201 protein-coding genes (2 of these 201 cut by a window edge) are annotated in these 223,437 nt (G+C 67.9%); 110 read left to right on the forward strand and 91 right to left on the reverse strand.

What is annotated here, in order from left to right; genetic code table 11:
- The 3 genes in view from ACM2ZB_RS02875 to ACM2ZB_RS02885 are tightly spaced (at most 10 nt apart) and all read right to left on the reverse strand, a layout consistent with a single transcriptional unit that may run on beyond the window.
- A protein-coding gene (locus tag ACM2ZB_RS02875) for an OmpA family protein (protein ID WP_108769056.1) crosses the window boundary here: on the reverse strand, positions 1–423 show its 5' portion. Its footprint begins 216 nt before the window's first position; only the first 423 of its 639 coding nucleotides appear in the window; its start codon is at positions 421–423; the stop codon falls past the left edge of the window.
- Positions 420–2,651 carry a DUF802 domain-containing protein gene (locus ACM2ZB_RS02880; protein WP_416057348.1) on the reverse strand — a complete coding sequence of 744 codons (2,232 nt, stop codon included), beginning with the start codon at positions 2,649–2,651 and terminating at the stop codon, positions 420–422. Before ACM2ZB_RS02880 ends, ACM2ZB_RS02875 begins: the two co-directional genes overlap by 4 nt.
- A 10-nt stretch (positions 2,652–2,661) precedes the next feature.
- A complete protein-coding gene (locus ACM2ZB_RS02885) occupies positions 2,662–3,315 on the reverse strand; it encodes a DUF3348 family protein (RefSeq protein ID WP_416057349.1) in 654 nt (217 codons plus the stop codon).
- Positions 3,316–3,486: 171 nt separating this feature from the next.
- Between ACM2ZB_RS02885 and ACM2ZB_RS02890 the strand changes: the two genes are divergently transcribed.
- Both ACM2ZB_RS02890 and ACM2ZB_RS02895 read left to right on the forward strand, forming a co-directional pair.
- Positions 3,487–4,404: a M14 family metallocarboxypeptidase gene (locus tag ACM2ZB_RS02890; protein ID WP_416057350.1), complete on the forward strand. Its 918-nt coding sequence runs from the start codon at positions 3,487–3,489 to the stop codon at positions 4,402–4,404.
- Between the two features lie 168 nt (positions 4,405–4,572).
- Entirely contained in the window at positions 4,573–5,217 is a 645-nt protein-coding gene (locus tag ACM2ZB_RS02895; RefSeq protein ID WP_416057351.1) for a hypothetical protein, read from the forward strand.
- A 10-nt stretch (positions 5,218–5,227) separates the two neighbouring features.
- Here the strand turns inward: ACM2ZB_RS02895 and ACM2ZB_RS02900 are convergent, their stop codons facing one another.
- The 5 genes from ACM2ZB_RS02900 to ACM2ZB_RS02920 form a co-directional block, all read right to left on the reverse strand.
- The gene (locus ACM2ZB_RS02900) at positions 5,228–5,863 is read right to left on the reverse strand and encodes a hypothetical protein (protein ID WP_416057352.1); all 636 of its coding nucleotides are present in this window, start codon (positions 5,861–5,863) and stop codon (positions 5,228–5,230) included.
- A 32-nt stretch (positions 5,864–5,895) separates the two neighbouring features.
- Positions 5,896–6,552, reverse strand: a complete 657-nt coding sequence (locus ACM2ZB_RS02905; RefSeq protein ID WP_416057353.1) for a hypothetical protein — start codon at positions 6,550–6,552, stop codon at positions 5,896–5,898.
- Positions 6,553–6,609: 57 nt separating this feature from the next.
- Positions 6,610–6,984 (reverse strand): hypothetical protein, encoded by a 375-nt coding sequence (locus tag ACM2ZB_RS02910; RefSeq protein ID WP_416057354.1) that lies wholly within the window; start codon positions 6,982–6,984, stop codon positions 6,610–6,612.
- A gap of 452 nt (positions 6,985–7,436) precedes the next feature.
- Positions 7,437–8,123, reverse strand: coding sequence for a CPCC family cysteine-rich protein (locus tag ACM2ZB_RS02915; RefSeq protein ID WP_416057355.1), 687 nt, complete (start codon positions 8,121–8,123; stop codon positions 7,437–7,439).
- A gap of 132 nt (positions 8,124–8,255) precedes the next feature.
- A complete protein-coding gene (locus ACM2ZB_RS02920; RefSeq protein ID WP_416057356.1) occupies positions 8,256–13,154 on the reverse strand; it encodes a putative Ig domain-containing protein in 4,899 nt (1,632 codons plus the stop codon).
- Between the two features lie 456 nt (positions 13,155–13,610).
- Here ACM2ZB_RS02920 and ACM2ZB_RS02925 point away from each other — a divergent pair, with 456 nt between their 5' ends.
- From ACM2ZB_RS02925 to ACM2ZB_RS02940, 4 genes are read left to right on the forward strand one after another with little or no spacing between them, the layout of a single operon-like run.
- Positions 13,611–14,135 carry a phage tail protein gene (locus ACM2ZB_RS02925; protein WP_416057357.1) on the forward strand — a complete coding sequence of 175 codons (525 nt, stop codon included), beginning with the start codon at positions 13,611–13,613 and terminating at the stop codon, positions 14,133–14,135.
- A gap of 29 nt (positions 14,136–14,164) precedes the next feature.
- Positions 14,165–14,695, forward strand: coding sequence for a phage tail protein (locus tag ACM2ZB_RS02930; RefSeq protein WP_416057358.1), 531 nt, complete (start codon positions 14,165–14,167; stop codon positions 14,693–14,695).
- A 37-nt stretch (positions 14,696–14,732) separates the two neighbouring features.
- The gene (locus ACM2ZB_RS02935; protein WP_416057359.1) at positions 14,733–15,266 is read left to right on the forward strand and encodes a phage tail protein; all 534 of its coding nucleotides are present in this window, start codon (positions 14,733–14,735) and stop codon (positions 15,264–15,266) included.
- A 4-nt stretch (positions 15,267–15,270) separates the two neighbouring features.
- Positions 15,271–15,819, forward strand: a complete 549-nt coding sequence (locus ACM2ZB_RS02940; protein WP_416057360.1) for a GNAT family N-acetyltransferase — start codon at positions 15,271–15,273, stop codon at positions 15,817–15,819.
- A gap of 1 nt (position 15,820) precedes the next feature.
- On the opposite strand, the gene ACM2ZB_RS02945 is transcribed toward ACM2ZB_RS02940, so the two are convergent.
- The 3 genes from ACM2ZB_RS02945 to ACM2ZB_RS02955 all read right to left on the reverse strand — a co-directional run bounded on the left by ACM2ZB_RS02945 (position 15,821) and on the right by ACM2ZB_RS02955 (position 19,195).
- A complete protein-coding gene (locus tag ACM2ZB_RS02945; protein WP_313435787.1) occupies positions 15,821–16,117 on the reverse strand; it encodes a DUF6916 family protein in 297 nt (98 codons plus the stop codon).
- A gap of 204 nt (positions 16,118–16,321) precedes the next feature.
- Positions 16,322–17,578, reverse strand: coding sequence for an ectonucleotide pyrophosphatase/phosphodiesterase (locus ACM2ZB_RS02950; protein WP_416057361.1), 1,257 nt, complete (start codon positions 17,576–17,578; stop codon positions 16,322–16,324).
- Positions 17,579–17,704: 126 nt separating this feature from the next.
- Complete coding sequence (locus ACM2ZB_RS02955; RefSeq protein ID WP_416057362.1) at positions 17,705–19,195, reverse strand: serine hydrolase domain-containing protein; 1,491 nt, start codon at positions 19,193–19,195, stop codon at positions 17,705–17,707.
- Positions 19,196–19,350: 155 nt separating this feature from the next.
- On the opposite strand from ACM2ZB_RS02955, the gene ACM2ZB_RS02960 reads away from it, so the two are divergent.
- On the forward strand, positions 19,351–19,680 hold the full coding sequence (locus ACM2ZB_RS02960; protein WP_313435793.1) for a hypothetical protein: 330 nt from the start codon (positions 19,351–19,353) through the stop codon (positions 19,678–19,680).
- Positions 19,681–19,686: 6 nt separating this feature from the next.
- Here ACM2ZB_RS02960 and ACM2ZB_RS02965 read toward each other — a convergent pair whose 3' ends face one another.
- Positions 19,687–20,091 (reverse strand): ribonucleotide reductase subunit alpha, encoded by a 405-nt coding sequence (locus ACM2ZB_RS02965; RefSeq protein WP_416058609.1) that lies wholly within the window; start codon positions 20,089–20,091, stop codon positions 19,687–19,689.
- Positions 20,092–20,285: 194 nt separating this feature from the next.
- Between ACM2ZB_RS02965 and moaA the strand changes: the two genes are divergently transcribed.
- The 19 genes from moaA (at position 20,286) to ACM2ZB_RS03060 (ending at position 40,091) form a co-directional block, all read left to right on the forward strand.
- A complete protein-coding gene (moaA, locus tag ACM2ZB_RS02970) occupies positions 20,286–21,266 on the forward strand; it encodes a GTP 3',8-cyclase MoaA (protein WP_416057363.1) in 981 nt (326 codons plus the stop codon).
- An 8-nt stretch (positions 21,267–21,274) separates the two neighbouring features.
- Entirely contained in the window at positions 21,275–22,288 is a 1,014-nt protein-coding gene (moaCB, locus tag ACM2ZB_RS02975) for a bifunctional molybdenum cofactor biosynthesis protein MoaC/MoaB (protein ID WP_416058610.1), read from the forward strand.
- Positions 22,285–23,538 (forward strand): gephyrin-like molybdotransferase Glp, encoded by a 1,254-nt coding sequence (gene glp, locus ACM2ZB_RS02980; RefSeq protein WP_416057364.1) that lies wholly within the window; start codon positions 22,285–22,287, stop codon positions 23,536–23,538. Before moaCB ends, glp begins: the two co-directional genes overlap by 4 nt.
- Entirely contained in the window at positions 23,538–23,798 is a 261-nt protein-coding gene (locus ACM2ZB_RS02985; protein WP_416057365.1) for a MoaD/ThiS family protein, read from the forward strand. The genes glp and ACM2ZB_RS02985 overlap by 1 nt, the downstream gene beginning before the upstream one ends.
- 1 nt (position 23,799) lies before the next feature.
- Complete coding sequence (locus ACM2ZB_RS02990; RefSeq protein WP_416057366.1) at positions 23,800–24,294, forward strand: molybdenum cofactor biosynthesis protein MoaE; 495 nt, start codon at positions 23,800–23,802, stop codon at positions 24,292–24,294.
- A 72-nt stretch (positions 24,295–24,366) separates the two neighbouring features.
- The gene (locus ACM2ZB_RS02995) at positions 24,367–24,915 is read left to right on the forward strand and encodes a molybdenum cofactor guanylyltransferase (RefSeq protein WP_416057367.1); all 549 of its coding nucleotides are present in this window, start codon (positions 24,367–24,369) and stop codon (positions 24,913–24,915) included.
- On the forward strand, positions 24,912–25,280 hold the full coding sequence (locus ACM2ZB_RS03000; protein ID WP_313435805.1) for a hypothetical protein: 369 nt from the start codon (positions 24,912–24,914) through the stop codon (positions 25,278–25,280). Before ACM2ZB_RS02995 ends, ACM2ZB_RS03000 begins: the two co-directional genes overlap by 4 nt.
- 145 nt (positions 25,281–25,425) lie before the next feature.
- Positions 25,426–26,844: a NarK family nitrate/nitrite MFS transporter gene (locus ACM2ZB_RS03005; protein WP_416057368.1), complete on the forward strand. Its 1,419-nt coding sequence runs from the start codon at positions 25,426–25,428 to the stop codon at positions 26,842–26,844.
- 87 nt (positions 26,845–26,931) lie between these two features.
- Positions 26,932–30,687, forward strand: coding sequence for a nitrate reductase subunit alpha (locus ACM2ZB_RS03010; RefSeq protein ID WP_416057369.1), 3,756 nt, complete (start codon positions 26,932–26,934; stop codon positions 30,685–30,687).
- Positions 30,687–32,237, forward strand: a complete 1,551-nt coding sequence (narH, locus tag ACM2ZB_RS03015) for a nitrate reductase subunit beta (RefSeq protein ID WP_416057370.1) — start codon at positions 30,687–30,689, stop codon at positions 32,235–32,237. The genes ACM2ZB_RS03010 and narH overlap by 1 nt, the downstream gene beginning before the upstream one ends.
- Positions 32,234–32,914 (forward strand): nitrate reductase molybdenum cofactor assembly chaperone, encoded by a 681-nt coding sequence (gene narJ / locus ACM2ZB_RS03020; RefSeq protein WP_313435814.1) that lies wholly within the window; start codon positions 32,234–32,236, stop codon positions 32,912–32,914. Before narH ends, narJ begins: the two co-directional genes overlap by 4 nt.
- The gene (gene narI, locus ACM2ZB_RS03025) at positions 32,911–33,618 is read left to right on the forward strand and encodes a respiratory nitrate reductase subunit gamma (RefSeq protein WP_079222084.1); all 708 of its coding nucleotides are present in this window, start codon (positions 32,911–32,913) and stop codon (positions 33,616–33,618) included. Before narJ ends, narI begins: the two co-directional genes overlap by 4 nt.
- 3 nt (positions 33,619–33,621) lie before the next feature.
- On the forward strand, positions 33,622–34,527 hold the full coding sequence (locus tag ACM2ZB_RS03030) for a peptidylprolyl isomerase (RefSeq protein ID WP_416057371.1): 906 nt from the start codon (positions 33,622–33,624) through the stop codon (positions 34,525–34,527).
- A 24-nt stretch (positions 34,528–34,551) separates the two neighbouring features.
- Positions 34,552–35,883: a nitrate/nitrite transporter gene (locus tag ACM2ZB_RS03035; protein ID WP_313435818.1), complete on the forward strand. Its 1,332-nt coding sequence runs from the start codon at positions 34,552–34,554 to the stop codon at positions 35,881–35,883.
- A 97-nt stretch (positions 35,884–35,980) separates the two neighbouring features.
- Positions 35,981–37,195 carry a coproporphyrinogen III oxidase gene (locus ACM2ZB_RS03040; protein ID WP_416058611.1) on the forward strand — a complete coding sequence of 405 codons (1,215 nt, stop codon included), beginning with the start codon at positions 35,981–35,983 and terminating at the stop codon, positions 37,193–37,195.
- A gap of 11 nt (positions 37,196–37,206) precedes the next feature.
- Entirely contained in the window at positions 37,207–37,983 is a 777-nt protein-coding gene (locus tag ACM2ZB_RS03045) for a helix-turn-helix domain-containing protein (protein WP_416057372.1), read from the forward strand.
- Positions 37,984–38,002: 19 nt separating this feature from the next.
- Positions 38,003–38,746, forward strand: coding sequence for a molybdate ABC transporter substrate-binding protein (modA, locus tag ACM2ZB_RS03050; protein WP_416057373.1), 744 nt, complete (start codon positions 38,003–38,005; stop codon positions 38,744–38,746).
- Positions 38,747–38,749: 3 nt separating this feature from the next.
- Positions 38,750–39,433, forward strand: a complete 684-nt coding sequence (gene modB, locus ACM2ZB_RS03055; protein ID WP_416057374.1) for a molybdate ABC transporter permease subunit — start codon at positions 38,750–38,752, stop codon at positions 39,431–39,433.
- Positions 39,423–40,091, forward strand: a complete 669-nt coding sequence (locus ACM2ZB_RS03060) for a sulfate/molybdate ABC transporter ATP-binding protein (RefSeq protein ID WP_416057375.1) — start codon at positions 39,423–39,425, stop codon at positions 40,089–40,091. Before modB ends, ACM2ZB_RS03060 begins: the two co-directional genes overlap by 11 nt.
- Positions 40,092–40,219: 128 nt before the next feature.
- Here the strand turns inward: ACM2ZB_RS03060 and ACM2ZB_RS03065 are convergent, their stop codons facing one another.
- Genes ACM2ZB_RS03065 through ACM2ZB_RS03090 form a run of 6 tightly spaced genes read right to left on the reverse strand, consistent with a single transcriptional unit; the run spans position 40,220 to position 46,367 of the window.
- On the reverse strand, positions 40,220–41,020 hold the full coding sequence (locus ACM2ZB_RS03065) for a class I SAM-dependent methyltransferase (protein ID WP_416057376.1): 801 nt from the start codon (positions 41,018–41,020) through the stop codon (positions 40,220–40,222).
- Positions 41,017–41,793 (reverse strand): ABC transporter ATP-binding protein, encoded by a 777-nt coding sequence (locus ACM2ZB_RS03070; RefSeq protein ID WP_416057377.1) that lies wholly within the window; start codon positions 41,791–41,793, stop codon positions 41,017–41,019. Before ACM2ZB_RS03070 ends, ACM2ZB_RS03065 begins: the two co-directional genes overlap by 4 nt.
- On the reverse strand, positions 41,790–42,806 hold the full coding sequence (locus tag ACM2ZB_RS03075) for a FecCD family ABC transporter permease (RefSeq protein WP_416057378.1): 1,017 nt from the start codon (positions 42,804–42,806) through the stop codon (positions 41,790–41,792). Before ACM2ZB_RS03075 ends, ACM2ZB_RS03070 begins: the two co-directional genes overlap by 4 nt.
- The gene (locus ACM2ZB_RS03080) at positions 42,806–43,843 is read right to left on the reverse strand and encodes an ABC transporter substrate-binding protein (protein ID WP_416057379.1); all 1,038 of its coding nucleotides are present in this window, start codon (positions 43,841–43,843) and stop codon (positions 42,806–42,808) included. The genes ACM2ZB_RS03075 and ACM2ZB_RS03080 overlap by 1 nt, the downstream gene beginning before the upstream one ends.
- The gene (locus tag ACM2ZB_RS03085) at positions 43,840–44,379 is read right to left on the reverse strand and encodes a DUF2478 domain-containing protein (RefSeq protein ID WP_416057380.1); all 540 of its coding nucleotides are present in this window, start codon (positions 44,377–44,379) and stop codon (positions 43,840–43,842) included. The genes ACM2ZB_RS03080 and ACM2ZB_RS03085 overlap by 4 nt, the downstream gene beginning before the upstream one ends.
- A 2-nt stretch (positions 44,380–44,381) precedes the next feature.
- Complete coding sequence (locus ACM2ZB_RS03090; RefSeq protein WP_416057381.1) at positions 44,382–46,367, reverse strand: TonB-dependent receptor plug domain-containing protein; 1,986 nt, start codon at positions 46,365–46,367, stop codon at positions 44,382–44,384.
- Between the two features lie 183 nt (positions 46,368–46,550).
- Here ACM2ZB_RS03090 and ACM2ZB_RS03095 point away from each other — a divergent pair, with 183 nt between their 5' ends.
- A complete protein-coding gene (locus ACM2ZB_RS03095; RefSeq protein ID WP_313435839.1) occupies positions 46,551–47,357 on the forward strand; it encodes a TOBE domain-containing protein in 807 nt (268 codons plus the stop codon).
- A 41-nt stretch (positions 47,358–47,398) separates the two neighbouring features.
- Here ACM2ZB_RS03095 and ACM2ZB_RS03100 read toward each other — a convergent pair whose 3' ends face one another.
- The 5 genes from ACM2ZB_RS03100 to ACM2ZB_RS03120 form a co-directional block, all read right to left on the reverse strand.
- Positions 47,399–48,928 carry a sulfite reductase flavoprotein subunit alpha gene (locus ACM2ZB_RS03100; protein WP_416057382.1) on the reverse strand — a complete coding sequence of 510 codons (1,530 nt, stop codon included), beginning with the start codon at positions 48,926–48,928 and terminating at the stop codon, positions 47,399–47,401.
- Complete coding sequence (locus ACM2ZB_RS03105) at positions 48,925–49,353, reverse strand: PAS domain-containing protein (RefSeq protein ID WP_416057383.1); 429 nt, start codon at positions 49,351–49,353, stop codon at positions 48,925–48,927. The genes ACM2ZB_RS03100 and ACM2ZB_RS03105 overlap by 4 nt, the downstream gene beginning before the upstream one ends.
- Before the next feature lie 216 nt (positions 49,354–49,569).
- A complete protein-coding gene (locus ACM2ZB_RS03110; RefSeq protein ID WP_416057384.1) occupies positions 49,570–50,274 on the reverse strand; it encodes a hypothetical protein in 705 nt (234 codons plus the stop codon).
- Positions 50,275–51,272: 998 nt separating this feature from the next.
- Positions 51,273–51,587 carry an AzlD family protein gene (locus ACM2ZB_RS03115; protein ID WP_416057385.1) on the reverse strand — a complete coding sequence of 105 codons (315 nt, stop codon included), beginning with the start codon at positions 51,585–51,587 and terminating at the stop codon, positions 51,273–51,275.
- Positions 51,584–52,318, reverse strand: a complete 735-nt coding sequence (locus tag ACM2ZB_RS03120; RefSeq protein ID WP_416057386.1) for an AzlC family ABC transporter permease — start codon at positions 52,316–52,318, stop codon at positions 51,584–51,586. Before ACM2ZB_RS03120 ends, ACM2ZB_RS03115 begins: the two co-directional genes overlap by 4 nt.
- A gap of 125 nt (positions 52,319–52,443) precedes the next feature.
- Between ACM2ZB_RS03120 and ACM2ZB_RS03125 the strand changes: the two genes are divergently transcribed.
- The 15 genes from ACM2ZB_RS03125 to ACM2ZB_RS03195 all read left to right on the forward strand — a co-directional run bounded on the left by ACM2ZB_RS03125 (position 52,444) and on the right by ACM2ZB_RS03195 (position 79,147).
- Complete coding sequence (locus ACM2ZB_RS03125) at positions 52,444–52,908, forward strand: Lrp/AsnC family transcriptional regulator (RefSeq protein WP_313435846.1); 465 nt, start codon at positions 52,444–52,446, stop codon at positions 52,906–52,908.
- A gap of 564 nt (positions 52,909–53,472) precedes the next feature.
- Positions 53,473–54,150 (forward strand): TonB-dependent receptor, encoded by a 678-nt coding sequence (locus ACM2ZB_RS03130; protein WP_416058612.1) that lies wholly within the window; start codon positions 53,473–53,475, stop codon positions 54,148–54,150.
- A 16-nt stretch (positions 54,151–54,166) separates the two neighbouring features.
- The gene (locus tag ACM2ZB_RS03135) at positions 54,167–54,697 is read left to right on the forward strand and encodes a sigma-70 family RNA polymerase sigma factor (RefSeq protein WP_313435849.1); all 531 of its coding nucleotides are present in this window, start codon (positions 54,167–54,169) and stop codon (positions 54,695–54,697) included.
- Between the two features lie 69 nt (positions 54,698–54,766).
- A complete protein-coding gene (locus ACM2ZB_RS03140; RefSeq protein WP_416057387.1) occupies positions 54,767–55,747 on the forward strand; it encodes a FecR family protein in 981 nt (326 codons plus the stop codon).
- A gap of 51 nt (positions 55,748–55,798) precedes the next feature.
- Positions 55,799–56,350, forward strand: coding sequence for a hypothetical protein (locus ACM2ZB_RS03145; protein ID WP_416057388.1), 552 nt, complete (start codon positions 55,799–55,801; stop codon positions 56,348–56,350).
- 143 nt (positions 56,351–56,493) lie between these two features.
- Positions 56,494–57,054: a hypothetical protein gene (locus ACM2ZB_RS03150; RefSeq protein ID WP_416057389.1), complete on the forward strand. Its 561-nt coding sequence runs from the start codon at positions 56,494–56,496 to the stop codon at positions 57,052–57,054.
- A gap of 57 nt (positions 57,055–57,111) precedes the next feature.
- On the forward strand, positions 57,112–57,549 hold the full coding sequence (gene gspG, locus ACM2ZB_RS03155) for a type II secretion system major pseudopilin GspG (protein ID WP_416057390.1): 438 nt from the start codon (positions 57,112–57,114) through the stop codon (positions 57,547–57,549).
- 54 nt (positions 57,550–57,603) lie between these two features.
- The gene (gene gspK, locus ACM2ZB_RS03160; RefSeq protein ID WP_416058613.1) at positions 57,604–58,464 is read left to right on the forward strand and encodes a type II secretion system minor pseudopilin GspK; all 861 of its coding nucleotides are present in this window, start codon (positions 57,604–57,606) and stop codon (positions 58,462–58,464) included.
- On the forward strand, positions 58,461–59,627 hold the full coding sequence (gene gspL, locus ACM2ZB_RS03165; RefSeq protein WP_416057391.1) for a type II secretion system protein GspL: 1,167 nt from the start codon (positions 58,461–58,463) through the stop codon (positions 59,625–59,627). The genes gspK and gspL overlap by 4 nt, the downstream gene beginning before the upstream one ends.
- Positions 59,624–60,151 (forward strand): type II secretion system protein GspM, encoded by a 528-nt coding sequence (gspM, locus tag ACM2ZB_RS03170; RefSeq protein WP_416057392.1) that lies wholly within the window; start codon positions 59,624–59,626, stop codon positions 60,149–60,151. Before gspL ends, gspM begins: the two co-directional genes overlap by 4 nt.
- Positions 60,148–62,550: a type II secretion system secretin GspD gene (gspD, locus tag ACM2ZB_RS03175; RefSeq protein WP_416057393.1), complete on the forward strand. Its 2,403-nt coding sequence runs from the start codon at positions 60,148–60,150 to the stop codon at positions 62,548–62,550. Before gspM ends, gspD begins: the two co-directional genes overlap by 4 nt.
- Entirely contained in the window at positions 62,547–63,980 is a 1,434-nt protein-coding gene (gene gspE / locus ACM2ZB_RS03180; RefSeq protein ID WP_416057394.1) for a type II secretion system ATPase GspE, read from the forward strand. The genes gspD and gspE overlap by 4 nt, the downstream gene beginning before the upstream one ends.
- A 7-nt stretch (positions 63,981–63,987) precedes the next feature.
- Positions 63,988–65,187, forward strand: coding sequence for a type II secretion system inner membrane protein GspF (gspF, locus tag ACM2ZB_RS03185; RefSeq protein WP_416057395.1), 1,200 nt, complete (start codon positions 63,988–63,990; stop codon positions 65,185–65,187).
- A gap of 225 nt (positions 65,188–65,412) precedes the next feature.
- The gene (locus ACM2ZB_RS03190) at positions 65,413–66,549 is read left to right on the forward strand and encodes a substrate-binding domain-containing protein (RefSeq protein WP_313435869.1); all 1,137 of its coding nucleotides are present in this window, start codon (positions 65,413–65,415) and stop codon (positions 66,547–66,549) included.
- Positions 66,550–66,748: 199 nt separating this feature from the next.
- Entirely contained in the window at positions 66,749–79,147 is a 12,399-nt protein-coding gene (locus tag ACM2ZB_RS03195; RefSeq protein ID WP_416057396.1) for a filamentous haemagglutinin family protein, read from the forward strand.
- Between the two features lie 93 nt (positions 79,148–79,240).
- On the opposite strand, the gene ACM2ZB_RS03200 is transcribed toward ACM2ZB_RS03195, so the two are convergent.
- The 3 genes from ACM2ZB_RS03200 to gspH are packed head-to-tail and all read right to left on the reverse strand — an operon-like array spanning position 79,241 to position 80,657.
- On the reverse strand, positions 79,241–79,855 hold the full coding sequence (locus tag ACM2ZB_RS03200; protein WP_416057397.1) for a prepilin-type N-terminal cleavage/methylation domain-containing protein: 615 nt from the start codon (positions 79,853–79,855) through the stop codon (positions 79,241–79,243).
- Positions 79,852–80,214: a type II secretion system minor pseudopilin GspI gene (gene gspI / locus ACM2ZB_RS03205; RefSeq protein WP_416057398.1), complete on the reverse strand. Its 363-nt coding sequence runs from the start codon at positions 80,212–80,214 to the stop codon at positions 79,852–79,854. Before gspI ends, ACM2ZB_RS03200 begins: the two co-directional genes overlap by 4 nt.
- On the reverse strand, positions 80,211–80,657 hold the full coding sequence (gene gspH, locus ACM2ZB_RS03210) for a type II secretion system minor pseudopilin GspH (RefSeq protein WP_416057399.1): 447 nt from the start codon (positions 80,655–80,657) through the stop codon (positions 80,211–80,213). Before gspH ends, gspI begins: the two co-directional genes overlap by 4 nt.
- Positions 80,658–80,801: 144 nt before the next feature.
- Between gspH and ACM2ZB_RS03215 the strand changes: the two genes are divergently transcribed.
- Positions 80,802–81,230: a type II secretion system protein N gene (locus tag ACM2ZB_RS03215; RefSeq protein ID WP_416057400.1), complete on the forward strand. Its 429-nt coding sequence runs from the start codon at positions 80,802–80,804 to the stop codon at positions 81,228–81,230.
- Between the two features lie 7 nt (positions 81,231–81,237).
- On the opposite strand, the gene ACM2ZB_RS03220 is transcribed toward ACM2ZB_RS03215, so the two are convergent.
- Positions 81,238–81,573 (reverse strand): hypothetical protein, encoded by a 336-nt coding sequence (locus tag ACM2ZB_RS03220; RefSeq protein WP_416057401.1) that lies wholly within the window; start codon positions 81,571–81,573, stop codon positions 81,238–81,240.
- Between the two features lie 201 nt (positions 81,574–81,774).
- On the opposite strand from ACM2ZB_RS03220, the gene ACM2ZB_RS03225 reads away from it, so the two are divergent.
- The 6 genes from ACM2ZB_RS03225 to ACM2ZB_RS03250 all read left to right on the forward strand — a co-directional run bounded on the left by ACM2ZB_RS03225 (position 81,775) and on the right by ACM2ZB_RS03250 (position 88,565).
- Positions 81,775–83,391 (forward strand): ShlB/FhaC/HecB family hemolysin secretion/activation protein, encoded by a 1,617-nt coding sequence (locus tag ACM2ZB_RS03225; RefSeq protein WP_416057402.1) that lies wholly within the window; start codon positions 81,775–81,777, stop codon positions 83,389–83,391.
- Positions 83,392–83,425: 34 nt separating this feature from the next.
- A complete protein-coding gene (locus tag ACM2ZB_RS03230; RefSeq protein WP_416057403.1) occupies positions 83,426–85,210 on the forward strand; it encodes a DUF2341 domain-containing protein in 1,785 nt (594 codons plus the stop codon).
- A gap of 10 nt (positions 85,211–85,220) precedes the next feature.
- Positions 85,221–85,634: a biopolymer transporter ExbD gene (locus tag ACM2ZB_RS03235; protein ID WP_313435885.1), complete on the forward strand. Its 414-nt coding sequence runs from the start codon at positions 85,221–85,223 to the stop codon at positions 85,632–85,634.
- A gap of 39 nt (positions 85,635–85,673) precedes the next feature.
- Positions 85,674–86,339 carry a cell envelope integrity protein TolA gene (locus ACM2ZB_RS03240; RefSeq protein ID WP_313435887.1) on the forward strand — a complete coding sequence of 222 codons (666 nt, stop codon included), beginning with the start codon at positions 85,674–85,676 and terminating at the stop codon, positions 86,337–86,339.
- A 42-nt stretch (positions 86,340–86,381) separates the two neighbouring features.
- Entirely contained in the window at positions 86,382–88,136 is a 1,755-nt protein-coding gene (locus ACM2ZB_RS03245) for a putative porin (protein WP_416057404.1), read from the forward strand.
- 99 nt (positions 88,137–88,235) lie between these two features.
- Positions 88,236–88,565 carry a hypothetical protein gene (locus ACM2ZB_RS03250; RefSeq protein WP_313435891.1) on the forward strand — a complete coding sequence of 110 codons (330 nt, stop codon included), beginning with the start codon at positions 88,236–88,238 and terminating at the stop codon, positions 88,563–88,565.
- Between the two features lie 48 nt (positions 88,566–88,613).
- Here ACM2ZB_RS03250 and ACM2ZB_RS03255 read toward each other — a convergent pair whose 3' ends face one another.
- Complete coding sequence (locus tag ACM2ZB_RS03255) at positions 88,614–89,012, reverse strand: OsmC family protein (RefSeq protein ID WP_416057405.1); 399 nt, start codon at positions 89,010–89,012, stop codon at positions 88,614–88,616.
- A 149-nt stretch (positions 89,013–89,161) separates the two neighbouring features.
- On the opposite strand from ACM2ZB_RS03255, the gene ACM2ZB_RS03260 reads away from it, so the two are divergent.
- From ACM2ZB_RS03260 to ACM2ZB_RS03275, 4 genes are read left to right on the forward strand one after another with little or no spacing between them, the layout of a single operon-like run.
- Positions 89,162–89,503, forward strand: coding sequence for a type II toxin-antitoxin system prevent-host-death family antitoxin (locus tag ACM2ZB_RS03260; RefSeq protein WP_416057406.1), 342 nt, complete (start codon positions 89,162–89,164; stop codon positions 89,501–89,503).
- Between the two features lie 3 nt (positions 89,504–89,506).
- Entirely contained in the window at positions 89,507–90,160 is a 654-nt protein-coding gene (locus tag ACM2ZB_RS03265) for an AAA family ATPase (protein WP_416057407.1), read from the forward strand.
- Positions 90,161–90,195: 35 nt separating this feature from the next.
- A complete protein-coding gene (locus ACM2ZB_RS03270) occupies positions 90,196–90,816 on the forward strand; it encodes a hypothetical protein (RefSeq protein ID WP_416057408.1) in 621 nt (206 codons plus the stop codon).
- The gene (locus tag ACM2ZB_RS03275) at positions 90,774–91,481 is read left to right on the forward strand and encodes a hypothetical protein (RefSeq protein ID WP_416057409.1); all 708 of its coding nucleotides are present in this window, start codon (positions 90,774–90,776) and stop codon (positions 91,479–91,481) included. Before ACM2ZB_RS03270 ends, ACM2ZB_RS03275 begins: the two co-directional genes overlap by 43 nt.
- Before the next feature lie 67 nt (positions 91,482–91,548).
- On the opposite strand, the gene proP is transcribed toward ACM2ZB_RS03275, so the two are convergent.
- On the reverse strand, positions 91,549–93,036 hold the full coding sequence (gene proP, locus ACM2ZB_RS03280; protein ID WP_313435901.1) for a glycine betaine/L-proline transporter ProP: 1,488 nt from the start codon (positions 93,034–93,036) through the stop codon (positions 91,549–91,551).
- A 579-nt stretch (positions 93,037–93,615) separates the two neighbouring features.
- Between proP and ACM2ZB_RS03285 the strand changes: the two genes are divergently transcribed.
- Positions 93,616–94,032, forward strand: coding sequence for a host attachment family protein (locus ACM2ZB_RS03285; RefSeq protein ID WP_313435902.1), 417 nt, complete (start codon positions 93,616–93,618; stop codon positions 94,030–94,032).
- Between the two features lie 4 nt (positions 94,033–94,036).
- A complete protein-coding gene (locus tag ACM2ZB_RS03290; protein WP_416057410.1) occupies positions 94,037–94,360 on the forward strand; it encodes a thioredoxin family protein in 324 nt (107 codons plus the stop codon).
- Positions 94,361–94,549: 189 nt separating this feature from the next.
- Here ACM2ZB_RS03290 and ACM2ZB_RS03295 read toward each other — a convergent pair whose 3' ends face one another.
- Positions 94,550–97,150 (reverse strand): autotransporter outer membrane beta-barrel domain-containing protein, encoded by a 2,601-nt coding sequence (locus ACM2ZB_RS03295; protein WP_416057411.1) that lies wholly within the window; start codon positions 97,148–97,150, stop codon positions 94,550–94,552.
- 602 nt (positions 97,151–97,752) lie between these two features.
- Between ACM2ZB_RS03295 and ACM2ZB_RS03300 the strand changes: the two genes are divergently transcribed.
- Positions 97,753–100,098 (forward strand): GH92 family glycosyl hydrolase, encoded by a 2,346-nt coding sequence (locus tag ACM2ZB_RS03300; protein ID WP_416057412.1) that lies wholly within the window; start codon positions 97,753–97,755, stop codon positions 100,096–100,098.
- 116 nt (positions 100,099–100,214) lie between these two features.
- On the opposite strand, the gene ACM2ZB_RS03305 is transcribed toward ACM2ZB_RS03300, so the two are convergent.
- Positions 100,215–101,594 carry a sensor histidine kinase gene (locus tag ACM2ZB_RS03305; RefSeq protein ID WP_416057413.1) on the reverse strand — a complete coding sequence of 460 codons (1,380 nt, stop codon included), beginning with the start codon at positions 101,592–101,594 and terminating at the stop codon, positions 100,215–100,217.
- Positions 101,587–102,261 carry a response regulator gene (locus ACM2ZB_RS03310; protein WP_313435910.1) on the reverse strand — a complete coding sequence of 225 codons (675 nt, stop codon included), beginning with the start codon at positions 102,259–102,261 and terminating at the stop codon, positions 101,587–101,589. The genes ACM2ZB_RS03305 and ACM2ZB_RS03310 overlap by 8 nt, the downstream gene beginning before the upstream one ends.
- A gap of 62 nt (positions 102,262–102,323) precedes the next feature.
- Here ACM2ZB_RS03310 and ACM2ZB_RS03315 point away from each other — a divergent pair, with 62 nt between their 5' ends.
- Genes ACM2ZB_RS03315 through ACM2ZB_RS03325 form a run of 3 tightly spaced genes read left to right on the forward strand, consistent with a single transcriptional unit; the run spans position 102,324 to position 107,817 of the window.
- The gene (locus ACM2ZB_RS03315; RefSeq protein ID WP_416057414.1) at positions 102,324–103,571 is read left to right on the forward strand and encodes a TolC family protein; all 1,248 of its coding nucleotides are present in this window, start codon (positions 102,324–102,326) and stop codon (positions 103,569–103,571) included.
- A complete protein-coding gene (locus ACM2ZB_RS03320) occupies positions 103,568–104,743 on the forward strand; it encodes an efflux RND transporter periplasmic adaptor subunit (RefSeq protein WP_416057415.1) in 1,176 nt (391 codons plus the stop codon). The genes ACM2ZB_RS03315 and ACM2ZB_RS03320 overlap by 4 nt, the downstream gene beginning before the upstream one ends.
- Positions 104,740–107,817 carry an efflux RND transporter permease subunit gene (locus ACM2ZB_RS03325; protein WP_416057416.1) on the forward strand — a complete coding sequence of 1,026 codons (3,078 nt, stop codon included), beginning with the start codon at positions 104,740–104,742 and terminating at the stop codon, positions 107,815–107,817. Before ACM2ZB_RS03320 ends, ACM2ZB_RS03325 begins: the two co-directional genes overlap by 4 nt.
- A 165-nt stretch (positions 107,818–107,982) precedes the next feature.
- Here the strand turns inward: ACM2ZB_RS03325 and ACM2ZB_RS03330 are convergent, their stop codons facing one another.
- On the reverse strand, positions 107,983–108,726 hold the full coding sequence (locus ACM2ZB_RS03330) for an SDR family oxidoreductase (protein WP_416057417.1): 744 nt from the start codon (positions 108,724–108,726) through the stop codon (positions 107,983–107,985).
- Positions 108,727–108,832: 106 nt separating this feature from the next.
- Here ACM2ZB_RS03330 and ACM2ZB_RS03335 point away from each other — a divergent pair, with 106 nt between their 5' ends.
- Positions 108,833–109,726 (forward strand): LysR family transcriptional regulator, encoded by an 894-nt coding sequence (locus ACM2ZB_RS03335; protein ID WP_416058614.1) that lies wholly within the window; start codon positions 108,833–108,835, stop codon positions 109,724–109,726.
- A gap of 18 nt (positions 109,727–109,744) precedes the next feature.
- On the opposite strand, the gene ACM2ZB_RS03340 is transcribed toward ACM2ZB_RS03335, so the two are convergent.
- Both ACM2ZB_RS03340 and dkgB read right to left on the reverse strand, forming a co-directional pair.
- On the reverse strand, positions 109,745–110,689 hold the full coding sequence (locus tag ACM2ZB_RS03340; protein WP_416057418.1) for a TIGR03571 family LLM class oxidoreductase: 945 nt from the start codon (positions 110,687–110,689) through the stop codon (positions 109,745–109,747).
- An 11-nt stretch (positions 110,690–110,700) separates the two neighbouring features.
- Positions 110,701–111,504 (reverse strand): 2,5-didehydrogluconate reductase DkgB, encoded by an 804-nt coding sequence (gene dkgB / locus ACM2ZB_RS03345; RefSeq protein ID WP_416057419.1) that lies wholly within the window; start codon positions 111,502–111,504, stop codon positions 110,701–110,703.
- A 114-nt stretch (positions 111,505–111,618) separates the two neighbouring features.
- Between dkgB and ACM2ZB_RS03350 the strand changes: the two genes are divergently transcribed.
- Entirely contained in the window at positions 111,619–112,521 is a 903-nt protein-coding gene (locus ACM2ZB_RS03350) for a LysR substrate-binding domain-containing protein (RefSeq protein ID WP_416057420.1), read from the forward strand.
- Positions 112,522–112,530: 9 nt separating this feature from the next.
- On the opposite strand, the gene ACM2ZB_RS03355 is transcribed toward ACM2ZB_RS03350, so the two are convergent.
- Positions 112,531–113,949 (reverse strand): aldehyde dehydrogenase family protein, encoded by a 1,419-nt coding sequence (locus ACM2ZB_RS03355; protein WP_416057421.1) that lies wholly within the window; start codon positions 113,947–113,949, stop codon positions 112,531–112,533.
- 117 nt (positions 113,950–114,066) lie between these two features.
- On the opposite strand from ACM2ZB_RS03355, the gene ACM2ZB_RS03360 reads away from it, so the two are divergent.
- Positions 114,067–114,987: a LysR family transcriptional regulator gene (locus tag ACM2ZB_RS03360; RefSeq protein ID WP_416057422.1), complete on the forward strand. Its 921-nt coding sequence runs from the start codon at positions 114,067–114,069 to the stop codon at positions 114,985–114,987.
- A gap of 143 nt (positions 114,988–115,130) precedes the next feature.
- On the opposite strand, the gene ACM2ZB_RS03365 is transcribed toward ACM2ZB_RS03360, so the two are convergent.
- A complete protein-coding gene (locus ACM2ZB_RS03365; RefSeq protein ID WP_416057423.1) occupies positions 115,131–115,607 on the reverse strand; it encodes a MerC domain-containing protein in 477 nt (158 codons plus the stop codon).
- 32 nt (positions 115,608–115,639) lie between these two features.
- Between ACM2ZB_RS03365 and ACM2ZB_RS03370 the strand changes: the two genes are divergently transcribed.
- The 8 genes from ACM2ZB_RS03370 to ACM2ZB_RS03405 all read left to right on the forward strand — a co-directional run bounded on the left by ACM2ZB_RS03370 (position 115,640) and on the right by ACM2ZB_RS03405 (position 122,301).
- The gene (locus ACM2ZB_RS03370) at positions 115,640–116,170 is read left to right on the forward strand and encodes a ZrgA family zinc uptake protein (protein WP_416057424.1); all 531 of its coding nucleotides are present in this window, start codon (positions 115,640–115,642) and stop codon (positions 116,168–116,170) included.
- Positions 116,167–116,862: an ABC transporter ATP-binding protein gene (locus ACM2ZB_RS03375; protein WP_416057425.1), complete on the forward strand. Its 696-nt coding sequence runs from the start codon at positions 116,167–116,169 to the stop codon at positions 116,860–116,862. Before ACM2ZB_RS03370 ends, ACM2ZB_RS03375 begins: the two co-directional genes overlap by 4 nt.
- A complete protein-coding gene (locus tag ACM2ZB_RS03380) occupies positions 116,855–118,108 on the forward strand; it encodes an ABC transporter permease (RefSeq protein ID WP_416057426.1) in 1,254 nt (417 codons plus the stop codon). Before ACM2ZB_RS03375 ends, ACM2ZB_RS03380 begins: the two co-directional genes overlap by 8 nt.
- Positions 118,109–118,111: 3 nt before the next feature.
- Positions 118,112–118,684, forward strand: coding sequence for a DUF3299 domain-containing protein (locus ACM2ZB_RS03385; protein WP_416057427.1), 573 nt, complete (start codon positions 118,112–118,114; stop codon positions 118,682–118,684).
- Positions 118,674–119,321 carry a DUF3299 domain-containing protein gene (locus ACM2ZB_RS03390; protein ID WP_416057428.1) on the forward strand — a complete coding sequence of 216 codons (648 nt, stop codon included), beginning with the start codon at positions 118,674–118,676 and terminating at the stop codon, positions 119,319–119,321. Before ACM2ZB_RS03385 ends, ACM2ZB_RS03390 begins: the two co-directional genes overlap by 11 nt.
- On the forward strand, positions 119,321–120,085 hold the full coding sequence (locus ACM2ZB_RS03395; RefSeq protein WP_416057429.1) for a hypothetical protein: 765 nt from the start codon (positions 119,321–119,323) through the stop codon (positions 120,083–120,085). The genes ACM2ZB_RS03390 and ACM2ZB_RS03395 overlap by 1 nt, the downstream gene beginning before the upstream one ends.
- A 129-nt stretch (positions 120,086–120,214) precedes the next feature.
- A complete protein-coding gene (locus ACM2ZB_RS03400) occupies positions 120,215–121,747 on the forward strand; it encodes an MFS transporter (protein WP_416057430.1) in 1,533 nt (510 codons plus the stop codon).
- Between the two features lie 5 nt (positions 121,748–121,752).
- Positions 121,753–122,301, forward strand: a complete 549-nt coding sequence (locus tag ACM2ZB_RS03405; protein ID WP_416057431.1) for a TetR/AcrR family transcriptional regulator — start codon at positions 121,753–121,755, stop codon at positions 122,299–122,301.
- Between the two features lie 104 nt (positions 122,302–122,405).
- Here ACM2ZB_RS03405 and ACM2ZB_RS03410 read toward each other — a convergent pair whose 3' ends face one another.
- Positions 122,406–123,263 (reverse strand): AraC family transcriptional regulator, encoded by an 858-nt coding sequence (locus ACM2ZB_RS03410; protein ID WP_416057432.1) that lies wholly within the window; start codon positions 123,261–123,263, stop codon positions 122,406–122,408.
- A gap of 106 nt (positions 123,264–123,369) precedes the next feature.
- Here ACM2ZB_RS03410 and ACM2ZB_RS03415 point away from each other — a divergent pair, with 106 nt between their 5' ends.
- The gene (locus ACM2ZB_RS03415) at positions 123,370–123,906 is read left to right on the forward strand and encodes a carboxymuconolactone decarboxylase family protein (protein ID WP_416057433.1); all 537 of its coding nucleotides are present in this window, start codon (positions 123,370–123,372) and stop codon (positions 123,904–123,906) included.
- A gap of 63 nt (positions 123,907–123,969) precedes the next feature.
- On the opposite strand, the gene fdhD is transcribed toward ACM2ZB_RS03415, so the two are convergent.
- Positions 123,970–124,806, reverse strand: coding sequence for a formate dehydrogenase accessory sulfurtransferase FdhD (gene fdhD, locus ACM2ZB_RS03420; RefSeq protein ID WP_416057434.1), 837 nt, complete (start codon positions 124,804–124,806; stop codon positions 123,970–123,972).
- Positions 124,807–125,003: 197 nt separating this feature from the next.
- Between fdhD and ACM2ZB_RS03425 the strand changes: the two genes are divergently transcribed.
- Positions 125,004–127,292, forward strand: a complete 2,289-nt coding sequence (locus tag ACM2ZB_RS03425; RefSeq protein WP_416057435.1) for an FdhF/YdeP family oxidoreductase — start codon at positions 125,004–125,006, stop codon at positions 127,290–127,292.
- Positions 127,293–127,311: 19 nt separating this feature from the next.
- On the opposite strand, the gene ACM2ZB_RS03430 is transcribed toward ACM2ZB_RS03425, so the two are convergent.
- Positions 127,312–128,322, reverse strand: a complete 1,011-nt coding sequence (locus ACM2ZB_RS03430; protein WP_416057436.1) for a cytoplasmic protein — start codon at positions 128,320–128,322, stop codon at positions 127,312–127,314.
- Between the two features lie 104 nt (positions 128,323–128,426).
- The gene (gene blaL1, locus ACM2ZB_RS03435) at positions 128,427–129,305 is read right to left on the reverse strand and encodes a L1 family subclass B3 metallo-beta-lactamase (protein WP_416057437.1); all 879 of its coding nucleotides are present in this window, start codon (positions 129,303–129,305) and stop codon (positions 128,427–128,429) included.
- A 121-nt stretch (positions 129,306–129,426) separates the two neighbouring features.
- Here blaL1 and ACM2ZB_RS03440 point away from each other — a divergent pair, with 121 nt between their 5' ends.
- Positions 129,427–130,605 (forward strand): low temperature requirement protein A, encoded by a 1,179-nt coding sequence (locus ACM2ZB_RS03440; protein WP_416057438.1) that lies wholly within the window; start codon positions 129,427–129,429, stop codon positions 130,603–130,605.
- Here ACM2ZB_RS03440 and ACM2ZB_RS03445 read toward each other — a convergent pair.
- The 9 genes from ACM2ZB_RS03445 to pip form a co-directional block, all read right to left on the reverse strand.
- Positions 130,602–132,047 (reverse strand): hypothetical protein, encoded by a 1,446-nt coding sequence (locus tag ACM2ZB_RS03445; RefSeq protein WP_416057439.1) that lies wholly within the window; start codon positions 132,045–132,047, stop codon positions 130,602–130,604. The genes ACM2ZB_RS03440 and ACM2ZB_RS03445 overlap by 4 nt on opposite strands.
- Before the next feature lie 16 nt (positions 132,048–132,063).
- Positions 132,064–133,569 carry a DUF6384 family protein gene (locus ACM2ZB_RS03450; RefSeq protein ID WP_416057440.1) on the reverse strand — a complete coding sequence of 502 codons (1,506 nt, stop codon included), beginning with the start codon at positions 133,567–133,569 and terminating at the stop codon, positions 132,064–132,066.
- 1 nt (position 133,570) lies between these two features.
- Positions 133,571–134,767, reverse strand: a complete 1,197-nt coding sequence (locus ACM2ZB_RS03455; protein ID WP_416057441.1) for a cell surface protein — start codon at positions 134,765–134,767, stop codon at positions 133,571–133,573.
- 285 nt (positions 134,768–135,052) lie between these two features.
- On the reverse strand, positions 135,053–135,694 hold the full coding sequence (locus ACM2ZB_RS03460) for a response regulator transcription factor (RefSeq protein WP_416057442.1): 642 nt from the start codon (positions 135,692–135,694) through the stop codon (positions 135,053–135,055).
- Complete coding sequence (locus ACM2ZB_RS03465) at positions 135,687–136,745, reverse strand: sensor histidine kinase (RefSeq protein WP_416057443.1); 1,059 nt, start codon at positions 136,743–136,745, stop codon at positions 135,687–135,689. The genes ACM2ZB_RS03460 and ACM2ZB_RS03465 overlap by 8 nt, the downstream gene beginning before the upstream one ends.
- Before the next feature lie 162 nt (positions 136,746–136,907).
- Positions 136,908–137,648, reverse strand: a complete 741-nt coding sequence (locus ACM2ZB_RS03470; protein ID WP_416057444.1) for an MgtC/SapB family protein — start codon at positions 137,646–137,648, stop codon at positions 136,908–136,910.
- A complete protein-coding gene (gene mgtA / locus ACM2ZB_RS03475) occupies positions 137,649–140,408 on the reverse strand; it encodes a magnesium-translocating P-type ATPase (RefSeq protein WP_416057445.1) in 2,760 nt (919 codons plus the stop codon). It lies immediately after the preceding gene.
- Positions 140,409–140,457: 49 nt separating this feature from the next.
- A complete protein-coding gene (locus tag ACM2ZB_RS03480; protein WP_416057446.1) occupies positions 140,458–140,757 on the reverse strand; it encodes a hypothetical protein in 300 nt (99 codons plus the stop codon).
- Between the two features lie 324 nt (positions 140,758–141,081).
- Entirely contained in the window at positions 141,082–142,038 is a 957-nt protein-coding gene (gene pip, locus ACM2ZB_RS03485) for a prolyl aminopeptidase (protein WP_416057447.1), read from the reverse strand.
- Positions 142,039–142,144: 106 nt separating this feature from the next.
- On the opposite strand from pip, the gene ACM2ZB_RS03490 reads away from it, so the two are divergent.
- The 3 genes from ACM2ZB_RS03490 to ACM2ZB_RS03500 all read left to right on the forward strand — a co-directional run bounded on the left by ACM2ZB_RS03490 (position 142,145) and on the right by ACM2ZB_RS03500 (position 144,658).
- On the forward strand, positions 142,145–142,816 hold the full coding sequence (locus ACM2ZB_RS03490; RefSeq protein ID WP_416057448.1) for a TraX family protein: 672 nt from the start codon (positions 142,145–142,147) through the stop codon (positions 142,814–142,816).
- A 212-nt stretch (positions 142,817–143,028) separates the two neighbouring features.
- The gene (locus ACM2ZB_RS03495; RefSeq protein WP_416057449.1) at positions 143,029–143,514 is read left to right on the forward strand and encodes a hypothetical protein; all 486 of its coding nucleotides are present in this window, start codon (positions 143,029–143,031) and stop codon (positions 143,512–143,514) included.
- A 25-nt stretch (positions 143,515–143,539) separates the two neighbouring features.
- Positions 143,540–144,658 carry a DNA glycosylase AlkZ-like family protein gene (locus ACM2ZB_RS03500; protein WP_416057450.1) on the forward strand — a complete coding sequence of 373 codons (1,119 nt, stop codon included), beginning with the start codon at positions 143,540–143,542 and terminating at the stop codon, positions 144,656–144,658.
- Positions 144,659–144,662: 4 nt separating this feature from the next.
- On the opposite strand, the gene ACM2ZB_RS03505 is transcribed toward ACM2ZB_RS03500, so the two are convergent.
- The 3 genes from ACM2ZB_RS03505 to ACM2ZB_RS03515 all read right to left on the reverse strand — a co-directional run bounded on the left by ACM2ZB_RS03505 (position 144,663) and on the right by ACM2ZB_RS03515 (position 147,583).
- Positions 144,663–144,950 carry a hypothetical protein gene (locus ACM2ZB_RS03505; RefSeq protein ID WP_416057451.1) on the reverse strand — a complete coding sequence of 96 codons (288 nt, stop codon included), beginning with the start codon at positions 144,948–144,950 and terminating at the stop codon, positions 144,663–144,665.
- A 108-nt stretch (positions 144,951–145,058) separates the two neighbouring features.
- Positions 145,059–146,789 carry a diguanylate cyclase domain-containing protein gene (locus tag ACM2ZB_RS03510; RefSeq protein WP_416057452.1) on the reverse strand — a complete coding sequence of 577 codons (1,731 nt, stop codon included), beginning with the start codon at positions 146,787–146,789 and terminating at the stop codon, positions 145,059–145,061.
- 134 nt (positions 146,790–146,923) lie between these two features.
- On the reverse strand, positions 146,924–147,583 hold the full coding sequence (locus ACM2ZB_RS03515) for an AprI/Inh family metalloprotease inhibitor (RefSeq protein WP_416057453.1): 660 nt from the start codon (positions 147,581–147,583) through the stop codon (positions 146,924–146,926).
- A 195-nt stretch (positions 147,584–147,778) separates the two neighbouring features.
- Here ACM2ZB_RS03515 and ACM2ZB_RS03520 point away from each other — a divergent pair, with 195 nt between their 5' ends.
- From ACM2ZB_RS03520 to ACM2ZB_RS03530, 3 genes are all read left to right on the forward strand, one after another.
- On the forward strand, positions 147,779–148,576 hold the full coding sequence (locus ACM2ZB_RS03520; RefSeq protein ID WP_416057454.1) for a CHAD domain-containing protein: 798 nt from the start codon (positions 147,779–147,781) through the stop codon (positions 148,574–148,576).
- 79 nt (positions 148,577–148,655) lie between these two features.
- Positions 148,656–150,002 carry an SWIM zinc finger family protein gene (locus ACM2ZB_RS03525; RefSeq protein ID WP_416057455.1) on the forward strand — a complete coding sequence of 449 codons (1,347 nt, stop codon included), beginning with the start codon at positions 148,656–148,658 and terminating at the stop codon, positions 150,000–150,002.
- A gap of 55 nt (positions 150,003–150,057) precedes the next feature.
- A complete protein-coding gene (locus ACM2ZB_RS03530) occupies positions 150,058–152,748 on the forward strand; it encodes a DUF6493 family protein (protein ID WP_416057456.1) in 2,691 nt (896 codons plus the stop codon).
- 11 nt (positions 152,749–152,759) lie between these two features.
- On the opposite strand, the gene ACM2ZB_RS03535 is transcribed toward ACM2ZB_RS03530, so the two are convergent.
- From ACM2ZB_RS03535 to ACM2ZB_RS03630, 20 genes are all read right to left on the reverse strand, one after another.
- The gene (locus tag ACM2ZB_RS03535; protein ID WP_416057457.1) at positions 152,760–153,719 is read right to left on the reverse strand and encodes a cation diffusion facilitator family transporter; all 960 of its coding nucleotides are present in this window, start codon (positions 153,717–153,719) and stop codon (positions 152,760–152,762) included.
- Between the two features lie 87 nt (positions 153,720–153,806).
- Positions 153,807–154,403, reverse strand: a complete 597-nt coding sequence (locus ACM2ZB_RS03540) for a nucleotidyltransferase family protein (RefSeq protein WP_416057458.1) — start codon at positions 154,401–154,403, stop codon at positions 153,807–153,809.
- Positions 154,400–155,332, reverse strand: a complete 933-nt coding sequence (locus tag ACM2ZB_RS03545) for an XdhC family protein (RefSeq protein WP_416057459.1) — start codon at positions 155,330–155,332, stop codon at positions 154,400–154,402. Before ACM2ZB_RS03545 ends, ACM2ZB_RS03540 begins: the two co-directional genes overlap by 4 nt.
- Positions 155,333–155,385: 53 nt before the next feature.
- Positions 155,386–157,587, reverse strand: a complete 2,202-nt coding sequence (gene paoC, locus ACM2ZB_RS03550; RefSeq protein ID WP_416057460.1) for an aldehyde oxidoreductase molybdenum-binding subunit PaoC — start codon at positions 157,585–157,587, stop codon at positions 155,386–155,388.
- Entirely contained in the window at positions 157,584–158,540 is a 957-nt protein-coding gene (locus ACM2ZB_RS03555; protein WP_416057461.1) for an FAD binding domain-containing protein, read from the reverse strand. The genes paoC and ACM2ZB_RS03555 overlap by 4 nt, the downstream gene beginning before the upstream one ends.
- A complete protein-coding gene (gene paoA / locus ACM2ZB_RS03560; protein WP_416057462.1) occupies positions 158,537–159,184 on the reverse strand; it encodes an aldehyde dehydrogenase iron-sulfur subunit PaoA in 648 nt (215 codons plus the stop codon). Before paoA ends, ACM2ZB_RS03555 begins: the two co-directional genes overlap by 4 nt.
- 114 nt (positions 159,185–159,298) lie before the next feature.
- On the reverse strand, positions 159,299–162,037 hold the full coding sequence (locus tag ACM2ZB_RS03565) for a PAS domain-containing protein (RefSeq protein WP_416057463.1): 2,739 nt from the start codon (positions 162,035–162,037) through the stop codon (positions 159,299–159,301).
- Positions 162,038–162,198: 161 nt separating this feature from the next.
- The gene (locus tag ACM2ZB_RS03570) at positions 162,199–162,459 is read right to left on the reverse strand and encodes a hypothetical protein (protein ID WP_313436000.1); all 261 of its coding nucleotides are present in this window, start codon (positions 162,457–162,459) and stop codon (positions 162,199–162,201) included.
- Positions 162,456–163,808: a TFIIB-type zinc ribbon-containing protein gene (locus ACM2ZB_RS03575; protein WP_416057464.1), complete on the reverse strand. Its 1,353-nt coding sequence runs from the start codon at positions 163,806–163,808 to the stop codon at positions 162,456–162,458. Before ACM2ZB_RS03575 ends, ACM2ZB_RS03570 begins: the two co-directional genes overlap by 4 nt.
- A 21-nt stretch (positions 163,809–163,829) precedes the next feature.
- Positions 163,830–164,969 carry an SPFH domain-containing protein gene (locus ACM2ZB_RS03580; protein WP_416057465.1) on the reverse strand — a complete coding sequence of 380 codons (1,140 nt, stop codon included), beginning with the start codon at positions 164,967–164,969 and terminating at the stop codon, positions 163,830–163,832.
- A 175-nt stretch (positions 164,970–165,144) separates the two neighbouring features.
- Positions 165,145–165,408 (reverse strand): CD225/dispanin family protein, encoded by a 264-nt coding sequence (locus tag ACM2ZB_RS03585; RefSeq protein ID WP_416057466.1) that lies wholly within the window; start codon positions 165,406–165,408, stop codon positions 165,145–165,147.
- Positions 165,409–165,497: 89 nt separating this feature from the next.
- Positions 165,498–166,031: a lipocalin family protein gene (locus ACM2ZB_RS03590; RefSeq protein ID WP_313436008.1), complete on the reverse strand. Its 534-nt coding sequence runs from the start codon at positions 166,029–166,031 to the stop codon at positions 165,498–165,500.
- Between the two features lie 12 nt (positions 166,032–166,043).
- Complete coding sequence (locus tag ACM2ZB_RS03595; RefSeq protein ID WP_416057467.1) at positions 166,044–167,117, reverse strand: SAM-dependent methyltransferase; 1,074 nt, start codon at positions 167,115–167,117, stop codon at positions 166,044–166,046.
- Positions 167,114–167,902, reverse strand: a complete 789-nt coding sequence (locus ACM2ZB_RS03600; protein ID WP_416057468.1) for a DUF1295 domain-containing protein — start codon at positions 167,900–167,902, stop codon at positions 167,114–167,116. Before ACM2ZB_RS03600 ends, ACM2ZB_RS03595 begins: the two co-directional genes overlap by 4 nt.
- Complete coding sequence (locus tag ACM2ZB_RS03605) at positions 167,899–168,447, reverse strand: DUF2878 domain-containing protein (RefSeq protein ID WP_416057469.1); 549 nt, start codon at positions 168,445–168,447, stop codon at positions 167,899–167,901. Before ACM2ZB_RS03605 ends, ACM2ZB_RS03600 begins: the two co-directional genes overlap by 4 nt.
- Position 168,448: 1 nt before the next feature.
- Positions 168,449–169,708: a class I SAM-dependent methyltransferase gene (locus ACM2ZB_RS03610; protein WP_416057470.1), complete on the reverse strand. Its 1,260-nt coding sequence runs from the start codon at positions 169,706–169,708 to the stop codon at positions 168,449–168,451.
- Positions 169,705–170,472, reverse strand: coding sequence for a DUF1365 domain-containing protein (locus ACM2ZB_RS03615; RefSeq protein ID WP_416057471.1), 768 nt, complete (start codon positions 170,470–170,472; stop codon positions 169,705–169,707). The genes ACM2ZB_RS03610 and ACM2ZB_RS03615 overlap by 4 nt, the downstream gene beginning before the upstream one ends.
- Complete coding sequence (locus ACM2ZB_RS03620) at positions 170,469–171,746, reverse strand: NAD(P)/FAD-dependent oxidoreductase (RefSeq protein WP_416057472.1); 1,278 nt, start codon at positions 171,744–171,746, stop codon at positions 170,469–170,471. Before ACM2ZB_RS03620 ends, ACM2ZB_RS03615 begins: the two co-directional genes overlap by 4 nt.
- 2 nt (positions 171,747–171,748) lie before the next feature.
- A complete protein-coding gene (locus ACM2ZB_RS03625) occupies positions 171,749–172,702 on the reverse strand; it encodes an acyl-CoA desaturase (protein ID WP_416057473.1) in 954 nt (317 codons plus the stop codon).
- An 83-nt stretch (positions 172,703–172,785) separates the two neighbouring features.
- A complete protein-coding gene (locus ACM2ZB_RS03630; protein ID WP_416057474.1) occupies positions 172,786–173,553 on the reverse strand; it encodes a hypothetical protein in 768 nt (255 codons plus the stop codon).
- A 131-nt stretch (positions 173,554–173,684) separates the two neighbouring features.
- Here ACM2ZB_RS03630 and ACM2ZB_RS03635 point away from each other — a divergent pair, with 131 nt between their 5' ends.
- Genes ACM2ZB_RS03635 through ACM2ZB_RS03645 form a run of 3 tightly spaced genes read left to right on the forward strand, consistent with a single transcriptional unit; the run spans position 173,685 to position 175,698 of the window.
- The gene (locus ACM2ZB_RS03635; RefSeq protein WP_416057475.1) at positions 173,685–174,308 is read left to right on the forward strand and encodes a sigma-70 family RNA polymerase sigma factor; all 624 of its coding nucleotides are present in this window, start codon (positions 173,685–173,687) and stop codon (positions 174,306–174,308) included.
- On the forward strand, positions 174,305–174,991 hold the full coding sequence (locus ACM2ZB_RS03640) for a ChrR family anti-sigma-E factor (RefSeq protein ID WP_416057476.1): 687 nt from the start codon (positions 174,305–174,307) through the stop codon (positions 174,989–174,991). The genes ACM2ZB_RS03635 and ACM2ZB_RS03640 overlap by 4 nt, the downstream gene beginning before the upstream one ends.
- Positions 174,992–175,011: 20 nt before the next feature.
- A complete protein-coding gene (locus ACM2ZB_RS03645) occupies positions 175,012–175,698 on the forward strand; it encodes an NAD(P)H-binding protein (RefSeq protein ID WP_416057477.1) in 687 nt (228 codons plus the stop codon).
- On the opposite strand, the gene ACM2ZB_RS03650 is transcribed toward ACM2ZB_RS03645, so the two are convergent.
- From ACM2ZB_RS03650 to ACM2ZB_RS03670, 5 genes are all read right to left on the reverse strand, one after another.
- The gene (locus ACM2ZB_RS03650; protein WP_416057478.1) at positions 175,664–178,069 is read right to left on the reverse strand and encodes a response regulator; all 2,406 of its coding nucleotides are present in this window, start codon (positions 178,067–178,069) and stop codon (positions 175,664–175,666) included. The genes ACM2ZB_RS03645 and ACM2ZB_RS03650 overlap by 35 nt on opposite strands.
- Positions 178,062–178,529: a response regulator gene (locus ACM2ZB_RS03655; protein WP_416057479.1), complete on the reverse strand. Its 468-nt coding sequence runs from the start codon at positions 178,527–178,529 to the stop codon at positions 178,062–178,064. The genes ACM2ZB_RS03650 and ACM2ZB_RS03655 overlap by 8 nt, the downstream gene beginning before the upstream one ends.
- The gene (locus tag ACM2ZB_RS03660) at positions 178,526–180,763 is read right to left on the reverse strand and encodes an ATP-binding protein (RefSeq protein ID WP_416057480.1); all 2,238 of its coding nucleotides are present in this window, start codon (positions 180,761–180,763) and stop codon (positions 178,526–178,528) included. The genes ACM2ZB_RS03655 and ACM2ZB_RS03660 overlap by 4 nt, the downstream gene beginning before the upstream one ends.
- Before the next feature lie 175 nt (positions 180,764–180,938).
- Positions 180,939–181,424, reverse strand: coding sequence for a TspO/MBR family protein (locus tag ACM2ZB_RS03665; RefSeq protein WP_416057481.1), 486 nt, complete (start codon positions 181,422–181,424; stop codon positions 180,939–180,941).
- Between the two features lie 79 nt (positions 181,425–181,503).
- The gene (locus tag ACM2ZB_RS03670) at positions 181,504–183,690 is read right to left on the reverse strand and encodes a hypothetical protein (protein WP_416057482.1); all 2,187 of its coding nucleotides are present in this window, start codon (positions 183,688–183,690) and stop codon (positions 181,504–181,506) included.
- Positions 183,691–183,808: 118 nt separating this feature from the next.
- Here ACM2ZB_RS03670 and ACM2ZB_RS03675 point away from each other — a divergent pair, with 118 nt between their 5' ends.
- The 9 genes from ACM2ZB_RS03675 (at position 183,809) to ACM2ZB_RS03715 (ending at position 192,094) form a co-directional block, all read left to right on the forward strand.
- Complete coding sequence (locus tag ACM2ZB_RS03675; protein WP_416057483.1) at positions 183,809–185,647, forward strand: XVIPCD domain-containing protein; 1,839 nt, start codon at positions 183,809–183,811, stop codon at positions 185,645–185,647.
- 114 nt (positions 185,648–185,761) lie between these two features.
- Positions 185,762–186,622, forward strand: a complete 861-nt coding sequence (locus ACM2ZB_RS03680) for an STAS domain-containing protein (protein ID WP_416057484.1) — start codon at positions 185,762–185,764, stop codon at positions 186,620–186,622.
- The gene (locus tag ACM2ZB_RS03685) at positions 186,622–186,987 is read left to right on the forward strand and encodes an STAS domain-containing protein (protein ID WP_313436053.1); all 366 of its coding nucleotides are present in this window, start codon (positions 186,622–186,624) and stop codon (positions 186,985–186,987) included. The genes ACM2ZB_RS03680 and ACM2ZB_RS03685 overlap by 1 nt, the downstream gene beginning before the upstream one ends.
- Entirely contained in the window at positions 186,984–187,385 is a 402-nt protein-coding gene (locus tag ACM2ZB_RS03690) for an anti-sigma regulatory factor (RefSeq protein WP_416057485.1), read from the forward strand. Before ACM2ZB_RS03685 ends, ACM2ZB_RS03690 begins: the two co-directional genes overlap by 4 nt.
- On the forward strand, positions 187,376–188,389 hold the full coding sequence (locus tag ACM2ZB_RS03695) for an ATP-binding protein (protein ID WP_416057486.1): 1,014 nt from the start codon (positions 187,376–187,378) through the stop codon (positions 188,387–188,389). The genes ACM2ZB_RS03690 and ACM2ZB_RS03695 overlap by 10 nt, the downstream gene beginning before the upstream one ends.
- Positions 188,389–189,261 carry a sensor histidine kinase gene (locus ACM2ZB_RS03700; protein ID WP_416057487.1) on the forward strand — a complete coding sequence of 291 codons (873 nt, stop codon included), beginning with the start codon at positions 188,389–188,391 and terminating at the stop codon, positions 189,259–189,261. The genes ACM2ZB_RS03695 and ACM2ZB_RS03700 overlap by 1 nt, the downstream gene beginning before the upstream one ends.
- Positions 189,248–191,170, forward strand: coding sequence for a response regulator (locus ACM2ZB_RS03705; protein WP_416057488.1), 1,923 nt, complete (start codon positions 189,248–189,250; stop codon positions 191,168–191,170). Before ACM2ZB_RS03700 ends, ACM2ZB_RS03705 begins: the two co-directional genes overlap by 14 nt.
- Before the next feature lie 16 nt (positions 191,171–191,186).
- A complete protein-coding gene (locus ACM2ZB_RS03710; protein ID WP_416057489.1) occupies positions 191,187–191,657 on the forward strand; it encodes a helix-turn-helix domain-containing protein in 471 nt (156 codons plus the stop codon).
- An 11-nt stretch (positions 191,658–191,668) separates the two neighbouring features.
- The gene (locus ACM2ZB_RS03715; RefSeq protein WP_416057490.1) at positions 191,669–192,094 is read left to right on the forward strand and encodes a VOC family protein; all 426 of its coding nucleotides are present in this window, start codon (positions 191,669–191,671) and stop codon (positions 192,092–192,094) included.
- 55 nt (positions 192,095–192,149) lie between these two features.
- Here the strand turns inward: ACM2ZB_RS03715 and ACM2ZB_RS03720 are convergent, their stop codons facing one another.
- On the reverse strand, positions 192,150–192,428 hold the full coding sequence (locus ACM2ZB_RS03720; RefSeq protein ID WP_416057491.1) for a hypothetical protein: 279 nt from the start codon (positions 192,426–192,428) through the stop codon (positions 192,150–192,152).
- Positions 192,429–192,656: 228 nt separating this feature from the next.
- Here ACM2ZB_RS03720 and ACM2ZB_RS03725 point away from each other — a divergent pair, with 228 nt between their 5' ends.
- The gene (locus ACM2ZB_RS03725) at positions 192,657–194,891 is read left to right on the forward strand and encodes a TonB-dependent siderophore receptor (protein ID WP_416057492.1); all 2,235 of its coding nucleotides are present in this window, start codon (positions 192,657–192,659) and stop codon (positions 194,889–194,891) included.
- Positions 194,892–194,952: 61 nt separating this feature from the next.
- Here the strand turns inward: ACM2ZB_RS03725 and ACM2ZB_RS03730 are convergent, their stop codons facing one another.
- Positions 194,953–195,648, reverse strand: coding sequence for an HAD family hydrolase (locus ACM2ZB_RS03730; RefSeq protein WP_416057493.1), 696 nt, complete (start codon positions 195,646–195,648; stop codon positions 194,953–194,955).
- Between the two features lie 293 nt (positions 195,649–195,941).
- Between ACM2ZB_RS03730 and ACM2ZB_RS03735 the strand changes: the two genes are divergently transcribed.
- The gene (locus tag ACM2ZB_RS03735) at positions 195,942–196,613 is read left to right on the forward strand and encodes an NAD(P)H-binding protein (RefSeq protein WP_416057494.1); all 672 of its coding nucleotides are present in this window, start codon (positions 195,942–195,944) and stop codon (positions 196,611–196,613) included.
- Positions 196,614–196,656: 43 nt separating this feature from the next.
- Here the strand turns inward: ACM2ZB_RS03735 and ACM2ZB_RS03740 are convergent, their stop codons facing one another.
- Positions 196,657–197,565 carry a GAF domain-containing protein gene (locus ACM2ZB_RS03740; RefSeq protein ID WP_416057495.1) on the reverse strand — a complete coding sequence of 303 codons (909 nt, stop codon included), beginning with the start codon at positions 197,563–197,565 and terminating at the stop codon, positions 196,657–196,659.
- A 168-nt stretch (positions 197,566–197,733) separates the two neighbouring features.
- Between ACM2ZB_RS03740 and ACM2ZB_RS03745 the strand changes: the two genes are divergently transcribed.
- The 3 genes from ACM2ZB_RS03745 to ACM2ZB_RS03755 are packed head-to-tail and all read left to right on the forward strand — an operon-like array spanning position 197,734 to position 199,370.
- Complete coding sequence (locus ACM2ZB_RS03745; protein WP_416057496.1) at positions 197,734–198,111, forward strand: hypothetical protein; 378 nt, start codon at positions 197,734–197,736, stop codon at positions 198,109–198,111.
- A gap of 29 nt (positions 198,112–198,140) precedes the next feature.
- On the forward strand, positions 198,141–198,725 hold the full coding sequence (locus ACM2ZB_RS03750) for a hypothetical protein (RefSeq protein ID WP_416057497.1): 585 nt from the start codon (positions 198,141–198,143) through the stop codon (positions 198,723–198,725).
- 48 nt (positions 198,726–198,773) lie between these two features.
- A complete protein-coding gene (locus ACM2ZB_RS03755) occupies positions 198,774–199,370 on the forward strand; it encodes an NADPH-dependent FMN reductase (RefSeq protein ID WP_416057498.1) in 597 nt (198 codons plus the stop codon).
- A 7-nt stretch (positions 199,371–199,377) separates the two neighbouring features.
- On the opposite strand, the gene ACM2ZB_RS03760 is transcribed toward ACM2ZB_RS03755, so the two are convergent.
- From ACM2ZB_RS03760 to ACM2ZB_RS03780, 5 genes are all read right to left on the reverse strand, one after another.
- Entirely contained in the window at positions 199,378–199,770 is a 393-nt protein-coding gene (locus ACM2ZB_RS03760) for a hypothetical protein (protein WP_416057499.1), read from the reverse strand.
- A gap of 96 nt (positions 199,771–199,866) precedes the next feature.
- Positions 199,867–200,547, reverse strand: coding sequence for a type 1 glutamine amidotransferase domain-containing protein (locus ACM2ZB_RS03765; RefSeq protein WP_416057500.1), 681 nt, complete (start codon positions 200,545–200,547; stop codon positions 199,867–199,869).
- A gap of 111 nt (positions 200,548–200,658) precedes the next feature.
- On the reverse strand, positions 200,659–201,264 hold the full coding sequence (locus tag ACM2ZB_RS03770; protein WP_416057501.1) for a TetR/AcrR family transcriptional regulator: 606 nt from the start codon (positions 201,262–201,264) through the stop codon (positions 200,659–200,661).
- Between the two features lie 115 nt (positions 201,265–201,379).
- A complete protein-coding gene (locus ACM2ZB_RS03775; protein ID WP_416057502.1) occupies positions 201,380–201,775 on the reverse strand; it encodes a hypothetical protein in 396 nt (131 codons plus the stop codon).
- Positions 201,776–201,822: 47 nt separating this feature from the next.
- Positions 201,823–202,179, reverse strand: a complete 357-nt coding sequence (locus tag ACM2ZB_RS03780) for a hypothetical protein (RefSeq protein WP_416057503.1) — start codon at positions 202,177–202,179, stop codon at positions 201,823–201,825.
- Positions 202,180–202,692: 513 nt separating this feature from the next.
- On the opposite strand from ACM2ZB_RS03780, the gene ACM2ZB_RS03785 reads away from it, so the two are divergent.
- The 5 genes from ACM2ZB_RS03785 (at position 202,693) to ACM2ZB_RS03805 (ending at position 206,607) form a co-directional block, all read left to right on the forward strand.
- A complete protein-coding gene (locus tag ACM2ZB_RS03785) occupies positions 202,693–203,874 on the forward strand; it encodes a YbfB/YjiJ family MFS transporter (RefSeq protein ID WP_416057504.1) in 1,182 nt (393 codons plus the stop codon).
- 72 nt (positions 203,875–203,946) lie between these two features.
- Positions 203,947–204,237, forward strand: a complete 291-nt coding sequence (locus tag ACM2ZB_RS03790; protein WP_416057505.1) for a hypothetical protein — start codon at positions 203,947–203,949, stop codon at positions 204,235–204,237.
- A 61-nt stretch (positions 204,238–204,298) separates the two neighbouring features.
- The gene (locus tag ACM2ZB_RS03795; protein WP_416057506.1) at positions 204,299–204,826 is read left to right on the forward strand and encodes a hypothetical protein; all 528 of its coding nucleotides are present in this window, start codon (positions 204,299–204,301) and stop codon (positions 204,824–204,826) included.
- Positions 204,827–204,979: 153 nt separating this feature from the next.
- Positions 204,980–206,113 carry a hypothetical protein gene (locus ACM2ZB_RS03800; RefSeq protein WP_416057507.1) on the forward strand — a complete coding sequence of 378 codons (1,134 nt, stop codon included), beginning with the start codon at positions 204,980–204,982 and terminating at the stop codon, positions 206,111–206,113.
- On the forward strand, positions 206,110–206,607 hold the full coding sequence (locus ACM2ZB_RS03805) for a hypothetical protein (RefSeq protein WP_416057508.1): 498 nt from the start codon (positions 206,110–206,112) through the stop codon (positions 206,605–206,607). The genes ACM2ZB_RS03800 and ACM2ZB_RS03805 overlap by 4 nt, the downstream gene beginning before the upstream one ends.
- Before the next feature lie 29 nt (positions 206,608–206,636).
- On the opposite strand, the gene ACM2ZB_RS03810 is transcribed toward ACM2ZB_RS03805, so the two are convergent.
- Positions 206,637–208,277 carry a fatty acid--CoA ligase gene (locus tag ACM2ZB_RS03810; RefSeq protein WP_416057509.1) on the reverse strand — a complete coding sequence of 547 codons (1,641 nt, stop codon included), beginning with the start codon at positions 208,275–208,277 and terminating at the stop codon, positions 206,637–206,639.
- Between the two features lie 129 nt (positions 208,278–208,406).
- Between ACM2ZB_RS03810 and ACM2ZB_RS03815 the strand changes: the two genes are divergently transcribed.
- A complete protein-coding gene (locus tag ACM2ZB_RS03815; protein ID WP_313436128.1) occupies positions 208,407–209,111 on the forward strand; it encodes a response regulator transcription factor in 705 nt (234 codons plus the stop codon).
- Positions 209,112–209,115: 4 nt separating this feature from the next.
- Here ACM2ZB_RS03815 and ACM2ZB_RS03820 read toward each other — a convergent pair whose 3' ends face one another.
- From ACM2ZB_RS03820 to ACM2ZB_RS03835, 4 genes are read right to left on the reverse strand one after another with little or no spacing between them, the layout of a single operon-like run.
- Positions 209,116–212,451 (reverse strand): PAS-domain containing protein, encoded by a 3,336-nt coding sequence (locus ACM2ZB_RS03820; protein WP_416057510.1) that lies wholly within the window; start codon positions 212,449–212,451, stop codon positions 209,116–209,118.
- 52 nt (positions 212,452–212,503) lie between these two features.
- Complete coding sequence (locus ACM2ZB_RS03825) at positions 212,504–212,986, reverse strand: MaoC family dehydratase (protein WP_416057511.1); 483 nt, start codon at positions 212,984–212,986, stop codon at positions 212,504–212,506.
- Entirely contained in the window at positions 212,983–213,861 is an 879-nt protein-coding gene (locus ACM2ZB_RS03830; RefSeq protein ID WP_416057512.1) for an alpha/beta fold hydrolase, read from the reverse strand. The genes ACM2ZB_RS03825 and ACM2ZB_RS03830 overlap by 4 nt, the downstream gene beginning before the upstream one ends.
- Positions 213,862–213,872: 11 nt before the next feature.
- Positions 213,873–216,047 carry a TonB-dependent receptor gene (locus ACM2ZB_RS03835; RefSeq protein WP_416058615.1) on the reverse strand — a complete coding sequence of 725 codons (2,175 nt, stop codon included), beginning with the start codon at positions 216,045–216,047 and terminating at the stop codon, positions 213,873–213,875.
- Positions 216,048–216,283: 236 nt separating this feature from the next.
- Between ACM2ZB_RS03835 and ACM2ZB_RS03840 the strand changes: the two genes are divergently transcribed.
- The 8 genes from ACM2ZB_RS03840 to ACM2ZB_RS03875 form a co-directional block, all read left to right on the forward strand.
- Complete coding sequence (locus ACM2ZB_RS03840) at positions 216,284–217,288, forward strand: alpha/beta hydrolase family esterase (protein WP_416057513.1); 1,005 nt, start codon at positions 216,284–216,286, stop codon at positions 217,286–217,288.
- A gap of 169 nt (positions 217,289–217,457) precedes the next feature.
- On the forward strand, positions 217,458–217,883 hold the full coding sequence (locus ACM2ZB_RS03845; RefSeq protein WP_416057514.1) for a hypothetical protein: 426 nt from the start codon (positions 217,458–217,460) through the stop codon (positions 217,881–217,883).
- Between the two features lie 16 nt (positions 217,884–217,899).
- Complete coding sequence (locus ACM2ZB_RS03850) at positions 217,900–218,229, forward strand: excalibur calcium-binding domain-containing protein (protein ID WP_416057515.1); 330 nt, start codon at positions 217,900–217,902, stop codon at positions 218,227–218,229.
- 21 nt (positions 218,230–218,250) lie between these two features.
- Positions 218,251–218,685, forward strand: a complete 435-nt coding sequence (locus ACM2ZB_RS03855) for a hypothetical protein (protein WP_416057516.1) — start codon at positions 218,251–218,253, stop codon at positions 218,683–218,685.
- Between the two features lie 21 nt (positions 218,686–218,706).
- Positions 218,707–219,054, forward strand: a complete 348-nt coding sequence (locus ACM2ZB_RS03860) for a hypothetical protein (protein WP_416057517.1) — start codon at positions 218,707–218,709, stop codon at positions 219,052–219,054.
- 20 nt (positions 219,055–219,074) lie between these two features.
- Entirely contained in the window at positions 219,075–221,645 is a 2,571-nt protein-coding gene (locus tag ACM2ZB_RS03865; RefSeq protein WP_416057518.1) for a hypothetical protein, read from the forward strand.
- A gap of 149 nt (positions 221,646–221,794) precedes the next feature.
- Positions 221,795–223,153, forward strand: coding sequence for a putative bifunctional diguanylate cyclase/phosphodiesterase (locus tag ACM2ZB_RS03870; RefSeq protein ID WP_416057519.1), 1,359 nt, complete (start codon positions 221,795–221,797; stop codon positions 223,151–223,153).
- Positions 223,154–223,263: 110 nt separating this feature from the next.
- A protein-coding gene (locus ACM2ZB_RS03875; RefSeq protein WP_416057520.1) for a serine hydrolase domain-containing protein crosses the window boundary here: on the forward strand, positions 223,264–223,437 show its 5' portion. The gene runs 897 nt beyond the window's last position; the window shows 174 of its 1,071 coding nt (coding positions 1–174); the start codon lies at positions 223,264–223,266; the stop codon falls past the right edge of the window.

Consider the following 223,437-nt stretch of genomic DNA (forward strand, 5'->3'; position numbering starts at 1 on the left):
GTTGCCATCGCGGATCGGGGCATCGTCGGTGAAGCCGCTGACCATCAGGATCTCTTCGCGCGACCCCAGGTAGGCCGCCAGCGGCGCGGCCAGACTGCGCAGCAGCTCCTGGCCTTCCGGCTGCAGCTGGTCCGAGTTCAGCGCGAACAGTACGCTGCCGCTGATGCCGATGCGGCCATCCACCAGGGTGACCCGGCCAGCGGCAAGCGGACCGGCCAGCGCCTGTTCCAAGGTCTGCAGGCGCTTGGCTTCGGCCTGGCGCTGCTTCACTTCCTGGTCCAGCCGCTGCGACAGTTCCAGCTGCACGGCCACCACGCCCACCAGGATCAGCACGAAGGCGCCCAGCAGCACCGACATCAGATCGCCGAAGGCGGCCCAGATCGGGGCGTGTGAGCCGCCGTCGACCTCCAGCTCGTCACTCATGCGCTGCCGGCCTTGCCGCGGCGGGCGGCCAGCTGCTGCAGTTCTTCCATCACCTGCTTCTGCGACAGCAGGCTGAGGTCGACCACTTCGCGCGCCTGCGCCACGTAGTAGGCCAGCTGTTCGTCACTGCGTGCCAGCGAGGCATCGAGCGCGCCACCGATCTGCTCCAGGCGGCCGGACAGTTCGGTCGAGGCGGTACCAAACTGCTCCACCGCAGCGCCGAAGGTGCCGGCCAGCTGGCCCACCTCCGCCGCGCTGCCGCTGAGGTGTTCGGCAATGCCATCCAGCTTGCCGGTCTCGGTGGCGATGTGGTCGGTGAAGCGGCTGCCGATACGTTCCAGCAGCTCGGCCGAGCCGCCCACCAAGGCATCCACGGCACTGCGCTGTTCGTGCGAGGCGTGATTGATGGCGTCCAGCAGCGTCTGTACGGTGGCCAGCAGGTGGCCGCGCTCTTCCAGCATCCTGTTGTCGCGCACCAGGCTTTCGGACAGGGTGCTGCGCAGTTCGTTGATGACCTCCGCGGCCGCCTTGGGGGCGTCGGCGGCGGTCTGCAGCAGGGTGGACACGTCGGCCAGGGTGGCGCTGGCCTGTGCACGGCCGTTGTCGCCGATCTGCCGCGCGGTGTCGGCCAGCGTGTCGCATACCTTCTGCTGCTGGGCGCTCAGTCCCTGCGAAATGTCGTCCAGTGCCGAGCTCCAGCGCTGCAGGCGCTGCTCGTCGCCGGCCTGCAACTGGGCCTGCAGTGCAGTGTGGGCCTGCTGCAATTCAGCGCTGACCGCATCCCAGCGCGCCTGGCGCTGCTGTTCGCGTTCGTCCAGGCGGGCCTGCAGTTCAGCATGCGCTGCGGCTGCCGCTGCCTGCGTGGCCTGCCAATCCTGCGAACGCTGCTGTTCGTGGTCGTGCAGCAGCGCCTGGCTGGCAACATGACGCTGATCCAGCGCCTGCAGCAGCGCCTGCGCGTGATCGTCCAGCTGCTGGCCCGCAGCCTGCAAGGCCTGCTGCTGGCGCTCGACCAGTGCGTTGTTCGTGGCCAGCTGCTGTTCGGCCGCGCTGCGCAGCGCGTCTGCGTTGGCCTGCGCATCGGCCTGCAGGCGCTCGCCGATGCGTGCCACCAGTGCTTCGCCCTGGCTGCCCTGGCCGTCGCTGAAGGCCTGCAGGTGTTGGCGCAGATCCGCCACCAGCGCCTGCTGGGCGCCGGTCTGTTCGGCCACCACCTTGGCCCAGCTGGCCTCGGTGGCAACCCGGCTGCGCTCGAACCCTTCGCTCAGCCCGGCCAGCTGCTGCTGCACGGCCTGTTCAACCCGCGCGTGCAGGGCCTGGCCGTGGCTGGCCAGCCCGGCCAGCGTGGTTTCGGCCATCGGCTGCAGTGCGCCGCCGATGGCCGCAGCACTGGCTTCGGCGCCTTCGCGCAGCGACTGCTGCAGCGACACCGCCAGACGTTCCTGCAGGGCCTGGCTCTGGGTGAGGAACTCGGCCTGTCCGGCCAGCAGGCGTTCGTTGGCCGAACTGCTGTGCTGCTCGAAGGCGCTGGTCATCGCCTGCAGGCGGTCGACCAGGGCGGGCAGGGCAGCCGACTGCGCCTGCAGCAGGCGCAGCGATTCGGCGCGCTGCCAGGCCTGCGAGTACGGGTGCAGCTCGCCCGCGATGGCGCGGTCCAGCTGCTGCACCGCCTGCAGGCGGTCACGGCGCAGCAGGGCTGACAGCAGGCCCAGCATGGCCGAACTGGCAACGCCGGCAATCGAGGTGCCGAATGCCACCGCCAGGCCCTGTACCGGCGAAGCCAGCGAACCGCGGATGGCGGCCATGTCGGTCGCGCTCTGCAGCGCAAGCCCCGTGCCGCGCAGCGTGTCCATCATGCCCAGCAGGGTGCCGAGCATGCCCAGCAGCACCAGCAGGCCTACCAGGTAGGGGGTCAGCACCGGCCCGGGCAGGGCGGTGCGCTCGCCTTCCACGCGCAGGCGCACGGCATTGCGCAGGCCCAGCGGAACGCGCTCCAGCCACGGCGCCAAGCCCTCGCGGGCAGCGCCCAGGTCGCCCAGTGCGGCGCGCAGCCCGTTGCTGGCCTGGCGGTAGCGGTACAGCTCCACGCCGCCGGCGATATAGCAGGCGGCGATGACCGCGGCCACGGCTGCGCCCAGCGGATGCACCGCGACATAGCCAATGCCGATCCAGCACACGGCCAGCAGGCCGACAAGGAAAACAACGACATGGAAAGCAGTTCTGGGCATGGTGTTCCGGTCAGTGGGAGCGCAGGGCTGCACGCAGCCCATGGATCGGGTGGAAACGCAGTTCAAGCTCGGCCAGCAGCAGGCTGCGCATGTCATGGCGGAAGGACGCGCGCCAGCCGGGCCGGCCGTGCACGCGTTCAAAACGGGCGGCCAGCACGGCCGGTGCCGTGGCCAGCAGGCTGTGCTCGCGCGGCGTGAGGGTCTGTTCCATCACCGCGTCGATCCCGGCCAGCCGTGCCAGTTCAGGCGAGGCCTGCAGCAGCTGGTCGCGCAGGCGCCCACGCAGGCGCCCGGTGGCCGTCTGGATGGCCTGCTGCAGCACGCGATAGCGCTGGCGCAGCGACGCGAAGTTGGGTTGGGCGGCGGCCTCGGCCAGATCCAGCAGGCGCTCGGCCTCGGCATCCTCGGTGATCGAAGCCAGCAGGCTGGATTCGGCCTGGGCACAGTCCGCCAGCAGGTCGTCCACCGCCTCAGCGGCCTCGCCGGGCTCCGGCTGGCGGCCGTCCAGCGCCCCGGACAGGGCCACGGCGCGGCTCCAGTCCACCCACTGGCCGAGGCGATCGGTCAGGGCCGGACTGCTGGCCGGCATCGCGCCGTCGCTGAGACGGGCAAGCAGGCGGAGGAAATCCGGTCCACCCAGGACCGGCTGCGCAGCGTGTGCCATCAAGGGGTGAGGGGCCAAAAACCGTTGATTTTACAACCTGATGACCCCCTCTGGATGAAGGGACGGGGCGGCCCCCGGCCCGGCGGGGCAGACCCTGGCTTCGGTCCGGGCCGGCAGACGGCTTAGAATGCTCGGCTGCACTACCGCACCTGGACCTTCTGGAGCTTCCGCATGACCCTCGCGCCGTTCTATCCCATCGGTACCCCCGGCCAGCCCTGGGGCGATGCTGAACGCGCACAGTGGCGGGCCGCCCAGCAACGCCAGCGCAGCTACCACGACGATGTGGTGGCCGCGCTGGAGCGCCTGGACGAGCGTTTCGACGTGATCCAGTACGGCCAGCTGGACTATGCCCCGGACCATTACCCGCTGTTTGCGGTGGTGAACCACGACTGGAACCCGGCGCTGCCGGCCGCGCTGGTCACCGGTGGCGTGCACGGCTACGAAACCAGTGGCGTGCACGGCGCCCTGCAGTTCCTGGAACAGCAGGCCGAGCGTTACCTGGGCCGGATGAACCTGATCGTGGCCCCGTGCGTCAGCCCGTGGGGCTATGAACGCATCCAGCGCTGGAACCCGGATGCCATCGACCCGAACCGCAGCTTCCGTGACGGCGGCCTGATCGAGGAAGCGGCGTCGCTGATGCGCTGGGTGGCCGAGCGCAAGGCCAGCCTGCTGGTGCATCTGGACCTGCACGAGACCACCGACAGCGACCTGCACGAATTCGACCCGGCCCGCTGCGCCCGCGATGGCAAGCCGTTCGTGCGCGACACCATTCCCGATGGTTTCTATGTGATCGGCAACAGCGAAGACCCGCAGCCTGACTTCCAGAAGGCGCTGATCAACGCCGTGGCGCCCATCACCCATATCGCCCCGGCCGATGCCGAAGGCAACCTGGTTGGCCTGCCGCTGCAGTCGCCGGGCGTGGTCTGGGGCGAGTCGCGTTCCATTGGCGCCTGCGCCGGCTTCACCGACGCGCGCTATGCCACCACCACCGAGGTCTACCCGGACAGCCCGCGCACCAACCCGCAGGAATGCAACGACGCCCAGGTGGCGGCGGTGTGCGCCGGGCTGGATTTCGCTCTGGCCAGGTGAGGCGGCGCCGGGCGGCACGGCGGGTGTAGAGCCGTGCCGTGCTCGGCTGCTGTCTGCGTGGCAGTCGAGCATGGCTCGACTCTACAAAGGCAACGGCAAGGACTTCACGGGCATTAAGCACTTCAATGGCGACCATGGGCCGTTTCACGCCCATGAGTTCCGCCGAGGATGCTGCAGAACCTGCTCCATTTCGCGCCGCTGCTGACCGCGGTGATGACCTGCGTGACCGCCCTGATCTGGGTGGTCTACCTCAACTTCTTCCTGCGCAGCTACCGCCGCCAGCAGCGCCCGTCGATCCTCATCACCTCCGGCGCCGGCCGGCATCTGGACGCGCACTGTTTCGTGACCAACCTCGGGTTGGAGCCGGTCTACCTGCTGGACGTGGTGATCGACCTGATCGAGCCAGACGGCAAAGTCGTGCGCGCGGTCATCCCCGAGCGCACCGAACACTGGACCAAGGCCGCGCCCAGCGAAGACGATGACATCCGCCGCGCCACCAATGTCGGCCCGCTCAGCAGCGGCGGCGAGCGCGATCTGGGTCGCTTCCGCACGCTGATCGACCGCGCCGGCACCGAGAACCCGGACATCAAGACCGGCAACGCCTTCACCAGCCTGGAAATCACCGTGGTCATCGTCACCGCCAGCCAGGCCGAACTCTGCGGTGCATCGCGCTGCTACCGCATTGAGTATGGCGAAGATGGCGCGCCGAGGTTGAAGGCGCGGACCATCAAGGCCGCGCAGCTGCAAGGATATTTTGCGCGCCGGAACTTGACCCGGCTTCTCACCGCGCAGCTGGAGAACTCCCGTTCATAGCCTGGTGTCGCTACTGGTAATTTCGCCAGAACAGCACGCGCGCGCCGTGGTGCTCAATCGCAGCGTAAGTGGCCATTCCGTGTTCCTGCGCACAACGGAAATGGGTATACGAGGCCCCAAGAGTGTGTTCATCCGGCCACCACCTGCGCCTGATCGCAACACGGGCGGACGGGTCGTACTCGGTGCGGACACAATCGTCGGGCAGCTGCAGGCGGGTGGCAGCTGGTTTATTGAAGGCCAGTGCACTCACGTTGGAATCGAGGTCGTGAACTTCGCGCAGGTCGGTGGCCTCCAGCGGGGTCCATTCGGGAATCCAGCCCTTCTCGACCATGCCGTCTGCCATGGCGTCCTGCAGGGTGTCGTATGAGGCGTCCATGACCATGCTGCATGCGGTCAGCGCAAGGCAGAGGGTGCAAAGGGCACCGCCGCGCATGCCGCGCCGGAACGTGCGCAGAACCGCTGGCAGAATCGGACCGTGTCGGAACTCTCTGTGCATCAACAGTCTCCATGCGTGTTTGATCGTCAACGCCACGCCAGCTATCCAGCGGCGCGGCGGGCCGCCCTCGCGCACCGCCGGCGAGGTGGCGACGGAACGTCCTTTGGCGGAGACAAACTCCGCCTCGTAGCGGCGCGTGTCGCAGTCCACTGCGCTGCGATACGCGCCATGCTGCCGTTGCCTCAGTTCTGCCGATCCACGCGCGGAAACGCCTCGCCCACCCACGCCGGCAGGCCCAACAACCGCCGCGTCCGCTGGACGCCCGCAGCGACTTCCGCGGCGAACTCGCCCGGCGTCTGCAAAAGCTGCACCAGCGCCACGCAACGCTGCCGCAACGCGATGGCCCATTCCGTGTCGTGGGTATCGGCAATGACCTCGGCGAACATCTGCCGGCTGCGTTCGCTATCGCCTGCAAGACCCAGCGACACCGCGGCGTGGTAGCTGCTCCATAACGGCGCCGATGAATTCGTGGCGATCCAGCCATGGACGTGGACCGGGGTGGGGAAGCGCTCGCGCAGGGCGAGCACTTCGGCCGCAGCGCGTTCGGCCAGTGCCTGTGCGGCCTGGGCGAAGTCTTCGGCGTTGGTGAAGGGCTGGAAGGGCGCCACCCGGTAGCCGGCATCGAAGGAAAGATAGTCCTTCTCGTTCCAGAGCCAGCAGGCGCCGACATTCAGATAGCTGCCGCGGCTCCAGGACGAGGGCTGGAACTCGACCACCCCGAGCCACCAGCCCTGGTCGTCCAGCCAGATGCGCGAACGCCCCTTCTGCGTGCAGCCCAGTGGTTTCAATGCCGCCCGGGCTGCGGCGGTGATCAGTCGGGTGTGTTCCGCGGTGGCCATCAGGGGGCTTCCATGCGCCGTGTGTGCTGCCGAGCTTAGCCGAACGGGCAGTCCGGCTCAGCCCTCCGGCCGCATCCGCGTGCTCACCTGGGCGGTCAAGGCCATACAGGCCAGCATCAGGCCTTCCATCACCCGGTCGCCTACGTATTCCTCGTCCGGCCCGTGCTGGCGGATGCGCTCGGCCGCCAGCAGCATTTCCTGAGCGACCCGCAGGCCGGCCAGTGCACAGTCGGCATCGGCCAGGGCCAGCCGCCGCCCGGGAAGCTGGTGGCGCTCGGGCCACGGTTGTCCGTCGGCCGCCGCGCCGCGGCCGATCTGCTTCAGTGCATCGATATAGGCAGATGCCGCCGGCGGGGTAGTCAGGTCCGGCGCCTCGTCGGCGTTGGCCGGGGCGGGGCAGGCGTGCAGCGTGGGGATTTCCGGTGTGGTCATGTCAGGGCTCCGTGCGGGACAAGCGGAAGCCGCCACGCAGGAAGGTGGCGGACGGTACGTGGTTCGAATCCGGGTCGTTCCCAAGCCGGTGGGCGCGAACGCCCCCACGCACCGCCCGCCATGGCCGGCAGACGGATTGCCAGCCGGCGCCGCGGGTAGCGACGCCGGCTGGCAAGCGTAATCACTCAGGAACAACTCGGGATTCGAAACCCGGCCACTCGTTTTCAGTGGCACACCATCTGTACCCACGCAGGGGTGCGGTGCCCATCAGACAAGTTGCAGATCACTGCGGACGAAGACGCTTCCGGCATTTTTCCACACGGTTAAGCCCTCGAAGACGTAGACGGCGCAAGGGCCGTGATCGACCGGGGAATATGCGACAGCGGTCGAAGATGCAGGCGGGGCAGCGCGGGCTCGACAGTTCGAAAGCGACAGCGGTCAGGCCGCAGGCGTCACCACTCCGGGTGGTAGAGATCCCGATACGCGTCCTGCGCCATGCCCACGTTCATATAGCGCCCCACAAGCGCGCCCAGCTGGGTTTGTGCGAAGTGCAGGGCGGCGTCCACCGTATTGAACGGCCATTCTTGGCCGAAAGGCAGGTCCGGGTCGACCGCTTCAAACTCAACCAGATCCAGGAAATCCGGCGCGCCGTTGTCGAACACCTCGCACAGGCGAACCGTCCAAGCGCTCGCATTGTCGCGCTCGATGGACAGGTAGCGGATGACCTGTTGGCCTGCCTCGTACCGCCCCGGCAGCAGCTGTTCGAGGGTGCGGCCCGCTGCCGGGTAGCTTCGCGTGTCGAAGGCGGAAAGATAACGCCGCGCTGCGCCTGCAGGCGTGTTGCCGACAATCAGGCCGGGCAGCTCCTGCGGCAGGGGGGGGCGCACGTGGCGCAGGTCCTGCATCCGCGAGGCCCCGAAGCGCCTGTAGTTGGCCCGCGCGTCGGTCAGGCTCAGGTCGCCGTTGGGGCCGCCCAACACAACGTCCGCATCGTCGTCATCCTGGCCGTCATCCTCCCAGAAGCAGACCGGACAGATATCGTATCCACCGCGTGCATCAAGGCTTCTGCTGCCGCAGCAGGGGCAGCGAAGTGGCAGTTCCATCATCGGGGTGGGGCGGGGCTGCGGCGTTTCGGTCATGGTGGTGCGGGATCGGTGGGCGGGTGTTGATGCAGCGTAATGCTGCCGGCCCGGTAGTGCAGCGGTGCAGCCCCGATTGGAGCCGCACCGCCGTGGCTGGAACGCAGGGCGCGTTGCCGCGCCCCCGTTCGATCAGTACTTCTTTTCCAGGTTCAACTGCACGCCGTGGTCGCTGTCGGCGGAGCTGCCGAACAGGCCGCGGTATTCCACGCGCAGGCTGAAATCACGCTCGGTCTGCAGCACCGCACCCAGGCCGAACACGAACCGGTTGTTCTTCAGGCCGTCGATCTGGCTGCGGTAGAACGGCCCACCCGGCAGGTCGGCGTAGTTCATGGTCACCGTGCTGTCACCCTGGAAATCGTGCTGGTACTCCAGGCGCATCTGCGGGGTAAACGTGCCGATGCTGACCGGCACGCGGTAGTCCATGCGCAGGCCCAGGCTGGCGGTGGTGGTATCCACATCCTGGTCCTGGTAGCGCAGCGCATGGATTTCATCGCCGCGTTCGGTGTAGCCGTCCAGGCTGGCGCGGGCCAGATCCAGGCGCGCGTACGGACTCATCGCCAGGCGGTCGCGGCGGAAGTCGCCGCCCATCGACAGCGAGGCGATCCACTGCTTGCCATCACGGTCGCCGCGCACCATCGCGCCATTGGCGGTGACATGGCGGCGAGAGTCGAAGGACAGCAGCTGGTAGCCCAGCAGGCCATCAACGAAGAAGTGCTCGCCCGGGTGGTAACTGCCGTACATCGCCAGGGTGTAGCTTTCGCCGTGGCTGCGGGTGTCGTTGCGGCCCACATCGGTGGTGTCGCGGCCGTAGCCGACGCCGGCACCGATGGCGAAGGCCGGGCTCAGCCGGGTATCCGCGCCAGCGCTGATGCCGCTGGTCTGGAAGTCGAAGCCGGCGCTGCCGGCACGCCCGTCACGGTCGCCGCTGCTGATCGAACCGCCGGTCCACAGGGTCAGGCTGCCGCCATCGCCGTCACCCCGGCGGGCAGCGCCCGCAGCGGCCCCGGCCACCAACAGGTCATCCCCGGCTGCGGACTCGTCCATGGCCGTCACCTGGCGGCAATCGCCACCGGGCATCCGCCGCGACTCGTCCTGGCAGCGGCGGTCGACGCTGAAGCTCAGGCCGTTCTCGAAGCGCTTGCCGTTGCCGCCGCCGTGCATGCCTTCCATGCGCCGCTGGAAGTTGCCGATCTGGGTGGTGGCGAAGCGGCGGGTGGTGGCGGTCTGCGCACCCAGCAGGCCCATCACTTCGGCGTCCTGGGTCGGGTCGGGTCGGCCGATCACATCGAAGTCGATGGTGGCCGGTGCCGAGGTGGTGAATGCATTGGCCAGGGTGAAGGTGGCCGTGGCCGTGCCGGCAAACGTCGCCGCCGGGGTGAAGGTCAGGCGATAGCCGGCGCTGGCACCGCTGCCCGACGGGGTGATGGTGGCGGTGCCGGCGTTGGCCGGTGCCAACGACACCAGCACCGCGGCAGTGAACGGGCCGCCGGTGGCGCCGGTGGTCAGCTCCACGTCGGCCGGGACGCCGGCATTGGCGCTGACCCGGCGCGAGACCGCCACCGGCACGGCATTGACCGTGATGGCTGCGGTGATCGGCGCCGATGGGCCATAGGCGTTGTTGAGGGTGTAGACGATGGTCTGCACGCCGGAGGTGGTGGCCAGCGGGGTGTAGACGAGGCTGGTGCCATTCACCATGGTGGTACCCGACGCCGCAGCGGTCACCAGGGTGACGCCGGTGAACGGGCCGCCACTGGCGCCGGCCGTGGCGTCGATGGTGACCGGTTGCCCGGCCAGGGTGGTGATGGCAGCGCGCGGCTGACCGACCGGCACCGGCAGTGCCGCCACCGTCACCGTGACCGTGGCCGGGGCGGAGGTGCCGCCCGGGCCGGTCACCGTGTAGGTGAAGCTGTCGTTGCCGAAGTAGTTGCCGGCAGGCGTGTAGACCACGCCCAGGCCATTGACGGTGGCGGTGCCGTGCGCGGGTGCGCTGGCCACTGCAACCGAGGTGATCACACCGCTGTCGTTGCCGGTGACTGCGATGGTCACCGGCTGCTGGGCCAGCGTGTTCGCGGTGTCATCGGTTGCCACGGGCGCCGCATCGGTGATGGCGACGGTGTAGCTCTGGGTGGTGTTGAAGCCGGCATCATCGGTGGAGCGCACCTGGAAGCTGTAGCTGCCGGCGGTGGTGGGCGTACCGCTGATCACGCCGGCCGAACTGAGGCCGACGCCGGTGGGCAGGGCACCGGAGGCGAGTGCATAGGCGTACGGCGCGATGCCGCCGCTGCTGCTCAGGCTCTGGTTGTAGGCCGAAGCCACTACGCCGCCGGGCAGGGCGCTGGGCGTGATGACCACGGTGGCTGCTGCGATGGTGAGCGAGTAGGGGCGTGCCCCGATCTGCCCATTGGCGTCGGTGGCCTGCACGGTGAAGGGGAAGGTGCCGGCCACGCGCGGAACACCGGACAACGCGCCGCCCGGGCTCAGGCTCATCCCCGCCGGCAGCGCGCCGGCGACCACCGCATAGGCATAGGGGGCGATACCGCCACTGCTGTCCAGCTGGACGTTGTAGGCCGCCCCAGCCGTGCCGTTGGCCACGCTGGTCGTATCGATGCTGATCGTTGGCGCGCCTACCTGCAGCACGTAGTTCTGCGTTCGCGAAAACGGGGCTCCGGCGCCGGTGCTGCTGTCGGTGACACGCACGCTGAAGGTGTACAGGCCGGTTACGGTGGGCGCGCCAGAGAGTTCGCCGGTGGAACTCAGGCTCAAGCCTGCGGGCAGTGCGCCTGCGCTGACCGCGTAGGTGTACGGCGCGGTTCCGCCGGTGGCGCTGTAGGTGGTGGTGCTGTTGACGGCGTAGGTCTTCGTCAGCGTGCCTGCCGCTGGCGTCATGCCCAGCGTTGGCGCGCTGACGCTCAAGGTGAATGCTTGGCCGACAGTGAACGGACCGTTGCCGGTGCTGCTGTCAGTGGCGCTGGCATTGAGCGCGAAGCTGCCTGCAGACGAGGGCGTGCCACTTACGGTCACGCTGTTGTTGCTGTTGCCGGTGATGCTCAGCCCGGCGGGCAGGCCGGTGACGGCAAAGCCGGTGAAGGGCCCAGTGCCGCCGTTCCAGGTGAAGGTCTGCGTGTAGGCAACGCCGACCTGGGCGGTTAGCGGACCGCTCGCCGCCACGGTGATGACGGGATTGGAAACCGTGACCGCCACCGTGGCCGGCGCGGAGGTGCCGGCACTGTTGGTGGCCGTGTAGGTAAAGCTGTCCGGCCCCGCGTAGCCTGGAGTGGGCTGATAGGTGATGTTCACGCCACTGGCGATGGCCGATCCGTGGGCGGGTGCGGTGCCGATGGCGACCGAGGCAGGCACGCCACCGGTGATGTTCAGCGTGATCGGGTTTGCACCACTGTTGTAGGCAACCGTGGCCGATACCGGGTTGGCCACTGGCGGTGTATTGACGATCTGCAGCGTGTAACCGCGGGGCGCCGAGTTGTACGGGCCGCTGCCGGTACTGCTGTCAGTAGCGGTGACGGCAAAGTTGAAGGTGCCCGCGGCGGTGGGGGTGCCCGCCAACGCACCTGTTGCGGTGTTCAACGTGATGCCCGCTGGCAGGGCCCCGGCCGTGATTGCAAAGGTATAGGGTGACGTGCCGCCACTGGGCGCATTCAGCGAGGCGCTGTAGACCACGCCCTGGGTTCCGTTGGCCAGGGTGGTGGCGGGCAGGTTGATCGTCGGCGGGGCGATGGTGAACCCATAGGCGCGTGAGCCGGTATGCGGCGCACCGGTACCGGTGCTGCTGCCCGTTGCCGTAACGGTGAAGTTGAACGTGCCACCGGCCGTAGGCGTGCCACTGATGACACCCCCGCTGGACAGGGACAGGCCTGCCGGCAGCGCACCCGCGGTGACTGCGAACGTGTAGGGGGCGATGCCGCCGCTGGCGGTTACCGTCTGGCTGTAGGCGGTTGCGACCGTGCCGTTGGGCAGCGTGAGCGGCGCGATCGCGATCACTGGCGGGGCCACGACCAGCGTGTACGCGCGCGTACCGGGGAAGTTGTTGGCGTCGGCCGCACGCACGGTGAAATTGAAGGTGCCGGCGGCGGTGGGCGTGCCGGACAGTGTGCCGGTGGAGCTGAGCGTCAACCCCGCCGGCAGCGCGCCTGCGCTGAGGCTGAAGGCGTAGGGTGCGGTGCCACCGGTTGCGCTGAAGGACTGACTGTAGGCCGCGCCGACGGTCGCGCCGCCGATGGTGGCGGGGTCGACCACGATGGTGGGCGGCGGAACGACCTGCAGGGTGACCGTCTTCAGCTCGGCATAGACGCCGGTGCCACTGCTGCTGTCGCTCACGCGGATGGTGAAGGTGTAGTTGCCCTGGGCAGAGGGTGTGCCGCTCAGGGTTGCGCCGCTGAGGCTCAGGCCGGGTGGCAGCGGGCCGTTGGCGGTTTCATGGGCGTAGGTGTAGTTGGGCACGCCGCCGCTGGCAACGAAGGTGAACGTGTAGGCCAGTCCCTGCGCTGCCGCAGTCGGCGCGTTCAGGGCCAGGGTCGGGTTGCCTGCATTGCCGCTGAAGGCGCGCACGCCGCTGTCGGCAGCGCTGTCGGTGGCGCGGATGGTGAAGGCGTAGGCGCCGCGCTGGGTGGGGGTGCCGCTGAGGGTATCGCCGTTGAGGCTCAGCCCGGGCGGCAGGGGGCCGGCATCGAGGGTGTAGGTGTAGGGCCCGGTGCCACCGCTGGCGCTGAAGGTGGTGCTGAAGGGCGTTCCCGCGCTGAGGGCGACTGCGGGCGTGGCGGTCAGGGTGATGGCCGAGGCCGTACCGATGGTCACGTTTACGGTGATGTCACCGCCGGCGTCGTCCTGGATGACGAAGCTGTCGCTGGTTGCGCTGTTGCCGTTGTGCGTATAGGTCAGCGGCAGATTGGCGCCGGACTGTGTGCCCACCGTGCGCGTGCCATTGGTCGTTGCAGCCGTATCGGCGGAAATGCCGAAGCCGCCGTGGCAGTGGTTGATGTTGATGGTCTGCGAGCCGCTATGGGCAACCGACATGCTGAGCGTCGGGCAGAAGGTCGAGGGCGCGGCAACCGCCAGCTGTGGCCAGAGGCTTCCCAGGCACATCAGGGCGATGGCCAGCCAGGCGTGGAAGGACGACAAGAAAACGCGCGAAGGCGCACGCGGCGCCGCCGCGCTGTGCGCTGACGAATGATGCATGTTCTGCCCCTGTTGCCACCGCATGCGTCCGCAGGCCTCTGGCCTTCGGATCAATGCAGCGAGACTTTCCCCCTGTCCACGGTTGCCGGATTGAACCCCGGACCGCACCTCTGCGAACTGCTGCCTATCATTCAAGCAGGATTTACTACAAAAAGGGAAGTGCTTCACAGTTCTGGAATAATTTATTGTTGCGACCGCACAATAAAAACTGCTTGTACGGCGTGTGGCGGGTGAGCGAGAGTAGGTCGGCGCAGGACATGACGTCCGCGCCACCAACCTTTCGGGGGAAAAGGTATGACCGAAGTGTTTATCGGGCAGATAATGCTCACGGCGTTTCCGTTCGCGCCCAAGGGATTTGCGCTCTGTAACGGGCAGTTGCTGGCCATCGCCCAGAACCAGGCGTTGTTTTCTCTGCTGGGTACGCAGTACGGCGGCAACGGCACCACCAATTTCGCCTTGCCCGATCTGCGTTCGCGTACGCCGGTGGGTGCTGGCCCGTCAGCGGATGGAAGCTGGAATCCATCGCCTTACACCGTTGGCCAGGCCGCCGGGGTAGAAAACGTGACCCTGCTGAGCACGGAGGTTCCCAGCCACAGCGCGGTGGTCAACGGCACAACAACCACAGGCGCGGTACGCAACCCCACCGGCGGGCTGTATGGCACCAGTGGCAGTGCGATCTTCGGCGCGGCCAGCGGCCCGCTGGTGCCCTTGGGCGGCGTCGGTCCCGGGGGCGGGGGCCAGGCACACCCCAACGTGCAGCCCTACACGACGATCAACTTCGTGATCGCCCTGGTTGGCATATACCCCTCGCGCAACTGACGCGCTGGCATCCACTACAGGAGTTTCTCATGAGCACCCCTTACGTCGGAGAAATCCGGATGCTCGGTTTCCCGCGCGTGCCCAGCGGCTGGTTTGCATGTGACGGTACGCTCAAGGCGATTGCCGAGTACGAAGTGCTGTACGCCTTGATCGGCACCACCTATGGCGGTGATGGTGTCTCCACATTCGGCGTGCCGGATCTGCGCGGGCGCGTGCCGATCCACCAAGGCACCGGTCCCGGGTTGAGCAGTTATGTGATCGGGCAGAAGGCGGGTAACCAGAGCATCACGCTGTTGCAGAGCCAATTACCCCAGCACGCACCGGCGCTGATGGCGACCACGGCGCTGGCGACCACCGGTGCGGTGGGGACGGGCGTCGTACCCGCAGCATTGTCGGGCGATACGATGTACGTCACTGACATCACCGGTGCCAACGCTGCGGTCATGGCGCCCAGTGCCATCGTCAGCGCTGGCGGCAACCAGCCGCATGAAAACGAAATGCCCACGCTGGCGGTGCAGTTCTGCATCGCGTGGGCGGGCGTCTTCCCGTCGCAGGGCTGACCCGCCCACCGCACCCAACTGATTCCAGGATACGACCATGACCGAACCTTTCATCGGCGAAATCCAGCTGTTCGGCTTCAACTTTCCCCCCTATCGCTGGGCGAGCTGCGACGGCACGACCCTGCCGATCCAGCAGAACACCGCCCTGTACTCGCTGTTGGGCACTTCCTACGGCGGCAACGGCCAGACCACGTTCCAGCTGCCGAATTTCGTCAACCGTGCCGCCACCGCGCCGGGCCAGGGTCCGGGCTTGACCCCGCGCGTCCTTGGCGAAGCCTTTGGCAGCAATACGGTGACGCTCAGCCAGGCCGAACTTCCGTCGCACAGCCATCCGCTGACGATCTACAACCAGAACGATGCTTCCAAGCGCTCGGGCACGCCCGCAGCGGGCAACTATCTGGGCCTTCCAACGACAGGCACGCCGTTCGTGGCCACCACCACGCCCAATACGCAGTTCAGCCCCAGCATGGTCAGTCCGTCCGGCGGTGGCCAGCCGCACGAGAACCGCCAGCCCTACCTCGCGACGAACTTCTGCATCGCGTTGCAGGGCGTGTTCCCCGCGTTCGGCTGAGCACATGCAGGCGCCGTCGCGGCTTGCTTCGTTTCCGGCGGGCCGCGACGACCGCCTGCGCATTCCCGCGTGTCTGCACGAACGCGGCTACAGCCTGCGGCCGCTGCACGATGGCGACCTGCCATGGCTGCAGGCGCTGTATGCCAGCACCCGCAGCGAAGAGCTCGCGGCGGTGCCCTGGCCGGAATCCGCCAAGCGCGCGTTCCTGGACAGCCAGTTCGCGCTGCAGCACCAGCATTATCAGCTGCACTACGGTGATTCCGATTTCCTGGCGATCGAACGCCATGGTGAACCCGTGGGCCGCTACTATCTGCAGCGCAATGCGCCGGATCACCTGATCGTCGATATCTGCCTGTTCCCGCAGCAGCGTGGCCACGGCGTGGCCGCAGCGTTGATCGCCCACAGCCAGGACCTGGCCGCTGCACAGGGGCGCGGCATGACCCTGCATGTGCAGGCGGAAAACACGGCGGCGCAGCGTCTCTACCACCGCCTGGGCTTCATGCTGGTGGAAGACCAGCGCTCGCACCTGTTGCTGCGCTGGGCACCGGCGTGAATCAGTTGAAGATCGCCTGGTAGAGGAAGCCGGCCTGTTCGCGTGCGATGGGTACCAGGAAGATGCCGACTTCGCCCACGTCTTCGTGGCGCATCAGATAGGTCTGCTGCGGAAACAGGAAGGCCGACGCGTTGCGGAACAGCAGCGAGAACGGCGTGCGCGCTGCGCCCGGCAGCACCCGCGCAGGATCAAGCGCACGTGCTTCCACCAGCACGAAGGGGATCTCACCGTCGTTGATGACCGCCGAGAAGGTCTGGTCAACGTGGCGGGCGAAATGATCAAGCGTCAGCAGTTCCATGCAGGGTTCCCCTAAACCGAACCGCATCGTCGCCGGGCCGCGCCCGGCTTGCAAGCGCTCTTGTAGCGTCGAGCTTGCTCGACTGCCTTACCGCCGCCGTAGAGTCGAGCTTGCTCGACTGCGCTCGGCAACAGTCGAGCAAGCTCGACTCTACGTACGCGTCCGGCATCGACCCACGCGCCACCGCGCGCACAACTGTGCCGGTCACTCCGGGCGCAGCACCGCATCGAACGTGGCCGGGTTGCCGTCGTTGGCCGCAGCCGGCACCTTCAACAGCCGGGCCAGCAGCGGATAGACATCCACGTTGTCGAACCCTTCAAGCGTCCTGCCGGCTACGAACGAAGGCCCGGTGGCCACGAACACCGCGCGCATGGACGGCAGCGTGTTGTCGTAGCCGTGGGTGCCACGGTAGGCATGCGCATGGCGGGCCAGCATGGCCGGTGTCAGTGCGTCCCAGCCTTCGTCCATCTCGCAGACGATGGGCGGCGTGCGTGGGTGCTGGCCATACTGCCAGCGGGCCGGCATCTCACCGCGTCGCCAGCACTGGTAGTGCTCGTGCCGACCCAGCAGGGCCTGCTCGGCCTCGCGTTCACGCCCGGGCCTGGCCTGGAAACCCACTGGCTGGCCCACGCTTGCCGCCACGGCAATGGCCGGGTCGACCATGCGTTCGGTATCGAGCACGTTGCCCTCCGGCAGCTCGGCCATGCCGTGGTCGGACACCAGCACGATATTGGTATCGTCGGCCAGGCCACGCGCATCCAGGCCCGCCAGCACCTGGCCGACGATGGCATCGGCGCGCTGGATCGCCTGCCGGTACTCGGCCGACGCCGGTCCGTAGGTGTGGCCGGCCTTGTCCACGTTTTCCATGTACAGCGTTGCCAGCCGCGGCGCCTGTGGCCCAGTCTGCGCCAGCCAGCCCAGCACGGTCTGCACGCGGTCTTCCAGCGCGATGTTGCGGTCGTAGACCTGCCACTGGCTGGGACGAATGCCCTGGATGGCGGCCTCGCTGCCGGGCCACGACCAGGTCGCGGTACGCACACCGGCTTTTTCGGCGCTCACCCAGATCGGCTCGCCGCCCCACCAGCGCGCATCGGTGACGGCGGCCGGGCTGCTGATCTCGAACCCGCCCAGCTGCGGGTCCTGCATGCTGTTGTGGATGATGCCGTGGTGGCCGGGGCGCAGACCGGTGACCAGGGTGTAGTGGTTGGGGAAGGTCACCGACGGATAGGACGGTGTCATCCAGCGGGCGCGCACGCCGCCATCGATCATCCGCTGGATGTTGGGCGTCAGCCCGCGATCAAGTGCGTCGGCGCGCAGGCCGTCGATGGACACCAGCAGCAGGCGCGGCGAGGAGTGAACCGCAGCCGAGGGCTGCGCAATGGCATGGCGGTGTGGCGACGGCGTGCTGCAGGCCATCAGGGACAGTGCAGCGATGGAGCAGCAGAAGAGGCGGATGTTCATGGCCCATCCTAGCCCCGCGCGATGACAGGTCTAGGACGGATGTGGCCGTAGAGTCGAGCTTGCTCGACTGCTTTGCTGCAGTCGAGCAAGCTCGACTCTACGGCCACGCAGCAGGTGCATCGGCGGTCACTCCTTGCGGGTCGCGGGATAGGTGGTGGCACCGCGCTTCAGTTCGAAGCCGGCCACCCGGCCTGCCGTTGCGGGAGGGAAGGCGATGGTCATGTCCTCGGCGGTCATGAAGTATTCGCGCCCGGACTGTCGGAACAGCTCCATCGGCCGTACGCCGAACAGGTTGCACTGGAAGTACAGGCGGTCACCTTCGCGGGTGATACGGGCCGGCGCGTCCATCAGCAGGTAATCACCGGCCACCTCGGCATTCAGCGCGGCATCGGCAGCCAGTGCGGGCTTTTCGACGATCTGGAATTCCGGCCAGCCATACTCGGCGGCCACGCTTACCAGGATCTCCTCGACCAGGGCGGCGCCTCCGTCGCTGTTGGTCAGCACCACGATGCCCTGGCCGGTGTGGGTGTAGCCCTGGATCTGGGCGCGGAAGCCGTGGGTACCGCCAGTGTGGGCGAAGCTGCTGCCGCTGCCGATGGGCTCGACATACAGCCCGAGGCCGTAGTCACCCTTGACGCGGGCCAGCATCTGCGTGGCCATTGCGGTGCTCAGCACCTTGCCGGCTGTGCCATGGCCGGCCTGCTGCACCTCCAGCACGACCTTGGCCAGGTCGCTGGCGGTGGTCCACAGGCCGGCGGCAGCGGCTTCGGGGTATACACGCCAGCCGCCCGCAACGGGACTCCCATCGCTGGGATGGGCGTGGGCCGCACGCGCGCGCAGGGCCGGCGCCAGGTCGGTGGCGTAGCTGCTGTCGCGCATCTGCAATGGCCCCAGTACCTGTTGCTGCATGAGTTGCGGGAACGGCGCCGCGCCGGCGTCGGCCATCATCTGCTGGACCACGGTGTAGCCGCCGCCGGAGTAGGTCCAGGTGCTGCCGGGCGTCGCCTCTACGCGGATCGGGTCGGAGTTGGCCGGGGCAACGCCATCGAGGATCTGCAGCAGGGTGGGCAGGCGCTCGCCCTGCGCGTAGCCGAAAAAGCCGTGCACGCTCATGCCGGCGCTGTGGTTGAGCAGCGCGCGCAGGGTGACCGGCTGCTGTGCGGTGAACGTGCTGTCGGGGATCTTCCAGTGCTTCAGCAGTGAATTGGCCGGCGCATCCAGCGACAGGCGGCCCTGTTCGACCAGTCGCAGCGCGCCCAGTGCGGCGACGGTCTTGCTGACCGAACCGGCCTGGAACAGGCTGTCCGGGGTGGCTGCGCGGTCGCTGCCGGGCTCGAGCACGCCGTAGGCGCGGGCCCATTCGATGCGCTGGTTGTTGATGAGGGCGATGCTGACCGCAGGCACATCGTGGAAGGCCATGCGCTCGGCCAGGTCCATGTGCGCGCGGGGCTGGCCTTTGACCACGATGCGGCTGGACAGGCCGTGTTCGACCCGCGCGATGCGGGCTTCGATGTCGGCGGGTTGGGACTGCACGTGCGCGCTGGCGGCGAGCAGAAGCAGGGTGATGAGTGCGGGAGGAAGGCGGGTAGCTCGCAGTCCGTTGCGGGTGCTGGGCATGGTGGGGGCCTGGTGGGTGGGCGAGGTGGTGCGGTTGCTGGACTCTACCGGAGGATGCGCGTGGGCGAACAGCGCACGCCGGGGGCGGGCGGTTGACGTCGCCAGCAACGGGGCGCAGGCTTGCCAGGCATGTTTCCTAAACGGTAGGGAGACTTATGACAGCAACTGCTTCCCTCCATCCCGCGCCCGAAGCTCATGGCCGCAGCCGGCTGTGGAGCGTGTTCTGGCTGCAGGGGGTCATTCCCAGCAACATCCTGTGGGCAGTGGCCCTGTGGGCCCTGGCCAACCAGCGCACCACGCTGCTGCTGGCGGTGTTTGCCGTGCTGCTGCTCTATACCGGCTGGATCATCCCGGCAGTGTGGCGGGCGGCGCCCACCGCGCGTACCCCCAACCTGGGCGTGGCCGCGCGTGGGCTGACCGTGGCCTGGGGGCTGAACACCGTGCTGGTGATCTTCTTCCTGACCCTGCAGCTGGTGGCGCAGTAGCGCCGCTCAGTAGAACTGGACCGGCTCGCCGCTGCGGTCGAAGGCGGCGAAGCGGCCGATCTGGCCGTCATGGATGGCATTGACCATCAGCTGCAGCGGGCGGGCGGCTTCGTCGCTGTTGGGCGCAAAGCCCGCGCGCCCGTCCATCGCGGCCACGAACACCAGGTCCCACTCGATGCCGGTATGGGTCGATTCGCTGGCCAGTGCCTGGAAGCTGGGCACCTCGCTGGGCAGCTTGTCCACGCACAGAACGGGCGACAGGGTGCCGCCTTCGCGGCGGTCATGCCGGTCGCGCTGGTCGCCGGTGGGCGATTCGGGCAGATCGGCGCGCACGAACACGAACAACAGGCGCTGTGGCTCGCCCTGTTCAGTCGCGGCGTGCAGAAGCTGCTGGAAATCGTTCATCATCATGAGGGTTGTCACACGCCCGCTGCACGGAAAGCCGCATGCTGCCATAACGGCCGCGTCACCGGGCCGGTGGCGATTGATTTAAGTCATGCCCAAGGCACGGCACGCCGCGTAGTCTGGCAACCGTCCCAGCAGGCGAGGGTATCCGGGCCATTCCGGGCATAGGCAAGACGGTGGAGCAACAAGGTGGACCAGCCATGAGCCAACTCACCGACGGATTCGGGCGCAGCTTTCCGTATCTGCGCCTGTCGCTGACCGAAGCGTGCAACTTCCGTTGCACTTACTGCCTGCCCGACGGTTACCAGGCCGATGGGCGGCCGCGTTTCCTGCAGGTGGATGAGATTGCCCGGCTGGTGCGAGCGTTTGCCGCCCTGGGCATGAGCAAGATCCGCCTGACCGGTGGCGAACCCAGCCTGCGCAAGGACCTTGAACAGATCATCGGCACCGTGGCCAGCGTGCCGGGCGTCCGCAAGGTGGCCATCACCACCAATGGCACGCTGCTGCCGCGGCGCCTGCCGGGCTGGCACCGGGCCGGCCTGACCGCGCTGAACGTGAGCATGGACAGCCTGCAGCGTGAGCGCTTCCACGCCATCACCGGGCACGACCGCCTGCCGGAAATCGAACAGGGCCTGGCCCTGGCGCAGGCCCTGGGCCTGCCGTCCATCAAACTCAACGCGGTTCTGCTGCGCGGCATGAATGACGATGAGCTGCCGCAGTGGATGGAGTACCTGCGTGACCGTCCTTTCAGCGTGCGCTTCATCGAGCTGATGCGCACCGGCGACAACGAAGCCTATTTCCAGCGCCACCACCTGCGTGCCGATGTAGTGATCGAGCAGCTGCTGGCCGCTGGCTGGCAGGAGCGCCCGCGGGCGGCCGATGCCGGCCCGGCGCGTGAGTTCGGGCACCCGCAGCACCGCGGCACGGTGGGCATCATCGCGCCGTACTCGCGTGATTTCTGCAAGGGCTGCAACCGCCTGCGGGTGACCGCCCAGGGCGATCTGCGGCTGTGCCTGTTCGGCGATTTCGGCGTGCCGCTGCGGCCGTTGCTGCAGAGCGACGATGACCATGACGCGCTGCTGGCACGTATCACCACCCAGCTTGGCCTGAAAGCGGCCGGGCACGGATTGCACCAGGGCCAGACCGGGCTGACCCCGCACCTGGCCTCGATTGGAGGATGAGCAACACCATGACCGGGGAATTGAATGCGGCCTTCCACATGGCCGATGTCCGCGACAAACGCATCACCCGCCGCCGCGCGGTGGCGGTGGGCGAACTGCATGCCGGGCCGGTGGCCTACCCGTTGATCGTCGAGCGCCGCCTGCCCAAGGGCGATGCGCTGGTGATGGCCGAGATCGCCGGCCTGCAGGGGGCGAAGATGGCCTCGATGCTGATGCCGTTGTGCCACCCGCTGCCGCTTGAACTGGTGCAGGTGTTCTGCGCGCCGGTGCCGGAGCGGCAGGCGATCCGCGTGTGGTGTGAGTGCGCCAGCGAGGCGCGCACCGGCGTGGAGATGGAGGCCCTGGCCGGGGTGAACGCGGCCCTGCTGACCCTGTACGACCTGAGCAAGCCGGTGGAGCCGGCCCTGCGCATCGAGGGCATCCGCCTGCTGTTCAAGGAAGGCGGCAAGCGTGGGGTCTGGTTGCACCCCGATGGCATGGACGAGGCCGAGCGCGCCCGCTTCAAGCCGCGCGCACCGAAGGGTCTGGAAGGCGCGCGCTGCGCCGTGCTGACCCTGAGTGACCGCGCCAGCGAGGGCACCTATGCCGATGAATCCGGCCCGACGCTGGTGGCCGGGCTGCAGAAACTGGGCGGCGACGTGGTGGCGGCCGAGGTGCTGCCGGACGGCATCGAGCCGCTGGCCAGCCGCCTGCGTGCGCTGGCCGACAGCGGTGTGCGCCTGTGCCTGTGCACGGGTGGCACCGGCCTCGGCCCGCGCGACCTGACGCCGGAAGCGCTGCGTTCCTTGGATGCCCGCCCGGTGCATGGGCTGGCACAGATGGTGCGCGCGCTGAGCGCGCAGCACACGCCCATGGCCTGGCTCAGCCGCGCGGAGGTAGTGCAGCTGGGTGACCTGCTGGTGTTCGCCCTGCCGGGCAGCCCGCGTGCCGCAGCCCAGTGCCTGGACATCCTGGCACCGGTGCTGGGCCACGCGCTGGCGATGGTCGGCGGCGGTGACCACGGCCCTGGGAGCGCCGCATGATTCCCTACAGTGAAGCGCTGCAGCACCTGCTGGCCGCGGCTTCGGCACTGCCGGCCGAGCGCCTGCCCCTGCACGAGGCCGCAGGCCGTACCCTGGCCACGGACATCATCAGCGCGCAGTCGCTGCCGCCGTTCGACAATTCGGCGATGGATGGTTTCGCGCTGCGCGCCGACGGCACGGTGTTCGCCAGCGGCACCGAATTGGCGGTGCAGGGCTGGCAGGCGGCCGGTGATGCCGGCGCCGTGGGCGGCGAGGGCGCCTGGGAAATCATGACCGGCGCGCGCATGCCGGCCGGCCTGGATACGGTGGTGCCGGTGGAGCAGGTGGACATCCTGCAGAGCCACGAAGGCCGCCCGACCCGGATCGCCCTGCGTGCGGAGGTCAAGCCCGGCCATCACGTGCGCCTGCGCGGCCAGGATGTGCGCGAAGGTGAACGCGTACTGCACGCCGGCCAGGTGCTGGACATCAATGCACGCACCCTGCTGCACGCCATCGGCGTGGGCGAGGTGGCGGTGGTGGCGCGGCCCAGGGCGGCGGTGATCGCCACCGGCAAGGAACTGGTGACCGAGGCGGCGCAGGCGCTGGAATCGGGGCAGATCCGTGACAGCAACCGTCCTTACCTGGTGGGCCGGCTGCAGGCCGCCGGTGCCGAGGTGGTCTGGCAGGGCACGGTGGGCGACGATGTAGACGCCTTCAATGCCGTGCTGGACCAGGCCCTGGATGCAGGCGCGCAGCTGCTGATCAGCACCGGTGCGGTGTCCGCCGGGCGCTATGACTTCGTGCCCGATGCCCTGCGCGGCCGCGGTGCCCGCATCATCTTCCACAAGGTGGCCATCCGCCCCGGCAAGCCGCTGCTGTTTGCGGTGCTGCCCGGCGGCGCGCTGTATTTCGGCCTGCCGGGCAACCCGGTATCGGCTGCGGTGGGCCAGCGTTTCTTCGTTGAACCGGTGTTGCGCCGGCTGCTGGGCCTGGACCCGGAAGCCGCGCTGCAGCTGCCGTTGCAGGCTGATGTACGCAAGCCCGAAGGGCTGCGCTTCCACGCCCGCGCGCGGGTGGAGGTCGATGAGCAGGGGCGCCTGAGCGCGCGCGTGCTGTCCGGCCAGGAGTCTTTCCGTTTGATGTCGATGCTGCACGCCAACGCCTGGGTGGTGCTGGAGGCCGAGGGCAACCTGGCCGCAGCCGGGACCTATGTGCGTGTTCAGGGCTGGGGTCACCACGAACCGGTGCAGCTGGTGGGCCAGGAGTCATGATGAAACAGGTGAATCTGCAGTTGTTCGGTGCGTTTTCCGATCTGGACGCCAGCCGCGAGATCGCGGTGGATGTGGCCGGGGGCACCGTTGCCGATCTGCGTCAGGCGCTGCGCGAGCTGCTGCCGGTGCGTTGGCCGGGCTTCCGCGCCGGCCTGCTGGATTACTCGGCCTTTGCCGACCAGCAGCGGGTGCTGCGCGACCACGAGGCGCTGCCGGCCGATGGCCGGGTGGCGATCCTGCCGCCGGTGAGTGGGGGTTGAGATGAGCCATCCCACGATTGCGAAGGTGGTGGACCGCGCGCAGGCGGCCATTGATGCGTCCGAGGGCATCGCCGCGGTATCCGACCCCGGCTTCGGCGGCATTGACGTGTTCATCGGCAAGGTGCGCGACCTCAACCAGGGCCGGCCGGTGCTGGGCATCAGCTACGACCTGTTCGAACCGCTGGTGCTGAACGAGATCCAGCGCCTGGCCGCCGAGGTGCAGGCCGCCTACGGGCCGAAGCTGAAACTGTATGTGGCCCACGCCAAGGGCCGGCTGGCGGTGGGCGAGGTGGCGGTGGTAGTGGCGGCGGGCAGCCCGCACCGGGACGAGGCCTTCCGCGCCTGCCGGCAGCTGATCGAGGCGGTCAAGCACCAGTGCCCCATCTGGAAGCAGGAGCACTACCAGGACGGCGACAGCGAATGGACCGAAGGCTGCAGTCTGTGCCACACCGACGACACGCCGGCGCATGACCATGCCCACGCCCACGATCAGTAGATCCACGCCATGCGTGGATGCGGCCTTCCCGGTCCCCTTGGCCGCCTCGACAACCCCGCGCGTGGCGCCACCATGAACGCGCCGGTGTCCGGCATCGTGCTGGCCGGCGGACTGTCCAGCCGCATGGGGCGCGACAAGGCCATGCTGCCCTGGCAGGGGCGCATCCTGCTGGAACACATGCGTGGCCTGCTCAAGCTGGCCGGGGCCGAGCGGGTCTGGGTCAGCGGCCGCTACCCGGCCTTTGATGGCATTCCTGACCGGGTGACCCGCTGCGGGCCGTTGGGGGGGCTGTACAGCGTGGCCCTGCAGATGCCGGACGGGCCGGCCTGGGTGGTGCCGGTGGATACGCCCCGGCTGACACCCCAACTGCTTCAGCAACTGCGTGACGCGCATCGCGGCCCGTGCACGATCTATGACGGTCATCCGCTTCCAATGCTGTTTAATGTGGACAATGAAAGTCGTAATGTCCTTGAATCCATGATCCACGATCCTCTTGGCCCGCGCTCCCTGCAGGCCCTGCAACACCGCCTGGGCGCCCATGCCGTGCGCCTGGCCCATGCCGACGAAAGCGCCCTGGTCAACTGCAATACCCCCACCCAATGGGAGGATGTGGCCTCATGAAGGTGCAGCTGCAAGAACAGGCCATGCGCCTGCGCCTGGACGAGGCCGAGCTGGCCCGGCTGCTGGCCGGCGAATCGGTCGAGAACCTGACCCGTTTCGGCGGCAGTGGCGGCTGGGGTACGGCGGTATCGCTGCATGGCGGCGATCAGGCCGTGCTGCTCGATGGCGGCACCTACTGCAGGCTGGTGCTGCCGCGCGAAGCGGTGGACGCCCTGGCCGGGCGCCTGCCGTGCCGTGATGGGCTGGGCTTTGCGCTGTACCTGGATGACGGCACCACGCTGCAGCTGCAGTTCGATGTGGACGTGCGGGACAGCGTGCGCCAGCGCGGGGTGACCCGCCGCAGCAGTACCGAGTCACCGGTTTGACATTTGTCAGGGGCAGGGTGGAAACCCGCCCCTGATTGATCCAGATCAACCCCGTCGTTGCACGGTGCGGGCCTAATGAGGCCCATGACGACGGGTTACAACTTGAAAGCAGTACCCACGTCATTCCACAGCCCTGGAGCCATGTATGACCGTTGGTAGCGATCCTGTTGTCCGAAGCACTGCCAGCCCAGGCCGCGTCATCAGCGACTGGGCGCCGGAAGACGCCGGCTATTGGGAGCGCACCGGCAAGCGGGTCGCCACCCGCAACCTGGTCATTTCCATCCCGTCGCTGCTGCTGGCCTTCTCTGTCTGGGTGCTGTTCTCGGCGGTGACCATCAGCCTGCCGAAGATCGGCTTCGGCTTCAGCACCGACCAGCTGTTCTGGCTGGTGGCGCTGCCCAGCCTGTCCGGCGCGACGCTGCGCATCTTCTATTCCTTCGTGATTCCGATCTTCGGCGGCCGCCGCTGGACGGCGCTGTCCACCGCTTCGTTGCTGGCGCCGACGATCTGGCTGGGCTTTGCGGTGCAGAACCCGGCCACCCCGTACTGGGTGTTCGTGGTGATCGCGATCCTGTGCGGTTTCGGCGGGGCGAACTTCTCCTCGTCCATGTCCAACATTTCCTTCTTCTACCCCAAGCAGAAGCAGGGCCTGGCGCTGGGCCTGAACGCGGGCCTGGGCAACGTGGGCGTGTCGGTGGCGCAGGCGGTCATCCCGCTGGTGATCACCGTGGGCGTGTTCGGTGCGCTGGGTGGCGCGCCGCAGCTGGCAGTGGAGGGCGGGGCAGCGCTGTACCTGCAGAACGCGGGCTTCATCTGGGTACCGGCCATCGTGGTCTGCGCCGTCGCGGCTTGGTTCGGCATGAACGACCTGACCAGTGCCCGCTCTTCGTTCGCCGAACAGGCGGTGATCTTCCGCCGCAAGCACAACTGGCTGATGTGCTGGCTGTACATCGGCACCTTCGGTTCCTACATCGGCTTCTCGGCCGGCTTCCCGATGCTGGTCAAGAGCCAGTTCCCGGATGTGAACCCGCTGGCCTACGCCTTCATCGGCCCGCTGCTGGGCGCGCTGATGCGCTCGGTAGGCGGCAGCATGGCCGACCGCTGGGGCGGTGCGCGCCTGACCTTCTGGGTCTTCGCGCTGATGATCGCGGCGGTGTTCGGGGTGCTGTACTTCCTGCCCAGCCATGGCCAGGGCGGCAACTTCTACGGGTTCCTGCTCAGCTTCATGGCGCTGTTCGTGCTCAGTGGCATCGGCAACGGCACCACCTTCCGCATGATCCCGGTCATCTTCCGCACCCTGCATGAGCGCTGGTCGGCCGGGGAAACCGCCGAAGGCAAGGCCGCCGCAGGCCACCAGGCCGCGATCGAATCGGCGGCGGTGGTCGGGTTCTCCGGTGCCATCGGTGCCTACGGCGGCTTCTTCATTCCCAAGAGCTACGGCTCGTCCATCACCTTGACCGGCAGCCCCGACATGGCGCTGTACGGATTCATCGCTTTCTACTTCACCTGCCTGGCCGTGACCTGGTGGTGGTACTACCGGCGCGGTGCTGAAACCCCCTGCTAGGGGCAGTCACGCTGACAACCCGAGCAATGCACCGAAGCCAATGAACACTCCAGCCACGATGCCGATGTCCGCAAAGGGAGATCCACGATGAGTTATTTCCTTGATCGCTTGCAGTTCTTCAAGCGTGACCCCCAGACCTTTGCCGATGGCCATGGTTTTGCCAAGAGCGAGGGCCGTGACTGGGAAAACAGTTACCGCCAGCGCTGGCAGTACGACAAGATCGTCCGCTCCACCCACGGGGTGAACTGCACCGGTTCGTGCAGCTGGAAGATCTACGTCAAGAACGGCCTGGTCACCTGGGAAACCCAGCAGACCGATTACCCGCGCACGCGCCCGGACCTGCCCAACCATGAACCGCGTGGCTGCCCGCGTGGCGCCAGCTATTCCTGGTACCTGTACAGCGCCAACCGCCTGAAGTACCCGCTGATCCGCGGCACCCTGCTGCGGCTGTGGCGCGAGGCGCGCAAGCGCATGGCGCCGGTGGATGCCTGGGCCAGCATCGTGGAGGACAAGGAGAAGGCGCGCTCGTACAAGACCCGCCGCGGCATGGGCGGCTTCGTGCGCCTGCAGTGGGAAGAGGCCAACGAGATCATCGCCGCCTCCAACCTGTACACGGTGAAGCAGTACGGCCCGGACCGCGTGGTGGGCTTCTCGCCCATTCCGGCCATGTCGATGGTGTCCTACGCCGCCGGTGCGCGTTACCTGTCGCTGCTGGGCGGCGCCTGCCTGTCCTTCTATGACTGGTACTGCGATCTGCCGCCGGCCTCGCCGCAGATCTGGGGCGAACAGACCGACGTGCCCGAATCGGCCGACTGGTACAACAGCCGCTACATCATCGCCTGGGGCTCGAACGTGCCGCAGACGCGCACGCCGGATGCGCACTTCTTCACCGAGGCGCGCTACAACGGCACCAAGACGGTGGCGATCTGCCCGGACTATTCCGAGCTGGCCAAGCTGACCGACCACTGGCTGCACCCCAAGCAGGGTACCGACGCGGCACTGGCCTTTGCCTTCGGCCACGTGATCCTGCGCGAATTCCATGTGGATTCGCCCTCGCAGTACTTCCAGGACTACTGCCGCCAGTATTCGGACATGCCGATGCTGGTGCGCCTGGAGCGCCGTGACGATGGCCGCCTGGTGCCGGGGCGCTTCCTGCGCGCCAGCGAACTGGGTGGCCTGGGTGAAGCCAACAACCCTGACTGGAAGACCCTGGCCTATGACGAGACCAGCGGCCAGATCGTGGTGCCCAACGGCTCGATCGGTTTCCGCTGGGGCGAGAAGGGCAAGTGGAACATCGAGGAAAAGGAAAGCAACGGCGCCGATACCCGCCTGCGGCTGAGCCTGGCCGAAGGCAACGAGGGCATCGAAGCGGTCAGCTTCCCGTACTTCGGCGGCATCGAGACCGACGGCTGGACCGCCGCGCCGGCCGATGACGTGCTTGAGCGCAACATTCCGGTGCGCCGCCTGGCCCTGGCCGGCGGCGGCGACACCATGGTGGCCACGGTCTACGACCTGCTGCTGGCCCAGTACGGCGTGGACCGTGGCTTTGGTGGCGACAACGTGGCATCGAGCTTCGACGACATGGTGCCGGGCACGCCGGCCTGGCAGGAGCGCATCACCGGCGTGTCGCGCGGCGAAGTGATCGAGATCGCGCGCGAGTTCGCCCGCACCGCCGACAAGACCCACGGCCGTTCGATGATCATCGTCGGCGCGGGCATGAACCACTGGTTCCACAACGACATGAACTACCGCGGCCTGATCAACATGCTGATCATGTGTGGCTGCGTGGGCCAGACCGGGGGCGGCTGGGCGCACTACGTGGGCCAGGAAAAGCTGCGCCCGCAGACCGGCTGGCAGCCGCTGGCGTTCGGCCTGGACTGGAGCCGCCCGCCGCGGCACATGAACGGCACCTCGTTCTTCTACTTCAACACCGGGCAGTGGCGCTACGAGAAGTTGCAGGTGGACGAACTGCTGTCACCGCTGGCCGACGCCAGCAAGTACAGCGGTAGCCTGGCCGACCTGAACCTGCGTGCGGTGCGCATGGGCTGGCTGCCCAGCACCCCGCAGCTGGACCGCAACCCGCTGCAGCTGGTGCGCGAGGCCGAAGCGGCCGGCGTGGCCCCGGCCGATTACGCGCTGGGCAAGTTCAAGGATGGTTCGCTGGACTTCGCCTTCGCCGACCCGGACGCGCAGCAGAACCACCCGCGCATGATGTTCATCTGGCGCTCGAACCTGCTGGGCTCTTCGGGCAAGGGCCACGAGTACATGCTGCGCCACCTGCTGGGCACCCGCCACGGCCTGCAGGGCAAGGACCTGGGCGAAATGGGCGCGATCAAGCCGCAGGAAGTGAAGTGGCACGATGAAGCCCCGGAAGGCAAGCTGGACCTGCTGGTCACGCTCGACTTCCGCATGTGCACCACCGCGCTGTATTCGGACATCGTGCTGCCCACGGCCACCTGGTACGAGAAGGACGATCTCAACACCTCGGACATGCACCCGTTCATCCACCCGCTGTCCAAGGCGGTGGACCCGGCCTGGGAATCGCGCAGTGACTGGGACATCTTCAAGGGCGTGGCGCGCACGGTGAGCGAGATGGCGCCGGGCGTGCTGGGCGTGGAAAAGGACCTGGTGCTGGTGCCGACCCTGCATGACACGCCCAACGAACTGGGCATGCCGTTTGGTGTGGCCGACTGGAAGAAGGGTGAGTGCGAGGCGATCCCCGGCCAGACCATGCCGTCGATGACGGTGGTCGAACGCGATTACCCGAATCTGTACCGCAAGTTCACCTCGCTGGGCCCGCTGCTGGACAAGCTGGGCAACGGCGGCAAGGGCATGAGCTGGGATACGAAGCACGAGATCGAATTCCTCGGCAAGCTCAACCACACCGTGCACGACGAAGGCGTCAGCCAGGGCCGCCCGGCCATCTCCACCGCCATCGATGCGGCCGAAGTGATCCTGCACCTGGCCCCGGAAACAAACGGCCATGTGGCAGTGAAGGCCTGGGCATCGCTGGGTACCTTCACCGGCCGCGAGCACACCCACCTGGCGGTAGGCAAGGAACACGAGGCGATCCGCTTCCGTGACATCCAGGCGCAGCCGCGCAAGATCATTTCCTCGCCCATCTGGTCGGGCCTGGAAGATGACAACGTGAGCTACAACGCCGGCTATACCAACGTGCACGAGCTGATTCCGTGGCGCACGGTGACTGGCCGCCAGCAGTTCTACCAGGACCATGAGTGGATGATCGACTTCGGCGAGGCCTTCATGAGCTACCGCCCGCCGGTCAACACCCGCACGGTGGAGCCGCTGTTGAACCAGCGCCCGAACGGCAACAAGGAGATCGTGCTGAACTGGATCACCCCGCACCAGAAGTGGGGCATCCACAGCACCTACAGCGACAACCTGATCATGCAGACGCTGTCGCGTGGCGGCCCGATCGTATGGATCAGCGAGGATGACGCGCGCAGTGCGGGCATCGTCGACAACGACTGGATCGAGCTGTTCAACGTCAACGGCGCGATCGCTGCCCGTGCGGTGGTCAGCCAGCGGGTGATGCCGGGCATGGCGATGATGTACCACGCCCAGGAACGCATCATCAACGTGCCGGGCTCGCAGATCACCGGCACCCGCGGCGGCATCCACAACTCGGTCACCCGCATCGTGCTCAAGCCCACCCACATGATTGGTGGCTACGCGCAGCTGGCCTATGGCTTCAACTACTACGGCACCTGCGGCACCAACCGCGATGAGTTCGTGATCGTACGCAAGATGGACAAGGTGGATTGGCTGGACGATGAACAGCCCGCGGGCGCTTCCGTGTCGGCCAGCAAGGAGGTGGTGTGATGAAGGTCCGTGCACAGATCGCGATGGTGCTGAACCTTGACAAGTGCATCGGTTGCCATACCTGCTCGATCACCTGCAAGAACGTCTGGACCTCGCGCGAGGGCGTCGAGTACGCCTGGTTCAACAACGTGGAAACCAAGCCGGGCATCGGCTACCCCAAGGAATGGGAAAACCAGGACAAGTGGAATGGCGGCTGGGTGCGTACCCGCGCCGGCAAGCTGGTGCCGCGCGCCGGCGGGCGCTGGCGCATGCTGGCCAAGATTTTCGCCAACCCCGACCTGCCGCAGATTGACGATTACTACGAGCCGTTCGATTTCGACTACCAGAACCTGCACACCGCCAAGGACAGCCAGCACCAGCCCACCGCGCGGCCGCGTTCGCTGATCAGCGGCGAGCGCATGCAGAAGATCGAGTGGGGCCCGAACTGGGAGGAAATCCTGGGTTCGGAGTTCAGCAAGCGCTCGCGCGACTACAACTTCGACCAGGTGCAGAAGGAGATCTACGGCGCCTTCGAAAAGACCTTCATGATGTACCTGCCGCGCCTGTGCGAGCACTGCCTGAACCCGGCGTGCGTATCGGCGTGCCCGTCGGGCGCGATCTACAAGCGCGAGGAAGACGGCATCGTGCTGATCGACCAGGACAAGTGCCGCGGCTGGCGCATGTGCGTGTCGGCCTGCCCGTACAAGAAGATCTATTACAACTGGAAGAGCGGCAAGTCGGAAAAGTGCATCTTCTGCTACCCGCGCATCGAGATGGGCGAGCCGACGGTGTGTTCGGAAACCTGCGTGGGCCGCATCCGCTACCTGGGCGTGATGCTGTACGACGCCGACCGCATTGCCGAGGCTGCTTCGGTGGCCGCCGAGAAGGATCTGTACCAGGCCCACCTGGACATCTTCCTGGACCCGAACGACCCGACGGTGATTGCCGCCGCGCGCAAGGAAGGCATTCCGGACAGCTGGCTGGAAGCAGCCAAGCAGTCGCCGGTGTACAAGCTGGCCATCGACTGGAAGCTGGCCCTGCCGCTGCACCCGGAATACCGCACGCTGCCGATGGTCTGGTACGTGCCGCCGCTGTCACCCATCCAGTCGGCGGCCGAACGTGGCCGGGTGGGCATGAGCGGCGAGCTGCCGGACGTGGCCTCGCTGCGCATTCCAGTGCGCTACCTGGCCAACATGCTGACCGCCGGTGACGAAGCGCCGGTGGTGCGCGCGCTGGAACGGTTGATGGCCATGCGGGCCTGGCGCCGGGCCAAGAACGTGGACGGCGTGGAGGACACCGCCGTGCTGGACCAGACCGGGCTGAGCATTGCCCAGGTGGAGGAGATGTACCGCTACCTGGCCATCGCCAACTACGAGGACCGTTTCGTGATTCCCACCGGGCACCGCGAGTACGCCAATGACGCCTTCGGTGAACGTGGCGGTTGCGGCTTCACCTTCGGCAACGGCTGCAATGGTGACAGCCCGGCCGACCTGTTCGGCCAGCGCAAGACCACCAGCTTCGTGGTGAACAACGGGCCCAACCACCAGCGCCGCAAGGAGGTGGTCGAATGAGCGTCCTGAAACTGGTAGGGGTGCTGCTTGACTACCCCCGCGATGAACTGTGGCAGCACGGCGACGAACTGCTGGCTGCCTGTGACCAGGCCGCGTTGACGGCAACCCGCCGCAGGCAGCTGCGTGGCTTCGTGCAGCAGCTGCTGGACAGCGACCCGCTGGATGCCCAGGCCGCCTGGCTGGCCACGTTCGACCGTGGCCGTTCGATGAGCCTGCTGCTGTTTGAACACATCCACGGCGAATCGCGCGACCGCGGCCAGGCCATGGTCGATCTGGTGGAGACCTACCGCCGCAACGGCTTCGAGCTGGATGCGCGCGAACTGCCGGACTATCTGCCGCTGCTGCTGGAATTCCTGGCCCACCGGCCACAGGAAGAGGCCCGCGAATGGCTGCACCACATCGGCCATATCGCCGGCATGCTGGCCGCGCGTGCGGCCGAACGTGAACTGCCGCACGTGCCGCTGCTGGAGATCCTGGTGGAGGCCGGCGACGGCAAGGTCAACCTGGAGGCGCTGCGGCAACGCGCCAGCGAAGAACCCCGCGACGATACGGCCGAAGCGATGGACCGGTTGTGGGAAGAGGAGGCGGTGCGCTTCGGTGCCGAGGCTCCTTCTGAAGACTGCAAGCCACCGACGCGCTCGCCCGGCCGTCCCGTGCACCGAGAGGTCCAGCCATGAACTACTACCTTCACCAGTTCGCGTTCCAGTACTACCCGTACATCGCCGTGGCGGTGCTGCTGATCGGCAGCTGGGCCCGCTATGACAAGGCCATGTACACCTGGCGCACCGGTTCCAGCCAGATGCTGTCGGACAAGGGCATGCGGATCGGCAGCAACTGTTTCCACATCGGCATCCTGGCCATCCTGGGTGGCCACCTGGTGGGCCTGCTGACCCCACATGCGGTGTATGAGCACTTCATCACGTCCTCGCAGAAGCAGATGCTGGCGATGGTGGTGGGCGGCGTGTTCGGCGCGCTGTGCTTCATCGGCATCAGCATCCTGCTGGTGCGCCGCCTGTTCAATGCCCGCGTGCGTGCCACTGGCAGTTTCGGTGACACCCTGGTGCTGGTGCTGCTGTTTGCCCAGCTGTGCCTGGGCCTGTACAGCATCCGCATCTCGTCCGGCCACCTGGATGGCGGGGTGATGGTGCAGCTGGCCGAGTGGGCGCAGCACATCGTGACCTTCCGTGCCGGCGCCGCCGATTACATCGAGGGCGTCAGCTGGGTCTACAAGATGCACATCTTCCTGGGCCTGACCCTGTTCCTGATCGCGCCGTTCACCCGCCTGGTGCATGTGTGGAGCATTCCGATCAGCTACCTGTGGCGACCGTACCAGGTGGTGCGCCGCCGCCAGGCGCCGCTGCGCTACGGGCCGAGGGAGTAAGCCATGGGCAGCCTGCCGAAGTTCCTGCCGATCACGGTGATCGATTCCGCCGCACCGGTGCCCGCCGAGGCCCATTCGCACCACCACGACGCGGCCGAGCAGGGCCCGCGCTCGCTGGGGCAGCCGGCGCCATGCCGGCTGTTCGTGGACGACACCGCCATCAGCGAAGCGGACATCGCCCGGGAGATGCAGCACCACCGGGCAATGCGCCCGGAACAGTCGCGTGCCGAAGCGGCGCGTGCGCTGGTGGTGCGCGAACTGCTGCGGCTGGAGGTGCAGCGCCTGGGCCTGCAGGCACCGGAAGGCAACCGGGTGAGCGATGAGGAAGTGCTGATCCAGCAGCTGCTGGAGGATGCCATCGAAGACCGTGTGCCGACCGATGCGGACTGCCAGCGCTACTTCGAACAGAACCCGGACCGTTTCCGTTCGCCCGACCGCGTGCGCCTGCGCCACATCCTGCTGGCGGCACCGGCCGATGACGTGGCCGGGCGCCTGGCCGCGCGCACCGAAGGCGAGCGGCTGGTGGCCGAGCTGAAGATGGCCCCGCACCTGTTTGCCGATTTCGCCCTGCGCCACTCGCGCTGCCCCTCCAGCAGCGAAGGCGGCGACCTGGGCTGGCTGCAGCGTGGGCAGACCACGCCCGAGTTCGATCGGCAGGTGTTCCGCCTGCGCGAAGGCCTGGCCGGCTTCCCGGTGGAGTCGCGCTGGGGCTACCACGTGGTCTGCATCGACGGCCGCGAGGATGGCCAGCCGCAGCCCTTCGACGTGGTGCTGCCGCAGATCCGCGACTACCTGGAACTGCAGGTGCGCCAGCGCGAGGTGCAGGCCTACCTGCTGCAGCTGCAGGAACGCTACCCGGTACGCGGGCTGGACCAGATCGAAGCCGAAGCCGACGCCGGCAACGGCTGACCCCACCCTGAAAAAGGACATGCCATGAACCAGGCCCTTGCCCCCGCCAGTGCCGGGCAGCAACAGCGTGCGCTGTGGCTGAGCACCTTCGCATTCACCGTGTGCTTTGCGGTGTGGATGATCTTCTCGATCATCGGCATCCAGATCAGCGAGCAGCTGGGCCTGAACGACACACAGTTCGGCCTGCTGATCGCCACCCCGGTGCTGACCGGCTCGATCAGCCGCGTGTTCCTTGGCATCTGGTCGGACCAGTTCGGCGGCCGCAAGGTGATGGTGCTGGTGATGCTCTGCGGTGCAGCAGCCACCTGGATGCTGACCTACGCCCACACCTACACCCAGTTCCTGTTCGCTGCGCTGTGCGTAGGCATCGCCGGCGGCAATTTCTCGGTGGGCGTGGCCTATGTGTCCAAGTTCTTCCCGGCCAGCAAGCAGGGCACGGCACTGGGCATCTTCGGTGCGGGCAACATCGGTTCGGCGGTGACCAAGCTGCTGGCGCCGCTGGTGATGGTGGCCGCAGGTTGGACCATGGTGGCCAAGGTGTGGGCGGTGGCGCTGGCGGTGACCGCAGTGTTGTTCTTCCTGTTCAGCAAGGAGGACCCGTCGCTGGAGCAGCGGCGCCGCGCGGGCGTCAAGCCGGTGCCGTTCGCCGAACAGATGGCGCCGCTGAAGAACCTGCAGGTGTGGCGGTTCTCGCTGTACTACTTCTTCGTGTTCGGCGGCTTCGTGGCCCTGGCACTGTGGCTGCCGCACTACCTGGTGGGTGCCTACGGCATGGACGTGGGCCACGCCGGCATGCTGGCGGCCTGCTACTCGATTCCGGCCAGCCTGTTCCGCGTGGTGGGCGGCTGGATGTCGGACAGGATGGGCGCACGGCGGGTGATGTACTGGACCTTCGGTGTATCGGCCATCTGTACCTTCCTGCTGGCCTACCCGGATACCGAATACGTGGTGAAGGGCATCCATGGCCCGATCCACTTCCACCTGGCCATCGGCGTGGTGATGTTCACCGTGCTGGTGTTCGTGCTGGGCTTCTTCATGTCGCTGGGCAAGGCGGCGGTCTACAAGCACATTCCGGTGTACTACCCGCAGCATGTGGGCGCGGTGGGCGGCGTGGTGGGCATGATCGGTGGCCTGGGCGGCTTCATCCTGCCCATCGTGTTCGGCGCACTGAACGATGCGGTCGGCATCTGGAGCAGCTGCTTCATGCTGCTGTTCGTGCTGGTGGCCACGGCACTGGCGTGGATGCACTTCGCGATCCGCCGCATGGAACGCCGCCGCTTCCCGCAGATCGACCAGGAAACCGACCTGCCCGAAGCCATCGACGCCGCAGCAGCCGAACGCGCACGCGGCCGGTGAAGGGTAGTGCCGGCCGCTGGCCGGCATGAATCCGCAGATGCACCACGCTTGATTTCAATCAGGGCCATGCAGAGAGGAGCGCCCGAACATGTCCGCCATGACCTCCACTGTTGATGCAAGCGAGGGCGCCGCACTGCAGGCTGCATTGCTGCAGCAGCCGCGCCATGTGCTGTTTCCGGCGGCCGACCAGTTCACCGCCGGCTTCGGCGAAAGCGGCTGGCGTGTGGCCGTGCGTGCCAGCAATGAACATCTGATCCCGCGCGGGCTGACCCTGGGTTTCCAGGCCGGCCGGGCGGGGCAGGTGGACGCCGCCGCGCCCTATCTGGATACGCTGCTGACCGCGCTGCGGCGACAGGCCGATGTGCTGGCCGAAGACCGCGAAGTGGTAGCGATGGTGCTGCAGCTGGGATTGGCCGAGGTACTGCCACCGGGCGATCTGGGCCAGCTGCTGGACGCGGTGCCGCAGCACCTGCGCACCGTGGCACGGCCCCAGGTGGAAGTGCGCCTGGATGCCGGCAGTGCGCTTTCGCCCGCCCAGCTGCGTGCGGTGGGATGCACGCGGTTGAACGTGATCGACCGTGCCGAGGCGCCCGGGCCGACCCTGCTGGCGCAGTCGCGCCAGGTGGGCTTCACTGCGCGCTACTACCAGCTGCGGGTGCCGTCGATGGACGATGGCGGCTTCATCGAACGCGTGCACGAGGTGCTGGCCGAGGCGCCCGAGCGGGTGCTGCTGCCTGCGCCCTGCGCGATGCCGGCCGATCCGGCGGCAGGGCAGTGGTTGCAGGCATGGCGGCTGCTGCGCGACGCCGGTTACGTGGCCATCGGTGGTGACCACTACCAGCGCGGTGACCTGCCGGACCCGAACGGGCCCGGTGATGGCCAGCGCCATTGCGATCTGGCCGGTGTGCCGCGCCGTGACCGCAGCGACTTCATCGGCCTGGGGCTGTCGGCCTACAGCCAGATCGGCGAAGTGTTCTACCGCCTGGAAGACGACCTGCCGCGCTGGCAGGCGCGCCTGCAGTCCGGCCACCTGGGCGTGACCGCTGGCCTGATCCTGTCTGAACAGGAAACGCTGTCGGCGGAGGTGGCGCAGAGCATCGCCTGCGACCATTCGGTGGACGCTGCTGCATTCGAATGGCGCAACGGGATCCCGTTCGAAGCGTGCTTTGCCGATACGCTGCCGGCGTTGGACCCGCTGCTGGCACGCGGCTGGGCGCACTGGGATGCGCGGGTGCTCCGCCTGGCCGAAGAAGGCCGCCTGCTGTGGCGTATGATGGCCGCATGCTTCCGGCCGGCGGCCGCCATCGCTTGAGTGTTGCTTCGATGTCTTCGAATCCGCCCACCCACGGCCGCCTCGGCCAGGCCACGCCCAATCCCGCCGCCGCCGATGACGGCGATGCGCTGCACTTCTGCAGCACCTGTGCGTTTTCCGATGCCTGCATGTCGCAGGGGTATGACAAGACCGCACTGGGCGATCTGCATGTGCTGGTCGACCACGTGGGGCCATTCCACGCCGGTGACTACATCTTCCGCGCCGGGGAGCACTTCGATTCCATCGCCGCGGTGCGCGCGGGCATGGTCAAGACCTTCGTCGATGACAGCCAGGGCAACGAACAGGTGCTCGGTTTCAGCCTGCCCGGCGAAGTGATCGGCCTCAATGCCATCCACGGTTCGCGTTTCCCCTGCAATGCGGTGGCGCTGGACACCGTGCACCTGTGCCGCATCTCCTTTCCCAAGCTGAGCCTGCTGGCCACCCGCATGCCGGGGCTGCAGGCCAAGCTGTTCAGCCTGCTCAGCGCGGAGATCGGCAAGGTTGCCACGCTTGCCGCCAACCACCGTACCGAAGAGCGCATGGCCGCCTTCCTGGTGGACATGTCCGAGCGGTATGCGCGCCGCGGCTTCTCCGCGACGCGCTTCAACCTGACCATGGCCCGCACCGAGATCGCCAACTACCTGCGCATGGCGCCGGAAACCGCCAGCCGCGTGCTGCGGCGCTTGAGCGATGACGGCGTGATCGCGGTCAAGCAGCGCGAGATCCTGTTGCTGCAACCCGAGCGTCTGGCCGCCCTGGCGGTGGCCGATGAATCCGAACCGAACTGAATCCAACCCGGAGCCGATGATGAAGCGTGCAGGACTGTTGTTGCTGGGAGCGCTGGCTTCGATGCCGGCGTGGGCGGCCGACCTGACGGTGTCGGCGGCATCGAGCCTGACCGAGAGCTTCCGGGAACTGGGCGCGGCGTATGAGAAAGCGCACCCGGGCACCAAGGTCGATTTCAACTTCGCCGCCTCTGGCGTGCTGCTGCAGCAGATCAGCCGCGGCGCGCCGGTGGATGTATTCGCCTCGGCCGACGAAACCACCATGGACCAGGCCGGGCAGCAGAAGCTGCTGGCCGCCGGTACCCGTGAAGTGTTCGCGGTGAACGCGCTGTGGGTGGTGGTGCCGCCGCAGGCCAAGGCTGCGCCGCGTGCGCTGAAGGACCTGGCCGGTGCGGGTGTGCAGCGCATCGCGCTGGGCAACCCGGACAGCGTGCCGGTGGGCCGCTATGCCAAGGGCGCGCTGGAAAAGGCCGGGCTGTGGACGGCAGTGCAGGGCAAGACCATCACCACGCAGAACGTGCGCCAGTCGCTGGATTACGTGGCGCGTGGCGAAGTGGATGCCGGCTTTGTCTACGCCACCGATGCGCAGGCCATGCCTGACCGCGTCCGCCGCGCCTTCGAGGTGCCTGTATCCGGTCGCATCGCTTATCCGCTGGCGGTGATCCAGGCCAGCCCGCAGCCGGCCGAAGCCAAGCGCTTCACCGCCTTCGTGCGCTCGGCGCAGGGCCAGGCGATCCTGGCCAGGCACGGATTCGGCAAGCCCTGAGGAATGGACCTCGACTGGAGCGCACTGGGGCTGTCGCTGAAGGTGGCTGGCTGGGCCACCGCGATCAATCTGGTGCTGGGCGTGGCGTTGGGCGCGCTGCTGGCGCGCAAGCGTTTTCCCGGCCGCGAGCTTCTGGATTCGCTGCTCACCCTGCCGATGGTGCTGCCACCGACGGTGCTGGGCTACTACCTGCTGGTGCTGATCGGCCGCAACGGCCCCATCGGTGAATGGCTGCAGGCGTGGTTCGGCATCAACCTGGTGTTTACCTGGCAGGCAGCGGTGATTGCCGCGGCCATCGCATCGCTGCCGCTGGTGTTCAAGCCGGCGCGGGCAGCGTTCGAAGGCGTGGATGGCCAGCTCGAGAATGCCGCGCGTACGCTGGGTGTGTCTGAAGCGGCGGTGTTCTTCCGCGTGACCCTGCCATTGGCCTGGCGCGGCATCCTGGCCGGGCTGCTGCTGGCGTTCGCGCGGGCGATGGGCGAGTTCGGCGCCACGCTGATGGTGGCCGGCAGCATTCCCGGGCGCACGCAGACCCTGTCCATCGCCATCTACGAGGCGGTGCAGGCGGGCCAGGATGGCCGGGCCAACGCGCTGGTGATCCTGACGTCGGTGGTGTGCATCGTGATCCTGCTGCTGGCCGCGCGGCTGGTGGGTGGGCGCCGCCAGGAGCTGCGCGATGTGGCTTGATCTGCAGGTGCACCGGCCGATGCACGCGGCCAGCCAGCAGTTCGTGCTGGACGTGTCGCTGCAGTGCACGCAGCGCCAGGTGGTGCTGTTCGGCCCCTCGGGCGCAGGCAAGAGCCTGACGTTGAAAGCGGTGGCCGGGCTGCTGCGGCCGTGGCGCGGCCACGTGCGCCTGCAGGGGCAGACCTTGTTCGACAGCGTTGCCGGGGTGAACCTGGCACCGCAGCGGCGCAGGCTGGGCTATGTGTTCCAGGACTATGCGCTGTTTCCGCACCTGAGCGTGCGCCAGAACGTGGCGTTCGGGCTGGAGCGCGGCTGGTTCAATCCACGCCGGGGTGCGCGCATCGAAGCAGTGGAGCGCTGGCTGCAGGCCTTCCGCATCGACCATGTGGCTGATCTGCTGCCGTCGCAGGTGTCCGGTGGCCAACGCCAGCGCACCGCGCTGGCGCGGGCGCTGGTGACCCAGCCGCAGGCGCTGCTGCTGGATGAACCCTTCGCCGCCCTGGACCATGACCTGCGCCAGCATCTGCGCCAGGAACTGGAAGCCGTGCTGGATGAGACCGGCATTCCGTTGCTGCTGATCAGCCACGACCCGCGCGATGTCGAAGTGTTCGGCCAGCAGGTCGCCCGCGTGGTGGATGGCCGCATCGTCGGTGAGTGACCTGCAACTGTAGAGCCGAGCCCATGCTCGGCTGCCTTCCGCGCTGTCGCCAACAGCAGCCGAGCGTGGGCTCGGCTCTACAGAAGGACAACAGCAGCCGAGCGTGGGCTCGGCTCTACAGATGGATCTCAGCGGCCAGTTGCCCACTGGATGAACGCCCAGCGCCGTGTCGGCGCCATGCCGAAGCGATGCTGCGGCGAGCGCGCGTGCCAGGCGCGCACGCGTCCTTCCTCGTCCGCATCCAGCGCACCGAACAGTTCCGCCGCCTGCCGCACCAGGCCGTCGGCATCCTGGGCCACGTCGCGCACTGATTCGGGCAGGTAGTCCACCTGCGGGTCGCGGCCCATGTCCAGCAGCATGTTGATGGGGTAGCGATGGTCCGGCATCGGCACCCAGTCGCGGCCCAGCAGGTCGGCCAGTTCCGGCACACCGGCGCGTGGGCCGGTGGCAAAGGTGATGCAGGCACGCTGGCGCGCGTGCGCATCCAGCTTGCGCAGCGCCGCTTCAAGATCGGGCACCATCAGCGAACGCGAGGCGATGGCCAGGTCGCAGCGCGGCACCGCCTGCCAATCGTCACTCCAGGACAGCGCCCACGGCGTGATGTTGTCCAGGTCGTTCTCTTCGATGGCCGTGCGCAGTCCTTCCAGCATGCCGCTGCTGTAGTCCAGCGCATGCACGTGGCCCACCTGCCTGGCGATCGGCAGGCTGAGCAGGCCAGGTCCGCAGCCCACATCCAGCACGGTGGCCACGCTGCCCAGATCCAGGCGGGCCAGGAAGGCATCGCTGTAGTCGTCATGCCGGCGCTTCCAGCTGGATTGCGCGGCGCGCGCATCCCACGCACTTGCCGGCTTGGGCTGGAAGCCGCAGGCCAGCAGGTGCTGGTGGTAACGGGCGGCGTGGTCGATCGGTGCAGGCAGCGGGGTGTTCACGGTAAAGCTCCAGACGCAGGGAGTGCAGCGGCCACCTGTGCGGCATCAACGCCGTACAGTGCGGCCAGCCGCGAAGGGGTGGCAACATCGCGCGCCGGGCCCAGGGCCTGCAGGCTGCCGGCGGACATCAGGGCGATGCGGTCGGCCACCTGCAGCGCGTGTTGTGGCTGGTGGGTGGAGAGCAGCACGCCGATGCCGCGCCCGGCCAGGCCGCGCACGGTATCGAGGATGCGCAGCTGGTTGCCGAAATCCAGGCTGGCGGTGGGTTCATCCATCACCAGCAGTTGCGCCTGCTGGGCCAGGGCGCGGGCAATCAGCACCAGCTGGCGCTCGCCACCGCTGAGCGTGGTGACCGTGCGCTCGGCCAGCGCCTGCAGGCCCAGTTCGCGCAGGCAGTCATCGGCGATGGCTTCGTCGGCGCGACCCGGCGCGGCCAGCAGGCCCAGATGGGCGGCGCGGCCCATGGCCACCACCTCGCGCACGCGCCAGGCGAAGGGCAGGGGTGAGGCCTGGGGCACGTAGGCGATGCGGCGTGCGCGGGTGGCGCGGTCGTGCTCGCGCAGCGGGCGGTCCTGCAGCCGCACTTCACCGGCCACCGCGGGCAACAGGCCGAGCAGGGTGCGGAACAGCGTGGTCTTGCCGCAGCCATTGGGGCCCAGCAGGCACAGCACTTCGCCGGCCTGCACGGACACCGCGAACGGCGCACCCAGGCCGACCCCGGCATGGCCGATGACCAGATGGCGTGCTTCCAGCAAGGGCGCGGCGGCGGTCATGGGCGGCGCTCGCTGCGGGCCAGCACCAGCAGGAAACAGGGCACGCCGACGAACGCTGTGAGGATGCCCAGCGGCAGTTCGATCGGTGCCAGCGTGCGCGCCAGCGTGTCGGCGGCGAGCAGGAAGCTGGCGCCGAGCAGCAGGCTGGCCGGCAGCAGGCGGCGGAAGTCGGCTCCCACCAGAAGGCGTGCGATATGCGGGACCACCAGCCCGACCCAGCCGATGATGCCCGCCAGCGAAACGGCAGCCGCAGTGCACAGGGTGGCCGCGGCGATCAGGATCCAGCGCAGCGGCATGACCGCTACGCCTAGCGCGCTGGCCTCTTCGTCTCCCAGGCCGAGCAGGTTGACCCGCCAGCGCAGCAGCACCAGCGGCAGCAGGCCGACCAGCAGCAGCGGCGCGGTCACCCACAGATCGTCGGTCACCACCGCGTTCAATCCGCCCAGCAGCCAGAAGGTGATGGACGGCAGCTGGGTATAGGGATCGGCCAGCAGTTTCAGCAGCGAGATGCCCGCGCCGAGCAGCGCGGACACGGCCACCCCGGCCAGCACCAGGACCAGTACCGGGTCGTGGCGGCGCACCAGCGCGGCCACCATGCAGACCAGGCCCACCGCAGCCAATCCACCGGCGAAGGCAAAGCCCTGCACCAGCAGCATGGGCAGGCCGAGGAAAAGCCCCAGCGAGGCACCCAGGCCGGCACCGGCCGACACACCCAGGATATCCGGTGACACCAGGGGATTGCGGAACATGGCCTGGTAGGCAGCACCGGCGGCCGACAGCACGGCACCGATCAGCACGGCGGCCAGCACGCGCGGCAGGCGGATATGCCATAGCGCGGCCTGCACGGCCGGCGCACTGGGTTCGCCGATGCCGAACAACTGCCAGCCGATGGCCTGCATCAAGGCGCCGGGCTTGACCGGAAACTGGCCGACCGAGAACGCCAGCAGCACCAGCGCCAGCAACAACGCCCATCCCCCCACATGCCAGGCCCAGCGCGGAAGCGTGCGTACCATCAGCCGCGCGGATCCAGGCTGCGTGCGATGTCGGCAGGCAGCGGCTGCCCCCACAACAGCTGGTGCAATGCGCTGATGCGCGTGCGCAGCGCGGCCGGCGCCAGCGCTGGGGTTGCTGCCGGATGCAGCCGGGACAGCAGCCACGGCAGGCCGGGCAGGCGATTCACCCCGGGCGGGCCATCCAGCCAGCCGAACGGCAGCACCGGCGCGCAATGCAGGCGGTGCTCGCGGACGGCGCGCAGGGCACGCCAGCGCGGGTCCTGCGCAGCGCGTGCGGCAAACCCAGCATCCTGGGTGAGGATCACGTCCGGGTCCCAGGCCAGCAGCTGTTCGAAGGACACGCGTGCAAGGCCACCGGCGCCTGCGCTGGCGGCGACATTGCGGCCACCGCAGAATTCGATGACTTCGGTGTTGATCGAGCCGGACAGGCCACTTTCCAGGCCGTCGCTGCCGCGCCCGTAGTACACGGTCGGCCGCGAGGCCGCCGGGCGCGTGGCCAGCACGTCGCGTACCAGTGCCAACTGGGCGTCGGCGGCCTTGGCCAGGGCCTCGCCGCGCGCGGGCACGCCCAGCAGCCTGCCCACATGGCGCAGCTGTGCCGGGTGGTCGGGCAGGCGGCCGGCAATCAGTTCGAAGGGGATGGCGGTCTGCTGCCAGACGCGCTCGGCCGCATCGCGGTAGTTGGCGTCGAAATCACCGGCGTCCACCACCTGGTCTGGCTGCATCGACAGCAGGCGTTCCAGGCTGACCGTGCTGCCACGGCCGGCCAGGCGGCCGACCACCGGCAGGCCGCGCAGCGCGGCTGGCAACTGCGCCAGTGCTTCGGGCGAGACCTTCATCGGCCAGCCCAGCAGGCACTCGGGCGCCACCGCAGCCAGCAGCACGGCCGCCGGTGGGCCGGCGGCGAATACGCGCTTCGGAGTGGCTTTGGGTGCGCCCAGCCGCAGCACGCGCTGGGCAGGCATCGCCAGCAGTTCCGTACTGGCCACCAGCAAGGGCGCCAGCGCGAAGGCCTGCAGCAGGGCGCGCCGCCTCATACGGCAGCGTCCGGTGCACAGCGGCAGGCATCCCACCAGGCCTGCAGGGCGGCATCGTCGGCGGCAAGCTCGACCGCCATGCCACCGGTGAACGCACGCCACGCATCCAGGTAGGGCAGCTTCACCGCGGTCAGCAGCGGGATGTCGGCCATCATCAAGGCCAGCAGCTCGCTGGCCATGCCACCGCCTTCCGATTCCAGCGTGCCGAAACGGTTGGCGATGGCCAGCCCGGCCGGTTCCTGCAGGGCACGGCGCAGCACCACGCTGGCATCGGCAATGCCGCCCGGATCCAGGTTGCAGCCGCATGAGGCCCGGCCCAGCGCCTGGCTGATCGGATAGCGCGAACCCGGATCGGTCACGTCCATCAGCGCCATGCGCTTGCCGTTGGCGGTGGGTTCGTGCGGCAGGTGCACCAGCCCGCGCACACGCACGCCGGCGGCCAGCTGGCGCGCGGCGAACGCAGCCAGCAATCCATCGGGCTCGCCACTGTGGTCGTGCACGATCGCGGCAATGCGCGGGGCCTGTGCAGCGCTCATGCTCAGAAGCTCCAGTTGGCGTTGGCGAACCAGGTACGGCCAGGCATCGGGTAGCCATCGGCCAGTTCGTACCACTTGTCGCCGATATTGCGCACACCCACATCGAAATCCAAGGCGTCGCGCGGGGCCCAGCTGGCCTTCAGGCCGACGATGCCGTAGCCGGGCAGGGCACGGACCGGGCGTGCTGCATCGGCATAGCTGACCTTGCGGCCCTGCTCGGCTTCCACTGTGGCCTGCAGTTTCACCTGTGGCAGCAGCTGCCAGGCCACGGCCATGAACAGGTGCTGGCGCGGGCTGTCCAGCAGGGCCACGTTGCGGTCCTGCAGGTTGGTGCGGCGCAGCCAGGTATAGCTGCCCTGCAGGTTCCAGTCATCGCCCAGACGCTGCTGCAGGCCCAGTTCCACGCCCTGGTGGCGCGCCTTGCCGATGTTCTGCGCCTGGTTGCAGGTGCTGCCACCGCATTCGCGCGAGGCCACCACCGCGTTCTGGATCAGGTCATCGATGCGGCTCTGGAAGATTGCTGCCTGCAGCTGGCCTCCTTCCCACCAGCGTCCGCGCAGGCCCACTTCGAAGTGGGTGGCGTGTTCGGGCGCCAGGTCCGGATTGGGCAGGGCTGCGCCCATGCGCGCCGAATAACGGTCCTTGATGGTGGGGAAGCGCGTGCGCCGGGCGGCGCTGGCGTACCACTGCTGGTCCGGGGCGAGCTGCTGCACGTACTCCAGCACGCCGTTGGTGGCGTCTGTGCTGCCGGTGGGCCAGAAGTACACGCGCTTGGCATCGCGGCGGTCATGGCCGATGCCCACCCGCAGGTGCGAGGTGTCGGTCAGGGCGATGCGGTCCTCGATGGCGATCGAGGTGGTGACATCGCGGAAGTCCTTGGTGGGCGAATGCGGGTTGCTTTCGCTGTGCTGGTCTTCCTTGTAATGGATGGCCAGCTGCAGCTCCTGCCGCGGCAGCACGGTGGTGGCCAGCGTGACCGAGCCACCTACCGTGCGGTCGTCATAGATGCTGGGGAAGCTGGCGTTGTCCATCGCCACCCGGTAGGTGCCGTCGGTGTAGGCATCCAGCCCGTTGCCGTAGGTATCGCGGTAGACACGGGTGCGCAGGGTGGTGTGGTCGCCCAGGCGGGTGTTGCCGATGAAGTACAGGCTGTCCTTGTCCCACCACGGCCAGCGCCAGTAGCGGATGCCGCTGCGCGCGGTGCCGGTGTAGACCGGGTTGCCCTTTTCGCCATCCTGGCGTGCATAGCCGATGGCGTACTCATCGCCCTCGCGCGGGGTGTAGCCCAGCTTGAAGGACAGCCGGCGGTCCTCGCGCTGCGCGTTCTGGCGGTCCTTGCCGGTGTCGGTGGGCACGCGCTTGTAGTCCACGAAGCCGTCGGGCAGCGGGAATTCGTCGGCCTTCAGGATCGACGCACCCAGCTGGTAATACCAGTCGCCATGGCGTCCACCCAGGTTGAAGGCGGCCTTGCGTTCGCCGCCATCGGCGATGCCCAGCCGTACATCGCCTTCGAACGGGCGGTGCGGGCGGCGGCTGACCAGGTTGATCGCACCGCCGAGGATGTTCGGGCCATACAGCAGCGATGCGCCGCCACTGGCGACCTGGATCTCGGCCAGGTCGAAGGTGGTGAAACGGCCGAAATCAACGTAGCCGTCGTAGGGAACGTAGAGCGGTATGCCATCGAGCAACACCGGTACCTGGCGGGCATCGAAGCCGCGCAGGTAGACCATGTCCTCGTTGCGCGAGTTGCGTGCAAGGCTGACGCCGGGCAGCACGCTGACCGCTTCACCGACCGTGTTGCGGTCCAGCTGCTGGATGCGTTCGGCATCCAGGCGGCGTTCGGCCACGGCATCGGACGTGCCGCGGGTGGCATGTACGTCCACGCTGCCCAGGGTGAACACCGGCGGTGGCGCGGCCGCTTCGACGGCAGCGGCGGAGAGGGGAAGCAGCAGGGCCGACAGGGGTAGAACGAAACGACAGGTACGCATCCTCGCGATTCCTCGAGTTCGTTATATCCACGATGATATAACGGTTGGCAAGGGTCAACTTGATGACCGACCACGGTATTGTCCGCGCCGCGGTGAATGGGCACCTTGATCCATATCAAGGTCGGCGCCGGGCGGTGACGCTTTACACTGTGGCCCCGCGCAGGCGGCATGGAACCGAGCACGATGAGCGACGCCGATCCGACCCTGGAACTACAGGGCAACCTGTGGCTGAGCATTGCCGGGCAGAGCCTGGGCGGGCGTGGCCGCTTCGCCCTGCTGGGCCTGATCGATGCCTGCGGCTCGATCAGCCAGGCCGCCAAGCGCATGGGCATGACCTACAAGAACGCCTGGGATGCGGTGGACGCGATGAACACCGCAGCCGGCGAACCCCTGGTATCGCGCAGCGTGGGCGGTCGTGGCGGTGGCGGTGCGCAGCTGACCGCGCGCGGCCGCCAGCTGATCGCCCGGTTCGAACAGGTTGAACGCGCGCATCGCGCATTCCTGCAATCGCTGCAGGCCACCCCCGGGCTGGACGAGGATCTGGCCCTGATCCGGAGAATCGGCATGATCACCAGTGCACGCAACCAGTTCCACGGCCGGGTGAGTGCCCTGGCCACCGGCGCGGTCAACGATGAAGTACAGATCGAAGTGGCGCCGGGTGTGGCGGTGGTGGCGACCATCACCCATGGCAGCGTGGAATCACTGGGCCTGGCGGTGGGCGTGGCGGCCTATGCACTGGTGAAGGCGTCGTCGGTGATCGTCGCCCAGGGCGATGGCACCCGCTATTCGGCGCGCAACCAGTTCAGCGGCAGGGTGGAGCGGATCACCGAGGGTGCGGTGAACGATGAAGTGGTGGTGGATATCGGCCATGGCTGCACGGTGGTGGCGATCATCACCCGCGCCAGTACCGCGGCGCTGGAGCTGCGCGAAGGCGGCACCGCAACGGTGCTGTTCAAGGCATCCAGCGTGATCGTGGGTGTGCCCATGTAAGGCGCCCCGCCGGGCCATGCCCGGCGGAATCGATCAACGGTTCAATACAACTCGCAGTGCGTGCGGCCCTGGCCATGCAGTGCATCCCAGTGCCCGGCGCCGCCGATGGTATCGATGGCCCCGCGCACGGCGCCCTCCAGATGGCCCTTGTTGCCGCACAGGTAGAGATGGCCGCCGCGTGCCAGCACGTCCTGTACCTGCGGGGCACGCTGCTGCAGCACATGCTGTACGTAGACCTTTTCCGCGCCATCGCGCGAGAACGCGGTGTGCAGCCCGGCCAGTACGCCGCGCGACTGCCAGTCCAGCAGCTGCTCGCGATACAGGAAGTCATGCGCACTGTGCTTCTCGCCGAACACCAGGTGCACCTCGCGTTGGCTGCCCGTGGCCTGCAGTTCCTGCATCAGGCCCATGAGCGGTGCAATGCCGGTGCCGGTGCCGACCAGCAGCAGGGGAGCATCGCCGCCATCGGGCAGATGGAAGCCGGGATTGGAGCGGCAGTAGATGCGGGCACTGCCGCCGCCGTGCAGCAGGCTGCCGGTGGCCGTGCCGACACGCTCGCGCCCGCGCAGGGTGTAGCGCACTTCGCGCACGCACAGGCTGAGCCGGTCGTCGCAGGGGTGCGAGGCAATGGAGTAGGCGCGCGGGAGCCGTGGTGACAGCAGTTCACACAGGCGATCCAGCGGCACGCTGGCGGGCGTGGCATGGTCCTGCAGCACGTCCAGCAGGTCCAGCCCATGCAGGTAGGCGTCCAGCTCGCGCTTGCGGCTGATCTTCAACAGCCCCTTCAGTTCCTCGCTGCCGCCCAGGCGGGCGATGTCGCGCAGCACGCTCTTGCCCAGCAGGCGCAGCTCGCGGTCGGCCAGTGTGCTGGCCGCGTTGCCGTCACCGTACCAGGTGGCCAGCGCCTGCAGCAGGGCAGGATCGTTTTCCGGCACCACGTGCAGGGTGTCACCGGCCCGGTAGGCCATGCCGCTGCCGGTGATGTCCAGCTGCAGGTGCCAGGCGGCCGGCTCGCTGCTGTTCAAGCGCCGGCGTTCAAGAATGGGTGCGGCGAACGCATTGTCCTCGCCATAGGCGGTGACCTGCAGGCGCAGGTCCTGGCCGGCGTGCGGGTCGCCCCCCAGCACCTGGCCCAGCACCGGGCGCCACTGTTGGTAGAACTGTTCATAGCCCAGGTCGGCGTCTACCCGGTGCAGCAGCGGCTGCGCGCTGCGCTCGCTCAGTGCGGCATCCAGTGCCTTGGTGAAGCCACAGAAGCGCGGATAGCCGGTGTCGCCCAGGCCGAACACCGCATAGCGCAGGCCGGGCAGGGCCGGGGTCTGGCGCAGTGTTTCGAAGAACTGTTCGCCGTTGGCCGGCGGCTCGCCATCACCGAACGAACTGGAGATGGCCAGCAGCACATCGCCGTGGCCGAGGCTGGCCACGTCGATATCGTTGAAGGGGAGGACCTGCGGCGCATGCGGCTGCAGTTCCGCGCCCAGGCGCTGGGCCAGGGCGCGGGCATTGCCCGATTCGGAAGCGAATCCCACCAACAACCGGCTGATGGGTGTGCTGGCGGGAATGGCGTTCACGCAGCCTCGTAGAAGTCGTCGAACTTTTCCTTGCTGAACTCGACCAGGTCGTAGTTCTGCATCAGGTCGTTCACCACCCGGCGGATGCTGATGTAGGAGGTGATGTTGCCGTCGGCGTCGAACAGCGGCTGCACGGTGGTATCGACCACGTAGAGCACGCCGCCCTTGCCCAGGTTCGGCACGATGCCGGTCCAGGTCTTGCCGGCCTTGATGGTGTCCCACATGTCCTTGTAGACGGCCTTGGGCACATCGGGGTGGCGGACCAGGCTGTGCGGCTGGCCGATCAGCTCTTCCCGCGCAAAACCGGTAAGCGTGCAGAACAGGTCGTTGGCATAGGTGATGTTGCCCTGCAGGTCGGTGGTGGAGATCACCATGACGTTCTGCAGGGCGTTGAGCAGCTGGGCGTTGTCGGGGCTGTAGCTCATCGCAGGTCCTTTGGATGCCGGCGCCGCCGGCGTAGGGGTTCCTGCATAGAGATACGCGCCTTGGGCCCGGGGCGGATTGATATTGGTCAAGTACCCCTGCAGTGGCCCCTGCGACCGGGTGACGCAGGGTGGCGCGACGCGCTGTGCAGCCACGGTCTGCCGATCTACGTGCTGCTGTCGCAGGCGCTGTATGTCCGCATTCCCCGGCGGAGGCTCTCACTGCTGCAAGGGGAAGCCGATCGTCTCGTGGCAATGCTGCGCCAGTTTGCGGCCTCCGCCCTCGATCTGCAGCATCTCTGTGTCGCCAAAGAACTGCGATAGCGCCAATCCTGTCTTGTTGCCGGCATGCCCAGAGCGTCTGGCTGCGACTGTCAGGAACGCATCAGCGCGTGCATCGTGCCCGCCAGGCAGATCCGCACGTTCAAGCGCGCCTTCGATCAAAAGCTGGGCACAGGCGCCGGCCAGATAGGCATCTGCTTCGCGGTGCCTGCCGCGCCGTGCCTGACCTGCCAATGCGGTCGCGATATGCTGGAATTCGTGCGCGGTGGCGGCGATCACGCGCCGGCGTAGCGCGTCGGCGTCTGGTCCGGAAGGAAACCAGAAGCCGACGGTCTGTTCCGGCGGCTCCGCGTGTGGCACCTGTCGCCAGATTCCACCTCCGTCGCTCACTATCGTGAGCTTGTAGTGCACTGGCGTCTGTTCAAGTCCAGCCGCCTGCAGCGGCAGTCCAGCAGATCTTGCGGCAGCCTCGCAGAGCTGTGACGCCTGCACGGCGGAAAGCGTGTCATCTGCCCATAGAATCCGCGTTGCAATGGAGGACCATCCGCAATCGGTGAATCGATTGGGACGCTCCACGCTTTCCGGGCCGGTAAGCACGGATACCGTGCTGATCTTCAGATGGGAGGCAGGGCCTCGCAGCACGGTGGCATATCCGCCATCGGGGCCTACCAGGTTGCGGGGAGGCAGCTGGATGGAGTGGCATGCACTTGTCGCCAGGAGGATGGCCGCCAGCCACGCGTGGCCCCCGAGGGCGAAGCACCGTTGGCTGGGCGTGGACTGGCGGCACTGCATCAGGGCGTCAGCCCACATTGATAGGGTGATGGATACTTCGTACAGACCTGAAAGTCCGAGACGGAGGCTGCCTTGGTGGCTCCTCCATATCGAGAGGCTGCCGCGATGGTGTTTGGTCCAGGGGCCGCACCTACATCAAAGGTTGCGAGGTCATACCTCAGCTCGGTCGCCGGGCCCGACTCGGCTGCGGCCCACGTGTTCGCCCCGTCTGGGTCGACAAGTCGAAGGATGTTTCCCGTGCGATGCCATTGGAACTGCCTGGAGGCAATGGTGACGCCTTGCTGTGGATCAAATAGCTGCAAAGTTACAGATCCATTGGCTGGGAATGCTACGGACGAGCCCGAAACGTCGATTTCGAACCGTGCTGCATCCGGTACTTCGGCTGCCGACGCCAGCATTATCCGATCAAACCAACGTAGGCCGTCGCGCTCGCCCCCGCCGATTTTGCCGCCGATCCTGCCTTCTATTCGGCACTTCTTGCTCTCTTCGCACGATGCGCTCAACTGCCACTCTGTTGGCCCACACCCAGCAGTGGTGAGGGTGATACCGATTGCTGCCACGACGAGTCGTGGATTGCTCATTGGTACTCTCCAGGTTGCACTTCGATTGACCGATCAGTTCAAGCTGCCGATTCGGTATTCGATCCATATCGACTCGAGCGCACTCTGGCAATCAGATTTGTTTCAAATGGTTCCAGCAGTTGGCTTTGGGCTGCACTCGACGCATTGGGAAGATGCGCAGATCTAGCCAATCGCGACACTCGCATCGTCGGTTGCACCAAGTAACGGCGTGACGCTACTAGGTGGCGGGTAACAGGTAGCGCCGGGCCATGCCCGGCGGCTGCAGCGTTAACCCATGAGGTAGCGCAGCACGCCCGCCGAAACGACACCGATCAGCACCGTCGGCAACATCGACAAGCGGGTCGCGGCCAGCAGGGTGATCGCCAGTGCGGCCAGGTCGGCCGGCTGGTCTGCAACGAAATCCGGGGCGATCACCGAAATCAGCACGCAGCCGGGTGCAGCTTCCATCACGGTCACCGCGCGCTTGCTCAAGGTGCGGTTGCGCAGCGCCAGGAAGCCGATGATGCGGGTCAGGTAGGTCACGGCGGCCATCAGCACGATGGTCAGCAGCGATGTCCAGTGGAGCAGGCCGTGCAGGATCATGCGGCGTCCTCCGCCAGCAGCCAGGCGGCGGCCAGCCCGGCCAGCGCACCGCTGGCCACGTACCAGGCCCCGGGCACCAGCAGATAGGTGGCTGCGGCCACCAGCAGGCTGACCAGCCAGGGGCGTGCGGCCTTCATGCCCTGCCACATGCCGCGCAGCAGGACCAGGAAAACGGCGGGGAAGGCCATGTCGAACCCGTAGGCGTGGATGTCGCCCAGCAATGGGCCGACGATCGCGCCGATGGCCGTGCACAGCACCCACACCGTGTACAGGCCCGCCGAAACACCCAGGTAATAGGCCAGGCTGAAACCCAGGCCGCACCTGCGTGCATCGGCCACGCCCAGCGCCCAGCTTTCGTCGCACATGAAGAACAGGGCGGGCAGGACGCGCCGGCGCGGCAGGTGCTGCAGCAGCGGGGCCAGGCTGGCACCCATCAGCAGGTGGCGGCTGTTGACCAGTGCGGTGATGGCCACGATCAGGGCGATGTGCGGTGGAGACGTCCACAGTTCGACTGCGGCGAATTCGGAGCCACCGGCGAAGTTCAGGCCGGTCATCAGCGGCACTTCCAGGGCGGTCAGGCCCTTCTGTGCGGCCTGCGCGCCCAGCACCAGGGCGAAGGGGATGAAGCCGACCATCACCGGCAGGGCGGCGCGCAGGCCGCGCAGGAATTCGGCCCGGGGCGCGGTGTCGCAGGCGGGGTCGGGCGGGGGCAGGGTGGTACGGGCGTCCATCGAGCGTTCGTCTGTATGGGGACGATCATGCTAGCGGCGAAACCACGAAATCGGGTTGCGTTGATGCCGTGAAGGCGGGAAGATTTGAAATTCCATGCGGCCGTGGGCGGAAAGGGTGAAATGGCGTGCAGAACGATCTCGACAATCTCGACCGCCGCATCCTGGACGCGCTGCAGCGCGATGGGCGGTTGCAGAACCTGGAGCTGGCGCGGCAGGTGGGGCTGTCCCCTTCGGCCTGCCTGAGGCGGGTGCGCCTGCTGGAGGATGGGGGCTACATCGACCGCTATGTGGCGCTGTTGAATGCGGCCAAGGTGGGCCGGGGTTTCACGGTGTTCGTGCGGGTGTGGCTGCGCGGGCAGGATGAGGACACCACCAATCACTTCATCAACAGCATCAAGTCCTTCCCGGAAGTGCTCGAGTGCCATCTGATGGCGGGGGACTGTGATTTCCTGCTGCGGGTGGCGGTGGCCGATCTGGATGCGTACCGGCAGTTCCAGATCCAGCACCTGAACCGGATTGCCGGGGTGCAGAACACCAAGACGGAGATCCCGATGCAGCGGATCAAGCAGACGACGGAGTTGCCGGTCTAGGGTGTGCTGGCAGGGCTGCGCCCTGCACCCGCCGAATCAACGTCAACGTCCAACGTCAACGTCAACGGCAGAAGCTGGCTTTCCGTGGGATGGCGGGGTGGGTCCGGCGGCAGGGGACGCCGTGAACGCCTCTCCGGGGTCCGGCCCAGCCGCTGGCGGCTGGGCGTTCGGGCGCTTGCGAAGCAGTGCTTCGCAAGCAAAGCGCCCTCACCCATGGGGGCTTGGTCGCGGCTTGCTCGTGTGCGCTGTCCTGCGCACACGGCAAGACCTGGGTTGGGCATCCTGCCCAATCCGCCCGAGGCATGCCTCGGGCCCATGCCGCTCATACCCCCTCAACCGGACCCACCCCGCCTTTGACAGTTGGCCGCGACCTGTCGGAGTACGGGGTCGGATCCCGTTGCTGGGCAACGGGCTCCGCCCCCTTCCGTGACTGCTTCCGTGATGGGGCGTCATCGCAATGACATCTGGCGCCGCTACGGTCTGCGTCTGCTTGCCGACGCCGTGCACGCGATCTTCCGGTCGCGCTGGCGGGGTCGTGCAGCTGCTGTCGCTGCCGAGGGTCATGTGTTCTACGTCAGGGGGCTGAATGGACACCGCGCGGTCAGAACCTGGAAAGTGGCCATCGCCGCATGGTTGCTGTTCGCTTTCGTCGCTGCTGCGCAGGACGCGGCGCGGCCCTTCGATATTCCTGCACAGCCGCTGGAACAGGCGGTCGAGCGCTTCAGTGTCGCCAGCGGGTGGTCGGTGATGTACGCCGGCGATCTCGCCGCGGGCCGTCGCAGCCATGCGCTGCAGGCCACTCTGCCGCCGGCAGAGGCGCTGCGTGCGCTGCTGCGCGATACCGGTGTGGAGGCCGACATGATCGGTGCCCAGCGCGTGGTGCTGCGCCTGGCTGCGGGGCAGTCCGCCGCAGTGGCCGAGCCGCTGCTGGCCGAGGCCGAGCGGCGCCGGCGCTTTGGCGGGCTGCAGCAGCGTCTGCGGGCGGCCTTCTGCGGTGACCTGGACCTGCACCCGGGCGGCTATGCGGCCACGCTGCGCTTCAACATCGCAGCCGATGGCCAGGTGCACGATGCGGAACTGGTCAGCGGCAGCGGCAACGCGCGCCGCGATGCGCGCCTGCTGCAGGCCATGCACGCGCTGGTGCTGCCGGCCGAGGCGGCCGGGCTGCCGCAGCCGGTGACGCTGCAGATCCACCCCTCCACCGGTGACCACGACTGTGGCGGCCGTGCTCCTCTTCCATGATTTCAAGGACGCGAACATGAGCAACGGCACGGCCGGGGCGGCAGACCTGATGGACCACCTGCTGGGCGCCTACGATGAACTCAAGCGCCGGTTGGTGCGCAAGCTCGGTTCGGAAGAGCTGGCGGGCGATGCGCTGCAGGACACCTGGATGCGGCTGAGCGCGCGCCGCGACCGCCTGGATCCGGTGCAGAACCCGGCGGCTTACCTGCTGCGCATGGCGATGAACACCGTGATCGACAGGCAGCGTGCCGACCACCGCCTGCTGAGCCTGGAAGAAGTCGACACGCTGATGGAAATGGCCGATCCCGGCCCGGGCCCGGCACAGGCGGCGGAGCAGGAGATGGCGCTGGAAGACATGGTCGGCCTGCTGCAGCGCATGCCGGAGCGGCGCCGCCGCATCCTGCTGGCGATCCGCGTGGACGGCCTGCAGCAGCGTGACGTGGCCGGACAGCTGGGGGTGTCGCTGCGCCTGGTGCAGCGTGAACTGAAGGCCGCCCAGGATTATCTGGCCGAACGCAGCGGGCAGGGGCGCCAGGTGCGGTTCTGACGCCTGGCATCCGTCTACACTTTGACGCCGAGCAGAACCCCGCAGTGTGCGGGGACGGCATGAGCCCCCATGGACGCTGACCACCGCCCGCACCGCACCCTGGACGCCATCGAGCGCCAGGCGCACGCGTGGGTGGTACGGCTGACCTCCGGCGAGGCCACCGCCGCCGATGGCAAGGCGTTCCGTGCCTGGTGCGAGGCCGACCCTGCGCATCGATCGGCCTTCGCGCAGGCGCGCCGGCAGTGGGAACAGGTTCGCGTGGCCGGTGGGCAGCTGCCCGCCGCCGCGCGCCAGCCGCAGGCGCCGACCCCGGTGCAGCGCTGGAGCCGCCGTGCCTTCCTGGGCGCTGCGGTTGCGGCGCCCGCCAGTCTGGCGGTGGTCGCCGCGCTGCGGCCGCCGATGGGCCTGTGGCCGTCGGTCACCGCGCTGGCCTCGGACTATCACACCGGCACCGGCGAGCGGCTGCGCATCACGCCCAGTGCGGATCTGGCGATCGAGCTGGATACCCAGACCAGCCTGCGACGCCGCAGCGATACGCGCGGCGAGGGCTACGAGCTGATGCAGGGCCAGGCCGCGCTGGAAACCCTGGCCGGCGCCCGCCTGGCGCTGTTCGCGGGGCAGGGCTGCGTGCTCGCCGGGAGCGGTCCGGTGCGCCTGGACGTGCGCCACACTGATGGCCAGGTACGCGTTACCTGCCTTCGCGGCAGTGCCCGCATCGAACATCCGCAGGGCCGGCTGCAGCTGCAGGCCGGCCAGCAGACACGCTATGACGAACGCCTCAGCGGCGTGGTGGTCGAGGCCGTGGCGGCCGAAGCCGGCGCCTGGACCGAGGGAATGCTGGTGTTCCGCCGCGCGCCACTGCGCGACGTGGTTGAAGAGATCAACCGCTACCGCCGCGGCAAGGTGATGCTGGGCGCGAACGCGCTGGCACGCGCGCCGGTGAGCGGTCGCTTCCGCATCGACGACCCGGACGCTGCGTTGGAGCAGCTGCGGCTGACAATGTCGCTCGGCCTGCGTCGCTACCCGGGTGGCATCGCCGTACTGGGGTGAAATCCTGGCCGCACCGTCTGCGCGGCCAACATGCAAGGGGGAAGGCCAAGGATGCGCAACGAGTCGATCGGCGTGCTGGACCTGCGCCGCAACCTGTCGGCGCTGCTGGAAACCAGCCAGCGGCAGCCGCTTATGGTCCACCGCTATGGCGCCCCCTGGGTGTGCGTGGTGTCCGATGTGCAATGGCAGCAGCAGGCCGTGCTGCTGGATTTCGATCCGCATGCCCATCCACTGGCAATGCTGCTGCGCCTGCAGCGGCAGGTGCTGGCGCTGCCCGAACACGGGGCGATGAGCCCGGCGATGGCCGCGCGCGCGTGGCTGCTGCATGCCATGCATGCACCGGACAGCCTGGTTGCACTGCACGAACAGGTGCGGCAGCATCGACTCTGGCACTGGTTCGTTGCCGGCAGTGATGGGCTGATGGAAGGCTGGCACCTGGCCGCGCTGCGCAGCTCGATGGCGGCACTGATCGACGATCCCGGCACGACCGATGCGCTGTGCGGCTTTGCTTCGCGCAGTGATGTCGCGGTGCTGGCGCGGCGTTGTGGTGGCCAGCCGCCGTTGCTGGACCTGGAAGCCTGCAGGCACATGACGCTGGAATGACGCGCCGGAGAAAGCGCCAACGCGCGCACATCATCGGCATCGGGCTGTCGCTTCCGCTGCGGCACTGACGTCTTCTGCAGAGGACGACGCACCTGCGTCGTGGAACGTGGGCGGCATCGATGACCGACAGTCGCAGGATCAGCATGCTTGACCTGGATCGCCACCTGAGCCAGTCGCTGGAGCAGGCGCGGCACGCGCCGCTGAGCGTGCTGCGCTACGGCCGCCCCTGGGTCTGGGTGCTGTCCAGCGATGCATGGCTGGATGCAGCGCGCTGGGCCGCCGTCGACAGCAGCAGCCATCCGCTGCTGGCGCTGCGGCGTGTGCTCGACTCGCAGCTGCGGCCCTGGGCGCCACCGGCCATGGAGGTGCTGCCGCTGGACCTGGCCGACACGCGCGTGGTGCAGCGCGCAGCCGTACTGGTACTGCTGCGCGGAATCGACAACGCACAACGCCTGCATGACGAACTGCGCTACCACCAGGCATGCCGCCACTTCATCGGTTTCGACCATGGCACGGCGTGGCCGCTTGCGCAGTGCGCACGCGTGCTGCATGCCTGCCAGCACCCGGTGCTGCGCGACTGCGTGGACGGTCTGCTGGATGCGTTGCCGTGGACCTGCGTGGATGCCGCGTGCGCGCCTGCGGTGCGCGCCGCACGCGAACGCAGCGCGCAGCAGCGGATCGCAGGCGGATGTTTATCGTACTGACACATGCACCGCTGACGATGGCGCGGCGGTCTCTTCCAGGATGACGAGGACGGAACGATGGGTAGGCAGGTTCGTGGTCGCAGTTCCCGGCAGCAGGGTTTCAGCCTGATCGAGATCATGGTGGTGGTGGTGATCATCGGCATTCTTGCCGCGCTGATCGTGCCGCGGTTGATGGACCGGCCAGACCAGGCACGCGTGGTGGCGGCCCGCCAGGACATCGCAGCGTTGATGCAGGCGTTGAAGCTGTACCGGCTGGACAATGGCCGCTACCCCGGCGCGGAGCAGGGCCTGCAGGCGCTGGTGGATCCGCCGCAGGGCAGCGGCGCGGTACCGGTCACCCCGTACCTGGAACGACTGCCGAACGATCCGTGGGGCCACCCCTACCAGTACCAGAATCCCGGCAGGCAGGGTGACATCGATGTGTTCTCGCTGGGCGCAGACAGCAAGCCCGGCGGCGAAGCGAGCAACGCCGACATCGGCTCCTGGCAGCTGTAAGGCCACGCCATGCTGCGTCGCCCTCCTGTCTGCAGTGCTGCGCGCCAGCGTGGCATGGCCGTGATCGTGGCCATGCTGGTGGTCGCGCTGGTGGCGGTGATCGCGACCGCCTTGCTGGCGCGGCAGTCGGCGCAGCTGCGCGCCCTGCGCGCTGAACAGCTGCGTGCGCAGGTGCGCATGGCCGTGGATGCAACCCTGGCGCGGGCTGCGCAACAGCTGCGCGAAGATGCGCACGAGCAGCTGACCACAGTCGCGCGAGGCCGCTGGGCACGCCCCCTGCATCTGCAGGCGCCGTTGCCGGTGGCGGCGCAGCTGGTGGACGCGCAGGGGCGCTTCAACCTGCGCAACCTGATGCGGGAAGGCAGGGTCGACCCGATCGCGCGCCAGTCGTTCGTGGCACTGTGCGTGGCGCAGGGCGTGGCCGCTGCGGCCTGTGCGCAGGCGGCGGACGGCATCCAGCTTCGGCTGCGCGACGGCGCATGGCAGGCGCAGGCGCCGCTGCCACGTGAAGCGCTGCTGCAGCAGGTGCTGGCCGGCGTCGATCCCGCGGCCCTGCAGGCACTTGAGCAGAGCACGGTGGTGCTGCCCGCGCACACCCTGCTCAATGCCAACACCACCGAGCTGGCGACGCTGCAGGCGGTGGCCGGGGACGTGTCGCCTGCGCGGCTGGCAGCCCTGGTTGGCGAACGTGATGGGGGCCACTGGCTGCTCAACCGCGGCGATATCGCCAACCGGCTGCAGGTGACACCCGCGCAGATGGAGCAGTTGCCGCTGGGCATTCACAGCGAATGGTTCCTGGCCGTGGGCCGGGTGGAAGCCGATGGCCGCGCGGTCGACTTCCGCGCGTTGCTCTGGCGCGAGTACCGCGATGAGGGCGTACGCGTGCAGCGGGTATGGACGAGGATCGGCGCATGAGCGTGCAGCTGCGTATCCGCCTGCCGGCACTGGACCGGCTGCAGGCCACGGCGGAGGTTGACTGGGCACAGATTTCGAAGGGGCAGGTGATCGCAGGTGGGCGTGAGCGCCTGGAAACGCTCGGCACGCGTTTTGCGCGTGCGGACGTGTCTGCCAGCCTGGACGCGCATGACCTGATCCTGCTGGAACTTACGCTGCCGCCGTTGTCCGGGCGGCGCCTGCAGACGGCGCTGCAAGGCGAAGTCGAAGCCATGCTGCTGGACGACCTGCAGGACGTGGCGCTGGCATGCAGCCCGCAGGCGCGTGATGGGCGGGTTTCGGTCACCTGGCTGGGCGTGCAGGCGATCGCACGCGCGCAGGGCGTGCTGCAGGGCTGCGGCCTGCGCCTGGCTGGGCTGTATCCCACGCCGTTGCTGCTGCCGTTCAGCGAAGGACAGGCCACCCTGCAGGCCTGCGGTGAGCATCTGCTGGTCCGCGCGGGCCGTGATCGCGGCTTCGTGCAATGGCGCAGCGGTCGCGACACGGCCACGGTGCTGGACGCGGTGGCGGCGCGGTTGCAGGCCAGTGGCGTGTCCGCCGTGCAGTGGGTGGGGGCGGTGCCGCAGGGCTGGCCCGCCGCGCTGCCGAGCAGTGTGATTGCCGAACGGCTGCAGGACAGCGGCGAAGCGCCGGCGTGGTCGCTGCCGCTTCCGCAGGGCACGGGCAGCGCGCCGAAGCTGGCCTTTGGGCTGGCGATGGCAGCCGTGCTGATGGCGGCGCTTGGCCTGCAGCTGCAGGTGATGCGCTGGCGCAGCGAAGGGGAAGCGCTGCGCGACGGCATGGCCCAGCAGTTCAACCGTGGGTTTCCTGAAATCACCGATGTGGTCGACCCGGTACTGCAGGCGCGGCGAGCGCTGGCGGTGCCGCCGCCGGCACGGCCGCTGCCGGAGGTGCAGCAGCAGGTGGCGGCGTTGTTGCAGGCCATGCCCGAGCTGGCCGGCCGGGTGCAGGCGCTGGAATACCAGCCAGGGCAGCTGAAGGTGCAGCTGGAGGGCGATGCGGCGCAGCTCGCCAGTGATCCGCAGCGTCTGGAGCGCTGGCGGCAGGCCGCGCTGCAGAACGGGCTGAGCCTGGCGGCCGATGCCGATGGCCAGCTGCGGGTACACAACGGAGCGGGGCAGTGAGCGCTGCATCCGCGTCGGCCCCGCGCGCGTCCGTTGGTCTGAAACGGCGCTGGCAGGCCCTGGCCGCACGCGAACGGGCAATGCTGTTGTTGATGGTGACCGCGCTGGTGGCCGCTGCCGTCTGGGCCGGCTGGCTGGAGCCCCTGCTGAAGCAGCGCCGCTTCTGGCAGGCGGAACTGCCGCGCCTGCAGGCACAGTCCCGGCTGCTGGCGCCACTGCTGCAGGCGCGCGACCAGCAGCGCCAGGCGCAGGCCCGCCCGCCGACGCTGGCAGGCCTGCGCGGGAAGATCAGGGCGGCCGGCCTGAGCGAGGCGATGCGCATTGACGAACGTGAGGGGCGCTGGCACCTGCAGGTACAGGGTGTGCCCGCCGACACGCTATGGAACTGGCTGCTGCCACTGCTGGCCGACCCGGCCGTGCAGCTGCAGCAGCTGAAACTGCAACGTACAGGGGATGCGAACATGCCGGCAGCACGGATTTCCGGAACCATCGTGGTGACCGCGCACGGTGGTGGCGGTCGATGAGTGCGATACGCGTGCTGGCAGGTACCACTGCCCTGGCGCTGGCCCTGGCGCTTGCGCATACGCCGTCGGCGGCGTGGGCGCAGGAGGTCAAAGAGCATGCCGGGAAGGAGCAGGCCGGGAAGGACTCGCCCGTACAGTTGAACCTGGTCGACACCGATATCGGAGGTGTGCTGCGGATGGCGGCGCGCTTCACCGGGCGCCAGTTCCTGGTGGACCCGCGGGTGACCGGCAAGATGACCGTGGTGTCCGATGGCCCGGTCAGTCCGTCGCAAGCCTACCAGCTGCTGCTGGGTGCGCTGCGCATGCGCGGGTTCGCGGTGGTCGAGAACGGCGGCGTCAGCAGTGTGGTGCCGCAGGCCGATGCCAAGCTGTTGGGCGGCCAGGTGGGCCCGGGCGGTGCGGGCGGCGAGGTGGCGACGCGCACCTTCGCGCTGCGCTTCGAGAGCGCCGCCGCGCTGGTGCCCGTGCTGCGGCCGATGATCACCCCCGACAACCCGATCACCGCCAACCCGGGCAACAACACCCTGGTCATCACCGATTACGCCGACAACCTGGAACGCATCGCGCGCGTCATCGCCAGCGTCGACACGCCGTCGGGCATGGATACCGACGTGGTGAAGCTGCAGCAGGGCATCGCGGTGGACGTGGCGGCGATGGTGGCGCCGTTGCTGGACGTGCAGGGCGGCGACGCCCTGCAGAAAGTGGTGGTGATGGCCGACCCGCGCAGCAACAGCATCCTGCTGCGCTCCAGCAGCCCCGGCCGTACACGCTTGGCGCGGCAGCTGGTGGAAAAGCTGGACCGCGCACAGGACGAGTCGGGCAATCTGCATGTGGTCTACCTGCGCAATGCGCAGGCCAACCAGCTGGCAGGCGTGCTGCGCGGGGTGGTGGCAGGGCAGAGCGATGCGCCGGCAATGGGCAGCACCGAGGGCGTGACCCCGGCCCCGGCCGAGCGCCCCGGCGCGGCAGCGGCGCAGCCGCAGGCAGCGGCCCCCAAGGGCAATGCGCTGGAGTCGCCGCGGCTGGACCCGAACCGGCGCGAGGCGGGTGACACCGCCAGCAATGGCTTCAGCCACAACGGCATTTCCGTGCAGGCCGACATCGCCACCAATACCCTGCTGATCTCCGCCCCCGAGCCGGTCTATCGCAATCTGCGCAGGGTGATCGACCAGCTCGACCAGCGGCGCGCGCAGGTGCTGGTGGAAAGCCTGATCGTGGAGGTCAACCAGAACGATGCGGCCGAACTGGGCGTGCAGTGGATGCTGGGCAATGGCCGCACCTTCGGCGGCACGCATTTTGGCGGCACCACCGGCGGCAGCGGCCTGAACAGTGGGGCACGCACCACCCTGGACGTGCTGCCGCGCGACGGCCTGAACATCGGCGTGATCGACGGCACGATCAACCTGCCGGGGGTGGGCCAGATCCTCAACATGAAGGCCCTGGCCAACGCGCTGCAGAGCAAGGGCGGCGCCAACATCCTGTCCACGCCGAACCTGATGACCCTGGACAACGAGGCGGCCAGCATCATGGTCGGGCAGACCGTGCCCTTCGTCAGCGGGCGTTATGTGACTGACGGCGGGGGCGGCAGCAACAACCCGTTCCAGACCATCGAGCGCGAGGACATCGGCCTGAAGCTGCGCGTGCGCCCGCAGATCTCCGAAGGCGGCACGGTGAAGCTGGACATCTACCAGGAAGTGAGCAGCATCGACGGCCAGAGTTCCACCGCCAGCACCGGCATCATCACCAACAAACGGGCACTGGATACCAGCGTGCTGCTGGACGACGGGCAGATCATGGTGCTGGGTGGCCTGCTGGAAGATAGCGTGAGCCATGGCCGTGATGCGGTGCCGGGGCTGGGCCGGCTGCCAGTGTTGGGGGCGCTGTTCCGCAGTGACACGCGCAGGCGCACCAAGACCAACCTGATGGTGTTCCTGCGCCCGCACGTGGTGCGTGACCCGGCCGCCGGCCAACGCCTGACCCGCGATCGCTACGACTACATGCGCAATGCCCAGGCCGGCGCACAGCCGGTGCAGAGCTGGGCGCTGCCGGCGCTGAATGCACCGCAGCTGCCACCGCAGGACCTGGCGGTGCTGGGGCAGGGCAACGCCCTTGATGCAACCGGACAGGCGGCGGCCGGCGCGAGCCTGCCGGCGCTGTACCCGGCCGATGAGGGCAGCGTGCAGCTGGTCCAGTTCGCACAGGGGCTGGATCCTGTGCGTGCCAGCCAGGGCGTGGCCCAGGTGCGGGCACTGGGGCTGCAGGCCTACGCCGAGGCCAGTGCCGTCGGCAACGGTCAGCGCCTGCGTGTCCGCCTGCCGCGCGATCCGGCGCGGTTGGACCCGGCGCTGCAGCAGCTGCGCGGCCTGGGCTATACCCCTGAACTGGTGATCGGGCCATGACCGTGGCCAGCACGCTGCCCTATGCCTGGGTGCGCAGCCATTGCGTGCTGTTGGCCGATGCGGGCGGTGAGCCCGTGCTGCTGGGCACCACTGAAACGGCGGCATGGGCGGTGGCCGAGCTGCGCCGCCGGCATGGGCCGTTGCCCTTCCAGGTACTGGATGCCACCGCCTGGCAGCAGCGTCTGGGCGAACAGTACCGTGACGGCGGCGATGCCGCCGCCGTGGTCGGTGCGGCAGAAAGCGAGGTGGACCTCGATCGCCTGATGCAGGACATGCCCGAAGTCACCGATCTGCTGGACGCGCAGGACGATGCGCCGGTGATCCGGATGATCAATGCGCTGCTGGCGCAGGCCGCCCGCGACGGCGCCAGCGATCTGCACATCGAACCCTTCGAGACCCACTCGGTGGTGCGCTACCGGGTGGATGGCACCCTGCGCGACATGGTGCAGCCGCGGCGTGCGCTGCACGCGGCACTGGTGTCGCGCATCAAGATCATGGCGCACCTGGACATCGCCGAAAAACGCCTGCCACAGGATGGGCGGATCGCGATCCGCGTGGGTGGTCGGCCGTTGGACATCCGCGTGTCCACCGTTCCCACCGGCCATGGCGAGCGCGCGGTGCTGCGCCTGCTCGAGAAGGATGCCGGCCGCCTGCAGCTGCAGCGCCTTGGCATGGCCGACGACACTCTGGCCATCTTCACTGGCTTGATCCGCCAGCCGCACGGCATCGTACTGGTGACCGGGCCCACCGGCAGCGGCAAGACCACGTCGCTGTATGCAGCGCTGGGGCAGCTGGACAGCAGCGCCAGCAACATCCTCACCGTTGAGGATCCGGTGGAGTATGACTTTGCCGGCATCGGCCAGATCCAGGTCAACGCGCGCATCGGTATGAGCTTCGGCACGGCCCTGCGGGCTATCCTGCGCCAGGATCCGGACACCATCATGATCGGTGAGATCCGCGATCTGGAAACCGCGCAGATCGCCGTGCAGTCCTCGTTGACGGGCCACGGCGTACTGGCGTCGCTGCATACCAACGATGCGATCTCGGCGGTGACCCGCCTGGCAGACATGGGGGTGGAGCCGTTCCTGCTGGCGTCATCGCTGCGCGGTGTGCTGGCGCAGCGGCTGGTGCGGCGCCTGTGCACGCAGTGCCGTCGCGCGGAAGTCGATGCGTGCGGGCACACGCGATGGCACGCGGTCGGCTGCCCGGCCTGTGCGCACGGCGGCTACAAGGGACGCACCGGCATCCACGAACTGTTCGTGGTGGACGACCGCGTGCGGGCCCTGATCCATGAAGGGCAGGGCGAGCCTGCACTGCGCGAAGCGGCCCGCCAGGCCGGCATGCGCAACCTGCGTGAAGATGGCCAGCGCTGGGTGGCCAGTGGGGTGACCACGCAGGAAGAGATCCTGCGCGTGACGGGCGACGGCTGAGATCACCATGGCACTGTTCGATTACCAGGCCGCCAACGCGCAGGGGCACATCGAAAAAGGGCGGCTGGATGCCGACAGCCCGCGCGGCGTGCGCCAGCTGCTGCGCGGGCGCGGGTTGACGCCGGTGCAGGTCAGCGCGGCGCGCCGTGGCGGCACGGGCTGGGGCGCACGGCGCCTGTCTTCCAGTGAACTGGCCTGGGCCACACGCCAGCTGGCCAGCCTGCTGGCCGCCAGCCTTCCGCTGGAGTCCGCATTGAGCGCCGTGATCGACCAGTCCGAGCGCCCGCATATCGCACAGGCGCTGACCGCCGTACGCACCGATGTGCGTGCCGGCCAGCGCCTGGCCGTGGCGCTGGCAGCGCGCCCTCGGGATTTCCCGCCCATCTACCGTGCGCTGGTCGGCGCCGGTGAAGACTCCGGCGACCTGGGGCGGGTGATGGAGCGCCTGGCCGACTACATCGAGGAACGCAACGCACTGCAGGCCAAGGTCCTCACTGCCTTCATCTACCCGGCGGCAATCAGCCTGGTCTCGGTGGCGATCGTGATCTTCCTGCTGAGCTATGTGGTGCCACAGGTGGTGACCGCCTTCGTCCAGGCGCGGCAGACCCTGCCGCTGCTGACCCGGGTCATGCTGGCGGCCAGCGCCTTCGTGCGCGAGTGGGGCGCATGGACCGCGGTAGCGGTTGCAGCGGCATTTGCCGGTTGGCGGCTGGCACTGCGCCGGGCCGATCTTCGCCTGCGCTGGGATGCCCTGCTGCTGCGCCTGCCGCTGGTCGGGCGCTTCGTGCTGGGCGTCAACAGCGCCCGGTTCGCATCGACGCTGGCGATCCTGCTGGATGCCGGCGTGCCGCTGCTGCGCGCACTGGATGCGGCACGGCAGACACTGGGCAATACGATGCTGGCGCGCTGCGCCGATGACGTGGCCGCGCGCGTACGTGAAGGTGCCGGACTGGGTGCCGCACTGAAGGTGCAGAAGGTGTACCCGCCCATCCTGGTGCACCTGGTATCCAGCGGTGAGAAGACCGGTGCGCTGGCACCCCTGCTGGATCGTGCCGCACAGACGATCTCGCGCGAGATCGAGCGCCGCGCGATGGCCATGACCGCGTTGCTGGAGCCGGTGATGATCCTGGTGATGGGCGGGGTGGTGCTGACCATCGTGCTGGCGGTGCTGATGCCGATCATGGAAATGAACCAGCTGGTGCAGTGATGCGCGACGCACGTCACGTCGCACACCACGGGCCTGCATTTTCCAGAGGATTCTCCACACCTTTTTCCCGTCTTCCACAGGTTTCTTAAGCGGCCTGTCATCGGCGGCGACGAGCATGAACCCGTCGTCGCAGAGCGGGCTGGGAGGCCCCTGGCGACAGCAGGCGTGTAGTGACCGTTCCTCCCTTGGTGTTTCCCTTCGCAGTAAACCCTTCAGGAGAAGATCATGTACAAGTGCAAGACTCTGGCCGCGCTGGTTGCCACCGCGCTGCTCGCCACCGCGGGCGCTGCGTCCGCCCAGTCCCTGGTGCAGGGCGGCGGCGCTTCGCTGCCGGCCAAGCTGTACAAGGGCTCGTCCGACAGCATCCTGCCGTCCACCTTCAGCTATGAAGTGACCGGTTCGGGCACCGGCAAGCAGGCCTTCCTGGAAAACAAGCCGGCCCTGTTCAACACCACGGGCACCGTGCATTTCGCCGGCAGCGACTCGGTGCTGTCCGACGCTGAAGTGCTGGCCTACAACCAGAACTTCGCCCCGACCTACGGCCCGGTGATCCAGATCCCGTCGGTGGGCACCTCGGTCACCGTGCCGTACAACAACGGCAACGGCAACCTCGACCTGAGCGTCACCCAGCTGTGCGGCGTGTTCTCGGGCAAGATCACCCAGTGGAACGAGATCGACTCCAGCCGCACCGGCGCGATCACCGTGGTCTACCGCAATGAGAAGAGCGGTACCACCGAGCTGCTGACCCGCTTCCTGGAAAACGCCTGCTCGACCGATGACACCGCCGGCAGCCTGCTGGTCGGTGGCAAGTTCACCACCACGCAGGAATTCTGGAAGCAGTTCACCACCCTGCCGACCAACTTCACCACCGCCTCGGTGCTGGGCAGCCAGCCGCTGTACGACAAGGTGTACGCCACCGCTGGCGCCGTTGGCTACATCGGCCCGGACGTCGTGCCGGACCTGGACGATGCGACCAAGATCGCCAAGGTGCGCGGCTACTCGCCGAACGACCCGAGCGTGCAGGCCACGCTGAACACCGTTGCCCCGCCGACCGGCGCCGCCGCCAATGATCCGCGCAACTGGGTGCCGGTGTTCACCAACCCGCCGGCCGTGGGTTACCCGATCGTGGGCTACACCAACTTCGACCTGGGCCAGTGCTACAAGACCGCTGCCGTGGCCACCGCGCTGCGCACGTTCCTGCTGGGTCACTACAACGGCAACAACGATGCCGCCGCGCGCGCCCACGGCTTCGTCCCGCTGACCGCCACCTGGCGTGATGCCATCCGTACCCGCTTCGTGGTCGCCAGCAGCACCGCCGGCCTGAACAACCCGAGCACCTGCGCCGGCCTCGGCCGTCCGTAACGCTCATCAGGCAGCAGCAACCGCCTGAACAGGCGCCGGCAGCAATGCCGGCGCCTTCTGCATTCCAAGGCACCTGCACAGCGATCTGATGTCGGCTTCACGCCCTTCGCCCCGTCTAACAGGGGCAGGGCGTGCACCGCCCGGTTCTGACCAGACAGCGCTGCGGCCGATGCCGCCCAACCAGGTTGACGAGGTTCCGATGTCGCACCCGCTTACCACTGCTTTCCGCCTGCCCCAGGGCCGCCAGAACCACCCGATGGCCTGGGCCATCGCCGTGGCCCTGGGAACGATGGTGGCACCGGCCAGCCAGGCCCAGCAGGCGTTCAGCCCGGGCTGGTTCGCAGACCGCGGTGCGGCGCAGGGCGCGGCGGCACAGAGCGGGCGCATGCCCAATGGCGTGCCGATCCAGTTCGCGCTGCCTGCCCAGCAACAGGACGCGGCGCGGCAGAAGCTGCAGCAGTCGATCAACAACCTGGGCACGGCCGCGCAGGCCATCGCCCTGCAGCAGCGCCTGCAGGAGCAGGCACGCGCGGCGCGCCGCGACGCGGGCTTCGTGGTGGCCGATGGCCTGGGCAAGGACGGCCTGAAGGTGGACGACAATCCGCTGACGCGCGGTTGGATCAACGCACGCGAGGCGATCCAGTCGCAGGGCAGCGATGGCCGCGTGCAGGTGAGCATCGAACAGACGGCCGACAAGGCCATCCTGAACTGGGAAACCTTCAACATCGGTGGCAACACCACGTTGAACTTCGTGCAGAACCGGGACTGGGCGGTGCTGAACCGGGTGAATGATCCGAACGCACGGCCCAGCCAGATCCTGGGCCAGCTGAAGGCCAATGGCACGGTGTTCGTGGCCAACCGCAACGGCGTGCTGTTCGGCAATACCGGCCAGGTGAACGTGCGCAACCTGGTGGCCGCTGCCGCGCGCATCAGCGATGCGCAGTTCCGTGACAACGGGCTGTACAGCGGTGACAACACCACGACGGCGCTGACCGACGCGCTGGGCAGGGTCAGTGTCGAACAGGGCGCGCGCATCACCACCCATGAGCCGACCACGGCGACCCGGGGCGGTGGCTATGTGCTGCTGGCCGGCCACAGCGTGGACAATGCCGGGCAGATCGAGACCCGCAAGGGACAGACCCAGCTGGCCGCCGGCGATGCGTTCGTGATCCGGCGCGGCGTGGGTACCGCGCAGAACACCGCCTCGACCACGCGCGGCAACGAAATCGCACCGCGCTTCATCGCCGGCAGCACGGCGGGCAGCGTGCGCAACACCGGCTTGATCCAGGCCCGCGAGGGCGACATCACCCTGGCCGGGCGGACCGTGGAGCAGGCCGGCGTGGCCGTGGCCACCAGCACGCTCAACCAGCGCGGTACGGTGCACCTGCTCAGCGCATCCAGCGATGCGAAGGGCAGCGTGACCCTCGCCCGGGATTCCACCACGGCCATCCTGATCGAGGACGATGGCAAGACGACCGCGCTGGACAGCCAGCGCCAGGCACTGCTGGCCGAATCGACCGAGCAGGACAAGGTCCGTGCCCTGGCCGCTGCCGGTGCCTTCGACAATCTCTCGCGCCTGCAGGACCGCCGCGACCAGTCGCGGGTGGAGATCGTGTCGGGTGGAACGGTGGAAGCGCACGCAGGCTCGTTGACGCTGGCGACCGGTGGGCAGGTGGTGCTGGACGCGCAGCAGCGTACCCTGCTGGCCGATGGCGCGCGCGTGGACGTATCCGGCGCGACCGGTGTGAACGTGGCGATGGACAGCAACCAGCTGGAAATCAACGTGCAGGGCAATGAGCTGCGCGATGCCCCTGGCAACCGTGATACCGGCGCGCTGAACAGCGCGAAGGTCTGGGTGGATCGCCGTGGGCTGATCCATGTGCCGGCCGGCACCGGCGGCTATGAAGGTGAGCGCTGGTACACCGCCGGTGGCCTGCTGGAGGTAGGCGGCTACCTGGGCAACCAGGGCCATTCAATCGGCGAATGGGCGGCCCAGGGTGGCACGGTGCAGTTGTCCGGCAACGAGGTGGTCACCAGCGGCGGCTCCCGCATCAATCTGTCCGGCGGCAGCCTGGACGTGGCCGGCGGCACGATGCGGCAGAGCTGGCTGCGCGGCACCGATGGCCAGCTCTATCGCATGGATGATGCTCCGGCCGAGGTGGTGTTTGCCGGTCTGTACCGCGGCTACGAGGTGGAGCAGGCGCGCTGGGGCGTGACCGAGGCCTGGCGCAACCCGATCATTGCCAGCGAATCACGTATCGAAAACGGATACACCGTCGGCCGCGACGCCGGTCGTCTGCTGGTGTCGGCGCCCACCGCAGTACTCGAGGGGCAGGTGGATACGGCGGTGTTCAATGGCGTGCGCCAGACCCGCACGCCCGCCGCTGCCGCCGATGGCTACGCGCAGTCGCAGACCGCGGTGGCCCGCGGTGCGCAGCTGTGGCTGGGGCGCTACGACGGCACCGGGCGGACCTCGCTGTTCGATTCGCAGGTCCGCGTGGGCGATGCTGCGCCGTCGGGCGCAGCGTGGGCGCTGCAGCAGTCGCTGGACGAGAGCCGGCGCAACACGGTGTGGCTGGATGGCAGCCAGCTCAGCGCACAGCAGTGGGGCCGGCTGGACCTGGCCACCCGCGGTGACATCACCCTGGACGGCGCGCTGTCGATGGCCGACGGTGGCCAGCTGAACCTGGTCGGCCGCCGGGTGCAGATCGATGGCCAGCTGCGCATCGCCGGCGGCAGCTTGACCGCCAGCAATCTGCTGGCCGACGCCACCGGCAAGGTGCAGGTGGTGCAGGCCGACGGGCGCGGCGTCGTCGCGCTGGGCTCGGCTGCGGTGGTGGACCTGCAGGGACGCTGGGCCAACCAGCGCCTGGATGCGGCCGCGGGCAGCAGCCAGGCCTGGCGCGACGGTGGCCGGGTGGCACTGGAAAGCAGCCACGATGTGATCGTCGCCAGCGGCAGCCGCATCAATGTCGATGCCGCGGGCAGTGTCGACCTGAAGGGGCGTGCCAGCGGCGGCAAGGGCGGCGACATCAGCCTGCTGGCAGACAGCACCCAGGTCGCCAGTGATGGCAGCGGGCGACTGACCCTGCAGGGACAGTTGAGTGGCCTGGGAGTGGCCGGGGCAGGTCGCCTGCAGCTGGCCAGCGGTGGCAGCATTGTGCTGGCCGACAGCGCCACCGACGACAGCCGGCTGTGGCTGGCCCCCGGTCTGTTCGGCAGCGGCTTCGACCGCTATGACATAAACGGCCGTGCCGGCCTGGACGTGGCCGACGGTACCGCGCTGACCGTGCATGCCCCGCGCCTGCGCCTGCGTGATCGCGCCGGTGACGCCGCATCGGCAGCCGAAGCGCTGGAAACCTGGCTGCCGCCGCTGTACGCGGCTGACGCCGGCAGCGGCGCCATCCAGCAACGCGGCGGTGCGAGCGTACTGCTGCGCTCGCAGCGCAATCTCGGTGGCGGTGACGTACGCATTGGCCGCGACGCATCGGTCACGGTCGATCCCGGCCAGTCCATCGAGCTGCGCGGGGCGGGCAACATCACCGTGGAAGGCCGGCTGACCGCACGCGGCGGCAGCATCCTGCTCGACGACGTGCGCGACCCGCTGCAGACCTACCAGGCCCAGGGCAGTGCCCTGCAGTACCGCATCGGCAAGGACGCGGTGCTGGACGTCTCGGCCGACAGCCATGTGGAACGCGATGCGTCCGGCCGGCGCCAGGGCATCCTGCGCGACGGTGGCAGCATCGGCATCGGCGGCACGCTGGACTGGGAAGATCGTGATGATCTCGGCAACCGCCCGCCGGATGCCTTCGTGGTGATCGAGCGCGGCGCCGTGCTGGACGCCTCGGGCGCGACGGCGGTGCTGGACGTGCAGGGCCAGGGCGAGACCCTGCTGGCCAGCAATGGTGGCACCATCGCCTTGCGCTCGGCCAATGCGCTGTACCTGGACGGCACGCTGCGTGCAGCGGCCGGTGGCGCAGGTGCGCAGGGCGGTACGCTGGGCGTGGCGTTCGGTGGCGGCCTGTACGACAACGGCACCACCACCACCGAGGTGGGCGGTGCACGTGCGATTACCCTGACCCAGGCGACGGTGCGCGAGGGCGATGCCCAGGCACCGCGCTACGGACATGCCGTGCTGTCGGCACAGCAGGTGCAGGAGGGCGGCTTCGATCATCTTTCACTGTTCGCCGATCTGCGCGCACAGGGCGATGTCGACCTGCGCCTGGGCCAGAGCCTGCGCCTGTATGGCAGCAGCGATGCCGCCCTGGCGATGGCCACCGGCAGCGCGAAGGGCAGCGGCCTGCACGTGCAGGCGCCGTACCTGCGCCTGGCACAGGCACGCTGGCAGCGTGTCAGCAGCAACAATCCCTTCGTGGCACCGGAGGCGGCGCGCGATACCGCAGCCGGCCACGTGTTCACCGCGCAGGGCGAGCTGATCGACCTGCGCGATACCGTCTCGCTGGCCGGCTTCGAACGCGGCGAACTGGTCAGCCGTGGCGACCTGCGCCTGCTGGCCGGGATCAGCGGCAACAACCCGCACTATCCAACCCAGCTGCTGGCCCCGTCGCAGCTGGATATCACGGCGGCACAGATCTACCCGACGGCCGGCACCCGCGCCCGCATCGGTATCGGCCTGGCCGACAGCAGCCTCGGCAACAACATCTGGGCGAACGCGGATGGCCTGCTGCGCATCCACGCATCCGGGGCGGGCGCCAGCGTGCCGCATTCGGTGTTCGGCAGCCTGGCCCTGGTGGCGGCCACGGTGGATCAGGGCGGCGTGGTACGGGCCCCGCTGGGCCAGCTGCAGCTGGGCGGCACCAGCACCACCGGTACCGCGTCCTCGTTGGCCCTGCTGCCGGGAAGCACCACCTCCAGCAGTGCGGCGGGCCTGAAGCTTCCCTATGGCGGCACCGTTGATGGCCTGGTCTGGCAACTGGCCGGTGTGGCCGTCACCCCGGGCGCCATCGGCCGGGTAAGCGACGCCAGTGACATCGGCGTCAGCCTGGTCGGCAATCGGATCGACATCGCCGAGGGCGCGCTGCTGGACCTGTCCGGCGGCGGCGAGCTGACCGGCGCGGGCTTCGTCAGCGGCCGCGGTGGCTCGGTCGATGTGCGCAGCCATGCTCTGGCCGATGCCAATCCGGCCTTCAACTTCAGCAGCAGCGGCAATGCCGTGTACGCCATCGTGCCGGGCTATGCCAGCGACGTGGCGCCGGCGAACCTGGCCCAGGGAACCGCCGATCCGCGCATCGGCCAGCGCATCACCGTGCCGGCCGGTGTGCCGGGGCTGGCAGCAGGGACCTACACCCTGCTGCCGGCGTCGTATGCGCTGCAGCTCGGCGCCTTCCGCGTGGAGCTGGGCGCGCAGGGCGCGTCGATGGCCGCGCCCACGGCGACCGGGACCGGGTCCTGGCGCACCAGCGGGCAACAGGCCCAAGGCCTGGGCGCATCGTCAGCCGGGCTGTGGACCGATGTGATCCTGACACCGGCCGACGTGGTGCGGCGCCATTCGGGCTACAACGAAACGTCCTGGAACCAGTTCGTTGCCGACGATGCGGCACGGCGTGGCATTCCTCGCGGTGCGCAGACCGTGGATGCGGGCACCCTGCTGCTTCAGTTGGGCAACGGCGCCGGCCAGGGTGGCAATGTGGCGTTGCGCATGGCGGGCAGCACGCGCTTCGGTGCCGCTGCCGGCAGCAGCGGCTTTGGCGGCACGGTGGCGGTGCTGGGCAACGGGGGCGGCCTGGAAATCCTGGCGGGCGGGCAGAGCGCCAGCCGTACGTCCGGTGCTGCGGTGTTTGCCGATGCGCTCACCGCGCTGCAGCCGTCGCGCCTGCTGGTGGGCGTCAGCGCACGCCCGGACAGCATCGAGCCGGGCTCGCTGCTGCTGCGCGCCAGCGATTCGACCGTGCTGGTGCGTTCCGGCGCCAGCCTGCGTGCGGCCGAGGTGGTGCTGGGCGCGCGCAGCGGTGGCGAGGGCGTTGTGGTGGAACAGGGCGCCACGGTCAGCACGCTGGGGCTGGGCCGACCCGCGTATGACGCGACCGATGGCTACCTGTACCAGGGTGATGCCAGCACCGGACTGCTGGTGGTGTCCAACGGGCAGACCAATCTGCTGCCGGCCGGAAGAACGGCGCAGGTGGCCATCGATATCGGCGCGTGCGTGACCCAGGAGTGCGCGGGTCAGACCCGTCTGCTGTCCGAAGGCAGCATCAACGTGGCCACCGAAGGCAGCTTCCAGCTGCGCGATACGGTCAGCTACGGAACCCGCCGGCTGGGCCTGAGCATGTCGGCGATCAACATGGGCGAGGCTGCGGCACTGCAGGCCGCGGTGGCCACCGGCGGCCTGCCTCAGGGCCTGGCGCTGAACCAGCAGACCCTGCAGCAGCTGTTGCGCGGCAACACCGCCACCGGCACGCCGGCGCTGGAAACGCTAAGCCTGAGCGCGCGCGATGCGATCAACGTGTTCGGCAACGTGGATCTGGATACGCGCAATCCCGCCACCGGCCACAGCAGCCTGCGCGAGCTGGTGCTGGGCGCACCGGCCATCCATGGCTACGGCAAGGCGGGCGAGCAGGCCCGCATCTTCGCCGACACGCTGGTCTGGGACGGCACCCTGGCGGCCTCGCCGGATTTCATCAGCAGCGCACCGAAACAGCCGGGCGCTGCCATGGTTGATCGCCTGGGCCACGGCCAGCTGGACATCAACACGCGCACCCTGATCCTGGGGCGCGCGCCGTACACCCGGCCGAGTTCGGAAGTGCCGGCCAACCGCCAGGTACTGGGCTTCGATGCGGTCACCCTGCGTGCCAGTGAACAGGTGCAGTTTGCCGGCAAGGGCAGCCTGGATGTCTACCAGGCACAGGGCGCCTATGTGGCCGGCAGCGGCTGGCAGTACAGCGGCGGTGCGCTCGACATCCAGGCGCCGCTGCTGACCGGCAGCGCCGGCAGCCAGCTGCAGGTGCGCACAGGTGGTGACCTGCGCGTTACCGGCGGCGGTGCGGGCTCCAGCAGTGATGCGCTGGGCGCCGAACTGTCCCTGCAGGCACGCAACATCCTGCTGGACAGCACCGTCGCCCTGGCCTCGGGGCGCCTGCAGGCGGCGGCCGAGAACACCCTGACCTTGGGCAGCGCCGCGCGGCTCGATCTGGCCGGGCGCCGGATCCGCATGGACGAGCTGGACAAATACAGCTGGGGCGGCGACGTCGAACTGAGTGCTGCACACGGCGACGTGCTGGCGCTGGACGGGTCGCGCATCGATGTGTCGGCGCTGAACAACCGCGCCGGCAGGATCAGTGCCACGGCGCTGGGTGAAGGCGCCGGCCGCGTTGATCTGTCCGGCACGCTGCTCGGCTCTGCCAGTGGCACGCAGCAGATGGGCGGCAGTCGCGTGCCCTACGACAGCGGCGAACTGTTCGTCCGCGCCCAGCAGCTGGGTGACTTCACTGGCCTGAACACAAGGCTCGATGGCGCTGGCTTCTTCGGTACCCGCAGCTTCCAGCTCAAGCAGGGCGATCTGGTGGTGGCCGATACGCTGAAGGCACGCAATGTGGCCATCAGCGTTGACGGCGGCAGCTTGACCATCAACGGCCGCATCGATGCCAGTGGTGCACAGGTGGGCAGCATCCGTCTGGCTGCGCGCGATCGCCTGCAGGTGGATGGCGTGCTGGATGCGCACGGCACGGCGCTGCGCGTGGACAGCTACGGCAAGATCATCAACAGCTCGAACCGCGCGCAGGTGGAGCTGACCAGCCGCGACGGCGAGGTGGTCCTGGGTGCGACTGCACGGGTCGACCTGCGCAGCGGCACCGATGTGGCTGTGGGCCCGGCGGCGGGCCAGAACGATGGCGTGGCGCGCGGCACGCTCACCCTGAACGTACCGCGCCTTGGCGCCGATGATGCAGCGGTGCGCGCCGAATCCGGGCTGCAGGTTGCGGGTGCGCGCGACGTGCTGGTCAATGCGTTCCGGCGCTATACCGACGCGCCACTGGCGGCGACGCCGGATGTCAACGGCACCCGCCCGCAGCTGATCACCCAGCAGTGGCTGGACAGCGTGGTCGATCCGCACAACCAGGCCTGGATGAATGCCGCAGTGGGCAATGCCGACCTGGGCGCCCGCCTGGCGGCACTGGGTACGCCCCGCCTGCGGCCCGGCGTGGAAATCGTTGGCGTGGTGTCGGCCGACAATCCCACCGGCAGCCTGACCGTGCGCGGCGACCTGGACCTGTCCGGCTACCGCTATGGCCCGGAGGCCAACCGCAGCGATGCAACGCGCCGCGGCTTCGGTGAATCGGCGGCACTGGTGCTGCGTGCGGCCGGTGACATCAACATCTACGGCAGCATCAACGACGGCTTCGCACCGCCGCCGGACAACCCGGACGAATCGGGTTGGCTGCTGGGCGAGACCCTGGATGCCAACGGTACACGCATCACTCCGCTGGGCGGCGACATCGTTGTGCCCATCGATGGCGTGACCCTGCAGGCACGTACGCGCTTCCCCAAGGGCGCTGTGCTGAACTACGCCATTCCGTTCGCCGCCACCGAGCTGCCCGCCGGTACGGTGCTGCCTGCGGAGATGCGCCTGGGCGACAAACTGCTGCTGCCGGCGGGCATGGTGCTGCCGGCTGCGGTTATCACCGCCGATGGCAAGGTGCTCGGCGCCGGTACGGTCCTGCAGCAGGCCGTGCAGCTGGCGGCCGGTGACCGCCTGGGCGCCGGTTTCCGGCTGTCGGCCAAGGCGACCCTGGCCGCGCAGCTGTGGCCGGCCGGTGCCGCGCTGCCGGAAGCCATGGACCTGTCCACCGCGCTCTTGCTCGCGCCGGGGTCACTCATTCCCTCGATGACCGGCGTCCGCCTGGCCGGCGGCAAGCCGGTGAACCTGCGGCCTGCCGACGGCAATGGCAAGCAGGGGCGTAACTGGGCGCTGGCGGCGATGCTGCCTGACGGCACCACCTCGTGGGACCTGACCGCCGTGGCCGGCGCCGATACCACGGCCGCCGACCCGCGCCAGCGCCGCTTCGGTGCGGACGGTGATGTGGTGCTGGCCGACAGCCACTACGGCACCATCGGCACCATCAAGACCACCACCGAATGGGTGGGTGACAAGGTGCTGACCGAGCAGGGCTCACTGGACCTGTGGGGCGACAGTTCGCTGGCCGGCCTGCTGCTGAAGGACGCGGCCGCGCAGCTGGGCATGAGCGAGGAGGATCTCTGCGCGTTCGGCTACTGCGAGGCCGCACCGCGCCTGGTCGACAAGCAGGGCTCGCTGGACATGTGGGGCGATGAATCGTGGGTCGGCAAGTCCGCCCGCGAGTTCGGCGATCTGATCGGCATGAGCGAAGAGGACTTCTGCGCGACCACCGGCTACTGCTATGGCGGTGGCACGATGACCGAAATCACCACCTATGGGTCGAAGCCGGCCATTCCGCTGTGGAGCGTGCTGCGCACCGGCAAGGGTGATCTGCAGCTTCTGGCGGCACGCGATGTGCGCATGATGTCCGGCTACGGCGTGTATACGGCCGGGGCACCCACCGCACTGGGCAATGGGGAGGACGCGGCCTTCAACCCCGGTCGGGCGCCTGCACCGGGGCTGTCATCGCTGCTGGGCCCGATCCAGGCCAGCGGCCGCTATGACGCGGCGCTGACGACGTGGCAGGCCTGGTACCCCGACCAGGGCGGCAACCTGACCGTGGCTGCCGGTCGGGATATCCGCGGTGACCTGTGGGATGCCAATGGTGATGTCGGCTTTGAAGACATCCTCGGCACGACCCGCGAAGGCGCAGGCTACGCGGCCAGCGCCGTGGGCAACTGGCTGTGGCGGCAGGGCAATGGCGCCGTCGGCGGCGCCGCGGCATCGCCGAGCAGCTGGTGGATCAACTTCGGTACCTACAGCGCACGCGACAGCCTGCAGTTGACCGGGCCGCGCATGGTGGGCTTCGTCGGCTTCGGTACCCTGGGCGGTGGCAACCTGGCCCTGGATGCCGGGCGCAATGCCGGTGCCTTGAGCGTGATGGGCGGTGTGGCCACGGCCAGCGACCGCGCGCGCCATTCGTCCGGCCTGGTCGCGGCAGTCGGCTCGACCGGCCGCATGAGCGCTGACGGAACGCTGCACCTGACCGGTGGTGGCGATCTGGATGTGCGTCTGGGCGGCGCGTTCAACCCGCAGCTGGCGGCGACCTCGACCTCGCCCACGTCGAACGTGCCGCACCTGGGCCTCAACGGCGTGCTGGTGAACCTGCGCGGGCACGTGCAACTGGACGCTTCGCGCATCGGTGGCGTGGCGATCGGAGCAGCGCATTACGTGGCGCCCTATGCGGGCCTGCGCCAGGAAGATCCGTTCCGCGCGCAGATGGGCCAGCCGATGGGTGGGCCTGTGCTGGTACTGGGTGATGCGGCAGCGTCGCTGCAGGCGCGCGGTGATGTAGTGCTGGCCGGCGTGGCCGATGCCGGCCGGGTACCGGTCGCGAACTTCAACGCGGTCGCACTGGGCGATGGACGCACGGCGTCCGCCAACAGCTGGTTCTCGCTGTGGACGGCGAACACGGCCATCGACCTGGTGTCCATCGGTGGTGATCTGGCACCGGCACAGGTGCGCGGCAGCCTGCTGCCCGAGCCGGCTGCAGGCGATGTCTTCGCCGAGGGTACGCGCCTGACCGATGGCAGCCAGCTGCGCTACTGGCTGTATCCCTCGCAGCTGCGCATGCTGGCCGCCAGCGGCAGCATCCGGCTGGCCCGAGCCGGCACCAGCGGCGGCCGCGACGTGCTGCTGACGGCACCGTCGGCCGACAGCGCACTGGAAGTGCTGGCGATGGATTCGATCCTGCTGCAGCAGGGTGCGGCAGGCATCAGCAGCTCCGGCGCCGACACCCCGCTGCCCACGCCGTTCGCCCCTGCGTTTACTGCAGTGGCCGGAGCGACCACGGTGGGCAATGTGTCCGCCGATGCGGTGCAGCAGGGCAGTGCGGATGCGGGCCTGCCGTTGTTCGCCTTTGGTGCGAACGTGCCCGGAGCGGGCGGCGTGCGCCGGGCCGGCGCGACGCCCAACCTGTTCAAGGCCGTGCAGGGCGACATCGTCGGCCTGAGGACCGGCGAACAGTGGGCCCTGGAAAACCCCGCAGGTGTCCGCACGCTGCTGTCGTGGAGCGACCTGGCCGCGCCGGTGCGGGTCACCGCGGGCCGCGACATCCTGGTGTCCGACATCGGTGCGTTGAATACCTCGGCCACCGACGTGACCTCGGTGGTGGCCGGGCGCGATGTCGTGCACAGCCGTATCCACGTGGCCGGGCCAGGCAATGTCGAAGTCAGCGCCGGGCGCCAGCTGCGGCTGGAAGACAAGGGCAGTGTGGTGACCACCGGCGGCCTGCTGCAGGGCGATACCCGCCCGGGCGCCAGCGTGGCGGTCACCGCCGGCAACCAGCAGATCGATTTCGACGCGCTGCGTGCCCGCTACCTGGACCCGTCCAGGCTGGCCGATCCTTCGCAGTCGCTGGCCGCGCAGCCGGGCAAGGCGGTGAAGGTCTACGACAAGGAGCTGAAGCAGTGGCTGCAGCAGCGCTTCGGCGTCGACGCCGACGGTGCGGGGGCGCTGGCGGCCTTCGATGCGCTGCCGAAGGAGCAGCAGCGCATCTTCCTGCGCCAGGTCTACTACGCCGAACTGCGTGAAGGCGGGCGCGAGTACAACGATGCCGAGGGGTCGCGTTTCGGTTCGTACCTGCGTGGCCGCGAAGCCATCGCCACGCTGATGCCGGACAAGGATGCCAGCGGTGCGGATATCAAGCGCACGGGCGATATCGTGATGTTCGGTGGCAGCGGCATCCGCACCGAAGCCGGCGGCAACATCGAACTGATGGCGCCGGGTGGACAGATCGTGGTGGGCGTGCAGGGCGTGGTGCCGCCCTCCACATCCGGCCTGGTGACACAGGGCCAGGGTGATATCCGTCTGTTCAGCCAGGACAGCGTGCTGTTGGGGTTGTCGCGGGTGATGACCACCTTCGGCGGTGACATCCTGGCCTGGTCGGAGCAAGGCGACATCAATGCCGGCCGTGGTTCGCGCACCACGCTGCTGTACACCCCGCCGCGCCGGCTGTACGACAACTGGGGCAACGTCAGTCTGTCGCCGCAGGCGCCTGCCAGCGGCGCCGGCATCGCCACCCTGAACCCGATTGCCGAGGTCGCCCCCGGCGACGTCGACCTGATCGCGCCGCTGGGCACCATCGATGCGGGCGAGGCCGGCATCCGCGTGTCGGGCAACATCAACCTGGCTGCATTGCAGGTGCTCAACGCGGCCAACATCCAGGTGCAGGGCGAAAGCAAGGGCCTGCCGGTGCTGGCGACGGTGAACGTCAACGCGCTGGCCTCGGCCAGCGCTGCGGCCAACACCGCCAGCCAGGCCGCGCAGGATGTGATGCGCAAGAGCCAGGACGAAGCACGGCGCAATCAGCCTTCGGTGATCAGCGTGCAGATCCTGGGCTTCGGCAGCGCGACCAGCAGCATCAGTCCGCCGGCGCGCAGCGCTTCCACGGCCAGTGGTTACGATGCCAACAGCGCGTTCCAGTTCCCGCAGGCCAGCGCTGAAGATGGACGCCAGCGCAAGCAGTAGCACGCAGGTGGGGCCGCAAGGGGCAGCGCCGGGCACAGGGCCCGGTGCTGCCGGGCAGGCGCAGGCCGCCCACTGCTGCGGCGCGTGGCTGCGCTACAGCTCCAGCACCCGTCGGTAGTTCAGCGGGCCGCGGCCATCGCGCAGGGTCAACCGCAGTTCCAGCCCGGTGGCCGGCAGTACCCCGGCCTGGCCCGGCAAGGGCATCCAGCCCGCACCCGGTTGCCAGGCACGCAGATCGAAGCGCTGCACGTCGCGCGCCACCGCAATGCCCGCTGACGGCACAGGTGCAGGCAGTGGATAGCGGTCCGACGGCGCGCCACTGGCACGCCACAGCGTGCTGCCCTGTTGCCACCAGCGCACGCGCTGCCAGCGCTGGCCATCGCTGCCCACGCTGCGGGTGATCTCCAGGGTGAAGCGGCCATCGGTGCCGCGCTCGCTTGCCAGCGAAGGCGGAAGCAGGCGCTGCGGTTGATCCGCCGGCCGCACTGCGCCGTTCATCAAGGCATCGTCGGCGCGCATCTCGATGTCGCGCTGGAACTGCTGCAGCAGCTGCAGCGCGGCGGTGGTCTCCGCGTCGGCCTGGCGAAGGCGTTGCGAACTGCCCGCCACGCTGTCCAGCGCACGCCAGCAGATGACCGCCAATACACCCATGATGGCGACCGCGACCATCACCTCGATCAGGGTGAAGCCTGAAGCAGCGCGCCTCATCGCTCCGTCGTCCACGGCAGTTGCAGGCGCGCCAGTGCCTGCTGTGGCGCATCCTCGGCCACCACGTCGATGGCGATCTGCGGCAGGCCATCGCCGGCGCTGCCCATGCGCTGCAATACCACGAAACGGCTGCGCCCCTGCACGCAGACCTGCCGTGCATCGGTGGGTGGGGCGCCTGCCAGCCGCAGCTCGTGCCAGCGGTCCTGCGCGCACAGCAGAGCCAGGCGGCGGTCGCGCAGTCGCGACTGGTCATCGGTGGCCACCGCGACCGCGCGCATCATCGCCGCAAGGGCGATTGCCACGATCGCCAGGGCGACCAGCACTTCGATCAGGGTGAATCCCCCGGCCTGCCGTTTCACTGCATGACCTGTAGTTGTCCGCTGCCGTCATCGCGAAGACGGACCTGACGCCCCTCCAGCGACAGCGACATCTCCCACGGCACGCCGATCCATTCCGGGCTCAGTTCCAACGAGGTTGCCGGCACGGCCCGAGTGCCGGCCGCGAGCCAGCGCTGCGGCCGCAACTGATCATCGCGCTGCAGGTCCACCCAGCCATCGCCCTCAAGGCGGCTGAACCGATAGCCCTGTGCGTCGGCCGACCAGCGGATCGGGCGGCCATCGATGCGCGCTTCGTCGCGGGCGACCTGCAGGCGTTGTGCCAGCCGCTCGGCATCCTGTTTCAGCTGGCGGCCCGGGTCGAGCAGCGCGCCAATGCCCAGGCCGATGCCTGCCGTGCAGATGCCGATGATGACCAGTACCACCATCAGTTCCATCAGGGTGAAACCACGCGGGATGCGCTGCATCGACATCGCCTCCGATCGTCGCCGATCCACCCAGCGTAGGCCGGTTCGATGAAACAAAAACGTCAGCAGCAGCTGCTAGCGTGGCTGCTCATGCAGATAGCGACGGTGCGGAGCATGGACGACAGGCGCTGGAATCGGGATCGCATGGCAGCGCTGTTGGCCGCCGGGCTGCTGCTGGCCGTGGTCGGCTACTGGTCGCTGCAGCTGTTGCCGCCATCGCCTGCGCCGACGAACGGTGCGCCCGCAGCCACGGCTACGCCGGTTGCTGCCGTCGATGCCAAGGCGGCCGAACCCCTGGTGCGTCTGTTGTCGCCGGGCGCGATCCGCACCGAGGTGGTCGTGCTGGGCGTGCTGGCGGGCACACAGGCACCCCTCGCGCTGCTGTCGTTGGATGGTGGGCCGGCTGAAGCCTATGCGCCGGGCCAGCGCCTGGGCCCGTCGACCGTGCTGGCAGCGGTGCATGCCGATGCAGTGGAGGTGGATCAGGCCGGTTCGCTGCGTTCGCTGCCTGTGCCGGCACTGCCGCCGCTGCCGGTCGATGGCATCGTGCCCGCAGGCGGCAGGCAGCCCTGAACCACGCTCACCGCGCAGGTCGCTGCGGCACCACCGATCGCCCGAAGGCATCCCCCATGCGCTGCCGCGTGCCTTCCAGGTTGTACTGCAGCAGCGTATTGCCCGGGGTGCGCATCAACTGCTCGGCGGCGGGCAGGGCGGGCCGCTGCGCTGCCGACGCTGCCGGCGCCAGCTTGCGCTGCAGGCATTCCCAGGCCGGGATGCGCTCGCCGTTGACCTGCACTTCGATACACGGCGGATCATCGTTGTTCGCGGCCGGCCGCGCCTGTGCACACGCATCGTCTGCCCACGCCAGGGACAACGCCAGGGCTGTGATCGCGGTGGCTATCAACGTGGATGTCATTGGTCGTGCTCCTGCCAGACCCGGTCCCTGCAACAGGGACGATGGCGGCGGGCAGTGTCCGCCACACCGCATCGAAGCAGTGTCAAACCATGACAGCCCTGTCACAAAACTGTTGGCGGCTTTGACGCGCCGTGCACGTCCAGTTGGTAGATCCACGCGCCGCCCCATGGGCTCCACTTGCGAAACGACGCGATGCCTCCGATGACTCCAGTTCCGTGCCGTGCCATCCGTATGTTCCACCGCATGCACCCGCTGGTGCTGGCGATGGCTGCGCTGCCCCTGCCGGTGCTGGCGCAGCAGGCGCCGGCCACCGGCACGGTGAACATCAACGAGTACATCGTGCGTGGCAACACCGTGCTGGATGCACGGCAGATCGAACGTGCGGTGGAGCCGTACCTGGGCCCTGGAAAGACACTGGCCGATGTCGAGCAGGCGCGCGACGCGGTCAACGCGCTGTACCAGCAGGCCGGCTACCAGTCAGTCTACGTGGAACTTCCCGAGCAGCAGGTCAGCGGCGGCGTGGTGCTGCTGAAAGTGCAGCAGACCCCCATCGGTCAACTGCGGGTGACCGGCGATGCGCCTGCATCGCCCGAGCGGCTGCTGCGCCGCGTGCCTGCACTGGCCGAAGGCAAGGTGCCGGACTTCAACCAGGCGCAGAAGGAACTGACCGCATTGAACGAGGGCGGGCGCCGGCAGGTGATGCCGCTGGTGCGCGAGGGTGCCGCGCCGGGCACCATGGACGTGGACCTGCAGGTGGACGAGAAGTCTCCCTGGCGTGCCAGTGCCGCTCTGAACAACGACCACAGCGCCGATACCGAGAAGCTGCGCCTGAGCGCATCGCTGGCCTACGACGATCTGTGGCGACGCGGCCACAGCGTCACCCTGGGGCTGTTCATCGCACCGGAGGATACCGACCAGGCCAAGGTGCTTTCCGCCTCGTACACGATGCCCTTCGAGGGTACGCCATGGAGCCTGGAAGCATCCGGCTACCGCTCTGACAGCCGCGTGCTCAACGCAGGCGGGCAGGGTGGTGTGGGCAGCGGCACCAATGTCATCGGCAACGGCCATTCGGTCGGCCTGAAACTGAACTATCGGGTGCCGGGCAGCAGCCTGTGGTGGCGCCAGCTCAGCCTGGGCGTGGACTTCAAGGACACCGAAGAAGACACGCAGATGGGCGGGGACAGCCTGAAGACGCCGCTGAAGTACGCACCGATCACCCTGGCCTTCGTCGGCGTGCGCCAGGGCCAGAGCAACCAGACCAGCATCAATGCACAGCTGGTGGCAGGTACGCGCCGCTTGTTCGGCTATGGCAGCAGTGCCACCGATTTCGGCAACAAGCGCTACTGGGCCGATCCCAGCTTCGTCGCCTTCAAGGCCGATGTGTCCAACACGCACAGTTCTGCCAGCGACTGGCAATGGTATGCGCGCGGCTCGCTGCAGCTGACCGATGCGCCGCTGGTGTCGGCCGAACAGTTCGCCGCCGGTGGCATGTACACCGTGCGTGGCTACCTGTCGGCCGAAGCCATTGGTGACTACGGTGGCCTGGCCAGCCTGGAATGGCGCACCCCGGCATGGTCGCTGTGGAAAGGCAGCGACCTGCGCGTGTACGCCTTCGCCGATGCTGCCTACCTGCGCCTGCGCCAGCCGCTGCCCGAACAGCGCGACAAGTACAACCTGGCCTCGTCCGGCCTGGGCGCGCAGATGCGCCTGGGTGAGCACCTGCAGCTGCGCCTGGATTATGCCTGGCCCTTCAGTGATGGCCCGGTCACCTCCAAGGAGGATCCGCGCCTGCATTTCAACATCAGCACCAGCTACTGACCCTTCTTGAATGCGATTTCCGGAGACCCTTCGCATGGACCGTTTGCTTTCGCGTGTGGTGTTGCTGCTGGCCGCGTTGATCGCGTTACCGGCCGCAGCGGCCGATTCCAACTGGTGGCAGGCCGAATGGAAGTACCGCAAGCCGATCACTGTCGACGCCGGCCCCCAGGGCGCGGGCCTGGCCGGTGACCCGGGGCGCACGCCGCTGCTGCTGCGCCTGCACACCGGCAATTTCGGCTTCGATGGCACCCAGGACGGCGGCGCCGACCTGCGTTTCGTTTCGTCCGATGGCCGCACCGTGCTGTCCCATCAGATCGAGCAGTTCGACCCGAAGCTGGGGCTGGCCCTGGTCTGGGTGGACGTGCCCGCGGTGAGCGCCGCGGCACCGCAGACGATCTGGATGTACTACGGCAACGACAAGGCGCCGGCCAGCGGCAATGGCCAGCAGGTGTTCGACCCGGACTACACCCTGGTCTACCACTTCGCCGAGGCCAATGCCCCGGCACGCGATACCACCGCCTATGGCAACAATGCCGGTGCCGTGGTGCCGGTGGCCGAGGCATCGGTGATCGGCCGTGGCGTGCAGCTGGGCACCGGCGCGCTGCCGTTGCCGGCCAGTGCCTCGCTGGTACAGGAAGCGGGCGCGACGTTCACCTTCTCGGCGTGGATCAAGCCTGGCGCGCAGGCCACGGCGCAGGCCATCTACGCCCGCCGCGATGGTGAGGGTGAGCTGGTCGTGGGGATCGAGAACCGTGTTCCGTTCGTGCAGCTCAACGGCCAGCGCAGCACGCCGGCCCAGCCGATTCCGGAAGGGCAGTGGGCACATGTTGCGGTGACTGCGGACAAGGGCGCGCTGCACCTGTACCTCAACGGCCGCGTCGTCGCTGAGCTGGCCGGCGCGCTGCCGGCACTGTCGACCGCACCGGTGGTCGGTGCCGACGCACCGAGTGGCACGCAGCCGCTGGCCAACTTCGATGGTGCCCTGGACGAACTGCGCATCTCCCGCGTAGCGCGCCTGCCGGCCCTGCTGCTGGCAGATGCGACCGCGCAGGGCGCCGACTCGCGCCTGATCAGCTACGGCGCTGACGAACAGTCGGCCGGGCAGAGCCACTTCGGCTTCATCCTCAAGGCGATGCCGTTCGATGCCTGGGTGGTGGTGGCCATCCTCGGCCTGATGATGCTGATGTCGTGGGCGATCATGATTGCCAAGAGTCGCCACTTCGGCCGCACCAGCAGGGCCAATGCGGTGTTCACCGCCAGCTTCGGCAAGCTGGCCGGCGTGCCGCTGCGCACCCTGTCCGACATGGACCGCCAGGGCAAGGCACCGACCGCCATGCACAACGGCTCGCTGTGGCGCATCTACCAGGTGGCCATTGATGAGATGCAGCAGCGCCACCAGCGCGATGGCAACAGCGGCTACCTGAGCGCGGCCACCATCGCCGCCATCCGCGCGTCGATGGATGCGGTGATGGTGCGCGAGCAGGAAGGCATGGCCAAGCGCATGAACTGGCTGTCCACCACCATCGAAGGCGCGCCCTACGTGGGCCTGTTCGGTACCGTCATCGGCATCATGCTGGTGTTCGTGGTGGCGGCCATGGCCGGCGCGGTGGACATCAACTCGGTGGCGCCGGGCATGGCGGCGGCGCTGCTGTGTACCGCCGCTGGCCTGGGCGTCGCGATCCCGGCGCTGTTCGGCTACAACTACCTGGGCGCGCGTGCCGAAGCAATCGGCGCGGACATGGCGGTGTTCATCGACGAGTTCGCCGCGCGTCTGGCCGAAGAGCAGGACGGGCGCGGCCCGGCTGCGGTGCAGGGCTGAGGGGCGCGCCATGGGCCAGAAGGCGAAGTTCGGCATCAAGAAGCGCGAGAAGGGCATCAACGTGACGCCCTTCGTCGACGTGCTGCTGGTGGTGCTGGTGATCTTCATCCTGACCAGCAACGCCTCCATTCCCGGCATCGAGGTGAACCTGCCGAAGGCGAGCAACAGCATCGCGCTGGAGAAGCCCAAGACCAAGGCGATCACCATCGACCCCAGCGGCCAGGTGTTCCTGGATGCTTACCCGGTGTCGATGGCCGAGCTGGAAGACCGCCTGCGCACCGAACGCGCGACCACGCCGGATTTCCCGGTGATCGTGCGCGGTGATGCGCAGGTGCAGTACGCCCGCGTGGTCGAGGTGCTGGATCTGCTGCGGCGGCTGGAACTGGCCCAGGTCGGCCTGGTCACCGGCAAGGCGCAGGGCTGAGGCATGACGGCCCATCAACCCCCTCGGCCGGAGCCTGGCATGCGCGGTCGCCAGCTGCTGGTGACCGTCGCCCTGGTGCTGGCTGCGTTGCTGGTGCTGGGCGTGGCGCTGTGGTGGCTGCTGTTCAAGGACACCGCCAGCACCCGTCGGCCGGTGGTGCAGCCGCCGATGCTGGCGTTGCCGCCACCTCCACCACCGCCGCCGCCCCCACCGGAGAAGCCACCGGAGCCGGAGACGCCGCCGGAAGAGACCATGCCCGAGCCGGAGCCGCTGGATCAGCCGACGCCGGCCGAGGAGCCGACGCCGACCCCGGACAACGCCGATCCGGTGACGATGGACGCCGACGCGCAGGCCGGTGGTGACAGCTTCGGCATCCAGGCCGGCAACGGTGGCGGTTCGTCCGGTGTTGGCCGCGGCGGCGCCGGCAACGCCACTTATGGGCGCTACCTGGGCTACCTGATGCAGCAGGCAATCTCGCGGGACGACCGGGTCAAGCGCTTGGCGTTCCAGCTGCAGGTGAATGTGTGGCTGGCCAGTGATGGTCGCCTGGAAAAAGTCGAACTGGTGCGTGGCAGTGGCAACGAGGAGGCCGATGCGGCCGTGCTCGAGGCGCTGCATCGCATCGGCAAGGTCGACCAGGCACCGCCGCCGTCACTCGACTTCCCCGCCCGCGTGCTGATCCAGGGCCGCCGCCCCGGCGCCTGACTCCCGACCCCCGTGATTTCCCTTCTTTCGATGAGAACCGTGATGAACGACCACGTCCGCGCACGAACCGACTCCCGCCGCCCGCGGCCGGCCCGACGGGCGCTGCTGTGCTGTGCCGTGCTGCTCAGCCTGGCCGCCCCGGCCGGTGCGATGGCCGCCGAAACCACCATGGTCAAGCTGATCAAGGGCCTGATCGCCAGTGGTGCGCTGAAGCCCGAAGACGGCCAGGCCCTGCTGGTGCAGGCCGAGGCGGAAGCAGCAGCCGCAGACGCACCGCGCAGCGCAGCTACGGCGGCCCCGGCCGCCAGCAGTGGTGGCATCGCGCTGGAGGCCGGTGACGTGCGCGTGCCCTATGTACCGCAGAGCGTGCGCGACGGCATCCGTGACGAAGTGCGCCAGGAGGTGATGGCGCAGGCGAAGTCCGAAGGCTGGGCCGCGCCCAACGAAGTGGCCGAGTGGACCAAGCGCATCAAGGTCACCGGTGACATGCGCGTGCGCAGCGAGTCGCGCTTCTACTCCGAGCGCAACAGCGACATCGAGACCAACTGGGCCTCGGTCAACGCCGGCAGTGGCTTCGACACCAACAACAACACCAACCTGCAGCTGCCTCCGCTGCTCAATACCCGCCAGGACCGCCGCAATCTGTGGCGCATCCGCGCGCGGCTGGGCGTTGAGGCGAACATCGGCGAGCACACCAGCGCCGGTGTCCGCCTGGCCAGTGGCAGCAGCAATGGCCCGGTGTCGACCACCGAACAGCTGGGGGGTGGACTATCCAAGAAAGATGTCTGGCTGGACCAGGCCTGGCTGGCCTATGCGCCGGCGGACTGGATCACGGTTCGTGGCGGCCGCTTCGGCAATCCGTTCTGGACCAGCGACACCCTGTTCTCGAACGATCTGAACTTCGACGGCCTGGCCGCCAATCTCGACTACGGCTTTGCCGACGGCGATGTGCGCCTGTTCGGCAATCTGGCGGTGGTGCCGCTGGAATACACCTCCGACAGTTCGCCCAGCCAGAGCCGGGTGAAGACCCCGAACGAGAACAAGTGGCTGTCCGGTGCACAGGTGGGCGTGAACTGGCGGTTCAACGAGGACAACGCGCTGCGGGCGGCGCTGGGCTACTACGACTTCAAGAACATCAGCGGCCGCCTGTCCTCGCCATGCGCGCTGTATGCGGGTGCCGTGGGCTGCGACACCGACTGGTCGCGCCCGGCGTTCATGCAGAAGGGCAACACCCTGATGCTGATCCGCGACATCGCGCTCAATCCGCTGGATCCGGCCAACACGCCGACCCCGCAGTATGTCGGCCTGGCCTCGGCGTTCCGCCTTGCCACGCTCAACCTGCGTTGGGATACCCGGCTGGCCGAAGGCATCGGCCTGCGCCTGGAGGGTGACTACATCCGCAACCTGGCCTACGACCGTGACGCGATGTTCGCCCGGGCCAACAACGGCATCGTCAACAACTACGGTGCCGGCGGCAGTGCCAGCATCGCCACCTTCCGCAGTGGCGATACCGCCTGGATGCTGCAGGCGATCGTTGGCGCCACCGAGCTGAAGGAGAAGGGCCAGTGGCAGGCGTTGCTGGGCTACAAGCACATCGAGGCCGATGCGCTGCCCGACGCCTACAACGATCCGAACTTCCACCTCGGCGGCACCAACGCCCGCGGCTACTACGTGGGCGGTGCCTACGCGCTGGATGCGCGCAGCTGGATCAGCGGCAAGTGGCTGGCCGCCAAGGAAGTCTCGGGGCCGCCGCTGTCGATCGACGTGTTCCAGCTGGAATTCAACACCGGGTTCTGATCGCGGGCATGCGTCGCAGTTTGCGGCAGGCCATGGCGGGGGCGCAGCGATGCGCCCGTCTAGGGAAAAGGACAGCCACTGCCAGACAGGAGAAAAGGGATGAGCCGCCGCAAACTGTTCGAGAGCCCCGATGCATCGCAGCACCTGATCGGCATGGGGCCGGCCTATGTATCGGTGGAAGGGCTGCGCCAGCACCTGGCCGAGTTCCTGCTGTATGCCGGGCGCCCGGTGGTGATCATGCGCGGGCGCAGCGAGGTGGGCTACTTCCTGCCGTCACGCTGCTGGCGCGAGCGCGAGGATGATCCCCTGGCTGCTGCGGCCGCCAACCAGCTGCTGGATGCGGCCGGTTTCCAGGCCGAAGACATCCAGCAGGTGGAACAGGAATTCCATGCGATGCGCCAGCGGACCGTGCTGCATTCGCGGCGCTGATCGACCTGCCGCATCGGGCGTGCCGGGCGCTGCCCGGCGGTCACGGGCTCAGGCAGCCGGCCCACGTTCGCTGGTGATGCGCGCACCTTCCCGCATCACCAGGGTCACCGGGGTCTTTTCCACCACCTCCAGCAGCCGCGCCCACTGTGCATCGCTCAGTTCGGCGCTGGCATGCAGCACGCGGTGTACATGGAAACGACCGTCCGCATCGCGCTCCGAACGCAGCTCGGCATGGAACTGGCCCAGTTCCCAGCCCTTGCGCTGGGCGTACATGCGCAGGGTGATGGCCGTGCACGAAGCCAGCGAGGCCAGGTAGAGGTCGAACGGGGCAAAGCCACGGCCCTGGCCGCCCAGCGTGGCCGGCTCGTCGGCATCCACGGCATGGGTGCCGTTGCTGATGTGGTGCAGGTAGTTGTCGGCGGTGGAGGTGATGCGTGCGTAGGCCATGGCGTGCTCCGGCAGAGGGGTGGGCGGCGCGCTGCGTGCCGGCCCAGGACGGCAGACAGGGTAGGGCGGAAATGACCCGGCTGCCTGTTTATGTCCAATTTGGCCAAAATGGGCATAATGGGCCCATCACCCCTGCGTGGAACCGTGCCATGACCCTGCCGCTCGACCTGCCCGGCCTTGAAAAGGCCCCGGCTTCCTCGGTGAAGACCCGCGGCTGGCCCAGCCTGATGCGCACCGTGCGCGAGAAGCAGGCGCTGGTGATCACCAACCACAACCATCCCGAAGCGGTGATCGTGGATATCCGCACGTACCAGGAACTGCTGGCCAGGGCGGCCGGTGGCGAGGCCGAGGAGCGCAGCGATGTGCTGGGCCGCCTGCGGGCCGAGTTCGACCAGGCGCTGGCAGGCCTGCAGCAGCAGGGTGGGCTGGGCAAGGTGGTTGGCAAGCCGATCCGGCGCGGCCACAAGGTCACCCTCGGCCGACCGCTCTGACCGGTGGGTCGTATCCTGGTGCTGGCCGGCGTCAATGGTGCCGGCAAGAGTTCGCTGCTGGGCAGTTGGCTGCAGGCTGAAGGGCTGGGCTGGTACAACCCCGACAGCTTCACCCGCCGCCTGGTCGAGTCGGGCTGGCCCTCGGCCGAAGCCAATGCCGAAGCCTGGCAGGAGGGCACCCGGCGCCTGCGCCAGGCCATGGCCGATGGCAGCGATTTCGCCTTCGAGACCACCCTGGGCGGCAACACCATTCCGCGGCTGCTGGCCGATGCTTGTGCGCAGCATGAGGTCGCTGTCTGGTTCTGTGGGCTGGCCAGCGTCGAACTGCACATGGCGCGTGTGGCCGAGCGGGTGTCGCGCGGTGGCCATGACATTCCGCACGACAGGATCCGCGCCCGCTTCGATTCGGCGCGGCAGAACCTGCTGGCGCTGATGCCGCATCTGGCCGAACTGCATGTGTATGACAACAGCGCGCCGGCCGACCGCTATGGTCGCGTGGCACCGCTGCCGGTGCTGGCGCTGGACCGCGATGGCCTGCAGTACCCGCTGAGCATGGACGAACTGCGGCGGACACCGGACTGGGCCAAGCCCATCGTGATGCATGCGCTGGCGCTGTATCCGCGCAACAGCCCGCTGCACGTGCCGCCTGTGCGATGATCCGGTGCCATAGGGGCATAGACAAGGGAGCAGGGATGGACGAACGGAAACCGGGGCCGCGGTTGCGCCTGCGCATGGTGTTGGCCGGGCTGGCGCTGGTGGTGTCCGCACCGCTGCTGGCCGAGGATGCGCCCACCGCCGGTGGCGAAGCCACCGGCGAGCCGATGAGCTATGACAAGGCGCGCCGTGCCGCCGAGGCATCGCTGCGCCTGCATCCGGGCACCGACGCACGCTACGACTACCGCACGCTGTGGGCCGGCAATGCCGATCTTGACGGCGATGGCCGGGTGGAGGTCCTCTATCTCTATACCGCCAACGAATCCAGCACGACCAGCGCCCGGCTCAACGAACTGGTGGTGATGACGGCGCTGGCCGATGGCGATCCGCGCGGCCAGGCCGCCGCGCCCGGCAAGAGTGTCTACGACGATGAAACCTATGCGCTGATCCGCGCCGCAGGCTATGCCGACGACAGCAGCGTGCATGTTCCCGGCGAAGTCGAGTCGGTGCGCATGGACGGCGATCGCATCAGCGTGACCTTCAGCAGTGAAAAGGGCTCGCGCCTGTGCGAACGCGCACGTGGCAAAGCGTCCTGCCCACCTGACGGCCGCCATGAATGGATCTATCGCTGGGCACCGGGCTCGCTCACGCGGCTCTAGCACTCGGCCTGCCCGCCGGGCAGGCAGCACCGGTCAAGGAGGATACGTTGCACACATTCGATTCCGTTCGCGTCCTGCCGCTCTGCGCCACGCTGCTGGCGGTTGCGGCCTGGTCTGCGCCTGCAGGCGCAGCAACCAAGGGCAGGGCCCCGCCGCCGCCCAGCCTTGTACAGGCGATGAAGGCGGCCGAGGCGACCCTGCGGCGCATTCCCGGCGATGACATCGAATCGGATTTCCGACCGGCGTGGACCGGTGTGGCTGATCTGGATGGCGATGGCCGTGCCGAGGTGGTGTACTTCTACACATCCACCTATACCGGGGGAACGTTCGCGCAGAGCAATGTGATCGCAGTGATGACCGCGCTGACTGCCGATGACCCACGTGGCAAGGCGAACCCGAAGAGCCTGTCTCCGGTGGAGGAGGAGGACTTCGCCGCCATCCGCGCATCGGGCTACGGCGACGATGATGGCGTCATGCAGATTCCGGGCGCGGTGCAGGCGATCCGCATTGATGGCAAGCGGATCATCGTGGATTTCACCGTGACGGCCGGGGCGTCGGTCTGTGAGTACAGATCACATCCCCCCGGCCATGTCTGCCCGCCGGAAGGACGGTACCAGTGGGTGCTGCGCTGGACACCGGGCAAGATGACGCGTGTGGTGAAGTAGCGTCGAACAGGCTCGGCGCTGCGGAACGCGCGCGCCGGGCAGCCTCTGCATGCCCGGCGCGCAACCGTCAGGCCGGGCGGGCCTGCTCCGGCTCCGCCACCTCGGGCAACGGCGGCAGGGTCGGGTCCACGGTCACCGGCACATCGCTTTTCAGCAGTGCCGCCGCTTCCTTGTCGCTGCCCACGGCGGGCGGTGAGCCGCGCAGCGGCAGACCGGCGGTCTCCTTCACGAACAGCATGGTGATCAGGCCGATCACTGCGGCGCCCATCAGGTAGTAGGCCGGCACCAGTGGATCGCCGGTGCGTTCCACCAGCCATGCGGTCACCAGCGGGGTGGTACCACCGAACAGCGACACCGACACGTTGAAGGCGATCGACAGTGCGCTGTAGCGCACCGGCGTGTAGAACAGTGCCGGCAGCGTGGACGGCATCGAACTGGTGAAGCACACCAGCGCCAGCCCCAGCAGCATCAGGCCCAGGAAGATCAGCCCGTCATTGCCGCTGCCCACCAGCAGCAGGCAGGGCACGGCCAGCACCAGCAGGGCAATGCACGCGCCGATGATCATCGGCCGCCGGCCCAGCTTGTCACTGAACAGCCCACCGACCACGTTCAACGGCATCATCACCAGCATCACGATGATGATCAGCAGCAGGCCCTTGCTCTCTGCATAGCCCATGGTCACGCTCAGGTAGCTGGGCATATAGGTCAGCAGCATGTAGTCGGTCACGTTGAAGACCAGTACCAGGCCCATGCACACCAGCAGCTGGCGGCCGTGCACGCGGAACAGATCACCCAGGCCGGGACGCTCATGGTCGCGCTTCTCGGCTTCTTCGGCGAAGGCACGGAAGGCCGGGGTTTCTTCCAGCTTCATGCGCATGTACAGGCCCAGCAAGCCCAGCGGGCCGGCTACCAGGAACGGAATGCGCCAGCCCCAGTCCAGCATCTGCTCGCTGCTCAGCAGCATGTGCAGCGCCGTGACCGTACCGGCGCCGGCGATGTAGCCGCCCAGCGTGCCGAATTCCAGCCAGCTGCCCATCAGGCCGCGGTTGCGGTCGGTGGAATACTCGGCAATGAACGTCGCCGCGCCGCCGTACTCGCCACCGGTGGAGAAACCCTGCACCACGCGCGCGAGCAGCAGCAGCACGGGTGCCCAGATGCCGATGCGTTCGTAGGAGGGAATCAGGCCGATGGCAAAGGTGCCCAGCGCCATCAGGATCATGGTGAAGGCCAGCACTTTCTGCCGCCCGTAGCGGTCACCCAGCGGGCCGAACACCATGCCGCCCAGCGGCCGCACCAGGAAGGCGACGGTGAAGGTGGCGAAGGCCGCGATGACCTGTGCAGTGGGGTTGCTGGAGGGGAAGAAGACCTGGCCGATGGTCACGGCCAGATAGCCGTAGACACCGAAGTCGAACCATTCCATCGCGTTGCCCAGTGCAGCGGCGCCGACGGCGCGCTTGAGCATGGGCTTGTCGACAACGGTGATCTCGTCGACGTTCAGGTGGCGGCGGCGTTTGAACCAGCCGAAATGGGCATGGGCATCGGAGTTGTCCTGCATGGGGACTCCTTTGTTTGGTGAATGCAGTGCGGAATAGACGGTGTGGTGTGTCCCGAAAAACGGAAACGGCGATGCGGGCGCAACTGGCGCAGGGGCATCGGGGTGGGGGCCAAACGGCCGGGAAAGCGCGCGAAGGGTACGTCGAGCTCGCTCGACTGGGCGCCAGGCAAATGGCGAACGCCACCAGAGTCGAGCTTGCGCGACCAGGCGCGAAACACGAAGAAGAGGATTATCAGGCCTGCGCCGTCATCCGCCGGGATCCAGCGCCAGGCGGTGGAATTTCGGGGCGGATGCAGTTGCGGCAAGCGAGGCGCCGGTCGGCAGTGCTTTCCACGTAACGGGGTTGCCCGCAACGAAGTGGGTCGTGTCGATCATCCGTTCATGATAGCGGTTACGGCGTGAACATGCAGCGAAGCGCAGACCTGCGGACGCTGTGTTCCAACGCGCCTGTTCATTTGCAGCAGGCCATGAGCAGCACACGATGACACGCACTGAACATCCTGTGGCCGTATCGCTCACGATACAGGCATTACGGTGGAAGCCCAATCCACGCAACACTCCACGCAACAGGAGCAGCGCATGACCCGTCGCATTCCCGAAGGTACCCTCGTTGTCGTCGCCGATGGTGGCTCGGCCCGCGTGTTCACCAACGTTGGCAGCGATCATCAGCTGACGTTGAAGCAGGAAGGCGAACTGCGCCTGCAGGACATCAGCGAGCAGGGCGTATCGGGGCAGGGGCCGTCCGGTGCGGTGCCGAAGGACATGTCCATTTCCCAGCTCAATGAAGCCACCTTTGCCAAACAGGTTGCAGAGCAGTTGAACGAGGATGCGCTGAAGAACCGGTTCGAGCATCTGATCCTGGTGGCGGACCCGATCACGCTGGGCCGCATCCGCCCGCTGCTGCACAAGGAAACCCAGGCACGGCTGCTGGATGATATTGCCAAGAACTTCACCAACGCACCGCTGGAAGACATCCAGCGCGCATTGGCGGCCTAGCGCCATGCCCTTCATGCGCGACCACCAGGCGGTCGAGCCACCGCGCAGCGATGTCGACGCGCAGCGCGGTTGGCTGCTGCTGGAGTTCGGCGCGCCGTGGTGCGGGCACTGCCAGGCCGCACAGCCGGCGCTGCAGGCCTTCGTGGATGCGCGGGATCTGGCGCACTGGAAGATCGAGGACGGCAAGGGCAGGCCGCTGGGGCGCTCGTTCCAGGTGAAGCTGTGGCCCACAGTGATCCTGATGCGTGACGGCGAGGAAGTGGCGCGCGTGGTGCGGCCGGTAAACAGCCCGGATCTCTCAACGCTGGTGGCAACGCTGCCTACGTAATCTCGACCGGTCTACGTTTGCATCGGGCTGGGCGACACTCGGCATACGAAGCCTCCACGCGCGTGCGGCCTGTGACAAAGTGCAGTCTCTGCCAAGCAGAAACCCAGAGCGCCCACCCTTCGCAGCGCAGTACGCAGTATGTGCTGTCGCTATGCTTGGGCAAGGCGGCGCAACCCAGCCAATAACGTCCTACCAGTGGTAGTTCACCCCCAGCTGCGCGCTGGTCTGATGAAAGCCGCTGGCCTGCTGGCGGGCCAGCCCGGCCCACAGCGCCATGCCATTGGTAAACGCCAGCGATGCACCGGCCTTCACTTCGGCACGGCGACTTGGAATGCGCGCAGTCACCACCTCTGCGTCCATGCTGATCTGCGATTCACTACGGTTGAGCAGCCAGTTCACCGCCACATACGGCTGCACCTGTACGGCGCGGCCTTCCCAGTGGGTCAGCCCGGACAGGCGCAGGCCGACGTGGCCAAAGAGCCCATCGGCATCCTTGGTGGCAACCGCCGTGCCGTTGGCCTCGGTGTGGCGGGTACCATCCCAGCGGTTGTAGCCAACCTGCAGCATCTGTTCCAGGAACAGGCTGCTGTTGCCCGTGCCGCCTATCCGGAACGCGCGGCCGGTCTCGAGCGCACCTTGCCACGCGCGGCTGCCATAGCGCTCGGTTTCCAGACCCACGCCTTCCACGCGGTTGCGGAACTGCGCCCGCTGAAGCGTGCCATCCACATAGAAGCCGCGGTAAGGATCGGGCCCACTGCCCGCACGCCAGGTTCCATACACGCCCAGCGCTTCGCCCTTCACCTTGCCACGGGCGTAGTAGCCGCTCAATGGGTTGGTGGAGGTGCTTGTGGCATTGCCGCTGGATAGCATCACGCCCACGGCATTGCCATTGCTGGTACGCCACAGGTCTGCGCCGACGCCCAGCGCCTGGCTGTTGCCATGGATATCCAGCTGCCGGTTGGCCGCATTGAAGCGTTGGCGAGTGCCGTCCACGCGCGCCCACGCGCGACCGCTGTTCTGGGATGCGTTGCGCTCGTCGTAGCGGATACGGAACATGTCCTGCGAGGCACGCAGGTTGGCCAGATAAGCGCCGCCTTCGGGACGGATCACCGGATCGGGGTGCGGGGGAGGGGGCGGGTGGCCCTGGCCGGGATCGAGAGGAGGCACCGGGTCAGCGGGATCCACGGGGTCCACCGGTTCAACTGGCGGACTGCAGCTGGCAGGATCTACATCGCAGGGGTCCGGCGGCGTCGGCAGTGCCGAGCGCAGGTACCAGCTGCCATCGGCGCCGGTGCCCTTGTGCAGGAAGTACTCGTACTGGCCGCCCACGGCGCGGCCGACCAGAGTGAAGTGGCCGTGGGATGTTCCGCCTACCGAGATCAGTTCGATGCCGTCCGGGGTCACCGCTCCGGTCCCTCCCACGTTGGTCACCCGGATATGGGCGGTGCCGCGCGTGTCGCCGCCGATGACCAGCCGGTCGGTCGCCGCATCATCGCCGTCAAGCACGGTGTTGAAGAGCAGGGTGCCGCCATCACCAGTGAAATCGCCGCTGATTGCCAACGTGTGGAAGGCATCGCCCCGGCCTAGTGCAAGCAAAGCGTCAGGGCCAAGCAGCAGGCTGCCGATGCGGCTGTCGCCGGTCATCTGCCACTGCGCATCGTGCAGGGCAATGCCCCGCCCACCGTCGATCCGCCCGGCCAGCGTAGCGCCGTCGCGCAGGGTCACGTCCAGCCGGGCCGAGTCATCCTGGGCAACCAGATCACCGGCCAGATGCGAGGCGTGGACCTGCAGGTCCACCTGGGCGCTTTCCTGCGCTCGCAGCAGGACGCCAGTGCCGGAGCCCAGCGAAGCACCGTTGCGCAGGGTGATGGCGTTCATGCCGGATAGGGATCCAGCAACTTGCACTGCATCGCCATTGGTGGACGTGATCCGGGTGCCATCCAGCATCACGCTGGTAGTGATGCCGGAGCCTTCCACGCGCAGACCTGCGCGATTCCCCTCGATACTGCTCCTCTGTGCAGAAAGGGCGCCGCCACCCTGCAGCAGCACGCCCCTGCCATTGGCGCCGGTGCCCCGTAGATGGCTGTCGCGCAGTGCCAACGTGCTGGCACCCGACAGTACGACCGCCGTGCCCGCTGCTGCAGTGACAGTGGAGCCCTCCAGACGCGCCTGTGCAGGTGCGGCCGCATTGCCGGTCGTGCTGATGACCAGGCCGCCGGTACGCCCCGCCAGAATGCTGCCGGCAACATCCGCTTCGCTGTTGGTCATGGACACAGCAATTTCGCCCGCGCTGATCCGGCTGTCGGTCACGCTGGCGCGGCTGTCCGCCATCCTTATACCGATTCCATTGCTGTTGGTCGCTGTGAGATCCACCTGCCACAGCCGAACCCTTGCCCTGTCCTCGGCGTCCACACCAATCAGCCTGGCTGAGAGCGTGGAGCGGGAGAGGCTCATATCGGTACCGGCACGAAGCGCACGTATTCCTGTTCCGTTGGACTCGATATCAACTTGGTCCAGAGAGGCGACGCTGTTGTTGATCAGCGCGGCATATGCGCTGCGCTCAACGTACCCTAGTGTCCCGCCGCGCATATCCAGATGGCCCCGCAATACATTCACAAAGTTCAGACGCGCATCCTCTGCCTCCAGGCGCGCATCGGTCGCGAAGGCGTTGAGTACGCGCGATTGCGGCATCAATTGCAGGACCGCCCCATTGAGAGCGATCCAGTCTTCTGCAGGATCGCCAGGTTGAACGACATGCGTCGCGCCGGGCCCGGAGACGGTCCCGGCCAAGGCCTGCGGCACAGATGGTGCCAGCGCGGCCAGGAGCGCGATCGTCAAGGCCCGCGCGCGCGGTGCAGACGGGTTTGCCATGGTGTCGCATTCCTCGAACGGTGGGGATTCACGCCAGGCGATGTCGCTAGTGACTCGTTGGCGCGGGTCCAGTGTTGTCCGGGGGGAGCGGCGACACCATGCAATGAGTTGCAAAATCCCGCGCTCGAGCAATCGCAGTGAACTGGAGACGGCCTCGCTGCAGCGGTGCCCGCCGGATCGCACCGCTGTTCGCGTGGGCGCGGATGCGCGGAATGCGCGCGTTTACCCCGTTACCGTCCATGCAGATCTGCGATTCATTGCGGATGTGGAGTCAGTCGACCGCCAGACAGGGCTGCGCTTGTGCCGGGCGACCTGTACGGTGTGCTACCCCGGCATGGCACAGGCCCACGCGGCATGACGGGCCATCGACATCATCTCCGGCTTCACGCATCAGGCCCTGAGATGTAATGCTGATGCCGGATGGCCTTGTCGCGTCATGGGCCGTTCAGTCGCACTGCAGCATGCGGACACTGACGGGCGGTGCTAGTCTCTGGCTGTCATCTGAATCGATCCAAACGCCGATGCCCCTGCTGGACCGTCGCCTCCTGATCGCCTTCGCCGCCACTGCCATGCTTGCCTCAGGCGTCGGCACGGCCGCAACGCCGAAGTCCGCCGCCGACAAGGCCTATGCCTCGGTCGATCCCTTCATCGGCACTGGCGGGGAAGGGCATACCTACCCGGGTGCCACGGTGCCGTTCGGCATGGTCCAGCTCAGCCCGGACACGCGCATCCAGCCGCGTGAGAAGGCCTATGGCTGGGCCGCGGGCTACCGCTACGACGACAGCAGCATCGTCGGCTTCTCGCACACGCACTTCTCGGGCACCGGCCATTCGGACCTGGGTGACATCCTGGTCATGCCGTTCACCGGCAACCCCGGGCTGGAGCGCGGTGACCCGGAAAAGCCCCGCAGCGGCTATGCCTCGCGCTTCCGCCACGATGATGAAAAGGCCGAGCCGGGCTACTACGCGGTCACCCTGGACGATTACAAGGTGCGTGCCGAGCTGACCACCAGCGCCCGTGTAGGCGTGCACCGCTACGCCTTCCCCAAGGGCGCCGACGCCAAGCTGCTGCTGGATATGCGTACCAGCATGTACGACTACCCGGGCAAGATCCTGTGGTCGCGGGTACGCGTGCGAAGCGATGGCACCATCACCGGTTTCCGTGAAACCCGTGGCTGGGCGCCCGGCCGCCAGGTGTTCTTCGCCATGCGTTTCTCGCGGCCACTGGCCGGGCACGAGCTGCACAGCACCGAGAAGGACATCGCCTACAAGGGCTTCCCGCCGCCGGGTGAGAAGGATCCCGGGCAGCGCGCCCAGATCGAGGGCAAGCAGCTGGTCGGCACCTTCAACTTCGGCAAGCTGGACGCGCCTTTGGTCGTGAAGGTGGCCATTTCGCCGGTGAGCGAAGCCGGCGCCATCGCCAACCTCGATGCCGAAGTGCCGGACTTCGATTTCGACCGGGTACGTGCCCAGGCGAAACAGGAGTGGACGCAGGCCCTGTCGGTGCTGGACATCGACGCGCCCGAGCATGCACGCCGCAGCGCCTATACCGCGCTGTACCACACCCTGCTGGGCCCGACGCTGTTCATGGATGCCGACGGCCAGTACCGCGGTTCGGACAACGCAGTGCACAAGGCCGACGGGTACACGAACTATTCCACGTTCTCGCTGTGGGACACCTATCGCGCCCTGCACCCGTTGCTGACCCTGGTGCAGCCGGAGAAGCGCAACAGCGATTTCATCAATTCCATGCTGGCCCACCACGACCACAGCCCCTACGGCATGCTGCCGGTGTGGTCGTTCCACGGCCTGGAAGACTGGTGCATGATCGGTTACCACGCCGTACCGGTCATCGCCGATGCCTACGTGAAGGGCATCCGCGGTTTCGATGCCGACAAGGCGCTGAAGGCGATGGTCGAGACCGCCAACTACGGTCCCTACGATGGCATCGCGCAGTACCGCGAGCTGGGCTATGTGCCGATCGACGAAGAAGGCGAGGCGGCCAGCAAGACGCTGGAATACGCCTTCGATGACTGGACCATTGCACGCATGGCGCAGGCCATGGGCCGGACCGATGTAGCCACCACCTTCGACAAGCGTGCCGGCAACTGGCGCAACGCCTTCGACGAGGACACTGGTTTCATGCGTGCGCGCAAGCGTGACGGCAGCTTCCGCACCCCGTTCGACCCCAGCGCCAGCGGTTACGGTACGGACTATACCGAGGGCAACGCCTGGCAGTATTCGTGGTACGTGCCGCAGGACGTGGCCGGCCTGGCGGCAGCACATGGCGGCAGTGACAAGCTGCTGGCGCGCCTGGATGAGGTGTTCAACGCCAAGGTCGATCCGTCCATCTTCGAGCACATGGAAGACATCACCGGCCTGATCGGCTGGTACGCGCACGGCAACGAACCCAGCCACCATGTGGCGTACCTGTATTCGTATGCCGGCCAGCCGTGGCGCACCCAGGCCCGCCTGAAGCAGATCATGGACACCCAGTACGCCGACCGCCCCGATGGCCTGGCCGGCAACGATGACGTCGGCCAGATGTCGGCGTGGTATGTGTTCACCGCGCTGGGCTTCTACCCGGTTGCCCCGGGTTCGGGCGAGTACATCCTGGGCCGCCCGTTCCTGCCGAAGACCGCGATGCGCCTGCCCAACGGCAAGACGTTCACCATCGTGGCCAATGGGCTGGACGACAAGCACACCTATGTCGGCGGCGTAACCCTCAACGGCAAGCCGCTGCAGCGTACCTTCCTGCGCCATGACGAGATCCTGGCCGGTGGCGAACTGCAGTTCACCATGCAGGCCGAGCCGAACAAGGAGTGGCCGGGGCAGGGCGTGCAGGCGCCGTATTCGATGAGCCGCTGAACCTGTAGCGCCGAGCCCATGCTCGGCTCGGGCGTTCCGCCAACTGCAGCCGAGCATGGGCTCGGCTCTACGGAGAACAAAGGCCTCTGAGGGGCAGCGCCAACCAGGGCTGGCATTTACCGGCTGCCGAACCGCAATCCCACCCGCGCGCCCCCCAGCGGGGCGGCATCGATCACCAACGTCGCGCCGTGCCGCTGCGCGATTTCGGCCACGATCGCCAGGCCCAGGCCACACCCGTCGCCATGGCTGCTGGCCCGATAGAAGCGTTCCGTGACGCGGGCGCGCTCGCCCTCTGCAATGCCGGCGCCGTCATCATCCACCCACACCTGTACGCCAGTACCCAGGCGCTGCACCGCCAGCGTAATCACACCCCGCGGGGCGCCATAACGCAGGGCATTGTCCAGCAGGTTGCCGAGCGCTTCGCGCAGCAGCGGCGGATCGCCCTGCACCGGTACGCCCTCGTCAGGCCCGTCGTAGCCCAGGTCCACGCCGTCGCCGAGTGCCCGGTCGGCATAGCGTTCCACCACCGTACGTGCCAGCGCTGCAAGATCCAGCGTCTGCAGCGGCAACGCGCTGCCATGCGCATCTTCCGAACGGCTGAGCAACAACAGCTGGTTGACCAGATGCTGCAGCCGGCCCAGCCCGGCCAGCGTGCCGGACAGCGCCAGTTGCTGCGCCTGCGGATCGTGCTGCCGCAGGGAGCTTTCCAGCTCCACCTGCATTGCCGCCAGCGGCGTGCGCAGCTGGTGCGCGGCATTGCTGACGAACCGCCGCTGCGCCTGCTGCATGGCATCCAGCCGTTGCAGCAGCGCGTTGTAGGCCTCCACCGCCGGCCATAGTTCACGCGGCGCTTCCTGTGCCGGGTCCAGCGGTGCCAGCGGGTCCGGGCGTGGACTGGCCAGGCGGCGGGCCACCTGGTTGGCATGGCGTGCTGCCGCGCCCGTGCCTGACCAGGCCAGCCACGCGGCCAAGGCCAGGATCGCGGCCTGGAAAGGCACGCTGGTCATCAGCAGCTTGCGTTCCAGGCGGTGGCGCTTGCGCAGGGTTTCGGCCACGCGCAGGCGCACCTCGTGGCCGGACGCAGCCGGTACGGTCACTTCCACCATGCGCACAGCCTGGCCGCGCAGGCGCGCATCGTAGTAGACCGGCTCGCGGCCGTCATCAGCCGTTGCCGGGCGCGGCAGCGGTTCGGGCAGGTCGCCATACAGACGCGCGCCGCGCGCGTCGACCACCTCGCCATGCACTTCATCCACCGTGTCCCAGGTGAACATGCGCGACATGGCCGGGGTCACGTCCATCACCGCACGGCCGTCCTGCACCCTCACCAGTTCAGACAGCGACATCGCCGAGTCCAGCAACCAGCGGTCGTACACCTGGCCGGCATAGAAGCGCGCCAGCGCGAACGAGCCGATGGCGCTGCACAACAGCAGCACCAGCAGCGGCAGCCACAGGCGCCGCAGCAGCAGGCCGCGCAGGCTGTGCATGGGCTCAGGCATCGAGCGCTTCCAGGCGGTAGCCCAGGCCGCGCAGCATGCGGATGCCCACACCCGCATTGGCGTGTTCGAACTTGCGGCGCAGGCGGCTGACATGCACCTCGATCACCGACAGGTTGGCGTCGTGGTCCCAGCTGTACAGGGCATCGAACAGGCGCTGCTTGGTTACCGTGCGCCCCGGCTGCTGCATCAGCGCTTCAACCAGGGCCAGTTCGCGGGCGGTCAGCTCGATGCGTTCGCCGGCCACCTGCACTTCCTGGCGGATGCTGTCCAGGCACAACCGGCCCAGTTGCCGCTGCGCGGGGGCGTCGGCACGGCGCCGTGCCAGGGCGCGCAGGCGGGCTTCCAGTTCGCCCAGCGCGAAGGGCTTGGCCAGATAGTCATCGCCGCCGCGGTCCAGGCCGAGGATGCGGTCCTCCACGCCATCGCGCGCGGTCAGGATCAACACCGGCAGCGTGATGCCCTGGTTGCGCAGGCGCGAGAGCAGGTCGAGACCATCGACATCGGGCAGCGACAGGTCCAGCACCATCACGTCATATGCGGTGGTCGACAGCGCGGTTGCTGCGTGCAGGCCGCGTGCAAGGTGGTCGCACAGATGGCCGGCGCCCTGCAGGGCACGGACCAGTCCATCGGCCAGGGCCGCATCGTCTTCGATCAACAGGATTCGCATTGCAAGCTTCGCGCAAGGTTCGGGAAAGTTTGGCGCAAGTGCGTCACCTTACCGTGGCGCGCATGAATTTCATCCCTCGAACCGCGGCGCTGCTGGCCGCTCTGGCGTGCGCGCCGGCGGCCTGGGCGATCAGCCTGCAGGACGCGCAGCAGGCCATGCAGGCGCACAATCCCGATCTGCGCGCGGCTGCCCTGGAACTGCGCGGTGCGCAGGGCGATGCGATGACGGCGGCGCTGCGGCCGGCGCCGGAACTGTCGCTCGGCAGCAGCAAGTTCAGCCCGAAGCACGGTATCGGCAGTGGCCGCTGGCAGGACAAGCGGCTGGACAGCACGCTGGGCCTGGGCTGGACCTGGGAACGCGGTGGCAAGCGCAGCCTGCGCATGCGCCAGGCCGATGCCCTGGTGGAAGCGGCCGGCCTGGACATGCTCGATGCGCAGCGGCGGCTGCAGGTGGCGCTGAATGAGGCCTACTTCGGGTTGAAAGCAGCGCAGGAAACCCTGGACATCGCCGAGGCCAACCGCCGCAGTTCGGCCCAACAGCTGGACGCGGCCGCACGCCAGGTCAGCAGTGGCGCGATGGCACCGGTGGATCGCGCACGCCTGGCGGTGGATGATCTGGCGGTGGCCGACTCCGCGCGCGAGGCGGCGCTGGAACTGCGCGATGCCAGGCACGCGCTGGGGCTGCTGCTGGGTCGTGACGACAGCAACACGCTCAGTGCCGACGATCCCTGGCCGGACGCAGGCAACGCGGCCGATGCACGCGCCTTCGATCCGCAGCAGCGCAGCGATCTGCGCGCGGCGCACTCGCGGCTGGCCGCGGCCGACGCGGCCGTCGCGCTTGCCCGCAGCGAGCGGCGCCGCGACATCCAGCTGGGCGTGGAGGCCGAGCGCGAGCCGACCGATATCAACGGCGTGACCTGGGGCATGTCGGTGACCATTCCGTTGGGTGGCCCGTCGCGCGCACGTGGTGGCATCCAGCGTGCCGAAGCCGATCGCGACGCCGCTGCGCTGGAACTGCACGCGCTGCAACGCCAGGCCTGGGCCGAACTGGACCAGTTGCAGGCCGCCGCCCAGTCGGCGGCGCAGCGCCGCCAGGCGTACGAAGGCCTGCATGCCGACAGTGCGCGCCGGGCCAGCGAAGGCATGGAACTGGCCTACCGCCGTGGTGCGGCCAGCCTGACCGATCTGCTGGACGCGCGCCGCAGCTGGCGCGAGTTCGAAGCGGCGCTGATCCAGGCGCGCGCCGACCATGCCATTGCGCTGGCGCGCTGGAACGCCGCCACGTCCGTTGCCCAAGGAGACATCCCATGACGCCCCCCAACGAATGTCACGCACGTGGCCGTGCTGCCGCGCTGCCGGCGCTGGTGCTGGCGTTGAGCCTGCTGTCCGGCTGTGGCCGCGCGCCGGCGTCCCATGCCGAGGCTGCGCCGGTGGTCAGCGCCGGGCAGGTCCAGTTCCCGGCCGGCAGCCGCCAGCTGGAGGTGCTGCGCAGTGAGACGGTGCGCGAAGGCGCCAGTGCGAGCCTGCAGGTGCCCGGCCGCGTGGCCTGGGATGAAACGCGGTCGAGCGCGCTGCGCACGCCGCTGGCGGGGCAGGTGGCCCGTATCGTGGCGCAGCCGGGGCAGCGGTTGAAGGCCGGCGAGGTCATCGCGTGGATCAGTTCGCCGGAGTTCGGCCAGGCGCAGGCCGAGGGCGTGCGCGGCCGTGCCGAGCTGCAGCAGGCGAAGCGCGAGCTGGAACGCACGCGCGAACTGCATGCCGCAGGTGTAGCGTCGGGTCGCGAACTGGACGAAGCCGAAGCGCACTTCGCCGGCAGCCAGGCTGATCATGCGCGGGCCAGCGCCTTCGCGCGGGCGTATGGCAACGGCGATCGCGTGGACCAGCGCCTGCCGCTGCGCGCCCCCATCGACGGCGTGCTGGTGGAACGGCGGATGAGCCCCGGCATGGCGGTCAGCCCGGACGCCGATCAGCCGCTGGCGGTGGTGGGCGATCCGGACCGCCTCTGGCTGCTGCTGGACATCCCCGAGAGCCTGGCGGGGCGGGTGCGGACCGGCATGGTGCTGAGTGTGCGAGCCGGCGACGGCAGCCTCCAGCAGGCCAGCGTGCAGCACGTGGATGACTTCGTCGACCGCGAACGCCGCGTCGTGCAGGCGCGGGCCGAGCTGGACAACCGGTCACGCGCCTTCAAGGCCGGACAGTACGTGCGCGCCCAGGTCGCATTGCCCGCGCAGGGCGGTGTGTCGCTGCCGGATGCAGCGGTGCTGCTGATCGACGGCCGGCAGGTCGTGTTCGTGGATGAAGGCAAGGGCCGCTATGCACGCCGGAGCGTACAGGCCGAGGAGCTGGGTGATGGTCAGCTCTGGGTGCGCGAGGGCCTGGCGGCCGGCAACAAGGTGGTGGTCGAGGGTGGGCTGCTGCTGCAGCAGCTGGTGGATACCGCGCCGGTTGCAGCCGGTACCGGCTCGGGGCACGCCGCGCCATGATCGACCGCCTGATTGCGTACTGCCTGCGCCAGCCACTGATGGTGATGCTGGCCCTGCTGCTGTTCATCGGTGGTGGCATCGCCGCGTTCCGCGTGCTGCCGGTGGAAGCCTTCCCCGATGTGTCCGACACCCAGGTGACGGTGGTGTCGCTGCACCCTGGCCGCGCTGCCGAAGAGGTGGAGCGCGAGGTGACCATGCCGCTGGAAGTGGCCTTGTCGGGCATTCCGCACTCGGTGCGGGTGTTCTCGCACACCCAGTTCGGCCTGTCGATGATCATCCTGACCTTCGATGACAAGGCCGACGATTACTTCGCCCGCCAGCAGGTGCTGGAGCGCCTGCAGGGCGTGGACCTGCCCGAAGGCGTGACCCCCGAACTGGAAGCGATGAGTTCGGCGGTGGGCGAGATCTACCGCTATGTGCTGAAAGGCCCGCACATGAGTTCCACCCAGCTGCGCACCGTGCAGGAGTGGGTGATGGAACGCGGCCTGCGCACGGTGCCGGGCGTGGCCGATGTGATCAGTTTCGGCGGCTACGCGCGGACCTTCCAGGTCAAGCCGGACCTGGACAAGCTGCGCGACCGTGGCATCAGCCTGGGCGACTTCGGCGAAGCACTGCAGAAGGGCAGTTCCAACGCAGGGGGTGGTTACGTCGAACGCGGCCAGCAGCAGTTCCTGATCCGTGGCGTGGGCCTGATGCGGTCGCCGGCCGATATCGGCAGCGTGGTGGTGGCACAGAATGGCGGCACGCCGGTGCTGGCGCGTGACCTGGCCAGCATCGCCGACACCGGCCTCCCGCGGCAGGGCCTGGTCGGGCAGGACGACAATGATGATGCGGTGTTCGGCATGGTGCTCATGCGCAAAGGCGAGAACCCGTCCGATGTGCTGGACGCGCTGCATGCACGGGTGGCCGAGATCGAGGCCAGCCAGTTGCCGGCCGGGGTCAGCATCGAGCCGTTCTACGACCGCTCGTGGCTGGTCTCGACCACCTTGCAGACGGTGTTCCGCAACCTGCTGGAAGGCGCAGTGCTGGTGTTCCTGGTGCTGTGGCTGTTCCTGTACAACGCCCGCGCTGCCCTGATCGTGGCGGCAATGATGCCGCTGGCGCTGCTGTCCACCTTCCTGGGCCTGCACCTGTGGGGTGTACCGGCGAACCTGCTGTCGCTGGGCGCGATGGACTTCGGCATCATCATCGATGGTGCAGTGATCGTCACCGAGCACATCGTATCGCGGCTGTCCAGGCTGCCCGCCAGTGCCGACCGCAGGACTCGCTTCGCCACGGTGCTGTCGGCGGCATCGGAAGTGGGGCGCCCGACCTTCTTCTCGATGCTGATCATCATCGCCGCGCACATCCCCATCTTCACCCTGCAGCGCCAGGAAGGCCGGATGTTCGCGCCGATGGCCTATTCGGTGACCTCGGCGCTGATCGGTGCGCTGATCCTGGCGCTGACCGTGGTGCCGCTGTTCTGCTACTGGTGGCTGCGGCGCGACCGCATGCGCGACGGCAACCCGCTGATGGACCGGCTGACCGGCTGGTACCAGCCGGTGCTGGAGCGCGCACTGGCGCGGCCGCGGGCGGTGGTGCTCACCGCCGTGGCGCTGCTGGTCGGCACGTTGGCGCTGGGCACCCGGCTTGGCTCGGAATTCCTGCCGGAGCTGGATGAAGGCTCGATCTGGCTGACCGCCACGCTTGACCCCAGCACCAGCCTGGCCGAAGCGCAGCAGCAGTCGCGCCGCATCCGCGAGCTGGTGAACACCTTCCCGCAGGTGTCGACCGTAGTGGCCAAGCTGGGTCGGCCCGAGGACGGATCCGATGCCAAGGGCGCGAACCAGATCGAGGCGCTGGTGGCGTTGAAGCCGGAGAAAGAGTGGCCGAAGGGCGTGGACAAGCGGCAGCTGATTGCCGACCTGCAGCGCACGCTGGAACAGCGCATACCGGGCCCCGAGTTCTCGATCTCGCAGCCGGTGCGCGACAACATCCTGGAGAGCATTTCGCAGATCAAGGGCCAGGTCGTCATCAAGGTGAGCGGTTCCGACCTGGACGTACTGAACCGGCAGGCGCAGGCCATCCTTGGCCAGGTGCGCGGGGTGGACGGGGTGGAGAGCGCCTTCATCGACCGTGATGGCTCGTTGCCGCAGCTGCGCATCGAGATCGACCGCGACCGTGCCGCGCGCTATGGCTTGAACGTGCGCGATATCGACGAAGTGATCGAAACCGCCCTGGGCGGCCGCGAAGTGGGCGAGCTGTGGGAGGGCGACCGCAGGTTCCCGATCACCCTGCGCCTGGATGATGCCGACCGTGATCTGCAGCGCCTGCGTTCGGTGCCGGTGGGCATCGGCGACGGCCACACGGTGACCCTGGCCGACGTGGCCGAGTTCCGCATGGCCAGCGGCGCGATCAACATCTCCCGCGAGAACGCACAGCGGGTGAAGGCGGTCAGCATCTTCATCGCCGGGCGCGACATGGGCAGCGTGGTGGCCGACATGCGTTCGCGCGTGGATGCCAGCGTGCATCTGCCCGAAGGCTATCGACTGGAGTGGTCCGGTGAGTTCGAGAACCAGCAGCGTGCGATGAAGCGCTTGGGCTGGGTGATTCCGCTGTCGGTGCTGATCATCTTCGTGCTGCTGTTCGATGCCTTCAAGGACATCAGCAGTGCGGCACTGATCCTGGCCAACGTGCCGCTGGCGATGATCGGCGGCATCCTGGCCCTGTGGCTGACCGGTATTCCGCTGTCGGTGTCGGCGGCGATCGGTTTCATTGCGTTGTTCGGGCAGGCGGTATTGAACGGCGTGGTGATGCTCAGCCGTTTCGCCCAGCTGCGCGAACAGGGCATGGACCTGCTGCAGTCGGTGGTGCAGGGTTCACTGCAGCGCCTGCGCACGGTCCTGATGACCGCGTTGCTGGCGATGTTCGGCCTGTTGCCGATGGCTACTTCGCATGCCATTGGCGCCGAGACCCAGAAGCCGTTGGCGGTGGTGGTGATCGGCGGCCTGCTGTCGGCGATGCTGCTGACCCTGCTGGTGCTGCCCACGCTGTACTACTGGGTGCACAGCCGGCGCGCGGCACGGGCGGACTGACGAAAATGTAGAGCCGAGCCAGGCTCGGCTGCTTCGGGCTTCTGTGCGAAGAGCAGCCGAGCATGGCCCGGCTCTACTGGGCTCCTGATCCTGCATGGTCGGGTTGGACGGCCACCCGTTCTCTGTCCGGTAGTACCGCCGCCGGGCATGGCCCGGCGCTACCCGCTACACCATCCCGCCATTGGCGCGCAGCACCTGTCCGTTGATCCATCCGCCATCCGCACCCGCCAGGAAGGCCACCGCACCGGCGATGTCTTCCGGCGTGCCCAGCCGCTCCAGTGGATTCATCTTCGCAAGACGGTCGATCAGTTCCGGTGACTTGCCGTCCAGGAACAGATCGGTCGCCGTCGGGCCCGGAGCCACGGCATTCACCGTGATGCCACGCCCGCGCAGTTCCTTGCCCAGGATCGCGCTCAGCGTCTCCACTGCGGCCTTGCTGGCCGCATACACGCTGTAGTTCTCCAGCTTGATGCCCACCACGCTGGTGGACAGGGTGACGATGCGGCCGCCGTCGCGCACCCGCCGCGCGCTCGCGCGCAGCACGTTGAACGCGCCCTTCAGGTTGATGCCCATCACCCGCTCGAACAGCGCGTCGTCGCTGTCGGCCAACGCGGCCAACTGCAGCACGCCGGCGCTGTTGACCACCACGTCGATGCCGCCGAAGCGCGCCTCGATGGCGTCGAACAACTGCCGGACCGCCTGCGGATCGGCAACGTCGGCCTGCAGCGCGATGGCCTGGCCACCGGCAGCGGTCAGTTCGGCCGCCAGCGCCTCGGCGTCATCACGGCGCCCGGCGTAATTGATGGCCACGGCGTGGCCATCGGCGGCCAGGCGGCGCGAGATGGCGGCGCCGATGCCGCGCGAGCCACCGGTGACGAGGGCGACGGAGGGGGAGGAGGCAGAGGTCATCTTCGGTTCCAGCACGGCACGCCCGATCGGCGCAGGGCCATCTTCCCGCAGTCGCGCGCCCGGATAATCTGGCATGATCCGCCAACATCATCCGGCTGGCCGAACAATGGATCGCTTCACCGCCATGCGTGCCTTCGTCCGCATTGTCGAGCGCCGCAGCTTCACGCGGGCGTCCGAAGACCTGGGCCTGCCACGGGCGACGGTGACCGATGCGATCAAGGCGCTGGAACAACGCCTGGGCGTGCGCCTGCTGCACCGGACCACGCGGCTGGTGGTGCCGACCCTGGAAGGCGAGGCCTTCTACGGGCGCTGCCTGCGCCTGATCGCCGACATGGACGATGCCGAGGCGGCCTTCCGTGACGTAGCGCCACGCGGGCCCCTGCGTATCGAGGTACACGGCACCCTGGGCCGCCATCTGTTGTTTCCCCACCTGCCGGACTTCCTGCAGCGCTACCCGGATATCGAACTGGATGTCAGCGAAGGCGACCGCTACGTGGATCTGCTGCGGGAGGGCGTAGACGCAGCGCTGCGGGTGGGCTGCCTGGCCGACAGCGAACTGGCCGCCCGACGGCTGACCCTGCTGCGCGAGGTCACGGTGGCTTCGCCAGGTTATGTGCAGGCCAGGGGCATGCCAGGCAGCATCGATGCCCTGCAGCACGGCCACGAAATGGTCGGCTACCGATCCAGCGCCACCGGGCAGCTGATTCCGCTGGAATTCCAGCTGAGTGGGCAGGTGCGCTACCTGCCGCTGCCGGCACGGGTACGTGTGTCCGGCGCGGATGCGTTTCTCGGCGCTGCGCTGGCGGGTCTGGGCATCATCCAGGCACCGCGCTACCGCATGGACCCGTACATCGCGCGCGGGCAGCTGGTCGAGCTGCTGCCGGAGGTGCCACCCACGCCCAGTCCACTCAGCGTGGTCTACCCGCGCAACCGCACGCCGTCGCCACGTCTGCGGGTGTTCATCGATTGGGTGGCCGGGGTATTCAGCCCGGCGGGATAGTGCCGGCCAGCGTCTGGCTCAGACGGCCTTCGTGGCGGTGTGCGCCGTGAAGTGCGGCAGCACATGTTCGGCGATCTCGTGGAAGGTTTCGGCCAGGGGGCGTTCGTTGCGGCGGAACTGCAGGCCGATGTGGTCGACCCCTGCGGCCTGCATCGCCTGCAGTTCGGCCAGCAGGACGTTGCGGCCGCCGCGCAGGCCGAAGCGCCAGCGCTGCAACGGCGCGTCGGCCTGGGCCAGCAGGTCCAGGTGGATGAAACTGGCATATGGCTTGTCACCGGCGACCGCACGCCATGCCGCCACGCGTTGTGCGTGGTCCTGAGGTGTGCCGGGGTAGGCCAGGCAACCGTCCATGTGCTGGCCGATCCAGGCCGGCTGCTGCTGGGCCAGACCGGCGACAAACAGCGGCAGCGTCGGCCCGCGTACAGGCAACACCTCCAGACCCTGCGGCAGATGCGCGGCGGCACCGTCGCGCAGCAGGGCGACCTGGTCACGGAAACGGCTGCCGCGGGTCTCGAAGTCACGGCCAAACAGCGGGTACTCCACCGGCCGGTCGCCGCTGGCCACGCCAAGCAGCAGGCGGTCATCGCTGAGCTGCTGCACGCTGCGCGCCGATTTCAGGGTCAGCAGCGGCTCGCGGATCGGCAGGACCACCGCGCCCGTACCGAGCAGGATGTCCTCGGTGATGCCGGCCAGATAGCCCAGGTAGGTGAACACCTCGAACGCCTGGGCGGCATCGCCGAAGGCCGGGTCGTATACCGGCACGTCGCGTACCCACAGCGCGCGGAAGCCGAGGCGGTCGGCCAGCCGTGCCAGGTCGGCATGCCGCTGCAGGTCCGGCTCGCCGGGCAGGCGCCGCGCGGCGCGGCGTGCCTGTTCGCCCTGCGGCGTCCAGTCATTGTCCAGCGGGGCCTCGATGCCGATGCTGAAGCCCCCGGCACGCAACCGCGTCAACGCACTGCCCATGGCGATGCTCCTTAGTCCCAGGCCGGGGCCAGGCCCGGCGGATCAACCTCGCGACCATTGCGGTCCAGCGCGGCGATCGCGGCCATGTCCTCGGCATCCAGGTGCAGGTCCTGGGCGAGCAGGTTGCTGGCCAGGTTCTCGCGCTTGGTCGAAGACGGAATGACGGCGTAGCCCAGCTGCAACGCCCAGGCAAGCGCGACCTGGGCCACCGTGGCCTGGTGCTTGTCGGCGATGCGGGTCAGCACTGGGTCCTTCAACACTTTGCCGTAGGCCAGGGTCATGTAGGACGTGACGGTGATGCCCTGGTCCGCCAGGAACGCGGTCAGCGCCGGATTCTGCAGGTAGGGGCTGAGTTCAATCTGGTTGGTGGCGATCTGGCCGGCGCCGACCACTTCGATGGCCTGCCGGGTCAGCTCGATGTTGAAGTTGGACACGCCGATCTGGCGGGTCAGGCCCAGCGCCTTGGCTTCGGCCAGCGCGGTCATGTACTCGCGCAGTTCAACGCCGTTGCCCGGGGCCGGCCAGTGGATCAGCAGCAGGTCGACATGGTCGGTACGCAGCTTGGCCAGGCTCGCGCGCAGGCTGGGGATCAGCGTGTCGGCAGCGTAGTTGTCGACCCAGATCTTGGTGGTCAGGAACAACTGGTCGCGCGGCACGCCGGATTCGGCAATGGCCTGGCCGACCTCGGCCTCGTTGCCGTAGATCTGCGCGGTGTCGATGACGCGGTAGCCGACATCCAGCGCGTTGCGCACCGAGTCGATGACGGTCTGGCCGGTCAGGCGGAAGGTGCCGACGCCAAAGGAAGGAATGCTCATGGGATGACTCCAGGCTGGAAGGGAGCGGCATGCTCCGACAGGGGCCAGTCTGGCGGCTTTACATTTGCAGATTAAGCCGTGTATACGGGAAACGCTTTTGCGCCAAGGTAAAATATGAAAACCACCCTGGATGAGATGAAGGCCTTCGTCGCGGTGGTCGACGGCGGTTCCATCACTGCAGCGGCCGAGGAACTGGAGCTGACCATCTCGGCCACCAGCCGGACCCTGGCGCGACTGGAGGACAAGTTGCAGACCACGCTGCTGCGGCGGACCACCCGGCGCCTGGAGCTGACCGAAGAAGGTGCGGCCTTCCTCGATTACGCGCGCACCATCCTGGCCACGGTCGATGAAGCCGAAGAGCAGATGGCCGCGCGCCGCCTGCAGCCGGTTGGGCGCCTGCGCGTGGATGCGGCTACTCCCTTCATGCTGCACGTGATCGTGCCGTTGCTGGAGGGGTTCCGCAAACGCTACCCGCAGGTGGAGCTGGAACTGAACTCCAACGAGGGCATCACCGACCTGATCGAGAAGCGCACCGATGTGGCGTTCCGCATTGGTGTGCTGCGCGATTCAACCCTGCATGCGCGGCCCATCGGCCACAGCCGCATCCGCGTGGTGGCCAGCCCGGATTACCTGCAGCGGCGCGGTTCGCCCAGCCGCATCGCGCAGCTGCGCGACCATGATCTGCTGGGCTTCACCCAGCCCAGTTCGCTCAACGAATGGCCGTTGCGCGACGCCGACGGAGGTCCGTTCGTGATCCAGCCGGCAATCGCTTCATCCAGTGGTGAAACGCTGCGGCAGATGGCCGTGGCCGGGCTGGGCATCGCCTGCCTGTCCGACTTCCTCACCCGTGAGGACCGCCGCGCCGGACGGCTGGTGCAGCTGTTCGCGCGGCAGACCCAGGAGGTGCGTCAGCCGATCAACGCGGTGTACTACCGCAACACCGCGCTGGCCGCGCGCATCACCTGCTTCGTGGACCATGTAACGCAGACGCTGGGGCAGCGGCCGTTCGATGAGTGACGGCCTGGCTCAGCCGACCACCAGCGTCTGCGGTTCCAGGAACGCTTCCAGGCCCCAGTTGCCACTTTCCCGCCCGATACCCGATTGCTTGATGCCGCCGAACGGCGCCAGCGGCTCGTGGCGCAGGGTGTTCACCAGCACCCGGCCCGCCTGGATCTGCCGGGCCACGGCCGTGGCCCGCGCCTCATCGCTGCCGATCACCAGCGCGCTCAGGCCGTAGGCGCTGTCATTGGCGATGGCCGCCGCATCGGTGTCATCGCCGTAGCCGATCACGCACAGCACCGGCCCGAAGATCTCTTCGCGGGCGATGGCCATGTCGTTGCGTACATCGGTGAACAGGGTAGGGCGCACGAACCAGCCCTGCGGCAGGCCCTCCGGGCGACCCTCGCCACCGGCCAGCAGGCGCGCACCTTCTTCGCTGCCGCTACGGATGTAGCCCTGCACGCGCTGCCACTGGCGCTCGCTGATCATCGGCCCGACCGTGGTGGCGGGGTCGCTGGGATCGCCGCTGCGTACCGCCGCGACCGCCTCGGCCAGCGCCGCTTCGAACGCGGCGCGGCGCGACTCGGGCACCAGGATGCGGGTGCCGGCAATGCAGGCCTGGCCGCTGTTGATGAAGCCGGCCTGCACCGCCAGCGCCGCCGCTGTCTGCGGATCGGCATCGGCAAGAATGACCGTGGGCGACTTGCCGCCCAGTTCCAGGGTCACGCGCTTGAAAGTGTCCGCACCGGCACGCAGGATCGCGCGGCCGGTCGCGGTGGAGCCGGTGAAGGAAATCTTGGCGACGTCCGGAGAGGCGCTCAGCGCAGCGCCCACCTCCTGGCCCAGGCCATTGACGATGTTGGCCACGCCCGGCGGCAGCTGCGCGGCCAGCAGGGCCTCCATCACCACCTGGGTCTGCAGGGCCGACATCTCGCTGGGCTTGACCACCGCAGTGCAGCCGGCCGCCAGCGCGGTCGCCAGCTTGCCGCAGATGAAGGACGCGTTGCTGTTCCAGGGCGTGACCAGGCCGGCCACGCCCACCGGCAGCAGGTTCACCTGGGCCTGGCCGACCGTGCGCTGGAAGGGAAAGTCCGCCAGCACCCGCATGACATCCTCGATCACCTGCACCGGGTGCTCGACCATCCAGCGCGAGCGCGCCGACGGTGCGCCGTACTCGGCCAGGACGGCAGCATGCAGTGCGTCCTGGCGCTCGGCCATGGCATCGCGGAAGTGGCCGAGCATGGCCAGGCGTTCGGCCACGCTGCGCGCGGCCTGCGCTGGCAGGGCGGCCTTGGCAGCGGCGATGGCGCGCTCGGCATCCACCGCATCGCCCAGGCGTACGCTGCCGATCACCGCTTCAGTGGCGGGGTTGTGCAGGTCGGCGCTGTGCTGGCCGTGGGACGCAACGAAGGCGCCGTTGATGAAGTGCTGTTCGATCCGCTGCATGGCCGTTTCCTCGGGGAGTGGGAAGGTGTGGCGCAGAGTGTGGGCCCGCTCGACCGTTCGGGGAATCCGGTCTATGGTGGATGGGGCGTCCCTGTTTTCAGGACTATTGGAGGTGGCATGCACCGCTCCGGACTGGTGGAACTTGATGCGGTGCTGGCCGTGGCCCGGCGGGGCAGCTTCCGTGCGGCCGCGCGCGAGCTGGGCATGTCGACTTCGGCCCTCAGCCATGCGGTGGCCAGCCTGGAAGGACGGCTGCAGGCGCGCCTGTTCCACCGCACCACGCGCAGCGTGGCCTTGACCGAAGCCGGCGCGCGCTACGTGGCGCGGGTCGGCCCGGCCGTGGCCGAGATCCGTGCGGCCGCCGAAGATCTGCAGGGGGATGCACAGCACCCCAGCGGCACGCTGCGTATCAGCGTGCCGCCGGAGAGCACGCGCATGCTGTCGGGGCTGGTGGGCGAGTTCGTGCTGCGCTTTCCGCACGTGCGGCTGGAACTGGCGGCCGAGGCGCGGCTGGTCGACATCGTGGCCGATGGCTTCGATGCCGGTGTGCGACTGCACGAGCAGTTGCCGCAGGACATGGTGGCCGTGCCCCTGTATCGCCAGCAGCGCATGCGGGTGGTTGCCGCCCCGGGCTATCTGGCCCAGCACGGGGTGCCGGCCACGCCCGATGCGCTGGCCGACCATGGCGCGATCCGCATGCGCCTGTCGCACGGCGGGCTGTATCGCTGGGAGCTGGAGCATCGTGGACAGGTGCTGCAGGTCGATCCCCCGCCGCGGCTGGTGGTGGGTGAACTGCAGGCCGCGCGCGCCGCAGCGCTGGCTGGCGTAGGCCTGGCGTTCCTGTCCGAATGGCATATCCGCGGGGATCTGGACAGCGGTGCGCTGGTGCCGGTCCTGGATGCCTGGTGCCCGCCGTTCCCCGGCTTGTACCTGTACTTCCCCGGCCACCGTCACGTGCCGCCAGCGCTGAAGGCCTTCGCCGACCTGCAGCGCGAGCGCGACGCGCGGGGCCTGGCCCCCGACGCAACCCGTTCATGACCCGGTAGATGCCAACCTGAAGCCCCCAGCGTGCGGAGTACCGGGCATGGCCCGGCGCTCCGGAAACCACGCGGGCATGGTGCGCAGAAGGAGATCCGGTAGTGCCGGCCGCTGGCCGGCAGCCAAACGGACGTGTAGCGCCGTTACCGCCCGCGGTGCAACGCCCTGCGGTTGCGGATATGCGCAGTCGCCAGCAGCACGCCACCGCAGGCCGTCGCCACGCCGTGCCACACCAGCGATTCCTTCAGCGGCACGTACAGCGACGCCGACAACAGCGCCAGTGCGCCCCACAGCGCCAGCCGCAACGGTGCCCAGCGTCCATGCCGGCGCGCGCCTGACACGGTGCTGGCAACGGCCAAGGTCGAGGCCAGCAGGGCGAACACCCATTCCCAGCGCGACATGACCAGCAACGCGGTCATCGCGCCGTGGGCCGGGTGCTGGAAGGAGCGCAGCGCCATCATCGCGGCGGGCACGAAGGCCAGCAACAGGGGCAGGGTGATGCAGTGCACGGCGCAGGCCAGTGACAGCCAGGCGCCCATCAGATCGATACGGGGGTGCCAGCGTGCCGAAGTTGGCGGCTGGCCCTGTGCCCTTGCGGGCAGCGTGGGGATATGTTCCATAATGTTACATAGTAACAAAGAGGACATCCCCCATGAAGCGTTCTGTTTTGCTGTTCCTGTTGTCTTTCGCCCCGGTGGTGCACGCACATGACGTGCGCCAGCTCGGCGCCCATGTGCATGGCCAGGCCACGGTCGATCTGGCCCTGGACCAGGGCCGGCTTGAGCTGGCCCTGCAGGCGCCGGGCATCGGCATCCTGGATTACGAGCGGCCGCCGGCCAATGCCACTGAACAGGCCGCACTGGACAATGCGCTGGCCGCGCTGAAGCGCGGCGACTGGATCACCCTGCCGACGGCGGCGCAGTGCAGGGCCGTGCAGCGCGACGCGCATGCCGAAGGCTTCGCGGCAACGCCCGCAGCCACGCCGGGCCAGCATGTGCATGCGGGCTTCAGTGCCGGGCTGAGCTTCCAGTGCGGCAACCCGGCAGCCTTGCGCGTGGTGGTGCTGTCCTTGCCGAAGCTGTTTCCCAACCTGCACGAAGTCATCGTCAACACCGCCACCCCCGCGGGCCAGGGCCGCACCGTGCTCAGCGCCGACAACCTGCGCGTGGTGCTGGCGCCATGACCGCCGCGCCCGTGATCGCCCTGGACCAGGTGCGCTTCGGCTACGGCGACCGTTGTGTGCTGGACATTCCGCAGCTGCGGATCGAAGCGGGCAGCAGCGTGCTGCTGCGGGGGGCAAGCGGTTCGGGCAAGAGCACCCTGCTGGGCCTGCTGGCCGGCGTGCTGAGCCCGGAACAGGGCCGCGTGGACGTGGCAGGCACCGCATTGCATACCGTGAAGGCTGCCGCGCGCGACCGCTTCCGCGCCGATCAGCTGGGCGTGATCTTCCAGCAGTTCAACCTGCTGCCCTTCCTCAGCGTGCGCGACAACGTCGCCCTGGGCCTGCGCTTTTCGCCGTTGCGCAGCGCCCGGGTCGGGCGGCCGGTGGACAACGAGATCCGTCGTCTGCTGCAGGCGCTGCAGCTGGATCCGGCGCTGATGCCGCGCCGCGCCGGCACCCTGAGCGTGGGCCAGCAGCAGCGGGTCGCGGCGGCACGTGCGCTGATCGGCGGACCGGCGGTGCTGCTGGCCGATGAACCGACCTCCGCGCTGGACCGGCAGGCGGCCACCGCCTTCCTGCAGTTGATGGCCGCGCAGTGCGCCGCCGCCGGTACCACGGCGGTGGTGGTCAGCCATGACGAGAGCCTGCAGCCGCTGTTCGACCGTGTCGTGCATCTGCAGGACATCAACCACGCCGGAGCCGCCCATGCTTGAACTTGCCTGGGCCAGCCTGCGCAGCCGTGCGCTGGGCGTGGGCCTGACCCTGCTGGTCATCAGCCTCAGCGTGACCCTGCTGCTGGGCGTGGAGCGGGTACGCGTGCAGGCCCACGAGGGCTTCGCCAGCACCGTGTCGGGTACCGACCTGATCGTCGGCGCGCGTTCGGGGCCGGTCAATCTGCTGCTGTATTCGGTGTTCCACATTGGCGATCCCACCAACAACGTGTCCTGGCAGTCGTACCAGGAACTGTCCAGGCTGCCGCAGGTGAAGTGGGCGGTGCCGCTGTCGCTGGGCGATTCCTGGCTCGGTTACCGGGTGATCGGTACCACCGGCGGCTACTTCGAGCACTACCGCTACGGTGCCGGGCATCCCCTGGCGTTCAACCAGGGCAGGCCCTTCGATGATCTGTACGACGCGGTGGTCGGCGCGGACGTGGCCCGCGCGCAGGGCGTGCAGGTAGGCGATGAGATGGTGCTCGCCCATGGCACGGGCGCGGTGACCCTGGCCAAGCATGCCGACAAGCCGTTCCGCATCAGCGGTGTGCTGCAGCGCACCGGCACGCCGGTGGATTCGTCAGTGCTGGTGTCGTTGCCGGCAATCGAGGCGATCCATGTGGACTGGCGCTCGGGCGTGCAGCTGCGCGGGCACAAGGTCAGCGCCGAACAGGCCCGGCACCTTGACCTGACGCCGACCGGCATCACCGCCTTCATGCTGGGCCTGAACTCGCGAATTGCCACGTTTTCGGTACAGCGCGCGATCAATGACTACCCCGACGAGGCGCTGCTGGCCATCCTGCCCGGGGTGACCCTGCAGCAGCTGTGGCAATCGCTGGGTACGGCCGAGCGGGCGCTGCAGCTGATCAGCGCCATGGTGGTGCTGCTGGGCCTGGTATCGCTGGTGGCCCTGCTGGTGTCGACGCTGCAGGAGCGCCGTCGCGAAATGGCGGTGCTGCGCGCCACCGGTGCACGCCCGCGCTACATCGCCGGCCTGCTGGTGCTGGAAGCGGTGGCCACCAGTGCTGCAGCCTGCGTGCTGGCGCTGGCCGTGCTGGTGGTGGCCAGCCTGCTGGGCCGTGACTGGGCGCTGGCCAGCTTCGGCCTGTCGATCACCCATGTCTGGCCGGACCTGCGCGAGCTGGCGTGGGTGGGCGGGGTGCTGCTGCTCAGTGCCTTGGCCGGGTTGGTACCGGCCCTGCTGGCCTACCGGCGGACCCTGGCCGATGGCCTGTCGGCAGGGAGCTGACGCATGCGCCTGATCGCTGTCATTGCGGTGATGCTGATGCTGGCCGCCTGCGAGCGCCCGGTGGATACCGGCGCGCAGGCGCTGCCGCCCAGCCCCGTGCAGGACACCCCGGTGCCGGGCGGCACTGCCGACGCGGTGACCAACGCTGCCGAGCAGGAGCTGGACTGGCTGCAGATGATGCCCGCCGACGAACTGGCCGCATTGGAGCGCGGCGATGGGCCGGAGGTGAAACACACCGGCAACCGTCGCATGGCGCAGTTCGGCACGTTCCGCACCGTGGCCACGGTGCTCGACCGGGCGGTGCGCCTGCCCGGGTACGTGGTGCCGCTGGCCAACGCGGCCGACGGTGGCCTGACCGAATTCCTGTTCGTTCCGTACTACGGCGCGTGCATCCACGTGCCGCCACCGCCGCCGAACCAGATCGTGCATGTGCGCCTGTCACGCCCGATCGACATGCCGGACATGTATTCGCCGTTTTTCCTGGCCGGCATCCTGCGTGCCGAACGGGTGGACGACGATCTGGCCGGTTCGGCCTACACCATGGCCGACGCCGAGCTGAGACCCTATGAACCGTAACGCCTGTGCGCTGGTGGTGCTGCTGCTGGCGGCGTGCAGCCGGCCGGGTGGGGATCTGCCCGAGGCAGCGCCCGCGTCCGCCGTGGCTGAAGCGGGCGCCGCCGCGGCCGTCCGCGCGCCCGATGACGAGGCAATCACTGCCTGGAACGCGCTGATGCCCGAAGAGGACGCCTTCCTGCGGCCGCCGCCGCAGATCGGCCAGGCACGGGGCGGTGGCATGGGCGCCATGGCCGGGGTGGGCGGCCTGATCGATGACAGCGGCTCGGGCACACCGCCCGGCGCGGTAATCGATCATTCCAGTCCTGATCGCGCACAGCAGTTCGGTTCGGCGGCCGTGGTCGATACCGCGGCGGGGCGCGTGGTGGATCTGGACGGCTACGTGGTTCCGCTGGGCATGGACGATGCCGGCGCGGTGAACGAACTGCTGTTCGTACCGTTCTACGGTGCATGCATCCACGTGCCACCGCCGCCGCCGAACCAGATCATCCACGTGACCCTGGCCACGCCCATCGCCCTGGGCAACCTGTGGGATGCCTACCGGCTGTCGGGACGGTTGAAGATCAAGCGGTTCGAGGCCGACATCGCCAGTGCGTCCTATGACGCCGACGCGGCCACCCTGACAGCGATCAGCAACTGATGCGGCGCGCGGCGCTCTGGCTGTCCTTCGTCGTGCTGCTCGTCGCCGCGCTGCTGGGCGTTGCCCTGTGGGCCGGGCTGCCGTGGCGGTCGCCGCAGCCGTTGCCGGCGCCCGCGCAGGTGTCGCCCGGGCCCGGTGCGGCGCTGCAGGCGCAGATTGAACAGCGGCTGGTCCAGGACGGCGCGTTCCGCAATGACGTGGTGTTCCTGCTGGTGGCGACGCTGCGTGATCGCTGCGTACCGGCCGAGGCCGGCGTGCTGGCGCGCATGGCCAACCGTGCCGGGCTGCCGGTGCTGGCCGCGATCAGTGCGGTGACCGCGCAGGATGCGCGCCTGGACCGGCCGATCTACCAGTACATCCAGCACCGCGCCGACACGGCCGCATGTGCCGTGCCGCTGCACCTGCCGGGCGGCAACGGCGAGGGTCTGCAGGTGGATGTCGAACAGTACGCGCGTGGCTTCCCCGACAGCTACTTCGATCCGCAACGGCGCAGCCTGCCGCGCGACTTTGCCGGCCGCAGCCTGCTGCAGCGGGCCGACAACGCCTGCAACAGCGTGGTGTATTCGGTGCTGCCGCTGGGCGCAGGGGATTGGCGCTGCAGCACGTTGAGGGCGGGCGCGCGTGACCGTGTGCGCGGTCTGTGCGAAGCGGAGATGCAGCGGCAGCACGGCACGACCGCCGGCGAACTGGACATGGCGGTCGGGCAGGGCATGCAGGACGCGGTGGTCGCGGCCGTTGCCGCCTTGCCGGAGGCCTGCCGGTAGTGCCGGCTCTGGGCCGGTAACCCCGCGCCCATTCGACTCCGCGCTGAACCGGGATTGCGGGAGCTACCATAACTATACAGGACATCCGGTATAGTTATGGCCTCTTCTCCGCGTACTCCAAGTTGTCCCATGGCGCTTTCCCAGCCCCTGGCCGGTGCTCCGGCCCTGTCCCGTGCCCGTCGCTGGGCGCTGCTGTTCACCGTGGCGGCCGGTCTGCTGCTGGTGACCCTGGACAACTCCGTGCTCTACACCGCGCTGCCGACCCTCACCGAGGAACTGGCCGCCAGTGCGGGGCAGGCGCTGTGGATCATCAACGCCTATCCGCTGGTGATGGCGGGCCTGCTGCTGGGCGCGGGCACCCTGGGTGACCGCATAGGCCACCGCCGAATGTTCCTGATCGGGCTGGTGGTGTTCGGCATCGCGTCGCTGGCGGCGGCGTTCTCGGCCAGTGCCCCGCAGCTGATCGCTGCCCGTGCCTTCCTGGCCGTGGGCGCAGCGGCGATGATGCCGGCGACCCTGGCCCTGATCGGCCTGAGCTTCCACGAACCGCGCGAGCGCAACATCGCCATTGCCATCTGGGGCTCGATCGCCATTGTCGGTGCTGCCCTGGGCCCGATCATCGGCGGCTGGCTGCTGCAGCACTTCTGGTGGGGCTCGGTGTTCCTGGTCAACGTGCCGGTGGTGCTGGTCGCCTTCGTGGCGACGCTGCTGCTGGCGCCGGAAGGTCAGCGTGATACCTCCCGCCCGTGGGATCTGCTGTCCTCGGTGCTGGCGCTGGGCGCGCTGTCCGGTCTGGTACTGGCCATCAAGTCGCTCATCGCCACACCGCCGGCCTATGCCACCGGTGCCGCCTCGCTGCTGTTGGCGGCAGTGGCGGGCACGCTGTTCGTGCGCCGCCAGCGCCAGCTGCCGTACCCGTTGCTGGACTTCGCGATCTTCCGCAATCCGGCCTTCCTGGCCGGCACGCTGTCGGCGGTGTTTACCTTGTTCGCGCTGGCGGGCCTGCAGCTGGTCACCACCCAGCGCTTCCAGCTGGTCGCCGGCTTCACTCCGCTGCAGGCGGGCCTGCTGGTCTCGGTGGCGGCGCTTGGCAGCCTGCCCAGTGCCTTGCTGGGCGGCAGCATCCTGCATCGGGTGGGCCTGCGTCCGCTCATCTGCGGCGGCCTGGGTGCCGGTGCAATCGGCGTTGCCGTGGTTGCGTTCGGCTTCCCGCATGGGCTGGGCTGGGTCATCGCCGGCATGGCCATAACCGGCTTCGGCATGGGCGCGGCGATTTCCGTTGCGTCCACCGCCATCCTCAACAACGTGCCCGCGCACCGTGCCGGCATGGCCTCGTCGGTGGAAGAGGTGTCCTATGAATTCGGCGGCCTGTTGGCGGTGGCCCTGCTGGGCAGCCTGGGCGCGGCGATGTACGGCGCGTTCCTGCCCGACCGCGCCGACCTGCCGGCGGCGGCACGCGAAGGTTTCACCCAGGCGCTGCATCTGGCCCGCCAGAGCGGGCAGGGCGAGTGGTTCGCCGTGGCGGCCGCCGCCTATGACCGTGGCTACCAGATCGTGCTGCTGGTGATCACCGCGGTCCTTGCCGCGGGCGCAGCGGTACTTGCGCGCCTGCTGCGCGGCCGGGTGGGCAGCCGCGAGGGTGCGGGTGATCGCGTAAAGTAGACGCAATGAGAACCAGCAAGCGCGACCGCATCCTCGACGCCGCCGTCAACGTGATCAATCGTGACGGCGTGGGTGCGGTTACGTTTGAATCCGTGGCGGCCGAAGCGCAGCTGACCCGTGGCGGCCTGCTGTATCACTTCCCCTCGCGCGAAGCCCTGCTGCGCGGAATCGACGAACACCTGGTGAAGAGATGGGAAGCGTCGATGGAAGCGCTGCTGGGCAAGCGTGCGGATGAGGCGACGGCGCTGGAGCGCTACCAGACCTTCGTACGGGTGTCGGCGCAGAGCGCGACCCGTGCCGAACTGATGTTCATGCTCGAATCGATGGCCCCGGAGGCCGGCGAGCGCCCCTGGGCCCCGGCGATGAAGCGTTGGGCGCCGTCACCCCCGGCCGAGGCCGTGGCCGACCCCGCCGCGCTGGATGATTTCGTGGCGCGGCTGGCGGCCGATGGGCTGTGGATCTATGAAGCGATGTACGAAGGTCAGCTGGATCCAGCGGTGCGCGCGCAGTTGACCGAGCGGATTGCCGGGCTGCTGTCGGCGGGGAAGGCGTAGGGCGCGACCGCGCTTCACGCAGCGTTGAGCTTTTGTAGAGTCGAGCCATGCTCGACTGGCTTTTGCTCGACTCTACCTGGGCCGTAGTCGAGCATGGCTCGACTCTACAAAACGGCGGCCTGTGCCAGCCACGCCCGTGGCGATACCCCCATCCGCTTGCGGAACGCTTTCGACAGCGAGGCGGTATCGGCAAAGCCCACTTCCGCTGCCACCTGCTTCACCGCCGCGCCAGCGCGAAGCTGCGCGCAGGCCAGGCTCAGGCGCCAGTCCAGCAGGTAGCTGGCCGGTGTGGTCTGCATCACGTCCTTGAACACCGCGGCGAACGCACTGCGGGACAATCCGGCGGTGGCGGCCATGCGCGGCAGGGTCCAGTCCTCCTGCGGTGCCTGGTGCAGCGCGACCAGGGTCCGGGCCAGGCGCGCATCGGACAGCCCCCGCATCAGCCCGTGGCTGACCCCGGCGGCATCGGGATGGTCCACCACCCAGCGCAGGATCTGGATCAGGGCGACCTCGAACAGACGGTTGGTCAGCAGCCGCGAACCGCAGCGCTGCCGGTCCGCTTCGGTGAACAGCAACTGCAGCGTGTTGTCCAGTTCGCCGATGTCCGCCAGCGGCACCACCATCACCGGCGGCAGTGACTGCACCACCGGGTTGCGTGCGCCGCCATCGAAATCCAGCGTCGCACAGGTGAAGTCCGGTCCCTCCAGCGGTGCGTTGAGGAACACGTGCTGCAGCGGCTGTGGGTAGAGCAGCAGGCTGGGCTGATCGATGTGCAGCCGTGCCGGGACGCCGGCATCGTCGTGCCGCACCTCCATTTCGCCGCGCCGCAGGATGTGCAGGAACGCGCGGCCTGGCTGCGGGGCGAACACCTGCCGCCCGCACAGGGGACCGGAGTGGAACAGCGCGGCCTGTACGCGGAAACGCTCAAGCAGGGTCGACAGTCGATCGGGAGCGTCGGTCATGGATGAATGGACAACACGAAAGGACAAATGCGGGCGATTCGTCCTGAAAGTCTACCTACGATAGCGCCATCGTCCAATCCCGGACGCGTTACCGAAGGAAACCGCCATGTCCCGTGTCGCCCTGATCGATTCCGCCGCCACCACACCCGACCGCCAGGCCCTGCTGGGCCAGGTCCACGCCGCCTTCGGCGCCACCCCGGCCATGTTCCGCGCGGTGGCCAATTCGCCAGCGGCCCTGAACAGCATGTGGGGTTCGTTCGGCGCCCTGGGCGGTGGCCGCCTGTCGCCGCTGCTGGGGGAGCAGATCGCCGTGGCCATCGCCAACCGCAATGCCTGCGAGTACTGCCTGGCCGCCCACACCGCCCTGGGCCGCAAGGCCGGGGCCAGCAGCGAGCAGATGGCGGCTGCGCAGCTGGGCCAGTCCAGCGATCCGGCCACGGCCGCCGCGCTGGCCTTCGCCCTGAAGGTGGTGGAACACCGCGCGCAGATTGCCGATGCCGATGTGCAGGCGCTGCGCGACGCCGGCTACGACGATGAGCTGATCGTGGAAATTCTCGCCCACGTGGCGCTCAACCTGTTCACCAACTACGTCAACGTGGCCTTCGACGTGCCGGTGGACTTCCCGAAGATCGCGCTGCGTTGAGGCTTGCCCCGCCCGGGTGGCACGGTGCCACTCGGGCGGGAGGCTGCAGGCCCCGCCACCCGCTCACGGCGGCGCCTGCAGGCGCTCCGGGTGGGTATACACATTGAACCCGCCGTCGCGCGCGAATCCCACCAGGCACAGGCCGGCACTGCGTGCCAGATCGATGGCCAGCGCGGTGGGCGCCGAAACCGCCGCCAGCACGCTGGCCCCCGAACGCACCGCCTTGCTGACCATTTCGTAGCTGGCCCGGCTGGAGATCACCAGCAGGCCGCCGTCGATGCCGTGTTCGTTGCGGTGCAGCGCGCCGATCAGCTTGTCCAGCGCGTTGTGTCGGCCGACGTCTTCGCGCACCCAGCCGATGCGGCCACGGCTGTCGGCCCAGGCCGCCGCATGGGTGGATCCACTGGCCGCATTCATTGGCTGGTGCTGGGCAAGCTGGGCAAGCGCGCGCTGCAGGGCGATGGGGGAGTGGACGCGGCGGTCGCGCACCGGCGGCAGCGGGCGCAGCACTTCCTCCAGCTGCCGGGCACCGCACAGGCCGCAGCCGCCACGGCCGGGCAGCAGGCGCCCATAGGCCGGGTCCAACGCCGCACCCGGTGCATCGTCGGCCACGGTCATGTTCAGTTCGATGCCCTCCAGCTGCGGCTGTACCTCGATGGCGAGCAACTGGTCCGGGCGCAGGATCAGGCCTTCGCTGAGCGAGAAGCCCAGGGCGAAATCCTCAAGATCGCAGGGCGTGGCCATCATCACCGCGAACGCGGCGCCGTTGTAGCGCATCGCCACCGGCACTTCTTCGGCAATCACATCATCCCGCGCCTCCTGTCCCGTCTCGCGCCAGCGCTGCAGGCTGCGCAGCGCGGTACCGGCCGGGGGAGGGGAATGCGGTGTCGATGCGGGCATGCAGTACGTCCTGGGTGGAGCACAAGGGCCATCTACCGGCGCAGGATAGCGCGCGGGCGGGCGAAGACAGGGTTGTAACCGCTGCCATGCGACGCTGGCGTCCCTCGACCGGGTATGGCGCCAGCATCGCCGGCGTGCTTGACTGGGCCGGCCGGGCGTTGTGCCCGCCCGTCCTCCGCGCCAACAGGTTCAAGACCATGTCCGAGCAGAAGCCGCCGCGCTACAAGCCTTACAACCAACCGGCCGGGGGCTGGGGTGCGGCCGGCGCGACCGCCAAGGCGCTGCTGCAGCAGAGCGTGGTCGGCAAGGGTTCCAAGGCGCTGCTGGCGATGAACCAGCCGGGCGGCTTCAAGTGCCCCAGCTGCGCGTTCCCCGATGCCGAGCACCGCCGCAAGTTCGAATTCTGCGAGAACGGCGCCAAGGCGCTGGCCTGGGAAGCCACCGAACACCGGGTGACCCGCGAACTGTTCGCTGCGCACACCGTCACCGAGTTGATGGCACAGACCGATTACTGGCTGGAAATGCAGGGCCGGCTGACCGAGCCGATGCGCTACGACGCGGCCACCGATCACTACGTGCCCTGCACCTGGGACGATGCCTTCGACCTGATAGGACGCCACCTGCAGGCCCTGGACGATCCCAACCAGGCCGAGTTCTACACCTCCGGGCGTACGCCCAACGAGGCGGCGTTCCTGTACTCGATCTTCGTGCGCGAGTTCGGCACCAACAATTTTCCCGACTGCTCGAACATGTGCCATGAACCCACCAGCCGTGGCCTGCCGCCGGCCATCGGGGTAGGCAAGGGCACCATCGTGCTGGACGATTTCGAGCACGCCGAGGCGATCTTCGTGATGGGCCAGAACACCGGCACCAATTCGCCGCGGATGATGAGCAACCTGGTGGAGGCGCGCAAGCGCGGCGTGCCGATCGTGGCGGTCAACCCCATGCCCGAGCGCGCGCTGATCCGCTTCACCGAACCGCAGGACGTGGTGCAGATGGCCACGCTGGGTTCGACCGAGATCACCAGCGAGTTCGTGCACATCCGCATCGGCGGTGACCTGGCCCTGATCAAGGGCATGATGAAGGTGATGTTCGAGCGCGAGGCGCAGGGCGAAACCGTGCTTGACCACGCCTTCCTTGCCGAACACACGCTGGGCCTGGCGGCGCTGCGCGAGGACGTGATGGCCCAGGACTGGGACGAGATCGTGCGCGTGTCCGGCATCGCCCAGGCGCAGATCCGCCGCTGCGCGGAAATCTACATGCGCTCGCAGGCCACGGTGATCTGCTATGGCATGGGCCTGACCCAGCACCAGTACGGTTCACGCCTGCTGCAGCAGGTCGCCAACCTGCTGCTGTTGCGCGGCAACTTCGGCAAGCCGGGCGCCGGTATCGGGCCGATTCGCGGCCATTCCAACGTGCAGGGCGACCGCACCGTGGGCATTGATGAAAAGCCCAAGCCCGCCTACCTGGACCGCGTGCAGCAGGTGTTCGGCTTCGACCCGCCGCGTGAGCACGGCCACCACGTGGTCGAGTCGATCCAGGCCATGCTCGATGGCACCGCCAGGGTATTCATCGGCCTGGGCGGCAACTTCATCCACGCCGTACCGGACACGCCGCGCGCCTATGAGGCGATGCGCCGGCTGGAACTGACCGTGGGCATCGCCACCAAGCTCAACCGCGGCCATCTGGTGCATGGGCGCGACGCACTGATCCTGCCGGTGGTGGCACGTTCGGAATGGATCCGCACCCCGGCCGGCGAGCAGTTCGTGACCATCGAGGATGCGATGTCGAACGTGACGGCGTCGCGCGGTGTGCTGGAGCCGGTCAGCGAGGCGCTGCTGCCGGAGGTGGAGATCGTCTGCCGCATGGCCATGGCCACCCTGCCGCACAGCCGTGTGGACTGGGCGGCCTGCATGCACGACTACGCGCCCATCCGCGATCTGATCGCGGCGGTGTACCCCGATATCTATACCGGCTTCAACGAGCGCATCCAGCAGCCACACGGCTTCCATCTGGATATCGCGCCACGGCGCCGGGTCTGGCCGACCGATACCGGCAAGGCCAACATCCTGGTGATGCCGGGCCTGGACGTGAACGACGTGGTGGATGACCCGGACATGCTGCGCCTGGCCACGGTGCGCTCGCACGACCAGTACAACACCACCATCTACAGTTACAGCGATCGCTACCGTGGCGTCTACAACGACCGCAAGGTGGTGTTCATGAACATCGAAGACCGGCTGGCGCGTGGCCTGGGCAAGGAAGCGCGGGTAAGCCTGGAAACGATCAGCACCGATGGCATGGTGCGCCGCATCGATGGGCTGACGGTGCTGGACTACCCGATGCCACGCGGCGCGCTGGCCGGCTACTACCCGGAACTGAACCCGCTGCTGCCGCTGGACTACTACGACCAGATCAGCGGCACGCCGGCGGCCAAGTCGATTCCCGTGCGGGTGCGCGCTGCGGTCGATACACCGCAGGCATGAGCTGCGGCGCGTGCTGGATTCAGCCCAGATGCGGGTTGGTGTCTTCATCCAGCGAGAACGAACAGCGGTAATAGTCCGCCGTATCGCGCCACACCGCCAGGATCGGCTGCTCGATCTTCGCCATCAGCACGCGCGCCTGCTCGCGGTCATTGGCCAGGCAGGCGAAGTAGGCGAAGGCCTGCAGGTTCCAGTCATCCGGATAGCGCGCCATCATGTCCTCGAAGCCGCGCCGCATGGTCGGCCAGTCCACCGCTGATTTACTGAACAGCCCGCGCTGGTAATCGTTCTGCGCGGCCACCCAGTACAGGCGTGCATACAGCATGTACTGGTCGCGCGGCGGCGCCATGGCCATCACCCGGCGCGCGTACAGTTCCAGGCTCTGCGGGTCGCCACCCCATTTCGGCGCGAAGTAACGCACCGCAGCGAAGTACAGCGGGTAGTAATCGGGGTAACGGGCGATGCCTTCGTCGTGCAGGGCGATGAACTGCTCCGGCGTCCAGCTGCGTTCGATGGCCAGGTGCTCCATCAGCTCGTACCAGTACGGGTCGACCGATGCGACGTCCTTGTGCTGCTGCAGATGGTCGATGGCCTGCTGCTGGTAGGCATGGAACGGGGCCCAGTCCTCCTGCCGCACCGTGGAGGCATAGCCGCTGCCACGGATGCTCCAGCCGCGGTGGGACAGCAGCCGCGCTTGGGTCAGGTGCGCGGCCGGCGATTGCGGATAGCGTTGCAGCCACGCCTTGACGCTCTTCTCGCGCGCCTGCCAGTAGGCCGGATCGTGCTGGCCGTAATCGAAGGCGCGGGACAGGCCGGCGTAATAGGTCGACAGTTTCCAGACACCACTGCCAAAGCGCTGGTCCGGTTGCCGGTAGCGCGTGGCCAGCCGTTCAAGCGTGGCGAAATCCTGCTTCTCGAACAGTTGGCTGGCCTGGCGGGTTTCGCTTTGGCGCTCGCTCAGTTCGTCGGCGTGGGCCAACGCCGGGGCCAGGCACAGGGTGAGGAGCAGCAGGGCGCGCATGAGTCCATTCATGGGTGGGTTTCCGTAGTGGAGAGGCCGGCACCACCATCGGTGCCGGCCGCCGCCATCACGCCACAGTCGCAACCGTGGTGCAAGTGGCGCAGGCCGGGCGCCGGTCAGCGCGCATCGGCCTTCTGCCGGGCCAGCTGTGCGTCGAAGCTGCGTTCGGCGGTATCGGCGTAGCTCTGGCAGGTCAGGGCCTTGGCAGCGGCCGCCGCACCGGCGGCGTAGTTCCAGCCGCTGGCCCCGGGGTGCGGTGTCAGCAGCAGGTCGCAGGGCAGGGCGCGTACGGTGGCGAAACTGCGGCGGTAGTCCTCGACCAGGTGCGGGTAGCGCGGGTTGCCCTGCAGCCTGTAGCCCGGCGCACTCAGGCTGTCGGCGTAGGCAATGCGGACCGGCGTGCCGTTGCGGGTATCGGTCCAGGTCCAGGCGGTGCTGCCGGGGGTGTGGCCGGGCATGAAATGGGCAGTGAAACGCATGCCGCCCAGTTCGACGGTTTCACCGTCCATGATGATGCGGTCGGTGGTGGCCGGCGGGAAGGTGATGCGATCGGCGAAGTGCAGATCGTTGCTGCCGCCGCGCGCCAGCAGGACCGCGCTTTCCGCATTGGCCAGGACCTGCGCGCCGGTGGCGCGCTTGAGCTCGGCCACCGGCCCGGCGTGGTCGGCATGGGCATGGCTGAGCAGGATCAGGCGCAGGTCGCCGGGGGCGACGCCGCGCTGCTGCAGGTTGTGCAGCAGGTGGCCGGCCATCTGCGGCATGCCGCCATCCAGCAGCACGGCCCCCTGCGGGGTCTGCACCAGCAGGGCAGTCAGATCCTCGGTACCGATCTGCCAGGTGTGGTCGGCAATCTGCAGCGGTGCCATCGGCTGCAGCCAGGAGGCATCGACCGTGTAGGCGCGCAGCTGCGGCAGCGCAGGGTCGGCGGCGCGGGCGGCCAGTGGCAGGGTGGTGGCGAGAGCGAGGGCGGCGAGGAAAGCGGTGCGGGAAGGCATGCGGGCGGGCTGTGTGGGTAGGTGCTGGAACGCTATCACGGCCTTTTCTTCACGCGTTTCGCGTATTCCTCATGGCTCCAATAAGGGCCGCTGCTGGCTCGGTCATCCACCAGGAGTTTCCATGGCTTCAGGCATCCGTGTTCCCGCCCTGCGTCGCCGCGATGGCCACCACGCCCGGGTGACCTACGAAGAGCTGTTCTTCGATCTGGTCTACGTGTTCGCGGTCACCCAGCTCAGCCACCACCTGCTGCACCACCTGGGCCTGCTGGGGGTGCTGCAGACCCTGGTGCTGTGGTTTGCGGTATGGCTGGGCTGGCAGTACGCATGCTGGGTGAGTAACTGGTTCGATCCGCAGGCGCCGCGCATCCGCGCGCTGCTGTTCGCCACCATGCTGCTGGCGCTGCTGATGTCTTCCTCCATCCCCGATGCGTTCAGCGAGCGCGCCTGGGTGTTCGCCGGGGCCTACGTGACGATGCAGGTGGGGCGCACGGCGTTCGTGCTACGGGAAGTGGGCCGCAGCCATGTGCTGGCACCGAACTTCCGGCGCATGCTGGCGTGGGTGCTGGTGTCGGCCTGCTTCTGGATGGCCGGTGCTGCAGCGGAGGGCAACCTGCGCCTGGGTCTGTGGGCGGTGGCAGTGGCCTGTGAGTACCTGTCGCCCATGTTCGGCTTCGCGTTCCCCGGGCTGGGCCGCTCACGCACGCGCGAATGGACCATTGAAGGTGGGCACCTGGCCGAACGCTGCCAGCTGTTCGTGATCGTCGCACTGGGTGAGACCCTGCTGGCCACCGGCGGGGTGCTGAGCGAAGCGCCACACTGGAGCGGCGAGGTCGTGTCTGCGGTGCTGGCCACCTTTGCCGGCACCCTGGCCATGTGGTGGTTGTACTTCGGCATCTCCAGCGAGGATGCCACCGATACCATCACCCGGTCGGATGATCCCGGCCGTATTGGCGCCTATTTTCATTACGTGCATGCCCTGCTGATCGCCGGGATCATCGCCACCGCGGTGGGCAACGACCTGGTGATGGACGCGCCGGGTGCGGCGGTGGGCCTGCCGCAGGCCGCCATGCTGGTGGCCGGCCCGCTGATCTACCTGCTGGGCAGCGCGCTGTACAAGCGCGCGGTGTACGGGCAGGTGCCGCGCTCGCACCTGCTGGGGGTGGCGGTGCTGGTGCTGCTGGGGGTGGCCTTGCCGCACATGCATCTGTTGGCCGCGGGTTGGCTGACCAGCGTGATACTGCTGATGGTGGGCCTGGCCGACACGCGGCTGAAGCGCGCCCGGCGGCGCGCCGCAGGCTAGAATCCGCCGCCGGTCTTGAACCCGCCACCGCCGCTGACGCCGCCACCGCTGCGGAAGCCACCGCCGCCGCTGGAGCCTGAGCTGGAACTCGAACTGGAGCCCCGGCTGCTGGAGCGTGCGCTTGAATCCGGACGGCTGGAACGGCTGGAGCCGCCCGCCCAGTCGAACAGGCCAGCGGACGAACGTGTGGGCTGACTGCGGTTGCTGCTGCGGGTGGTCGTGGAGAAGAACGACGTGGCGATGGTGTGGGTGGTCCGGCGCACTTCGGCTTCGCGGAAGCTCCGCTCCTGGTCGGCGGCCAGCTGGTAGCTCCGCAGTGCCGACTGCAGGTTGTCCAGGCTGCGCTTCAGCGCGGCCATGTCGCCGCTGCGCTCACCCAGCTCAGCCTCGATCGCGTTCAGGCGCACGCGCGTGCCGTGGATGCGTTCAAGCACGGCGTCGTCCTCGGCGGTGGCCGTAGCCGCTACCCGATGATAAAGGTCCTCCAGGCTCCGCGACGACAGCGTGCGCGCCAGGGTGGCGAGCAGGGATGCGCCTTCGCTGTCGGTCCAGCTGCGCATGGCGTCGATCTGTGACTGCGTGCCATCCACCGCCTGGCGCTGCAGCTGCTCGGCCAGCAGCGCCTGCGCCAGCATGGCCTGTGCACTTTGCAGGACCTGCCGCAGCGGATCGCCGCCGGCCTCGGCCAGGGCCGCTTCACGCATGTTCTGCAGCGGTTGGCGTACGGCTTCGATCTCGTCACGGGCCTGACCGGCATGCTGCCGCAGGTAGGGCGGCAGCTCGACCAGCGTGGCGTATTCGCGGCGCGCCCGGGCGAAGCCGCACAGCTCGGCCAGCCAGCCATCGACGGTGCGCACCAGTGGCCAGCCGCGATAGCTGTTGCCGCCGAAATCGCGCGACAGCAGGTAGCGGAACACCGGGTCGGCCTGGTAGGCGCCGGCCTTGGCGTCGTGCTCGGCCTGCGCCGAGGTCGCCATGCGGTCCACGGTGTCTGCCCGCGCCTCGGCCAGCTGCAGCGCGTCGCGCAGGGCAAGGAAGTCCTGCCCGGTGCACAGGCGTGCCTCGACCTGGTCGCGCAGCTGCTGCAGCTGGTCATCGGCTGCATCGCGGCGCGCGGTCGCGTCGTGGGTGCTCTGCTGCAGCTGCTGCTCGGTGTCCAGCAACTGCTTCAGTTCATCGTCCAGCACGGCGATCCTGCGCGTGCGCCGTTCCAGGTCCGCGCTGGACAGGTCCAGCAGGTCTCGGGCCACGTCCGGCGCCGCGCCCGCAGTCGCCTCGGCCTGCAGGCGGGCCAGCAGGTTGAAGTCGCCACGCACCTGCCCGCGCAGGATCTCCTGCTCCTTCAGCAGGGCCGTGCACTGGTCGCTGTGGCCGGCCAGTTGCGCCTGCGCCTTGGCGATCTCGTCGCGGACGTTGCCGATGGCTGCGATGTATCCACTCATACCGGTTCCTCGCGCCTCACCATTCGGTGATGTAGCCGCCGATGGTCGGCATGCGGAAGCGTGGCGACAGGCTGCCGCGCGGCTTGCTGCCGATCAGATCGTCTTCAATGATGCCGTTGTCCTGCTTGTCGGCAGCGACGCGGTCGTACGTGCTTTTCGGTACGCGCACGGCGAACAGCGAGGTCAGTTCTTCCACGCCGGTTTCCTCGTTGCGGACCGGCATCAGGGTGGCGCTGCCGGCTTCGTCCAGCGCTTCCACCACCAGGTAGTAGTTGCGCCCGCCATTGGCCTTTTCGCTGTAGCGCCACACGCCGGTACGTTCGTTGTCGCGGTTGACGATGCGGTAGCTGAGCGTGTCCGACAGCACGGCGACCAGGCGGGCGACGTCCTGCAGCGCCGGTTCGGCCTGGTCCAGGGTATCGACGCGGGCGAGGGTGGCGGCACGGCCCAGCGCACGCTCGAAACGTTGGAGGTCCTCGCCGGCCACGCCGGTGGCCAGGCCATCGGCCTTCAGCTGGGCCAGCTGCTCACGCAGGCCAGCCAGTTTGGCCGCGCTGCCGACCAGCCCCTTCAACGTGGCAACCGCCTGGCCGGCGGCGGCGTTGTCGCCGGCGCGCAGTGCCGCATCACCGGCGGTATAGGCGCGCTGGCGGGCACGTTCGGCCTCGTCGCTCAGGGCCGCCGCCTTGGCGGCGCTGTTGCTGGCTTCCAGCTGCTCGCTGCTGTCGACCGCCGCGAGCAGGGTGGTCATGCGCTCGATCACGGTGGGCAGTGCTTCGCGGGCGTGGTTCAGGGCCTGCTCGGCATCCAGGCGCTGCTGCTCAACGCTGGCCGCAGCCTGGGCACCGGTCAGCGCATCTCCCCCGCTGCTGCGGGTCACCTCGTCCCTGCGCACGAGCACAGGCAGGGGCGTGCCCGTGGCCTGGCCCGGAATCGCCTCGAAGCGGCGGCGTGCGTCGGCCAATGCGGCCTGCACACTGTCCACCTGCGCCTGCAGCCGGTCGCCGCTGGCGGCCGCCCGCGGCAGCACGCCCTGCAGGAGCTGCTCCTGCTTGCCCAGCAGGCCGCGCGCGGCCGCTACCGCGCGTTCCTGTGCGTCGACCTTGTCGTTGAGCGCGCGCACGTTCTTCTGCCGGGCATCTTCCTGCGCCATGGCGCCGACGCTGCGTGCCACCAGGGCCAGCAAGGTGATCAGCAGCAGCGCCGCGGCGAGGGCCGCGGCCCACGCAAGCAGGCGACGGCGGTCGATCCAGCGCCGCGCCAGCCAGGCCTTGAATCCCGCCGGGGCCACGTACAGGTAGCGCTGTTCGCGCTGCGCGTCGATGCCGGCCTCGAGGATCTCATCGGTCACCTCGATGCCCTGCGAGCGGTACAGCTCCTGCAGCCGGCGTTTCAGCCCGGCCCGGTCGTGGCCGCTGTCGGCCAGTGCCTTCATTTCGGCATTGCGGTAGCGCAGCTGGTCGACCACATCCATGGTCAGCAGCGCGTCCTGCAGCTCGCCCGGGGCCATCGTCGCGCTCACCTCAGCGGGCGTCCTGCGCCGGCGGGGCGACCAGCAGGGCGGCAAAACGCTGCTTGCCCTGTTCAACGTAGGCGGCAATCTCGGCCGAATCGCGGGTCGCCTGGGTGCGCAGCTGCTCGATTTCCTGCAGCGAGGTTTCCTGGAAACGGACCACGGCGTCGACCAGCTTGCGCACCGAGTCGACACCGATGGTAGCGCCGTAGCCGGCCTTCAGGCCCTCGTGGAGCACGTCGTCGCCGATGCTGGCCACCGCTTCCAGGCCCTTGGAGGTACCTTCGGTCATCGCATTGAGTGCCTGCGTCGATTCGTGCAGGCCCATCTGCGTGGTGAAGGCCAGGTTCAAGGCGGTGAAGCTGGTTTCATTGGTGGAGAAGAACACCACCGAGCGCTCGTTGACCCGGCGCTTGACCTCGTGCGACTGGTGCACGCGCAGCATGATGGCTTCGGACGTGGCGTAGTTCACCTGCAGGTTTTCGGCCAGTTCCTTGGCCAGCTGGAAGCGGGACTCCTCGGTCTGGTTGGCGCGCAGTGCTTCGTCACGCGCCATCACCCGGCGGCCGGTATCGGCCGGGTCGGCGTCCGCTGCTACGGCCTCGACCCGGGCCTGGGCCTGCTGCAGCGCCACGCGGGCATCGGCCAGCACCTGCTCCTGCAGCTTCAGCAGCTCATGGGCCTGGATCTCGGCATCCTTGATCGACAGGCGGAAATCGCCGTACATGTCCAGCACGCGCGCTTCGCGCTGCAGCTGGTCGGCCGAATCGCGGCTCACCTCCAGGAAGGTACGGCGGATCTTCTCGAAGCGGCTGGGGATGTCGCCACGGGTGACCTTCATCCACAGGTTCTGCAGGCGCTCGCCCATGTCGATCTTTCCATCACGGACCTGCTCGACCATGGTCTGGGCATCATCGCGGATGCTGTCGAAGGCACGGACGATCTCGGTGTAGCGGTCGGACACCTTGGCCGAGGTGATTTCATCACGCATCACGGCATTGAAGTGGCCGGACTGCTGCAGCACGCGGGCGATGGCCACCACCCGGCCCTGGTCCAGCGTGGACAGCTGCGAAACCAGGGCGACGGCCGGGGCGTTGTTGTCCTGCGGGGCCGCCAGGCCCAGGCTGCGCAGGGTAGCCATGGCGCGGTCCAGGTACTTGATCGGTGCCGCGCTGGAGGCAATGGCGGGAATGAGGGTCTCGGACATGTCGACGCTCCGGTCAGGGCATATGGCGGAAACCCCGCCGCGCGCAGCGGGCAGGGCAGAGAAGAGGGGCAGTGGGGGTGCGATGGTGGCACGCGGGGCCGCAGGCGGCGGCAGACCGGTCAAGCGCGGGTGCGGTGTCCTGTACAAGCATGGCGGAAGCGTTCCCTGCAGATCGCCCCCTGGCGATTACCGGGTCATTGTAGCGGTAGTGATGGCCGGGTGAAGCGGCAGCCTGCGTGCGGTCGCGATGCCGCTCTGCGAGGGCCGTGAGTGACCCGCAGGCCGCTACGCGCCAGCTGCCTGCAGGCGGTCGTACATGCGCACCAGATCGACCAGGGTGCGCGCACCCATCTTGCGCATCACCTGTGCGCGGCGCACTTTCACGGTGATCTCGCTGACCCCCAGGTCGGCGGCGATCTGCTTGTTCAGACGCCCGCGCACCACGCCGTCCACCACCTCGCATTCGCCGGTGCTGAGCGTGTTCCAGCGCGCCAGCAGCTCGCCCAGCGCCTCGCCCTCGCGGCGCCGCTCACGATCCAGGGCGATGCCCTTGTGGATGGCATCCAGCAGCTCCTGATCGCGGAAGGGCTTGGTCAGGAATTCGATGGCGCCGTCCTTCATCGCGTTCACGCCCATGGCGATGTCGCCATGGCCGGTGATGAAGACCACCGGCAGCTGCAGCCCCAGCGCGCCCATGCTGCGGTGGAAATCCAGTCCGCTCTGGCCGGGCATGCGCACGTCCAGCACCAGGCAGGCCGGCGCGTCGCTGCGCGGGTGGTCGAGGAAGGCCTGGGTGGAGGCGAACGCCCGCACCTGCAGGCCCATCGAGGCCAGCAGGTCCTCCAGTGCCGCGCGCACGGAGGCATCGTCATCCACCACGTAGACGACGGGCACCGGCTCGGCAGCAGGGGGCAGGGGCTTACGCATGGGGCTCGCTTCCGGTGGTGGGCAGGTCGAACACGAAACAGGCGCCACCGCCGGCGGGACGCTCGGCGCGGATGTGGCCGCCATTGGCTTCGATCATGGTACGGCTCAGGCTCAGGCCCAGCCCAAGGCCCTGGGCCTTGGTGGTCCAGAACGCATCGAAGACACGGTCCGGCTGCTCGGCCGGCAGGCCGATGCCACGGTCGCGCACGCTCAGGCTGACCTGGCCCTGGCCGTCGCGCGCGGTCACCAGTGACAGCCGACGCTCGCCGGCCGGCATGCCGGCCATGGCATCCACGGCGTTGAGCAGCAGGTTGCCGATCACCTGCTGGACCTGCACGGGATCGGCGTAGACGCAGGGCAGTTCGGCGCCCAGCAGCAGGGCGACGTCGACGCCGTGCTGGTCCAGTTCGCTGCGCGACAGCGCCAGCATGTCCTGCACGGCGTCGTTCAGATCGAATGCGCGGCGCTCGGGCGCGGCGCCCCGGGTCAGGCCGCGGATGCGGGCGATCACGTCACTGGCGCGATGCGCATCGGCGAGGATGCGTCCGAGGCCCTGCAATGCCTTGTCCACGTTCGGGGGCGATTGCGCCAACCAGCGCTGGCTGGCTTCGGCACTGCTGGCGATGGCGGCCAGGGGCTGGTTCACCTCATGGGCAATCGAGGTGGTCAGCTCACCCACGGTGGATGCCCGCGCGACCCGCAGCAGCCGCGCCTGCGCTTCCTGCACGGCGGCCTTGGCCGCTTCCATCTTCAGCACCAGCCAGGTGGTGATGCCGATGACCAGCATGCCGATGGCCGAATTGACCAGGCCGATGCGATAGGTGCCGAAGCGGGTGAGGAAGAAGCTCAGGCCGGTGAGGGCGATGCAGGCGGCGGCCAGGATGATCAGGCCGCGCGGCGGCAGCACGCGCGACGCCGCGAGGATGACCGCCGCGTAGAAGCAGGCGGCGGCCACGGCATAGTCGGTGACGGTGTCGAGCAGGAAGATCGCCACCATCACCACGATCAGGGCGAGCAGAACCAGCGGGCGGCGGGGCGACAGCGACGACATCGGGACGGCTCCCTGGCGTGGGTGGAAAGGATAGCAAAGCGTTGTCCGGTAGCTGCCGGCCCCGGTCGGCGTGCGCCGGAGGGAGGCAGGGTAGGGCCGGCCGCCGGCCGGCATCTGCAGGGTGTTCGCGCAGTGCATGAGGTTGCCGGCCGCCGGCCGGCATTACTCCTCCAGGCTTGCATTCCAGAAGCCCTGCAGCACGCCCTCGGCACCGGCCAGCGTGGCCAGCACCGCATCCAGTTCCGCCGCATCCACTGCGGTGGCGTACAGCACCGCTTCAATCTCCACATCGCGTTCGCCGAACGGCCGCTGGTCGACTGCGCGCACCGGGTACTGCGCCTGCTCCAGCAACAGCAGCAACCGGTCCAGCACCTCGGCCTGCTGCTCGCGAAGACAGACCACGTTGATCGCATAGGTCGCTTCGCTGAATGCTTCCGGCAGCGGCTGCCGCTGGATGCGGTTCACCACCGGCCGCAGCAGGGTGTTGGCGGCCAGTACGAACACCGCCGCCAGCACCGCCTCGGGAAGCAGCTTGATGCCGGCGCAGGCGCCCACCGCTGCCGAGCCCCACAAGGTGGCAGCGGTGTTCAGGCCGGACACCTGTGCGCCGTCCTTCATGATCGCGCCGGCGCCAAGGAAGCCCACGCCGGAAATCACATAGGCCACCACATGCAGCGGCGACGGCGGGCCGCCGTACAGGTCGTGGAAGCGCACGGCCAGGTCGACGAACACGGCGGCACCCACGGCCACCAGCGTATTGGTGCGCAGCCCCGCGGTGCGCTGGCGCAGCTGCCGCTCCAGGCCGATGGCCGCACCCAGCACGAACGCCACCGACAGGCTCAGCAGCGACCCCAGCGTCGCCCCGGCGTCGAACGGGGGCAGGTTCAGCTGCACGCCCAGCATTCACTGCCACCCATAGCGGCGGATGTAGATGCGCTTCAGGGCGGTGGTCAACGCCGCATAGCCGAACAGGATCGCCACCAGGAACGGCCAGTAGCCCGCCGGCAGTGCCTGCAGCTTGAAGTAGCCGGCCAGCGGGCTCATCGGCAGCACCACGCCAATGGCCATGATCGCCCCGGTCATCAACAGCAGCGGCGGCGCGGCGATGCTCTGCAGGAAGGGCACCTTGGGCGTGCGGATCATGTGCACGATCAGGGTCTGGGTCAGCAGGCCCACCACGAACCAGCCGGACTGGAACAGGCCCTGGTCGGCGGGCGTGCGGGCATCGAACACGTACCACATCAGGGCGAAGCAGCTCAGGTCGAAGATGGAGCTGATCGGCCCGAAGAACACCATGAAGCGCCCGATGTCGGCCGGGTTCCACTTCAGCGGCCGGCGCACCAGTTCCTCGTCCACGTTGTCGAACGGGATGGCGATCTGCGAGATGTCGTACAGCAGGTTCTGCACCAGCAGCTGCAGCGGCAGCATCGGCAGGAACGGCAGGAAGGCCGAGGCCACCAGGACCGAGAACACGTTGCCGAAGTTGGAACTGGCGGTCATGCGGATGTACTTGAGCATGTTGCAGAATGTGCGCCGGCCTTGCACCACGCCGTCCTCCAGCACCATCAGGCTCTTTTCCAGCAGGATGATGTCGGCCGCTTCCTTGGCGATGTCCACGGCGCTGTCCACGCTGATGCCGATGTCGGCCGCGCGCAGTGCGGGGGCGTCGTTGATGCCGTCGCCCAGGAAACCCACCACCTTGCCCTGCGCACGCAGCTGGCGCACCAGGCGTTCCTTGTGCAGCGGGGTCAGGCGGGCGAATACCCGGTGCTGCTGCAGTGCCTGCGACAGTGCTGCATCGTCCATGCGCTCGATCTGTGGCCCGGTCATGATCGCAGCCACGTCCAGCCCCACCTGGGAACAGACGCGCGCGGTCACCAGCTCGTTGTCGCCGGTGAAAACCTTCACCTCCACGCCATGCGCGGCCAGGGCCTGCAGCGCCTGCGCGGCCGATTCCTTCGGCGGATCGAGGAAGGCCACGTAGCCGACCAGGGTGAGCCCGCTCTCGTCGGCCTGCGAATAGACCGCCTGGCTGGCCGCGGTCTCCTTCATCGCCACGGCCACCACGCGCAGGCCCTGTTCGTTCAGCTCCTCGGTGGTCTGCCTGACCCGCGCCAGGCGTGCCTCGTCCAGCGGCTGGTCGGTGTCACCCTCGCGCACGGTGGTGCAGACGGCCAGCATCTCCTCCACCGCGCCCTTGCAGATCAGCTCGTGGTGGTCATCGCGTTCGGCCACCACCACCGACATGCGGCGGCGCTCGAAGTCGAACGGGATCTCGTCCACCTTGCGGTAGTCCTGCGACAGGCGCAGCGAGCTCTGCAGTTCCACGTGTTCGAGCACGGCGCGGTCCAGCAGGTTGATCAGACCGGTCTGGAAGTGGCTGTTGAGGTAGGCGAATTTCAGCACGTCCTCCGAATCCTGGCCGAACACATCGGTATGCCGCTCCAGCGCGATGCGGTCCTGGGTGAGGGTGCCGGTCTTGTCGGTGCACAGCACCTCCATCGCGCCGAAATTCTGGATGGCATCCAGGCGCTTGACGATCACCTGCTGCCGCGACAGCAGCACCGCGCCCTTGGCCAGGGTGGAGGTGACGATCATCGGCAGCATTTCCGGGGTCAGGCCCACCGCCACCGACAGCGCGAACAGGAACGCTTCTGTCCAATCGCCCTTGGTCCAGCCATTGATGAGCAGCACGAACGGCACCATCACCAGGGCGAAGCGGATCAGCAGCCAGCTGACACTGTTCACCCCGGCCTGGAACGCGGTGGGCGCACGCTCGCTGGCGGTGCTGCGATGGGCCAGCGTGCCGAAGTAGGTCTGGTTGCCGGTGGCGAGCACCACGGCCGTGGCCGTGCCGGAGACCACGTTGGTGCCCATGAACAGCAGGTTGGCCTGTTCCATCAGTCCGGCCTGTGCGCGGCCCGGCTGTGCGAACTTTTCCACCGGCAGCGACTCACCGGTCATGGCCGCCTGGGCAACGAACAGATCCTTGGCGGTCAGCACCCGGCAGTCGGCCGGGATCATGTCGCCGGCCGACAGCACGATGTGGTCGCCGGGCACCAGTTCGCGGATGGGCAGGTCCAGCAGGCGCGCCGGACGGCGGCTGTGCAGATGCGCACCGAAGTACTGGTCGGCCAGCTCCGCCGCCTCGGTGCCGGAGCTGCGCCGCAGTACCCGGGCAGTATTGCCGACCAGCGCCTTCAGCCGTTCGGCGGCGCGGTTGGAGCGGCCCTCCTGGACGAAGCGGATGAGGGTGGACAGCAGCACCATCGCGCCGATGACCACGGTGGCCTTGGCATCTTCGGTCAGCCAGGAAACCGCCGCCAGCACGCTCAGCAGCAGGTTGAACGGGTTGCGGTAGCACTGCCACAGGTGACGCCACCACGGCAGCGGCTTTTCGTGATCGACCTCGTTCGGCCCCAGCCGGGCCAGGCGTTCCTGCGCTTCGTGCATGCCCAGCCCATCGCTGTGCGAGGCCAGCGCGGCAAGCACCCTGGCTTCGTCGTAGCGGGCGAAGGCCAGCAGGCCTTCGGTCAGGGCCAGCGGCGCCGAATCAGCGGCGCCACGGCCGAAGCCTTCCTCCGGCAAGGCGCGGCGGCGGAACAGGTTGCCCGCGCGACGGCTGCGCAGGAAGGCATTGAACCAGGCGTTGAGCAGGCTCATGGGGTCATCCTCGAAGTGCCGACCCGGCCGTGGCGGGGTCGTGGGTGGATCAGGCGTGGCGCGGGGTCATCAGCGACGGTGATCGGGGCTGCAGATACAGGCGTTGGCTGCCGCCGACGCACAGCGGCTTCATCGCATCACGCAGGGGGTTGGGCAGGTGGCGCAGCACGTTGATGCGCTCGCTGATCGGCAGCAGCGACAGGGCGTCGGCAACCACCCGCGGTGAGCCCAGTGCCAGGCCACGGGCGAACAGCGCCGGGCCGTGCAGCAGCAGGTGGCTGCGCAGGGCGGCGACATCGCGCTCGCCAATCAGGCGGCGCAGGGTGATGTAGAGGATCTTGTAGGACATGGGGATTCTCCGGGCAGGCGACGCCCGGGGCCCCCATCACGCGTGCGGACAGGAGCCGGCGGCGGGCGCCAGCAATAGGCAGGGGTCTGCGATCCGGGGCGCGTCGCGCCCGGCAGGGTCGGGGTCCATCAGCGTCTCCGTGGGAAGGGGCCGGTGCAGGCCAGTGGCGCTATTGTCCGCGCCTGAATGGGCCGGGGCCTAGATGCCCGTGGGTAAGCGCGGATATACGCTGGTATAGGCGCCGCACAGGTTCTGCAGAGCCGAGCCATGCTCGGCTGCGTTTGGTGCGCTGTGCGGCGACCGGCATCCACGCATGGCGTGGATCTACGTGCGCGCAGAATGGTCGGCGAACGCGTCGGTTGCGCGTACCAGCGCATCGGTGGTGGCCGGTTCGGTGGCGCTGTGGCCAGACAGCACCATTTCCAGCCGTGCTTCCGGCCAGGCACAGGCCAGGTCCCAGGCACTGCGCGCCGGGCAGATGATGTCGTAGCGGCCCTGTACGATCACGGCGGGCAGGTGACGGATGCGATCGACGCCGCGCAGCAGTTGGCCGTGTTCAAGGAACGCGTTGTGGCGGAAGTAATGCGCCTCGATCCGCGCCTTGGCCAGCGTATCCAGCGGGTCCGCATCGGAGACTGCGTCCACGTCGTGGGCCAGCGTCGCGGCGTTGTCTTCCCAGCCCAGCCACGCCATTGCCGCCGCGATGCGGGTGGCCTCATCGGGGCTGTCCAGGCGCTTCCAGTACGCAGCAATCAGGTCGCCACGCTCATCTTCGGGAACATGCGCTTCATAGCGCGCCCAGCGTTCGGGGAAGATCCAGCGCGCACCGCCCTCGGCCTGGTTGAACCAGGCATTCTCTTCGGCACGGCCCAGGTACACGCCGCGCACGATCACGCCGGTGGCACGTCCGGGATGGGCCTGCGCATAGGCCAGCGCCAGGGTCGAACCCCAGGAGCCACCGAACACCAGCCAGCGTTCGATGCCAAGGTGCTCGCGCACGCGTTCCACATCGGCCACCAGATGCGCGGTGGTGTTGTCGCGCAGCTCGCCGAACGGGGTGGAGCGACCGGAACCGCGCTGGTCGATCAGCACGATGCGGTAGCGCGCCGGGTCGAAGAAGCGCCGATGCGTGGGTGACACGCCCGCGCCAGGGCCGCCGTGCAGGAACACGGCGGGAATGCCATCCGGGTTGCCGCATTCCTCGATGTGCAGGGTATGCAGGCCATCCACCGGCAGGCGGTGCTCGCGGTAGGGCGTGGTGGGCGGGTAGAGGGTGCGCATGGCGGTGTCTCACAAGCGGGACGGGCAGGATAGCGGGAAGCCTGCGGTATCGTCATGGCGCACCGCGTTCAAGTAGTCTTTGCAGCTGGACAGTGCGGGGAAAGGGATGGACCAGCAGGATGCAGCAGAGCGCGTGGCCGCCACGCCCTACACGCTGGGCAGCGGCGCGCGCGAGCTGCTGAAGTGGCTGGCGCTGGTCATGATGACCGGCGACCACGTCGCCAAGGTGGTCTTCGGTGGCTACCTGCCGGTGGCCAGCGAACTGGGCCGGGTCGCGTTTCCGCTGTTCGCCCTGGTGATGGCCTGCAACCTGGCCCAGCCCGGTGCCGACCTGGGCAAATCAATCCGCCGCCTGCTGTTCTGGGGTGTGATCGCCCAGCCCGTGCATGCGCTGGCCTTCGGCGGCTGGGTGCCGGTGAACATCCTGCTCAGCTTCGTGGTTGCCGCCCTGGTCATCCTTGCCCTTGAACGGCAGCGGGCCTGGTCGCTGCTGCTGGCCGGCGGCGTGCTGCCGGCCTTCGTGGATTACCAGTGGATCGGTGTGGCCGTGGTGGTGCTGGGCTGGATCGGCTTCCGGCGGCGGCTGTGGTGGCTGCCGCTGCTGGGCCTGGCGGCGCTGTGCTGGCACAACGGCAATGGCTGGGCGCTGTTCTCGGTGCCGGTGCTGCTGGCGGTGGTGCGGGTGCGTTGGACCGTGCCGCGCTGGCGCTGGGCGTTCTACGTGTACTACGTGGGCCACCTGGCGCTGCTGGCAGCCTACGCCCAGCTGCTGCGCTGAATCCGCGCGGGTATCGGCGCTACAGTAGGCCGGGGCCGATCACCGGCCCGCAACGGGAGAGGACAATGGCAAACGGACCTGCCTGTTCAATGCGGCTCCGGGGGATCACAGCGCTGGCCATAGGCATGGCCATGGTCATGGCCGTGCAGGGAAGGGCGGTCGCCGCTTCGCCACCGGCACCGGCACCGGTATCGGTACCGGCGGACGGGGGCATGTCGCAGTGGTACATGCGCGCCTACCACGTCGATGCTGCCGAGGCCGCACGGCGTCTTCGCGCGAGCCCGGCCGCCGGCAAGCTGGGCGCGCGCATGGCGGCGGAGCAGGCGTCCACCTTCGCCGGGCTCTACATCGAGCACAGTCCAGCGTTCCGTATTGTGGTCCGCTTCACCGATGACGCGGCCGCGCAGCTGGCGCGCTATACGCAGGATCCCGATTACGTTGCCGAAACTGCGCCACGCAGCCTGCGCGAGCTCCGCGCAACCCAGGACAGGGTCGTTGCCTTGATGGCGGAACACCACATCAGGTTTCTCTGCGGGTTGGACATCCACACCTCACGCGTGACCCTGCATGTGCTGGACCCGGCACAGGTGCAGCGGCTGCTGGCCAGGCAGCTGCCCGGCGTGGATTATGTGGACGTAAAGAAAACCACGGGTTTCCTCGAGCCGACGGCAGACGGGGCCTTGTCGGCCACCGGATGAAGCCCTGCGGCCCTACAATGCGCCCATGCCTGCCACGCCCAGCCTGGATGACCTGCGCCGCCATGCGGTTGCGCGCACCCTGTTCACGCCCACCACGCTGCTGACGGCGATCCGCCGGCTGGGGTTCGTGCAGGCCGATCCGATCCGTGCACCTGCGCGGGCGCAGGACCTGACCCTGCGGCACCGGGTGAAGGGCTATCAGGCCGGTGATCTGGAGCGGCGCTATCCGCGGCTGCCGGTGGAAGAGGACTGCCTGGTCAACTACGGGTTCCTGCCGCGCGAGCATCTGGCGCTGATGCACCCACGGGTGTCTTCCCGGGCCTGGGACGCGGCAACCCGGCGCAAGGCCGCCGAGGTGCTGGCGTTCGTACAGGCACGTGGCAGCGTGCACCCGCGCGAGGTGGACCAGGCCTTCGCCCATGGCCGGGTGACCAACTACTGGGGCGGCACCAGCAACGCCAGCACCCACCTGCTCGATGGCATGCACTATCGCGGCATGCTGCGCGTGCAGCGTCGCGACCGTGGCACCCGCATCTACAGCGTCGCCGCGCATGCGCCGGCCGACGCCAGTGCTGCGGCCGAGGCCGCACGTGCGGCAGCGCTGATCAACTTGATCGTGCGCAAGTACGCACCGCTGCCCGCCGCCAGCTTGACCTATCTGGCCAGGCTGCTGGGTTACGGTGCGCCGCATATGGCCGCACCCATCCGCCAGGCGCTGGTCCAGGCCCGGCAGTCGCTGGCCAGCGTCAGCATCGACGGGACGCTGTGGTACTGGCCGGTTGACGAGAACCCGCGCAGTCGCCGCCATCAGCCTGATGAACAGGTGCGGCTGCTGGCGCCGTTCGACCCCATCGTGTGGGATCGACGCCGTTTTGAACTGCTGTGGGGATGGGAATACAAGTTCGAGGCCTATACCCCGGCGGCGAAGCGCCGATACGGTTACTACGCGTTGCCGCTGCTGTGGCGTGACCAGGTGATCGGCTGGGCCAACATCGGTGCCGCGCAGGGGGTGCTGATGCCGGAGTTCGGCTATGCCAGCGGCAAGGCGCCCCGCGAGGTGCTGTTCCGCAACGCGCTGGACGATGAGCTGGACCGGATGACGCGCTTCCTGGCAGGCCCTGTGCCGACCGATCCCAGTCGCTGAAAGGTCAGTTGCGGCTGCGCGCGGGCAGCGATGCGGGCTCTGCCGCTGACGCTGCAGGCAGCAGGTGGTCACATTCCACCAGCCGCGCATTGGCCACGGCCTGGGTGGCACCGCAGTGAGTACACGCGAGCACCGTGCCACCGTTCATGCGCGCGATCTGCTCGCCTTCAGTGCGCGTCACCTTGCCACAGGCTTCGCAGCGCAGTGCCATGGAACGGACCTGGGTGATGGCACCTGCGGCGTCCCGGTCGGCATCAAGGGCCAGTACAAAAAATCGACCGGTATTGGGCATGGCGGATGTCTCCGTTGGACCTGGCTTACAGGGTGCCCGCAGCCGTGCCTGCGGTGTGTGATGGAAGACTCAATCCGATGTGGAGCCCGATGTGGCGCCGATGGGGGATCAGGGTGAGGGCGTTGCGCCCGGCTCTTCGTCACGGGTGTCCCGGCGCACACGGGCGCGGGCGCTGTACAGGCCGCTGTCCGCGCGATGGATGGTATCGGCCACCGCTTCGCCCGGCGTGTGCGTGGCCGCGCCCATCGAGAAGGCAATGGGCGAGGTTCCCGCGTGGGTTTCATACCAGCGTTCCAATGCCTGCAGTCGGCCTTCCTCGGGGTTCATCAGTACCACCAGGAATTCATCGCCGCCCAGGCGGACTGCGGTTTCCGCCGGGCCGAGTGCGGAATGCAGGAAGGCGGCGAACTCGACCAGGATGGCGTCGCCACGGCGGTGGCCCTGGGTGTCGTTGATCTGCTTGAAGTGATCCAGATCGAAGACCAGGCAGGCCCAGGGTTCGGCTTCCAGTTGCTCGAGGCGGTGCAGGTAGCGGCGGTTGTGGCACAGGGTGAGGGGATCCTTCTGTGACAGCTCGCGCAGGCGTGCCTCCTGCAGCCGCAGAGCGGTCACGTCCTGCGCATGGCCCAGCACGAACGGGGGATGCGCTTCGCTGTCCAGCACGTTGTGGTAGGCCCAGTAGCGGCGGGTGCCATCGGCAGCGATCAGTTCGATCACCCCGGCGTCGGTGTGGTTGGCTTCAATCCGTTTCAGGTAGGCCCTGAACGCCTCGCGTTTCTCGGGCGGCATCAGGTCGCACAGGCTGCGGCCGACCATCTGGCTTTCCGGGAAGCCCAGCGACTGCACTGCCGCCGGATTGACCGAGGTCAGGGTGCCATCGAGCGTGTGCGTGCAGATCAGGCCCAGGCTGTAATGGAACAGGCGGCGATAGCGGACCTCGCTGGCTTCCAGCGCATCCAGCACGGCGCGCTCATCGGTGATGTCCTGGATGGCACCGACCAGGCGCGGGCGGCCTTCGACCTGCTGGCGGCTGCCGACCACCCGCGTCCAGATGGCGCGTCCATCGGCGGTGGTCATCGGCAGCTGTACTTCCCACGGCGTGCCTGCTTCGACGCAGCGCTGCACCGATGCCTCGATGATCGCGCGGCTGTCCTCGCGGTAGAACGACAGCGCGTTGTCCAGTGTGGGTTGGTAAGCCGCACGTACACCGTGGATCTGTTTGGTTTCGCGCGTCCAGCGCACTTCGTTGCTGGTCAGGTCCAGTTCCCAGCCGCCCACCTTGGCCGCGGTGTTCGTGCGTTCCAGGAAATCCTCGCTGCGCTTCAGTTCGCGGTGCAGTGCCTGCGCCTGGTCCACCTTCTGCATCAGTGCTGCGCGTTGTTCCAGCACCTGGGTGGTGACCCGGCCCAGATGCACCATCAGCTCACGCTGGGAAGGCGACAGCACGCCCGGCAACGTGTCCAGCAGGCACAGCGTGCCGATGCGGGCGCCATGCGCAGTACCCAGCGGAATGCCGGCGTAGTGGCGGATGCGCGGCCCGCCGGTGACCAGTGGATTGCTGGCGAAGCGCGGGTCCTGGTGCGCATCGGGAATTTCCAGCAGCGTGTCCTGCTCGATGGCGTGGGTGCAGAAGGAAATGTTGCGCGGCGTTTCACGCGTATCGGGCAGGCCGATGTTGGCCTTGAACCACTGCCGGTGCTCGGCGACGATGGAAATGAGCCCCATCGGCATGCCGGTGGCCGCGCGCGCGGCAGCGACGATGGCGTCGAAGACCGGCTCGGGCGGGGTATCAAGAACCCCCAGGCGTTCGATTTCGCAAAGACGGGAAGCTTCATCCATGGCAGGCGCGCAGGCGTCGATCAGGAAGGGCGTTGCAGGGTCCACGCTAAGGGGGCAATTGTTAGCGTCCTGCGTTTTCCGGTGATGCCGGCGTGAGGTCCGCGGCGGCGGGCGTCACGCCGGCACTGCAGCGGTCAGTGGCCGCGGGGGTTGAGGTACAGGCGTGCGCCATCCGATTCGCGGCGGCCCGACCAGCGCCCACCGCCGGACGGGCGGAAGCGGCCGATCACCTTGTTGTTGGTATCGGTCAGCAGCAGTTGGCTGCCCGACAGCAGCCAGCGGTTGACCGAGAAGAAATCATCCGGGCAGCCGGCCGGCACCCATGCGCCGTAGCCACCAAACCACTGGCTGTCCTTCAGGGTGATGGTGCAGCTGTTGCCGCTCTCCTGGCCCAGGGTCCAGTCGCCGAACATATCGCTGTCGCGCACCGACCAGCCGCCGTGATGACCGTCATTGCCCCAGTCGTCGCCGCTGTCGTCACGGCGGCCGATCTCGATGTCGACGCCTGAACTGTGGCTGCGCGATTCGGAATGCGAACTGCCACTGCTGTTGGTCTCGGTACTCGTCGAGCCGAAATTACCGAAGTTCGAGTCGCCCTGGTCCTTGCCCGAGGTGTCGTCCTGGGTCGATCCGGTGGTGGTCTGGGTGGTCTGCGTGGTCTGTGACGTGCTGCTGGACTGGGTGCTGATGTCGGCCTGCCCGAAGCCGATCGATGCGTCCTGGGCCAGGCTGGTTGCGGGAAGGGCGAGGCTGTAGATCGCCAGCAGGCCCAGATGCGGGAAGACGTTCGCCATCGTGGAATCCTCGTTGGGGACAGCGGAAACCGCAGGTCGTGGGTGCCGACGGCCTCCCGCGCTGGCGGAGCATAGTCCCGGCCGGGGCCGCCCGGCGTGATGGCCATGTGCAGGGCCGGCAGGCTGCGCCAAGCGGCGTGAAGGGCCCGGTGCGGCGCTACACTCGGGCTCCATCCCCCTGCGTGGCTGCCCCCGATGTCCGCAGCTGATCCTAGCCCGGCCCTGCAGCAGCGGGCATTGGAAGAGTGCAGCCTGATCGCTTCGGCGCTGCCGGCAGCGGTTGCCCATGCACCGCATGCGTCCATCCATGCAGCGCGCAAGGCGATCCGCCGGTTGCGCGCCCTGTTGGGCCTGCTGGAGGGTACGGCGCTGGCGCTGGCGCTGGACGCGACCGACCAGCGGCTGCAACGACTGGGCGACAGCCTGTCGGACCTGCGCGATGCGCATGTGGTGCTGCAGGCTGCGGCCCTGCTGCAGGACCGACATGCCGGCGAGGCCTGGCCGACGATCATCGACGGACTCACACGGCGGCGCGATCGTCTGCTGCAGCAGGCACTGCAGCGCGACCCCGGATTCCGCAGGCGGCTGCGCAGCGTGGCGCAGGTCCAGGCGGCACTGTCCGCGCAGTCGCGGCGGCAGGTCCGCCGCAGCACGCTGCGTGCGAATCTGCAACGCAGCCATCGCCGCGTGCGCAAGGCCGCCCGGCGTGCCGAGGTGGGCGGGAATGCCGAGGCGCTGCATCGCTGGCGAAGACGGGTCAGGCGCCTGCGCATGCAGGTTGAACTGGGGCATGGCCTGCACCTGCATCTGCATGCCGCCGCTCTGCAGACCGGCAAGCAGGACGCGCGGGAACTGCACCGGCTCAGCGACGCGCTGGGTGAGCAGCAGGATCTGCGGCTGCTGCACAACCTGGTGAAGGCCATGCCGGCGGCGGCCGGCAAGGACGTGGTGCTGGCACAGGTGCGGCAGGTGGCCACGGCCGGGTCCGCCTGATAATCGGCCCTGCTATCCTGTACTGCGCTTGCCGGGGACCCGCGTCCGCCGGACTGAAGGCGCGGCCACGGAGGCACGATTGAGCAGCATCCAGCACACCTACCGCTATCTGCAGCCATCGGCGCTGCATGACGGCAGCGCGCCGCGCCTTGCCCTGGCGACCAGTGATGGCCAGGCCCACCCGCATTTCTTCGAAGGCCGGCTGCTGCAGCCGCGGTTGATCGCCGAGCTGCTGGCTGCCGTTCACCTGGTGGTCGGCAGCCGCTTCTTCACCCCGCCGGGCATGCTGGAACGCCTGCTGGCACTGGCCGACCCGGTGGTCACCAGCGGTGGTGGCCTGCTGCGCTTCGAAGGCTTTTCCGCGTGCTGCAGTGCCTACATCCGTGCGGATCTGCTACCGGACGCCTACGAAGGCGAGGTGCTGGGCAAGGGCACCACCAACGTCGACTTCAATGCGCCGATGCGTGCGGTGCTGGCACGCGTGCGCGACGGTGCGGACCTGCACCTGTCGGTAGGCCGCGAGGCGCTGGAACTACGCGCCAGCGACGAAGCGATCGTCGAACGCAAGGTGCCGCTGCCGGTCCGCTGGCTGCGTGGCATGGTGGAAGTACAGGCCTACCAGGCAGCAATGCAGCCGTCTTTCCAGGTGCCTGCGCTGGACCTGGTGCGCCTGCTGCGCAGCCTGCCCAGAGCCGGTACCCGGCGAACGCCGTTGTGGGTTGCGCCGGCCAGCACCGGGCTGGCCAGCACGACGCGGCCGTCCGAAGGGGCGGTGCGCTTGACCGAGGCAGCGCGCCTGCGCGTGCTGGAACCCTTGCTGCCGCGCGCATGTCAGGTCCAGGTGTTCGCTGACCCGCAGCAGCAGGCCAATGCCTGGGTGCTCGATTTCGGCAGCGCACGCCTCACCCTGGTACTCAGCAGTGAGGTCTGGCGCGGCTTTTCCGGCGAGGGCCAGGCCTTGTCTGCACTGATCCAGGCGACGGGCGATGGTGCTGCGCTTGCCCGGGTGCGGGCGGCGTTGAACTGGCAGGCCGCGCTGGAGCCGGCGGCGCTGGCCGCGCAGATCGGCATCGGTACGCCGCAGGTAGGCCACGCATTGCGCGTGCTCGGGGCGAGCGGCCTGGTGGGCTTCGATGTGGCGGCCGGTCATTACTTCCACCGCGTGCTGCCGTTCGATCTGGGCATGAGCGAAGACCTGCACCCGCGCCTGCTGGATGCGCGCGCACTGTTGAGCGAAGGCGCGCTGGAATTGGTGTCCAGCGCGCCGTTGCAGGTGGACGTGAGCAGCGGTGGCGTGGTCCATCGTGTCCGCGAAGTGGACGGTGAGCTGCAGTGCACCTGCCCCTGGTTCTCGCGTTTCCAAGGCCTGCGTGGGCCCTGCAAGCATGTTCTGGCCGCTTCTACGCTGCGGCCTTCCCATTCCTGATACGGCGCACTGGATGGCTGTGATCTTCACCCCCCGAACCCCTCTTGAGCGGGCCGTGCATGCAGGCGATCAGCCGCAGACCTTGACCGTGCTGCGCGCGCTCGGGGCGGACGAACGGCTGCAGCAGGCCGCCAGCGTGCGGCGCATGGCGGCCCTGCTGGTCAAGGCGCGCTGGCATTCGAAGGACGACACCTACGAAGGCTGGGGCGTGGCACCCACGCCGGACCATGAGCGTGCACTGTTCGCCGCGATGGTGGCCTGCGCTTCGGCCGATGACATCGCCGGCTGGGTAGGGCAGCGCGATGAGCTGCTGCCACTCTGCAGCGAATTCCGCCCACCTTCACTGGCGACGCTGGGTGATGCGCTGCTTGCCGCCACGCCGCGCAGCATCGAGACCGTCCAGGCGCTGATCGTGGCCGGGCTGATCGAGCGCCCGCAGGGCGAGCGCTATGCGCTGGGGTTGATGGTGCTCCCGTTCCGCGGTGGACTGCAGCCCTTGTGGGACGCCGACCCTGGGTTGCGCGACGCGCTGTTGTGCATCCTGGCGTTCGAGGGCAATCGCGAGGTCAGCCTGGCGGCAACGGACAAGTACGTCGCCAAGGCGTTCGCCTGGTCGACCCAGCTGTGCCGCCTGTGCGCTGAAGGTATCTATGACCGCGGCGTGCTGCTGGACCACACGCTGTCCGCGCTGGAATGTGACTGGCCGCAGTTCCGTGCGGGTTGGCATTCGCGTTTCCACGCGGAACTTGCGCCGGACAAGGCGCTTCTGGCCGCGCGCGCCGGGCGCTACCTCGGACTCTGCCACAGCCGCATCCCGCCCACGGTCACCCTTGCGCTGGCGGTGTTGAAGCAGCTGGAAGCGGAACGCGTCGTTGCCGACGATGATCTGTTCGCAGCGCTGCTGCCGGTGATGCATGCGCAGGCCAAGGCCCAGGTGATGGCCGCACTGAAGATGGTCGACGCGCGGGTCAAGCGCACCCCGGCGCTTGCCAGCCGGGCATCAGGCCTGATCGTGGGTGCTTTGGCCCATGATGCTGCGGACGTGCAGGGGGCGGTCCTGCAGCGGCTGGCCGCCTGGGGCGTGGATGCCGCATTGGTGGAGCAACTGGCGCTTTACGAGGGCCGGCTGGCCGCCGTGCATGTGCCGGCGCTGCACGCCCTGCGCGGGCACGCTGCAGCGCAGGCGCCTGGGCAGGCGCCGCTGCCAGCGGTGGGGGCATCCACGCACCCGGTCCGCGGTGCGGGCGCGCTTGATCCGCTGGACGCGGCGCGGCGGCTGCGATGGCCGGGGGATATCGATGGGCAGGTGGCGATCGTGGCAAGGGCGCTTGAAGACGATTGCGATACCGATGCCGTCGAGATGGCCAGCGTGGCCCTGGTCTGCGCCGCCCCCTTCGATGCAGAACAGCGCAAGCGGCTGGGGCCGGTGATCAAGCGTGCGGGCAAGGTGCGCAGCCCGGTGGCCCAGGAACTGGGGCGCCTGCTGCTGTCACTGGTCGCGGGTGATCCACTGGACTACGCCGGCCCGGCCGGCACCGGCACTGACACGGCAGCATTGCTGCGAGACAGGACCGACGCGTGGATCGGCTGGGGGCTGCAGGGATCAGGCCTGCCACCGTTGTCCGCCGCGACCCATCGCGATGGTTGGATCTCACCGCAGCTGCTGGTGGAGCGGCTGAAGCAGCATCTGCAGGCGGGGCTGCAGAGCCCGCTGGATGAGCAGCTGCGCACGCTGCTGCGGCTGTCGTGCAGTCAGCCAGGCCAGGCATTGGAATCGGCCCGGCTTCTGCCGGATGCCCCCTTCGTACAGGCATTGCGCTACGCGCTGGGCGACGAGGTACCGCCGTTGCGCGACCATCTGCCGCTGTTCGTGGCCGCCGCTGCCGCACGCGGTGGCCAGGCCGACGCGCTGCTGCAGGCGATGCTGCAGGAGACGGGAGCAGGGGGCATCCTCGGCGCGCCGCTGGAATGGCGCGTGATGAGCCGCAGTTCGGAAGTCGACGGCCGTGTGTACCACCACCATCATCTGATCATCGAATGCGCGGCCCGTGCGCCGGCCGCTGATGCAGGCCTGCTGCCGTTGGTGCGCAGGCGCCGCGCCTTCGATGGCGAGCGGCCCTGGTACTACGCCCATGACCCTGCCTTCAGCGGACATGAGCCGTGCATGGTGCTGTGCTCGGCGGCGCTGTTGCCCAACTGCCTGGAAGAACATCTGGCCGACGGTGCGGCGGCCATCGGCAACAATCTGGACTGGTGGGAAGCGCAGTGGCGCAACAAGGTCTATCTGCAGCGCCTGCTGGACGCTGGCACGCCGTTCGGGCCCGCCGCCACGCTGCTGCTGGCGCTTGGACTGGGCGCAAAGGAACCGGGTGAGCATGCGCTGGCCGTGGATGCGCTGGTGGCCGCGCTGGGCGAGGGACGGCTGGAGGTGGGCGCGCTGTGCAGGGAGCTCAATGCCTTGTCCAGAACACCGCTGATCAAGGCATCCCGCTACAGCCGCAGCCTGCGTGCAGCGCTGCGCCTGCAACCGGCGCTGCACACGGAAATCTTCGCCCTTGCCAGTGCCATGGCCACGGCCTGTCCCGATGCGCCGCAGAAGGATGTGGCCGGCCTGCTGGAGATCATGCAGGAGCTGATGTTGGCCTGCGGGGACCGCGTGGATGCGCAGACGCGCGCGGCGCTGGAGGCAATGCGCGGCAGCGGCAAGGTCAAAACGCTGGTGGCGTCACTGCTCGCAGGGCTGTGAGGCAACCAGGGTCATAGCGATTTCCGTCGGCCCGCCAGCGCTGCGCGCCGGGCGTCGAACACTTCCGGCGTCTGCGGCTTGACGAACAACGCGACCAGTTCCGGGAACTCGTCCTTGACCGCGGTTTCGATCCGGGTGATGCAGGCTTCGATCTGCGGTGTGCGGCGCTCGTCCTCGAATTCCGCGCTGAGCATGGCCACCACCTGTTCGGGCCCCATCTGCATGGTGGTCACGCCGTTGGCGCGGCGCAGATCCGGGTCGTTCACCGCCACGGCCATGATCCGCTCGGCCACGGCCGGGTGTGCCGGTTCGCCAACCAGCAGGCCCTTGGTCTCCCGCGCCAGCAGGAACGCGGTGACGCCCAGCACGGCGGCGATGCCCAGCGACGCCACCCCGTCGAGCACGGGCATGTCCAGCAGCTGCGCGGCCAGCAGTCCGGCAAGGGCCAGACCCAGGCCCAGCAGCGCAGCACTGTCTTCCAGCAGCACGGTGAAGGTCGAGGGGTCCTTGCTGCGCCTGAAGGCTTCGAAATAGCCCATGCGGCCTTTGCTGCGACGGAACTCCCGCAGTGCGATGTACCAGGAGGTGCCTTCGAAGAGCATCGACACGCCCAGCACCGCATAGCTCAGGGCGTGATGGGTGGCCGGCTGCGGGTGGCGGATGTGCTGGACCCCTTCATAGGCCGAAACGCCGGCGCCAGCAGCGAACACCAGCAGGGCCACGATGAAGCTCCAGAAGTACAGCTCGCGCCCATAACCGAAGGGGTGCAGTGTGTCGGGCGCCTTTCCGGCGCGATGCAGGCCGTACAGCAGCAGGATCTCGTTGAGCGTATCGACCAGCGAATGGACGCCCTCGCTCAGCATCGCCGAGCTGCCCGAGATCCCTGCGGCGATGAATTTCGCAACAGCGATGGCGAGGTTGCCAAACAGCGCGGCGTAGACGACCAGACGCGAGCCTGTGGGAGCGGCCATGGGGAATGCAGGAAGGGGAGGCCACGCCATCGTGCTCGGCAACGTGTCCGCTTCGTGTGTACGCGCAATCGATAGGCGGGCGGGCGGTCAGCGCGGCAACGCGTCGATCCAGCCCGCTGCACGCGCGGCCTGCAGATCCTGCGGCTGGTCGATGTCCTGCAGGGGCACCAGGCTGCGGCACGCGGCAATGCCCGGCGTCTGCCGCAGCCGCTGGCCGAAGCCATGGTCGCCCGTCAGGCCAGCCCTGTCCTCGAACCACGCTGCGGGCACCACCGCTGGCGAACCCAGGACCTCATCGGACAATGTCGCGGCGCACCGGGCGGGTGAGCGGGCGGCGGCCTCGATCAAGGCCTGCAGGTGGGCGAGGTCCAGGCGGGGCTGGTCGCAGACCATCACCAGCACCGTCTCTGCATCGCCCAGGCAGGGGGCGGCGAGGCGAAGACTGCTGCCAACGCCATCGGCGGGCGAGGGGTTGCACACGTGGCGCGCGGGCAGGCCGACCAGCTCGGCATCGAACGCCTCGCCGCTGGGCGTCACGACCACCAGCACCTGCGGTTGCGTTTCGCCGGCAAGCCTGGCCGCACGCCGCAGCAGGGACTCGCCATTTACACACAGCAGTTGCTTGGCCTGGCCAAGCCGGGTACTGAGCCCCGCCGCAAGCACCACTGCCGAATGCCGGGTCATGCGTCGCCCAAGGGGCTGCCATGGCGCCAGGCTTGCAGTTGTGCGGCGATGCTGAGTGCGATGGCCTCCGGGCCACGCCCACCCAATGCCAGGCCGATGGGCGAGCGCAGGCGTGGCTGGAGCGCGGCGCGGGTGTCCGCGTCAATCAACTGGAACAGATCGTCCTTGCGCCGACGCGGGCCCAGCAGGCCAATGAACGGGGTGCGTGAGCGGCCAAGCTGGATCAGCGCCTGCAGATCCAGCTCGAAGTTGTGGTGCATGATCAACGCCGCGTCCAACCAGGGCGGTGGCGGAGATGCGGTGGGCGTGTCCGGCGCAGGAAGACGAGCGCGCCACGCCGCGCGCGGCTCCTCGATTTGCACGCGCCAGCCTAGGCGGGTCAGCAGCGGAACCAGCAACTCCGTCTCGGGTCCGGCCCCATGAATGTGGACCAGCGGCGGGCGGTGCCACTGCAGGTGCCACGCGGGGGACGGGGCGGCGCTGTCTGCCGTATCCGCCGCAAGATAGGCCGACATCGCAGAGGCGGCGCATCGGAACCCTACATGCCCGTCTGCAGCAAGATCCAGGTAGAGCGCATGGCGGCCCTCCAGCCAGGTATCCAGAACGCCTGCAAGCGCTGGCAGGTGATGCAACGGCAGCAGCCCGATCCACTGGCAGCCGCGGCAGCCCACCGCGTTGCCGGAAAACAGGGAGGCGTCATCGCGTGTATCGATCGCCATCCAGCGGATGCGGCCATCCCGCGCAACCTGCTGCGCAGCCTCCGCCAGCGCAGGTTCCAGGCAACCGCCGCTGAGCCAGCCCACTTGTTCCTCCTGTGCGAACAGCACGCAGGTGCCGGCGCGGCTGTAGGTCGAACCTTCGGTCTGCAGGACCAGGGCCAGCACCGCTGGCAGCTGGTTGCGGGCGGCCTCGGCGGCCGCCTGCAACACTTGGCGCGCGTTGCCGGTTTCCAGTTCCAGCGGCGCGGGCGTGAGCGCAGTGGTCATGCGATGGCCGGCAACCCGCGCAGCAGCTTGTCCAGCGTCAGTGGGTAGTCCCTGACCCGCACGCCTGTCGCGTTGTAGACGGCATTGGCGATGGCGGCACTGACGCCACACAGCCCCAGTTCGCCGACACCCTTGGCCTTCATCGGCGAGGAAATGGCGTCGGCGTCATCCAGGAACACCACCTCCTGGTGCGGGACATCCGCGTGCACCGGCACTTCGTAGCCGGCCAGATCGTGGTTGACGAAGAAGCCCAGCCGCGGGTCGATCACCAATTCTTCCGACAGCGCGGCCCCGATCCCCATCGTCATCGCGCCGATCACCTGGCTGCGCGCGGTGGTGGGGTTGAGGATGCGGCCGGCTGCACAGACGGCCAGCATCCTGCGGATGCGGCTTTCGCCGGTGGCCACGTCGACACCGACTTCAACGAAGTGGGCGGCGAAGGTGGACTGTTGGTACTTTTCCTGCAGTTGGGCGAACTCGATGCTGTCCTCGGCCACCAGTTCCCCCTGCGCTGCCGCCTCTGCAAGCCTGCGTTGCCTGCCGCCGTCCATCACCTGTCCGTCTTCAAAACGGGCAGTGGCCGGGTCCATTTCCAGGGCCATGGCCACCTTCGCGCGCAGCGCCATGCAGGCCGCATACACGCCTGCGGTGGAACTGTTGGCGCCCCACTGGCCTCCGGAACCGGCGGCCACCGGGAAGCGGGAATCGCCCAGCCTGACGGTGACCTGCTGCAGGGGAACGCCCAACATCTCCGCCGCTGTCTGCCCGATGATGGTGTAACTGCCGGTGCCGATATCGGTCATGTCGGTCTCGACGGTCACCCGGCCATCGCCTGCGAGCCGCACACGCGCGCCGGATTTCATCACCAGGTTGTTGCGGAATCCTGCGGCCATTCCCATGCCGACCAGCCAACGCCCGTCGCGGCGGCTTGCAGGCTGGGGACTTCGATTGTGCCAGCCGAAACGATCGGCGCCCGACTGCAGGCATTGGACCAGCTGGCGCTGGGAGAAGGGGCGTGACGGGTCGCTCGGGTCCACCTGCGTGTCGTTGCGGATGCGCAGCTCGACCGGGTCAATCCTGAGCTTTTCCGCCAGCTCATCCATGGCGATCTCCAGCGCCATCAGCCCCGGTGTTTCACCCGGTGCGCGCATTGCATTGCCTTCCGGCAGATCCAGCGTGGCCAAGCGCATGGCTGCCAAGCGGTGGGCGCCGGCGTAGAGGAAGCGGGTCTGCTGTACGGCCTCTTCGGGCGAGCCGCCGGGCAGGTTTCCCGACCACGATTCATGGCCGATGGCCGTCAGCGTTCCCTGCGCCGTGGCACCCAGCCGGATACGCTGCAGCGTGGCGGGCCGATGCGTCGTGTTGTTGGCCACCAGCGGGCGCTGCAGCGCCACCTTCACAGGCCGCTTGGCAGCACGTGCGGCCAGCGCGGCCAGCAGGGCATCGGAGCGCAGGAACAGCTTTCCGCCGAACCCGCCGCCGATGTAGGGCGAGACCAGCCGCACGTTCTCCTTGGCAATGCCCAGTGTCCTGGCCAGATCGGTGCGGCCCCAGTCGATCATCTGGTTCGACGTCCACACCGTCAGCTGGTCACCGTTCCACGCGGCCAGGGTGGCATGGGGCTCCATCATCGCGTGCGACTGGTCGGGCGTGTGGTACGTGGCATCCAGGGTGACCTCGGCGTCGTGGAAGGCCTTCTCGAAATCGCCCACCCGCGCATCAGGCTCCGGGGTTTTCAGCGAAGACTCCTGACGGCTGGCCGCTTCCAGATCGAAGCGGCCATGCTGCGGGGTGTAGCGCACGCGCACCTTGCCCGCCGCGGCGCGAGCCTGTTCAAACGTTTCGGCGACCACCACGGCCAGCGCCTGGTGGTAGTGGCTGACCGCCGGGCCGCCCAGCAGCGGCGCCGCGTTGCGCTTCACCCGCTGCAAGGGGCCGGCGTTGTCCGCAGTCACAATGGCCAGCACGCCGGGCGAGCGCCGTGCCGCTTCAAGGTCCATGGCGGCCACCGTGCCTGTAGCGATGCCTGCGCCCACCACGACGCCATACGCCGGCGTCTCGGGCACGGCATCGTGCCATTCGTAGGCATACGTTGCCTGGCCGGATACCTTGCGCGGGCCATCGATGCGTGGATGCGGCTGGCCGACGACCTTTTCCGCGTCGATGGGATTGCTGCCGGCAGGGGTGTCGAACTTCATGCCTGCGCCCTCGCGTCGTGCAGGATGGATGCCAGCGTGCGCTCTGCCAGCAGTGCCTTGAAGCCGTTCTGTGCTGTCGGCGTGGCATCGTGCAACAGGGCCGAGATCACGGCGGCGGCACCCTGTGGCAGGGCTGCGTCGGCCACGTCACTGCGCCAAGGCTTGTAGGCAACGCCGCCCAGCGCAACGCGCCCGGAGCCATCGGCCTGCACGATCACCGCAACCGAAACCAGGGCAAAGGCATAGGACGCGCGGTCGCGCACCTTGCGGTAAACGTGCAGGCCGCCTGCGGGACGTGGCAGGACCACGGCGGAAATGAGTTCGCCGCGCTGCAAGGAGGTTTCGATGTGCGGGGTGGTGCCGGGGGCACGGTACAGCGCATCGAGCGGGAGCGTACGTCGTGTCCCATCCGCGCGCAGCGTCTCCACCGTGGCGCCGAGGGCCATCATCGCCACGGCCATGTCACTGGGGTGGGTGGCGATACAGTCAGGGCTGCTGCCGATGATCGCCAGCTGTCGGCTCACACCTTCCCTGGCGGCGCAACCGCTTCCGGGCAACCGTTTGTTGCAGGCCTGGGCCGTGTCGTAGAAATAGGGGCAGCGGGTGCGTTGCAGCAGATTGCCGGCCGTGGTGGCCTTGTTGCGCAGCTGTCCCGATGCGCCGGAAACCAGGGCGCGGGTCAGCAGTGCGTAGTCGCGCCGCACGCGGGCATCGGCTGCCAGGTCAGTATTGCGTACCAGGGCACCGATGCGGAGTCCGCCGTCGGCGGCGGCGTCAATGCGGTCCATGCCCAGCCCGTTGACGTCGATCAGGTGGGTGGGGGTCTCCACCTCGAGCTTCATCAGGTCCAGCAGGTTGGTGCCGCCGGCAATGAAGCGTGATCCTGGCGTGCGCATTGCCGCGGCGACGGCGTCGGTCTCGCTGGCCGGCCGTTCATAGCTGAAAGCCCTCATGTGCGCTCTCCGGCGGCATCCTGGATGGCTTCGACAATGTTGGAATACGCACCACAGCGGCAGATGTTGCCGCTCATGCGTTCGCGGATCTCGTCGGCACTGAGTTCAGCGGGGCCGTCCAGGCGGGCGGTGACATGGCTGGGGATGCCGCGGCGCACCTCGTCCAGTACTGCCACGGCCGAGCAGATCTGGCCGGGGGTGCAGTAACCACACTGGAAGCCATCGTGTTTGACGAAGGCCGCCTGCATGGCACTCAGGTTTTCCGGCGTGCCCAAGCCCTCGATGGTGGTGATGCTGGCGCCCTCGTGCATGACCGCCAGGGTCAGGCAGGCATTGATGCGGCGGCCATCCACCAGCACCGTGCAGGCACCGCACTGGCCGTGATCGCAGCCCTTCTTGGTGCCGGTCAGCTGCAGATGCTCGCGCAGGGCGTCCAGCAGTGTCACCCGCGTATCAAGCGTGAGCGTGCGGTCGCTGCCGTTGACGCTGAAGGAAACGCGGGCGGTAACGGGCGCGCGTGCACCGGAGCGGTCGGGCTCGGCAGCGGCGGCGATGGCGGCGGGCATGGCCATCGTGGTGGCCGATCCTGCGCTGAGCTTGAGCATGTCCCGGCGCGAGAGAGGGACGTTGGACGGGGGATTCATCGGAACTCCGCTGGCGGCAGCTGGCTGACGGGATGTCAGGCAGCATGGCCTTGCCGCGGTGGGCAGCCGGTGAAGCCGCACCTCGCACCGCATTCATCCGCGAGCAGTGCGACCCTACGCGGCCGCGGTGAGCACGGCGCGTACACGCGCCGCCAGCTCGCCGATGGTGAAGGGCTTGCCGATCAGCTGCACCTGCGCATCCAGGACGCCGTCGTCAACCAGCGCATTGCGGCTGTTGCCGGTGGCGAACAGCACTTTCAGCTGCGGATGCCGCGCACGCGCCTGGTCGGCCAGCTGGCGGCCGTTCACCCCGGGCATCACCACGTCGGTGAACAGCAGGGCAATATCGGGATGGGAGTGCAGCAGGGGCAGGGCAGTGGCTGCGCCGTCGGCGGACAGCACGCGGTAGCCGAGTTCGGTCAGCGCATCGACTGAAAACGCGCGCACCGCCGCATCATCGTCAACCACCAGGATCCGTTCCGCGCCGCCACCGGACAGCGGGGCAGGGTCTGCCGCTGCTGCGGGCACGGCATCCACGTCCGCCAGCAGGCGCGGCAGATAGATGGCGACCGTCGTGCCCTGGCCGGGAACGGAGTCAAGCCGGATGTGCCCATTGGATTGCTGCACGAAGCCGTAGACCTGTGACAGGCCCAGGCCGGTGCCTTGTCCCACCGGTTTGGTGGTGAAGAACGGATCGAAGGCGCGCGCCATCACCTCCGGCGGCATGCCGCTGCCGGTGTCGGCAACCGCGATGCGCACGTAGTCGCCGCCGGGGATGCCGCCGTGTTCGGCTGCATTGGCCAGGTTGATGTGGCAGTTGCTGGTCTGCAGGCTCAGACGGCCGCCACCGGGCATCGCATCGCGTGCGTTCACCGCAAGGTTGAGGATGACGTTCTCCATCTGGCTGGCGTCGGCATGGGTCCACCACTGGCCGCCGCCCAGCACGGTTTCCAGGATGATGCTGCTGCCCAGCGAATGCACCAGCAGGTCGGTCATGCCGGCCACCAGATGGTTCACATCCAGCGCTACCGGCTGCAGCGGCTGCTGGCGCGAGAAGGCGAGCAGCCGCTGCGTCAGCTGCGCGGCGCGCTGGGCGCCATCCAGTGCCATTTCGATGTAACGCACGGCGCGGGCGTCACTGTCGCCGATACGCAGTGCCAGCAGGTCCAGGGGCCCGATCACCGTGGCCAGCATGTTGTTGAAGTCATGGGCGATGCCGCCGCTGAGCTGGCCTACCGCTTCCATCTTCCGGCTCTGCCGCAGGGCGTCCTCCACCCGCATGCGCTCGGCCACTTCGGCATGGACACGCGCTTCCAGCTGTTCGTTCAGCTCGCGCAGGCGCGCATCGGCGGCCTTGCGCGCGGTGATGTCGATCGCCACGCCCAGCATGCGTACGCAGCGGCCCGCTTCGAAGATGCCGCGCCCCTTGGCGGCAACCCAGCGCACGACACCATCGTCCTTGCCGATCGTGCGGTATTCCACATCGTAGTTGCTGCGCCGGTCCGGATCGGCGGCCTGGTCGAGCGCGGCGAGCGTGGCCTGGCGATCATCCGGATGCAGACCGTTGTGGAAGTCATCGATCGTGACCTCGGCATCGGAGGCGATACCGAACATGGCCTTCGTCCGCGACGGCCACAGCAGCACGTTGTGCACCAGATCAAGATCCCACAGCCCCAGTTCGCCCGCCTCGGCAGCCAGGCGCAGACGTTCCTCACCCTCGGCCAGCGCAGCCTCGGCCGCCTTGCGCCCGGACAGGTCCAGCATGGCACCGATCATCCGCAGCGGCCGACCATCCACGTCACGAAGCACCGCGCCGCGGTCCAGTACTGCCGCATAGCTGCCGTCGGCACGGCGGAAGCGGTATTCGCCGCTCCAGGCGAGGCCGTCGCCGTCGATCACCGCGTGGATGGCATGGTCGATGCGTTCCCGGTCGTCGGGATGGATATGGTCCAGCCACCACTGTGCGCTGGTTTCCATCACCCTGTGGCCGAACAGGCTGGACAGTGCCTCGTTCCACACCACGTGGCCATCGTCCATGCGCCAGTCCCAGACCGCGTCGTTGGTAGCCTGCGCCGCCAGGCGGTAGCGCTCCTCGATGTGCAGGCGCTCGGCTTCGGCTGACTTGCGGTCGGTGATGTCCAGCGACGTGCCGACCAGGCCGACCACCTTGCCGTCGCCGTCGCGCAGCGGTGCCTTGGTCGACAGCCACCAGGCGCGGCGGCCATCGGGAAAACTGACCTGCTCCTCCAGCTGTTCGCCCTGGCCGCTGGCCATGATCCGTTCGTCGGTGGCCATCACTGCGGCGGCCTGGGCGGGATCGCCCAGCAGTTCGGCATCGGTGCGCCCGACATATTCGGAAGGCGGGCGGCCGATCAGCTCGGTGGTGCCGCTGTTGCCGATCAGCAGCCGGCCCTGCCGATCCTTGGCATACATCACCCCGGGCGCCGCTTCGACGAAGGAGCGCAGCAATGCCTGCGCCTGGTCGCGCTCGGCCTGCACGCGCAGTCGCTCGCTGATGTCGATCAGGACGCCAGGGAAGCTCTGGGCCTGGCCATGTTCGTCCAGATCGACGCGGCCGATGCTCTCCAGCCAGTGGTAGTTGCCATCCTCGCCACGGGCCCGGTACTGGTGGGAAAACCGACCGCCGTGCTGCACGGCCTGTTCGATCGCCGCAGCCAGCCCGGGCTGGTCATCGGGATGGATGGCACCCAGCACCTCGTGCAGCTGCAGCTTGCGGTGCGCCATTGCCGGGTCCAGCCCGAAGGCCCGGGCCAGTGCTTCATCGACGGTCAGCTGGTCGCGCGGAACATCCCAGAACCAGGTGCCGACGATCGCCCCCGCGGCCAGGGCCATGTTCACGCTTTCCGTGGCGCGCGCGGATTGGGGGGCGGCAGGCGAAGGCTGGTTCACGGCAGATCTCAGGCGGCAGGTGAGCCCCGGCCATGGCAACGCGGCAGGGACGCAAAGGGCGGCCAGTCTAGATCAAGCCCGTGTCACAGCGGCGTCGTGCCGTATCAGTCCCCGTCGGGCTTTACCCGTGCTACCCGTTTGCGGTACTCGTACACGTTGTCACCGCGGATCCGCTTTTCCTGCGTGCCGGTGATCGAATCCACGCGCCGGTCCGAACCGGTCACCGGCTTGGCCTCGATGGCGGTTTCGTGTTCGAACGAATGCGATTTGTCGGTGTTGCGGTAATAGCGGTACAGCGCCCAGTACAACGCCGTAGCGCCGGCCGGGCCGGCCGCCAGCAACCAGAGACCACTGTCGTCGCTCATGTTGTTCCCACCAGGAAGGCAATTGCCAGGGCTTCGATGATGGTGCCGGTAGTCAGCGCGGCCAGCAGCAGCTTCCACTGCTGCACGGGCACGCTGCCCATCGTTTCACCGGTGCGGCCGTTGACCGCGATGTAGTGCAGCATGCCGCCGTTGCGGCCCGGCTGGTGGTACGAGTACAGCCACACCGGCAGGTACATCGATACCCAGCGGGTGCCGTGCACCTCCAGTTGTTCCTGCTCCCAGCGCACGCCGCGGTCGTAGCGGCGCACGGTGCCTTCCACCTGCGAACGGGCGATGGACAGCAGCTGGTCCTCCAGGCGCGGGCGCAGCTTCTCCACATCCAGGTTGCGCTTTTCGGAGGTGAAGCCGGCCAGGTAGGACGCGTTCCACTTCACCGCGTTCTTGGTGTCGAACGGCAGGATGGTGTTGATGATGTTGTTGGTGTTGGCGCGCGTGTCCAGGTTGCCGCGTTCGGCCGAGGATTCCAGCGGCAGGTCATCCACGGTGAAATCGACCTGGCGTTCCACCTGGTAGACGTCGGCGTCGTAGTAGGTCTGCTTGTTCTTCTCGGTGCCACGGGTGTATTCGCGGGTCTTGATTTCGCCCTTGCCGGCCACGGCCGCGCTGACATTGCTGTCCACGATCATGTAGGGCAGGTACACGCCCACCACGTTTTCCGGGGTGAACTGGTCCTTGAACGCCTTCAGCGCGAACAGCCGGCGCTTGTCCACGAACTGGCGGATACGGGCCACCGCGTCGTCCTTCCTGATGTGGAAGGGCAGCACCGCGTCAGGCACCGCGCCGTTGGCGATCTGTTCGTTCACGCCGAACACGTGGCGGCACCAGTGGCAGCGTGCGGTCATCGTGCTTTCGGTGTTGACCGTCACTTCGGCGCCGCAGCCGGTGCACTTGAACGTCATCAGCGCGGCGGTGCCGGCGTCGATGTCGCGGGCACCGGAGGCGATGACCGTGCCGCGAAGCTGGTCCAGCGCCTCGCCCAGGCCGAACTCCTCCTCCACCCGCGCACCGTGCCATTCGTGGCGGCAGTACAGGCAGACCAGGATGTCGGTGCCCAGCTTGGGGCGGATATCGGTGGCGCCGCACCTGGGGCAGCGGTTCAGGCCGTCCTTCAGTTCGGTGGCCGAAGTATCGATGGCGAGTGGATCGGGGGCCTCGATCTCGTCACGGATCGCCTGCGGCAGCGGGCCGGTGTCGAGCGGGAAGCTGCCGGGCAGGGGCGGGACGTCCTGCGGCGAACCCGGGCCATCCAGCTTGGCCGCCGGCAAGGGCGGCGGCGAAGCGGGAGCGGCCTGGGGCAGCGGTGGTGGACCGTTTCTGGGGTCTGACATGGAATATGCGCGTCCTGCGGCTTACAGGCCCAGCGCCTTGGCCTTCAGCGCGTCGTAGTCGCCCTGCGTGATCAGGCCCAGGTCGAGCATTTCCTTGGCCTTCTTCAGCTTGGCCACCGGATCGTCGGCGGCCGGCGTGGCCGGCTGCTGCAGGTTGCCGGCGCCGAACATGCCCGAGGCCATGCCCACGCCCACCAGGCCCGCCGCTCCGCCATTCTCGCCGGCCGACTGGATGCCCTGGGCGACGCTGGCCTGCAGGTTGGAATTGCCGCGCGAGCCGGACAGCGCATCGGCGCGCTGCACGGTCTTCAGCAGTTCGCGGGTGTTGGCGTCGTACTCGATGGAAACGATGGCGGTCTTGACGATGGCCAGGCCGCGATCGGACTGCCACTGGTAGGCCTGTTCCACCGCCGCGGACAGGCTCTGCGCGAAGCCGATCGAATCCTGCTGCAGCTTGGTGATGCGGTTGCCCTTGAACGGGTCGTTGGTATACAGGCTGAAGGCCGGCGCCAGCGAACCCACCACTTCATTGAACAGCTGGGTGGCCGCGGCATTGTCCAGATCGGTGAAGTCGAACACCTGGCCCGCCTGCAGATAGGTGGCCGGCACGAAGTTCTTCACGAACAGGATCGGGTCGACGATCTTCAGCGTGTACGAGCCACGGGTGACCGCGCCGACCTGGGTATTGAGGAAACCGTCGTCCCAGTAGATTTCCGACTGGGTACCGAAGCGGTTGTCCGGCAGTTCCTTGAGCGATACGAAGAAGGCCGCCTGCTGCGAGCCCGGCTGGCCGCCGAACTTGAAGCGTTCCCAGCTCTGCTTGATGAACGTGCTGACCACGCCGTCGCCGGCGAAGATCGACTGCGAATTGAGATCGTCCGAACGCCATTCGTAACCACCGGCTTCAGCCACGAAGGCGGTGATGGCGCCGTCCTGGAACAGCAGCAGGCCGTAGCCTTCGGGCACGACGATCTTCGAGCCGTTGCTGATGATGTTGGACGAACCGTGGGTGTTGGATCCGCGCCCGGCATTGGTGCCGTGCGGCACGGCCGCGAACAGCGCCGCCGTGGACGGCAGGCCCGTCGGCACGGTGTAGAAGTCTTTCCACTGGTCGGCCAGAACACCGCCCACTGCACCCTTGACCGCCTGTACCAGACCCATGACCTGCTCCCTGTGGTTGACCGGACAGGCACAGCGCCTGTCGTGCTCGGCTGACTATAGAGGAGCGGGGCCACGGCCCGCCACCAGTACCCGGCGCGCCCATTCATGAAAAGGTGCTGCGCTGCGGTGGCCCGGCGAGGGCAGCTGCGGGACACGACCCGCAGCTGCCAGGGCGTTACATCATCGCGCGGTTGATCAGGCCGTAGCCGATCAGCAGCACGACCAGGGCCGGCAGGGTGACGAACGAGGCGATCATCCAGCGCAGGGTCTTGCGCGAGGCGATGGCGGCCGGCGCCATCTGGCCGGTGGCCTTCAGCGACGAGGTCTTGTTGGCGTAGATGGTGGCGACGATGCCGAACGGCCAGAAGCCACCGAAGATGCTCAGGATGGCCCAGAACAGGTAATCCTTGGGCGGATTGGCGCGTGCTGCATTCTCCATGAAAACGTTTCCTCCTTGATGGAGGCGGGATTATGGAGAAAGCCTGCGCGTTTTGGAACGCCGATTCTGGAACGCCGATCAGCCGCTGATCAGCGCACGGACTGCGGCACCGGTCGCAAACGCGAAATGTCATAGCCCATCGCCGCGATGCGCTGCACGGCCGCCTGGTAGTCCTCGGCCGATACCTGCGGTGTGCGCGCCATGTACCAGACATAGTCACGTTTGCTGCGCGCCACGATGGTCTGGCTGTAACCGGGGTCCACCCAGGCGATGATGTACTCGGCCTGGATGGGCCAGACGAACTGCATGCCCCAGACGGCGCCGTTGCCTTCCTTCTCCACGCGGCCCAGCGGGTGCATGGTCTTCAACGGCGCCTCGAAGCTGCCCTTGCGGTAGGTGAAGGTGGTCTGGATGCGCCCGTCCGGCCGCAGGTCGTAGCGCTCGATGGCGTCGAACGCTTCGCGCTCGGGCCAGGACGGAATATGGGCGATCACGTACCAGTCGCCCATGAAGCGCGGCACATCCACCGACGGCGCACGCGGCAGCGGGCGTGTGTCCTGGCTGCTGCAGCCACTGCCGAACAGGGCCACGGCCAGCATCGAAAGCAGGGGCAGGGTGCGCATGGGCAGGCTCCTTCAGCGGGGGCGGAACAGGTAGTGGGCCACCAGCCATTGCTGGCCGTCGTCGTAGCCGAACAGTTCGGCGCAGGCCATCCAGAACATGCGCCAGCGCTGCCACCAGATGGCGGCGGCCGCTTCGCCATAGGTGGCCTGCAGCACCGGCATGACCCGCTCGCGCGCGGCATCCTGGTTGGCCAGCCAATGGTCGGCCGTGCGCTGGTAGTGGGTGCCGTCCAGCAGCCAGCGCTGGTCCAGCTGCAGATCCTGCTGGAAGTTCAGCAGGGTATCGGCGGCCGGCATCAGGCCACCGGTGAAGAAGTGGCGGCCCATCCAGTTGTCATCGCCTTCGGTCTCGAACGGGTACATCAGCGTGCGGTGGGCGAAGATATGCACGAACAGCGCGCCATCGGGGCGCAGCCAGCCGGCAATGCGCGCCATCAGCTGTGCGTAGTTGCGCACGTGTTCGAACATTTCCACCGACACGCAGCGGTCGAAACGCGCAGCCGGCAGCTCCAGCAGGTTCACGTCGCGGGTCAGCACCTCCACATTGCGCAGGCCGCGCTGCTGGCACTGGGCCATGATGTGTTCGCGCTGGCTGTTGGAGTTGGATACTGCGGTGATGCGCGCATTGGGGAACCTCTCGGCCATCCACAGCGTCAGCGAGCCCCAGCCGCAGCCCAGTTCCAGGATGTCCTGGCCATCGCGCAGGCCGGCGCGTTGTCCGTACAGCTCCAGCATGGCCTCCTCGGCCTGGTCCAGGGTTTCGTGACCGGTGCGGTAGTAGCAGCTGCTGTACTTCAGGCGCTTGCCCAGGCAGGCCTGGAAGAAGGCGGCCGGCACCTCGTAGTGCTGGCGGTTGGCGGCATCCACGTGAAGGGCCACCGCGCTGCCGGCCAGTTCGGTGATGCGCCGCTGGTAACGCAGCGACTGCGAGGCCAGGCCGCCGTCCAGTTCTTCCTGCAGGCGCTGTGCGCACAGGCGGCGGATGCCAGCGCGCAGTGCGACGTCGGGAATCCAGCCGCGTTCGGCCCAACCGGTCAGGCCCGCTTCGGTTTCAATGCGGGGGTGCAGCGACGTGGTCGCGTTCATGGCGTGCGGTCCTGTGTGGAAGGGCGGGGGAACCAGGGAAAGAACATCGGGGTGCTGCGCTGGTAGTCGCGGTAGTCATCACCCCGGCTGCGCAGGGCCTGCTTTTCGGTGAACGGTACGCCGCTGAGATAGCGCAGGAACACGTACATCAGCAGCGGGCCGGACCAGGCCAGCCACCACAGCGGCGAACCGACGGCCAGCAGCACGTAGGTGAACCAGTGCAGCCATTCGAAGAAGTAGTTGGGATGGCGCGAGTACCGCCACAAGCCCTGCCGGCAGGTGCGGCCCTTGTTGGCCGGGGCGGCGCGGAAGCGTGCCAGCTGGCGGTCGGCCAACGCCTCGCCGCCTACGCTCAGCAGCCACACCGCGACCGCCGCGGCGATCCAGCCGGCGTTTTCGGCAGCCGTGTTGAGCGCTACGGCCAGGAAAGGTAACGCGAACAGCACCACCAGCAGCGCCTGGGCCATGAAGAAGCCGAAGATCTTTCCCTGGTGGCCATTCCAGTGCTCGCGCAGGTAGCGGTAGCGACCGTCCTCGTCTTCGTGACGCACGCGGTGCCACAGGTGCAGGGCAAGGCGGCTGCCCCACAGTCCCCCCAGCAGCGCCAGCGCGATGCGGGTCGGCACCGCGCCATCGCCCAGCCAGGCCAGCAGCAGCGCGCCTGCGGCCACGCCCTTCGCCCACAGCACGTCCACCACGCCGATGTTCTGGTGGCGGCGCTGCCATGCCCAGCCCCAGCACATGACCAGCACGGCATACAGCAGCACCCAGCCAAGCAGGCTCATGATCGGGCTCCGTTCAGTCCATCAAGGGGCGGCGCATTGCACCCGCGGCGGGCGACAACGCACAGCAGCGGCAGGGCTACGCTCCAGCCCAGGCCCAGCAGCACGACGCCGTGCCATGCCGGTGCGCGGAACTGCACCGCGTCGAAGCCACGCGCGGCCGACAGATAGGCCAGCGGCGCCAGCAGCAGGCCGAACAGCACGGGCAGCAGCAGGTGCCGCTGCAGGAAGCGCATCGACGAGGTCAGGGTCATTGCGAAGGCCGCCCATAGGGCCATGATCCAGGGCGGCGGTGCGGCACCCAGCGGCGCGGCGGCGTAGCGCACGCTGCCGCTGGCGGCGGCAAGACCGTCCACCAGCCAGGCACAGGCCAGTGCCAGCACCAGCAGGCGCAGGTCCACGCGTGGCTGCGGCGACAGCATCAGCTGGCTGGCCACATACAGTGCCGCAGCCAGCAGCGCGGGCCACTGCCAGCCACGCCCCGCGCCGGCCACCGCGCACAGCCAGACGACCTGGTTGCCGATCACGTTGGCCCAGGTGCGTGCCATGTCAGGCCTCTGCCCCCGCATTACCGTCGGGGCGATGGCCTGGCCGTGCCAGCAGCAGGTGCGACACGCCAATCGACCGCTCCAGGAAGCCGCCTTCGCAGTAGGCCAGGTAGAACTCCCACAGCCGGCAGAAGCGGTCATCGAAGCCCTGTGCCGCTACTGCGGCGCGCTGCGCCAGGAAGCGCTGGCGCCAGGCGCGCAGCGTCCACGCATAGGAATGGCCGAAATCCTGCTGGGCGATCAGCTGCAGATCGCTGGCGCGGGTCTTGGCGGCCATGATCGCGTTGATCGACGGAATGAAGCTGCCGGGAAACACGAAGCGCTTGATGTAGTCCACGCTGCGCCGAGCCTGTTCGTAGCGATGATCTTCGATGGTGATCGCCTGCAGCAGGGCCACGCCATCAGGTTTGAGCAGGCGCTGCAGGGTACCCATGTAGGTGTCGAGGAACTCTGCGCCGATGGCCTCGATCATCTCGATGGACACCAGCTTGTCGAACTGCCCCTGCAGGTCGCGGTAGTCCTGCATCAGCACGGTCACGCGCTCCTGCAGGCCGGCGTCCTGCACGCGCTGCACGGCCAGGGCGTGCTGTTCGGCGGAAATGGTGGTGGTGGTCACGTGGCAGCCGTAGTGGCGCGCTGCGTGCAGGGCGAAACCGCCCCAGCCAGTGCCGATCTCGACCACACGGTCGCCCGGCTGCAGGCGCAGCTGCTGGCAGATGCGGTCCAGCTTGCGCTGCGAGGCCACTTCCAGCGGCTCGTCGGGCTGCGCGTACAGCGCCGAGGAATACATCAGGTCCGGCGACAGGAACAGGGCGAAGAAGTCGTTGCCCAGGTCGTAGTGGGCGGCGATGTTGCGGCGGCTGCCATCGCGGCTGTTGCGGCGCAGGCGGTTCCAGCCGCGCAGCAGCCAGCCGGCCACGCGCGCCGGGCCGCGCTCCATGCCGTCCAGCAGGTCGCGGTTGCGCACCAGCAGGCGCACCAGCGCGACCAGGTCGTCGCAGTGCCAATCGCCATGGATGTAGCTCTCGCCGGCACCCACGCTGCCCTGTGCCGCAACCTTCCGGTAGAACGCGGGGTCTTCGATGGTCACCGTGGCCTGCAGCTCAGCGTTGCCTTCACCCAGCAGGACCTCGCCGAAGGCATCGCGCACGCGCAGCTGGCCGTCATGCAGGGGCGCAAGCTGGGCCAGCAGGCGGCGGCGCAGGAAGGCATCGAGCGGACCGGGACGGGGCAGGGCCACCGAAGGAGTCATCTGGTTCATCGCGGTTTCTCGGCAAGGGAAGGGTGGTCGTGCACGGGATTGCGTTTCAGCCACAGGCGCAGCGCCTGCCAATGGATGGCGGCCACCACCTGCACCGTCATCAGCGGATAGCCCAGCAGGACACGGGCCAGGCCCGGCCCATCCAGCGGGCGCCGCTGCATCGCCTGGGTGGCGTCGAACTGGCGAAGACCATCGCGCCAGACCTGCATGTGCACGCGCAGGTCCTCGCCGGGCGGACTGAAGCGCCAGTCGTAGTGGCAGTCCATGGGCATGAACGGCGAAACGTGGAAGCACTTGTCGAACTGCCAGCGCAGGCTGGTGCCGTCCTGCGTGGCCTGGTCGGCCGGGAGCACGTAGGCGTGCCGTTCCTTCCACGGGGTGTTGGTGATCTCGGCCACGATGCAGTCCAGGGTGGTGCCGTCGGCCTGGTAGCAGTAGTAGAAGCTGACCGGATTGAAGACGTGGCCGGCAAAGCGCAGGTGGGTCAGCAGGCGCACGGGGCCGGCGGGCCGGCGGCCGAGCACGCTGGCGGCGTGCGCGCGCACCGCCTCGGCCAGCGGCACGTCGGCCGCACCGAAGTAGTCGCTGCGGCGGAACTCGGCCAGGTTGCGGCGGTTTACCGACCACAGCCAGCGGCCGCCGAACACCTGGTCCAGCTCGTCCAGGTCCAGCAGCAGCTGGGCGATGGGGTAGCGGAACGCATGCGGGTGCGGGTGGTGGCGGCGGTGCCACACCTGGCCGAAGTAGAGCGCGCTGGCGGTCATAGGCTGAATTCCGCATGGCGCAGCAGCTGGTTGACCCCGCTGCGGGCCTGCAGTGCATCGACCATGCGCCTGGCACTGGCGATGCCATCCTCATGGAAGCCCCAGCCCCAGTAGGCGCCGGCAAACCAGGTATGGCGGTGCCCCTGCACTTCGCCCCAGCGCTGCTGCGCGCGCACGGCGGCATGGTCATGCACCGGGTGGCTGTAGTTGAGGCGGCGCAGCACCTTGGACGGGTCGATGGCCTCGCTGCGGTTGAGGGTGACCACCAGCGGCGTATCGCCGGGCAGCCCCTGCAGCAGGTTCATGCAGTAGCTGACCGTGCACGGCGCGGCCGGGTCCTGCGGCACGTGCGCGTTCCATGCAGCCCAGGCTTTGCGGTTGCGCGGCAGCAGGCGGGCATCGGTATGCAGTACCGCTTCATTGGGCTGGTAGCGGATGGCACCCAGCACCGCGCGCTCCACCGGATCGGCATCGGCCAGCAGGGCCAGCGCCTGGTCACTGTGGCAGGCCAGGATCACCTCGTCGAAGCCCTCGATGCCGGCGCTGCTGTGCACGCGGGCACCCCAGGGCATGCGTTCCACGGCCTGCACCGGGCATTCCAGCCGTTCGTGCACGCGCCAGCGGGCGCGCAGTGCATCGACGTAGCGGGCCGAGCCGCCGCTGACCACCCGCCAGGGCGCGCGGCCGGTCATCTGCAGCATCTGGTGGTTGGCCATGAACTGCACCAGGTAGCGCGCGGGGAACTCCAGCACCGTAGCGGTGGGCGAGGACCACAGCGCCGATGCCATCGGCAGCAGGTGCTCTTCCACGAAGGCCTCGCCGTAGCGCTGCTGGCGCAGGTACTGGCCCAGGGTCGGGCCCTCGGCCTCCGCCAGCAGCGCCGGTGCATCGCGGTAGAAGCGGCGCAGGTCGCCCAGCATGCCCCAGAAGCGCGGTGACACCAGGTTGCGGCGCTGGCAGAACAGCCCGTCCAGCGAGGTGGCGTTGTACTCCACGCCGCTGCGCTCGCTGTGCATGGAAAAGCTCATGGTGGTCGGCTGCGAAGCAACGCCCAGCGCATCGAAGAACGCGGTCAGCAGCGGGTAGTGGTCCGGGTTGAAGACGATGAAGCCGGTATCCACCGCCAGCTGCCGGCCGTCCACCTGCACCTGGTGGGTATGGGTATGGCCACCCAGATAGTCGTTGGCCTCGTACAGGGTGACTTCGTGTTCGCCATCCAGCCACCATGCGCTGGCCAGCCCTGCAATGCCCGAACCGATCACGGCAATGCGCACGGTCAGTTCCTCGCCTTGGTCAGTACCCAGTCGGGTATCGGTTTCAGGCCGCTGACCAGGCCCAGTGCCGCCATCAGACGCAGCCCGTACCAGGTCAGGTCCACTTCCCACCAGCGGAAGCCCTGGCGCACGGTGCCGGGAAAGAAGTGGTGGTTGTTGTGCCACCCTTCGCCGAAAGTCAGCAGGGCCAGCCAGACATTGTTGCGGCTGTCGTCGCGGGTTTCGAAACGGCGGCTGCCGAAGCGGTGGGCCAGCGAGTTGATGGTGACCGTGGCATGGAACAGCACCACCGTGGAAATGAAGAAGCCCCAGACCAGCAGCTGCGCACCGCTGGTGTGCAGCCCCGGTGCCACGCGCTCGAGCAGGGCGCCCAGGCCGTACAGCGCTGCCGCCAGCAGCACCGGCACGGCAATATCGAAGCGGTCCAGCCAGCGCAGTTCCGGGAAGCGGGCCAGGTCGGGCACGCGCTGCAGATCGGTGGCGAAGGCTTCACGGGTCAGGAACCAGCCCATATGGCTGCGCCAGAAACCGACCTCACGCGGGGAATGCGGGTCCTGTGGCTGGTCGGCGTGGCGGTGGTGATGGCGGTGATGCGCGGCCCACCACAGCGGGCCACGCTGCACGCTGGCGGCGCCGATCACCGCGAACACGAACTGCACCGGTCGCGAGGCCTGGAAGGTGCGGTGGGAGAAATACCGGTGGTAGAAGGCAGTGATGGCGAACATGCGCACCGCATACAGGGCCAGCGCAATGGCAACCGCCGTCCACGATGTGCCCACCCAGATCACCCCCAGGCAGCCCAGGTGCAGCACGGCGAAGGGCACCGCGCGCAGCCAGTCGATGCGCCCGGGCTGGTCCGCTGTGGCCGGGGCGGAGGTACTGCGGGTGTCGAACCATCGCAGCACGGTGCGCAGCAGGCGCTCACGTCGGCGGGGAAGGGGCGCTGCGGCGGACATGGGCGAGCTCTCGAAGGCGTGCTTGTTCTCTCTACGGCGCCGGGCGTCGATTGGATGCAGCTGATTTCAACCGGCGTGTGGTTTCACCTGGCCGTAACGGAACAGCTCGAGACGAGCGGTTGCGCCCAGGCCTGCTGCCACTGCGCGATGGGTTGCGGGCTGGGTGCAGCGGCGAAGCGGACGGTCACGACCGGATAGTCACCGCGTGCATCGCGCAGATTGCTGGTGCCGCGGAATTCGAGCAGGCGGCGGTCGCCATCGGCATAGACCAGGGCCAGCCGTGGCGCCACCGCGCCATACCAGGTGGCCAGGCGCACCTCGATGGCCTGCGCGGGCATGCCCTGCCAGCGCACCGCAGCGGTGCGGCGCACCTTCACCGGGTAGAAGCGCTGCCGGCCGGGCATCAGGAAGGGCAGCTCGATTTCGGCACCGGCCATCAACGCCGGCCAGTGGCTGCGCACGGCGGCGTCGAAGCCGGTGTCGATCACCGCATCGGTGGGCAACGGCAGGCGGGCACTTCGGTTGGCGGCCTGCTGGCTCTCCTTCCAGTCGATGCGGACCTGCCCGTCGGCCACCTGCACGTGGGCGGCCTGGCCGCTGCGCTGGTCGGACAACCGGTAGCCGCGGGCCAGGGCGTTGCCGGTGGCCGGCAGTTCCTTGCGGGCGAAGGGCCGCCCGTCCGGGCACAGGTACTGCACCCAGCGCTGGGCGCCGTCCCGGCCTTCCTGCTGCCAGTGCACCTCGCGGTAGGCCGGGCGACCATCGAGGGTGCTGGCGGCGCCCTCGCTGCGCAGCAGCGGCGCCGCCGTGGCGATTGCCGGCGTAAGCAACAGCAGCCAGATGCTGCGCATGGTGTTCTCCGCAAGGGGGCTGCAGGTCATACGCGCGGCGGGCCGGGCTGGATGCAGCACCTGGCTGCATCCAAACCGCGCTCCGGTGCGTACAGCACACCGAACCCTTCACCTGCCTGCCGCCTACGCAGATGTACCCTGACGCCGCCAGCCCCTCCTTTGATTTCGACACCGCGCGCATCGTGTCCAGTTCCCAGCAGCCTAGCAACGAGCCGACGAACTGGACCGGTGACATGGACGGTGTCGCCCGGCTGCGTGACCGTGGCTGCTTCATGCGCATCTACGACCACTTCATGCCGCGTCTCTGCGTCTATCTGCGCGGCCTGGGCGCGCCGGGAGCGGTGGCCGAGGAACTGGCCCAGGAATGCCTGCTGCGGGTCTGGCTGCGTGCATCAGAATTCGATGCCGCACAGGGCGCCCTGAGCACCTGGATCTACCGCATTGCCCGCAACCTGCAGATCGACCGTGTGCGCCGCGAGCGCAGCTGGTTGCAGGTGCAGGCTGCCGTGGAAGAAGCCGCGCTGGGTGATGCGGCCGATCGCAGCAGTGCCGAGCAGTACGCCGACCAGGCCCGCCTGCGCCAGCGCATCAACGAACTGCCCGCAGTGCAGGCACGGCTGGTGCGCATGTCCTATTTCGAGGCCAAGAGCCACGGCGAGATCGCCCAGGCGCTGAACATGCCGCTGGGCACGGTGAAATCGCACCTGCGCCGCGCGTTCCTGCAACTGCAGTCGAAGGTGGGGGGCGCGCCGTGAACCCGCACCATCACCTGCACGAGTCAACGCTGCTGAGCTACGCCGCCGGCGGCCTGCCGGCGCCCCTGAGCGTGGTGGCCGGCACCCATCTGGAACAGTGCCCGCACTGCCGCCAGCGCCTGCGTGACGCCGAGGCGATTGGTGCCGCACTGCTGGAGCAGACCCAACCGGTGGCGATGGGGGCCCGCCACGGGCAGCTGCGCGCGGCCATGCTGGCACACCTGGAGCAGGCCTCGCCGGAGCCCAGCGTGGTCGCCGTCGCGGCGGCACCCAGGCTGGTGCCGTTCGAGCGCCCGGAGTCCAATCCGGACCACCTGCCGGCGTCGCTGCATCCTTACTTCGGCCCTTTGCTGTCCCGCCTGCGCTGGCGCTGGATCGCACCGGGCGTGCACTGCATCCGTTCGGCGCAGATGCCGTCGCTGATCATGCTGAAGATCGCGCCGGGCAAATGCCTCCCCATGCACAGCCACGGCCGCAGTGAACTGACCCAGATCCTGCGCGGGTCCTACAATGATGCGCTGGGATTGTTCGCCCCGGGCGACGTGGCCGATCTGGACGAAGAGGTCGAGCATCAGCCGGTTACCGCGCCGGGCGTGCCCTGTATCTGCGTTTCGGCGCTGGATGCGCCGCTGGTGTTCAGCGGTTGGCTGGCGCGCAAGATCCAGCGGTTCGTCAAGCTCTAGAGCGCTGGAGGGAATGCCCCATGGGCAGCAGCAAGGCAATGCGGGTGCTTCTGGTAGGCGCCACCGGACTGGTCGGGCAGGGCGTGCTGCAGGCCTGCCTGCAGTCGGGCGACGTCGCCCACGTGTCCGTGCTGGTACGCCAGCCGGGCAGCGTGGCGGGTACGGTCGACCAGATCGTGCTGCCGGATTTCCTGCAGGCTGCGGGCCTGGGCACCGCCCTCTCGGGATTCGATGCCTGCTTCTACTGCGCGGGCGCGCCACCGGTGGGCACGGCCGAGGCCGAGTACCGGCAGGTGACGCTGGCGGTGACCCTTGCCGTCGCCGAGGCCTGGGCGGCGGCCAATCCCGATGGCTGCTTCCTTTATGTATCCGGTGCGCATGCCGATCCGCGCAGCCGCATCATGCCGCTGCGGGTGAAGGGCGAAACCGAGCAGGCGCTTGCGCGTTTGCCGCTGCGCACGGTGATGCTGCGCCCGGCCGGCGTGCGACCGGTGCCTGGTACCGGCACGCGGCACGCGCCGTTGAAGCCGTTCTATGTGCTGGCACGCCCGTTGATGCGGATCGCCGAGGGCGTGTTGCCGGCGCTGACCACCAGCAACCGCGCCATCGGCCAGGCGATGATCGCGCTGGCACGGAGCCCGGCACCGCCGGCGGTTGTCGAATGCGCGCAGATCAATCGGTTGGCGCGCGATCCTTCAGCACGCTGATGATCGACTCGGCCAGGTCGCTGCGGGTGAAGGGCTTGGCCAGCAACGGCGCTGTGCGGCCCTTGCTGCCGGCAGCATCGTGGTCGCGCGGATAGCCCGAGGTGAACAGCACGGCCACCTGCGGCCAGCGCTCGCGTACCTCGCGGCCCAGTTCCCAGCCGGACATGCCCGGCATCACGATGTCGGAGAACAGCAGGTCGATTCGTGAATCCGGCCGTTCCAGCAGGCGCAGCGCGGACGGCCCGTCATGCGCTTCCAGCACCCGGTAGCCCAACTGGCGCAGGGCCTCCACGGTGTAGGCGCGCACATCGTCATTGTCCTCGGCCACCAGGATGGTCTCTTCGCGCGGCTCGTAGCCGGCCAGCCCGGTGGCGGGCGCGACGGTGTCGCAGGGAAGATCCAGCGAGGAGCGCGGGAACATCATGGTGATGCTGGTGCCGACGCCTTCCACTGAATCGATCAGCACGTGGCCGCCGGACTGCTTGACGAAGCCGTGCACCATCGACAAACCCAGGCCGGTGCCGCGACCGACCTGCTTGGTGGTGAAGAAGGGTTCGAATACCTTGGCAAGCGTATCGGCCGACATGCCATGGCCGTTGTCGCGCACGCGCAGCATCACGTACTCGCCGGGCGTGGCATCGGGGAACAACGCGGCGTAGTCGTGGTCGAGGTGGCTGTTGTCGACCTCCACCACCAGCCGGCCGCCCGTGGCCATGGCATCGCGTGCATTGACTGCCAGGTTCAGTACCGATGCCTCCAGCTGGCTGATGTCCAGCTCCACGCACCAGATGCCTTCGGCGGTGCGGATGTCCAGCTGCACCAGTTCACCCAGCGCACGCTGCAGCATGTCATGCATGCCCAGCAGCGCATCGTTGAGGTTGACCGCCTGGCTGTGCAACGGCTGCTTGCGGGCGAAGGCCAGCAGCCGCTGGGTGAGGCTGGCGGCGCGGCTGACCCCCTTCAGGGCGTTGTCCAGTGCCCGCCCACTCATGTTGCCGGGCTGGCCGTCACGCTGGTTGAGCAGCATGGCGTGTTCAACGTTGCCGGCGATCACGGTGAGGATGTTGTTGAAATCGTGGGCAATACCGCCGGTGAGCTGGCCCACCGCCTCGATCTTCTGCGCCTGCCGCAACGCGTGCTCGGCGTGGATGCGGGCGGTGGTTTCCACCGCCTCGGAGACCACTGCGGTGATCGCACCCTCGGCGTCCTGCAGGGGACGGAAGGAGAAATCGAAGCTGCGGTGGCCCGTCGGCAGTTCAAGGTCCATGGCCTGCAGTCCGCTGCGCCCGCGCGCGGCGTCGGCCACGGCCTGGTCGACCACTTCGGCAAGCGCGGGCGTGCCGGCAAACCACGGCGATTCCCAGAACGGCAGGCCGATCACATCGGCCTTTTCGGCAAGCACGGCGGCCAGGGAAGCGACATTGGCGTCGACAATGCGGCCGGAGGTATCGAGCAGCACCTGGTGCTGGAAGCTGGATTCAAAGATGGCCTGCAGGCGCCGCTTGCTGCCCTGCAGCTCAGCGGTGCGTGCCTGCACCTGCCGTTCCAGCGATTCGTTGTCCTCGCGCAGCGCCAGCTCGGCGCGCTTCAGCGTGGACACGTCGCTGCCCAGGCAGGTGTAGCCGGTGATGCTGCCATCGGCAGCACGCTCGGGCACGCAGTCCATCTGCACGAAACGTGACTCGCCACTGCGGTGCACCAGGGTGACCTGGAAGCTGGCACGTTCGCCGGCCAGCACCCGCTGCAGGCTGGGCAGGGCGTTGGCAAACGCCTCGGCACCGCCGATCTCCGCCGCAGTGCGGCCCAGAATGCTCTCCAGGTCGGAGCCGTGCCACTCCAGGAAGGCCTTGTTGGCGAAGCGGTAGCGGTGTTCGGTGTCCAGATGGGCGATCAGCGCCGGCACCGCATCGGTGATCTGCTGCAGCTGCGCTTGGCTTTCGTCCAGTGCGGCCCTGGCATGGGCCAGCTGGTTGCGTTCGCTGGCTTCCTGGCGGGCGCGGCGGATCGCATCGGGCAGCCGTTGCAGGCGCTGCTTGACCACGTAGTCGCGCGCGCCGCGGGTCAACGCCTGCACCGCCAGTTCCTCGGTCAGGGTGCCGGAAACGAAGATGAAGGGAATCTGCGGCGCGCGCTCACGCACCAGGTCGAGCGCGGCGTCACCATCAAATCCCGGCAGCACATGGTCGGCCAGGATGATGTCGAAACGGTCGCCCTCGATGGCTTCGATGAAGGCGTCCCGGGTCCACAGGCGTTCGATCTCGAAGTCCATGCCGGCCCGCTGCAGCTGCGCCGTGATCAGCTCCGCATCCAGCGCGCTGTCCTCCAGCATGAGGATGCGCAGGTGTGAAGCGCGGCGCGTAGCATCACGCATTGGAGGTGCCATTGCCGATGAAAGGGTGCGGTGGCGGCTGGTTGGTGATGCCCCAGAACATCCCCAGCCCCTGGATGGCGTCGAAGAATTCCTTGAAATCCACCGGCTTCACCACGAAGGCATTCACGCCCAGCTGGTAGCTGCGCACCAGATCCTGTTCTTCGCGGGACGAGGTCAACATGACGATGGGGGTGCTGCCCAGCACCGCATCGCCGCGCACCTGCTCCAGCACTTCCAGGCCATTGATCTTGGGCAGCTTCAGGTCAAGCAGCACGACCACGGGCCCACCATGCCGGGCCCCGGCATAGGCACCCTCACAGCGCAGGTAGTCCAGCGCTTCGGCGCCATCGCGCACGTGGACGACGTCGTTCAGCAGCTGGCAGCGCGCCAGCGCAGCCATCGTCAGCTCGGCATCCTTGGGGCTGTCTTCAACCAGGAGGATGGGCCGCAGATCCCTCATGGGTGTTCTCCGTCTTGATGGGGCAGGGTGAAATAAACGGTGGCGCCCTTGCCAAGCGCGCCTTCGGCCCAGGTGCGGCCGCCATGGCGGCCAACGATGCGGCGCACATTGGCCAGGCCGATGCCGGTGCCTTCGAATTCCTCGACATGGTGCAGGCGCTGGAATACGCCAAACAGCTTGTCGACGTAGCGCATGTCGAAGCCGCAGCCATTGTCGCGGACGAAGAAGACATGCTCATCGTCTGTGCGTTCGCAGCCGATTTCGATGATCGCGTGCTCGCGTTCGCGGGTGAACTTGACCGCATTGGACAGCAGGTTCTGCCAGACCAGGCGCATCATCGTGGGGTCGGCCTCGATGCTGGGCAGCGTGCCGACCTTCCACTCGATATCACGCCCGGCATAGTCGAAGGCCAGTGTGCGGCGGACATCACCCACCAGTGCGCCCATGTCCAGGCGCATCAGGCCCAGCGTCGAACGGCCCATCTGCGAGAAGCTCAGCAGGTCATCGACCAGCGTACCGGCCGACTTCGCCGATTCGACGATGGTGTCCAGGAAGCGGCGTTCGGTGGCGTTCAAGCGCTCCGAAGCGGAACTGCCGAGCAGTTCGGAATAGCCGACGATATGCCGGAACGGCGCGCGCAGATCATGGCTGACCGAATAGGAAAACGCCTCCAGTTCCTTGTTGCTGCGCAGAAGCTGTTCGTTGAGCTCGGCCATCTCCTCGGCCTTGCGCAGCACGATGTCGACGATTGCGGTGCGCATTTCGTGCGCGGCATCGCGGTCGGCATCGTTCCAGGGCAGACTGCGCTGCTGCACGGTTTCCTTCCATGCCTCGAAAGAGTTGCGCGGCGAAAGCACTGTGCCCGGCGCTGCGGTCTTGCGCGGATCACCGCCCCAGCGCACGGTGCGCACCACTTCAGGCCGGAACCACATCAGGAAACTGTCGTGCAGCTGGGAAATCGACACCGCCAGCAAGCCGCTCGCGGTGGCGGTCAGAGCGGCGCCCGGTGCCCAGACGCTGGCCAGGTGGTCGGTCGCGTGGACCTCGTCGCCGGCGTGCTCGGTCGCCAACCAGTGGGCGATGTCCAGCACGTCGTTGCGGTCCGGGCACTGCCCGACCCGCAGGCACTCGCCCTTGTGCACGATGGCGGCGCCGGCGGCATTGGTCAGCGACATCAGGCTCACCGGGTCCTGCCGCAGCGCTGCCATGAACTCCTCGTCGCCTGCCATGCGTCCCAGCAGCCTGACCAGCACCGAGCGCCGCTGGATGCGTTCCTCCACGGCGCGGGCCCGCTCCTTCAGGGCAATCTGCAGCGAGACGATCTGGCCCATGAACTCACAGGCGGTGCGCACCGGGTAGGGTAGGCGACGGGCATCCGCGCTGTGGCAGGACACCAGGCCCCAGAGCTGGCCCTCGTGGATGAGCGACACCGACATGGATGATCCGGTGCCCATGTTGCGCATGTACTGCAGGTGCACCGGCGAAACGCTGCGCAGCACCGACAGGCTCAGATCGGTCGGCGCGGCATCGGCGTACTGTGCTGCGCGTACCAGCGGTACCGCGCTGTAGTTGGCATCTGCGATCAGGCGCACGCGGTTGCGGCGATAGAGCTCGCGTGCCTGGGCCGGGATGTCCGATTCGGGGAAGCGCAGGTCCAGATAGGAGGGCAGCACCCCGTTGCCGTCTTCGGCGATAACGATGCCGTTCCAGCCGCTGTCGAACTGATAGACCAGAGTCCGGTCGAAGCCGGTCATCGCCCGCATGTGCTCGGCAGCGATCTGGCAGAGTGACTCGACCGAGCTGGCCGTTTCGATGGCCGCCATCAACTGGCGGATGGCCGGATACAGGGCTTCCAGCGAGGTCGGCTGACCGGCGACCGGTGATTCCAGTTCCAGCAGCAGGGCCTGCGCCGAACGGTGGGCCAGCACCTGGTGCCGTCCGTGCCCTGTCAGCTCGATGGAGCCAAGGTGCACCGAGCTGTCCAAGGCCACCTGGCCGAGCGCCTCGATGCAGTCCGCAAGCACTCCACCCAGCACGGCGGCCAGGTCCTGTCCCAATGGATCGCCGAAGCGTTCGAACAGGTCGGGCTCGCTGATTGCACGTTCAACCACCTGCAGCGAGGCGGGATCCACCACCAGCAGCACGCCATAAGGCTGGATCGCACCGGGCGTGTGGATGGGTTCCCGCGCGCACAGATCCAGTGCGGCGTCCTGCAGGGGGTCAACAGAGGACATCAGCAGCGTCGCTCGCGGTTCGGGGCAGGTTGACAGCGCCGGAATGCACGCCGCGACGCATGTCTGAGTCGGAAGGAAAAGCCATCGCTATATGGTGAAGCAAAAACCGGAATCCGCATACCACTGTTTCATGTGAAGACGCAGGGGCCGAGGTGATGAACAATTCAGGCGGCGCTTACAGCACCGCAGGGTTGAGCTGCCAGACCGCATGGTTGAGTGCGGTGGCGAAGCTGACCCAGGCCAGATAGGGCAGCAGCAGCCAGGCCGCCAGTGCGCTGCGCCTGGCAAAGGCCAGCATCGTCGCCACGATCAGCGCCAGCAGCAACAGGATGTCGAGGAAGGCCGCCGCGCCCAGTTTCCACGCGAAGAACAGCCAGCTCCAGAGTACGTTGATGCACAGCTGCGCGATGTACAGCCCGAGGGCGGTCCGATTGCTGCGCCAGCCCCCTTTGCGCCAGACCAGCCACACGCTGATCGCCATCACCACATACAGGACCGTCCACACCGGGCCGAACACGCTGGCCGGCGGTGCCCAGCCGGGTTGGGCCAGCTGGCCATAGAATGTTGCCGCCGTGATCGACGCGCGTGCACCCAGCGCTGCCGCGGCCAGGGTCAGCAGCAGCCAACCGGCCAGGCCCACCATCTGTTTTCTGTGATTCATGCTTGATCAACTCCAGCGCCTGTCGCTGTGATGCGTATACGTGCGTCGGGCCCGGTTGGATGCAGCGGATGCCACGACCTCAGTTCGGCGTGGCGGCCGCACCCTCCGCCGGCAGCAGGGCGGGGCGCCCGTCGAACCACTCGCGCGCGCCGGCAAGATGCCACTGGCGCTGCTTGCCATCCAGTTCAATGCCCGCGCCGAGCAGCCCCCAGCGGAGGTAGAGATCGCCGCGCTTGTGCTGGTTGACCAGGTCCAGCCGGGCGCGCACGGAAAGGCGCTCGTTCTCCGCCTGCAGGTCATCAAGCACCAGGCGGCCTGCCTGCCAGCGCAGGCGGGTCGATGCATTCACCTGCCCGGCATCAAGCAGGGAAAGCGTCCAGCGCGGGTAGTCGCCGCGTTCGGCGAACACCCCCAGCAGCGGCCCCGCATCGCTCATGGTCAGATCGGCCGTGGCATCGACGCGGAACGGTGCCTGGGCGTCGATCCGTCCCTGCTTGAACTGCACGCGGCCCTGCCAGGGGGCCTTGCGGTCCTGCTGCCCCACCTGCACGTTGCGCAGCTGCACCGAGGTGCCGGACAGATCGAAGTAGCGCTGCTTGAAGTCGCCCCGGCGCAGGGCGGCGTCCACCTGGGCGTCGCCGACCATGTCCAGACCGGCAACCTGCAGGCGCGCGCGGTTGCCCAGCAGCTTGGCCGTGCCATGGCCAACCCGGCCATCGGTATCCAGTTCCACATCGCCGGTAAGGGTGCCCGTGCCGCCAAGCAGGCGCACCTGTTCCTTGCCCAGATAGCGGTTGTAGGCGGTCAGGTCGGGAATCGAGGCATTGTTGAAGCGCAGGCGTGCGCGCATGTCCTTGCGGAATTCGCGCAGTCGACCATCACCACTGAGCTGCAGGAACAGGTCGCGCCCATCGAACAGGGGGTCGCCGTTCGCGCCGCCGGCGCGGGCGTTGAAACGTGGCACGCGCACATCCAGCTGCGCGCGCGTGGGCGAACCGGCTTCCAGCGTGCCATGTGCGCTGGCTGTGCCGGTCATGCGCACACCCGCCACCTCGGCCGTTGCCGCCGCCTCGGGAATGTCCACCGTACTGCCGGCGGCCAGCTCACCCTGCTGCAGCCGCAGATCGGCGCGGACCGTGCCGCCACCGTCCAGCTGAAGCCAGGGCTTGCGCAGGAACAGCTGCGGAATCCAGTTGAGAGACGTGAACGTCCATTCGCCCTGCACGCGCCCGGAGGTGCGCTCGACCAGCTGGCCCGGCTCGCGGAACGGAATGCGGGTCCCGGCCACGCGCAGGTCGGCATCCAGCGCGGCGCCCGTGCCTTCTCGTGCCGGCAGCCGCGCCTGCACGCGGATGTCCTTGGCGGCGTCCAGTTGCAGCGCCAGCATGCCGCGATCGGGTGCGCCGTCGCCCAACTGCAGCGGCACGCGCCAGCTGGCATGGCTGCCGGGGCGCAGCTGGCCGCGATCCAGCGTCAACGAAGCCTGCAGCTGGCCGGTGGTGGCGGAGCTGGTGATCTTCACCTGGCGCGAGGCGGTATCCAGGCGCAGGCCATGGCTGCGTGCGTGGGCCTGCAACGAACCGTGGATCAGCTCGAACTTGGCCACGCCCGGTGCCTGGTCACGGTAGTGCCACGGGTAGCTGAAGCGGGCCTGCAGATCCAGCGCCTGCAGCAGCTGCACGCCATCGTAGCTGGCGTGCGCATCGCGGAAGGCCACCTGCGAATCGTAGAGTTCCGACGGGCCGCCACGCAGCTGTTTGCGGAACCCCACCGTACCGCTGCCCTGTCCGTTGATCAGCAGCTTGCCCAGCCTGGCGTACTCGATGGAGTCGCTGTGGATGGCATCGAAGCGCAGGGTCCAGCCTTCGTGCCCGCGCGGTGGCGGTGGCACCACCTCGTCCACCCGGGTGACTTCAGCCGCCACGCCAGTGGCGTGCAGGCGCGGCACGCGCACCTCACGCCTGAACAACGGCAGCAGGGCCAGCCGGGCGCTGGCGCGGTCGGCGTGCAGCACATACACGGTGTGGTTGACGTGCCCGCGCATGTGTACGTTCCAGGCGATGACATGGCCGGGCAGCAGGGTGATGGCCGGACCGGTGCGCATCACGAACTTCTCTGGCTTGCGGTTGGTGACCCGGTCAAACAGCGGGGTGTTCAGGAATACATTGCCGGCCAGCAGATACGCCGCGTACACGCCCAGCACGATCCACGCGAGCACGCGCCAACGGCGTGGCCACTGCTGGAAACGTACGGAAATTGCGCGCATCGGGACTCGCTGCTGATGGGAACTGCGTCACTATCCCGAACACGCGTGCGTGGGAATGTGAATGCCTGCCTGCACACGCTGCCTATAATCGGGGGTCAACGTACAAGGAGCCCACAGCATGAATGCTCAGGCCGGCAAGGACAGCAGCACCGCGAACACCGCCCACGATGCCATCGACAAGGCGGCCTTCGATCCCACCTATACCTCCAATGGCCATGAGGCCAGGCGCAGCTCGCGCGACGGCAGCGTAGCGGTGTCCGAAACCGGTGCGAAGGCATCCAGCGACCGCAAACTGAGCGGTACCGCATTCGCAGGACAGTTCGTGGAATCCGCCGTGGGCGGCACCGAGGCAGTGGTGGATGGCCGCAGGGAATACCAGCTGGAGGTCTCCAGCGCCACCCGCACGCAGTTGAAGGCCGGCATTGCCGAAGGTGCAGCGGTCGCCGGCAGCCGCGGCCGCTACAAGGTGGCGCTGCCGGAGCATGACGCCACCGATCCGCGCCAGGTCAACCCGCTGGACCCGACCACCTTGCCGCCGGGCGGCAGCGTGATCCTGGATGGCCAGCAGTTCACCGGCACGCAGATGCAGGCACGCTTCCGCAACATGGCGATGCAGAGCCAGATGACCGAGGCCGAGGGCGCAAGCCTGCGCGTGGATCGGCTCAGCGATGGCCGGGTGCGGGTCACCACCGGACCGAACGAGGCCGTGGAAGCTTTCAACGGACTGGGCTTCAATGCCGGCAAGTTCAATGCGATTGCCGGCCGCCAGGACGCCCTGGGGCAATCGTCGGTACGCAGCGCCACCTTCGATCTGGGCCAGGCGGAAGGGCGCGACGCCTACGCGCAGTTCATCGAGACCGGGCGCATGGACGCCGGCACCCCCGGTGTGCAGGATCTTGCGACCATCGAACGGCTGGGCATGAACTCGCAGACCCGTTTGAAGCTGGACTACAACGGCAAGGTCGGCGTCGACCTGGGCGGCCAGCACAACGCGGGCGATCTGGTGCGCGTACGCCGCGACGATGGCAGCCATACCGAACGGATGACGCTGGACTACAGCGGCAACCTGCCCATGACACGGGTCAGTGCCTTCGGCGCCGACGGCCAGGAAGATATCGCCCAGCGCCGCTATGAGTTCACCTTCGACCTGCGCAATGAGCCCAACGCCGCGCAGGTGGCCAGCCTGGTCAACAGTGCTTTGACCGGGCGTACCGACAAGGATGTGGCCGGGCCGATGAAGGCCGGTGAGGTCAACACGCTGGTGCTGGATGAAGGCCAGATGCGTGGGCTGATGGAGCGCACCCAGGCCATGGTCAAGGACAACCCGATGATGGGGCCGGGCTGGCGGCTGCTGGCCGAAGACGGGCAGGGCAGGCCGCAGCAGGATGTGGATGCCTTCGCGATCGGGCTGGCCCGCAACCAGGGCCATTCGGCGCAGGGCATGGCCGAGCGCCTCTTCCACGTGTCGGCCGCCGGTGGGCAGGACCTGCAGCGGATCGACGCCAGCGTGCGCGGCGACCACCTGCAGCACCTGCCTGCGCCGTCACCGCTGTTGCCGCAGCAGGACCCACGCCATGCCAGCAGCCCCGACCATGCGCTGTGGTGCCAGAGCCAGGGCGCGGTGGGCAGCCTTGACCAGGCGATGGGGCGCGCACCGGATGAAAGCAGCGAGCGGCTGAGCATGGCCCTGCTGGTTGCGGCCCGGCACCAGGGCATGGAGCGGATCGACGAAGCCGTGCTGAGCGAGGATGGGCGCTACGCCTTTGCGGTGCAGGGCCAGGCCCACGCAGCGGACCGGCAGATTGCGCGCACCGATACCGAACGCGCGGTGGCCACGCCGGTCAACGAGCAGGTGCGCGAGCTGCAGCAGGTGCCCGAGCGTGAGGCGCCGGATGCGCAGCGCCTGCAGCAGGAGCAGCAGGTGCAGGAGCAGGCCAGCCGGGCGATGGCGCGCTGAACATGCCGATTTCACGCACCACCAACATCTTCACAGTGCTTAATACGCTTCCTGACGAGTAGGGGACTCGTCTGTTGGCGGTCCCCGGCGTTTCCTACTACCCGGACCGTACACATGGCGGCTTTGCAGCAGCGCTCCATCGACCTTATCCGCGAACACCAGACCCCCCTGATCGCCCAGTGGCGGCACAACCTGGGTGCAGCCGGCCAGAATGACGACAGCCGCATCGGCGCGCGTGACCTGGACAGCCAGGTGCAGGAATTCTGGCAGCTGCTGCTGCCGGCCCTGTCCGCAGCCGACGCGGCCAACCTGCAGGGCGCCGAATGGCAGGGCATCCGCCATTTCCTGGAAGACCTGTCCCGCGATCGCGCCCTGAAGGGCTTCAGCTCGTCGGAGACGGCCACCTTCATCTTCTCGCTCAAGCGCCCCTTGTTCCAGTTGCTGCAGCAGCAGCTGGCCAATGATCCGCAGGCGCTGGGCGACCAGCTGTGGTCCATTTCCGAGCTGCTCGATGTGCTGGGCCTGCATACGGTCAAGGCCTTCCAGCGCACCCGTGAGGATGTGATCCAGCGCCAGCAGGAAGAAATGCTGGAGCTTTCCACGCCGGTGGTGAAGCTGTGGGATGGCGTGCTGGCACTGCCGATGATCGGTACGCTGGATTCGCAACGCACCCAGGTGGTGATGGAATCGCTGTTGCAGCGCATTGTCGATACCGGTTCGGAAATCGCCATCATCGACATCACGGGCGTGCCTACCGTCGATACCCTGGTCGCGCAGCACCTGCTGAAGACCGTGACCGCGATCCGCCTGATGGGGGCCGACGCCATCATCAGTGGTGTCCGCCCGCAGATTGCCCAGACCATCGTCCACCTGGGCCTGGACCTGCAGGGCATCGTGACCAAGGCCAATCTGGCCGACGCGTTGGCCCTGGCGCTCAAGCGCACCGGTCTGACCGTTACCCAGGCCAACCGCTGATGGACCGTATTCCGATCCTGCAGATGGGGGATCTTCTGCTGGTCACCATCCAGGTGGACATGCACGACCAGCTGGCCTTGAACCTGCAGGACGATCTGAGCGAGCGCATCCGCCGCACCTCCGCGCGCGGCGTGCTGATCGATATCTCCGCGCTGGACATCGTCGATTCCTTCATTGGCCGCATGATCGCGACCATATCCGCGCTGTCCAGGGTGATGGATGCCACGACCGTGGTGGTGGGCATGCAGCCTGCCGTGGCCATTACCCTGGTAGAACTGGGCCTGGACCTGCGCGGCGTGCGCACCGCATTGAATGTCGAGCGCGGCATGCACCTGCTGCGCCGGCAGGACGATGAACGGCCATGACCGCTCGGCAGGGAATCCTTGCGGTGCGGATCGAGCAGGATGTGGTGCTGGCGCGCCAGGCCGTCCGCCAGGCGGCCGTGGCCTCTGGGTTGCGCCTGGTCGACCAGACCAAGCTGGTCACCGCGGCCAGCGAGCTGGCGCGCAACACCGTCATCTACGGCGGTGGCGGGCAGATGGAATGGGAGCTGCTGGATGAAGGGCTGCGCCGTGGCGTACGCCTGGTGTTTTCCGACCAGGGCCCTGGCATCGCCAACGTCGAACAGGCCTTGACCGATGGCTGGTCGTCCGGAAAGGGCATGGGCCTGGGCCTGTCCGGTTCGCGCCGGCTGGTGGACACCTTCGAGCTGGACACCACCCCGGGCGTGGGGACGCGGGTAACCATCAGCAAATGGACTTGAATTTCTCCGGGCACCTGACCCGGGTGGTGGCCGTGGAAGAGGCCACGCAGGTCGGGCAGGTCCGCCGTGAGGCGCTTGCCCTGGCAGCCCGCATCGGGTTTGACGAGACCGACAGCGGGCGCGTTGCGCTGGCCGCCAGCGAGCTGGCCAGCAATCTGCTGCGCCACGGCGGCGGCGGGCGCGTGTATCTGTCGGTCGTGCAGGGGCGCGGCGCGCGTGGCGTCGAAATCCACACCCTCGATGCAGGCCCCGGCTTCGTCCTTTCGCAGGCCCTGGTGGAGGGCTACTCCACCGCGGGAAGCCAAGGGCTGGGGCTGGGCGCGATCCGCCGCCAGGCCACGCTGCTGGACAACTGGTCCGACGCACGTGGCAGCGTGGTGGTTGCACGCATCTATCCCGATCGCGCGCCGCCGCAGGTCGATTCGCCGTATGGCGCGCTGCGGATAGCGATGCGCGGCGAGGAAGCGTGCGGAGACGCGTGGCACCTGACCGTGGCCGAGGGCCGGGCGACCGTCACGCTCATCGATGGCCTGGGCCATGGATTGCCTGCCAGCGATGCCGCCCGTGCAGGTATTGCTGCTGCCGCCGGGGCGAGCACTGCCGACCCGGCCGAGCTGCTGCAGGCCATTCACCGCGGCATGGCCGGCACCCGCGGCGGCGCCGTTGCCGTGGCGACCGTGCCGCTGGCCGGTGGCGACGGGCACTTCTGCGGCGTAGGCAACATCAGTGCCGGCATCGCCGATCCGCACGGGTTGCGTGGGCTGGCCTCGCTGCCGGGCATCGTCGGCGTGCAGTTCCGCAAGGCACAGGCATTCGGCGTTCACGCCGGGCAGGGCACGCTGCTGCTGATGCACAGCGATGGCCTGCAGTCCCGTTGGCGGCTGCAGGATTATCCAGGATTGGTGCAGCGCCACCCGGCATTGGTGGCCGCCGTACTGCAGCGTGATTTCGACCGGGGCCGCGATGACGCAAGCATCGTTGCCGTGCGCATTGGAGCGTGGTGATGGCCAACAACGAACAACTGCAGGAAGACCATGCCCGGCTGGCTGCGGAAAACGCCGCGCTGCGGGCTGAACTGGACGAGACCAACCAAGGCGTGCTGGCGCTGTATGCCGAGCTGGACCAGCAGGCCGAACAGCTTCGGCAGGTATCGGATCTGAAGAGCCGGTTCCTGTCCTACATGAGCCATGAGTTCCGCACCCCGCTCGGGTCGATCCTGAGCATGACGCGCCTGCTCGAGGACGGCATGGATGGGCCGCTCAACGATGAGCAGCTGCGGCAGGTGCGCTTCGTCAGCGCCTCTGCCTCCGAGCTGCGCGAAATGGTGGACGACCTGCTGGACCTGGCCAAGATCGAGGCGGGGAGGATCACCATTTCGCCGGGCTGGTTCGACCTGATGGACCTGTTTTCGGCACTGCGTGGCATGTTCCGGCCGCTGGTGGAAAGCAACCAGCGCATCGATCTGGTGTTCGAGGCGCCGCCGCAGCTGCCGATGCTCTACACCGATGACAAGAAGCTCGCACAGATCCTGCGGAACTACATTTCCAACGCGCTGAAATTCACCCCGGAAGGCCAGGTGGTGGTCTCCGCGGCGATGGCCGGCAGCAATGAGATCCGCTTCACGGTGCGCGATACGGGCATTGGTATCGCCCCGGACCTGCTGCCGGCACTGTTCGAGGATTTCGTGCAGGTCGATTCGCCACTGCAGAAGCGGTTGCGGGGGACGGGCCTGGGGCTCTCCCTCTGCAAGCGCTTTGCCCAGCTTCTGGGCGGCCAGGTGGCGGTGGACAGCACGCCCGGGGTGGGGTCTGCCTTCCACGTGGTGTTGCCGGTGACCATGAGCGAAGCAGTGGAGGCCCAGCATGCCGCAGTCTGACCAGGTACTGGTGGTCGATGACAATGCGGCCACCCGCTATTCGGTGCGCCGGGTGCTGGAACACCACGGTTACAGCGTGACCGAGGCCGCCACCGGCCGCGAAGGCCTGGATCGCCTGGGCGAGCATGACTTCGGCGCGCTGGTGCTGGACGTGAACCTGCCGGACATGAGTGGTTTCGATGTGGTCCGCGAGCTACGCCAGCAGGCACATCTGCTGCTGTTGCCGGTCATCCACGTATCGGCGGCGTCGATTGCAACGGGCGACATGATCACCGGCCTGGACAACGGCGCCGACGCCTACCTGATCCACCCGGTGGACCCTGACGTGCTGCTGGCCACCCTGCGCAGCCTGATGCGCGCGCGCCGGGCCGAAGAGGCGCTGCGTGAAGCGGATGCGCGCTTCCATGAGATCTTCAGCCAGGTCAATGCGCCGCTTGCGGTGCTTGATGACCAGCTGGTGGTGCGGGAAAGCAATCCGGCCTTCGCCAGGTTGTTCGGCGGTGGGCTGCCCGCAGGATCGCTGCTGCCGCTGCTGGGCGATGACAAGGAATTCGTGCTGGACCTGCAGGATGCGCTGTCCCGGCAGTCGCGCTGGCAGGGGGAGCTGGTGCTGCCCGGCAACCGCACCACTCAATGGAGGCTGTCGCCGGACCGGCGCACCGGGCATGGGCTGCTGGTCATCGAGGACATCACCCGCCACCACCAGCGGGCACGCGAACAGCGCGCCGAGCTGGAAACGGCCACGACCGAGCTGGCGCACCAGATCGCCGAACGTGCCCGCACCGAAGCCGAACTGCTGCAGGCGCAGAAGATGGACTCGCTGGGCCAGCTGACCGGCGGCATCGCGCACGACTTCAACAACCTGCTGACCACCATCATTTCCGGCCTGGACATGATCGAACTGGCGGTCGCCTCGTCCAAGCTGGACAAGGTGCCGCAGTACAGCAGCATTGCCGCCGCGTCGGCGCAGCGTGCTGCCGCCTTGACCCAGCGCATGCTCGCCTTTGCCCGCAAGCAGCCACTGGATTCACAACCGTTCGACCTGGTGGCGCGCACGCGTTCGCTGGAAGATCTGCTGCGCCGCTCCATTGGTGAGAATGTCGAACTGGAGTTCGAGCTGGGCGATGAACCCCTGGTTGCAGTGGCCGATGTCAATCAGTTCGAGAACGTCGTACTGAACCTGGTCATCAATGCGCGCGACGCGCTTGCCGGCCGCGGCCTGATCCGCCTGCGTGCCGAGGCCTGCACGCTGCAGCGCGAGCATGAGCTGGCGCCGGGCCGTTACATCAGCCTGAAGGTCATCGACACCGGCCCTGGCATTCCGCTGGAACTGCTGGACAAGGTGTTCGAACCCTTTTTCACCACCAAGCCGCAGGGCGAGGGCACCGGCCTGGGCCTGTCGATGACCTATGGGTTCGCGCGCCAGTCCGGCGGCGTGGCCCGTATTGCCAGCGAACCGGGCGAAGGCACCGAGGTCGAGCTGCTGCTGCCGGCGGGCGAGCCCGCCGCCGCCGTGGGCGCGGTCGAACAGGCGGCTCCCCCGCGCGGGCAGGCCGAACGCATCCTGCTGGTGGATGACACCGATTCGGTGCGCATGATGGTTGGCGAAATGCTGTCCGAAGCCGGTTACCAGGTGACCCTGGCCAGCAATGCGCGGCAGGCCCTGCGGCTGCTGCGCCAGGATCCGGATTTCCATCTGCTGCTGTCAGACGTCGGCCTGCCTGGCATGAATGGCCGCGAGCTTGCCGATGCTGCCCGCGAGATCAATCCGGTGCTGCCGGTCCTGTTCATCACCGGCTACACCGAACGCGCCGCCGATCGCGAGACGTTCCTGGGCAGCGGCATGAGCCTGCTGCCCAAACCCTTCAGCCTGCTGGAGCTGCTGAAGGCGGTGCGCTCCGCACTGTAGCCGGCACGCGCGCGCCATGCCCCAGAGTCCCGAACTGCTGCGTCGCCTGTTGCGCGCCAAGGACCATATGGACCGGGCCAGCCATGAAGACTGGCCGGTCGCGCGCCTGGCGGCGGTCAGTGCGGTATCCGCAGCGCATTTCGCGCGCTCCTTCAAGCAGGCCTTTGGCGCGCCGCCCCATCGCTACCTGCTCAGCCGCCGCATCGAACGCGCGGTGGCGCTGCTGCGCGAGACCGATCTGGCGGTCACCGAGATCGCCCTGCAGACCGGCTGGGTCAGCATCGGCACCTTCGGCCGCATCTTCCGTGACATCACCGGCGACAGCCCAGGGGCGGTGCGCGAGCGTGCCCGTACCGAAAGTGGTGGCGCCCCCGCGCACACGCCGATGCCCGAATGCCACGCCCGCGCCGCGCAGCGGCCGGACCTGAAGATCGCAGTTTTGGAGAAGCGCCGCCGCGCCGGGATTGCTAGCGTAGACCCCACTTGAGAGGAGGGGTTATGACCGTTACCGTGAATGTGGTTGGCCTGTATGTGCGCGACCAGGACGAAGCACTCGATTTCTACGTCAATACGTTGGGTTTCAAGGTCCACACCGATGTGGGCAACGGCGATTACCGCTGGTTGACGGTGCAGTCCGCCGACGATGCCAGCGTCCAGCTGGGTCTGTTCAAGCCCGGCCCGCCCGTGCACGATGCGGCCACCGCGCAGACCCTGCAGCAGATGGTGGCCAAGGGCGCGATGCCACCGCTGGTGCTGGCGGTGGATGACTGCCGCGCCAGCCACGCACGGTTGCTGGCGCGCGGGGTGGAGTTCACCCAGGCACCGGTCGAGCGCTATGGCGCGGTGGATGCCGGATTCCGTGATCCGTCCGGCAATGGCTGGAAAATGATCGAGCGCCCGGCCAAGGACCGCAGCGGGCATTGAGTACCCTTCCTGTCGGTTGAAGATACGCCGGACAGACCGTCCGGCGTCATTGCCTTCAGCCCGGCAGTTCGCACTTCATCTTGCCGTCCACGTAATAGGGCTTGGGCACGTTGGGGTTTTCACTGGTCTTTTCGAAGACCACCTCGAAGGAGGCCGCGTCCGGCGTGCCCTTCCGATCGGTGCAGGCATCGCTGAGCTTCTTCTTCACCGCCGTGATGCCGGCATCGCGGTTGGCGCCGTCGGCGCTGTTGGTCAGGTTCACCGTTTCGGCAAAGGCCAGGGGGCTGGCGGCCAACAGGGTGGCGGTAACGATCAGACTGTGCAGACGGGTCATGCAGTTTCCTTTTGCGGTCCATGTCGAATGCGCGCCAACGCATGCCGCGCGCGCCCAGCATAGGGTGGGGCGGTTAAGGCGCCGTGGTCATGGCCGCAGGCCTGGCCCTGCGACCGATTGTCGCGTCGATGGTAGTGGGAACCATTCGCATTTGATATGATGCAGCGCGTCCTTGACCAGCGCCGCTGCCGCCGCCCCCCGGTGCGCCTCTTCCCAGCAGGTTCCCCAATGCCGAACATCGCCTCTCCCGTCCGCGAGCCGCTGCGCTCGCTGTTGTCCGTGTCCGTTGCCGCGCTGCTGGCCCTGCCGTGGGCCGCCCAGGCGCAATCGGCAATGCCCGACGGGGCGACGCCCACCGATCTGGATGCGGTGCACGTCAACGCCTACCGCACCATCACCCACACCTCCGGCGCGACCAAGACCGATACCCCGGTGGCCGAGATGGCCAAGTCGGTGTCGGTCATCGCGCGCGAGGAACTGGACGCACGCGGCGTGCAGAACCTCAACGAAGCGATGCGCTACGTGGCCGGTGTGTCACTGGAAAGTACCGGCATCGACAACCGCGTGGATGATTTCCGTATCCGTGGCTTCGATGCCGGCAGCTGGAGCAACAACGTCACCGTCGATGGCATGCGTGCACCGCAGGGCGGGCAGTGGAACCGCACGATGGTCGACAGCTGGAACCTGGACCGCGTGGAGGTGCTCAAGGGCCCTTCGGCGGTGATGTACGGCCAGGTGGCGCCGGGTGGCATGGTCAACCAGGTCAGCAAGACGCCCACGCCGGACCAGCAGCAGGTGGTGCAGCTGGGTGTGGATGGCAATGGCCAGTACAACGCCGCGTTCGATGTGGGCGCGGCCAGCGCCGACAAGCGCCATCTGGGCCGGCTGGTGGGCCTGTACCGTGACGGCGATACGCAGATCAAGCACACCGAACAGGAACACTGGTTCCTGGCCCCCAGCTACACCTTCCAGATGGCCGAGCGCACGCGCCTGACCCTGCTCGGCCTGTACCAGCGCGACGACGGCGGTTCCACCTACCAGTTCCTGCCCATGGCCGGCACCTTGGTGGCCACGCCCTATGGCCACATGAAGAACAGCACCTTCATCGGTGAGCCGACCTGGAACACCTACGACCGCACCATCTGGTCGGCCGGCTGGCTGTTCGAGCACGCCTTCAACGAGCATTGGACGCTGAGCCAGGGCGCGCGCCGCCTGAACGTGGAATCGACCTTCCGCAGCGTGGTCACCAATGGCGCGCTGAATGCCGATGGCCGCACGCAGAAGCGCCGCGCGACCTGGGGCGAAGGTGATTCGCGCGGCGACACCGCCGATACGCGCCTGACCGGCAAGTTCAGCACCGGCGCAGCCGAACACACCCTGCTGCTGGGCGTGGACTGGCAGAAGGCCGACTGGACCGCCGCGCGCGGCGCCATGGGCACGGCTACCGATACGCCTACGCCCATCGACATCTTCAACCCGGTGTACAGCGGCTATATCCCCGCCACGACCTCGATCGGCTACTCCGGCGGCATCAACCGCCAGACCGGCGCCTACCTGCAGGACCAGATCGCGCTGGACAAATGGCGCGTCACGTTTGGCGGTCGCTACGACTGGACCCGCGATGACACCTGGACCCAGGCCTACACCGTGGCCACCCAGCGCTACGGTGCGCGTGCGCCCAGCCGGATCAGGAACGAAGCGTTCAGCGGCAATGCCGGCATCCTGTTCGTGGCCGACAACGGCCTGACCCCCTACCTGAGCTATGCCGAATCGTTCCAGCCGGCCGGAAGCACCGCGACCCAGTCGTACGAGCGCACGCCGTTCGACCCGATCACCGGCAAGCAGTGGGAAGCGGGCCTGAAGTACCAGCCGGCCGGTTTCGATGGCCTGATCACCCTCTCGGCCTATGACCTGCGCCAGCAGAACGTGCTGACCGATGATCCGGACACCAGCCACAAGACCTGCGGCACCACCGGCACCAGCCAGTGCCAGGTGCAGGACGGCGAAGGCCGTGTGCGCGGCGTGGAACTGGAAGGGCGCATCACCCCGCTGGCAGGCTTCAGCGTGATCGGCGCTGCGGCATGGATGGAATCGGAAGTGACCCGCAGCAACAACGGCTATGCCGGCAAGGAACTGGCCATGGTGCCGGACTGGACCGCCTCGCTGTGGGGTGACTACACCTTCCAGGGCGGCGCGCTGGAAGGCCTGAGCCTGGCGGCCGGCGTGCGCTACAACGGCAAGAGTTACGGCGACAGCGCCAACCTGTACCAGATCCCTTCGTACACGCTGTGGGACGCGGCCATCCGCTACGACATCGGCCAGTACGGCGCAGTCGGTACCCAGTTGTCGTTGAACGTGAGCAACCTGGCCGACAAGCGTTTCGTGTCGACCTGCACCGGCGTGTCCTCGTGCTACTACGGCACCGGCCGCACGGTGACCGCCTCGGCCCGCTTCAGCTGGTGAAGCGGGGTTGAGGGCGCGCTGCCAGCACCGGTCCCGCAGGGCACGGCGCTGGCCGCAGCGCTCAGGCGGCGGCGTTGGCGGAGTACGCCGCCAGCACCGCCGGCAGATCCTGCATCGATTCGAAGATCACGTGGGCACCGGCGGCGCGCAGGGCCTCGGGCGTGCTGTGGAACTGGCCGCCCGGGCTGTAGCCGAACACCGTGGCACCGGCGGCCACACCGGCGGTGGCGCCGGTCACCGTGTCCTCGATCACCGCGCAGCGGGTGGGGTCCACGCCCAGCGCTGCAGCAGCGGCCAGGTAGACATCCGGGTGCGGCTTGGTCCGCGGCTGGTCCTGGCCACTGAAGATGTGGTCGCCGAAAGCATCGAGGATGCCGACCTTGCCCAGCTGCAGCTTGACCTTCAACAGGTCTGCGCCGGAGGCGCAGGCGATCTGGCCGCCGGTGGCGCCATGGATGGCACGCACGGCCGCCGGGGCGCCAGGAATCTCGGTCAGGTCGCGCTCCAGCGCGATGTTGCGCTGGTGGCGGAACTCGTCCAGCCATTCATCGGTGAAGGGCTTGCCGGTACGTTCTTCGATGACGCTGGCCAGGCCGGCCACGGATTTGCCGAGAAAGACCTCACCGGCCTGTGCCTGGGTGAGCGGCCAGCCGCGCTCGGTCAGCATTTCAGAGAGCACGCGGGCGACCAGCGGCTCGGAATCGACCAGCACGCCATCGCAGTCGAACAGCACGGCATCGAAGGGGAAGGGGGACATCGGGAACTCCTTGCAACAACCAACGGGGGAAGCTGCCCCCTATTTTCCCATAGACCGCAGCCGCGCGCGGCCCCGTAGAGTCGAGCTTGCTCGACTGCAGCAGGCGTCTGGCCCGGGCGTAGAGTCAAGCTTGCTCGACTGCCGTGGCTCTGGCATCGCGCGCAGTCGAGCAAGCTCGACGCTACGGGGTTGGCCGTGCGTTGATTCAGGAGGGCGCGTTGACCAACGCAGGTTTGACATCCCCCGAAGCGCACTTCAGGCATGCTGTCCCTCTCTGCACACGGACGCAACGCATGGCTCGGATCTTCATCATCGGTGGCGCCGGCAAGATCGGGCGGCGTCTTGCCGAACAGGCGGCTGCCGCCGGTCATCAAGCGCTGGCGTTGTACCGCGCGCCATCCCAGGCCGAGGAACTGCGTGCGCTGGGCGCCGAACCGGTGCAGGGTGATCTACTGCAGCTGCAGGCGGGTGAACTGGCCGCCTTGATGCGGGGCAGCGATGTGGTGGTGTTCTCCGCAGGGGCCGGCGGCAAGGGCGGCACGGCCATGACCGACGCCATCGATGGCAAAGGGCTGGAACTGGCCGTCGCCGCAGCCACCGCAGCCCAGGTTCGGCGCTTCCTGCTGGTGTCTGCCTTCCCCGAAGCCGGGCGCGGCAAGCACCTGTCCGATACCTTCGAAAACTACATGGTGGTGAAGAAGCGCGCGGACGTGCATCTGACTGAAAGCCCGCTGGATTGGGTGATCCTGCGGCCCGGCACGCTGGTCGACAGCACAGGTAGTGGTCGGGTGCGCACCGGGCCGGCCATCCCCTATGGCGAAGTGCCGCGTGATGATGTGGCGTCCACGTTGCTGGCGTTGATTGACATGCCCGCCGTCAGTCGCGAGATCATCGAACTGACCACGGGCGATGAACCCGTAGTCGACTCGATCGGTCGCTGGATACGCAGCGGAAAACCTGGCTGAAGCAGGCGCCGGTGGCGCGCAGGTTTCTGCCGGGTTGCCTGCCTCAGCGCAGCGCGTCCTTGCACGCACTCAGCGCCTGGTCGGCGCGCAGGAACACCGCATTCGTGCTTTCGCCACTCTCGCCCGCAGCGGCACCCAGCAGCAGAGGACGGGCCAGGCGCGAGGACGCCTCGTCGGCCACGGCCTGCAGGGCGGCCAGGGTGGTATCGGCCTGGTCGCTGCCCAGTACCGCCACGAACTCGCCACTGCCGGTCACGCGGTTGATGCTGTCGCCGCGGCTGCTGTCCAGGCACTGCTCCAGTGAGGCATCGAGCTGCAGCAGCTGGCGTTCCAGGCTGCGCTCGCCCATCTGTTGGGCCAGGCCCGCCAGATCCTGCAGTTCCAGGATGACAATGGTGCAGGCGGTGCCCGCTGCACCGGAGGCGTTGACCACCGGGCTCTGCTCGATCAGCGCGGCGACTTCCTGCTCGCGCTCGCGGCTGCGCGCCTCCATCAGGGTCATGGTCAGGCGGGCCAGGGCCTGCAGGGCTTCGCGCTGCGCCTGGCTGAGCGAACGCGGCGACAGGTCCACCACGCAGACGCTGCCCACCGCAGCGCCTTCGCGGGTCACCAACGGCATGCCTGCGTAGAAGCGCGCGCCCATTTCGTTCAACACCGGGTTGTCGGCGAAGCGGCTGTCCTGCTTCAGGTCGCCCACTTCCAGCAGCTGCTCGGGCTGGCGGATGGCATGGTCACAGACCGCCACGTCGCGGTCGGTCTCGCTGCCGTCCACGCCCACGCGCGCCTTGAACCACTGGCGGTCACGATCGATCAGGGTGACCAGGGCCATCGGCGTGCCACAGACCGCAGCGGCCACCTTCACGATGTCATCGTAGGACGGTTCGGGCAGGCTGCCGACAATGTGCAGCGCGTCCAGTGCGCGCTGGCGTTCGGCTTCGGAAAGGGCAGGCATGGCATGTTCGGTCATGGTGTTCCTGGATCGTTCGGATGCCCGTCTATCATGGAACAGAAGCGTTCGTGCAGGGTGAATCCCGGCTGGGCGGGGCACGCCCGGCGCATCCCTCAATCGGCCGGCTGCAGCATCCCACGCGCTCGATGGCGCGGCGGCAGCGGACCCCGTATGCTCCGCCTGAACCAGGGGGCAGGCACGATGAAAGGGATTTCGTGGATGGTCGCGGCAGTGCTCGCGACGGTACTGGGTGGGTGCACCACACTGAAGGGCGCAGGCGAAACGACCTACATCGGTAAGGTTGTGGTGTCCGGACTGTTCGACCGCCAGCACTCCAGGCCGACCTGGATTTCGGTACGCGATCGCGAAGCGGAGTCGTTGCGCCTGCAGCAGCAGACGCAGCCCTGGCTGCTGGAACGCCATCCCTTCCACACCCGGCTGGCGACACCCGCACCGGGCGCGCCCAGCGCCGACGCACTCGCCGAGCAGTTCCGCAGCTGCACGCCGGCCTGCGACAGCATCCTGGCCTTGCCGCTGTTCATCCGCTGAGGAGGAGGCTCCAAATGAAGTGGATCTGCATGCTCGTTCTGCTTGCGTTCTCGGCATCGGCGCGTGCCGGCATCGAGAACATCAAGCCGACCGCCAAGCTGGGTGCCAACGAGGGCATCCTGGTCGCAACTACCGTGTGTGCGGGATGGACCCGGTTCGTGCAGCTGTACCGCCCGGGCACGCCCTCCACCGGCGCCCTGGGGCTGTACCGCTTCAGCAGCGTGACCACCTGCGAGCCGGGTATCAAGACACGGCGGGTCAAGGCCGGTCGCTACTACATCGGCTGGATCGCCATGGGCCAGACGGGGCTGGCCGTGCCCGAAGCCGAGGCCTACAGCTTCACCATCGAGCCCGGCACGTTGAATTACATCGGCCAGATCCGGGTGGGCATGCACCCCGAGCTGGAACTGGAACGGCATCCGCGCAGCGGGACACCGGCCGACATGATCCAGGTCACGGACAGGGAAACCGAGGCCCGTGCAACGCTGGCGGCCGAATACCCGTGGCTGCTGGAGAAGTTCCCGTTTGTACGCGCGCTTGCCGTTGCGGAAAACAAGGAGGTTGAGACGGGGAGCGGGACGACGCTGCCGCAGGAAGACAAGACAACGCCATGAGAGTATTGCGCGCCGCCCCTACCATCGGCTCGCCCAGGAACCTTCGCAATGTCTGATTCCCCCGCACCGCTGCAGGTGCTCGCCTTCGCCGGCAGCCTGCGCCGCAACAGCTACAACCGGCACCTGATTGAAGCCGCCGCCCAGGCTGCGCCCGCAGGCATTGTGGTGACCGTATACCCCGGCATTGCCGATATTCCGCTGTTTGATGAAGATCTGGAAACGGAAACCGCCGGTGGCCCGGAGGGAGTGAAGCGCCTGCGCGCTGCGGTGGCCGCCGCCGACGGCGTGCTGATCGCCACGCCGGAATACAACCAGTCGCTGCCGGGCGTTCTGAAGAACACGCTGGACTGGCTGTCGCGCGAGGATGCCGGGCATCGCGATGTGCTGGCCGGCAAGCCCGTGGCAATCATGGGCGCGACGCCGGGCAAGTGGGGCACCCGCTTGGCGCAGGCGCAGTTGCGCCATGCACTGGCTGCAATGGGCGCGCTGACCATGGCTGCGCCACAGCTGTATGTGGCCGAAGCTTCATCCCTGTTCGGCGCAGACAATGGGGCGTTCGATGCGGGTACGCAGAAGCGGCTGGGGCGGTTCCTGGAGGGCTTCCAGTCGTGGATGCGCCTGGTGCGGGGCGAAGGGCGCGCCTGAGCGCCCTTCAGATCTTTCCTGATTCTTCGTAGCGCGCCACGCCGCGGTCGACCAGCGCCTGCAGCTCCGCTAGCACGTCAGGTTCGCCTGCTTCGAAATGGAAGCAGGATTTACCGTGCATGCGCTTCTTCAATGCGGGACTGATGTCGTCCAGCAGGTCGGGAAAATCGTAGACAGGCATGAAGTGGAACGCGTGCCTGCGGCCGGACACCTTCACCGCCCCCAGAAACTGCGCCTTGCCCTTGGCGTCGGCCTTGTGGCTGTTGGCGTAGAAGTGGTCGGCATCATCGTGCACCACCTGCAGCGCATCGCGGTGGCGCAGCAGGAGGTCGCGCAGGGCGTTGAACAGGTGCGGCGGCGCGTGGTCAGCCGTGGCCGTGGGTGCCTTGGGTCTGCTCATGGGGTCTGCCCGCAGTAGGTATGGCCTGTGCGCCCAACCTAGCATGGGCAGGCGCGCGGCCGGCATGGCCACGCGCCTGCCGTGCAGCGGCCCGGCTCAGGCCTTGTCGAACCACTTCATCAGTATCGACGCTGCTTCTTCCGACGATGCCGGATTCTGGCCGGTGATCAGCAGCCCGTCCTGCACCACATACGAGCCCCAGTCGGAGCCCTTGGAATAGACACCGCCCAGATCCTTCAGCGTGTCTTCCACCAGGAACGGCACCACCTGGGTCAGGCCCACGGCCTCTTCTTCGGTGTTGGTGAAGCCGGTGACCTTCTTGCCGGCCACCAGTGGCTTGCCGTCAACCTTGACGTGGCGCAGCACGCCGGGCGCGTGGCAGACCAGGCCCACCGGCTTGCCGGCGGCGATGAACGATTCGATCAGCCCGATGGAGTTCGCGTCTTCGGCCAGATCCCACAGCGGGCCGTGGCCGCCGGGGTAGAACACGGTGTCGAAGTCGGCCTGGTTCACGCTGTCCAGGCGCACGGTGCTGGCCAGCTGTGCGTTGGCCGCCGCATCGGCTTCGAAGCGGCGGGTCAGATCGGTCTGGAACGCAGGCTCGTTGCTTTTCGGATCCAGCGGCGGCTGCCCGCCCTTGGGCGAGGCCAGTACGATCTCCGCACCGGCGTCCTTGAAGGCGTAGTAGGGGGCGGCCAGCTCTTCCAGCCAGAAGCCGGTCTTGTGGCCGGTATTGCCCAGCTGGTCGTGCGAAGTGAGAACGATGAGGACTTTCATGAGGGCTTCCTGTGTCGGTGAAGGATGCTGCGGAGTTTGTATTAGACTGGTCGTCTCGTTTGGGGGCGCAAAAAAGCACTTCGCATGAAGTGCCGAGTAGAGCCTTTCCCTTTACAGGAAAAGGTGAAGAACCTGCCGGGTGGTGCGCACTGCATTGTCGAACGGCTGGGCGGTGCGGACGATCTTGACCATGATGCTGGCGCCCAGCCACAGCTGGTACAGGCTCTGGGCAAGGGCCGCCGCATCGCTGCCCGCCTGCAGCGAGCCTTCCGCAGCACCGGCCTCGATGGCCCGCGCCAGCCGCGCGATGATGCCGTCGGTGCCGTCCTTCAGCGCCGCGCGCATGGCCGGGGACAGGTCGGCCACTTCGGCGCCCAGCTTCACCGCCAGGCATTTGCCCTGGCAGTTGTCGAAGGACTGGTTGTCCATCCATGCCACGAAATAGGCTTCCAGCTGCTGCGCCTTGGTCTGGCCGGGCGCGCGGAAGATCTGGTCCATTTCTGCCAGGTATTGGTCGAAGTAGTCCTGCAGCAGGGCCTCGCCGAAGGCCTCTTTCGAGGCGAAGTAGTGATAGAACGAGCCCTTGGGCACACCGGCAGCGGCCAGGACCTCGTTCAGACCCACGCCCGAAAAGCCCTTGCCGCCCATGGTGCGGCGGCCGCTGGCCAGGATCTTCTGGCGGACGTCGGTGTGTGCGGTGTCGGTGGGGGAGTTCATGAGGAGGATAGTACGCTAGATTAGACCGGTCGTCTAGTGAGGCTGCAGGTGCCGGTGCTGTAACTGTAGAGTCGAGCCATGCTCGACTCGAACCTGAAGCCGAGCATGGGTTCAGCTACAGGGAAAACCTCGGCCGCCCGCATCCGCTCCGGTACTCCAGCAAGTATCGGAAACCATCGCGCACTTGCAGGACATCGGGCGCGAGCTGGTCGACCCCGGCCGGCACGCGGATTACCAACTGTGGTCGGGCGTATTCCGCGGCCAGCACCACGCGCCCCTGGTAACGAATCTGGAACCACGCCGTTGGTGCTTCGCCCGTATCCAGCGTGTACGGTTGCAGCGCCTTGGCACTGACAAACGCCTCGGCATGGCTGCGAATAATCTCAAACTGCCGCGGTTGAAGTACCTCGTACGTATGCACCTGCGGCGGCGAAGGCGCGGCCCACGCGGATACCGGCAGCAACAACAGGAACGCAGCCAGCACGGCGCCGGCACAGTCATGCAGTTTCATGAAACAACTCCTTTGAACATCGGTTCCAGCGAACGCCTGCGCCCGCATCAGGCCGCAGGCCGCACGCGTTCCTGGATGAAGATTCCCAGCGCCAGGCAGGCCATGGCGAGGCCCTCCATCACGCGGTCGCCGACGTAGTGATCCGGCTCGCCGTTCTGGCGTGCGCGTTCGGCCGCCAGCAGGATTTCGTGGATGATGCGCTGGCCGGCCAGGGCGCAATCGGCATCGGCCAGCGCCATCTGCCGGCCGCGCAGTTGGTGGCGTTCGGGCCAGGGCTGGCCATCGGATGCCGCCCCGGCGCCGATGCTGTGCAGAAGAGCGGTAAGGCTGTTGGGGTCGTGCGCGGGCCCGTCAGCGGCAGCTTCCTGGATGGGCGTGGGGGGAGGGGAGAAGGACTCGGTCATGGCTGGCTCCTTGCGTGCAGGCAGAAGCCGCCACCGTTAAAGGTGGCGGACGATGCGTGGCTCGAAATTCCGGCGTATGACTGAAACCGGGCGGGCACATGGCCCCCACGCACCGCCCGCCATAGCCGGCAGACGGATTGCCAGCCGGCACCACGCAGGGCGGTGCCGGCTGGCAAGCGTAAACAACAGTCATACAACCGGGAATTTCGAGTCCCCGGCCACCCTTTTTCGGTGGCGAAACTAGGATTACGCCCGGTTGCGTGATGTGGCTAGGGGCTGGGGTCAAATCCGCCACGCCCCTCGACGCTTTCTGCATTGTTGCACAGGCTCGGATTCGAACAGACCCCAAGGCGCATAAGGCTTTGCAGACATCCCTCATGCGCGCTGCATTTTGCCGAGGCCCTGCCGCATCTCTTGGTTCAAGCGAGGCAAACGCGACATCGCCGCGCCGACGGCCTGCCTCGGAATGTGGATGGTAGTGTGGCGCCATGCCACCCCACGCAACGGAACACGATGACCCTCGACCGACGTGAAGCGCCGGAGACGCCCTACCGCGTGATTCTTGCGGGCATCTGCGCGCTGGTGCTGACCGTTGGCCTGGCGCGCTTCGCCTACGCGCCCATGCTGCCGATCATGAAGGCGCAGGCCGGGCTGGGGTATGTGGCTGCCGGCTGGCTGGCGGCGATCAATTACGCCGGTTACATGGCAGGCACGCTGCTGGCGGCATCGGCAGGCGATCTTCGCCGCAGGTACGTGCTCTACCGCATCGGCCTGGGGGTGGCTGTCGCCAGTACCGTTGCAATGGGCATGACCACCCACCCGGTTGTGTGGGGTGTGCTGCGGTTCCTGTCGGGCCTGTCCAGTGTGGCTGGCCTGCTGCTGGCGTCCGGTTTGGTATTGAACTGGCTGCTGCGGCACGGCCGCCGGCCCGATCTGGGGCTGCATTTCACCGGCATGGGCATCGGCATCGTGGTTTCCGGCGCGGCGGTGGTGCTGACCATGCGAGTGCTGCCGTGGTCCGGGCAATGGATCGCACTGGGGCTGCTGGGGCTGCTGTTCTTCGTGCCGGCCTGGTGCTGGATGCCGGCGCCCGATGGCGCGGTAGCGGCACCGTCCAGCACGGCCACTGCGGCGGCCGGCAACATCCGCTGGATGCGCCTGTTGAATGCGGCCTACCTGTGCGCGGGCTTTGGTTTCGTGATCGGCGCGACCTTCATCGTGGCCATCCTTGAACGGCTGCCGGTGCTGCAGGGCAGGGGCGGCTGGGTCTGGGTGATCGTAGGCCTGGCGGCCTTGCCGTCCACCTTCGTATGGGACCGCATTGCCCGGCGCATGGGTGCCACTCGTGCCCTGATGCTCGCCTACCTGCTGCAAGGCGTGGGCATGCTGCTGCCGGCCGTGTCGGGCAGCGCGCTGGTCAATCTGCTGTCGGCGGCGCTGTTCGGTGCAACCTTCGTCGGCATCGTCAGCCTCACCCTGGCGCTGGTGGGGCGGCACGTACCGTCCAACCCGTCCAGGGCCATGGCCCGCATCACCCTGGGTTATGGCGTTGCGCAGATCATCGGGCCCATCGTGGCCGGTTACATGGCGCGGGCCACCGGCAGTTACCAGGGCGCGCTGGTGGCCACCGCGGTCTTGATGGGCTGCGGCGCGGTGCTGCTGTACCGGGCCGAGGTGCAGCAGCGGGCGGGGTAAGCCCCGGGCTTGACGGCGCCGCCTTGCGCCGATGAAGATCGCCGCATTCAGGCCGGCCACCAGGGAACGTGCATGTCTGGCTTCATCGGGGATCTTGTCGAAGGCATCGTCGATTTCGTTACCGGCGTCTGGCTGCTGCGGCGCCGGCGCGAGGCCAAGGGGCGGCCGCGCAACCGCTGGTCGAAGGACGCAACCGACGTCGCGCTGCTGGATGCCTGGCTGCTCGGCCTGGGCGCGCTGGCGATGGTTGCCAGCGCCATCATGCTGTTCGCGTTGAAGCTGCCAATGTGGGTCAGCCTGCTGCCGATGGCGGCCTGCCTGGCGTATGCGGTCCATCGTTGGCTCGCGCTGTCTCGGGCTTAGGCGTTACCCACCATCGGGGAAGATCATGGGGCCTTGCTATACCTGCAAGAGGACCGTCGCCATGGGCGGCGTGAAGGATCACGGTTTCCGTTTCTGCAGCAAGGCCTGCCACGCGCAGAAAGCAGGATTGATCAAGCTGGTGGCAGCGGTACCCGTGGCCAGCATCGATGCCGAGACCGCGCGCATCCGCAACGGCGCCTGCAGCCGGTGCGGCATGCCCGGGAACGTGGAGTTCCACCGGAGCGTGTTCGTCTGGTCGGCCGTGATCTACACCCGCATGAGCCAGCGCACCTTCATTGCGTGCACGTCCTGCGCACGCAGGGCACAGGCCAAGGCGGCGGCAGGCACGCTGCTGGCAGGGTGGTGGGGGATTCCGTTCGGGCTGTTGTTCACGCCTGTGGCGCTGTGTGCGAACGCCTACCAGATGCTGCGTAGTGGCAACCGCAGGCAGGCCAGTGCGTCGCTGCGCGAGTACGCGCGGGAGCGGCTGGCGCTGGATGTCCGCTCGCCCGCCAGCGCGCCGGTGCCGGAACCTGCCATCGCCAGCGTGGTGCCTGGCAATGATGATCGTTGGCGGCGGCCGGGTTGATGAGTGCGCTGGGTGAACCTGGCGTAGTCTGGCCGGCCTGATGCCCCTGCCAGCTCATATTTACAACCCCACAGCCTTGGGATAAACATGGCGCCGGGGCCGCCCATCCGGGCGCGCAGCCGGCCGTGGCCGGTTCTGAATCAGGGGATGATCATGTTGAAGCGACTGTGCTTGGCCCTCGGGCTGAGCGTTCTGAGTGCGCCTGCGTTGGCCAAGGATGCCGAACTGCCCATGCCGCTGGGCGACCAGCTGCCGGTGGAGATCCTGCTGACCCAGCACGAGATTGCGGTGGACGTGCCGGAATATTCGGCCGGCCTGGCAGGCCAGTTTGGTCTGGTCGGTGCGCTGCTCGGCTCGATGATCGAAAATTCGGAAAGCAAGAAGGGCGAGAACGCGGTGCTGCCCCTGCGCAACATGATGGTCGACTACGATTTCCAGCAGCGCCTGGCGTCCGCCTTGCAGGCCGGGCTGCCGGAATCGGGCATCGCCACCCGCCCGGTCGTGAGCATTTCCAACCTGCCGTGGGAGGGGCGCGCTGATCTGCAGGCCATGCCGCCGCGCGCCCTGGTGATCCGGCCGCGCTATGCGCTGGATCAGACCATGAGCGCGATGTACGTGACCCTGCAGGTCACCCTGGAGGACCGCGAAGCCCGCCGTGGCGGGGTCAAGCGCAAGATCGCGTTCACCCGTCCGTACACGTTCCGCACCACGCTTTCCAATGCGGTGCCGATGCAGACCGGCCCCTGGACCGGGCTGGGCGCCGAGCGCCTGCGCCAGGTGATGGATCAATCGGTGGATCAGGCCGTGGCGATCCTGCTGTACGACTTCTCTGCCGAAGGCCGCCAGCAGTGGGCGCAGAAGGTGAAGGGACGCACCGAGATCGCCGGCCGCAATGTTCCGGGCCGCGTGGAGCGCCGCAATGCCGATGCGATCTGGGTGCGCGCCGGCAACAGGCAGATGCAGAACCTGACCGCCTACCAGACGATAAGGCCCGGTGCGGCGCCCGCCTACCAGCCGGCCGTACACACACCGGTGGCAGCCACCACTGTTGCGACGACCGATGCCGGGGCAGTGGCCGCAGCCGAGCTGGATGCCGCGCTGCTGGACGCGCCGCAGGCAGCAGCGGCCGCGCCAGTGCCAGTGCAGGTCGCCGCGGCACAGCCGGCCGTACAACACGCAGCGCCGGCAGCACCCGCGCCTGCGCCCGCATCCACAGCACCGCGCAGCACCTTCTGGGAACAGTACCGCCCGAAGGAAAGCACCAGCACGCCATCGACCACGCCATGAACCTGCGCGTGCCGGCAGCGCTGGCAGTGATCGCGCTGCTGGGCGGCTGCGCAACGCGGCTGGATCGTGCCGACATCCGGCACGTGTCCACGGCCACCACCGAGCGCCTGGCCTGCCCGTTTCGCCTGGCGCAGGTGGTCGATGCGCGTTCCTCGAAAGAGGCCGGGATGCTGGGTGGCAACGCCTTCAGTTTCAGCGATGTCACCACCAGCATCCGCGAGGCGCTGCAGGTGCTCGGGTGGTCGACGGCCGCAGATGCCCCTGCGGTCACCGTCACGATCCAGAAGCTGTACCTGGGCGGCCAGAACGCTTCGCGCATGGGCGTGGCCGCTTTCAGCGTACAGACTGACGGCCAGCCCGCGTTCGTAGTGCGCGGTCAGGCGGCGGAGATGAACTGGATCGGCTCGGAAGCCTCCGCCCAAGGCGTGCTGAGCGAGGCGGTGGATGAGGCACGCAGCCAGTTGGCCAGCACGCTCAACCGCAGCTGCCGTTGATGGTTTGAATGCCTGCGATGCGCCGTCGATCAGCCGGCGCCCGTTTCCGCACTCGTTCCATGCAGGCTGCGCAGTTTCTTCTTGTTGATCTTGCCCACGCTGGTGCGCTCGATCGCATCCACGAAGCGGACCCGTTCGGGAATCGCATAGCGTGAGATATCCCCCGAGCGGCTGCGCGCGGCCACCAGTTCGATGATCTCCGCTTCGCTCACCTCACTGCCGGTCTGGCGGACCACCAGGGGCAGGGGACGCTCCCCCCATTTCGTATCGGCAATGCCGATCACCGCCACCTCGTTCACTGCGGGGTGCATGGCGATGATGTCCTCCAGCGCCAGCGAGGAAATCCACTCGCCGCCGGTCTTGATCACATCCTTGATGCGGTCGGTCACCCGCAGGTAGCCGCCCGCGTCGATGTTGCCGATGTCGCCGGTATGCAGGTAGCCGCCAGCCCAGAGCGTGGCCGAGGCCTCAGGATCGTGCAGATAGCCTTGGGTCAGCCACGGTGCGCGCACCACCACCTCACCGGTGGCAATGCCATCGTGGGCAACATCGCGCATGTCCGCATCAACGATGCGCAGGTCCACCAGCGGCACCGGAATGCCGGCCTTGGTACGCAGCGACAGTTCTTCTTCCGCGCTGGCGACCGCCGCCATGTCGATCTGCGCCAGGGTCAGCAGCGGGCAGGTCTCGGACATGCCGTAGCCCCCGAAGATGTCGACCCCCAGGGCCAGCGCCCGCTGCGCCAGCACCTTGGGCAGCGCCGCGCCGCCGATGATCACCTTCCAGCCGTGCAGATCGGTCTGCGCCGCGCTGGGGTGCTCAAGCAGCATGTGCAGGATGGTCGGCACGCAATGCGAGAACGTCACCTTCTCGCGTGCGATCAGCTCCAGCAGGTGGCCGGGCAGGTAGCGGCCGGGGTAGACCTGCTTGATGCCCATCAACGTGGCCACGTAGGGCACACCCCAGGCATGCACATGGAACATGGGGGTGATCGGCATGTACACATCGCCGCGGTGCATGCGCCCCTGGCTGGCCGGGCTGCCCAGCGCGGCCATCGCCGCCAGCGAGTGCAGCACCAGCTGCCGGTGGCTGAAGTAGACGCCCTTGGGCAGGCCGGTGGTGCCGGTCGTGTAGAACATCGTGGCGCGCGTGTTTTCATCGAAATCCGGGAAGTCGGTGACCGCTTCCGCCCCGCGCAGGCCGGCCTCGTATTCGGTCACGAAACCGGCCGGCAGCGCACCGCCGGCATCATCCAGCAGGATGCGCGTGCGCAGATCGGGCAGCTGTTCCGCAATGCCGTCCAGCACCGGCAGGAACTCGCGGTTGGCCAGGATCACGCGTGCGCCGCTGTGGTTCAGCGTATAGGCAATCTGCTCCGGTGCCAGCCGGATGTTCACCATCATCAGGACCGCACCGATCATCGGCACCGCGAAGTAGCTTTCCAGGTAGCGGTTGCTGTCCCAGTCCATCACCGCCACGGTATCGCCAGGCTTCACGCCCAGCGTGGTCAGCAGCCCGGCCAGACGGCCGATGCGCTCCTGCAGCGTGCGGTAGTCGAAGCGTACCGAATCGCCGTAGACGATCTCCTGTGCGGGATTGATTGCCAGCGGCGTATGCAGCAGCTGCTTGATCAGCAACGGATAGGCGTGTGCGGCGGGGGCGGGTGACATGCGGGATCCTCGTGGGTGGCGCATCAGCGTCCGGGCGTGATGCGGCCACACTAGCAATCCCTGCCGCCCGCGCCAGCGTACCTAGGTACCTGTGCCGCGCCGTGGGCGATTTGCTAATCTCGCCCTGACATGCCGACCCTGCTCATCGCCGATGACCACCCCTTGTTCCGCGCCGCACTGCATCGCGCGGCCGAAGAGGCGGTTGCCGATCTGCAGATCAGCGAGGCCGATTCGCTGGACAGCGTGCTGGAAACCCTCGAACGCCAGTCGATCGATCTGATGCTGCTGGACCTGCACATGCCGGGCAACCATGGGCTGGCCGGCCTGGCCACCATCCGTGCGCTGCAGCCGGGCCTGGCCATCATCATCGTGTCGGCCAACGAAGAGCCGCAGGTGATCCGTCGTGCCATCGACCTGGGCGCCGCCGGCTATCTGCCCAAGAGTTCGGGCCTGAGCGAACTGCAGTCTGCGCTGCAATCGGTGCTGGAGGGCGAACGCTGGATTCCGGCGCTGCTGCGCGAACCGGTGGCACGCATCGCGCCCTTCAGCAAGGATGCCGACCTGGCGGCGCGCCTGGCCAGCCTGTCCGCACACCAGTACAAGGTATTGAGCCTGGTGGCCGAAGGCCTGCTCAACAAGCAGATTGCCGACCGGCTGGGCGTGCAGCTGCGCACGGTCAAGGCCCACATGACCCGCATCATGGGCCGGCTGGGGGTGCGCAATCGTGCGCAGGCCATTCGTGTGCTTCACGAAATGGGCCTGGCCGATCCTTCGCGGCAGCTCGAAGGCAGCCCCATCGAAGATCTGCAGATCGAAGACCCGCAGGACGCCTGATCGCTCAGGCGGGTGCAGTGCTGGGCGCGGCCAGCAGGTGGTTGATCGCCCAACGCAGTGCCAGCGGCTTGAATGGCTTGTTCAACAGCGAAAGCCCGACGCTGCGCACGGCCTCGCGCGTGTCACTGCCCGTATCGGCGCTGAGGATCACCGTCGGCCGCGGGCCGTGCGCATGTGCCAGCCGCTGCCACAGCGCCACACCGGTATCGCCGTCATCCAGGTGGTAGTCGAACAGCCACAGCGCAGCCTCGCCAGCATCTGGGCCCACGTCGCGGGCATCAGCGACCGTAGTCACATCGCAGCCCCAGGACAGCAGCAGCTGGCGCAGGGCGTGCAGCGCTTCGGCATCGTTGTCGACCACCAGCACACGCAGGCCCTTGACCGTGCTGGCACCGCTGGCGATCGGCTCATTGCGCGGCGCCGCAGGCGGCGTGGCACGGGCTACGCGGATCGAGAAGGCCGAGCCACGGCCCGGCACGCTGCGCAGCTGCAGCGGTGCATGCAGCAGATCGGCAATGCGGTGGGCGATGGTCAGGCCCAGACCCAGCCCCTGGCCATTGCTGCGGTCCACGCGGTGGAATTCCTCGAAGACCACCGCCTGATGTTCCAGGGTAATACCCGGGCCGGTGTCATGCACGCCGATGGACAGCCCATCGCCGTGGCGGCGCACGCCCAGCAGCACGCCACCCTGGCGGGTGTAGCGGATGGCATTGGCCAGGAAGTTCTGCAGCACCCGGCGCAGCAGCAGCGGATCGCTGTGCACCCAGGCGCGGCTGCGTACATAGCCGAACTGCAGGCCACGTGCGGCCGCCAGTACGGCGAACTCCTGGGCCAGGGGGTCGAGCACGGTGGACAGCGCAAACGGGCGCGGATCGGCCACCAGGCCACCGGCTTCCAGGCGCGAGATGTCCAGCAGGCCCGACAGCAGATCGTCGGTTGAATCCAGCGCGCCGCGTATCTGCCGCAGGAAGCTGTCCAGGAATTCCGATTCGATGTGCTGCGACATGGCATCGGTCAGCAGCTGGGCCGCATGCAGGGGCTGGATCAGGTCATGGCCGACGGCCGTCAGGAAACGGGTCTTGGCCACGTTCGCGCGTTCGGCTTCGTGCACGGCCTGTTCCAGCCGCGCGGTACGGTCCTGCACGCGGCGTTCCAGCGTTTCATTGCTGCGCTTGAGTGCATCTTCGGCGCGACGGAACGCGGTCACATCGGTGAAGGTGGCCACGTAGCCGCCGCCCGGCATCGGGTTGCCGCGGATCTCGACAATGGTGTTGTCGGGGAAGATGCGCTCGGACAGGTGCGGGGTGCCGCGGCGCATATGCACCACGCGGCGCTGCAGGGCGCGTTCCGGGCTGTCACCGGGAACCTGGCCGATGCGCAGCTGGCCCAGGGCCCAGGCGGTCAGATGGGCGACCGGCTGCCCCACCTGCAGCAGCTCCGGCGGGAACTTGAACAGCGCGGCATAGCGGCTGTTCCAGGCCACCAGCTGCAGCTGTGCATCGACCACGCTGATGCCCTGGCTCATGTTTTCCAGCGCGGCTTCCAGCAGCTGCTGGTTGAAGCGCAGCGCCTGGGTCGCTTCGCCCACCGCACGGGTGACCGCATCCAGCGGCGCGGCACCTCCATCGCGGGCGGCCTCCACCAGCAGGCGCGCCATGCCTGCACCGACCACCGCGGTCAGCTCGCGTTCGATGGCGGTCACCCGGTCATCGTCCAGCATCTGCCCGGCGTGGCCATCCATCAGCTGGCGGGCACGTTCCTGGCCCAGGAACCGGCCAGCGGTCTTGCGCAGCGACGCGGCCGCCACCGCATCGCGCTGCCGCGGCAGCGATGGCCGCACTGCACGCGCCACCAGCAGCACGGTCAGCAGGTTGGCGGCCAGGCTGGTCCCCATGCTGATGGCGATGTGCCCCGGCTGCAGGCGCATCGACAGCAGGGCCAGCCAGTGCAGGCCATCGGGGTCGGCCGACGGCGGTGCGGCGGGCACGATCATCGGCAGCAGCACCAGCCACAGCCAGACCAGCGACCCGACCACGATGCCCGCAATGATCGCCGGCGACGGAGTGCGCGGCCGATACACCGCCAGCAGCACCGCCGGCGCCAGCTGCGAGAGCGCGGTAAAGGACATCAGCCCGAAATCGCTCAGCGCTTCGGTATCACTCATCGCGCGGCTGTACAGCCACGCCATCAGGAACACGGCCACGATGCCGGCGCGACGGAAGGCCAGCACGCGCGGCCGCAGATCGCCTGCAGCCAGTCCCCCATCGATACCGCCCAGCAGGCGCGAGCCCACACCGTGGTTGCCCAGCATGATCGACAGCGTCAGCCCGGACAGGATCATCATGCCGGTGGCCGCGCTCAGGCTGCCCAGGTAGGCGACCAGGGCCAGCAGGTGGTGGCCGCCGGCCTGCGGCAATGCCAGCACGTACAGATCGGGCGACACCGACGCCGGCAGCTGCGAAGCGCCATACAGCGCCATCGGTACCGACGGCAGGCCGATCAGCAGCAGGTAGACCGGGAACAGCCAGCGCGCCGTCTTCATGTCCGAAGGCCTGCGCAGCTCCACCACGCCCACATGGAACTGGTGGGGCAGGGTGAACGCTGAAATCGCACCCAGTGCGACCATGGTCAGGTAGTCGGGCACCACCGCAGGCGGTGGCAGGGTGGCCATCTTTTCAAGCAACGGTGCACCGGCATGCTGCACCGACAGCCCGGCATACAGACCGATGGCCAGCAGGGCCACCAGCTTCAACACCGATTCCAGCCCCAGCGCCACTACGATGCCACGGTTGTGCTCGGTGGCCGAGGCCTTGCGTGCACCGAACAGCAGGGTGAACGCCGCCATGGTCAGTGCGAACCAGAACGACATGTCCAGCTGCCAGCCTGCCGGCGTGAAGCGATTGCCCAGCAGCGCCCCCAGGCCTTGGCTGACTGCCTTCAACTGCAGCGCGATATACGGAATGATGCCGAACAGCGCGACCAGGGTGATGGTGATGCCCAAGCCTTGGTCGGCACGCAGCCGCGCAACGACCAGATCGGCGATGGTGGCGCTGTTGTGCTGCTTGGCCAACCGCCCCAGCCGGGCCAGGAAGGGCAGGCCGAAGGCAAAGATCAACGCCATGCCCACTAGCGTGGGGGGAATGGGGAAGCCCCATTGCACGCCCTGCGAGGCGGCCCCGTAGTAGGTCCATGCCGTGCAGTGCACGCCCAGCGACAGCGCATAGACCACCGGCCACACGCGCGAGAGCCGGTGCCCCTGGCGTTCGCCCCACAAGGCCACGCCAAACAGCAGAACGGTCCACGCAATACAGGCGAACAGGACGATGGAAGGCGTCAACATCGCTCCAGTGTAGAGAGAACCACCGCCTGCATGCAGCGGGGCCGGGTGGGGGTCAGGTGGCGACCACCACCAGCGACAACTGCTCGGCCACCAGCGCCACCTCACCGCTGGGCAGCAGCTCCACGGTCTTGCGCTGGGTCAGCAGCCATTGCCCGGGCTGGCGCGGCTCCAATGACACCAGCTGCGACCGCACCCGTATGTCCGAACCACTCGGCACCGGCGCCAGGAAGCGCACCTTGTTCAAGCCGTAGTTCAGGACATGGGCAATGCCGGGAAAGCCGGTCAGGGCGGCCACGTCTTCCTCCACCGTCATCGAGAGCAGCAGGAAGCCATGGGCGATGGTCTGCCCACCGGGCAGCTGGGCCTGCGCCCGCGTTGGATCGACGTGGATCCAGTTGTGGTCACCGGTTGCAGCGGCAAAGGCATCAATACGTGACTGTTCGATGCGGGTGGCCAGGCCCAGCCGCTCCTGCGAAGCCCACAGGTGCAGCGGTTGCAGCGCGGCGGGCAGCGTGGCCGGGTCGGTGGCGCTCAACGCACCCGCTCCAGCAGGCCCAGGATCGCATCACGCGCCTCCGGCTCGGACAGCATGGGCGCATGGCCCACGTCGGGCACTTCCACCAGGCGTGCGCTATCCGCGGTTGCGACCATCTGCCGTGCGACGTCAGCCGGCAAGATGTCCGACAGTGCGCCGCGCACCACCAGCACCGGCACCCGCGCGGTCAGCCCGCGCACCGCCCGCCACAGTACCGGCCGCAGCAGCCATAGCACCCACGGCCGGGTGGTGCGGATCACCGCCGGGTCGTAGTCCAGCTCCATCAGCCCATCACTGCGCTGGCGGAAGGTGCGCTGGGCCATCGCCCGCCAGTCATCCAAGGTGTAGCGCGGGAAAGCCGCCTTGCCGATGGTGCCCATGTACGCGGCGGCCGCCTCCAGGTCCATCGGCGGTACGGGCTTGCCGGCGTACTGGCCGATCCGCGCCAGCGCCTCGCGTGGCACCTTGGGGCCGGCATCGTTCAACACCGCAGCGGCCACCAGGCCTGGCGTCCGCGCGGCGAGGGTGATGGTCACCAGCACGCCCAGCGATGTCCCCACGAATACGGCCCTGGCAATGTTCTGCGAACGCAGCAGCGCCACCATGTCATCGGCATAGGTGCGTGCGTTGTAGCTGGACGGGTCGTGCGCGCGTTCGGAACCGGCCCGCCCGCGCAGATCGACCGCAATCACCCGCCAGCCCACATCGGTCAGGGGCTGCGCCAGTGCATCGAAGTCGGCTGCGTTGCGGGTCAGGCCGGGAATGCAGACCACCGTGCCGCGGGGTGTCTGCCCCACGGCCGGTGCATGGTCGCGCGCGTGCAGGCGCAGGCCATCATCACTGTTCCAGTACAGATCGTCGTAAGACTGCGTCATGCAGAAGCTTCCTAGAAATCGTAACGGACGCTGAGACTATATTGGCGCGGCGGGCCATAGAAGCCGATCAGCGTGCCGACCGCCGGAATGTTGTAGCCGGTGGTGCGGTATTCCTTGTCGGTCAGGTTGGTGCCCTGCATCGAGAACGTCCAGGCATCATCCAGCCGCCAGATCACCCCTGCATTGACCAGCCCATAGCCATCCTGGCGGATCACCGGGCTCAGGTCGGTGGTCGGCCACACTTCGCTCTGGTAGCTGTAGGTCACCCGCGCCGACAGGTTGCCACCGTTGGCCAGATCGGTGCGGTATTCCACGTTCAAGGCCCCGGAAAAATCCGGTGCGTTGGTGAACTTCATCTGCCGTGCCACGTTCACGCCGCGGTCCATGTACTCATCGTACTTGGCATCCAGCCAGGCCAGGTTGCCGGAGATCAGCCAGTGCTGGCTGGGCAGGTACTGGTATTCCACTTCCAGGCCGTTCACCGTGCCCTTGCCGGCGTTGGTGAAATCCCCGAAGAAGGAATCATCGATGCCATCGCCGTTGGTATCGATGCCGGTGAACACCGACAGCTGGATATCCTTGTACTTGTTGTGGAACGCCGACAGGTTCAGGAACAGGCGCTGGTCGAAGAAGGCCATCTTGCTGCCGATCTCGAAGCTGTCCACGGTTTCATCATCGAAGGGCTCGGCCGAGCGGGGCACCGCCACCGCATTGGCGCGGATGTTGTAACCACCGGATTTGAAGCCACGCGTGGCCAGGCCGTAGACCATGATGTCCGGGGTAATCTGGTAATCCAGCGACACCTTGGGCGAGACGTTGCTGAAGTTGGTCTTCTTGTCGAAATCTGCGGTCACGGCCACCGGGCGGCTGAAGCCGGGATCAGCATACAGCCGGTTCAGCACGATGGCGCGCTTGTCTTCGTCGGTATAGCGCGCGCCCAGGTCCAGCTTCAGCTTGCTGGTCAGGTCGAAGGTCCAGTCGGCATACAGGGCGATGCTGTCGGTCAGCACCTTGCCCTGGTTGTCGGCGAACTGCGCGCTGAAGTAATTGTTCTGGATCTGCCCGCCGGCCTCGCCGCTGAACTGGTACAGGCCCACCACGCCGCGTGCACGGCCGCCGGCATCGTAGTTCAGCTGCAGCTCGTTGCTGATCTGGTTGTCGTTGTAGGTGCCGCTCACATCGGCCAGCTTCACCGGCGTGGTATCGAAATCGACGTTGCCCTGGCTGTCCGATTCGCGCTTGGCCACGACGTATTTCAGCGCGAAATCTTCATTGGGCCGCCAGTTCACCGTGGCCGACGCGCCCTTGCTTTCCACGTTGTTGAGGTTGCGCATGCCCGAGCGGATGTCATAGCGGCTGTCCATCGGCTGATAGGCGGGCAGGAACGGATTGGGCGCCAGCATCTTCGAGCCGCGCATGCCGGATCTGTCATCGATCCAGTCCAGCGCGAACTGCACGTCGAAGTCGTCTCCCGCGTACGCGCCCAGGTTCAGGCGTGCCGCGTTGATCTGCTTGTCGCTGACCGGCTGGCCGTTGATCGTGTTTTCGCCGAAGCCATCATTGTTCATGCTGGCCACTGCCACCCGGGCACGCAGGCCACTGTCGGCACCGCCAATGGGGCCGCCGATGGCCGCCTTGGCGTCCAGCTGGCTGTAGTTGCCAACGGTGATCTGGGCGAAGCCTTCGGTCTGGGTGGGCAGACCACGCGAGATGTACTTGATCGCGCCGCCGATGGTGTTCTTGCCGTACAGCGTACCCTGCGGGCCGCGCAGCACCTCGATGCGCGAGACATCGAACACATCCAGCAGGGCGCCCTGCGGCCGCGCGATGTAGACATCATCCAGGTAGATGCCCACGCCCGGGTCGGAACCCCAGGTGGGATCGGACTGGCCGACGCCACGGATATAGGCGGTGACCGTGCTGCTGGCGCCGCGCGCCGCATAGATGGTCATGTTGGGAACCTGCGGGCCCAGCGCGCTGAGGTCCTGGACGTTCATCTTGTCCAGCGCTTCGGAAGTGAACGCGGTGACCGCTACCGGCACTTCCTGCAGGGTCTCCTCGCGCTTGCGCGCGGTCACCACGATGCTGTCCAGGTTGGTGGCCGAAGCGTTCCTGCCTGCCGGCGATGCGGCCTGCGGCGCTTCCTGTGCCAGTACCGGTCCGGCCGCCAGCAGCGCGCCGATCATCAGGCTCAAACAGTTCCGTTGCATTCGCTCCTCCCCCAAGGCATGTCCATTGCAGATGGCCCAATGCCACCCATGCAGGCAAGGCTAGCGGCACCGCACGCCCCTCGCGAGTGGACCTAGGTCCAGTCGGCAGGGGGGCGCAGATGCGGATACTGGGCCCATCCCCACAGGAACGCGCCAGCAGGCGCCGCTACCCGGTACCACTTCATCCACGACTCACGCATGAGGATCTGGGCATGAACTCTGGAATCGATTCGATCAAGGCATTGCTGCTGGGGCTCTGCACCTGGCTGGCGACGGCGGCCAGCTCCGCTGCCGCCGATGTTCCTGGCCATTGGGATGTGGGCCTGTACGGCAACGTGTTCGGCGCTCGCGAATACCAGGTGTGGGTGCCGGCCAACTACCAGGCCAGCCAGCCACTGCCGGTGCTGCTGGTGCTGCATGGCTGCGTGACCGGCCCGAACCTGATGGGCGAGGCGTCCGGCTTCAACGACGTGGCCGATACCGAAGGCTTCATCGTGGTCTACCCACGCCAGAACGTCACCGCCAACCCGGCGCGCTGCTGGAACTGGCAGCTGCCGATCAACCAGGCCCGTGGCAGCGGCGAAGCGTCGATCCTGGCCAGCATCGTCGACCAGGTGAAATCCAGCTATGCGGTGGATCCGCACCGGGTCTACGTCACCGGCATTTCCGCAGGCGGTGCGATGACCTCCATCATGCTGGCCTGCTATTCGGATGTGTTCGCCGCCGGTGCCATCCACTCCGGCGGCATGTACAAGGGCGCGACCACGGTATCCGGCAGCGCTTATGCCCTGCTGGCGGGCAGCATCTATTCGCCGGACAGCAACGGGCGCCTGGCCTGGCAGTGCTCGGGTTCGCCGTCGCCGCGGCCGATCCCGGTGCTGGTCTTCCATGGAACGGCCGACAGTACCGTCAACCCGGTCAACGGCCAGCAGGCCGTGCGTCAGTTCCTGCAGACCAACGACCTGGCAGACGATGGGCAGGACAATGATTCGGTGAAGTACGTGCCCACCAGCACCTACCACGGCCAGGTGCCAGGTGGCCGTGCCTACACCGTGGATACCTATACCTACGGTGGACGCACGCTGGCCCAGCATTACGTAGTGCAGGGCATGGGCCACGCCTGGAGCGGCAGCCAGTCCGGCCTGCCGTTCACCGACCCCAAAGGCCCCGACGCCACCCTGATCACCTGGCTGTTCCTCAAGGACAACCAGCGCTAGGGCACACCCCGGCCGGCGCGGGGACCGACTCCCGCGCCGGCCGTAGCGTCGAGCTTGCTCGACTGCACCCCCTCGCATCCCCAGTAGAGTCGAGCTTGCTCGACTGCACCCCCAACCCCCGTGCTAGCCTCCCTCCCCAGGGAAAGGGACAACCTGACAGGGGAAGGGTATGGACATCCGCACCGGCGCACTCGCCGCGCTGCTCGCATTCGCGTTACCGGCCACCGCGCAGATCCAATCGGCCACCGGCCCGAAGAAAGCCCCGTTGCCGCCGGCACCGAAGGCGGCCCACAACTCGATGTCCAAAAGCACCACGCCCTTCAACTGCCAGGAGCTGGCCTGGCCGAACCACCCACCCCCCGGCATGAAGGCCTACTGCGAAGGCGTCGAGGCCCGCACGTTGTCCGACGAAGCGCACAGGGCAGGGCGCCCGGGACCTTCGGAAAGCGTGGTCAACCTGCCATCGCTTGGCTCGGCGGCGGCCAAGCGTACCGGCCTTGCCTGTGTGGGCGGCCAAGCCATGCGCAGGTTGAGCAACGGCTGGGAGCAGGTGCATTCGCCTGCCGGCGGCTGGCAGCGCTGCCGGGAGCAGTAACGTGGCACGGCAATGGATGCCCGCAACCCTCGTCGTGCTGGCCGTGTTGTGGCCTGCCCATGCAACGGCCCATCCCGGTGGCCTGGACAAGCAGGGCTGCCACACCAACCGGAAGACCGGCGACTACCACTGCCACCGCGGTGCGCCGGCCGCCATGCGCAGTGCACCTGCGCCACGCAACAGTTTCAGCCCCGCGCCCGTGCGCAGGACGGGCGCCTTTGCCAACTGCGCCGAGGCACGTGCCGCCGGCGCGGCGCCTGTGCGGCGGGGCGAACCCGGCTATGGACCGCATCTGGATCGCGACAACGATGGGGTAGGGTGCGAGCCCTATCGCGGGCGTCGCTGACATGGCATCGGGAACCAGACGATGAAGATCTCCTTCACCGGCGTTATCAGCTGGGAATCCAGGGTCGGCAGGATCTCAGGCCATTACACCGCCAACGCCGCGGCCTTCGCGCCGCGATTCTATGGCGCCGAGGTCAGCAGCGTCTCCCTGCTGCTCATGTGTGTCGAGCCATCACCGGACTTCCAGCGAAGGGTCCGGTTCCGGCGCAAGGATGCAGAGTCCTATACCGACATCCTGCTGGATCTGGCTGCCGTGGTACCTCTGACCATGAAGCAGAAGATGCGCTACGTCTCCCAGCAAGTGATGGAGCAGCTGTCAGAACAGCTCAACAAGCGGAGGTTCAAGGACTTCGACCATCTGCGCTTCCTTCAGGATCTGCAGGAATGGCTGGAGGAAATCGAAAGTCGCTACGACGGCCAGACAACCGGAGCCTGGCGCTATGCGTCGGGCGAGTGAGAGCATCGACAAGGAGCAAGCGTGGACAGCAGCGACTTCGTAACGGCAATCGAAAAGCACGTACGTGACTGCGCGGTCGAAGGGACGCTCGCGCAACTGCGCAGACCCTCTGGGCGCAGGGTTCCTGAAGATCTGGCCGCGCGCTCGGAGTGGTTCAATGGCCTGTCAGACGCAGATGCACAGCGGGTGCAGGCGGTCATCCATGACGCAGCCCACTCGGCCGTATTCGGTCTGCTGGCCGTCCTCGACGGCGCCCGCGTCATCGACGATACGCGCGGGCACTTTGAATTGTTCCATGTAGCCGAAGGCAGGGTGCTGATCAATCCGCCGGACCTGGATCTGCACGACCTCCTTGCCCGCATCACGTAGAGGGGGGCGCGCTCGAATGCGTGACCCTCAAGTTCTGGCGCTCCTTGCCGATACGCAGCGTGACGATCCGTCCAGGGAGCTTCACCGACATGCAAGTCATCTTGATCCTGATCGTGGTGATCATCGGCCTATCGCTGCTGGCGGGCCTGCTCTACCTTGCCTTCAAGGGCATCCGGTTCCTGGGCAAGGCCGTGCTGATGGTAGTGGCCGGAATTCCTGCGCTCGCAGGCAAGGGCAGCCACGCCATCTCACGCGGCATCGGCCTCAGTGGGTGCGCAGACCCCGCATTGTCTGTTGCCGCACTGCTGTCAGCGGTGGCTCTGGCATTGACCGGGCACTACCTCCAGTGCGCCGCGGCGGGCGTGATCGCAGTGCTGGCCATCAGCGTTGCGGTGGTTCGCCAGAGCTCCAGCCGCAGCACGCGGCGCCTGCCATGGCAGGACGTGTTGCGCGGCCAACGCATTCGCTATGACCAGGCTTCGCACGTTGCGTTCTGGCTCGCCACGTTGAGCATCGGCCTTGCACTGGCAGCCAACACGCTTGACCCGACCAACCTCTGGCTGCACGGCGCATCGGTTGCCTTCTGCCTGGCGACGATCTTCGCGCAGTTGTTCACCATGGCCCGTTACAGCCAGCTGTCGGCATTGGCAAACCAACTGGAAGGCGAGGTCCGCAGCCGGGACGCGACCCCGCTGGAGGGCCTGATCGCTCGGATGAGCGGGAAGTACACGACGCTCGGGGCCGAGCTGCCCCGCATGGTCCGCCAGCACGTGGCATTCGCCACGCTGCATGGTCGCCTGGTGGAAGTCGAACTCAACGGCCGCCGATTGCTGTTCTGTGCCATCAAGTACCAGGCGCGTAGCCTTGCGATGGAGGGGGCGTTCATTGAAGGCGTGCGCTACCCGGAGCCTGCGCTGCAGCGCCTCGTCAAGCAGCATCTTGGGCTGGAACATGGTGATGGCCTTGACCTGATATCCCACCACCTGCGTCTGGGCGAGCTGCATCAGTTCGCCGACGGCAAGGCGTTCGTTCCCCACATGAGCAGCGAGCACCTGCAGCGCTGCACCAGCTGCGGATCTGCACGCTGGCTGGAACGACCTGCAGCAAACGATGACGGAGCGGACTGGTTCTGCAGCCGGATTTGCGAACAGACAGACCGCGCCTGTCTGGACATCCATCGGCAGGAGCCGGCCACGTTCGTCAACGATGCCATCGTCAACGGGTTCACCCTGATGGGCGGCACTGACGCATGGGTGGCCAACCACAAGCTTTTTGCTGCGGGCGGGCAGGGCCACGGCCATGCGGCGGAGGCTGCCAACACCTATCTGGACAGGCTCCGCGGCCGCATCGCCAGGGTGGTTGGCCACGATAACGCGAAGAACGGTGCCGATCGCTCCGTCAATGGCGAGCTGCTGCAGACCAAGTACTGCCGGAGTGCAGGCAAGAGCGTCAACCAGGCATTCGACAGCAAGAACTCGGGCAACTACCGCTACTACAACGCAGATGGCACGCCCATGAAGCTGGAGGTTCCAGCCGACCAGTACCCTGCCGCAGTGAAGGCGATGGAGCGGAAGATCCGCGATGGCAAGGTGCCCGGCGTGGATGATCCGGCTGCAGCCAAGGATCTGGTGAGCAAAGGCGGGGTCACCTATGAGCAGGCCAGGAACATCGTCCGGTTCGGCCGGCTGGAAGGGCTGGCCTTTGACGTCGTTGATGGTGCCGTCGTGGGCATCAGTGCGGCATCGGTGAGCTTCTGCCTGAGCGCGGCGATGATTTACCTGCGCAATGGCGATGGCAAGGCCGCGCTGCAGGCCGCTGGCTGGCAAGCCGCAAGAGTGGGCGCAACCACTACGGTGTCCTATGTGGCCGTGCAGCAGCTGCACCGTGCAGCACCGGTGCAGGCGCTGCTGAAGACCATCGATGTGAGCGGTTTTCCACCCACCCTCCATGAAATGCTGGCCAAGGGCATGGGTGTGAAGAAGTCTGCATTGAACCGCGCCCTCGGAGGCGTTGCAGTGTCGTCCGTGGTGGCGATCGGCATCGCCTCCGCGCCGGACATGTATCGAATGATGCGCAGGGAAATTACCCCGGCCCAGCTCAAGCGTACCGTCGTCACCGCCACGGCAGGCACAGCGGGGGCCTTCGTGGGCTCTGTCATCGGTGGTGCCGTAGGCGCTCCCGCCGGCCCGCTGGGTTTGTTCATCGGGCGCGCGGGCGGGGGCATCCTGGGGGGCATGGCGGGCACCTTCACCGCGGACTGGTTCTTCGCCGAACAGCGCGAGCGGGAGCAGGCACTGGCCAATGACCGCTTCCGGGCCCACCTGTCCTACATGGCGCTCACCTTCGCGCTGACCGAAACCGAGCTGCAGGTAACGCTGCGCAACTTCATGCGCCTGTCCAACAAACATACGCAGCAGCGCATCCTGTCGGGCGACTACGAAGGGCGAGCGTACCTGAACTCCGTGCTCAAGCCGCTGGTGGTTGGCGTTGTGAAGCAGCGCGACACCTTGAAGCTGGACGCGCCGACGAGCGAGCCCGCGTTGGCGAACGAGTCGGTTGCAACGACACCGGGCCGACCCGTCGCCGCCTAGGGCAAAGGGGGGCAGCCACAACGTCGGCGCCTGTCGACTACGCCACAACCGCGCCAGAAATTCGACACTATTTGGCCGCAGCGAAGCCTTTGCTACCCTTCACGCGGGGCGCCCACATGCGCCTCGTATCCCACGGGACGCAACGGCACATGCCAAACAGAGCAGCACGCAGATGGCAGGGCCTGCCGAAGTTCCATGAGGCGCCCCGCCGCAGGAAGATCCGCACCATCCTGTCGCTGGCCGGGGTGTCGTGCATCTTCCTGGGCCTGGCATGGACCCTGTGCTACCTGTACTTCGACCGCGCCGAGCTGGCCGCCCCCTTCGTCGGGGTGATGATCATCGGCATCGTGGCAGCACTCAGCAGCCGGCGTGCGGACGGCACCTCGCTGTTGATCGTGGCCCATGGCGTGTTCGTGTCGGTCTGCGCGATCGCCATCATCGATGCCCCCATCGCCTGGGTGCCGCGCTCGGCCCACCTGTTCCTGCTGCCGCTGGCCGCCGGCGCGGCCTTCACCTTCGATGCGCGCGAGCGCTATGGCTCACTGGCGTTCCCGCTGGCCTGCCTGGCCGCCTTTGCGGCCTTTGCCATTGGCGCGCTGGACTTCCTGGCGCCGGGCACATCGCCGCCCCTGGAGGTAAGGGTATGGGGCGCGCGCACCAACACAACGCTGTCAATGATGCTGCTGGCGGCGATCTTCGCCATCTACCGCGTGGACATCGGCAACCGGCTGCGGCTGGAGCGCGAACTGGGGCGTGCGGTTCGCAGCGGCGAAATCGAAGTGCACTACCAGCCGCAGGTACGCAGCAGTGGCGAAATCACCGGGGTGGAAGCGCTGGCGCGCTGGCGCAGGCCGTCCGGCCAGCTGCTGGCACCGGATGCGTTCATCGCACAGGCAGAGGAGAGTGGTGCCATCCGCGATATCGGGCTTGAGGTGCTGCGGCAGGCGTGTGAGCTGCTCGCCCATTGGTCCAGCAGGCCGGAAACCCGCGAACTGCGCGTGGCGGTGAACATCAGCCCGATCCAGTTGCTGGACCCTGGCTTCGTGGCCGCAGTGACTGCCGTCATCCAGGATTCGCAGGTAGATCCGCGCCTGATCGAACTGGAACTGACCGAGTCCGCACTGTCGGCAGAGACCGACGCGACGATCGAGAAGATGAAAGCGCTTGAGTCGCTGGGCCTGACCTGGGCGCTGGATGACTTCGGCACGGGCTTTTCGGGGTTGTCCACGCTGCGCACGCTGCCCGTGCGCAAGCTGAAGATCGACCGCAACTTCGTCGATGCGGCCACCAGCCAGGAGCGCGCGCAGCGCCTGCTGGGCAAGATCGTGGAAATTTCCCAGGTTATGGGCATGAGCGCGTTGGCCGAAGGCGTGGAAACCACCGCACAGTGGGAACTGCTGGTGGGCCTGGGGTGCGATCACTTCCAGGGCTATCTGTTCGCCCGGCCGATGCCGCGGGCCGCGCTGGAACACTGGCTGGCCACCCGTTCCACGCCGGGCCGCGCCTGAAGCGCCGGGGTAGAGTCGAGCTTGCTCGACTACCCTGCAGCCCAACCAGTACCCCATTTGCAGGTAAAGTCAGCCGATCCGCACGACTTCCACCCACCCAAGCGAACACCATGAAACGACTGGCTGCCCTGCTGCTCCTCCCAGTCCTTCTGCTTTCCGGTGCGATCAGCGCTGCACCCACCGCGTCGCAGAGCGTACACGCACAACGACTTGATGCCTTTCTCGACCAGGTGGAGGAGGGCAACGCGGGCATCGGCAGCGTGTCCATCTTCCTGGGGGGCCAG

The organism is Stenotrophomonas maltophilia (assembly GCF_047782825.1).
Lineage (GTDB): Bacteria > Pseudomonadota > Gammaproteobacteria > Xanthomonadales > Xanthomonadaceae > Stenotrophomonas.

What these genes read in the sequence shown, in the direction of transcription:
- ACM2ZB_RS03470 (WP_416057444.1), bottom strand. Translation starts at nt 137,648, where the DNA reads ATGCTGGGCGTGCAGCTGAACCTGCCCCCGTTCGACGCCGGGGCGACG.
- ACM2ZB_RS03615 (WP_416057471.1), bottom strand. Translation starts at nt 170,472, where the DNA reads ATGACCGCCAGCGCGCTCTACTTCGGCCAGGTGTGGCACCGCCGCCAC.
- narI (WP_079222084.1), top strand. Translation starts at nt 32,911, where the DNA reads ATGAACTACTACCTTCACCAGTTCGCGTTCCAGTACTACCCGTACATC.
- ACM2ZB_RS02890 (WP_416057350.1), top strand. Translation starts at nt 3,487, where the DNA reads ATGACCCTCGCGCCGTTCTATCCCATCGGTACCCCCGGCCAGCCCTGG.
- ACM2ZB_RS03310 (WP_313435910.1), bottom strand. Translation starts at nt 102,261, where the DNA reads ATGCGAATCCTGTTGATCGAAGACGATGCGGCCCTGGCCGATGGACTG.
- ACM2ZB_RS03800 (WP_416057507.1), top strand. Translation starts at nt 204,980, where the DNA reads ATGTTGAAGCGACTGTGCTTGGCCCTCGGGCTGAGCGTTCTGAGTGCG.
- ACM2ZB_RS03735 (WP_416057494.1), top strand. Translation starts at nt 195,942, where the DNA reads ATGGCTCGGATCTTCATCATCGGTGGCGCCGGCAAGATCGGGCGGCGT.
- ACM2ZB_RS03010 (WP_416057369.1), top strand. Translation starts at nt 26,932, where the DNA reads ATGAGTTATTTCCTTGATCGCTTGCAGTTCTTCAAGCGTGACCCCCAG.
- ACM2ZB_RS03325 (WP_416057416.1), top strand. Translation starts at nt 104,740, where the DNA reads ATGATCGACCGCCTGATTGCGTACTGCCTGCGCCAGCCACTGATGGTG.
- ACM2ZB_RS03575 (WP_416057464.1), bottom strand. Translation starts at nt 163,808, where the DNA reads ATGTCAGACCCCAGAAACGGTCCACCACCGCTGCCCCAGGCCGCTCCC.
- ACM2ZB_RS03105 (WP_416057383.1), bottom strand. Translation starts at nt 49,353, where the DNA reads ATGAGCTACAGCCCCGACAACGCCCAGCTGCTCAACGCCCTGCAGAAC.
- proP (WP_313435901.1), bottom strand. Translation starts at nt 93,036, where the DNA reads ATGCAGGACAACTCCGATGCCCATGCCCATTTCGGCTGGTTCAAACGC.
- ACM2ZB_RS03645 (WP_416057477.1), top strand. Translation starts at nt 175,012, where the DNA reads ATGGGCAGCAGCAAGGCAATGCGGGTGCTTCTGGTAGGCGCCACCGGA.
- ACM2ZB_RS03255 (WP_416057405.1), bottom strand. Translation starts at nt 89,012, where the DNA reads ATGGCCTACGCACGCATCACCTCCACCGCCGACAACTACCTGCACCAC.
- ACM2ZB_RS03765 (WP_416057500.1), bottom strand. Translation starts at nt 200,547, where the DNA reads ATGAAAGTCCTCATCGTTCTCACTTCGCACGACCAGCTGGGCAATACC.
- ACM2ZB_RS03480 (WP_416057446.1), bottom strand. Translation starts at nt 140,757, where the DNA reads ATGTCCTACAAGATCCTCTACATCACCCTGCGCCGCCTGATTGGCGAG.
- ACM2ZB_RS03410 (WP_416057432.1), bottom strand. Translation starts at nt 123,263, where the DNA reads ATGACCGACGCTCCCGATCGACTGTCGACCCTGCTTGAGCGTTTCCGC.
- fdhD (WP_416057434.1), bottom strand. Translation starts at nt 124,806, where the DNA reads ATGCCCGCATCGACACCGCATTCCCCTCCCCCGGCCGGTACCGCGCTG.
- ACM2ZB_RS03855 (WP_416057516.1), top strand. Translation starts at nt 218,251, where the DNA reads ATGAAGATCTCCTTCACCGGCGTTATCAGCTGGGAATCCAGGGTCGGC.
- gspH (WP_416057399.1), bottom strand. Translation starts at nt 80,657, where the DNA reads ATGCAGCGCATCCCGCGTGGTTTCACCCTGATGGAACTGATGGTGGTA.
- ACM2ZB_RS03330 (WP_416057417.1), bottom strand. Translation starts at nt 108,726, where the DNA reads ATGACCTCTGCCTCCTCCCCCTCCGTCGCCCTCGTCACCGGTGGCTCG.
- ACM2ZB_RS03355 (WP_416057421.1), bottom strand. Translation starts at nt 113,949, where the DNA reads ATGCAGCGGATCGAACAGCACTTCATCAACGGCGCCTTCGTTGCGTCC.
- ACM2ZB_RS03805 (WP_416057508.1), top strand. Translation starts at nt 206,110, where the DNA reads ATGAACCTGCGCGTGCCGGCAGCGCTGGCAGTGATCGCGCTGCTGGGC.
- ACM2ZB_RS03400 (WP_416057430.1), top strand. Translation starts at nt 120,215, where the DNA reads ATGGCGCTTTCCCAGCCCCTGGCCGGTGCTCCGGCCCTGTCCCGTGCC.
- ACM2ZB_RS03085 (WP_416057380.1), bottom strand. Translation starts at nt 44,379, where the DNA reads ATGAGCGCTGCACAGGCCCCGCGCATTGCCGCGATCGTGCACGACCAC.
- ACM2ZB_RS03655 (WP_416057479.1), bottom strand. Translation starts at nt 178,529, where the DNA reads ATGAGGGATCTGCGGCCCATCCTCCTGGTTGAAGACAGCCCCAAGGAT.
- ACM2ZB_RS03380 (WP_416057426.1), top strand. Translation starts at nt 116,855, where the DNA reads ATGCTTGAACTTGCCTGGGCCAGCCTGCGCAGCCGTGCGCTGGGCGTG.
- blaL1 (WP_416057437.1), bottom strand. Translation starts at nt 129,305, where the DNA reads ATGCCTTCCCGCACCGCTTTCCTCGCCGCCCTCGCTCTCGCCACCACC.
- ACM2ZB_RS02940 (WP_416057360.1), top strand. Translation starts at nt 15,271, where the DNA reads ATGCAGGCGCCGTCGCGGCTTGCTTCGTTTCCGGCGGGCCGCGACGAC.
- ACM2ZB_RS03080 (WP_416057379.1), bottom strand. Translation starts at nt 43,843, where the DNA reads ATGAGGCGGCGCGCCCTGCTGCAGGCCTTCGCGCTGGCGCCCTTGCTG.
- gspF (WP_416057395.1), top strand. Translation starts at nt 63,988, where the DNA reads ATGGCACTGTTCGATTACCAGGCCGCCAACGCGCAGGGGCACATCGAA.
- ACM2ZB_RS03760 (WP_416057499.1), bottom strand. Translation starts at nt 199,770, where the DNA reads ATGAGCAGACCCAAGGCACCCACGGCCACGGCTGACCACGCGCCGCCG.
- ACM2ZB_RS03700 (WP_416057487.1), top strand. Translation starts at nt 188,389, where the DNA reads ATGGCCAACAACGAACAACTGCAGGAAGACCATGCCCGGCTGGCTGCG.
- ACM2ZB_RS02960 (WP_313435793.1), top strand. Translation starts at nt 19,351, where the DNA reads ATGACAGCAACTGCTTCCCTCCATCCCGCGCCCGAAGCTCATGGCCGC.
- ACM2ZB_RS03135 (WP_313435849.1), top strand. Translation starts at nt 54,167, where the DNA reads ATGAGCAACGGCACGGCCGGGGCGGCAGACCTGATGGACCACCTGCTG.
- glp (WP_416057364.1), top strand. Translation starts at nt 22,285, where the DNA reads ATGATTCCCTACAGTGAAGCGCTGCAGCACCTGCTGGCCGCGGCTTCG.
- ACM2ZB_RS03820 (WP_416057510.1), bottom strand. Translation starts at nt 212,451, where the DNA reads ATGTTGACGCCTTCCATCGTCCTGTTCGCCTGTATTGCGTGGACCGTT.
- gspE (WP_416057394.1), top strand. Translation starts at nt 62,547, where the DNA reads ATGACCGTGGCCAGCACGCTGCCCTATGCCTGGGTGCGCAGCCATTGC.
- ACM2ZB_RS03415 (WP_416057433.1), top strand. Translation starts at nt 123,370, where the DNA reads ATGTCCCGTGTCGCCCTGATCGATTCCGCCGCCACCACACCCGACCGC.
- ACM2ZB_RS03070 (WP_416057377.1), bottom strand. Translation starts at nt 41,793, where the DNA reads ATGACCGCCGCCGCGCCCTTGCTGGAAGCACGCCATCTGGTCATCGGC.
- ACM2ZB_RS02930 (WP_416057358.1), top strand. Translation starts at nt 14,165, where the DNA reads ATGAGCACCCCTTACGTCGGAGAAATCCGGATGCTCGGTTTCCCGCGC.
- ACM2ZB_RS03770 (WP_416057501.1), bottom strand. Translation starts at nt 201,264, where the DNA reads ATGAACTCCCCCACCGACACCGCACACACCGACGTCCGCCAGAAGATC.
- ACM2ZB_RS03250 (WP_313435891.1), top strand. Translation starts at nt 88,236, where the DNA reads ATGAGCCGCCGCAAACTGTTCGAGAGCCCCGATGCATCGCAGCACCTG.
- ACM2ZB_RS03405 (WP_416057431.1), top strand. Translation starts at nt 121,753, where the DNA reads ATGAGAACCAGCAAGCGCGACCGCATCCTCGACGCCGCCGTCAACGTG.
- ACM2ZB_RS03870 (WP_416057519.1), top strand. Translation starts at nt 221,795, where the DNA reads ATGCCAAACAGAGCAGCACGCAGATGGCAGGGCCTGCCGAAGTTCCAT.
- dkgB (WP_416057419.1), bottom strand. Translation starts at nt 111,504, where the DNA reads ATGAGCATTCCTTCCTTTGGCGTCGGCACCTTCCGCCTGACCGGCCAG.
- ACM2ZB_RS03430 (WP_416057436.1), bottom strand. Translation starts at nt 128,322, where the DNA reads ATGAATGGACTCATGCGCGCCCTGCTGCTCCTCACCCTGTGCCTGGCC.
- ACM2ZB_RS03460 (WP_416057442.1), bottom strand. Translation starts at nt 135,694, where the DNA reads ATGCGTAAGCCCCTGCCCCCTGCTGCCGAGCCGGTGCCCGTCGTCTAC.
- ACM2ZB_RS03245 (WP_416057404.1), top strand. Translation starts at nt 86,382, where the DNA reads ATGAACGACCACGTCCGCGCACGAACCGACTCCCGCCGCCCGCGGCCG.
- ACM2ZB_RS03555 (WP_416057461.1), bottom strand. Translation starts at nt 158,540, where the DNA reads ATGAGGGCTTTCAGCTATGAACGGCCGGCCAGCGAGACCGACGCCGTC.
- ACM2ZB_RS02990 (WP_416057366.1), top strand. Translation starts at nt 23,800, where the DNA reads ATGAGCCATCCCACGATTGCGAAGGTGGTGGACCGCGCGCAGGCGGCC.
- ACM2ZB_RS02915 (WP_416057355.1), bottom strand. Translation starts at nt 8,123, where the DNA reads ATGACCGAAACGCCGCAGCCCCGCCCCACCCCGATGATGGAACTGCCA.
- ACM2ZB_RS03340 (WP_416057418.1), bottom strand. Translation starts at nt 110,689, where the DNA reads ATGGGCAGTGCGTTGACGCGGTTGCGTGCCGGGGGCTTCAGCATCGGC.
- modA (WP_416057373.1), top strand. Translation starts at nt 38,003, where the DNA reads ATGAAGCGTGCAGGACTGTTGTTGCTGGGAGCGCTGGCTTCGATGCCG.
- ACM2ZB_RS03515 (WP_416057453.1), bottom strand. Translation starts at nt 147,583, where the DNA reads ATGGCGAACGTCTTCCCGCATCTGGGCCTGCTGGCGATCTACAGCCTC.
- ACM2ZB_RS03390 (WP_416057428.1), top strand. Translation starts at nt 118,674, where the DNA reads ATGAACCGTAACGCCTGTGCGCTGGTGGTGCTGCTGCTGGCGGCGTGC.
- ACM2ZB_RS03335 (WP_416058614.1), top strand. Translation starts at nt 108,833, where the DNA reads ATGGATCGCTTCACCGCCATGCGTGCCTTCGTCCGCATTGTCGAGCGC.
- ACM2ZB_RS03810 (WP_416057509.1), bottom strand. Translation starts at nt 208,277, where the DNA reads ATGTCACCCGCCCCCGCCGCACACGCCTATCCGTTGCTGATCAAGCAG.
- ACM2ZB_RS03120 (WP_416057386.1), bottom strand. Translation starts at nt 52,318, where the DNA reads ATGGACGCCCGTACCACCCTGCCCCCGCCCGACCCCGCCTGCGACACC.
- ACM2ZB_RS02880 (WP_416057348.1), bottom strand. Translation starts at nt 2,651, where the DNA reads ATGCCCAGAACTGCTTTCCATGTCGTTGTTTTCCTTGTCGGCCTGCTG.
- ACM2ZB_RS03630 (WP_416057474.1), bottom strand. Translation starts at nt 173,553, where the DNA reads ATGCGCAGCATCTGGCTGCTGTTGCTTACGCCGGCAATCGCCACGGCG.
- ACM2ZB_RS02910 (WP_416057354.1), bottom strand. Translation starts at nt 6,984, where the DNA reads ATGACCACACCGGAAATCCCCACGCTGCACGCCTGCCCCGCCCCGGCC.
- ACM2ZB_RS03375 (WP_416057425.1), top strand. Translation starts at nt 116,167, where the DNA reads ATGACCGCCGCGCCCGTGATCGCCCTGGACCAGGTGCGCTTCGGCTAC.
- ACM2ZB_RS03500 (WP_416057450.1), top strand. Translation starts at nt 143,540, where the DNA reads ATGCCTGCCACGCCCAGCCTGGATGACCTGCGCCGCCATGCGGTTGCG.
- ACM2ZB_RS03695 (WP_416057486.1), top strand. Translation starts at nt 187,376, where the DNA reads ATGGACTTGAATTTCTCCGGGCACCTGACCCGGGTGGTGGCCGTGGAA.
- paoA (WP_416057462.1), bottom strand. Translation starts at nt 159,184, where the DNA reads ATGAATCCCCCGTCCAACGTCCCTCTCTCGCGCCGGGACATGCTCAAG.
- moaCB (WP_416058610.1), top strand. Translation starts at nt 21,275, where the DNA reads ATGACCGGGGAATTGAATGCGGCCTTCCACATGGCCGATGTCCGCGAC.
- ACM2ZB_RS03290 (WP_416057410.1), top strand. Translation starts at nt 94,037, where the DNA reads ATGCCCTTCATGCGCGACCACCAGGCGGTCGAGCCACCGCGCAGCGAT.
- ACM2ZB_RS03715 (WP_416057490.1), top strand. Translation starts at nt 191,669, where the DNA reads ATGACCGTTACCGTGAATGTGGTTGGCCTGTATGTGCGCGACCAGGAC.
- ACM2ZB_RS03440 (WP_416057438.1), top strand. Translation starts at nt 129,427, where the DNA reads ATGGCTTCAGGCATCCGTGTTCCCGCCCTGCGTCGCCGCGATGGCCAC.
- ACM2ZB_RS03600 (WP_416057468.1), bottom strand. Translation starts at nt 167,902, where the DNA reads ATGAGCCTGCTTGGCTGGGTGCTGCTGTATGCCGTGCTGGTCATGTGC.
- ACM2ZB_RS03200 (WP_416057397.1), bottom strand. Translation starts at nt 79,855, where the DNA reads ATGAGGCGCGCTGCTTCAGGCTTCACCCTGATCGAGGTGATGGTCGCG.
- ACM2ZB_RS03705 (WP_416057488.1), top strand. Translation starts at nt 189,248, where the DNA reads ATGCCGCAGTCTGACCAGGTACTGGTGGTCGATGACAATGCGGCCACC.
- ACM2ZB_RS03580 (WP_416057465.1), bottom strand. Translation starts at nt 164,969, where the DNA reads ATGGGTCTGGTACAGGCGGTCAAGGGTGCAGTGGGCGGTGTTCTGGCC.
- ACM2ZB_RS03315 (WP_416057414.1), top strand. Translation starts at nt 102,324, where the DNA reads ATGAATTTCATCCCTCGAACCGCGGCGCTGCTGGCCGCTCTGGCGTGC.
- ACM2ZB_RS03845 (WP_416057514.1), top strand. Translation starts at nt 217,458, where the DNA reads ATGGACATCCGCACCGGCGCACTCGCCGCGCTGCTCGCATTCGCGTTA.
- ACM2ZB_RS03785 (WP_416057504.1), top strand. Translation starts at nt 202,693, where the DNA reads ATGACCCTCGACCGACGTGAAGCGCCGGAGACGCCCTACCGCGTGATT.
- ACM2ZB_RS03150 (WP_416057389.1), top strand. Translation starts at nt 56,494, where the DNA reads ATGCTTGACCTGGATCGCCACCTGAGCCAGTCGCTGGAGCAGGCGCGG.
- ACM2ZB_RS03835 (WP_416058615.1), bottom strand. Translation starts at nt 216,047, where the DNA reads ATGATCGGCGCGCTGCTGGCGGCCGGACCGGTACTGGCACAGGAAGCG.
- ACM2ZB_RS03455 (WP_416057441.1), bottom strand. Translation starts at nt 134,767, where the DNA reads ATGTCCGAGACCCTCATTCCCGCCATTGCCTCCAGCGCGGCACCGATC.
- ACM2ZB_RS03040 (WP_416058611.1), top strand. Translation starts at nt 35,981, where the DNA reads ATGACCTCCACTGTTGATGCAAGCGAGGGCGCCGCACTGCAGGCTGCA.
- ACM2ZB_RS03115 (WP_416057385.1), bottom strand. Translation starts at nt 51,587, where the DNA reads ATGATCCTGCACGGCCTGCTCCACTGGACATCGCTGCTGACCATCGTG.
- ACM2ZB_RS03145 (WP_416057388.1), top strand. Translation starts at nt 55,799, where the DNA reads ATGCGCAACGAGTCGATCGGCGTGCTGGACCTGCGCCGCAACCTGTCG.
- ACM2ZB_RS03590 (WP_313436008.1), bottom strand. Translation starts at nt 166,031, where the DNA reads ATGCGCACCCTGCCCCTGCTTTCGATGCTGGCCGTGGCCCTGTTCGGC.
- ACM2ZB_RS02995 (WP_416057367.1), top strand. Translation starts at nt 24,367, where the DNA reads ATGAACGCGCCGGTGTCCGGCATCGTGCTGGCCGGCGGACTGTCCAGC.
- ACM2ZB_RS03635 (WP_416057475.1), top strand. Translation starts at nt 173,685, where the DNA reads ATGTACCCTGACGCCGCCAGCCCCTCCTTTGATTTCGACACCGCGCGC.
- ACM2ZB_RS03465 (WP_416057443.1), bottom strand. Translation starts at nt 136,745, where the DNA reads ATGTCGTCGCTGTCGCCCCGCCGCCCGCTGGTTCTGCTCGCCCTGATC.
- ACM2ZB_RS03610 (WP_416057470.1), bottom strand. Translation starts at nt 169,708, where the DNA reads ATGAACCAGATGACTCCTTCGGTGGCCCTGCCCCGTCCCGGTCCGCTC.
- ACM2ZB_RS02895 (WP_416057351.1), top strand. Translation starts at nt 4,573, where the DNA reads ATGCTGCAGAACCTGCTCCATTTCGCGCCGCTGCTGACCGCGGTGATG.
- ACM2ZB_RS03780 (WP_416057503.1), bottom strand. Translation starts at nt 202,179, where the DNA reads ATGACCGAGTCCTTCTCCCCTCCCCCCACGCCCATCCAGGAAGCTGCC.
- ACM2ZB_RS03605 (WP_416057469.1), bottom strand. Translation starts at nt 168,447, where the DNA reads ATGGCACGCACCTGGGCCAACGTGATCGGCAACCAGGTCGTCTGGCTG.
- ACM2ZB_RS03505 (WP_416057451.1), bottom strand. Translation starts at nt 144,950, where the DNA reads ATGCCCAATACCGGTCGATTTTTTGTACTGGCCCTTGATGCCGACCGG.
- ACM2ZB_RS03720 (WP_416057491.1), bottom strand. Translation starts at nt 192,428, where the DNA reads ATGACCCGTCTGCACAGTCTGATCGTTACCGCCACCCTGTTGGCCGCC.
- ACM2ZB_RS03730 (WP_416057493.1), bottom strand. Translation starts at nt 195,648, where the DNA reads ATGTCCCCCTTCCCCTTCGATGCCGTGCTGTTCGACTGCGATGGCGTG.
- ACM2ZB_RS03540 (WP_416057458.1), bottom strand. Translation starts at nt 154,403, where the DNA reads ATGACCCGGCATTCGGCAGTGGTGCTTGCGGCGGGGCTCAGTACCCGG.
- ACM2ZB_RS03750 (WP_416057497.1), top strand. Translation starts at nt 198,141, where the DNA reads ATGCTCGTTCTGCTTGCGTTCTCGGCATCGGCGCGTGCCGGCATCGAG.
- ACM2ZB_RS03445 (WP_416057439.1), bottom strand. Translation starts at nt 132,047, where the DNA reads ATGAGTGGATACATCGCAGCCATCGGCAACGTCCGCGACGAGATCGCC.
- ACM2ZB_RS03360 (WP_416057422.1), top strand. Translation starts at nt 114,067, where the DNA reads ATGCACCGCTCCGGACTGGTGGAACTTGATGCGGTGCTGGCCGTGGCC.
- ACM2ZB_RS02950 (WP_416057361.1), bottom strand. Translation starts at nt 17,578, where the DNA reads ATGAACATCCGCCTCTTCTGCTGCTCCATCGCTGCACTGTCCCTGATG.
- ACM2ZB_RS03300 (WP_416057412.1), top strand. Translation starts at nt 97,753, where the DNA reads ATGCCCCTGCTGGACCGTCGCCTCCTGATCGCCTTCGCCGCCACTGCC.
- gspD (WP_416057393.1), top strand. Translation starts at nt 60,148, where the DNA reads ATGAGTGCGATACGCGTGCTGGCAGGTACCACTGCCCTGGCGCTGGCC.
- ACM2ZB_RS03350 (WP_416057420.1), top strand. Translation starts at nt 111,619, where the DNA reads ATGAAAACCACCCTGGATGAGATGAAGGCCTTCGTCGCGGTGGTCGAC.
- ACM2ZB_RS03585 (WP_416057466.1), bottom strand. Translation starts at nt 165,408, where the DNA reads ATGGAGAATGCAGCACGCGCCAATCCGCCCAAGGATTACCTGTTCTGG.
- ACM2ZB_RS03490 (WP_416057448.1), top strand. Translation starts at nt 142,145, where the DNA reads ATGGACCAGCAGGATGCAGCAGAGCGCGTGGCCGCCACGCCCTACACG.
- ACM2ZB_RS03235 (WP_313435885.1), top strand. Translation starts at nt 85,221, where the DNA reads ATGGGCCAGAAGGCGAAGTTCGGCATCAAGAAGCGCGAGAAGGGCATC.
- ACM2ZB_RS03680 (WP_416057484.1), top strand. Translation starts at nt 185,762, where the DNA reads ATGGCGGCTTTGCAGCAGCGCTCCATCGACCTTATCCGCGAACACCAG.
- ACM2ZB_RS03510 (WP_416057452.1), bottom strand. Translation starts at nt 146,789, where the DNA reads ATGGATGAAGCTTCCCGTCTTTGCGAAATCGAACGCCTGGGGGTTCTT.
- ACM2ZB_RS03260 (WP_416057406.1), top strand. Translation starts at nt 89,162, where the DNA reads ATGACCCTGCCGCTCGACCTGCCCGGCCTTGAAAAGGCCCCGGCTTCC.
- ACM2ZB_RS03520 (WP_416057454.1), top strand. Translation starts at nt 147,779, where the DNA reads ATGTCCGCAGCTGATCCTAGCCCGGCCCTGCAGCAGCGGGCATTGGAA.
- ACM2ZB_RS03305 (WP_416057413.1), bottom strand. Translation starts at nt 101,594, where the DNA reads ATGCCTGAGCCCATGCACAGCCTGCGCGGCCTGCTGCTGCGGCGCCTG.
- ACM2ZB_RS03240 (WP_313435887.1), top strand. Translation starts at nt 85,674, where the DNA reads ATGCGCGGTCGCCAGCTGCTGGTGACCGTCGCCCTGGTGCTGGCTGCG.
- ACM2ZB_RS03665 (WP_416057481.1), bottom strand. Translation starts at nt 181,424, where the DNA reads ATGAATCACAGAAAACAGATGGTGGGCCTGGCCGGTTGGCTGCTGCTG.
- ACM2ZB_RS03660 (WP_416057480.1), bottom strand. Translation starts at nt 180,763, where the DNA reads ATGTCCTCTGTTGACCCCCTGCAGGACGCCGCACTGGATCTGTGCGCG.
- gspG (WP_416057390.1), top strand. Translation starts at nt 57,112, where the DNA reads ATGGGTAGGCAGGTTCGTGGTCGCAGTTCCCGGCAGCAGGGTTTCAGC.
- ACM2ZB_RS03850 (WP_416057515.1), top strand. Translation starts at nt 217,900, where the DNA reads ATGCCCGCAACCCTCGTCGTGCTGGCCGTGTTGTGGCCTGCCCATGCA.
- ACM2ZB_RS03670 (WP_416057482.1), bottom strand. Translation starts at nt 183,690, where the DNA reads ATGCGCGCAATTTCCGTACGTTTCCAGCAGTGGCCACGCCGTTGGCGC.
- ACM2ZB_RS03285 (WP_313435902.1), top strand. Translation starts at nt 93,616, where the DNA reads ATGACCCGTCGCATTCCCGAAGGTACCCTCGTTGTCGTCGCCGATGGT.
- ACM2ZB_RS02965 (WP_416058609.1), bottom strand. Translation starts at nt 20,091, where the DNA reads ATGATGATGAACGATTTCCAGCAGCTTCTGCACGCCGCGACTGAACAG.
- modB (WP_416057374.1), top strand. Translation starts at nt 38,750, where the DNA reads ATGGACCTCGACTGGAGCGCACTGGGGCTGTCGCTGAAGGTGGCTGGC.
- ACM2ZB_RS03275 (WP_416057409.1), top strand. Translation starts at nt 90,774, where the DNA reads ATGGATCTATCGCTGGGCACCGGGCTCGCTCACGCGGCTCTAGCACTC.
- ACM2ZB_RS03495 (WP_416057449.1), top strand. Translation starts at nt 143,029, where the DNA reads ATGTCGCAGTGGTACATGCGCGCCTACCACGTCGATGCTGCCGAGGCC.
- ACM2ZB_RS02985 (WP_416057365.1), top strand. Translation starts at nt 23,538, where the DNA reads ATGAAACAGGTGAATCTGCAGTTGTTCGGTGCGTTTTCCGATCTGGAC.
- ACM2ZB_RS03195 (WP_416057396.1), top strand. Translation starts at nt 66,749, where the DNA reads ATGTCGCACCCGCTTACCACTGCTTTCCGCCTGCCCCAGGGCCGCCAG.
- ACM2ZB_RS03745 (WP_416057496.1), top strand. Translation starts at nt 197,734, where the DNA reads ATGCTCCGCCTGAACCAGGGGGCAGGCACGATGAAAGGGATTTCGTGG.
- ACM2ZB_RS03815 (WP_313436128.1), top strand. Translation starts at nt 208,407, where the DNA reads ATGCCGACCCTGCTCATCGCCGATGACCACCCCTTGTTCCGCGCCGCA.
- ACM2ZB_RS03320 (WP_416057415.1), top strand. Translation starts at nt 103,568, where the DNA reads ATGACGCCCCCCAACGAATGTCACGCACGTGGCCGTGCTGCCGCGCTG.
- ACM2ZB_RS03215 (WP_416057400.1), top strand. Translation starts at nt 80,802, where the DNA reads ATGGCAGCGCTGTTGGCCGCCGGGCTGCTGCTGGCCGTGGTCGGCTAC.
- ACM2ZB_RS03140 (WP_416057387.1), top strand. Translation starts at nt 54,767, where the DNA reads ATGGACGCTGACCACCGCCCGCACCGCACCCTGGACGCCATCGAGCGC.
- ACM2ZB_RS03225 (WP_416057402.1), top strand. Translation starts at nt 81,775, where the DNA reads ATGACTCCAGTTCCGTGCCGTGCCATCCGTATGTTCCACCGCATGCAC.
- ACM2ZB_RS03230 (WP_416057403.1), top strand. Translation starts at nt 83,426, where the DNA reads ATGGACCGTTTGCTTTCGCGTGTGGTGTTGCTGCTGGCCGCGTTGATC.
- ACM2ZB_RS02925 (WP_416057357.1), top strand. Translation starts at nt 13,611, where the DNA reads ATGACCGAAGTGTTTATCGGGCAGATAATGCTCACGGCGTTTCCGTTC.
- ACM2ZB_RS03190 (WP_313435869.1), top strand. Translation starts at nt 65,413, where the DNA reads ATGTACAAGTGCAAGACTCTGGCCGCGCTGGTTGCCACCGCGCTGCTC.
- ACM2ZB_RS03830 (WP_416057512.1), bottom strand. Translation starts at nt 213,861, where the DNA reads ATGACGCAGTCTTACGACGATCTGTACTGGAACAGTGATGATGGCCTG.
- ACM2ZB_RS03675 (WP_416057483.1), top strand. Translation starts at nt 183,809, where the DNA reads ATGAATGCTCAGGCCGGCAAGGACAGCAGCACCGCGAACACCGCCCAC.
- ACM2ZB_RS03535 (WP_416057457.1), bottom strand. Translation starts at nt 153,719, where the DNA reads ATGGCCGCTCCCACAGGCTCGCGTCTGGTCGTCTACGCCGCGCTGTTT.
- ACM2ZB_RS03030 (WP_416057371.1), top strand. Translation starts at nt 33,622, where the DNA reads ATGGGCAGCCTGCCGAAGTTCCTGCCGATCACGGTGATCGATTCCGCC.
- ACM2ZB_RS03270 (WP_416057408.1), top strand. Translation starts at nt 90,196, where the DNA reads ATGGACGAACGGAAACCGGGGCCGCGGTTGCGCCTGCGCATGGTGTTG.
- ACM2ZB_RS03220 (WP_416057401.1), bottom strand. Translation starts at nt 81,573, where the DNA reads ATGACATCCACGTTGATAGCCACCGCGATCACAGCCCTGGCGTTGTCC.
- ACM2ZB_RS03595 (WP_416057467.1), bottom strand. Translation starts at nt 167,117, where the DNA reads ATGAACGCGACCACGTCGCTGCACCCCCGCATTGAAACCGAAGCGGGC.
- ACM2ZB_RS02905 (WP_416057353.1), bottom strand. Translation starts at nt 6,552, where the DNA reads ATGGCCACCGCGGAACACACCCGACTGATCACCGCCGCAGCCCGGGCG.
- ACM2ZB_RS03690 (WP_416057485.1), top strand. Translation starts at nt 186,984, where the DNA reads ATGACCGCTCGGCAGGGAATCCTTGCGGTGCGGATCGAGCAGGATGTG.
- mgtA (WP_416057445.1), bottom strand. Translation starts at nt 140,408, where the DNA reads ATGAGCCTGCTCAACGCCTGGTTCAATGCCTTCCTGCGCAGCCGTCGC.
- ACM2ZB_RS03005 (WP_416057368.1), top strand. Translation starts at nt 25,426, where the DNA reads ATGACCGTTGGTAGCGATCCTGTTGTCCGAAGCACTGCCAGCCCAGGC.
- ACM2ZB_RS03775 (WP_416057502.1), bottom strand. Translation starts at nt 201,775, where the DNA reads ATGAAACTGCATGACTGTGCCGGCGCCGTGCTGGCTGCGTTCCTGTTG.
- gspL (WP_416057391.1), top strand. Translation starts at nt 58,461, where the DNA reads ATGAGCGTGCAGCTGCGTATCCGCCTGCCGGCACTGGACCGGCTGCAG.
- ACM2ZB_RS03740 (WP_416057495.1), bottom strand. Translation starts at nt 197,565, where the DNA reads ATGCCTGCCCTTTCCGAAGCCGAACGCCAGCGCGCACTGGACGCGCTG.
- ACM2ZB_RS03035 (WP_313435818.1), top strand. Translation starts at nt 34,552, where the DNA reads ATGAACCAGGCCCTTGCCCCCGCCAGTGCCGGGCAGCAACAGCGTGCG.
- narJ (WP_313435814.1), top strand. Translation starts at nt 32,234, where the DNA reads ATGAGCGTCCTGAAACTGGTAGGGGTGCTGCTTGACTACCCCCGCGAT.
- ACM2ZB_RS03090 (WP_416057381.1), bottom strand. Translation starts at nt 46,367, where the DNA reads ATGCGTACCTGTCGTTTCGTTCTACCCCTGTCGGCCCTGCTGCTTCCC.
- narH (WP_416057370.1), top strand. Translation starts at nt 30,687, where the DNA reads ATGAAGGTCCGTGCACAGATCGCGATGGTGCTGAACCTTGACAAGTGC.
- ACM2ZB_RS03425 (WP_416057435.1), top strand. Translation starts at nt 125,004, where the DNA reads ATGTCCGAGCAGAAGCCGCCGCGCTACAAGCCTTACAACCAACCGGCC.
- ACM2ZB_RS03710 (WP_416057489.1), top strand. Translation starts at nt 191,187, where the DNA reads ATGCCCCAGAGTCCCGAACTGCTGCGTCGCCTGTTGCGCGCCAAGGAC.
- pip (WP_416057447.1), bottom strand. Translation starts at nt 142,038, where the DNA reads ATGCGCACCCTCTACCCGCCCACCACGCCCTACCGCGAGCACCGCCTG.
- ACM2ZB_RS03650 (WP_416057478.1), bottom strand. Translation starts at nt 178,069, where the DNA reads ATGCGTGATGCTACGCGCCGCGCTTCACACCTGCGCATCCTCATGCTG.
- ACM2ZB_RS03045 (WP_416057372.1), top strand. Translation starts at nt 37,207, where the DNA reads ATGTCTTCGAATCCGCCCACCCACGGCCGCCTCGGCCAGGCCACGCCC.
- ACM2ZB_RS03840 (WP_416057513.1), top strand. Translation starts at nt 216,284, where the DNA reads ATGAACTCTGGAATCGATTCGATCAAGGCATTGCTGCTGGGGCTCTGC.
- ACM2ZB_RS03095 (WP_313435839.1), top strand. Translation starts at nt 46,551, where the DNA reads ATGAGCGACGCCGATCCGACCCTGGAACTACAGGGCAACCTGTGGCTG.
- ACM2ZB_RS02935 (WP_416057359.1), top strand. Translation starts at nt 14,733, where the DNA reads ATGACCGAACCTTTCATCGGCGAAATCCAGCTGTTCGGCTTCAACTTT.
- ACM2ZB_RS02955 (WP_416057362.1), bottom strand. Translation starts at nt 19,195, where the DNA reads ATGCCCAGCACCCGCAACGGACTGCGAGCTACCCGCCTTCCTCCCGCA.
- ACM2ZB_RS03370 (WP_416057424.1), top strand. Translation starts at nt 115,640, where the DNA reads ATGAAGCGTTCTGTTTTGCTGTTCCTGTTGTCTTTCGCCCCGGTGGTG.
- ACM2ZB_RS03385 (WP_416057427.1), top strand. Translation starts at nt 118,112, where the DNA reads ATGCGCCTGATCGCTGTCATTGCGGTGATGCTGATGCTGGCCGCCTGC.
- ACM2ZB_RS03060 (WP_416057375.1), top strand. Translation starts at nt 39,423, where the DNA reads ATGTGGCTTGATCTGCAGGTGCACCGGCCGATGCACGCGGCCAGCCAG.
- paoC (WP_416057460.1), bottom strand. Translation starts at nt 157,587, where the DNA reads ATGAAGTTCGACACCCCTGCCGGCAGCAATCCCATCGACGCGGAAAAG.
- ACM2ZB_RS03795 (WP_416057506.1), top strand. Translation starts at nt 204,299, where the DNA reads ATGGGCGGCGTGAAGGATCACGGTTTCCGTTTCTGCAGCAAGGCCTGC.
- ACM2ZB_RS03755 (WP_416057498.1), top strand. Translation starts at nt 198,774, where the DNA reads ATGTCTGATTCCCCCGCACCGCTGCAGGTGCTCGCCTTCGCCGGCAGC.
- ACM2ZB_RS03570 (WP_313436000.1), bottom strand. Translation starts at nt 162,459, where the DNA reads ATGAGCGACGACAGTGGTCTCTGGTTGCTGGCGGCCGGCCCGGCCGGC.
- ACM2ZB_RS03000 (WP_313435805.1), top strand. Translation starts at nt 24,912, where the DNA reads ATGAAGGTGCAGCTGCAAGAACAGGCCATGCGCCTGCGCCTGGACGAG.
- ACM2ZB_RS03790 (WP_416057505.1), top strand. Translation starts at nt 203,947, where the DNA reads ATGTCTGGCTTCATCGGGGATCTTGTCGAAGGCATCGTCGATTTCGTT.
- ACM2ZB_RS02945 (WP_313435787.1), bottom strand. Translation starts at nt 16,117, where the DNA reads ATGGAACTGCTGACGCTTGATCATTTCGCCCGCCACGTTGACCAGACC.
- ACM2ZB_RS03395 (WP_416057429.1), top strand. Translation starts at nt 119,321, where the DNA reads ATGCGGCGCGCGGCGCTCTGGCTGTCCTTCGTCGTGCTGCTCGTCGCC.
- ACM2ZB_RS03565 (WP_416057463.1), bottom strand. Translation starts at nt 162,037, where the DNA reads ATGGCCCTGGCCGCGGGGGCGATCGTCGGCACCTGGTTCTGGGATGTT.
- ACM2ZB_RS03075 (WP_416057378.1), bottom strand. Translation starts at nt 42,806, where the DNA reads ATGGTACGCACGCTTCCGCGCTGGGCCTGGCATGTGGGGGGATGGGCG.
- ACM2ZB_RS03685 (WP_313436053.1), top strand. Translation starts at nt 186,622, where the DNA reads ATGGACCGTATTCCGATCCTGCAGATGGGGGATCTTCTGCTGGTCACC.
- ACM2ZB_RS02920 (WP_416057356.1), bottom strand. Translation starts at nt 13,154, where the DNA reads ATGTCGGTTGCCCATAGCGGCTCGCAGACCATCAACATCAACCACTGC.
- moaA (WP_416057363.1), top strand. Translation starts at nt 20,286, where the DNA reads ATGAGCCAACTCACCGACGGATTCGGGCGCAGCTTTCCGTATCTGCGC.
- gspK (WP_416058613.1), top strand. Translation starts at nt 57,604, where the DNA reads ATGGCCGTGATCGTGGCCATGCTGGTGGTCGCGCTGGTGGCGGTGATC.
- ACM2ZB_RS03725 (WP_416057492.1), top strand. Translation starts at nt 192,657, where the DNA reads ATGCCGAACATCGCCTCTCCCGTCCGCGAGCCGCTGCGCTCGCTGTTG.
- ACM2ZB_RS03365 (WP_416057423.1), bottom strand. Translation starts at nt 115,607, where the DNA reads ATGGAACATATCCCCACGCTGCCCGCAAGGGCACAGGGCCAGCCGCCA.
- ACM2ZB_RS03625 (WP_416057473.1), bottom strand. Translation starts at nt 172,702, where the DNA reads ATGTCCGCCGCAGCGCCCCTTCCCCGCCGACGTGAGCGCCTGCTGCGC.
- ACM2ZB_RS02885 (WP_416057349.1), bottom strand. Translation starts at nt 3,315, where the DNA reads ATGGCACACGCTGCGCAGCCGGTCCTGGGTGGACCGGATTTCCTCCGC.